The organism is Nocardioides jiangsuensis (genome assembly GCF_019679455.1).
Lineage (GTDB): Bacteria > Actinomycetota > Actinomycetes > Propionibacteriales > Nocardioidaceae > Nocardioides_C > Nocardioides_C jiangsuensis.
Genome location: NZ_JAIEZQ010000003.1, coordinates 171,253 through 389,882 on the forward strand (window position 1 = coordinate 171,253; position 218,630 = coordinate 389,882).

237 protein-coding genes, 4 tRNA genes, 1 other RNA gene and 1 riboswitch (2 of these 243 only partly in view) are annotated in these 218,630 nt (G+C 71.3%); of the genes, 141 read left to right on the forward strand and 101 right to left on the reverse strand.

From position 1 onward, the window contains the following. The 5 genes from K1X13_RS16600 to K1X13_RS16620 all read left to right on the forward strand — a co-directional run. Window positions 1–878, forward strand: partial view of an LpqB family beta-propeller domain-containing protein gene (locus tag K1X13_RS16600; RefSeq protein ID WP_221026260.1) — the 3' end only. Its footprint begins 898 nt before the window's first position; the window shows 878 of its 1,776 coding nt (coding positions 899–1,776); the start codon falls outside the window, past its left edge; it ends in the stop codon at window positions 876–878. Window positions 879–1,029: 151 nt separating this feature from the next. Beyond that, entirely contained in the window at window positions 1,030–1,797 is a 768-nt protein-coding gene (locus K1X13_RS16605; RefSeq protein ID WP_308249604.1) for a ComF family protein, read from the forward strand. Window positions 1,798–2,150: 353 nt separating this feature from the next. Continuing rightward, window positions 2,151–2,768 carry a ribosome hibernation-promoting factor, HPF/YfiA family gene (hpf, locus tag K1X13_RS16610; RefSeq protein ID WP_221026262.1) on the forward strand — a complete coding sequence of 206 codons (618 nt, stop codon included), beginning with the start codon at window positions 2,151–2,153 and terminating at the stop codon, window positions 2,766–2,768. A gap of 64 nt (window positions 2,769–2,832) precedes the next feature. Further along, window positions 2,833–3,522 (forward strand): response regulator, encoded by a 690-nt coding sequence (locus K1X13_RS19765; RefSeq protein ID WP_308249605.1) that lies wholly within the window; start codon window positions 2,833–2,835, stop codon window positions 3,520–3,522. Window positions 3,523–3,524: 2 nt separating this feature from the next. After that, window positions 3,525–4,739, forward strand: a complete 1,215-nt coding sequence (locus K1X13_RS16620) for a winged helix-turn-helix domain-containing protein (RefSeq protein ID WP_308249606.1) — start codon at window positions 3,525–3,527, stop codon at window positions 4,737–4,739. A 4-nt stretch (window positions 4,740–4,743) separates the two neighbouring features. Here K1X13_RS16620 and K1X13_RS16625 read toward each other — a convergent pair whose 3' ends face one another. The 3 genes from K1X13_RS16625 to K1X13_RS16635 all read right to left on the reverse strand — a co-directional run bounded on the left by K1X13_RS16625 (window position 4,744) and on the right by K1X13_RS16635 (window position 7,998). Further along, window positions 4,744–5,586, reverse strand: coding sequence for a sugar ABC transporter permease (locus tag K1X13_RS16625; RefSeq protein ID WP_221026263.1), 843 nt, complete (start codon window positions 5,584–5,586; stop codon window positions 4,744–4,746). A 3-nt stretch (window positions 5,587–5,589) separates the two neighbouring features. Continuing rightward, window positions 5,590–6,612, reverse strand: a complete 1,023-nt coding sequence (locus tag K1X13_RS16630; protein ID WP_221026264.1) for a carbohydrate ABC transporter permease — start codon at window positions 6,610–6,612, stop codon at window positions 5,590–5,592. Window positions 6,613–6,693: 81 nt separating this feature from the next. Continuing rightward, window positions 6,694–7,998: an extracellular solute-binding protein gene (locus tag K1X13_RS16635; protein WP_221026265.1), complete on the reverse strand. Its 1,305-nt coding sequence runs from the start codon at window positions 7,996–7,998 to the stop codon at window positions 6,694–6,696. A gap of 119 nt (window positions 7,999–8,117) precedes the next feature. On the opposite strand from K1X13_RS16635, the gene K1X13_RS16640 reads away from it, so the two are divergent. From K1X13_RS16640 to secA, 3 genes are all read left to right on the forward strand, one after another. Continuing rightward, on the forward strand, window positions 8,118–9,158 hold the full coding sequence (locus K1X13_RS16640; RefSeq protein ID WP_221026266.1) for a LacI family DNA-binding transcriptional regulator: 1,041 nt from the start codon (window positions 8,118–8,120) through the stop codon (window positions 9,156–9,158). A 10-nt stretch (window positions 9,159–9,168) separates the two neighbouring features. Beyond that, window positions 9,169–9,774, forward strand: a complete 606-nt coding sequence (locus K1X13_RS16645; protein ID WP_221026267.1) for a M23 family metallopeptidase — start codon at window positions 9,169–9,171, stop codon at window positions 9,772–9,774. A 92-nt stretch (window positions 9,775–9,866) separates the two neighbouring features. Further along, the gene (secA, locus tag K1X13_RS16650; RefSeq protein ID WP_221026268.1) at window positions 9,867–12,677 is read left to right on the forward strand and encodes a preprotein translocase subunit SecA; all 2,811 of its coding nucleotides are present in this window, start codon (window positions 9,867–9,869) and stop codon (window positions 12,675–12,677) included. Between the two features lie 121 nt (window positions 12,678–12,798). Here secA and K1X13_RS16655 read toward each other — a convergent pair whose 3' ends face one another. Next, window positions 12,799–13,362, reverse strand: coding sequence for an Rv3235 family protein (locus K1X13_RS16655; protein ID WP_221026269.1), 564 nt, complete (start codon window positions 13,360–13,362; stop codon window positions 12,799–12,801). Further along, window positions 13,359–14,087: a LysM peptidoglycan-binding domain-containing protein gene (locus K1X13_RS16660; RefSeq protein WP_221026270.1), complete on the reverse strand. Its 729-nt coding sequence runs from the start codon at window positions 14,085–14,087 to the stop codon at window positions 13,359–13,361. Before K1X13_RS16660 ends, K1X13_RS16655 begins: the two co-directional genes overlap by 4 nt. Window positions 14,088–14,231: 144 nt before the next feature. On the opposite strand from K1X13_RS16660, the gene K1X13_RS16665 reads away from it, so the two are divergent. Next, complete coding sequence (locus K1X13_RS16665) at window positions 14,232–14,786, forward strand: hypothetical protein (protein ID WP_221026271.1); 555 nt, start codon at window positions 14,232–14,234, stop codon at window positions 14,784–14,786. A gap of 40 nt (window positions 14,787–14,826) precedes the next feature. Here K1X13_RS16665 and K1X13_RS16670 read toward each other — a convergent pair whose 3' ends face one another. Continuing rightward, the gene (locus tag K1X13_RS16670) at window positions 14,827–15,087 is read right to left on the reverse strand and encodes a helix-turn-helix domain-containing protein (protein WP_221026272.1); all 261 of its coding nucleotides are present in this window, start codon (window positions 15,085–15,087) and stop codon (window positions 14,827–14,829) included. Window positions 15,088–15,230: 143 nt separating this feature from the next. Here K1X13_RS16670 and K1X13_RS16675 point away from each other — a divergent pair, with 143 nt between their 5' ends. Together K1X13_RS16675 and K1X13_RS16680 are read left to right on the forward strand one after the other, a co-directional pair. After that, window positions 15,231–15,911: a hypothetical protein gene (locus K1X13_RS16675; protein WP_221026273.1), complete on the forward strand. Its 681-nt coding sequence runs from the start codon at window positions 15,231–15,233 to the stop codon at window positions 15,909–15,911. Between the two features lie 3 nt (window positions 15,912–15,914). Then, window positions 15,915–17,192 carry a CpaE/TadZ family protein gene (locus tag K1X13_RS16680; protein WP_221026274.1) on the forward strand — a complete coding sequence of 426 codons (1,278 nt, stop codon included), beginning with the start codon at window positions 15,915–15,917 and terminating at the stop codon, window positions 17,190–17,192. Between the two features lie 40 nt (window positions 17,193–17,232). Here the strand turns inward: K1X13_RS16680 and K1X13_RS16685 are convergent, their stop codons facing one another. From K1X13_RS16685 to K1X13_RS16695, 3 genes are all read right to left on the reverse strand, one after another. Continuing rightward, window positions 17,233–17,976, reverse strand: a complete 744-nt coding sequence (locus tag K1X13_RS16685; RefSeq protein WP_221026275.1) for a hypothetical protein — start codon at window positions 17,974–17,976, stop codon at window positions 17,233–17,235. Between the two features lie 124 nt (window positions 17,977–18,100). Beyond that, the gene (locus tag K1X13_RS16690; protein ID WP_308249607.1) at window positions 18,101–19,414 is read right to left on the reverse strand and encodes a hypothetical protein; all 1,314 of its coding nucleotides are present in this window, start codon (window positions 19,412–19,414) and stop codon (window positions 18,101–18,103) included. Window positions 19,415–19,416: 2 nt separating this feature from the next. Then, complete coding sequence (locus K1X13_RS16695) at window positions 19,417–19,854, reverse strand: cupredoxin domain-containing protein (protein WP_221026276.1); 438 nt, start codon at window positions 19,852–19,854, stop codon at window positions 19,417–19,419. 155 nt (window positions 19,855–20,009) lie between these two features. Here K1X13_RS16695 and K1X13_RS16700 point away from each other — a divergent pair, with 155 nt between their 5' ends. The 4 genes from K1X13_RS16700 (at window position 20,010) to K1X13_RS16715 (ending at window position 23,847) form a co-directional block, all read left to right on the forward strand. Further along, the gene (locus K1X13_RS16700; protein ID WP_221026277.1) at window positions 20,010–21,458 is read left to right on the forward strand and encodes a WS/DGAT/MGAT family O-acyltransferase; all 1,449 of its coding nucleotides are present in this window, start codon (window positions 20,010–20,012) and stop codon (window positions 21,456–21,458) included. Further along, a complete protein-coding gene (locus K1X13_RS16705) occupies window positions 21,455–21,961 on the forward strand; it encodes a DUF6912 family protein (RefSeq protein WP_221026278.1) in 507 nt (168 codons plus the stop codon). The genes K1X13_RS16700 and K1X13_RS16705 overlap by 4 nt, the downstream gene beginning before the upstream one ends. Window positions 21,962–22,037: 76 nt before the next feature. Further along, window positions 22,038–23,666, forward strand: a complete 1,629-nt coding sequence (gene pruA, locus K1X13_RS16710) for an L-glutamate gamma-semialdehyde dehydrogenase (RefSeq protein ID WP_221026279.1) — start codon at window positions 22,038–22,040, stop codon at window positions 23,664–23,666. A gap of 7 nt (window positions 23,667–23,673) precedes the next feature. After that, window positions 23,674–23,847 (forward strand): hypothetical protein, encoded by a 174-nt coding sequence (locus K1X13_RS16715; RefSeq protein WP_221026280.1) that lies wholly within the window; start codon window positions 23,674–23,676, stop codon window positions 23,845–23,847. A gap of 46 nt (window positions 23,848–23,893) precedes the next feature. On the opposite strand, the gene K1X13_RS16720 is transcribed toward K1X13_RS16715, so the two are convergent. Both K1X13_RS16720 and K1X13_RS16725 read right to left on the reverse strand, forming a co-directional pair. After that, a complete protein-coding gene (locus tag K1X13_RS16720) occupies window positions 23,894–24,370 on the reverse strand; it encodes a DUF2505 domain-containing protein (RefSeq protein ID WP_221026281.1) in 477 nt (158 codons plus the stop codon). Further along, window positions 24,370–24,852 (reverse strand): DUF2505 domain-containing protein, encoded by a 483-nt coding sequence (locus tag K1X13_RS16725; RefSeq protein WP_221026282.1) that lies wholly within the window; start codon window positions 24,850–24,852, stop codon window positions 24,370–24,372. The genes K1X13_RS16720 and K1X13_RS16725 overlap by 1 nt, the downstream gene beginning before the upstream one ends. A 47-nt stretch (window positions 24,853–24,899) precedes the next feature. Here K1X13_RS16725 and K1X13_RS16730 point away from each other — a divergent pair, with 47 nt between their 5' ends. Together K1X13_RS16730 and K1X13_RS16735 are read left to right on the forward strand one after the other, a co-directional pair. Further along, window positions 24,900–25,787 carry a tryptophan 2,3-dioxygenase gene (locus tag K1X13_RS16730; protein ID WP_221026283.1) on the forward strand — a complete coding sequence of 296 codons (888 nt, stop codon included), beginning with the start codon at window positions 24,900–24,902 and terminating at the stop codon, window positions 25,785–25,787. Between the two features lie 128 nt (window positions 25,788–25,915). Beyond that, window positions 25,916–30,793, forward strand: coding sequence for an NAD-glutamate dehydrogenase (locus K1X13_RS16735; RefSeq protein WP_221026284.1), 4,878 nt, complete (start codon window positions 25,916–25,918; stop codon window positions 30,791–30,793). 33 nt (window positions 30,794–30,826) lie between these two features. On the opposite strand, the gene ppgK is transcribed toward K1X13_RS16735, so the two are convergent. Continuing rightward, complete coding sequence (ppgK, locus tag K1X13_RS16740; RefSeq protein WP_221026285.1) at window positions 30,827–31,597, reverse strand: polyphosphate--glucose phosphotransferase; 771 nt, start codon at window positions 31,595–31,597, stop codon at window positions 30,827–30,829. Window positions 31,598–31,637: 40 nt separating this feature from the next. On the opposite strand from ppgK, the gene K1X13_RS16745 reads away from it, so the two are divergent. Then, the gene (locus K1X13_RS16745; protein ID WP_221026286.1) at window positions 31,638–32,915 is read left to right on the forward strand and encodes an ArgE/DapE family deacylase; all 1,278 of its coding nucleotides are present in this window, start codon (window positions 31,638–31,640) and stop codon (window positions 32,913–32,915) included. Between the two features lie 79 nt (window positions 32,916–32,994). On the opposite strand, the gene K1X13_RS16750 is transcribed toward K1X13_RS16745, so the two are convergent. Continuing rightward, window positions 32,995–33,228 carry a hypothetical protein gene (locus tag K1X13_RS16750; RefSeq protein ID WP_221026287.1) on the reverse strand — a complete coding sequence of 78 codons (234 nt, stop codon included), beginning with the start codon at window positions 33,226–33,228 and terminating at the stop codon, window positions 32,995–32,997. A gap of 37 nt (window positions 33,229–33,265) precedes the next feature. Further along, the gene (locus K1X13_RS16755; RefSeq protein WP_221026288.1) at window positions 33,266–34,756 is read right to left on the reverse strand and encodes an MFS transporter; all 1,491 of its coding nucleotides are present in this window, start codon (window positions 34,754–34,756) and stop codon (window positions 33,266–33,268) included. A 112-nt stretch (window positions 34,757–34,868) separates the two neighbouring features. Here K1X13_RS16755 and K1X13_RS16760 point away from each other — a divergent pair, with 112 nt between their 5' ends. Together K1X13_RS16760 and K1X13_RS16765 are read left to right on the forward strand one after the other, a co-directional pair. Then, the gene (locus K1X13_RS16760; RefSeq protein ID WP_221026289.1) at window positions 34,869–36,284 is read left to right on the forward strand and encodes an amidase; all 1,416 of its coding nucleotides are present in this window, start codon (window positions 34,869–34,871) and stop codon (window positions 36,282–36,284) included. Further along, window positions 36,281–37,180, forward strand: a complete 900-nt coding sequence (locus tag K1X13_RS16765; RefSeq protein WP_221026290.1) for an SDR family NAD(P)-dependent oxidoreductase — start codon at window positions 36,281–36,283, stop codon at window positions 37,178–37,180. The genes K1X13_RS16760 and K1X13_RS16765 overlap by 4 nt, the downstream gene beginning before the upstream one ends. A gap of 28 nt (window positions 37,181–37,208) precedes the next feature. Here the strand turns inward: K1X13_RS16765 and ku are convergent, their stop codons facing one another. Then, the gene (gene ku, locus K1X13_RS16770) at window positions 37,209–38,264 is read right to left on the reverse strand and encodes a non-homologous end joining protein Ku (RefSeq protein WP_221026291.1); all 1,056 of its coding nucleotides are present in this window, start codon (window positions 38,262–38,264) and stop codon (window positions 37,209–37,211) included. A gap of 62 nt (window positions 38,265–38,326) precedes the next feature. Here ku and ligD (K1X13_RS16775) point away from each other — a divergent pair, with 62 nt between their 5' ends. Both ligD (K1X13_RS16775) and ligD (K1X13_RS16780) read left to right on the forward strand, forming a co-directional pair. Then, window positions 38,327–39,253, forward strand: a complete 927-nt coding sequence (ligD, locus tag K1X13_RS16775; protein ID WP_221026292.1) for a non-homologous end-joining DNA ligase — start codon at window positions 38,327–38,329, stop codon at window positions 39,251–39,253. Continuing rightward, entirely contained in the window at window positions 39,250–40,188 is a 939-nt protein-coding gene (gene ligD, locus K1X13_RS16780; RefSeq protein WP_308249608.1) for a non-homologous end-joining DNA ligase, read from the forward strand. The genes ligD (K1X13_RS16775) and ligD (K1X13_RS16780) overlap by 4 nt, the downstream gene beginning before the upstream one ends. 212 nt (window positions 40,189–40,400) lie before the next feature. Here ligD (K1X13_RS16780) and K1X13_RS16785 read toward each other — a convergent pair whose 3' ends face one another. Beyond that, complete coding sequence (locus K1X13_RS16785) at window positions 40,401–41,708, reverse strand: polysaccharide deacetylase family protein (protein WP_221026293.1); 1,308 nt, start codon at window positions 41,706–41,708, stop codon at window positions 40,401–40,403. 865 nt (window positions 41,709–42,573) lie between these two features. On the opposite strand from K1X13_RS16785, the gene K1X13_RS16790 reads away from it, so the two are divergent. From K1X13_RS16790 to K1X13_RS16825, 8 genes are all read left to right on the forward strand, one after another. Next, window positions 42,574–43,827: a TadA family conjugal transfer-associated ATPase gene (locus tag K1X13_RS16790; RefSeq protein WP_221026294.1), complete on the forward strand. Its 1,254-nt coding sequence runs from the start codon at window positions 42,574–42,576 to the stop codon at window positions 43,825–43,827. 1 nt (window position 43,828) lies between these two features. Beyond that, the gene (locus tag K1X13_RS16795) at window positions 43,829–44,683 is read left to right on the forward strand and encodes a type II secretion system F family protein (protein WP_221026295.1); all 855 of its coding nucleotides are present in this window, start codon (window positions 43,829–43,831) and stop codon (window positions 44,681–44,683) included. Further along, entirely contained in the window at window positions 44,680–45,615 is a 936-nt protein-coding gene (locus tag K1X13_RS16800; protein WP_221026296.1) for a type II secretion system F family protein, read from the forward strand. Before K1X13_RS16795 ends, K1X13_RS16800 begins: the two co-directional genes overlap by 4 nt. 34 nt (window positions 45,616–45,649) lie before the next feature. Beyond that, a complete protein-coding gene (locus K1X13_RS16805; RefSeq protein WP_221026723.1) occupies window positions 45,650–45,847 on the forward strand; it encodes a hypothetical protein in 198 nt (65 codons plus the stop codon). A 3-nt stretch (window positions 45,848–45,850) separates the two neighbouring features. Next, complete coding sequence (locus tag K1X13_RS16810) at window positions 45,851–46,243, forward strand: TadE/TadG family type IV pilus assembly protein (RefSeq protein WP_221026297.1); 393 nt, start codon at window positions 45,851–45,853, stop codon at window positions 46,241–46,243. After that, window positions 46,240–46,692, forward strand: coding sequence for a hypothetical protein (locus K1X13_RS16815; protein WP_221026298.1), 453 nt, complete (start codon window positions 46,240–46,242; stop codon window positions 46,690–46,692). Before K1X13_RS16810 ends, K1X13_RS16815 begins: the two co-directional genes overlap by 4 nt. Beyond that, window positions 46,689–47,147, forward strand: coding sequence for a pilus assembly protein TadG-related protein (locus K1X13_RS16820; protein WP_221026299.1), 459 nt, complete (start codon window positions 46,689–46,691; stop codon window positions 47,145–47,147). The genes K1X13_RS16815 and K1X13_RS16820 overlap by 4 nt, the downstream gene beginning before the upstream one ends. Before the next feature lie 294 nt (window positions 47,148–47,441). Next, window positions 47,442–48,128 (forward strand): SigB/SigF/SigG family RNA polymerase sigma factor, encoded by a 687-nt coding sequence (locus K1X13_RS16825; protein WP_308249609.1) that lies wholly within the window; start codon window positions 47,442–47,444, stop codon window positions 48,126–48,128. A gap of 123 nt (window positions 48,129–48,251) precedes the next feature. Here the strand turns inward: K1X13_RS16825 and K1X13_RS16830 are convergent, their stop codons facing one another. Further along, a complete protein-coding gene (locus K1X13_RS16830) occupies window positions 48,252–48,578 on the reverse strand; it encodes a plasmid stabilization protein (protein ID WP_221026301.1) in 327 nt (108 codons plus the stop codon). Window positions 48,579–48,747: 169 nt separating this feature from the next. On the opposite strand from K1X13_RS16830, the gene K1X13_RS16835 reads away from it, so the two are divergent. Both K1X13_RS16835 and prfB read left to right on the forward strand, forming a co-directional pair. Next, window positions 48,748–49,023: a hypothetical protein gene (locus tag K1X13_RS16835; RefSeq protein ID WP_221026302.1), complete on the forward strand. Its 276-nt coding sequence runs from the start codon at window positions 48,748–48,750 to the stop codon at window positions 49,021–49,023. 109 nt (window positions 49,024–49,132) lie between these two features. Then, window positions 49,133–50,251 (forward strand): peptide chain release factor 2, encoded by a 1,119-nt coding sequence (gene prfB, locus K1X13_RS16840; RefSeq protein ID WP_221026303.1) that lies wholly within the window; start codon window positions 49,133–49,135, stop codon window positions 50,249–50,251. Window positions 50,252–50,281: 30 nt separating this feature from the next. On the opposite strand, the gene K1X13_RS16845 is transcribed toward prfB, so the two are convergent. Then, window positions 50,282–50,953 (reverse strand): hypothetical protein, encoded by a 672-nt coding sequence (locus K1X13_RS16845; RefSeq protein ID WP_221026304.1) that lies wholly within the window; start codon window positions 50,951–50,953, stop codon window positions 50,282–50,284. Between the two features lie 150 nt (window positions 50,954–51,103). Between K1X13_RS16845 and ftsE the strand changes: the two genes are divergently transcribed. From ftsE to K1X13_RS16915, 14 genes are all read left to right on the forward strand, one after another. Further along, window positions 51,104–51,793, forward strand: a complete 690-nt coding sequence (ftsE, locus tag K1X13_RS16850) for a cell division ATP-binding protein FtsE (RefSeq protein ID WP_221026305.1) — start codon at window positions 51,104–51,106, stop codon at window positions 51,791–51,793. 21 nt (window positions 51,794–51,814) lie between these two features. Continuing rightward, window positions 51,815–52,735: a permease-like cell division protein FtsX gene (ftsX, locus tag K1X13_RS16855; RefSeq protein WP_221026306.1), complete on the forward strand. Its 921-nt coding sequence runs from the start codon at window positions 51,815–51,817 to the stop codon at window positions 52,733–52,735. A 93-nt stretch (window positions 52,736–52,828) separates the two neighbouring features. Then, window positions 52,829–54,091: a M23 family metallopeptidase gene (locus tag K1X13_RS19770; RefSeq protein WP_221026307.1), complete on the forward strand. Its 1,263-nt coding sequence runs from the start codon at window positions 52,829–52,831 to the stop codon at window positions 54,089–54,091. 35 nt (window positions 54,092–54,126) lie between these two features. Next, entirely contained in the window at window positions 54,127–54,603 is a 477-nt protein-coding gene (gene smpB / locus K1X13_RS16865; protein WP_221026308.1) for an SsrA-binding protein SmpB, read from the forward strand. Then, window positions 54,600–55,472 carry an amidohydrolase family protein gene (locus K1X13_RS16870; RefSeq protein ID WP_308249610.1) on the forward strand — a complete coding sequence of 291 codons (873 nt, stop codon included), beginning with the start codon at window positions 54,600–54,602 and terminating at the stop codon, window positions 55,470–55,472. The genes smpB and K1X13_RS16870 overlap by 4 nt, the downstream gene beginning before the upstream one ends. A 93-nt stretch (window positions 55,473–55,565) precedes the next feature. Beyond that, window positions 55,566–55,935: a transfer-messenger RNA gene (gene ssrA, locus K1X13_RS16875) on the forward strand. 392 nt (window positions 55,936–56,327) lie between these two features. After that, complete coding sequence (locus K1X13_RS16880; protein ID WP_221026309.1) at window positions 56,328–56,675, forward strand: PepSY domain-containing protein; 348 nt, start codon at window positions 56,328–56,330, stop codon at window positions 56,673–56,675. Between the two features lie 144 nt (window positions 56,676–56,819). After that, window positions 56,820–57,116 (forward strand): putative quinol monooxygenase, encoded by a 297-nt coding sequence (locus K1X13_RS16885; RefSeq protein ID WP_221026310.1) that lies wholly within the window; start codon window positions 56,820–56,822, stop codon window positions 57,114–57,116. A gap of 286 nt (window positions 57,117–57,402) precedes the next feature. Then, a complete protein-coding gene (locus K1X13_RS16890) occupies window positions 57,403–58,047 on the forward strand; it encodes a DUF1326 domain-containing protein (RefSeq protein WP_221026311.1) in 645 nt (214 codons plus the stop codon). 59 nt (window positions 58,048–58,106) lie between these two features. Further along, window positions 58,107–58,913, forward strand: a complete 807-nt coding sequence (locus K1X13_RS16895; protein WP_221026312.1) for a DUF2182 domain-containing protein — start codon at window positions 58,107–58,109, stop codon at window positions 58,911–58,913. A gap of 469 nt (window positions 58,914–59,382) precedes the next feature. Next, a complete protein-coding gene (locus K1X13_RS16900; protein WP_221026313.1) occupies window positions 59,383–59,571 on the forward strand; it encodes a hypothetical protein in 189 nt (62 codons plus the stop codon). A gap of 48 nt (window positions 59,572–59,619) precedes the next feature. Continuing rightward, window positions 59,620–60,435: a peptidoglycan recognition protein family protein gene (locus tag K1X13_RS16905; RefSeq protein WP_221026314.1), complete on the forward strand. Its 816-nt coding sequence runs from the start codon at window positions 59,620–59,622 to the stop codon at window positions 60,433–60,435. Window positions 60,436–60,559: 124 nt separating this feature from the next. Continuing rightward, window positions 60,560–62,215: an MFS transporter gene (locus K1X13_RS16910; RefSeq protein ID WP_221026315.1), complete on the forward strand. Its 1,656-nt coding sequence runs from the start codon at window positions 60,560–60,562 to the stop codon at window positions 62,213–62,215. A gap of 218 nt (window positions 62,216–62,433) precedes the next feature. Beyond that, window positions 62,434–63,114 (forward strand): hypothetical protein, encoded by a 681-nt coding sequence (locus tag K1X13_RS16915; protein ID WP_221026316.1) that lies wholly within the window; start codon window positions 62,434–62,436, stop codon window positions 63,112–63,114. 54 nt (window positions 63,115–63,168) lie between these two features. Here the strand turns inward: K1X13_RS16915 and K1X13_RS16920 are convergent, their stop codons facing one another. From K1X13_RS16920 to K1X13_RS16930, 3 genes are read right to left on the reverse strand one after another with little or no spacing between them, the layout of a single operon-like run. Then, window positions 63,169–64,023, reverse strand: a complete 855-nt coding sequence (locus K1X13_RS16920; RefSeq protein WP_225915411.1) for a sulfite exporter TauE/SafE family protein — start codon at window positions 64,021–64,023, stop codon at window positions 63,169–63,171. Between the two features lie 13 nt (window positions 64,024–64,036). Continuing rightward, entirely contained in the window at window positions 64,037–64,624 is a 588-nt protein-coding gene (locus K1X13_RS16925; RefSeq protein WP_221026318.1) for a rhodanese-like domain-containing protein, read from the reverse strand. A 14-nt stretch (window positions 64,625–64,638) separates the two neighbouring features. Further along, window positions 64,639–66,009, reverse strand: a complete 1,371-nt coding sequence (locus K1X13_RS16930) for an MBL fold metallo-hydrolase (RefSeq protein ID WP_308249611.1) — start codon at window positions 66,007–66,009, stop codon at window positions 64,639–64,641. 352 nt (window positions 66,010–66,361) lie between these two features. Here K1X13_RS16930 and K1X13_RS16935 point away from each other — a divergent pair, with 352 nt between their 5' ends. The 3 genes from K1X13_RS16935 to K1X13_RS16945 are packed head-to-tail and all read left to right on the forward strand — an operon-like array spanning window position 66,362 to window position 68,135. Beyond that, window positions 66,362–67,045 (forward strand): PQ-loop domain-containing transporter, encoded by a 684-nt coding sequence (locus tag K1X13_RS16935; protein ID WP_221026319.1) that lies wholly within the window; start codon window positions 66,362–66,364, stop codon window positions 67,043–67,045. 15 nt (window positions 67,046–67,060) lie between these two features. Then, complete coding sequence (locus K1X13_RS16940) at window positions 67,061–67,537, forward strand: HIT family protein (protein ID WP_221026320.1); 477 nt, start codon at window positions 67,061–67,063, stop codon at window positions 67,535–67,537. Continuing rightward, window positions 67,521–68,135 (forward strand): class I SAM-dependent methyltransferase, encoded by a 615-nt coding sequence (locus tag K1X13_RS16945; protein ID WP_221026321.1) that lies wholly within the window; start codon window positions 67,521–67,523, stop codon window positions 68,133–68,135. Before K1X13_RS16940 ends, K1X13_RS16945 begins: the two co-directional genes overlap by 17 nt. On the opposite strand, the gene K1X13_RS16950 is transcribed toward K1X13_RS16945, so the two are convergent. Continuing rightward, window positions 68,125–68,532 carry an ATP-binding protein gene (locus K1X13_RS16950; protein ID WP_221026322.1) on the reverse strand — a complete coding sequence of 136 codons (408 nt, stop codon included), beginning with the start codon at window positions 68,530–68,532 and terminating at the stop codon, window positions 68,125–68,127. The genes K1X13_RS16945 and K1X13_RS16950 overlap by 11 nt on opposite strands. A 175-nt stretch (window positions 68,533–68,707) precedes the next feature. Here K1X13_RS16950 and K1X13_RS16955 point away from each other — a divergent pair, with 175 nt between their 5' ends. The 3 genes from K1X13_RS16955 (at window position 68,708) to K1X13_RS16965 (ending at window position 71,488) form a co-directional block, all read left to right on the forward strand. After that, complete coding sequence (locus K1X13_RS16955) at window positions 68,708–69,490, forward strand: GAF and ANTAR domain-containing protein (protein ID WP_221026323.1); 783 nt, start codon at window positions 68,708–68,710, stop codon at window positions 69,488–69,490. 232 nt (window positions 69,491–69,722) lie between these two features. Then, window positions 69,723–69,875, forward strand: a riboswitch (cyclic di-AMP (ydaO/yuaA leader). 20 nt (window positions 69,876–69,895) lie between these two features. Then, window positions 69,896–70,360, forward strand: a complete 465-nt coding sequence (locus K1X13_RS16960; RefSeq protein ID WP_221026324.1) for a C40 family peptidase — start codon at window positions 69,896–69,898, stop codon at window positions 70,358–70,360. A 75-nt stretch (window positions 70,361–70,435) separates the two neighbouring features. Continuing rightward, entirely contained in the window at window positions 70,436–71,488 is a 1,053-nt protein-coding gene (locus tag K1X13_RS16965; protein ID WP_221026325.1) for a DUF3048 domain-containing protein, read from the forward strand. A 10-nt stretch (window positions 71,489–71,498) separates the two neighbouring features. Here K1X13_RS16965 and K1X13_RS16970 read toward each other — a convergent pair whose 3' ends face one another. After that, window positions 71,499–72,197: a TetR/AcrR family transcriptional regulator gene (locus K1X13_RS16970; protein WP_221026326.1), complete on the reverse strand. Its 699-nt coding sequence runs from the start codon at window positions 72,195–72,197 to the stop codon at window positions 71,499–71,501. Between the two features lie 148 nt (window positions 72,198–72,345). Between K1X13_RS16970 and K1X13_RS16975 the strand changes: the two genes are divergently transcribed. The 6 genes from K1X13_RS16975 to K1X13_RS17000 all read left to right on the forward strand — a co-directional run bounded on the left by K1X13_RS16975 (window position 72,346) and on the right by K1X13_RS17000 (window position 77,866). Next, the gene (locus K1X13_RS16975; protein ID WP_221026327.1) at window positions 72,346–72,882 is read left to right on the forward strand and encodes a hypothetical protein; all 537 of its coding nucleotides are present in this window, start codon (window positions 72,346–72,348) and stop codon (window positions 72,880–72,882) included. A gap of 196 nt (window positions 72,883–73,078) precedes the next feature. Next, entirely contained in the window at window positions 73,079–74,488 is a 1,410-nt protein-coding gene (locus K1X13_RS16980) for an NAD-dependent malic enzyme (RefSeq protein WP_221026328.1), read from the forward strand. Further along, window positions 74,481–75,062, forward strand: a complete 582-nt coding sequence (locus tag K1X13_RS16985; protein WP_221026329.1) for a YqgE/AlgH family protein — start codon at window positions 74,481–74,483, stop codon at window positions 75,060–75,062. Before K1X13_RS16980 ends, K1X13_RS16985 begins: the two co-directional genes overlap by 8 nt. A 47-nt stretch (window positions 75,063–75,109) precedes the next feature. Further along, complete coding sequence (locus tag K1X13_RS16990) at window positions 75,110–75,364, forward strand: DUF3039 domain-containing protein (RefSeq protein ID WP_221026330.1); 255 nt, start codon at window positions 75,110–75,112, stop codon at window positions 75,362–75,364. A gap of 155 nt (window positions 75,365–75,519) precedes the next feature. Continuing rightward, window positions 75,520–77,199: a DEAD/DEAH box helicase gene (locus K1X13_RS16995; protein WP_372450715.1), complete on the forward strand. Its 1,680-nt coding sequence runs from the start codon at window positions 75,520–75,522 to the stop codon at window positions 77,197–77,199. A gap of 13 nt (window positions 77,200–77,212) precedes the next feature. Then, a complete protein-coding gene (locus K1X13_RS17000; protein ID WP_221026332.1) occupies window positions 77,213–77,866 on the forward strand; it encodes an IclR family transcriptional regulator in 654 nt (217 codons plus the stop codon). Between the two features lie 40 nt (window positions 77,867–77,906). Here K1X13_RS17000 and K1X13_RS17005 read toward each other — a convergent pair whose 3' ends face one another. After that, on the reverse strand, window positions 77,907–78,410 hold the full coding sequence (locus tag K1X13_RS17005) for an Lrp/AsnC family transcriptional regulator (protein WP_308249612.1): 504 nt from the start codon (window positions 78,408–78,410) through the stop codon (window positions 77,907–77,909). Between the two features lie 81 nt (window positions 78,411–78,491). Here K1X13_RS17005 and hppD point away from each other — a divergent pair, with 81 nt between their 5' ends. Together hppD and K1X13_RS17015 are read left to right on the forward strand one after the other, a co-directional pair. After that, window positions 78,492–79,700: a 4-hydroxyphenylpyruvate dioxygenase gene (hppD, locus tag K1X13_RS17010; protein ID WP_221026334.1), complete on the forward strand. Its 1,209-nt coding sequence runs from the start codon at window positions 78,492–78,494 to the stop codon at window positions 79,698–79,700. A 159-nt stretch (window positions 79,701–79,859) separates the two neighbouring features. Next, window positions 79,860–80,579, forward strand: coding sequence for an RDD family protein (locus K1X13_RS17015; RefSeq protein ID WP_221026335.1), 720 nt, complete (start codon window positions 79,860–79,862; stop codon window positions 80,577–80,579). Here K1X13_RS17015 and K1X13_RS17020 read toward each other — a convergent pair. Genes K1X13_RS17020 through K1X13_RS17035 form a run of 4 tightly spaced genes read right to left on the reverse strand, consistent with a single transcriptional unit; the run spans window position 80,570 to window position 83,727 of the window. After that, window positions 80,570–81,298 (reverse strand): glutamine amidotransferase, encoded by a 729-nt coding sequence (locus tag K1X13_RS17020; protein WP_221026336.1) that lies wholly within the window; start codon window positions 81,296–81,298, stop codon window positions 80,570–80,572. The genes K1X13_RS17015 and K1X13_RS17020 overlap by 10 nt on opposite strands. 25 nt (window positions 81,299–81,323) lie before the next feature. Beyond that, complete coding sequence (locus tag K1X13_RS17025) at window positions 81,324–82,079, reverse strand: amino acid ABC transporter ATP-binding protein (RefSeq protein WP_221026337.1); 756 nt, start codon at window positions 82,077–82,079, stop codon at window positions 81,324–81,326. Then, on the reverse strand, window positions 82,079–82,873 hold the full coding sequence (locus K1X13_RS17030) for an amino acid ABC transporter permease (protein WP_221026338.1): 795 nt from the start codon (window positions 82,871–82,873) through the stop codon (window positions 82,079–82,081). The genes K1X13_RS17025 and K1X13_RS17030 overlap by 1 nt, the downstream gene beginning before the upstream one ends. A 53-nt stretch (window positions 82,874–82,926) precedes the next feature. Continuing rightward, a complete protein-coding gene (locus tag K1X13_RS17035; protein ID WP_221026339.1) occupies window positions 82,927–83,727 on the reverse strand; it encodes a basic amino acid ABC transporter substrate-binding protein in 801 nt (266 codons plus the stop codon). A 195-nt stretch (window positions 83,728–83,922) separates the two neighbouring features. Between K1X13_RS17035 and K1X13_RS17040 the strand changes: the two genes are divergently transcribed. Continuing rightward, window positions 83,923–84,876, forward strand: coding sequence for an anti-sigma factor RsbA family regulatory protein (locus tag K1X13_RS17040; RefSeq protein ID WP_221026340.1), 954 nt, complete (start codon window positions 83,923–83,925; stop codon window positions 84,874–84,876). A 43-nt stretch (window positions 84,877–84,919) separates the two neighbouring features. Here K1X13_RS17040 and K1X13_RS17045 read toward each other — a convergent pair whose 3' ends face one another. The 3 genes from K1X13_RS17045 to K1X13_RS17055 all read right to left on the reverse strand — a co-directional run bounded on the left by K1X13_RS17045 (window position 84,920) and on the right by K1X13_RS17055 (window position 89,345). Then, window positions 84,920–86,407, reverse strand: coding sequence for an amino acid permease (locus tag K1X13_RS17045; protein WP_221026341.1), 1,488 nt, complete (start codon window positions 86,405–86,407; stop codon window positions 84,920–84,922). 169 nt (window positions 86,408–86,576) lie between these two features. Further along, a complete protein-coding gene (locus tag K1X13_RS17050) occupies window positions 86,577–87,485 on the reverse strand; it encodes a hypothetical protein (protein WP_221026342.1) in 909 nt (302 codons plus the stop codon). A gap of 30 nt (window positions 87,486–87,515) precedes the next feature. Continuing rightward, window positions 87,516–89,345, reverse strand: a complete 1,830-nt coding sequence (locus K1X13_RS17055; RefSeq protein WP_221026343.1) for a glycerophosphodiester phosphodiesterase family protein — start codon at window positions 89,343–89,345, stop codon at window positions 87,516–87,518. Window positions 89,346–89,492: 147 nt separating this feature from the next. Here K1X13_RS17055 and K1X13_RS17060 point away from each other — a divergent pair, with 147 nt between their 5' ends. Beyond that, window positions 89,493–90,029 carry a DUF1697 domain-containing protein gene (locus K1X13_RS17060; RefSeq protein WP_221026344.1) on the forward strand — a complete coding sequence of 179 codons (537 nt, stop codon included), beginning with the start codon at window positions 89,493–89,495 and terminating at the stop codon, window positions 90,027–90,029. A gap of 25 nt (window positions 90,030–90,054) precedes the next feature. On the opposite strand, the gene K1X13_RS17065 is transcribed toward K1X13_RS17060, so the two are convergent. After that, on the reverse strand, window positions 90,055–91,311 hold the full coding sequence (locus tag K1X13_RS17065; RefSeq protein ID WP_221026345.1) for an MFS transporter: 1,257 nt from the start codon (window positions 91,309–91,311) through the stop codon (window positions 90,055–90,057). Next, window positions 91,308–91,940, reverse strand: a complete 633-nt coding sequence (locus K1X13_RS17070; RefSeq protein WP_221026346.1) for an ArsR/SmtB family transcription factor — start codon at window positions 91,938–91,940, stop codon at window positions 91,308–91,310. The genes K1X13_RS17065 and K1X13_RS17070 overlap by 4 nt, the downstream gene beginning before the upstream one ends. A 200-nt stretch (window positions 91,941–92,140) precedes the next feature. Here K1X13_RS17070 and K1X13_RS17075 point away from each other — a divergent pair, with 200 nt between their 5' ends. Together K1X13_RS17075 and K1X13_RS17080 are read left to right on the forward strand one after the other, a co-directional pair. Continuing rightward, complete coding sequence (locus tag K1X13_RS17075; protein WP_221026347.1) at window positions 92,141–93,967, forward strand: bifunctional metallophosphatase/5'-nucleotidase; 1,827 nt, start codon at window positions 92,141–92,143, stop codon at window positions 93,965–93,967. Window positions 93,968–94,082: 115 nt separating this feature from the next. Continuing rightward, entirely contained in the window at window positions 94,083–94,856 is a 774-nt protein-coding gene (locus K1X13_RS17080) for an enoyl-CoA hydratase (protein ID WP_221026348.1), read from the forward strand. A gap of 24 nt (window positions 94,857–94,880) precedes the next feature. On the opposite strand, the gene K1X13_RS17085 is transcribed toward K1X13_RS17080, so the two are convergent. Both K1X13_RS17085 and K1X13_RS17090 read right to left on the reverse strand, forming a co-directional pair. Continuing rightward, window positions 94,881–95,456 (reverse strand): nicotinamidase, encoded by a 576-nt coding sequence (locus K1X13_RS17085; RefSeq protein ID WP_221026349.1) that lies wholly within the window; start codon window positions 95,454–95,456, stop codon window positions 94,881–94,883. Between the two features lie 50 nt (window positions 95,457–95,506). Further along, entirely contained in the window at window positions 95,507–96,808 is a 1,302-nt protein-coding gene (locus K1X13_RS17090) for a nicotinate phosphoribosyltransferase (RefSeq protein WP_308249613.1), read from the reverse strand. Between the two features lie 28 nt (window positions 96,809–96,836). Here K1X13_RS17090 and clpS point away from each other — a divergent pair, with 28 nt between their 5' ends. From clpS to K1X13_RS17120, 6 genes are all read left to right on the forward strand, one after another. Continuing rightward, a complete protein-coding gene (gene clpS, locus K1X13_RS17095) occupies window positions 96,837–97,142 on the forward strand; it encodes an ATP-dependent Clp protease adapter ClpS (protein ID WP_221026351.1) in 306 nt (101 codons plus the stop codon). A gap of 13 nt (window positions 97,143–97,155) precedes the next feature. After that, complete coding sequence (locus tag K1X13_RS17100; protein WP_221026352.1) at window positions 97,156–97,740, forward strand: DUF2017 domain-containing protein; 585 nt, start codon at window positions 97,156–97,158, stop codon at window positions 97,738–97,740. A gap of 96 nt (window positions 97,741–97,836) precedes the next feature. Next, window positions 97,837–98,274, forward strand: a complete 438-nt coding sequence (locus tag K1X13_RS17105) for a M67 family metallopeptidase (protein WP_221026353.1) — start codon at window positions 97,837–97,839, stop codon at window positions 98,272–98,274. Continuing rightward, the gene (locus K1X13_RS17110; protein ID WP_221026354.1) at window positions 98,274–98,588 is read left to right on the forward strand and encodes a MoaD family protein; all 315 of its coding nucleotides are present in this window, start codon (window positions 98,274–98,276) and stop codon (window positions 98,586–98,588) included. Before K1X13_RS17105 ends, K1X13_RS17110 begins: the two co-directional genes overlap by 1 nt. 1 nt (window position 98,589) lies before the next feature. Next, window positions 98,590–99,537: a PLP-dependent cysteine synthase family protein gene (locus tag K1X13_RS17115; RefSeq protein WP_221026355.1), complete on the forward strand. Its 948-nt coding sequence runs from the start codon at window positions 98,590–98,592 to the stop codon at window positions 99,535–99,537. A 51-nt stretch (window positions 99,538–99,588) separates the two neighbouring features. After that, a complete protein-coding gene (locus tag K1X13_RS17120) occupies window positions 99,589–100,251 on the forward strand; it encodes a lysophospholipid acyltransferase family protein (protein ID WP_221026356.1) in 663 nt (220 codons plus the stop codon). On the opposite strand, the gene K1X13_RS17125 is transcribed toward K1X13_RS17120, so the two are convergent. Then, complete coding sequence (locus tag K1X13_RS17125) at window positions 100,230–100,988, reverse strand: hypothetical protein (RefSeq protein ID WP_221026357.1); 759 nt, start codon at window positions 100,986–100,988, stop codon at window positions 100,230–100,232. The genes K1X13_RS17120 and K1X13_RS17125 overlap by 22 nt on opposite strands. Window positions 100,989–101,096: 108 nt before the next feature. Continuing rightward, complete coding sequence (locus K1X13_RS17130; protein ID WP_221026358.1) at window positions 101,097–101,561, reverse strand: GyrI-like domain-containing protein; 465 nt, start codon at window positions 101,559–101,561, stop codon at window positions 101,097–101,099. 339 nt (window positions 101,562–101,900) lie between these two features. On the opposite strand from K1X13_RS17130, the gene murI reads away from it, so the two are divergent. Both murI and K1X13_RS17140 read left to right on the forward strand, forming a co-directional pair. Continuing rightward, window positions 101,901–102,707 carry a glutamate racemase gene (gene murI / locus K1X13_RS17135; protein WP_221026359.1) on the forward strand — a complete coding sequence of 269 codons (807 nt, stop codon included), beginning with the start codon at window positions 101,901–101,903 and terminating at the stop codon, window positions 102,705–102,707. 94 nt (window positions 102,708–102,801) lie between these two features. Further along, window positions 102,802–103,563, forward strand: a complete 762-nt coding sequence (locus K1X13_RS17140; RefSeq protein WP_221026360.1) for an MBL fold metallo-hydrolase — start codon at window positions 102,802–102,804, stop codon at window positions 103,561–103,563. Between the two features lie 10 nt (window positions 103,564–103,573). Here K1X13_RS17140 and K1X13_RS17145 read toward each other — a convergent pair whose 3' ends face one another. The 17 genes from K1X13_RS17145 to K1X13_RS17225 all read right to left on the reverse strand — a co-directional run bounded on the left by K1X13_RS17145 (window position 103,574) and on the right by K1X13_RS17225 (window position 119,451). Beyond that, on the reverse strand, window positions 103,574–103,933 hold the full coding sequence (locus K1X13_RS17145) for a YciI family protein (protein ID WP_221026361.1): 360 nt from the start codon (window positions 103,931–103,933) through the stop codon (window positions 103,574–103,576). A 210-nt stretch (window positions 103,934–104,143) separates the two neighbouring features. After that, window positions 104,144–105,976 (reverse strand): glycoside hydrolase family 15 protein, encoded by a 1,833-nt coding sequence (locus tag K1X13_RS17150; RefSeq protein ID WP_221026362.1) that lies wholly within the window; start codon window positions 105,974–105,976, stop codon window positions 104,144–104,146. A 7-nt stretch (window positions 105,977–105,983) separates the two neighbouring features. Then, window positions 105,984–106,181, reverse strand: coding sequence for a hypothetical protein (locus K1X13_RS17155; protein ID WP_221026363.1), 198 nt, complete (start codon window positions 106,179–106,181; stop codon window positions 105,984–105,986). 101 nt (window positions 106,182–106,282) lie between these two features. Next, window positions 106,283–106,753 carry a DUF1440 domain-containing protein gene (locus K1X13_RS17160; protein WP_221026364.1) on the reverse strand — a complete coding sequence of 157 codons (471 nt, stop codon included), beginning with the start codon at window positions 106,751–106,753 and terminating at the stop codon, window positions 106,283–106,285. Next, window positions 106,750–108,324 carry a GMC oxidoreductase gene (locus K1X13_RS17165; RefSeq protein ID WP_221026365.1) on the reverse strand — a complete coding sequence of 525 codons (1,575 nt, stop codon included), beginning with the start codon at window positions 108,322–108,324 and terminating at the stop codon, window positions 106,750–106,752. Before K1X13_RS17165 ends, K1X13_RS17160 begins: the two co-directional genes overlap by 4 nt. Window positions 108,325–108,335: 11 nt before the next feature. Continuing rightward, complete coding sequence (locus K1X13_RS17170) at window positions 108,336–109,226, reverse strand: cyclase family protein (protein ID WP_221026366.1); 891 nt, start codon at window positions 109,224–109,226, stop codon at window positions 108,336–108,338. Next, a complete protein-coding gene (locus K1X13_RS17175; protein WP_221026367.1) occupies window positions 109,223–110,032 on the reverse strand; it encodes a glucose 1-dehydrogenase in 810 nt (269 codons plus the stop codon). The genes K1X13_RS17170 and K1X13_RS17175 overlap by 4 nt, the downstream gene beginning before the upstream one ends. A 79-nt stretch (window positions 110,033–110,111) precedes the next feature. Further along, on the reverse strand, window positions 110,112–110,669 hold the full coding sequence (locus tag K1X13_RS17180) for a peroxiredoxin family protein (protein ID WP_221026368.1): 558 nt from the start codon (window positions 110,667–110,669) through the stop codon (window positions 110,112–110,114). 46 nt (window positions 110,670–110,715) lie between these two features. Continuing rightward, window positions 110,716–112,284: an SMP-30/gluconolactonase/LRE family protein gene (locus K1X13_RS17185; protein ID WP_221026369.1), complete on the reverse strand. Its 1,569-nt coding sequence runs from the start codon at window positions 112,282–112,284 to the stop codon at window positions 110,716–110,718. Window position 112,285: 1 nt separating this feature from the next. Then, window positions 112,286–113,467: a heme-binding protein gene (locus K1X13_RS17190; RefSeq protein ID WP_221026370.1), complete on the reverse strand. Its 1,182-nt coding sequence runs from the start codon at window positions 113,465–113,467 to the stop codon at window positions 112,286–112,288. Between the two features lie 11 nt (window positions 113,468–113,478). After that, complete coding sequence (locus tag K1X13_RS17195; RefSeq protein ID WP_221026371.1) at window positions 113,479–114,471, reverse strand: SMP-30/gluconolactonase/LRE family protein; 993 nt, start codon at window positions 114,469–114,471, stop codon at window positions 113,479–113,481. Beyond that, entirely contained in the window at window positions 114,468–115,748 is a 1,281-nt protein-coding gene (locus K1X13_RS17200) for a cation:proton antiporter (RefSeq protein WP_221026372.1), read from the reverse strand. Before K1X13_RS17200 ends, K1X13_RS17195 begins: the two co-directional genes overlap by 4 nt. A gap of 11 nt (window positions 115,749–115,759) precedes the next feature. Further along, window positions 115,760–117,148: a dihydrolipoyl dehydrogenase family protein gene (locus tag K1X13_RS17205; protein ID WP_221026373.1), complete on the reverse strand. Its 1,389-nt coding sequence runs from the start codon at window positions 117,146–117,148 to the stop codon at window positions 115,760–115,762. A 41-nt stretch (window positions 117,149–117,189) separates the two neighbouring features. Beyond that, window positions 117,190–117,762: a DM13 domain-containing protein gene (locus K1X13_RS17210; RefSeq protein WP_221026374.1), complete on the reverse strand. Its 573-nt coding sequence runs from the start codon at window positions 117,760–117,762 to the stop codon at window positions 117,190–117,192. 80 nt (window positions 117,763–117,842) lie between these two features. Beyond that, on the reverse strand, window positions 117,843–118,508 hold the full coding sequence (locus tag K1X13_RS17215; protein ID WP_221026375.1) for a hypothetical protein: 666 nt from the start codon (window positions 118,506–118,508) through the stop codon (window positions 117,843–117,845). Next, a complete protein-coding gene (locus K1X13_RS17220) occupies window positions 118,505–118,750 on the reverse strand; it encodes an anti-sigma factor family protein (RefSeq protein ID WP_221026376.1) in 246 nt (81 codons plus the stop codon). The genes K1X13_RS17215 and K1X13_RS17220 overlap by 4 nt, the downstream gene beginning before the upstream one ends. Beyond that, the gene (locus tag K1X13_RS17225) at window positions 118,747–119,451 is read right to left on the reverse strand and encodes an RNA polymerase sigma factor (RefSeq protein ID WP_308249614.1); all 705 of its coding nucleotides are present in this window, start codon (window positions 119,449–119,451) and stop codon (window positions 118,747–118,749) included. Before K1X13_RS17225 ends, K1X13_RS17220 begins: the two co-directional genes overlap by 4 nt. A 179-nt stretch (window positions 119,452–119,630) precedes the next feature. Between K1X13_RS17225 and rph the strand changes: the two genes are divergently transcribed. Continuing rightward, the gene (rph, locus tag K1X13_RS17230) at window positions 119,631–120,350 is read left to right on the forward strand and encodes a ribonuclease PH (RefSeq protein ID WP_221026377.1); all 720 of its coding nucleotides are present in this window, start codon (window positions 119,631–119,633) and stop codon (window positions 120,348–120,350) included. After that, complete coding sequence (gene rdgB, locus K1X13_RS17235; RefSeq protein WP_221026378.1) at window positions 120,347–120,967, forward strand: RdgB/HAM1 family non-canonical purine NTP pyrophosphatase; 621 nt, start codon at window positions 120,347–120,349, stop codon at window positions 120,965–120,967. The genes rph and rdgB overlap by 4 nt, the downstream gene beginning before the upstream one ends. A 76-nt stretch (window positions 120,968–121,043) precedes the next feature. Here the strand turns inward: rdgB and K1X13_RS17240 are convergent, their stop codons facing one another. From K1X13_RS17240 to bcp, 4 genes are all read right to left on the reverse strand, one after another. After that, entirely contained in the window at window positions 121,044–121,967 is a 924-nt protein-coding gene (locus K1X13_RS17240; protein ID WP_221026379.1) for an NADP-dependent oxidoreductase, read from the reverse strand. Between the two features lie 101 nt (window positions 121,968–122,068). Beyond that, complete coding sequence (locus K1X13_RS17245; protein ID WP_221026380.1) at window positions 122,069–122,461, reverse strand: GNAT family N-acetyltransferase; 393 nt, start codon at window positions 122,459–122,461, stop codon at window positions 122,069–122,071. 665 nt (window positions 122,462–123,126) lie between these two features. Further along, window positions 123,127–123,203: transfer RNA gene (locus K1X13_RS17255), tRNA-Leu, on the reverse strand. A gap of 40 nt (window positions 123,204–123,243) precedes the next feature. Then, window positions 123,244–123,720 (reverse strand): thioredoxin-dependent thiol peroxidase, encoded by a 477-nt coding sequence (bcp, locus tag K1X13_RS17260; RefSeq protein ID WP_221026381.1) that lies wholly within the window; start codon window positions 123,718–123,720, stop codon window positions 123,244–123,246. 149 nt (window positions 123,721–123,869) lie between these two features. On the opposite strand from bcp, the gene K1X13_RS17265 reads away from it, so the two are divergent. The 6 genes from K1X13_RS17265 (at window position 123,870) to K1X13_RS17290 (ending at window position 127,161) form a co-directional block, all read left to right on the forward strand. Continuing rightward, a complete protein-coding gene (locus K1X13_RS17265; RefSeq protein ID WP_221026382.1) occupies window positions 123,870–124,565 on the forward strand; it encodes an energy-coupling factor ABC transporter permease in 696 nt (231 codons plus the stop codon). Then, a complete protein-coding gene (locus K1X13_RS17270) occupies window positions 124,562–124,993 on the forward strand; it encodes a PDGLE domain-containing protein (RefSeq protein ID WP_221026383.1) in 432 nt (143 codons plus the stop codon). The genes K1X13_RS17265 and K1X13_RS17270 overlap by 4 nt, the downstream gene beginning before the upstream one ends. Window position 124,994: 1 nt before the next feature. Beyond that, entirely contained in the window at window positions 124,995–125,741 is a 747-nt protein-coding gene (gene cbiQ / locus K1X13_RS17275) for a cobalt ECF transporter T component CbiQ (protein WP_221026384.1), read from the forward strand. Continuing rightward, window positions 125,738–126,496 (forward strand): energy-coupling factor ABC transporter ATP-binding protein, encoded by a 759-nt coding sequence (locus tag K1X13_RS17280; protein WP_221026385.1) that lies wholly within the window; start codon window positions 125,738–125,740, stop codon window positions 126,494–126,496. Before cbiQ ends, K1X13_RS17280 begins: the two co-directional genes overlap by 4 nt. Window positions 126,497–126,561: 65 nt before the next feature. Further along, the gene (locus K1X13_RS17285) at window positions 126,562–126,831 is read left to right on the forward strand and encodes a DUF3618 domain-containing protein (RefSeq protein ID WP_221026386.1); all 270 of its coding nucleotides are present in this window, start codon (window positions 126,562–126,564) and stop codon (window positions 126,829–126,831) included. 30 nt (window positions 126,832–126,861) lie between these two features. After that, window positions 126,862–127,161 (forward strand): GroES family chaperonin, encoded by a 300-nt coding sequence (locus K1X13_RS17290; protein ID WP_221026701.1) that lies wholly within the window; start codon window positions 126,862–126,864, stop codon window positions 127,159–127,161. 137 nt (window positions 127,162–127,298) lie between these two features. Here the strand turns inward: K1X13_RS17290 and K1X13_RS17295 are convergent, their stop codons facing one another. Continuing rightward, a complete protein-coding gene (locus tag K1X13_RS17295; protein ID WP_221026387.1) occupies window positions 127,299–127,925 on the reverse strand; it encodes a hypothetical protein in 627 nt (208 codons plus the stop codon). A gap of 160 nt (window positions 127,926–128,085) precedes the next feature. Here K1X13_RS17295 and K1X13_RS17300 point away from each other — a divergent pair, with 160 nt between their 5' ends. Beyond that, complete coding sequence (locus tag K1X13_RS17300; RefSeq protein WP_221026388.1) at window positions 128,086–130,545, forward strand: penicillin acylase family protein; 2,460 nt, start codon at window positions 128,086–128,088, stop codon at window positions 130,543–130,545. Here the strand turns inward: K1X13_RS17300 and K1X13_RS17305 are convergent. Next, window positions 130,529–130,726 carry a DUF6767 domain-containing protein gene (locus tag K1X13_RS17305; RefSeq protein WP_221026389.1) on the reverse strand — a complete coding sequence of 66 codons (198 nt, stop codon included), beginning with the start codon at window positions 130,724–130,726 and terminating at the stop codon, window positions 130,529–130,531. The two genes, K1X13_RS17300 and K1X13_RS17305, sit on opposite strands and share 17 nt — an antisense overlap. Before the next feature lie 176 nt (window positions 130,727–130,902). On the opposite strand from K1X13_RS17305, the gene K1X13_RS17310 reads away from it, so the two are divergent. After that, window positions 130,903–131,829 carry an LLM class F420-dependent oxidoreductase gene (locus K1X13_RS17310; protein WP_221026390.1) on the forward strand — a complete coding sequence of 309 codons (927 nt, stop codon included), beginning with the start codon at window positions 130,903–130,905 and terminating at the stop codon, window positions 131,827–131,829. Between the two features lie 87 nt (window positions 131,830–131,916). On the opposite strand, the gene K1X13_RS17315 is transcribed toward K1X13_RS17310, so the two are convergent. The 3 genes from K1X13_RS17315 to K1X13_RS19245 all read right to left on the reverse strand — a co-directional run bounded on the left by K1X13_RS17315 (window position 131,917) and on the right by K1X13_RS19245 (window position 133,871). Beyond that, on the reverse strand, window positions 131,917–132,339 hold the full coding sequence (locus K1X13_RS17315) for a nuclear transport factor 2 family protein (protein WP_221026391.1): 423 nt from the start codon (window positions 132,337–132,339) through the stop codon (window positions 131,917–131,919). 261 nt (window positions 132,340–132,600) lie between these two features. Next, window positions 132,601–133,581, reverse strand: coding sequence for an HNH endonuclease signature motif containing protein (locus K1X13_RS17320; RefSeq protein WP_308249616.1), 981 nt, complete (start codon window positions 133,579–133,581; stop codon window positions 132,601–132,603). Next, window positions 133,530–133,871 (reverse strand): hypothetical protein, encoded by a 342-nt coding sequence (locus tag K1X13_RS19245; RefSeq protein WP_225915480.1) that lies wholly within the window; start codon window positions 133,869–133,871, stop codon window positions 133,530–133,532. Before K1X13_RS19245 ends, K1X13_RS17320 begins: the two co-directional genes overlap by 52 nt. Before the next feature lie 245 nt (window positions 133,872–134,116). Between K1X13_RS19245 and K1X13_RS17325 the strand changes: the two genes are divergently transcribed. The 11 genes from K1X13_RS17325 (at window position 134,117) to K1X13_RS17375 (ending at window position 145,396) form a co-directional block, all read left to right on the forward strand. Next, complete coding sequence (locus K1X13_RS17325) at window positions 134,117–134,863, forward strand: glucose 1-dehydrogenase (RefSeq protein ID WP_221026393.1); 747 nt, start codon at window positions 134,117–134,119, stop codon at window positions 134,861–134,863. 94 nt (window positions 134,864–134,957) lie between these two features. Continuing rightward, a complete protein-coding gene (locus tag K1X13_RS17330; protein WP_221026394.1) occupies window positions 134,958–135,485 on the forward strand; it encodes a hypothetical protein in 528 nt (175 codons plus the stop codon). Between the two features lie 95 nt (window positions 135,486–135,580). Next, window positions 135,581–137,257 carry a hypothetical protein gene (locus K1X13_RS17335; protein WP_221026395.1) on the forward strand — a complete coding sequence of 559 codons (1,677 nt, stop codon included), beginning with the start codon at window positions 135,581–135,583 and terminating at the stop codon, window positions 137,255–137,257. Window positions 137,258–137,404: 147 nt separating this feature from the next. Continuing rightward, window positions 137,405–138,742 carry a TolB-like translocation protein gene (locus K1X13_RS17340; RefSeq protein ID WP_221026396.1) on the forward strand — a complete coding sequence of 446 codons (1,338 nt, stop codon included), beginning with the start codon at window positions 137,405–137,407 and terminating at the stop codon, window positions 138,740–138,742. A gap of 100 nt (window positions 138,743–138,842) precedes the next feature. Then, complete coding sequence (locus tag K1X13_RS17345) at window positions 138,843–139,427, forward strand: hypothetical protein (RefSeq protein WP_221026397.1); 585 nt, start codon at window positions 138,843–138,845, stop codon at window positions 139,425–139,427. A gap of 169 nt (window positions 139,428–139,596) precedes the next feature. Then, window positions 139,597–140,457 carry an STAS domain-containing protein gene (locus K1X13_RS17350; protein WP_308249617.1) on the forward strand — a complete coding sequence of 287 codons (861 nt, stop codon included), beginning with the start codon at window positions 139,597–139,599 and terminating at the stop codon, window positions 140,455–140,457. Beyond that, window positions 140,457–140,879: an STAS domain-containing protein gene (locus K1X13_RS17355; RefSeq protein WP_221026399.1), complete on the forward strand. Its 423-nt coding sequence runs from the start codon at window positions 140,457–140,459 to the stop codon at window positions 140,877–140,879. Before K1X13_RS17350 ends, K1X13_RS17355 begins: the two co-directional genes overlap by 1 nt. Next, complete coding sequence (locus K1X13_RS17360) at window positions 140,879–141,298, forward strand: anti-sigma regulatory factor (RefSeq protein WP_221026400.1); 420 nt, start codon at window positions 140,879–140,881, stop codon at window positions 141,296–141,298. Before K1X13_RS17355 ends, K1X13_RS17360 begins: the two co-directional genes overlap by 1 nt. Next, complete coding sequence (locus K1X13_RS17365; RefSeq protein WP_221026401.1) at window positions 141,295–142,326, forward strand: ATP-binding SpoIIE family protein phosphatase; 1,032 nt, start codon at window positions 141,295–141,297, stop codon at window positions 142,324–142,326. The genes K1X13_RS17360 and K1X13_RS17365 overlap by 4 nt, the downstream gene beginning before the upstream one ends. A 2-nt stretch (window positions 142,327–142,328) precedes the next feature. Next, window positions 142,329–143,792 (forward strand): ATP-binding protein, encoded by a 1,464-nt coding sequence (locus K1X13_RS17370; RefSeq protein WP_221026402.1) that lies wholly within the window; start codon window positions 142,329–142,331, stop codon window positions 143,790–143,792. Continuing rightward, entirely contained in the window at window positions 143,789–145,396 is a 1,608-nt protein-coding gene (locus K1X13_RS17375; protein WP_221026403.1) for a fused response regulator/phosphatase, read from the forward strand. The genes K1X13_RS17370 and K1X13_RS17375 overlap by 4 nt, the downstream gene beginning before the upstream one ends. A gap of 4 nt (window positions 145,397–145,400) precedes the next feature. Here the strand turns inward: K1X13_RS17375 and K1X13_RS17380 are convergent, their stop codons facing one another. Continuing rightward, window positions 145,401–145,604, reverse strand: coding sequence for a hypothetical protein (locus tag K1X13_RS17380; protein WP_221026404.1), 204 nt, complete (start codon window positions 145,602–145,604; stop codon window positions 145,401–145,403). Window positions 145,605–145,616: 12 nt separating this feature from the next. Beyond that, on the reverse strand, window positions 145,617–146,126 hold the full coding sequence (locus K1X13_RS17385) for an ArsI/CadI family heavy metal resistance metalloenzyme (protein WP_221026405.1): 510 nt from the start codon (window positions 146,124–146,126) through the stop codon (window positions 145,617–145,619). 87 nt (window positions 146,127–146,213) lie between these two features. Between K1X13_RS17385 and K1X13_RS17390 the strand changes: the two genes are divergently transcribed. From K1X13_RS17390 to K1X13_RS17410, 5 genes are all read left to right on the forward strand, one after another. Next, on the forward strand, window positions 146,214–146,573 hold the full coding sequence (locus tag K1X13_RS17390; protein WP_308249618.1) for a metalloregulator ArsR/SmtB family transcription factor: 360 nt from the start codon (window positions 146,214–146,216) through the stop codon (window positions 146,571–146,573). A gap of 66 nt (window positions 146,574–146,639) precedes the next feature. Then, window positions 146,640–146,945, forward strand: a complete 306-nt coding sequence (locus K1X13_RS17395; RefSeq protein ID WP_221026407.1) for a hypothetical protein — start codon at window positions 146,640–146,642, stop codon at window positions 146,943–146,945. Between the two features lie 140 nt (window positions 146,946–147,085). Next, window positions 147,086–147,649 carry a DUF5994 family protein gene (locus tag K1X13_RS17400; protein ID WP_221026408.1) on the forward strand — a complete coding sequence of 188 codons (564 nt, stop codon included), beginning with the start codon at window positions 147,086–147,088 and terminating at the stop codon, window positions 147,647–147,649. A 38-nt stretch (window positions 147,650–147,687) separates the two neighbouring features. After that, window positions 147,688–148,626 (forward strand): slipin family protein, encoded by a 939-nt coding sequence (locus K1X13_RS17405; RefSeq protein WP_221026409.1) that lies wholly within the window; start codon window positions 147,688–147,690, stop codon window positions 148,624–148,626. Window positions 148,627–148,651: 25 nt separating this feature from the next. After that, window positions 148,652–149,545 carry an AMIN-like domain-containing (lipo)protein gene (locus K1X13_RS17410; RefSeq protein WP_221026410.1) on the forward strand — a complete coding sequence of 298 codons (894 nt, stop codon included), beginning with the start codon at window positions 148,652–148,654 and terminating at the stop codon, window positions 149,543–149,545. Window positions 149,546–149,638: 93 nt separating this feature from the next. On the opposite strand, the gene K1X13_RS17415 is transcribed toward K1X13_RS17410, so the two are convergent. Further along, entirely contained in the window at window positions 149,639–150,184 is a 546-nt protein-coding gene (locus K1X13_RS17415) for an NUDIX hydrolase (protein WP_221026411.1), read from the reverse strand. A 223-nt stretch (window positions 150,185–150,407) separates the two neighbouring features. On the opposite strand from K1X13_RS17415, the gene K1X13_RS17420 reads away from it, so the two are divergent. Next, complete coding sequence (locus K1X13_RS17420) at window positions 150,408–151,547, forward strand: serine hydrolase domain-containing protein (RefSeq protein WP_221026412.1); 1,140 nt, start codon at window positions 150,408–150,410, stop codon at window positions 151,545–151,547. Between the two features lie 73 nt (window positions 151,548–151,620). Here the strand turns inward: K1X13_RS17420 and K1X13_RS17425 are convergent, their stop codons facing one another. Next, on the reverse strand, window positions 151,621–152,088 hold the full coding sequence (locus tag K1X13_RS17425; protein WP_221026413.1) for a hypothetical protein: 468 nt from the start codon (window positions 152,086–152,088) through the stop codon (window positions 151,621–151,623). Between the two features lie 103 nt (window positions 152,089–152,191). After that, window positions 152,192–152,494 (reverse strand): ArsR/SmtB family transcription factor, encoded by a 303-nt coding sequence (locus tag K1X13_RS17430; protein ID WP_225915334.1) that lies wholly within the window; start codon window positions 152,492–152,494, stop codon window positions 152,192–152,194. A 54-nt stretch (window positions 152,495–152,548) separates the two neighbouring features. On the opposite strand from K1X13_RS17430, the gene arsB reads away from it, so the two are divergent. Genes arsB through K1X13_RS17445 form a run of 3 tightly spaced genes read left to right on the forward strand, consistent with a single transcriptional unit; the run spans window position 152,549 to window position 155,157 of the window. Continuing rightward, window positions 152,549–153,661, forward strand: coding sequence for an ACR3 family arsenite efflux transporter (gene arsB, locus K1X13_RS17435; protein ID WP_221026415.1), 1,113 nt, complete (start codon window positions 152,549–152,551; stop codon window positions 153,659–153,661). Next, window positions 153,654–154,070: an arsenate reductase ArsC gene (locus K1X13_RS17440; protein ID WP_221026416.1), complete on the forward strand. Its 417-nt coding sequence runs from the start codon at window positions 153,654–153,656 to the stop codon at window positions 154,068–154,070. Before arsB ends, K1X13_RS17440 begins: the two co-directional genes overlap by 8 nt. Window positions 154,071–154,086: 16 nt before the next feature. Next, window positions 154,087–155,157, forward strand: a complete 1,071-nt coding sequence (locus K1X13_RS17445) for an ArsO family NAD(P)H-dependent flavin-containing monooxygenase (RefSeq protein WP_221026417.1) — start codon at window positions 154,087–154,089, stop codon at window positions 155,155–155,157. Between the two features lie 16 nt (window positions 155,158–155,173). Here K1X13_RS17445 and K1X13_RS17450 read toward each other — a convergent pair whose 3' ends face one another. Continuing rightward, on the reverse strand, window positions 155,174–156,097 hold the full coding sequence (locus K1X13_RS17450) for a DMT family transporter (protein ID WP_221026418.1): 924 nt from the start codon (window positions 156,095–156,097) through the stop codon (window positions 155,174–155,176). Window positions 156,098–156,164: 67 nt separating this feature from the next. Between K1X13_RS17450 and K1X13_RS17455 the strand changes: the two genes are divergently transcribed. Then, complete coding sequence (locus K1X13_RS17455; RefSeq protein ID WP_221026419.1) at window positions 156,165–156,977, forward strand: alpha/beta fold hydrolase; 813 nt, start codon at window positions 156,165–156,167, stop codon at window positions 156,975–156,977. Here the strand turns inward: K1X13_RS17455 and K1X13_RS17460 are convergent. Continuing rightward, a complete protein-coding gene (locus K1X13_RS17460) occupies window positions 156,974–157,837 on the reverse strand; it encodes an alpha/beta hydrolase (RefSeq protein WP_221026420.1) in 864 nt (287 codons plus the stop codon). The two genes, K1X13_RS17455 and K1X13_RS17460, sit on opposite strands and share 4 nt — an antisense overlap. A 192-nt stretch (window positions 157,838–158,029) precedes the next feature. Between K1X13_RS17460 and K1X13_RS17465 the strand changes: the two genes are divergently transcribed. Continuing rightward, complete coding sequence (locus K1X13_RS17465; protein WP_225915335.1) at window positions 158,030–158,854, forward strand: alpha/beta fold hydrolase; 825 nt, start codon at window positions 158,030–158,032, stop codon at window positions 158,852–158,854. A 55-nt stretch (window positions 158,855–158,909) separates the two neighbouring features. On the opposite strand, the gene K1X13_RS17470 is transcribed toward K1X13_RS17465, so the two are convergent. Together K1X13_RS17470 and K1X13_RS17475 are read right to left on the reverse strand one after the other, a co-directional pair. Beyond that, on the reverse strand, window positions 158,910–159,083 hold the full coding sequence (locus tag K1X13_RS17470; RefSeq protein ID WP_221026422.1) for a hypothetical protein: 174 nt from the start codon (window positions 159,081–159,083) through the stop codon (window positions 158,910–158,912). A gap of 131 nt (window positions 159,084–159,214) precedes the next feature. After that, window positions 159,215–159,742, reverse strand: coding sequence for an AAA family ATPase (locus tag K1X13_RS17475; protein WP_221026423.1), 528 nt, complete (start codon window positions 159,740–159,742; stop codon window positions 159,215–159,217). A 208-nt stretch (window positions 159,743–159,950) separates the two neighbouring features. On the opposite strand from K1X13_RS17475, the gene K1X13_RS17480 reads away from it, so the two are divergent. Then, a complete protein-coding gene (locus tag K1X13_RS17480) occupies window positions 159,951–160,316 on the forward strand; it encodes a cupin domain-containing protein (protein WP_221026424.1) in 366 nt (121 codons plus the stop codon). Window positions 160,317–160,348: 32 nt separating this feature from the next. Here K1X13_RS17480 and K1X13_RS17485 read toward each other — a convergent pair whose 3' ends face one another. After that, the gene (locus tag K1X13_RS17485; RefSeq protein WP_221026425.1) at window positions 160,349–160,903 is read right to left on the reverse strand and encodes a DinB family protein; all 555 of its coding nucleotides are present in this window, start codon (window positions 160,901–160,903) and stop codon (window positions 160,349–160,351) included. A gap of 156 nt (window positions 160,904–161,059) precedes the next feature. On the opposite strand from K1X13_RS17485, the gene K1X13_RS17490 reads away from it, so the two are divergent. Next, window positions 161,060–162,025, forward strand: coding sequence for a diacylglycerol/lipid kinase family protein (locus tag K1X13_RS17490; protein ID WP_225915337.1), 966 nt, complete (start codon window positions 161,060–161,062; stop codon window positions 162,023–162,025). A gap of 108 nt (window positions 162,026–162,133) precedes the next feature. Here the strand turns inward: K1X13_RS17490 and K1X13_RS17495 are convergent, their stop codons facing one another. Together K1X13_RS17495 and K1X13_RS17500 are read right to left on the reverse strand one after the other, a co-directional pair. Continuing rightward, window positions 162,134–162,358, reverse strand: a complete 225-nt coding sequence (locus K1X13_RS17495) for a hypothetical protein (protein ID WP_221026427.1) — start codon at window positions 162,356–162,358, stop codon at window positions 162,134–162,136. A 173-nt stretch (window positions 162,359–162,531) separates the two neighbouring features. Beyond that, the gene (locus K1X13_RS17500; RefSeq protein WP_221026428.1) at window positions 162,532–162,993 is read right to left on the reverse strand and encodes a hypothetical protein; all 462 of its coding nucleotides are present in this window, start codon (window positions 162,991–162,993) and stop codon (window positions 162,532–162,534) included. A 158-nt stretch (window positions 162,994–163,151) separates the two neighbouring features. Between K1X13_RS17500 and K1X13_RS17505 the strand changes: the two genes are divergently transcribed. After that, a complete protein-coding gene (locus tag K1X13_RS17505) occupies window positions 163,152–163,580 on the forward strand; it encodes an SRPBCC family protein (protein WP_221026429.1) in 429 nt (142 codons plus the stop codon). 123 nt (window positions 163,581–163,703) lie between these two features. Here the strand turns inward: K1X13_RS17505 and K1X13_RS17510 are convergent, their stop codons facing one another. Then, window positions 163,704–164,156, reverse strand: coding sequence for an adenylyltransferase/cytidyltransferase family protein (locus K1X13_RS17510; protein ID WP_221026430.1), 453 nt, complete (start codon window positions 164,154–164,156; stop codon window positions 163,704–163,706). Between the two features lie 220 nt (window positions 164,157–164,376). Here K1X13_RS17510 and K1X13_RS17515 point away from each other — a divergent pair, with 220 nt between their 5' ends. Further along, complete coding sequence (locus K1X13_RS17515) at window positions 164,377–164,733, forward strand: hypothetical protein (protein WP_221026431.1); 357 nt, start codon at window positions 164,377–164,379, stop codon at window positions 164,731–164,733. A gap of 756 nt (window positions 164,734–165,489) precedes the next feature. On the opposite strand, the gene K1X13_RS17520 is transcribed toward K1X13_RS17515, so the two are convergent. Beyond that, entirely contained in the window at window positions 165,490–166,512 is a 1,023-nt protein-coding gene (locus K1X13_RS17520; RefSeq protein ID WP_221026432.1) for a GlxA family transcriptional regulator, read from the reverse strand. A gap of 196 nt (window positions 166,513–166,708) precedes the next feature. Here K1X13_RS17520 and K1X13_RS17525 point away from each other — a divergent pair, with 196 nt between their 5' ends. Further along, the gene (locus K1X13_RS17525; protein ID WP_221026433.1) at window positions 166,709–167,032 is read left to right on the forward strand and encodes a hypothetical protein; all 324 of its coding nucleotides are present in this window, start codon (window positions 166,709–166,711) and stop codon (window positions 167,030–167,032) included. Window positions 167,033–167,247: 215 nt separating this feature from the next. Here K1X13_RS17525 and K1X13_RS17530 read toward each other — a convergent pair whose 3' ends face one another. Both K1X13_RS17530 and K1X13_RS17535 read right to left on the reverse strand, forming a co-directional pair. Further along, a complete protein-coding gene (locus K1X13_RS17530) occupies window positions 167,248–167,940 on the reverse strand; it encodes a class I SAM-dependent methyltransferase (RefSeq protein WP_221026434.1) in 693 nt (230 codons plus the stop codon). Between the two features lie 184 nt (window positions 167,941–168,124). Then, window positions 168,125–168,820, reverse strand: coding sequence for a hypothetical protein (locus tag K1X13_RS17535; RefSeq protein ID WP_221026435.1), 696 nt, complete (start codon window positions 168,818–168,820; stop codon window positions 168,125–168,127). Between the two features lie 416 nt (window positions 168,821–169,236). On the opposite strand from K1X13_RS17535, the gene K1X13_RS17540 reads away from it, so the two are divergent. The 3 genes from K1X13_RS17540 to K1X13_RS17550 all read left to right on the forward strand — a co-directional run bounded on the left by K1X13_RS17540 (window position 169,237) and on the right by K1X13_RS17550 (window position 170,961). Next, the gene (locus tag K1X13_RS17540) at window positions 169,237–169,614 is read left to right on the forward strand and encodes an NIPSNAP family protein (protein WP_221026436.1); all 378 of its coding nucleotides are present in this window, start codon (window positions 169,237–169,239) and stop codon (window positions 169,612–169,614) included. A 49-nt stretch (window positions 169,615–169,663) separates the two neighbouring features. Beyond that, entirely contained in the window at window positions 169,664–170,038 is a 375-nt protein-coding gene (locus K1X13_RS17545; RefSeq protein WP_221026437.1) for a hypothetical protein, read from the forward strand. 104 nt (window positions 170,039–170,142) lie between these two features. Then, a complete protein-coding gene (locus K1X13_RS17550) occupies window positions 170,143–170,961 on the forward strand; it encodes an alpha/beta fold hydrolase (protein WP_221026438.1) in 819 nt (272 codons plus the stop codon). 353 nt (window positions 170,962–171,314) lie between these two features. Here K1X13_RS17550 and K1X13_RS17555 read toward each other — a convergent pair whose 3' ends face one another. Both K1X13_RS17555 and K1X13_RS17560 read right to left on the reverse strand, forming a co-directional pair. Then, window positions 171,315–171,566 (reverse strand): hypothetical protein, encoded by a 252-nt coding sequence (locus K1X13_RS17555; protein ID WP_221026439.1) that lies wholly within the window; start codon window positions 171,564–171,566, stop codon window positions 171,315–171,317. Between the two features lie 189 nt (window positions 171,567–171,755). Continuing rightward, window positions 171,756–172,034, reverse strand: coding sequence for a hypothetical protein (locus K1X13_RS17560; RefSeq protein WP_221026440.1), 279 nt, complete (start codon window positions 172,032–172,034; stop codon window positions 171,756–171,758). A gap of 2 nt (window positions 172,035–172,036) precedes the next feature. Between K1X13_RS17560 and K1X13_RS19865 the strand changes: the two genes are divergently transcribed. Next, on the forward strand, window positions 172,037–172,492 hold the full coding sequence (locus K1X13_RS19865; RefSeq protein ID WP_372450716.1) for a replication initiator: 456 nt from the start codon (window positions 172,037–172,039) through the stop codon (window positions 172,490–172,492). On the opposite strand, the gene K1X13_RS17565 is transcribed toward K1X13_RS19865, so the two are convergent. Then, complete coding sequence (locus K1X13_RS17565; RefSeq protein ID WP_221026441.1) at window positions 172,464–172,745, reverse strand: hypothetical protein; 282 nt, start codon at window positions 172,743–172,745, stop codon at window positions 172,464–172,466. The two genes, K1X13_RS19865 and K1X13_RS17565, sit on opposite strands and share 29 nt — an antisense overlap. Before the next feature lie 289 nt (window positions 172,746–173,034). Here K1X13_RS17565 and K1X13_RS17570 point away from each other — a divergent pair, with 289 nt between their 5' ends. Beyond that, entirely contained in the window at window positions 173,035–173,568 is a 534-nt protein-coding gene (locus K1X13_RS17570) for a hypothetical protein (protein WP_221026442.1), read from the forward strand. A gap of 249 nt (window positions 173,569–173,817) precedes the next feature. Continuing rightward, window positions 173,818–174,195, forward strand: coding sequence for a tyrosine-type recombinase/integrase (locus tag K1X13_RS17575; RefSeq protein ID WP_225915431.1), 378 nt, complete (start codon window positions 173,818–173,820; stop codon window positions 174,193–174,195). 85 nt (window positions 174,196–174,280) lie between these two features. Here the strand turns inward: K1X13_RS17575 and K1X13_RS17580 are convergent. After that, a tRNA-Lys gene (locus tag K1X13_RS17580) sits at window positions 174,281–174,353 on the reverse strand. Between the two features lie 205 nt (window positions 174,354–174,558). Between K1X13_RS17580 and sigK the strand changes: the two genes are divergently transcribed. Together sigK and K1X13_RS17590 are read left to right on the forward strand one after the other, a co-directional pair. Continuing rightward, window positions 174,559–175,113 carry an ECF RNA polymerase sigma factor SigK gene (gene sigK, locus K1X13_RS17585; protein WP_308249619.1) on the forward strand — a complete coding sequence of 185 codons (555 nt, stop codon included), beginning with the start codon at window positions 174,559–174,561 and terminating at the stop codon, window positions 175,111–175,113. Further along, window positions 175,110–175,826 carry an anti-sigma factor gene (locus tag K1X13_RS17590; RefSeq protein ID WP_221026444.1) on the forward strand — a complete coding sequence of 239 codons (717 nt, stop codon included), beginning with the start codon at window positions 175,110–175,112 and terminating at the stop codon, window positions 175,824–175,826. The genes sigK and K1X13_RS17590 overlap by 4 nt, the downstream gene beginning before the upstream one ends. A gap of 33 nt (window positions 175,827–175,859) precedes the next feature. On the opposite strand, the gene K1X13_RS17595 is transcribed toward K1X13_RS17590, so the two are convergent. Next, complete coding sequence (locus tag K1X13_RS17595; RefSeq protein WP_221026445.1) at window positions 175,860–177,443, reverse strand: phytoene desaturase family protein; 1,584 nt, start codon at window positions 177,441–177,443, stop codon at window positions 175,860–175,862. Window positions 177,444–177,571: 128 nt separating this feature from the next. Between K1X13_RS17595 and K1X13_RS17600 the strand changes: the two genes are divergently transcribed. Beyond that, window positions 177,572–178,555: a pirin family protein gene (locus K1X13_RS17600; RefSeq protein ID WP_221026446.1), complete on the forward strand. Its 984-nt coding sequence runs from the start codon at window positions 177,572–177,574 to the stop codon at window positions 178,553–178,555. A 229-nt stretch (window positions 178,556–178,784) separates the two neighbouring features. After that, window positions 178,785–180,671: a M4 family metallopeptidase gene (locus K1X13_RS17605; RefSeq protein WP_221026447.1), complete on the forward strand. Its 1,887-nt coding sequence runs from the start codon at window positions 178,785–178,787 to the stop codon at window positions 180,669–180,671. 162 nt (window positions 180,672–180,833) lie between these two features. Here the strand turns inward: K1X13_RS17605 and K1X13_RS17610 are convergent. Both K1X13_RS17610 and orn read right to left on the reverse strand, forming a co-directional pair. Further along, window positions 180,834–180,906, reverse strand: a tRNA-His gene (locus K1X13_RS17610). A 130-nt stretch (window positions 180,907–181,036) separates the two neighbouring features. Next, window positions 181,037–181,726 (reverse strand): oligoribonuclease, encoded by a 690-nt coding sequence (gene orn, locus K1X13_RS17615; protein ID WP_221026448.1) that lies wholly within the window; start codon window positions 181,724–181,726, stop codon window positions 181,037–181,039. A 93-nt stretch (window positions 181,727–181,819) separates the two neighbouring features. Between orn and K1X13_RS17620 the strand changes: the two genes are divergently transcribed. The 3 genes from K1X13_RS17620 to chrA are packed head-to-tail and all read left to right on the forward strand — an operon-like array spanning window position 181,820 to window position 184,534. Beyond that, a complete protein-coding gene (locus tag K1X13_RS17620) occupies window positions 181,820–182,314 on the forward strand; it encodes a MauE/DoxX family redox-associated membrane protein (protein WP_308249621.1) in 495 nt (164 codons plus the stop codon). Between the two features lie 24 nt (window positions 182,315–182,338). Continuing rightward, window positions 182,339–183,121, forward strand: a complete 783-nt coding sequence (locus K1X13_RS17625) for a DsbA family protein (RefSeq protein WP_221026449.1) — start codon at window positions 182,339–182,341, stop codon at window positions 183,119–183,121. Window positions 183,122–183,160: 39 nt separating this feature from the next. Continuing rightward, window positions 183,161–184,534, forward strand: a complete 1,374-nt coding sequence (chrA, locus tag K1X13_RS17630; protein WP_221026450.1) for a chromate efflux transporter — start codon at window positions 183,161–183,163, stop codon at window positions 184,532–184,534. A gap of 43 nt (window positions 184,535–184,577) precedes the next feature. On the opposite strand, the gene K1X13_RS17635 is transcribed toward chrA, so the two are convergent. Next, window positions 184,578–184,651, reverse strand: a tRNA-Arg gene (locus K1X13_RS17635). 278 nt (window positions 184,652–184,929) lie between these two features. Between K1X13_RS17635 and K1X13_RS17640 the strand changes: the two genes are divergently transcribed. Next, on the forward strand, window positions 184,930–185,403 hold the full coding sequence (locus tag K1X13_RS17640) for a GNAT family N-acetyltransferase (protein WP_221026451.1): 474 nt from the start codon (window positions 184,930–184,932) through the stop codon (window positions 185,401–185,403). A 68-nt stretch (window positions 185,404–185,471) separates the two neighbouring features. Next, window positions 185,472–186,026, forward strand: a complete 555-nt coding sequence (locus K1X13_RS17645; RefSeq protein WP_221026452.1) for a mycothiol transferase — start codon at window positions 185,472–185,474, stop codon at window positions 186,024–186,026. A gap of 156 nt (window positions 186,027–186,182) precedes the next feature. Here K1X13_RS17645 and K1X13_RS17650 read toward each other — a convergent pair whose 3' ends face one another. The 3 genes from K1X13_RS17650 to K1X13_RS17660 form a co-directional block, all read right to left on the reverse strand. Then, window positions 186,183–187,073 carry an LLM class flavin-dependent oxidoreductase gene (locus tag K1X13_RS17650; protein WP_221026453.1) on the reverse strand — a complete coding sequence of 297 codons (891 nt, stop codon included), beginning with the start codon at window positions 187,071–187,073 and terminating at the stop codon, window positions 186,183–186,185. 210 nt (window positions 187,074–187,283) lie between these two features. Continuing rightward, window positions 187,284–188,597, reverse strand: a complete 1,314-nt coding sequence (locus K1X13_RS17655; RefSeq protein WP_221026454.1) for an aspartate aminotransferase family protein — start codon at window positions 188,595–188,597, stop codon at window positions 187,284–187,286. Between the two features lie 97 nt (window positions 188,598–188,694). Beyond that, window positions 188,695–189,720, reverse strand: a complete 1,026-nt coding sequence (locus tag K1X13_RS17660) for a 1-aminocyclopropane-1-carboxylate deaminase (protein ID WP_221026455.1) — start codon at window positions 189,718–189,720, stop codon at window positions 188,695–188,697. Window positions 189,721–190,305: 585 nt separating this feature from the next. On the opposite strand from K1X13_RS17660, the gene K1X13_RS17665 reads away from it, so the two are divergent. From K1X13_RS17665 to K1X13_RS17685, 5 genes are all read left to right on the forward strand, one after another. Next, the gene (locus K1X13_RS17665) at window positions 190,306–191,346 is read left to right on the forward strand and encodes a PP2C family protein-serine/threonine phosphatase (protein WP_221026456.1); all 1,041 of its coding nucleotides are present in this window, start codon (window positions 190,306–190,308) and stop codon (window positions 191,344–191,346) included. A gap of 37 nt (window positions 191,347–191,383) precedes the next feature. Then, window positions 191,384–193,357 carry a PAS domain S-box protein gene (locus tag K1X13_RS17670; protein ID WP_308249622.1) on the forward strand — a complete coding sequence of 658 codons (1,974 nt, stop codon included), beginning with the start codon at window positions 191,384–191,386 and terminating at the stop codon, window positions 193,355–193,357. A 75-nt stretch (window positions 193,358–193,432) separates the two neighbouring features. Continuing rightward, window positions 193,433–194,173, forward strand: coding sequence for a response regulator (locus K1X13_RS17675; protein WP_221026458.1), 741 nt, complete (start codon window positions 193,433–193,435; stop codon window positions 194,171–194,173). 72 nt (window positions 194,174–194,245) lie between these two features. After that, the gene (locus K1X13_RS17680; RefSeq protein ID WP_221026459.1) at window positions 194,246–195,403 is read left to right on the forward strand and encodes a baeRF3 domain-containing protein; all 1,158 of its coding nucleotides are present in this window, start codon (window positions 194,246–194,248) and stop codon (window positions 195,401–195,403) included. A 20-nt stretch (window positions 195,404–195,423) separates the two neighbouring features. Then, complete coding sequence (locus K1X13_RS17685; RefSeq protein WP_221026460.1) at window positions 195,424–196,434, forward strand: class I fructose-bisphosphate aldolase; 1,011 nt, start codon at window positions 195,424–195,426, stop codon at window positions 196,432–196,434. Between the two features lie 149 nt (window positions 196,435–196,583). Here the strand turns inward: K1X13_RS17685 and K1X13_RS17690 are convergent, their stop codons facing one another. After that, window positions 196,584–198,050 carry an aminopeptidase P family protein gene (locus K1X13_RS17690; RefSeq protein ID WP_308249623.1) on the reverse strand — a complete coding sequence of 489 codons (1,467 nt, stop codon included), beginning with the start codon at window positions 198,048–198,050 and terminating at the stop codon, window positions 196,584–196,586. 75 nt (window positions 198,051–198,125) lie between these two features. Between K1X13_RS17690 and K1X13_RS17695 the strand changes: the two genes are divergently transcribed. The 5 genes from K1X13_RS17695 (at window position 198,126) to ettA (ending at window position 205,284) form a co-directional block, all read left to right on the forward strand. After that, window positions 198,126–199,349 (forward strand): PrsW family intramembrane metalloprotease, encoded by a 1,224-nt coding sequence (locus K1X13_RS17695; RefSeq protein WP_221026461.1) that lies wholly within the window; start codon window positions 198,126–198,128, stop codon window positions 199,347–199,349. Then, on the forward strand, window positions 199,346–201,157 hold the full coding sequence (locus K1X13_RS17700) for a P-loop NTPase family protein (protein ID WP_221026462.1): 1,812 nt from the start codon (window positions 199,346–199,348) through the stop codon (window positions 201,155–201,157). Before K1X13_RS17695 ends, K1X13_RS17700 begins: the two co-directional genes overlap by 4 nt. Continuing rightward, window positions 201,154–202,815 (forward strand): GTPase, encoded by a 1,662-nt coding sequence (locus K1X13_RS17705; protein WP_221026463.1) that lies wholly within the window; start codon window positions 201,154–201,156, stop codon window positions 202,813–202,815. Before K1X13_RS17700 ends, K1X13_RS17705 begins: the two co-directional genes overlap by 4 nt. A gap of 240 nt (window positions 202,816–203,055) precedes the next feature. Continuing rightward, window positions 203,056–203,538, forward strand: coding sequence for a single-stranded DNA-binding protein (locus K1X13_RS17710; RefSeq protein WP_221026464.1), 483 nt, complete (start codon window positions 203,056–203,058; stop codon window positions 203,536–203,538). A 63-nt stretch (window positions 203,539–203,601) separates the two neighbouring features. Further along, the gene (gene ettA / locus K1X13_RS17715) at window positions 203,602–205,284 is read left to right on the forward strand and encodes an energy-dependent translational throttle protein EttA (RefSeq protein ID WP_221026465.1); all 1,683 of its coding nucleotides are present in this window, start codon (window positions 203,602–203,604) and stop codon (window positions 205,282–205,284) included. A 62-nt stretch (window positions 205,285–205,346) separates the two neighbouring features. Here the strand turns inward: ettA and K1X13_RS19500 are convergent, their stop codons facing one another. Both K1X13_RS19500 and K1X13_RS17720 read right to left on the reverse strand, forming a co-directional pair. After that, window positions 205,347–205,481: a hypothetical protein gene (locus tag K1X13_RS19500; protein WP_264082333.1), complete on the reverse strand. Its 135-nt coding sequence runs from the start codon at window positions 205,479–205,481 to the stop codon at window positions 205,347–205,349. 142 nt (window positions 205,482–205,623) lie between these two features. Further along, complete coding sequence (locus tag K1X13_RS17720; protein ID WP_221026466.1) at window positions 205,624–206,115, reverse strand: MarR family winged helix-turn-helix transcriptional regulator; 492 nt, start codon at window positions 206,113–206,115, stop codon at window positions 205,624–205,626. Window positions 206,116–206,218: 103 nt separating this feature from the next. Here K1X13_RS17720 and K1X13_RS17725 point away from each other — a divergent pair, with 103 nt between their 5' ends. Then, window positions 206,219–206,764: a YceI family protein gene (locus K1X13_RS17725; RefSeq protein ID WP_221026467.1), complete on the forward strand. Its 546-nt coding sequence runs from the start codon at window positions 206,219–206,221 to the stop codon at window positions 206,762–206,764. A 190-nt stretch (window positions 206,765–206,954) separates the two neighbouring features. On the opposite strand, the gene K1X13_RS17730 is transcribed toward K1X13_RS17725, so the two are convergent. After that, window positions 206,955–208,172, reverse strand: coding sequence for an acetyl-CoA C-acetyltransferase (locus K1X13_RS17730; RefSeq protein WP_221026468.1), 1,218 nt, complete (start codon window positions 208,170–208,172; stop codon window positions 206,955–206,957). A gap of 135 nt (window positions 208,173–208,307) precedes the next feature. On the opposite strand from K1X13_RS17730, the gene K1X13_RS17735 reads away from it, so the two are divergent. The 3 genes from K1X13_RS17735 to K1X13_RS17745 are packed head-to-tail and all read left to right on the forward strand — an operon-like array spanning window position 208,308 to window position 210,285. After that, a complete protein-coding gene (locus K1X13_RS17735; protein WP_308249624.1) occupies window positions 208,308–208,751 on the forward strand; it encodes an acyl-CoA thioesterase in 444 nt (147 codons plus the stop codon). Next, entirely contained in the window at window positions 208,748–209,149 is a 402-nt protein-coding gene (locus K1X13_RS17740; RefSeq protein ID WP_221026469.1) for an acyl-CoA thioesterase, read from the forward strand. The genes K1X13_RS17735 and K1X13_RS17740 overlap by 4 nt, the downstream gene beginning before the upstream one ends. 5 nt (window positions 209,150–209,154) lie before the next feature. Next, a complete protein-coding gene (locus K1X13_RS17745) occupies window positions 209,155–210,285 on the forward strand; it encodes an aminotransferase class V-fold PLP-dependent enzyme (RefSeq protein ID WP_221026470.1) in 1,131 nt (376 codons plus the stop codon). Between the two features lie 102 nt (window positions 210,286–210,387). Here K1X13_RS17745 and egtD read toward each other — a convergent pair whose 3' ends face one another. The 5 genes from egtD to K1X13_RS17770 are packed head-to-tail and all read right to left on the reverse strand — an operon-like array spanning window position 210,388 to window position 215,112. Continuing rightward, on the reverse strand, window positions 210,388–211,359 hold the full coding sequence (gene egtD / locus K1X13_RS17750; RefSeq protein ID WP_221026471.1) for an L-histidine N(alpha)-methyltransferase: 972 nt from the start codon (window positions 211,357–211,359) through the stop codon (window positions 210,388–210,390). Between the two features lie 17 nt (window positions 211,360–211,376). Next, the gene (gene egtC, locus K1X13_RS17755; RefSeq protein ID WP_221026472.1) at window positions 211,377–212,120 is read right to left on the reverse strand and encodes an ergothioneine biosynthesis protein EgtC; all 744 of its coding nucleotides are present in this window, start codon (window positions 212,118–212,120) and stop codon (window positions 211,377–211,379) included. Window positions 212,121–212,122: 2 nt separating this feature from the next. Continuing rightward, the gene (gene egtB, locus K1X13_RS17760; protein ID WP_225915340.1) at window positions 212,123–213,472 is read right to left on the reverse strand and encodes an ergothioneine biosynthesis protein EgtB; all 1,350 of its coding nucleotides are present in this window, start codon (window positions 213,470–213,472) and stop codon (window positions 212,123–212,125) included. Continuing rightward, entirely contained in the window at window positions 213,469–214,689 is a 1,221-nt protein-coding gene (locus K1X13_RS17765; RefSeq protein WP_221026473.1) for a glutamate-cysteine ligase family protein, read from the reverse strand. Before K1X13_RS17765 ends, egtB begins: the two co-directional genes overlap by 4 nt. A 36-nt stretch (window positions 214,690–214,725) precedes the next feature. Next, on the reverse strand, window positions 214,726–215,112 hold the full coding sequence (locus K1X13_RS17770; RefSeq protein WP_221026474.1) for a globin: 387 nt from the start codon (window positions 215,110–215,112) through the stop codon (window positions 214,726–214,728). 86 nt (window positions 215,113–215,198) lie between these two features. Here K1X13_RS17770 and K1X13_RS17775 point away from each other — a divergent pair, with 86 nt between their 5' ends. Continuing rightward, complete coding sequence (locus tag K1X13_RS17775) at window positions 215,199–215,624, forward strand: OsmC family protein (RefSeq protein ID WP_221026475.1); 426 nt, start codon at window positions 215,199–215,201, stop codon at window positions 215,622–215,624. Between the two features lie 54 nt (window positions 215,625–215,678). Here K1X13_RS17775 and K1X13_RS17780 read toward each other — a convergent pair whose 3' ends face one another. Beyond that, window positions 215,679–216,743 carry a mechanosensitive ion channel family protein gene (locus K1X13_RS17780; RefSeq protein ID WP_221026476.1) on the reverse strand — a complete coding sequence of 355 codons (1,065 nt, stop codon included), beginning with the start codon at window positions 216,741–216,743 and terminating at the stop codon, window positions 215,679–215,681. 63 nt (window positions 216,744–216,806) lie between these two features. Between K1X13_RS17780 and K1X13_RS17785 the strand changes: the two genes are divergently transcribed. Then, on the forward strand, window positions 216,807–217,187 hold the full coding sequence (locus tag K1X13_RS17785; RefSeq protein ID WP_221026477.1) for a hypothetical protein: 381 nt from the start codon (window positions 216,807–216,809) through the stop codon (window positions 217,185–217,187). Continuing rightward, a complete protein-coding gene (locus K1X13_RS17790; protein WP_221026478.1) occupies window positions 217,174–217,560 on the forward strand; it encodes a DUF5130 family protein in 387 nt (128 codons plus the stop codon). Before K1X13_RS17785 ends, K1X13_RS17790 begins: the two co-directional genes overlap by 14 nt. Before the next feature lie 100 nt (window positions 217,561–217,660). Here K1X13_RS17790 and pepN read toward each other — a convergent pair whose 3' ends face one another. Continuing rightward, window positions 217,661–218,630, reverse strand: partial view of an aminopeptidase N gene (gene pepN / locus K1X13_RS17795; protein ID WP_221026479.1) — the 3' end only. It continues 1,583 nt past the right edge of the window; 970 of the gene's 2,553 nt are visible here — the last part of the coding sequence; its start codon lies beyond the right edge, outside the window; it ends in the stop codon at window positions 217,661–217,663.

Sequence of the window (218,630 nt, forward strand, 5' to 3'; positions counted from 1 at the left end):
CCGCCTGGACCGAGTTCGACCCCTCCATCCACTGGGCGTCGCAGGAGCTCTTCGGGATCCGCGGCGGCAAGGTGCTGGCGCTGTCCGCCGACGGCGACCGCAACGTCGAGGGCCAGTTCGGCGCCCAGGAGTACGCCCTGCGCGACATCGCGGTCGACCTGCCCGCGGAACAGGTCGCGGGGGTCACCGAGGACGGTACGACCGTCGTGGTGGCGCCGCGCGGCAGGGAGCCCGACCTGGCGCCGTCCGCGCAGAGCACCGTGGAGATCTACCGCGGGACCGACGTGCTCCGGCCCGCCTGGGACATCTACGGGCAGGTGTGGCTCGTGGACCGTGCCCGGTCGGGCGCCACGGTCGTCGTACGCCGGGGCGGGGTCGTGGCCCCCGTTCCCGCCCCCGGGATCGCGGGGCAGGACATCACGTCGTTCACGCTCTCCCGGGACGGCACCCGCTTCGTGGCGGTCGTCTCCGCCCCGGGCGACGACCGGGTCCTGGTGTCCCGGGTGCTGCGCGACCGGGAGGGCCGGGTGCGCGGGATGACCCGCGCCGAAGCCCTCGCCGTGGGACCTCGTGGGATCGGCGAGATCCGTGACGTCGCCTGGCGCACCCCGGGCTCGCTCGCCCTGCTCACCGGGCCGTCCCCGCGGGCCAGCGAGGTGGTGCTCGCCCGCGTCGACGGCTCCTCGGTGCTCGGCGGTGACAGCCTCGACGCGGAGGTCTTCCTCCAGCGCGCCGTGCACCTGGTCGCCTCCCCGACGCCGGGGACCCCGCTCTACCTCGGCACCCGCAACGGCCGGGTGTACGCGCTGGCCTCCGACGGGCAGTGGGCCGGACCGGTGGTGCGCGGCGGGCTCCAGGCGCCCGTCTTCGTCGGCTGACCCACACCGGCACCGCCGCACGGGGCCGCACTGTGTCCGTACGGGTCCGCACGGCGCCGCTGACCGTCCCCACCGGGCCGGCGGTGGCCGTCGTCCACCGGAGGCGCGGCGGGGCCGCCCAGTCACCGTGGCGTGCGCGAGGCTCGCGTCCGTGCGCGACGCCGTCCTCGACCTGCTGCTCGGCAGCACCTGTGCGCTGTGCGGCCGTCCGGGCCGGGTGCTCTGCGTCGCCTGCGCGGCCGGCCTCCCGCGCGGCGGGGTGGTGGTCCGGCCGACACCGTGCCCCGTCGGGCTCGCGCCCGCGACGGCGGCGGGGGAGTACGACGGTCCGCTCAAAGTCCTGGTCAACGCGCACAAGGAGCGGCGCCAGTTCGCGCTGGCCGGGCCGCTGGGCCTGCTGCTCGCCGGGGCCACCGCCGAGCAGGTGGCACGGAGCGGTCGTCGCGGCGCCTCCTGGCTGCTGGTCCCGGTGCCGTCGCGGGGGCGGGTGGTCCGGACCAGGGGCCACGACCCGATGCTGCGCGTCGCCCGCCGCGCGGCGGCCCACCTGCGCGCGGAGGGGATCTCCGCCCGGGTGGCGCCGGTGCTCCGCAGCGTGCGCGCGCCGCGGGACCAGGCCGGCCTCGGTGCGGCGGAGCGGTCGTCCAACCTGCACGGCTCGATGCGCTGCCCGCCGGGCGCCTCCACCGTGCTGCTCGGCCGTGACGGCTCGGGGTCCGGCCCGGCGGTGGTCGTGGTGGACGACGTGCTCACGACCGGGGCGACCGCCCGCGAGGCGCAGCGGGCCCTCGAGGCGGCCGGTGTGCCGGTCGCCGGGGTCGCCACGGTGGCCGCCACCCGGCGCCGTACTCCTGCCCCGGGCGGCCTCGGCTCGGAAGATCCGGGGGGTTGCCTACCCTTTTGCGACCCGGCCAGATAGCGTCTGTACATGGAGTCCGTCCGGGTCCGTGGTTGCGTTGACAGGATCCGGCTGAGCGCCGTTCTCAACGGTGGGACCTGTCGGCTAGCCGATGCCAGTCGCAGGCGAAACGGTCCACGTAAGGCGAGCCGAGAGGCACGCCGATCACGGTGCGGCTTAGAGGTAAGTCCTGCCCCGTCCACGTCGTCAGACACGACGTGCGTCCGGGAGAAGGTCATTAGTGGCAGAGAAGCTGCGAGGACCTCAGCAGGCGGTTGTGGGGTCGAAGACCAGGTCGGCCGGACGGATCTCCACCCTTCAGGACCACCGGAACCCCTAGGTGGTCAGTTCGCTCCAACAATCGGGAGGTTTCCGTGGAAATCGTCGTCAAATGCCGGCACATGGATGTGTCGGACCGGTTTCGCAGCCACGTCGAGGAGAAGCTTGCCCGCTTGGAGAAGCACGACCACCGCGTCATGCGCGTCGAGGTCGAGGTGGACAAGGAGCGCAACCCCCGCCAGGCCGACCGCGCCGTGCGGGTCGAGCTCACCGCGTTCTCGAAGGGACCGGTGATCCGCTCCGAGGGCGCCGCCGACGACAAGATGGCCGCGCTCGACGTCGCACTGGACCGGATGGCGACGCAGATGCGCCGCGCGGCGGACCGCCGCCGGGTGCACCACGGCCGGCACACGCCGGTCTCGGTCGCGGAGGCGCTCGCGGCCGTCGAGCCGCAGTCCAACGCCCCCGCGGAGGCGGCCGAGGAGGAGACCCAGCGCCGGGTCGGGCCGATCACGGTCATGGGTGACGGACCCCTCGTGGTCCGCGAGAAGAGCCACTCGGCCGAGCCGATGACGCTGGACCAGGCGCTCTACGAGATGGAGCTCGTCGGCCACGACTTCTTCCTCTTCGTGGACAAGGAGAGCGAGAAGCCGTCGGTGGTCTACCGCCGCCGGGGCTACGACTACGGTGTGATCTCGCTCGACATGGCCTGAGCGACCCGCTCGGGATAGCCCGAAATGGTGACGTGGGTGTGCTGCCACGTGACATGATCGTCACGTGGCAGCACCTCAAGAACGCGCGAAGACAGGCGGCGAGCCGATCCGGGTCGCCGTCGTCGACGACCAGGAGCTCTTCCGTCGCGGTCTGACGATGCTCCTCACCGTCGAGGAGGACATCGAGGTCGTCGGTGAGGCCGGCGACGGCGTCGCCGCCACCGAGCTGTGCGCCAGCTCCGTGCCCGACGTGGTGCTCATGGACGTCCGGATGCCCAAGCGCTCCGGCATCGAGGCTTGTGTCTCGATCAAGGAGGTCGCCCCCTCCGCGAAGATCATCATGCTCACCGTCAGCGACGAGGAGGGCGACCTGTACGACGCGGTGAAGAACGGCGCGTCGGGCTACCTCCTCAAGGACTCCTCGATCGACGAGGTCGCCCAGGCGATCCGCGTCGTCGCCGACGGACAGTCGCTGATCAGCCCGTCGATGGCGATCAAGCTGCTCGACGAGTTCAAGCAGATGACGCGCTCCGACCGCCAGCAGGTGCCCACCCCCCGGCTCACCGAGCGCGAGCTCGAGGTGCTCAAGCTCGTCGCGCAGGGCCTGAACAACCGCGAGATCGCCAAGCGCCTGTTCATCAGCGAGAACACCGTCAAGAACCACGTGCGCAACATCTTGGAGAAGCTGCAGCTGCACTCCCGGATGGAGGCGGTCATGTACGCCGTGCGAGAGAAGCTGCTCGACATCCCCTGACCGTGACACACATCCACCGGGACACCCTCAGCCGTGCCCAGGCACGCCGCATCGCCCTCGCCGCGCAGGGCTTCCTCGACCGTCGTCACGAGGTGCCCACGATGCGCACCCTGGCCCGCACGGTGGCGCGCACCGGGGTGCTCCAGATCGACTCGGTCAACGTGCTGCAGCGCGCGCACTACATGCCGCTGTTCAGCCGGATGGGCCCCTACGACACCGACCTCCTGCACCGCGCGGCCGGCCGCTCCCCGCGCCGCCTGGTGGAGTACTGGGCGCACGTGGCCGCGTTCATGCCGGTCGACCTGTGGCCGTACATGCAGCACCGGATGGCCCGGGCCCGAACCGAGGCCTGGGGCGGGCCGCGCAGCATCGCCGAGCGGCGCCCCGACCTGGTCAGCTGGGTGTACGACGAGGTACGCGCCCGCGGTCCGGTGACCGCGCGCCAGGTCGAGGGTGACCTTCCCCGGGCGGCCTCGGAGAACTGGGGCTGGAACTGGTCGGAGACCAAGCAGGCGCTGGAGTTCCTGTTCTTCGCCGGCGAGGTGACGGCGTCGGGTCGCACACCCCAGTTCGAGCGGCTGTACGACGTCCCGGAGCGGGTGCTCCCGCCGGAGGTGCTCGCCGTCCCCACCCCGACCGCCGCCGAGGCTCACCTCGAGCTGCTCCGCCGCGCCGCGCGGTCGCACGGTGTGGCCACCGAGGCGTGCCTGCGCGACTACTACCGGATGAGCACGCAGGACGCCCGGCCCGCGCTCGACGCGCTCGTCGAGTCCGGTGAGGTGCTCCCGGTCACCGTCGAGGGGTGGGACCGGCCGGCGTACCTGCACCGCGACGCGCGGCTCCCGCGTCGGGTCGACGCGCGCGCCCTGCTGAGCCCCTTCGACCCCGTGGTCTGGGAACGCTCGCGGACAGAGAGCCTCTTCGGCTTCCACTACCGCATCGAGATCTACGTGCCCGAGCACCTGCGCCGGCACGGGTACTACGTGCTGCCGTTCCTGCTGGGGGACCGGCTGGTGGCCCGGGTGGACCTCAAGGCCGACCGGAAGGCAGGGCTGCTCGTGGTCAAGGGTGCCTACGCCGAGCCGGACGCCCCGCCGGAGACTGCCGCGGAGCTCGCCGTGGAGCTGCGCTCGCTCGCGTCCTGGCTGGGACTCCCGGAGACGACAGTGGCTCCACGAGGAGACCTCGCGGAGCCACTGTCGGTGGAGCTGAAGTAGCGGGTCAGCCCTTCGTGGCGCCGGCCGCCAGGCCACCGACGAGGTGGCGCTGGGCGAGCATGAACACCATCGCCGCGGGGATCGTGATGAGGATCGCCGCCGGGGTGAGGTACTCCCACTGCTTGTTGAACTGGGGCACGAACGTCTGCAGGCCGTAACCGAGGGTGAACTTGTCGTCGGTCTGCAGGAACGCGGTCGCGTAGGCGACCTCGCCCCACGCGGTGAGGAACGTGTAGAACATCGTCACCGCCAGGCCCGGCCGCGCGAGCGGGATGATCACCCGCCAGAACGTGGAGAACGGACCCAGGCCGTCGAGCGCCGCGGCCTCGTCGAGCTCGCGGGGGATCGTGTCGAAGTACCCCTTGAGCATCCACGTGCAGAACGGCACGGCCACCGTGCAGTAGGCGATCACCAGCGAGGTGAGCGTGTTGATCAGCCCCAGGTTCGACATGATCCCGTAGATCGGCACGATCAGGATCGCCACCGGGAACATCTGCGTGATGAGGAAGGTCCACATCAAGGAGCGGCGTCCCGGGAAGTTGAACCGGCTCAGCGCGTAGCCGGCCGTGGCCGACATGAAGATGCCCAGGACCATCGTGAAGGCCGCGACGACCACCGAGTTGAGGAACCAGGTGGTGAAGTCGGTGTTGCTCAGGACGTTGCGGTAGTTGTCCAGCGTGGGCTGGTCGAACAGCTTGATCTCGCTCGACAGGATCCGGTTCGCCGGCTTGAGCGAGGAGAGCAGGATCCACAGCACCGGTGCCACCGCGATCGCGGAGGTGGTCACCAGGGCCAGGTGCAGCAGGACGGACCTGCCAGTGCTGCGCTTGCGGTCAACGGTTCCCATCGGTCACCACACCTCTCCCTGACGGCTGAGCATCTTGCGGTAGGCCACGGCGAACACCACGAGCATGGAGAGGATCAACATGCCGTACGCCGACGCGAAGGCGTACTGCCGGATGCCCTCGAAGGCGGCCCGGAAGGCCCCGGTCACCAGGATCTCGGTCTGGCCGGCGGGCTGCCCCTCGGTGACCAGGAAGATGATCGGGAACATGTTGAACGTCCAGATCGTGCCGAGCAGGATCACCGTCGCGCTCACCGGGCGCAGGCCCGGCAGGGTCACGTTGACGAACCGCTGCCACGGGGTGGCGCCGTCCATCTCGGCCGCCTCGTAGAGGTCGGCGGAGATCGACTGGAGGCCGCCGAGGAGGGCGACCATCATGAACGGCACGCCGAGCCACACGTTGGTGACGATCGCGGTGAACAGCGAGGTCCACCGCTCGGAGAACCAGGCCACCGGCTCGAGGCCGATCGAGGTGAGCGCCAGGTTGGCCAGCCCGTTGCGCTCGTTGAAGATGAACTTCCAGGCGAACGCGCTGACGAAGGCCGGCACCGCCCACGGCACGATCAGCAGCACCCGGTAGATGCCGCGGCCGCGGATCTTGCGGTTCAGCATGACCGCGAGCCCGAGCCCGATCGCGTAGTGCAGGGCGACACAGCTCGCGGTCCACACGATCGTGTTGACGAACTGGAGCCAGAACTCGCCCTTCTCGCCGGTGAGGATCGCGACATAGTTGTCGAGCCCGACGAACTCGGCGGCGTTCGGGTTCGGCACGCACTCCGTGCCGCCGCCCAGCACCTTGGTGCAGATCTCGTCGCGCTGGTTCGACTCGTTGAGGTCGGTGAAGCTGATGAAGATGCCGCGCACCAGCGGGTAGAGCACGAGCACGCCGAGCACGATGACGACGGGCACCACCATCGCCCACGCGTACCAGTGGGTGGTGGCGGCCCGGCGGATCCGGCCGGGCGGGCGCGACGGCGCGCGCGCCGGGCCGGTGGGGGGTGCGGCGACCGTCTGCGGGTCAATCGCCATGGGGGTCTCCTAGCACGAGAAACGGGGGACCGCCTCCGAAACGGACGCGGCCCCCCGGGACTATCTCAGGTCAGTCTGAGGTCAGTTGGAGGAGTACTCCGGGACGACCTCGGACTTGTAGGTCTTGGCGACCTTGTCGAGCGCGGTCTTCGGGTCCTCGCCCTGGACGAGCACCTCGACGGCCATGGTGTCGAGCGCGGCGAAGAACTGGCCGCCCTCGGGGATCCACGGACGGGCAACGGCGGCGTCGACGACCGGCTTGAAGGCCGAGACGATGTCGTTGTTCTTGACCGAGTCGATGTCGTAGGCCGACTTGCGCGTCGGCAGCAGGCCGAGCTCGTCGGCGAGGAACGCCTGCGACTCCGCGGAGTTCATGAAGTTGATGAAGGCGATCGCGGCGTCGGCCTTCTTCTCGTCCATGCCGGAGTAGACGACGTAGTTGTGGCCACCGACCGGAGCGCCGGCGGTCTCGGAGCCCGCGGGAACCGCGGCGATGCCGAGGTTCTCGACGCCGCCGAAGTTCTCGGCGTTGCGGATGTTGTTGACCTCCCAGGGGCCGTTGATGATCATGCCGACCTTGCCCTCGTTGAAGGCGGTCATCATCGCGGCGTAGCCGTCCGCGGCCGGGGGCTTGGGGGCGGCGCCCTTCTCGACGAGGTCCACGGCAGCCTGGAGACCGTTGGCGTTCTCCTCCGAGTCGACCACGATCTGCTGGGCGTCGGTGTCGACCAGGTCGCCACCCTCGCCGTACATGAACGGCAGCATGAAGTAGCCGGCCGGGTTGAGGAAGATGCCGTCGACCTTGGCCTTCGACTTCAGCGCCTCGGCGGCCGTGGCGACCTCGTCCCAGGTGGTCGGCGGGGAGTCGATCCCGGCCTGCTCGAACAGCTTCTTGTTGTAGAGCAGCGCGAGGGAGTCGGTGACCTGCGGCACGCCGTAGGTCTTGCCGTCGAAGACGTTCGAGGACAGCGGGGTCTCGAAGTAGTCGTCGGAGTCCTCGAGCGCCGCGGTGCCGTCGAGCGCGTAGAGGTAGCCGAGCGATGCGAACTCAGGCACCCAGGCGACCTCGGCGCGCAGGATGTCGGGCGCGCCGCTGCCGGCCTCGGCCGCGGTCTTGAACTTGTTCTGGGCCTCGCCGAACGGCACGGGCTGCCGCTTGATGTCGACCTTGGGGTACTCCGCCTCGAACTTCTTGATGAGGGCGTCGAACGCGGGGCCCTCGTTGGTCGGGTCGGAGGTGTCCCACCAGGTCAGCGACCCGGAGACCTCGGAGGCCTGGGGCGCGGAGTCAGTGTTGGTCTCGGTGTCGCCCTCGCCCGATCCACAGGCGGTGGCCAACAGGCTGACAGCGGCCACGAGGGCGCCGGCCTGAGCAATACGTCGCATCGAAAAGTTCTCCTTAGCCGTGATGGACTGCACGGAAGGTAGCACCGTGCGTGCAAGAAATGGAAGAGATCGAAATTTCTTGCTGCAAGACTGCAACATCGGGGACTAGAGTCGGCCCCATGAGGAAGCCACGGCTGCACGACGTCGCCGCGCACGCAGGCGTCAGCGAGGCCACCGTCTCGCGGGTCATGAACGGCAAGCCCGGGGTCCGCACCGACACCCGGCAGCTCGTGCTCACCGCGCTCGACGTGCTCGGCTACGAGCGACCCTCGGCGCTGCGCTCGAAGAGCGCGGGGCTGATCGGGCTCGTCGTTCCGGAGCTGGTCAACCCGATCTTCCCGACCTTCGCGCAGTTCATCGAGTCCGGCCTCGCCGGCCACGGCTACACCCCGGTGCTGTGCACCCAGACGCCCGGCGGCGTCACCGAGGACGAGTACGTCGAGATGCTGCTGGCCCGTGGCGTCTCCGGGATCATCTTCATCTCCGGCCTGCACGCCGACTCCACCGCCGACCCCGCCCGCTACCACGCGCTGACCGAGCGCGGCCTGCCGATCGTCCTGGTCAACGGCACCATGCCGGTGGTCGAGGCGCCGTGCATCTCCACCGACGACCGCAGCGCGGTGCGGATGGCGGTCTCCCACCTCGCCGCCCTCGGCCACACCCGGTTCGGCCTCGCCGTGGGCCCGAGCCGCTTCGTGCCGGTGCAGCGCAAGATCGAGGGCTTCCGCGAGGCCGTCGCCGCCGACCCGCGGTTCGTGGGGCTCGAGGAGTACAGCCTGTTCTCGGTCGAGGGCGGACACGCCGCGGCCGGCCGGCTGATCGACGCCGGGGCCACCGCGATCATCTGCGGCTCGGACCTGATGGCGCTCGGTGCCGTACGCGCGGTCGTCTCCCGCGGTGGCTCGGTCCCCCGCGACGTCTCGGTCGTCGGGTACGACGACTCGCCGCTGATGGCCTTCACCGGTCCGCCGCTGACCACGATCCGCCAGCCGGTGGCCGCCATGTCGCACGCCGCGGTGCAGGCGCTCGTCGACGAGATCACCGGCCACGAGACGCCGCACAGCGAGTACCTGTTCACCGCCGAGCTGGTGGTGCGCGAGTCCACCGGCATCGCCACGGCCACGCCCCTCGGCCACGCGGGGGAGCCCGCCCCCGCCTAGGCTGGAGGGCGTGCCCGAACCGCTCTCCCCGCTCGCCGCCGTCGCGCTCACGTGGGCGCTCGCGGTGCTGCCGGTGCAGGCGCCCGCGGGGTACGCCGACCGAGAGTTCCCGGTGGTCGGCGCCACCGACTACGTCGACGCCCACCACGACTACCCGGCCACCGACGTCTTCGCCGACTGCGGCGCACGGGTGGTCTCCCCGGTGAACGGCACCGTGCTCGAGGTCAACTGGACCGACCGGTGGGACCCGGCCACCGACCTCGGTCGCGACCGCGGCGGCCTGTCCTTCTCCGTCGAGGGTGTGGACGGTGTGCGCTACTACGGCAGCCACCTCGCCCGGCTCCGCGGCGGGCTCGGCCCCGGCGACACGGTCGAGTCGGGGGAGTACCTCGGCGAGGTCGGCCGCACGGGAAGCGCCAGGCCCACGCCCTGCCACCTGCACGTCGGGATCAGCCCGGTCTGCGACGGCACCGGCGGCGGGCGCGACTGGGTGGTGCGCAGGGGTACGGTGAGCCCGTACCGCTACCTGCGCAGCTGGGAGTCCGGTGGGAACATGTCGCCGCTCCCGGCCGTTTCACGTTGGGAAGAGCAGCACGGCTGCCCCGGTCGCCCCTGAAGGCCGCGCCCGGCGTGTGCGCTCGGTAACATGGCCCCGCGGCCGCCTCGAGGCTGCGGGACCGGAACCACCTATCTACGGAGTCGACCCTCGTGCCTGCCATTCTCGACAAGATCCTTCGCATCGGCGAGGGCAAGATCCTGCGCCAGCTGGAGTCGATCACGCGCGCGGTGAACGCCATCGAGGACGACTTCGTCGCGATGAGCGACGAGGAGCTGCAGGGCCAGACCGCGCTGTTCAAGCAGCGGCTCGCCGACGGGGAGACCCTCGACGACCTGATGCCGGAGGCCTTCGCCACCGTGCGCGAGGCGGCCAAGCGGGTGCTGGGCCAGCGGCACTACGACGTCCAGGTGATGGGCGGCGCCGCGCTGCACCTCGGCAACATCGCGGAGATGAAGACCGGTGAGGGCAAGACGCTGGTCGCCACCCTGCCGACGTACCTCAACGCGCTCTCCGGCAAGGGCGTGCACGTGGTCACCGTGAACGACTACCTCGCGAAGTACCACGCCGAGTGGATGGGCCGGGTCTACCACTTCCTCGGCCTGACCACCGGGATGATCCTGCCCGAGATGCGCCCCGACCAGCGTCGCGTGTCCTACGCCGCCGACGTCACCTACGGCACCAACAACGAGTTCGGCTTCGACTACCTGCGCGACAACATGGCCAACGCCATCGAGGACCTCGTGCAGCGCGGCCACAACTTCGCGATCATCGACGAGGTCGACTCGATCCTCATCGACGAGGCGCGGACCCCGCTGATCATCTCCGGCCCGACCCAGGAGGAGGTGAAGTGGTACGGCGAGTTCGCCAAGATCGCTCGCCGCCTGGTCAAGGACACCGACTACGAGGTCGACGAGAAGAAGCGCACCATCTCGATCCTCGAGCCGGGCATCACCAAGGTGGAGGACCACCTCGGCATCGAGAACCTCTACGACTCGGTGAACACCCCGCTGATCTCCTTCCTGAACAACTCCATCAAGGCCAAGGAGCTGTTTCGCAACGACAAGGAGTACGTCGTCATGAACGGCGAGGTGCTCATCGTCGACGAGCACACCGGCCGGATGCTGGCGGGCCGCCGCTACAACGAGGGCCTGCACCAGGCGATCGAGGCCAAGGAGGGCGTGGAGGTCCGCGAGGAGTACCAGACGCTGGCCACGGTCACGCTGCAGAACTACTTCCGCCTCTACGAGAAGCTCGGCGGGATGACCGGCACGGCGATGACCGAGGCGTCGGAGTTCGACAAGATCTACAAGCTCGGCGTCGTCCCGATCCCGACCAACCGGCCGATGGCCCGCATGGACCAGGCCGACCTCGTCTACCGCACCGAGGACGCCAAGTTCCACGCGGTGGCCGACGACATCGCCTCGCGCAACCAGAACGGCCAGCCGGTCCTCGTCGGCACCACGTCGGTAGAGAAGTCCGAGCGGCTCTCGGAGCTGCTCAAGCGCCGGGGGATCCCGCACTCGGTGCTGAACGCCAAGCAGCACGCCGACGAGGCGAAGATCGTCGCGCAGGCCGGGCACAAGGGCGCGGTCACCGTCGCCACGAACATGGCCGGCCGCGGCACCGACATCATGCTCGGCGGGTCGGTGGAGTTCCTCGCCGACCTCGAGCTGCGCAAGCAGGGGCTCGACCCGCTCGAGAACAACGAGGAGTACGAAGCCGCCTGGCCGGGCATGGTCGAGCGGATCAAGGCGCAGGTCGCGGCCGAGCACGACGAGGTCAAGGAGCTCGGCGGCCTGTACGTCGTCGGCACCGAGCGGCACGAGTCGCGCCGGATCGACAACCAGCTGCGCGGCCGGTCCGGCCGTCAGGGCGACCCGGGCGAGTCCCGCTTCTACCTGTCCCTCGAGGACGACCTGATGCGGCTGTTCAAGTCCGATTGGGTCGACTGGGTGCTGACCACGCTCAAGGTCCCCGACGACGTCCCGATCGAGAACAAGCGGGTCACCGGGGCGATCGCGTCGGCGCAGGGGCAGGTCGAGTCGCAGAACTTCGACTCCCGCAAGAACGTCCTCAAGTACGACGACGTGATGAACCGCCAGCGCCAGGTGATCTACGCCGAGCGCCGCGCGGTGCTCGAGGGCGCCGACCTGCACGAGCAGGTCCGGGCGATGATCGACGACGTGGTCGCGGGCTACGTCACCGCCGCGACCGAGGGCTTCCCGGAGGAGTGGGACCTCGAAGCGCTGTGGACCGCGCTCAAGACCCTCTACCCGGTCTCGCTGCGCCTCGCCGACATCGAGGGTCCCGAGGGGGAGCGCGCCGGGCTGACCCGTGAGCAGCTCGTCGAGGACATCCAGGCCGACGCCCAGCAGGCGTACGACGTCCGCGAGCAGAAGTTCGGCAGCGAGGTCATGCGCGAGCTCGAGCGCCGGGTGCTGCTGTCCGTGCTCGACCGCAAGTGGCGCGAGCACCTCTACGAGATGGACTACCTGCGCGAGGGCATCGGCCTGCGTGCCTACTCCCAGCGCGACCCGCTCGTGGAGTACCAGCGCGAGGGCTTCGACATGTTCAGCGCGATGATGGACGGGATCAAGGAGGAGTCGGTCGGCTTCCTGTTCAACCTCGAGGTCCAGGTCGAGGAGGAGCAGCCGGCCGCGGCGGCGCCCGAGGGTGCGGAGTTCGGCTCCGCGGTCGCCCAGGCCGCCGCGCACGCCGACGGTCCGCACATCGTGGCGAAGGGGCTCGAGAAGCCGAAGCAGCCGCAGCACCTCGCCTACTCGGCGCCCGACGAGGGCGGCGAGGCCGAGGTCGTCGGCGCCGTGCCGGGGACCGAGGACGACCCGTTCGCCGGCGCCGGCCGGAACGCGGACTGCCCCTGCGGCTCGGGCAAGAAGTACAAGAAGTGCCACGGCGCTCCCGGGGGCCCGACCGGGCTGACCACCCGCGTGAACGGCTGACCGTCCGCACGCGCCTCCGCCGCACCACGTCCCTCGGGGCCCGAGCCACCGGCTCGGGCCCCGAGGCGTTCCCGGGGGCCGGTCTCGCGGGCGGTGGCGGTCCCCGAGCGGGCGCGCGGGGTCAGCCGAGCTGCAGGGCGGTGCACTGCCAGCGCCCGCCCTCGAGCTCGAGCCGGGCCGCGATCGCCCGCGAGCGCCGGCCGTGCCGGACGTGCACGCTCACCTCGGCCGACTGCGGCGTCGGCTGGAAGACGTGCACGCTGCGGACCTGCGGCCGCACCGTCCGCAACCGCTGGGTCACCACGGACGAGCGTCCGAGGATGCTGACCCGGCGGCCGAGGTCGGCGTAGACCCGCTGGGAGGTCCAGCGCAGCAGCTGGGGGAGCGGCCGGTCGCCGCCGAGCACCTCCACCGTCGCCTGGGCGAACCGTGCCGCCCACAGCTGGACGTCCTCGGGGGCCGTCCGTCCGCCGGTCACCAGCCTCAGCTCCGGGGTGCGGGGCATGCCGGCCGACGCGGCGAGGTCGAGGGCGAGGGTCCCCTGCACCGAGGACACGGGGACCGGCTGCGGCCCGGTCTGCGCGCCCAGGCCGAGCTTGGTGACCGTGGCCCGGTGGGCCGCGCCGGCCGGCGGCCGGCGCACGCCGTCGTCGCGGCTCGGGAGAGGGGTAGGCGAGGTGCTCAAGGCGTGTCCTTCCGGTCGTAGGTGATGGAGTCTTCGGTGTTCGGGATGTGCAGGACGGTCCCGGGCAGGACCAGGTCGGGGTCGTCCCCGACACGGGCGTGGTTGGCGCGGTAGAGCGCACGGCAGGCGTCCGCCACCGCACCGGGGTCGGCGCCCGGCCCGAGCAGCCGCTCGCCGAGCCGCCAGAGCGAGTCCCCGGGGCGGACGGTCAGCGTCGCGGCGCGGCCGGTGTGCCCGGGAGTCGTCACCGACGTCCTCGCCCGGACCGTGCCGAGCGGTCGGTCCGGGACGGCGAGCCCGGTGAGCGAGGCCGCGCCCCCGGCGGCGGGGTGTGCCCGGCCCTCGGCAGGGGAGGTGTCCGCGAGCGCCGGGCCCTGGACCGCTGCCGCGGTGAGGGCGGCGCCGCAGCCGGCGAGGACCAGGCGGCGGAGGAGCGCCGGTGCCCTCAGGCGTACACGCGTCGAGCCGGTGACCGCCTCGGCCACGGTGACCGTGGTGACCAGGAACAGCCAGGCCCCGCTCACGAGGAGGAGGCCGCCGCAGAGGCCGGCGACGAGCACCGGCGGGTCGACCGCGACGAGCCGCGCCCCCAGACCTGCCCACGAGGCTGGGCGGGAGCCGTCGAGCGCGCCGGTGAGCGCGGCGAGCGGCGGGAGCCCGAGACCGACCGCTCCCGCGGCGCCGAACGCGCTCACGCACAGCACCGCCAGGCCCCGGAGCGCCACGTGCCCCCTCGACCCTGCCGCCATCTCGACCCCCGAAACGATGCGTTTGCGTGTGTTTGCTGTTTCTACGCGCCGCTTGCGTGCGGAGTCAACGGTTTGTCCACAGACGTTGACACGAGCGGCGTGGGCCGGGATTGTCCGGGTATGGAACACGGGGACGAGGACGGCCTGCTGGCGATGGTGTTCGAGGACCTCGAGCAGCAGGCCGAGGGCCTGGCCCTGGCCGAGCGGGACGCCGAGCTCGCCGACCGGAGCCGCGCCGAGTACGCCCAGGTCACCCTCGCGGCGCGCGTGCACGCCTCGCTGGGCCGCCCGGTGCTCCTCGAGCTGCTGGGGGCCGGCCCGGTCCGGGGGACCCTGGCCCGCGCGGGCACGGACTGGTGTTTGGTGGCCGACGACTGCGGCCCCGGTGCCCCGGAGCAGGAGTGGCTGGTCCGGCTGGGAGCGCTCCGTGCTGCGCAGGGGCTCTCCGAGCGCGCCGTGGCGCCCGAGGCCCGGCCGGCCGTGGCGCGGCTCGGCTTCGGCTCAGCGCTGCGCAGGCTCGCGGAGGGTGGGGCGGAGCTGGTGCTGTGTCACGTCGACGGCAGCCGCAGCCAGGCCGCCGTGGTGCGGGTGGGCAGCGACTTCGTGGAGGTGACGGCCGCCGACGGGCCGGCGCTGCTGACCTTCGCCGGGCTCGCGGCGGTCAGCCGGGCCTGAGCGGTTGGTCGGTCCTGAGCGGCCAGCCGGGGCTGACCGGTCAGCCGGTCGGCTCGTCGGGCCCGCTGGCCGGCTCGACGTACGGCTGGTTGGTGACCAGGGAGCGGGTCTCGTCGTACATCCGCTGGATGTAGGCCTCGAGCTCGGTGGTCTCCACCCGCCACTGGCCGCGACCGCCGATCTTGATCGCCGGGAGGTCGCCGCGGCGGACCAGCGCGTAGACCTGCGCGGTCGAGGTGTTGAGGATCTCCGCGACGTCGGCGAGCTGGAGGAATCGCGGAGGGGTGCCGGAGCCTGCCATGCGGGTCACTCTGCCACTGATTGCGGTCGTTCTCGACTCGTTGCGGTCGTTTGCCTGTGGACAACCGTGTCCTCTTTGTCGTGATCAGGCCATGATGTCCGTGCAGCGCCCGCGTGCGACGGGCGGGACAGGGGGATTCGCGGGTGACTGGCAACGGAACCGGCACGGTCGCCGCGCCGGCGGGGGTCGCGGGGAGTCCCGTCGCGCGGCGCACGACCGGCCGGACCTGGAAGGACCCCCGGCTCGCGGTCGGCGTGGTCATCGTCGCCGCCTGTGCGTTGTTGGGCGCGCGCCTCCTCGGCGGTGCCGACGACAGCGTCGCGGTGTGGGCGGTGCGGACCGACCTCGCCGAGGGCGCCGCCCTCGACCCGGGCGCGCTCGAGCCGCAGGAGGTGCGGTTCGCCTCTCCGGAGGCCGCGGACCGGTACCTGTCCGCGGCAGGTGGCCTCCCCGACGGCGCGGTGCTGCTGCGCGGGCTCGGGGCCGGGGAGCTGCTTCCTCGCGCGGCAGTGGGCACCGGCGAGGCGGCCGCACTGGTCGAGGTCCCGCTCGCCGTGGCCGCCGACGCCGTACCCGCCACGGTCGGCCAGGGCTCGGTCGTCGACGTGTGGGTGACGCCGGACGCCGCCCTCGACCGCCGTCCTGGGGCGGTGCGGGTGCTCGACGACGTCGTCGTGGTGGCGGCGCCACGAGCCGGCAGTGCCCTCGGGCCCGCCGCGACCCGGCAGGTCGTCGTCGGGCTCCCCGCCGAGGACGAGGGTGAGCTCCCGGAGGCGCTGTCCGGGGTCGCGTCGGGCGCGGTCGTCATCGTCGGGCAGGGCTGAGCGGTGCTGGGGGAGCGCGTCTCGGTGCTGACCGCCGCGGCCGGCGCCGGGTGGGAGGTGACCGCGCTGCAGCAGCTCGCTCACGGCGACCCGCGCGTGGTCCTGCTCAAGCGCTGCGTCGACCTGCACGACCTGCTCGCCACCGCCTCGACCGGCCAGGGCAGGGTGGCCCTCGTGGCCGACGACCTCGCCGGCCTGGACGCCGACAGTGTCGACCGGCTGCGGCGCTGCGGCCTCGCCGTGGTCGTGGTGAGCGGCGAGGTCGGCGGCGCGCCCGGCCGTGCCCCGCACCTCGGGGTCTCCCGGGTGCTGGACCGCGACGCGCTGCACACCCTCGTCGACCAGGTGCTCGCCGTCGCCGCGGACACCGACCAGACCGTGGGGGTCGTCGACGGCGTGGGTGAGGTGCTCGAGGTCGCGCCCGACGACGCGGCCGAGGGTCGTCTGGTGGCTGTGTGGGGACCCACCGGAGCCCCCGGGCGGACGACGCTCGCGGTCGGTCTCGCGGCCGAGCTCGCCCACCGGCAGCAGACCACTTTCCTGGTGGACGCGGACACCTACGGCGGAGCCGTCGCGCAGCACCTCGGCGTGCTCGACGAGGTCTCCGGGCTCCTCGGCGCCGCCCGTCTCGCCAATGCCGGCCGGCTCGACCGCGAGCGGCTCGCCGGCGTCGCCCGCAGGCTCGGCCCGCACCTGCACGTGCTCACCGGGCTCCCGCGTCCGGACCGGTGGAGCGAGGTCCGCGAGAGCGCCTACGCGACGCTGCTCGACGAGGCCCGGGGGCTCGGCTCGCAGGTCGTGCTGGACCTCGGCTTCGGACTCGAGCAGGACCCCCCGGCGTACGGCGGAGCGGCTCCACAGCGCAACCAGATGACGGTGACCGCGCTCGAGCGGGCCGACGAGGTGCTCGTCGTCGGCTCGGCCGACCCGGTCGGGCTCGCCCGCCTGGCCCGCGGCCTCGTCGACCTGCTCGGGGTGGTCCCCGGGTCCACGGTGCGGGTGGTGGTCAACCGCGTGCGTCCCTCGCTCGGCTGGGGCGAGAAGGAGGTCCGGGCGATGGTGGAGGGCTTCGTGACGCCGGCGAGCATGCACTTCCTGCCCGACGACCGGCAGGCCGCCGACCGCGCCCTCGTGGCGGGGAGGACGCTCGTCGAGCTCGGCGACTCACCGCTGCGCCGGGGCGTGGCGGAGGTGGCGGACGCCGTCCTCGGCGGGAACGGCGCCGAGACCAAGCGGACGGGGCGTCGGTGGCGCGCCGCCCGCTCGGGGGGCCGACGGTGACGCCGGCGAGGCCGTGCGACACCGCTCCGGGCGCCGGGCCCTAGGACTCCGCAGTGGAGGTGGCGTCGAGCACGTCGGCTACGCGCTGCCGGAAGACGCGCCAGCGGCGCTCGTTGTCGTGGACCAGGCCGGCCGAGTCGCTGGACAGGTCCGCCGCGTGGGAGACGAGCTCGGCCGCCGAGTAGAGGAGCCCGACCGAGACCCCGTCCGTGGCGAGATCGGCCCGGAGCGCCGCGGGTGCGAAGTCGACCCGGTCGAGGATGTCGGCTGCCCGGTCGAGGAGACGGCTCATCACCGTGTTCATGGTGGCGGCCTGCCAGTCGTTCGCGATGATGCGGTGCCGCTCACCGAGGACGTCGGCCAGACCGTCGATGCCGACCAGGGCAGCGGCCACGTCCCACGACGACTCCATCGCCCTGGCCAGCCACTCCCCGGTGCCTCGCTGGTCCTCGGCCGTGGTGCGCAGGTCCCGGATGAGATGGGTGATCTCCGTGGGACGGCCCTCACCCTCCATGAAGAGCACGCCGTCGAGCTGGAGCGCCGCCGGGCTGTTGAGGTCCTCCGCGCCCTCGTAGGGGCTGAGGGGGGTCCGCGGCGACGGTTCGCTCTCCGACCACTGGTCCGCGAGCGCCTGCAGGCTCCGTGCGTGACGTTGCAGCACGACGGCGAGCTCGCGGGGTGAGGAGGCGTAGAACTTCTCGTGCTCCCGGTGGAACTTCGTCAGGTTCAGCATGGCCTGGAGCAGGGGCGAGCTCGCGGTGGCCGGGCTGGTGGTGGCTGTCATCGCAGCTCCTCGGTCTCGGCAGAGGCACTGACCTCTGCACACCAGCGTGCGCCGCGACCGGTCGGTTCGTCAGGGCCCTTCGTCCCCGGACACCAGGGTCGACACGGCCCGTGCCGGGGCCGGGTCAGGCGCCGAAGAGCAGGTACAGGCCGCTGACGGTGTAGAAGACCATCACGAGCAGCAGCGGGAGCTGGCCGGTGAGCTGGTGCCTGCGCGGCAGCAGCGCCACCGCGCGGTCGTGCGCCGCGATGACCCCGAGCACGTGCCCGGTGACCACGGCGAGCACCTTGGTCACCGCGAGGAACGTCGGGTGCAGGGAGAGCCAGTAGCTGACCTGCCAGTCGGCGGTGCCGAGCAGGTTCGCGCCGGTGGCCATCGGGTCGCTCAGCTGGATCAGGGTCTGCTGCCCGCTCTCGACGAAGAACGTGAGGTAGTGCGCGACCATGTAGCCGACGATGATCGGCACGACCGAGTGCGCGAACAGGTCGGGCAGCTCGAGCCGTCGTAAGCCGTCACGCACCCCGGTGGCCATCACCGCGGCGGCCAGGCTGAGCCCGACGAGCATGCAGAACCCGAGCAGCACACCGGTGTTCACCCAGGTGACGGGGAGGTCGGTGGTCTGGGTGAAGGTCAGCCAGACGTTGGAGTCCTTGAAGCTGTCGAAGGCGGTGCTGCCGAAGAGGACCGCGACCACGCCGACCAGCCCGGGGGCCGCGGGCACCGCGTCGAGGTTGGCCAGCGGGCTGCGCAGGACGAGCATCCCGTCCCGGCGGCCGAAGACCGACAGGTGCCCGACCAGCGTCGAGTAGACCTCGAACGGGTCCGCACGCTCCAGCCACCTGCTGCCGAACAGCGCGCTGCCGATCAGCATGACCGCGAAGTACACCGCGAACCACAGCCGGACGGGGGAGAGGTACGTCGCGTCGGGGTAGACGAGCTCGAGCCAGACGAAGGCGAACAGGCCGAGCGCAGCCGGCCAGTAGCCGATCCAGCGGGGGAGGTCGTAGAGCCCCCGGTCGGGGTCACCCCCAGTCAGCCGCGAGAACAGCAGGTTGACGGTGCGGACCGGGCTGACCGCCCGGAAGAACGGGCCGCACAGCAGCGAGAGCGGGACGATGCCCACCCACAGCAGCACGTAGACGGAGCCGAACGTCGGGTTGACCAGGAGGTCCGGGCCGGCGAGGGCGGCCCACCCGACGTAGAGCAGGAACGCCAGGCCGAGCAGACGCAGCGCCGTGCCGAACACGGGGGAGTCGACGACACGGGCGAGCCACGCCGGCGCCGGGCGGCCGGAGGTCGCGGCGTCGTACCGTGGGTGGCGCCAGGCGACCGCGAGCACGATGAAGGACACGGCGAGCGCGGCGGCGGCGCCGGCGATCGCCAGCGCGGCGGGGATCGGCAGGTCCTGGGCGCCGCCGAGACCGTGCGCGAGGACCACGGTCAGCGGACCTCGAGCTGGAGGATGACGACGCCGGTCTCGTGCTCCTCGACGTCGACGAGGCCGGGGTTCTCGACGGTGATCTCCACCGTGGACTCGCCCTTGGCCACCTCGATCTCCTGCTCGGGGAGGGCATGGACGTGCAGCTCCGCAGCCCGGTCGGACGTGATGCGCAGGGTCACCGGCTCACCAGTCGACGCGTCGATCCGCTTGCCGCTCGGGCTGATCTCGTCACCCTCGATCTCGACCTCGATGGCGTCGTCGGGGCTGGGTGAGGGCGCTGCGGGCTCGGAGGGCGAGGAGGTCTCCTCGGCGCTCTCGCTCGGCGACGGCGCGGGGGAGACGGCGGCGGAGGCCCCGGGCTCCGGCTCCTCGGCGGTGCCGGTGCAGCCCGCGAGGGCCAGGGTGGTGATCACGGCGACGGCCAGCGCCCTGCGCATGCGTTCTCCTTCGGGTCCGGTGCGTTTCCCCCTCCAGAATCCCATGTGTGCCGCGGCGACCGGACCGCAGGTCGGCGCCCGGCGTGCCGTGGGCGCCGGGGTCGTCCGCGGCACGGCTCGCTAGCCTGGGGCGCGACGGTGACGGAAGGAGCGGCATGAGCGAGCGGCTTCGCCCGAGGGACATGGCTCTCCTGGCGAACGAGTCGGCGAGCGCGCCGGCGCACAACGCGACCCTCGAGGTGTTCGAGCCGTCCTCCGCCGGCTTCGACTACGAGCGGCTGCTCGCGCTGATCGCCGACCGGATCGCCTTCGTCCCGCGCTACCGGCAGCGGCTCCGGGCGGTCCCCGGCCGGCTGGCGAACCCGGTGTGGGTCGACGACGACGACTTCGACCTGACCTTCCACGTACGGCGCTCCGCGCTGCCGCGCCCCGGGTCGATGGAGCAGCTGCGCGAGCTCGTGGCACGGATCATGTCCCGGCGCCTGGACCGCAACCGCCCGCTGTGGGAGGTGTACCTCGTCGAGGGCCTCGAGGGCGGCCGCTTCGCGATCCTGTCCAAGTCGCACCAGATCCTGGTCGACGGGATCTCCACCGTCGACCTCGGCCAGGTGATCCTCGACGTCGACCCCCGGCCGCGCGACACCGTCCACGACGACTGGCGTCCGGCGCGGGAGCCCAGCGCGTCCGCGCTGGTCGCCGAGGCGGTCAGCGAGACGGTCAGGCACCCGAGCCGGCTCCCGGAGACCGTCCTCGGCAACGCCGAGTCGGTCGCGCGCGTCGCCGGCTCCACCGGCCGGGCGGCGGTCTCCGCGTTGGCCGCGATCACCAACCGGCGGGCGACCCCGGAGACCCCGATCCACGCCGCGCTGTCCGAGCAGCGCCGGTTCGTGGCCGTGCGCACCGAGCTGGAGGACTACCGCCGGGTGCGCCGTGTCCACGGCGGCACCGTCAACGACGTCATCCTGGCCACGGTCACCGGTGCGATGCGGGCCTGGCTGATGACCCGCGCCGAGTCGGTGCACGGCAGTCGGAGCCTCCGGGCGATGGTGCCGATGAGCGTCATCGACAGCGACCTCGAGCCGACCTCGCTCGGCAGCCAGGTCACCGGCCACCTGCTCAACCTGCCGATCGGGGAGACCAGCCCGGTCGTGCGGCTGCACCAGGTCTCCTACGCGTTCAAGGCGCACAAGGACACCGGGATGGCGGTCGCCGCGGACCGGCTCGCCGACGTCGCCGGGTTCGCCCCCACCACCTTCCACGCGCTCGGCTCACGGGTCGCCGCCGCGCAGGCCCGCCTCGGGTTCGACCTCGTCGTCACGAACGTGCCCGGGCCGCAGTTCCCGCTGTACGCCGCGGGCGCGCAGATGCTCGAGAGCTACCCGGTGCAGCCGCTGCTGCCGGGCCACGCGCTCTCGATCGGGGTGACGTCGTACGACGGCGGCGTCTACTTCGGGATCAACGCCGACCGCGATGCGCTGCCGGACGTCGACGTCCTCGGCCAGTGCGTCGTCGAGGCGCTCGCCGAGCTCGTCGACAGTGCCAGCGACACCCGTCCCCGCGCGCCGCGGGGACGCAAGAAGACCACCGGGAGCCCCACGACATGACAGTGCGCGTCTACGTACCGAGCAGCCTGAGCCTCCTGCGCGACGTGGTGGTCTCCGGCGGCGTGGGCCCGGTGCCGATCCTCGCGCACGCCGTGACCGACGCGCTGCGCGAGGCCTACGCCGAGGGCGGCGAGGAGGAGTGGGAGTACGCCGCGATGTCTGCGGCGGCCCAGGACTCCCTGGCGCTGCTCACCGAGGACGAGCCGCAGCGGCGGGTGGTCATCGTGCTCGATGCCGACACCGTCTTCCCGGTCGAGGTGTCCGACGTGACGCTGGTGGAGGTTCCCGAGGTGCTGCCGGCCCGGCTGGTCGCCGCGGTGCACGTGGACGCCCCCGACGCCGAGGAGGCGGTGGCGGCGGCACGCGGTGCCTGGGCCGCCGCCGACGCGGGGGACGCGGACGCCGCCCGGGTCGTCGAGCGCTGTCTGGACCACGAGCTGGGCTGGTTCGCCGCGCAGGAGGTCAACGACCTCATCGAGAGCCTGGTCCCCGTCGACGAGTGAGCCGCGGGGCCACGGGCCCGCCGTACGACGGCACCGGGACTTGGGCGACACGGGTCACGTCTGACACGATCGGCCCATGGACGCCATCACGACCCCTCCGGCTCCCCTGAACGAGCCGAACCTCACGTACGCCCCGGGCACCCCCGAACGAGCCGAGCTCGAGGCGGAGCTGAAGCTCCAGGAGGCCCGCCAGCTCGAGCTGACCGCCACCATCGGCGGGCAGAAGCGGATGGGAGGCGGGCCCGAGGTCCGCGTCGTCCAGCCCCATGACCACCAGCACGTGCTCGGCGTGCTGAAGGGTTCCACCCAGGCCGACGCGCGTGACGCGATCGCCGCGGCCCAGGAGGCGGCGCCGGGCTGGCGCGCCCTGCCGCTCGACGAGCGCGCCGCCATCCTGCTCAAGGCCGCCGAGCTGCTCGCGGGCCCGTGGCGCCAGCGTCTCAACGCCGCGACCATGCTCGGCCAGTCGAAGACCGCGTTCCAGGCGGAGATCGACGCGGCGTGCGAGCTGATCGACTTCTGGCGGTTCAACGTCCACTACGCCAAGCAGATCACCGCCGAGCAGCCGATCGCGAACTCGCGGGGCGTGTGGAACCGCACCGACCACCGGCCGCTCGAGGGCTTCGTCTACGCGATCACGCCGTTCAACTTCACCGCGATCGCCGGCAACCTGCCGACCGCCCCGGCGCTCATGGGCAACACCGTGCTGTGGAAGCCCTCGCCGACCCAGCAGGTCGCCGCGCACCTGACCATGGAGCTGCTCGAGGAGGCCGGCCTGCCGCCGGGCGTGATCAACATGCTCCCCGGTGACGGCATCGACGTCTCCGCGGTCGCGCTGGCGCACCCCGACCTGGCCGGCATCCACTTCACCGGCTCCACCCCGACCTTCCAGCACCTCTGGTCGACCGTGGGGCAGAACATCGCCGGCTACCGCTCCTACCCGCGGATCGTGGGCGAGACCGGCGGCAAGGACTTCATCGTCGCCCACAAGTCCGCCGACCCCGACGTCACGCGGGTGGCGATGCTGCGCGGCGCCTTCGAGTTCCAGGGCCAGAAGTGCTCCGCGGCCTCGCGCGCCTACGTCTCCCGCTCGGTGTGGGACGCGATGCGCGACGAGTTCCTCGCCGAGGTCGACGCGATCGCGGTGGGCGACGTCACCGACTTCTCGAACTTCATGGGCGCGGTGATCGACGACCGGGCCTTCGCCAAGCACAAGAAGGCGATCGCCCGCGCGAAGGAGTCCTCCACGCTCGAGGTGCTGGCCGGCGGCGACGTCGACGACTCGGTGGGCTGGTTCGTCCGGCCGACGGTCATCGAGTCCTCCGACCCCACCGACGAGATGTTCGGGACCGAGTACTTCGGGCCGATCCTGGCCGTGCACGTCTTCGACGACGAGGACTTCGAGTCCGTGGTCGCGCAGATGGAGTCGTTCGCGCCGTACGCGCTGACCGGCTCGATCATCGCCCAGGACCGCAATGTGGTGGCCTGGGCCCGCAAGGAGCTGCGCTTCGCCGCCGGCAACTTCTACGTCAACGACAAGCCCACCGGCGCGGTCGTCGGGCAGCAGCCGTTCGGCGGGGCCCGCGCCTCGGGGACCAACGACAAGGCCGGCGCGCCGTCGAACCTGCAGCGGTGGACGTCGCCGCGGTCGATCAAGGAGACCTTCGACCCGCCGAAGGACTACCGCTACCCCTACATGGGCTGAGCACGGGATGAGCCCGCTGACCGTCCTGCCCCTCCACCTCGGGTCGCTGCACACCTACGAGGCGGTGCTGGTCGGGCTGCTCGCGTTCGGGCCGTTCGTGGTGCTGGCCGTGGTGGTGGCGGTGATGCGCCGCCGGGACCTCGCGGCCGAGGAAGAGACCGGACACAGCAGCGGGGACTGACCTCCCGGTCCGTCCCCGCCGCTGGTCGCGTGCTCCTGGCGCCGTCTCAGCCGGCGAGCCAGCTCGTGCCGACGCGCTGCTCCGCGCGCAGGGCGTGGCCGAAGAGGTCGCCGATCAGGCCCTCCAGCTTCCCGCCCACCAGCGGGATGCTCACCTTGAGGTCGCCGGCGACCTTCTGGACGGTGCCGTCGCCGTCGGGACGCAGCGTGATCGTGCCCTTGAGGTGCCCCGGCTTGCCGGGGATGCTCACCTCGAGCCGGGCGTCCCGCTGCCCCGACCAGTCCTCCTGCTGGCGGATGTGGATGGTGTCGCCGACGAACTTCTGCGCGAAGCCGGGGACGCCGTCCGACGGGCGCTTCTGGTCGACGGTGACGGTCATGGTCTCGTCGACGCCGTCGATCGTCACGGTGCACTCCGAGACACGCTGGGCCTCGCAGACCCGCTCCCGGAAGGTGGGGTCGGCGAGCATCGCGCGGACCTCGTCGACGCCGGCGTCGTAGCGCAGCTCGTGCTCGAACCGCATCAGCGCTCACCCGCCAGCCAGGCCGTGCCGACCTGGTGCTCGGTGTCCATGCCGTCGGTGAACAGCTCCGCGACCAGGCCCTCGAGCTTCCCGCCGACCAGCGGGATGGCGACCTTGGCCTCGCCCTCGAAGGCGTAGACCGTGCCCGACGCGTTCGACGTCGAGGTGAGCCGGCCGCGGATGTGGCCGGGCTTGCCGGGGATCTCCAGCACCAGGTCGGCCGCCTCCGCGGAGCCCCAGGACTCGGTCTGCACGATCCGGGTCCGGTCGCCGACCACCTTCTTGGCGAAGCTCGGCACCCCCTCGGTGTGGCGGACCATGTCGACCAGCACCGACAGGCCGGAGCCGGCCTCGTCGATGCTCACGGTGTGGGAGACCGTGTCCAGCGCGGTGCACACCTTCTCGCGGAAGGCAGGGTCGGCGCGCATGGCGTAGATCTCGGCGGGGGAGGCGTCGTACGTCAGCTCGTGGCGGATCTTCATGGCGGTCATCATGACGTACGGCCGCAACCGTGGCTACGCTCGCCCGTGTGACCCCCGACAGCCGCGTCTCCGCGTCCACCGACCGTCCCGACCAGTGGGCGGGTGAGTGGGGAGGATCCCAGGTCGCCTTCGGCGAGCAGGGCGCCCGCCTGACGTACGGCAGCTACCTCCGGCTCGAGCAGCTGCTGTCGGCCCAGCACCTCGAGTCCGACCCGCACGCGCACGACGAGCTGCTGTTCATCACGATCCACCAGGTCTACGAGCTGTGGTTCAAGCAGCTGCTGCACGAGGCGACCGCGGCCCGTGACGCGATGCTCGGGGACACCTCGGGGGCCACCGAGCCCGGGAACAGCCCGAACCGGCTGTGGTGGGCCCAGCACCTCCTGCAGCGGATGCACGTGGTCGAGCGCGTGCTCGTCCAGCAGGTCGACGTGCTCGAGACGATGACCCCGCAGGACTTCCTGCAGTTCCGGCAGACGCTCGCACCGGCCAGCGGCTTCCAGTCCGTGCAGTACCGCGAGCTCGAGTTCCTCTCCGGCGCCAAGGACCCGTCGTTCGTCGAGCGGTTCAAGGGGCTCACCGACCACGAGCGCGCGCGGCTGCGCCGGCGGCTGGAGGAGCCGACCCTGTGGGACGCGTTCCTGAACGTGCTGCGGGAGCGGGGGCTCGAGACCGGCACCGACGAGGACGTGGTGCGGTCGGTGCGCACCGCCGCGCACGACCGCGCGTCGTACTCCGACGTCTGGGCGCTCGCCGAGGCGCTGCTCCAGCACGACGAGCTCGCCGCCGCCTGGCGCGCCCGGCACGTGGTGATGGTCGAGCGGATGATCGGCGCGAAGACCGGCACCGGCGGCTCGTCGGGCGCGGAGTACCTGCGCTCACGCCTGCCGCTGCAGTACTACCCGCTGCTGTGGGACCTCCGCTCGCGGCTGTAGCGGCCCGGACGTCTCGGGGGCGAGACACGCGGGGCCGCCCCGTTGTTGTAGCCCGGAGTGGCAGGTCCTAGGGTCGAGTGTGGCGGCACAACGGCGTGCCGTGTGGGAGCGACAAAGGTTGATGCCTCGTGCGTACGACGCTGGATGAGAGCAAGGACGAACTCATCGACAAGGCGGCCGAGCTGGCCGCCACCCGCAAGGGGGCGGGCGGTCCTCCGGGGAGCACATCGGCGCAGTACCTCCGCTCCTACTACCGCCACGTCGCCGCGGAGGACGTGGTCGAGCGCTCCGACGTCGACCTGTACGGCGCCGCGATGAGCCACTACAAGCTGGCCGCCAACCGCCCGCAGGGCACCGCCAACATCCGTGTCTTCACGCCCACGGTCTCCGAGCACGGGTGGGCCGCGAACGGCCACACCGTCGTCGAGGTCGTCACCGACGACATGCCATTCCTCGTGGACTCCGTGACCATGGAGCTCAACGAGCAGAACCGCTTCGTGCACATGGTCGTGCACCCGCAGCTGCTCGTGCGCCGTGACCTGACCGGAGACCTCCAGGAGATCCACACCTCCGAGGAGCAGGACGGCCCGGGCCGGGACATGCCGCACGACGTCTTCCGCGAGTCGTGGATGCACATCGAGATCGACCGCGAGACCGAGCCCGAGCAGCTCGAGGCCGTCGAGGCGGCGCTCGCCAAGGTGCTCCGCGACGTGCGCGAGGCCGTCGAGGACTGGGAGCGCATGCACCAGCAGGCGCTCGCGATCGTGGACGACCTGGAGAAGGACCCGCCCCCGCTGCCGGACGCGGAGCTCGAGGAGGGCAAGGCCCTGCTGCACTGGCTCGCCGACGACCACTTCACGTTCCTCGGCTACCGGGAGTACCGCCTCTCGCGCGAGGGCGACGACGAGGTGCTGCGGGCGGTGCCCGGCACCGGCTTCGGCATCCTCCGCGCCGACCAGGACATGTCGAAGTCGTTCGGCAAGCTGCCCCCGCTCGTGAAGGCGAAGGCCCGCGAGAAGACGCTGCTGGTGCTCGCGAAGGCCAACTCGAAGTCGACCGTGCACCGGTCGGTGTATCTCGACTACATCGGGGTGAAGGTCTTCGACCACGCCGGCGAGGTGGTCGGCGAGCGCCGGTTCCTCGGGCTGTTCTCCTCGGCGGCCTACACCGAGTCGCTGACCCGGATCCCGGTGATCCGGAAGAAGGCGCAGCAGGTGATCGACCAGGCCGGGTTCGACCCGCTGAGCCACACCGGCAAGGCGCTGATGGACGTGCTCGAGACCTACCCGCGCGACGAGCTGTTCCAGACCCCGGTCGAGGAGCTGGTGCCGATCGCGGAGGCGGTCCTGCACACCCGGGAGCGCCGTCAGCTGCGCCTGTTCGTGCGCCGCGACGTCTACGGCCGCTTCCTGTCCTGCTTGGTGTACCTGCCGCGCGACCGCTACACCACCGCCGTACGCGAGCGGGTCGCGCACATCCTCAAGACCCAGCTCCGCGGGGAGTCCCTGGAGTACACCGCCCGGGTCAGCGAGTCGATGCTCGCCCGGCTGCACTTCGTGGTCCGCCCCGTGAAGGGCGAGCTGATCGGCGACTTCGACCAGGCCGATCTCGAGCGCCGCCTCGCCGAAGCGGCCCGCTCCTGGCGCGACGACTTCACCGCCGCGGTCACCGCGGAGTACGGCGAGGAGAAGGGCTCGCGGCTGGGCCGGATGTACGCCGACTCGTTCCCCGAGGCGTACAAGGAGGACTACCCGCCGCGCACCGGGTCGGTCGACCTCGGCCGGCTCGAGGCGATCGAGGGCGAGGAGGGGGTGGCCCTCTCGCTCTACGAGCGGATGGACGCCGTGGCCGGCGAGGCGCGGCTCAAGGTGTTCCGGATCGGCCCGCCGCTCTCGCTGAGCGAGGTGCTCCCGATCCTGTCCACGATGGGCGTGGAGGTCGTAGACGAGCGGCCCTACGAGCTCGAGGGGTTGCCGCGGCAGTCCTACATCTACGACTTCGGGCTGCGCTACCAGCGGTCCCTGCCGCACGGTGCCCGCGAGCTGTTCCAGGACACCGTCAACGCGGTGTGGGACGGGCTCGACGAGAGCGACGGCTTCAACGCGCTGGTCCTCGCCGCGGGGCTCACCTGGCGCCAGGCCACCGTGCTGCGCGCCTACGCCAAGTACATGCGCCAGGGCGGCACCCCGTTCGCGCAGGACTACATCGAGGACGCGCTCCGCAACAACGTCGACATCACCCGCTACCTGGTCCGGCTGTTCGAGGCCCGCTTCGACCCGGGCCGCAACGGCGACCTGTCCGCGACCGGGGAGAGCCGTTCCGCGGCGATGGAGGACCTCGAGGACCGGATCCAGCGGGCCCTGGAGGACGTGGCCAGCCTCGACCACGACCGGATCCTGCGGTCCTACCTGACCGCGATCAAGGCGACGCTGCGCACGAACTACTACCAGCACGACGCGTCGGGGGCGCCGAAGAGCTACATCTCCTTCAAGCTCGAGCCGAAAGCGATCCCGGAGCTGCCCGAACCCCGGCCACGCTTCGAGATCTTCGTGTACTCCCCGCGGGTGGAGGGCGTGCACCTGCGCTTCGGCGCGGTCGCCCGGGGAGGCTTGCGCTGGTCCGACCGACGTGACGACTTCCGCACCGAGGTGCTCGGCCTGGTCAAGGCGCAGATGGTGAAGAACGCGGTCATCGTGCCGGTCGGCGCGAAGGGTGGCTTCTTCTGCAAGCAGCTGCCCGACCCGTCCGACCGCGACGCATGGATGGCCGAGGGCATCGCCTGCTACAAGACGTTCATCTCCGGTCTCCTCGACATCACCGACAACCTCGTCGGCGGCCAGAACGTGCCGCCGCCGCGCGTGGTCCGCCACGACTCCGACGACTCCTACCTCGTCGTCGCGGCCGACAAGGGCACCGCCACCTTCTCCGACATCGCCAACGGCGTCTCCAAGGACTACGGGTTCTGGCTCGGCGACGCGTTCGCCTCCGGCGGCTCCGCCGGTTACGACCACAAGGCGATGGGGATCACCGCCCGCGGCGCCTGGGTGTCGGTGCAGCGGCACTTCCGCGAGATGGGGATCGACTGCCAGAGCGAGGACTTCACCGCGGTCGGCATCGGCGACATGTCCGGCGACGTCTTCGGCAACGGGATGCTGCTCTCGCAGCACATCCGGCTGGTCGCGGCCTTCGACCACCGCGACATCTTCCTCGATCCGGATCCCGACGCCGCGACGTCGTACGCCGAGCGCCGGCGGCTGTTCGACCTGCCGCGGAGCTCGTGGCAGGACTACGACCGGAGCCTGATCTCCCAGGGCGGCGGGGTGTTCCCGCGGAGCCTGAAGTCGATCCCGTTGTCGACCCAGGTACGACGCGCCCTCGGCATCGAGGAGGAGGTCGCCGCGATGACCCCCGCCGAGCTGATGAGGGCGATCCTGCTCGCGAAGGTCGACCTGCTCTGGAACGGCGGCATCGGCACCTACGTGAAGAGCGCGGTGGAGACCAACGCCGACGTCGGGGACAAGGCCAACGACCCGATCCGGGTGGACGGCGGCGACCTGCGCAGCCGCTGCGTGGGGGAGGGCGGCAACCTCGGCCTGACCCAGCGTGGCCGCATCGAGTACGCCCGCGCGGGCGGCCGGATCAACACCGACTTCATCGACAACTCCGCGGGCGTGGACACCTCCGACCACGAGGTCAACATCAAGATCCTGCTCGACCGGGTAGTGGCCAACGGAGACCTCACCGGCAAGCAGCGCAACGACCTGCTGGCGTCGATGACCGACGAGGTCGGCGAGCTGGTCCTCGTGGACAACTACGAGCAGAACATCGCCCTGGCCAACGCCGAGGCGCAGGCGCCGGGGCTGCTGCACGTGCACGAGGACTGGGTCCGGCGCCTGGAGCGGCGGGGCCTGCTCAACCGGGACCTGGAGTTCCTGCCCTCGCGCAAGCAGGTCGCCGACCGGATCGAGCGCAAGCGCGGGCTGACCGCGCCGGAGCTGTCGGTGCTGCTGGCCTACACGAAGATCGTGCTCGCCGACGAGCTGCTCGACAGCGGCCTGCCCGACGACCCGTTCCTGCGCGGCGAGCTGTTCAGCTACTTCCCGAGCAAGATGCGGCACGGCTACCGGCCGCAGATGAACGACCACCCGCTGCGGCGCGAGATCATCGTGACCCAGATCGTGAACGAGCTGGTCAACGGCGCCGGGATCACCTACTTCCACCGGCTGTCGGGGGAGACGAACGCCTCGGCCGAGGAGATCACCCGCGCCAACTTCCTGGCACGCGAGATCTACGGGTCGCCGGCGCTGCTCGAGGAGATCGCGACGTACGACAACAAGATCGACGCGCCGGTGCAGACCCGGATGCGGATCGAGGCGCGCACGCTGGTCGAGCGGGCCTCGCGGTGGCTGCTGAACAACCGGCGCGCGCCGATGGACAGCGAGGCCGTGGTCGACTACTTCGGCGTGGTCACCCAGCAGGTGATGAGGGCGCTGCCCGAGCTGCTCACCGGACGCGAGCTCGACGCCTTCGAGAGCCGGCGCAAGGAGCTCGTGGCGGCCTCGGTGCCCGACGAGCTGGCCACGAACGTCGCGGTGCTGCCGCCGGCGTACGCCATCCTCGGCGTGATCGACACCGCGAAGCGTGACGGACTCGACCCGGTCGAGGTGGCGCGGGTGCACTTCGCGCTCGGCGAGCGGCTGGGCCTGTCGATCCTGGTCACCCGGATCCTGGCGCTGCCGCGCAACGACCGCTGGCAGACGATGGCCCGGGCCGCGCTGCGCGACGAGCTGCACACTGTGCACGCCCAGCTGACCGCCCAGGTGCTCGCGGAGACCGCGTCCGGCGACCACGCGCCGCGCCGGGTCGCGGACTGGGAGGAGCAGGACCAGGTCGCGGTCACCCGGGCGGTGTCCACGCTGGCCGAGATCTGCTCCGACGACCGGGCCGACCTGGCTCGGCTGTCGGTGGGCCTCCGCGTGGTCCGGACCCTGCTCGCCACCCCGTGAGGCCGGCGACCCGGAGCCGCTGAGGTCGGGTGCTCAGCTGCCGAACTCGCGGGCCAGCCAGGCGGCGCCGACGATCCCGGCGGAGTTGCGCAGCTTCGCCGGGACGATCGGCGTGCGCAGGTCGAGCAGCGGCAGGAACCTGTCGGCCTTCTTGCTGATCCCCCCGCCGACCACGAACAGGTCCGGCCAGAACAGCCCCTCGACGTGGGAGTAGTAGCGCTGCAGCCGCTTGGCCCACTGCTCGTAGGAGAGGTCCTCCCGCTCCTTGGCCGACTGGGCGGCGCGCTTCTCGGCGTTGTGCCCGTCGATCTCGAGGTGGCCGAGCTCGCTGTTGGGCAACAGGTTGCCGTCGAGCAGGAACGCCGACCCGATCCCGGTGCCGAGGGTGGTGAGGATGACCACGCCCGGGACGTCCTTCGCGGCGCCGTACCGGGCCTCCGCCACGCCCGCGGCGTCGGCGTCGTTGACCACGTGCACCGGCCGGCCGAGCCGCTCGGTGAACAGCGCGTCCACGTCCACGTCGACCCAGGAGGGGTCGATGTTGGCCGCCGAGCGGGCCACGCCGTGCTGGCAGACGGCGGGGATGGTGATCCCGATCGGGGTGTCCGCGATGCTGTCGGCGAACGCGTCCGCGATCTGCTCCACGACGACCGCCACCGACTCGGGGGTGGCCGGCGACGGAGTCTCGATCCGGACCCGGTCGGCGGTGAGCTCACCGGTGGCCAGGTCGACGGGAGCGCCCTTGACGCCGCTGCCGCCGATGTCGATCCCCAGGACGGGCCGGGGGTCGTGTGCTGCACTCATCGATTTGTCCTCCTTCGCGTTCACCTTAGACACTCGCCGTATGACCCACGCCGCACGCACCGCCTTCGAGTCCGACGTCCTCCGGCACCTCGACGAGGACGCCCTCGTCGAGGACCTCGCCAGCCTCGTCCGCGTGCCGAGCATGGGCGGGACCGACGCGGAGGTCGAGGTGCAGGACCTCTGCGCCGACATCCTCCGCGGTGAGGGCGCCGACGTCGACCGGTGGGACCTCGACCTCGACGAGCTGATGGCCGACCCCTGGTTCCCCGGGACCGAGGCGCCGCGCACCCAGGGCGTGGGCGTGGTCGGGACGACGTCGGGCGAGGGCACCCCCGCGCTGGTGCTGCAGGGCCACCTCGACGTGGTGCCGCCCGGCGACCCGGAGACCTGGCAGGGCACCGACCCGTTCTCGGCGGAGATCCGCGGGAACGCGCTCTACGGCCGCGGCGCCTGCGACATGAAGGCCGGCGTGGCGGCGAACCTCGCGGTGGTGCGCACCCTCCGGACGGCCGGCGTCCGGCTGGGCCGCCCGCTCGCGGTGCACTGCGTGGTCGGTGAGGAGGACGGCGGGCTCGGCGCGTTCGCGACGCTGCGCCGCGGGCACCGGGGCGACGCCGCCGTGATCACGGAGCCGACGTCCGGCCGCATCGTCACCGCGACGGCCGGTGCGCTCACCTTCCGGATCGAGGTGGGCGGCCGCTCCGCGCACGGCAGCATGCGGCGGGAGGGGGTCAGCGCGTTCGAGGCGTTCCTGCCGGTGTACGACGCGCTGCGGGCCCTCGAGGCGGAGCGGAACGTCGACCCCGACCCGCTGTTCGGCAGCGACCTGCCCTACGCGCTGTCGGTCGGCCTGGTCGCGGCGGGGGACTGGGCCAGCAACGTGCCCGACAAGCTCACCGCCGAGGGGCGGCTCGGGGTCCAGCTCGACGAGGACCCGCGCCAGGCCCGGCTCGCGCTCGAGGACGCGGTCGCCGAGGCGAGCGCGAAGGACCCGTGGCTGCGCGAGAACCGGCCGGTCGTGACCTGGCCGGGCGGCCAGTTCGCCAGCGGCCGGATCGACCTCGACCACCCGCTGGTGGAGGAGGTCACCGCCGCAGTGCTCGACACCGGCGGCGCCCGGCCGCCGCTCGGCGCGGAGGTCTACGGCAGCGACCTGCGGCTGTACGCCGGCATCGGCGGCATCCCGACCCTGCACTACGGCCCCGGCGACATCCGGCTCGCGCACGGCCCGCAGGAGCACGTGGACCTCGACGAGGTGGTGCGGGTCGCGCGGTCCCTGGTGCTGCTCGCGGTGCGCCGCTGCGAGGCGCAGGCCTGAGACACGCCGCACCCCGGCACCGGCGTCGTGACGACGCGGGTGCCGGGGCGCGGTGCTGTCCGTCTCGGTCGGACCGGGGTCAGGGGGCCGCGAGCCGGCCGTCCGCGGTCCGGGTCACGAGCCCGTCCGCCACGGCGAGCGCGACCGCCCGCTCGTACCGGTCGTGCTCCCAGAAGCGGGCGCCGATGAGCTCGGCGAGCCGCTGCGGGGGCTGCGGGCCCTCGGTCTCGAGCGCGCGCAGGATCTGACCCATTTCGTGGAACACCTGACGGTCCCGGCGCTCCGTGCTGGCCTTCGGCGGGGGCATCGGCATGGCACTGTCTCCTTCGTCGGTCGGGTGGGTCCGGCGGTCAGGCCGTGGTCGTCGCGGGACGCGGCGAGCCGGAGGCGTGGTCGCTCTCCTCGGCGGTGAGCGGCTGGGCGATGCTCTCGAGCGACTGCCCCTCCGCCTTGACGCCGAGGACCACCTCGGCGACGCCGCCGGCCACCATCAGCGCCGCGCCGATGAAGTAGCCGAGCGCGATCTGGGTGATGTCCTTGCTCGCCGAGGCGTTCTCGATCAGCGCGCCGAAGAGCAGCGGGCCGCTGATGCCGCCGACCGCCGTACCGATGGCGTAGAAGAACGCGATGCACAGCGCGCGGGTCTCCATCGGGAACACCTCGCTGGCGGTGAGGTACGCCGCGCTGGCGCCCGCCGAGGCGAAGAAGAAGATGATCGCGCCCATCATGGTCAGGGTGACCGCGTTCAGGTCACCGAGGATGAAGCCGGTGAAGCCGAGCAGGACACCCGAGAGGATGTAGGTGCCGGCGATCATCTTGACCCGGCCCAGCGAGTCGAACAGCGGGCTCAGCATCAGCGCGCCGAGGAAGTTGCTGGCGGCGAAGACGGCGATGTACCAGCCGACCTGCTCCACGCCCATGAACGTGCCGAGGGTGTCGCCGTAGGTGAAGAAGAAGGCGTTGTAGAGGAACGCCTGGCCCACGAAGAGCGAGAAGCAGAGGATGGTCCGCTTCGGGTAGAGGGTGAACACGGTCCGCGCGATCAGCCCGATCCCGATCGACTTCCGCTGACGGATGGTCAGGGTGTCCGAGACGCTCGGCAGGTCGCGGCCGGTCTCCTCGCGCACGGTGCCCTCGATCTCGGAGACGATCCGCTCGCTCTCCTCCTCGCGGCCGTGGATGAACAGCCAACGGGGGCTCTCCGGGACGTTGCGGCGGACGACCAGGATGCCGACCGCGAGGATCGCGCCGAGGCCGAACGCGAGGCGCCAGCCCCACTCGGGGTTGATCACGGTCGGGTCGAGCAGCGGGATGGTGAGCAGCGAGCCGGCGGCGGCGCCGACCCAGAACGAGCCGTTGATCGCGACGTCGACCCGGCCGCGGTACCTCGCGGGGATCAGCTCGTCGATCGCGGAGTTGATCGCGGCGTACTCGCCGCCGATGCCCGCCCCGGTGAGGAAGCGGCAGAAGAAGTACCACATCGGGTTCATCGAGAACGCGGTGAGCACGGTGGCCACCGTGTAGACGGCCAGGGTGAGCAGGAACAGCTTCTTCCGGCCGAACCGGTCGGTGAGCTGGCCGAAGAACAGAGCGCCGACGCAGGCGCCGGCGACGTACACCGCACCCGCGAGACCGACGTCGAAGCTGCTCAGACCGAGGCCGGTCTTCTCCTCCTGGAGGGCCGCCGACATCGAGCCGACGATGGTGACCTCGAGCCCGTCGAGGATCCAGACGGTGCCCAGGCCGATCACCACGAGCCAGTGCCACCTGGCCCAGGGCAACCGGTCGAGCCGGGCGGGGATGTCGGTTGTGATCCGACCTGTTTCTACTCCAGATGACATGGTGGCTCTCCCGTGCAGTCAGAACGTGTCTTCGTTTGTGACGCCGCTCACGCTCATACCCAGGTCGGGGCGGCGGTATGCGTGGCGGCATACGCCCAGTACGGTCGCTTCCATGACGGACGAGACGTTCTACGCCGGGGTGTCGGAGCAGGCGCGGCTGCTGCGGAAGGGCGCGGTCTCCGCGCGTGAGCTCCTCGACGGCTGCCTGGACCGGGTGGACCGGGTCGACGGACGGCTGCACGCCTTCACCGTGGTGCTCCGCGAGGAGGCGAGGGCGGAGGCTGACGCCCGGGACGCGGCGCGGTCGCGCGGGGAGGACCTCGGGCCGCTGCACGGAGTGCCGGTGGCGATCAAGGAGGAGCTCGACGTGGCCGGCCAGGTCACCACCTTCGGGGGCCGCGCGAACACCCGCCCGGCGGCCGCGGACGGCGAGGTCGTGCGGCGGCTCCGGGCCGCGGGCGCCGTCGTGGTCGGCAAGACCGCGATGCCGGAGTTCGGGCAGTGGCCGTTCACCGAGTCCACCGCGTACGGCCTCACCCGCAACCCCTGGGACACCACCCGGTCCACGGGCGGCTCCAGCGGCGGCAGCGCCGCGGCGGTCGCCGCGGGCCTGGTCCCGGTCGGCATCGGCGGCGACGGGGGAGGGTCGATCCGGATCCCGGCGGCCTGCTGCGGGCTGTACGGCCTCAAGCCCCAGCGCGGCCGGGTCACCAGCGCTCCGCACCCGCACCTGTGGTGGTCGCTGGGCACCACCGGCCCGCTGACCCGCGGCGTGCTCGACAGTGCGCTCGTGTACGACGTGATCCGCGGCGCCATGCCCGGCGACCGTTTCCACGCCGACGAACCGTCCTCGTCGTTCGTCGACGCGGTCCGGGCGGCCGAGGGGACGGTGCGCCCGCTGCGCATCGGCTGGTCCACCAGGTCCGCGGTCCGGGGCTTCCGCGCCGAGCTGGAGCACATCCACGCCGTGCACGAGACCGCGTCCCTGCTGGAGCGGCTCGGCCACCACGTGGAGGAGGTCGACCCGCACTACCCCGACAGCACCGCGGCGTTCGTGCCGCAGTTCTTCGGCGGGGTGCGCGCCGAGGCCGACGAGGTCGAGCACCCCGAGCTGCTCGAGCGGCGCACCCGCGAGACGCTGCGCCTCGGTGCGTGGGTCCGCCCGCGCACCGTCGAGTGGGCGATCCGGCAGGGCGAGAAGGTGGCCGCGAAGGTGAACCGGGTCTTCGACACCCACGACCTGCTGCTCACGCCCACGATCGCCTCGCGGCCGCCGGAGGTCGGCGTCCTGGACGGCGCGGGCGCGCTGCGCGCGGCGTGGAAGGCGCAGCCGATGATCGCCTTCACCGCGCTGTGGAACATCACCGGCAACCCCGCCGCGGCGGTCCCGGCCGGCTTCGGCTCGGACGGCCTGCCGCTGTCGGTGCAGCTGGTCGGCCGGCCGCACGACGAGCCCACCGTGCTCACCGTCTCCGCGCAGCTCGAGCAGGCCCGGCCGTGGGCCGACGCCCGGCCGGGGCTCGCATGAGCGGGCTGCTGCTCACCACGCCCAAGGCCTGGGCGCGGCGCGCCGTACGCCTGCTGCCCGGGGTCGACCCGGCTAGCCCGTTGAAGGGCAGGACGGTGCTGGTCACCGGCGCCTCGTCGGGGATCGGCGAGGCCACCGCGCTCGCCGTCGCCGCCCGCGGCGCGACCCCGGTGCTGGTGGCCCGGCGCGCGGACGAGCTGGCCCGGGTGGTCGCGCGGATCGAGGCGGCAGGCGGCACGGCGTACGCCCACCCCTGCGACCTCACCGACCCCCGCGCGGTCGACCGGCTGGTCGAGACGGTGCTGCGCGTGCACGGCGGCGTGGACATGCTGGTCAACAACGCCGGGCGCTCGATCCGCCGGTCGGTGGCGCTGTCCTACGACCGGATGCACGACTACGAGCGGACGATGGCGATCAACTACTTCGCGCCGGTGCGGCTGGTGCTCGGGCTGCTGCCGCACATGCGCGAGCAGCGCTTCGGTCACGTGGTGAACATCGTGACCTGGGGCGTGCAGGTGAAGGCGCCGAAGTTCTCCGCCTACATCGCCTCGAAGACCGCGCTCGACTCCTTCAGCCGGATCGTGGGGCGGGAGGCGTACGGCGACGGGGTCACCTTCACCAACGTCCGGCTGTCCCTGGTGCGCACCGACATGATCGGGCCGACCGACCTCTACGCGCGCACGCCCGCGCTGAGCCCGGAGCAGGCGGCGGCGAAGGTGGTGCGGGCGCTGGAGGAGCGGCCGCTGACCGTGAACACCCTCGCCGGGTCGGTCGCGGAGGTGCTCAACCTGGTCGCGCCGCGGCTGTCGGACGCGCTGAGCCACGCGGCCGCCGTACGCTTCCCCGACTCGCCCGCGGCGGCGCGGCACGTGACCGAGGAGCGCCCAACCGGCTGAGCGCCGACGTCCCGCGGCGGCCACAAGGTCAGCTGGCCTTCTTCGCGGTCTTCTTGGCGGTGGTCTTCTTCGCGGTGGAGGACTTGCCCGCGGACTTCTTCGCGGCCGCCTTCTTGGCCGGGGCCTTCTTCGCGGCTGCCTTCTTGGTGGACGACGAGGTCGTGGCGGACTTCTTCGTGGCCGTCTTGGTGCCGCCCCCGCCGGACGCCGCCTCCTCGGACGCGGCCTCCTCGGCCGGCTCCTCGCCGGCGGACTCGCCGGCGGGCTCGGCGGCCGCGGTGGTCTCGGAGGACGCGCTCTCCCCGCGGGAGGTCTTCGCCGCGTCGACGCTGCGCTGCAGGGCCGCGAGCAGGTCGACCACCTCGCCGGTGCTCTCCTTCGCCGCAGGGGCGTGCTTGACCTCGCCGCCCTCGAGCTTGGCCTGCACGATCGCCTCGACCGCTCCGCGGTAGTCGTCCTCGTACTCGGTCGAGTCGTAGTCGCCGGCCAGGGTGTCGACGAGCAGCCGGGCCATCTTCAGCTCCTGCGGCTTGACCTCGCTCTCCTTGGCGTCGAGGCCGGCGAAGTCGGGCTTGCGGATCTCGTCGGGCCACATCATCGTCTGGAGCACGATCACGTCGTCGCGCACGCGCAGCACCGCGGTGCTGGTGCGGTTGCGCAGGGCGACGGTGACCACCGCCATCCGGTCGGCCTCCTTGAGCGACTCGCGCAGCAGCGCGTAGGGCTTGGCGGCGGCCTTGTCGGGCTCGAGGTAGTAGGACTTCTCCAGCAGCAGCGGGTCGATCTGCTCGCTGGGCACGAACTTCTCCACCGAGATCTCGCGGCTGCTCGAGGAGGGCAGCTCGGCGAGGTCGTCGTCGTCGAGGATCACCATCTGGCCGTCGTCGGTCTCGTAGCCCTTGGCGATGTCGGCGTACGCGACCTCCTCACCGTCGATGCTGCACACGCGCTGGTACTTGATCCGGCCGCCGTCCTTGGCGTGCACCTGACGGAACTGCACGTCGTGGCTCTCGGTCGCCGCGTAGAGCTTGACCGGCACGCTGACCAGGCCGAACGACACGGCGCCCTTCCAGATGGCACGCACGTGGGGTCCCCTCTCTGCCGCGGTGCGACACGATGCACCGGCCTGTAGGTCAGGATGGACCCATGCGCCCGATGCTGGCTAGTCGAGGAACGGTCGTACCCACTGGACCGGGCTGGATGCACGAGGTGAAGTGGGACGGCATGCGCGTGCTCGCTGAGGTCCGCGACGGCGTCCTGCGGCTGTGGTCGCGCAACGAGAACGACGTGACCGCGAGCTTCCCGGAGCTGCACGACCTCGGCGGGCTCGGCCACGACGTGCTGCTCGACGGGGAGGTCGTCGCGATGGCCGGGGGAGTCCCGACGTTCGGCGCACTGGCGGACCGGATGCACGTCGGCAACGTGCAGCGGGCGCGGGTGCTCGCGGAGGCCAACCCGGTGACGCTGATCGTGTTCGACCTGCTCGAGCTCGACGGCCGGGACCTGACCAGCGAGCCGCTGAGCGTCCGCCGCAAGACGCTGGAGTCGCTGGGTCTGTCCGGGCCGCGCTGGCAGGTGCCGGGCACGTACGACGACGGGCCGGCCCTGGTGCGGGCCACCGTGGAGCAGGGGCTCGAGGGCGTGGTGAGCAAGAAGCTCGACTCGCGCTACCTCCCCGGCCGGCGCAGCCCCGACTGGCTGAAGTTCCCGAACCGGCCGTCCCAGTCGTACGTCGTCGGCGGCTGGCGCTACGAGACCGACAGCACGAGCCGGGTGGGCGCCCTGCTCGTCGGGGAGCCCGGTCCGGAGGGCCTGCTCTACCGCGGCCGGGTGGGCAGCGGGATCGCCGGGCGGCGGGGGCAGCAGCTCAAGGAGCTGCTCGGGCCGCTGTGCGCGGACGCGCCCCCCTTCTGCGACGAGGTGCCGCGGGTCGACGCCGTCGGTACGGTCTGGGTGCGTCCCGGGCTCGTGGTCGAGCTGGCCTCGCTCGGGCTCACCCGCGGCGGGCGGCTGCGGCAGCCGAGCTACCTGGGCGTGCGGACCGACCTGTCACCCGACGACCTGGGGAAGTGAGCGCGACGGTGCCCAAGCAGCAGGAGCAGGAGGTGACCGTCGAGGTGGACGGGCACCGGCTGAAGATCAGCAACCTCGACAAGGTGCTCTACCCGGCCACCGGGACCACCAAGGGCGAGGTGCTGCACTACTACGCGCAGGTCGCGCCGGTGCTGCTGCCGCACCTCGCGGACCGGGCGGTGACCCGGATCCGGTGGCCCAACGGGACCGGGGAGGGCAGCTTCTTCGAGAAGAACCTGCCGCCGGGGGCGCCGGACTGGCTGCGCTACGAGACCGTCTCGTCGACCGGGTCGCGCGGTGGCGGCGACACGATCAGCTACCCGGTGGTCGAGAGCCTCGCGGCGCTGACCTACCTGGCTAACCTCGCCTCGCTCGAGCTGCACGTGCACCAGTGGACGTTCGGCCGCAACCACCAGCCGAAGAACCCCGACCGGCTGGTCGTCGACCTCGACCCGGGTGCGCCCGCCGGCCTGCACGAGTGCGCCCAGGTGGCGCTGCTGGTGCGGGACAAGCTCGCCGACCTCGGCCTGGCGTCGGCGCCGGTGACGAGCGGCAGCAAGGGGCTGCACCTGTACGCCGCGCTGCCCGGGCGGAAGAACGCCGAGGAGGTGCGCGACCTCGCCCAGCAGATCGCCAAGGAGCTGTCCGGGTCGCACGCCGACCTGGTCCTGTGGCAGATGACCAAGGCGAAGCGGCCGGGCAAGGTGTTCCTCGACTGGAGCCAGAACACCGCGTCGAAGACCACGATCAGCCCGTACTCGCTGCGGGGGACCGACGCGCCGTACGTCGCCGCGCCGCGGACCTGGGCGGAGGTCGAGGAGGGGGCGGAGAAGAAGGACGCGCTGCGCCAGCTCGACCTGGACGCGGTGATGGAGCGGGTGGCCGCGGACGGGGACGTGTTCGGCCGGGAGCTCGGTACGGCGCCGAAGGGCTGAAGCCGCGGCGGCCGCCGTACGACGGTGGGTGGCTGACGTGCGAGCCCCGCCGCTCCCGAGACACGGCGGGGGCCCGCACGTCGATTGCACAACCGAGGACCTTTTACCCAGGCTTGTGGTCGCTTAACCCAGGTGTCCGAGAATCTGCCCGGGCATGCGGCGGCACACCTGCCCGGGCGGGAAGCAGGGGTGCCGGTCGCGATCCGGTCGGCCTACCGGGTGATGGAGACCGTGACGCCCGCGGACGTGGTCGAGCCGCCCGCGACGTCCGTGGCCACCGCGGTCAGCGTGTGCTGCCGCACCGCGGCGTTGCGCACCCGCCAGGACACCGAGTACGTCGTCGTCCCGGTGGTGGGCGCGGTCGCGGTGCCCAGCGTCGTGGTCCCGTCGTAGAACACGACGCGCGCGATGCCGGAGGGGGCCCCGGAGCCGGTGCCCAGGTCCTGGGCGGTGGCGCTGACGGTCACCGTGCCCGTGCGGCGGGCGATGGAGGATCCCGCGGTCGGGCTGGTGATGCTCACCGCGGGCGCGGCGGCGTCGAGCCGGACGGTCTGCGAGCGCGGCGTCTCGTCCAGCCCGGCGGCGTTGGTCGAGTAGTACCGCACCGTCGTCGTCTGTGTCACCGAGAACGGTCCGGCGTACTGGACCCTCGACCCGCTGGTTGTCGGGTCGCTCCCGTCGGTCGTGTAGTAGGTGGTGGTCGCCGATCCGACCGGGTCGGTCGCCGTGAGCGCCACCGAGACCGAGGTCTTGCGGTACCAGCCGGTCGAGCACGCCGCCTGGTCACAGGCGATGCTCGTGGTCGGTGCGGCGGGCGCCGGCGGCGGGGGAGGCGTGGAGGTGCCGCCCATGACCTCGCCCACGGTGCGCACGACGGTGCCGCTGGAGCTGCGCTGCTGGAGCCAGTCGAGGAAGGCGGTGAACGTCGCCGGGCTGAAGGAGTTGCTGCCGGTGCAGGAGGGGCAGACCCCGTGGAACACCAGCGGGACCCAGCCGCCGCCGTTGTTCTCGGCGTTGATGACCACGGTCTGGAGCTGCGCCAGGGTCGTGCTGCTCGTGGCGTCGAGGGCGGTCCGCAGCCGGTACGGGTTGGCCGGCGGGATGGTCTCGGCGTAGGCACACCCGCCGCAGTCGTCGCGCAGGCTGCCCACCCCGCGGCCGCTGGTGTAGCCGCAGGACTCGACGACCGACTGGGAAGTGGAGTTCGCCGCCGCGTAGGGGTAGGCGAACGACGTCACCGGGCCGAGCCCCCGGTCGACCAGGTTGGTCCGGTCGTCGCAGACCTCGCGGGTGGCCGTGGAGACGCTCACGTTGTTGAGGTTCACGTGGGTCAGGGTGTGGCCGCCGATCTCGTTGCCGGCGGCGTACAGCTCCTGGATCTGCGGCCAGGTCATGTAGTAGCTGGAGTCGCCGACCAGGTCGGAGTTGATGTAGAAGGTGCCCTTCATGCCCCGGCTCTGCAGCATCGGGAGCGTCGAGTAGTGGCTGGCCTGGCCGTCGTCGAAGGTCAGGCTGACCACCGTGGGTGACGCCGCCTGGGACTGCGGTACGCCGACGACGGCAGCGGCAAGACCCAGCAGGAGGACCGTCAGGACCCGGGTGAGAGCAGGTCCCCTCCGGTGTGGTGCCCGCTTCCCCGTAGATCCCTGCGCGCTCGATGACATGGACGTTCCCCCTGACCGGTCGGCTCGGCCCTTCCCTGCGTTCCGCTGGGCCGCGTGGCAGCGCCGTCTGCTGCCGACAATTCACGACACCCATGACGTTGCGCTCTACGCACCGTTTGGGTCCATGGCCCACATGGCTCATTGGGCCGCTGGCGAGCCGCGGTTCGTCCGCCGTGTCCGACAGTTCCCGAGTCCGGCAGCGCGGCGCTGGGGTCAGTCGGAGCTAGCGGACCGGCTTGCGTCGTACCTGGACCACCCGGACAGCCGGTCGCGAGACCCGGTGCCAGTCCGCGTAGCAGTGGCACGCGCGCATGCGGGTGTTGCAGCAGGAATGGATGCCGAGACTGCACGGCGTGCAGAGGCTCAGTACTTCGACGGTCTCCGCCCTCACGGTGGCAGCGGCCTCTACACGGCTTGTCTGAACCATTGGATCCCCCCAATGGGCCCGGGCCCCCCGGCCTGGACGTTAGTTCAAGTGTGAACAGTTCCGTCGGCCACCCGCAATAGCGCACCTGGGCTGGCCTGGGAGTCGGCGGCGCCGGTCGGCGTCCCCCTCCGACAGGGCGGGGCAGCACCGGGCGTGGACGTCACTGGCGACGCTCCTGTCACAGGAGCCCCGACCTGTCCACAGATCCTCGACCGGGGTCTAGCCGAATCGGACGAAGTTGGGTGAGACTGCCGAATCGGGAATCAGGGACGAAACGGTGGACGGGGACCCTTCATGAGCCTGGTGCACGCCGACCCGCACGACGACGTGGTCGAGACGCTCGACGCAGCGCTGCGTGAGGTGGTCCGCCGGGACGGCGTGGACCCGCAGGCCGACGTACGCCTGGTCCGCGGGCTCGCCGAGCGGCTGGTCCAGGACCACGACCAGCGCAGCCTGACCGGATCGGTGTCGCCGCTCGGGGACCCCGAGGCCGTGGTCGAGGAGCTCGTCGCGCGGGTGGCCGGTTTCGGTCCGCTCCAGCGGTACCTCGACGACCCGACGGTGGAGGAGGTCTGGGTCAACGACCCGAGCCGGGTGTTCGTGGCGCGGGCCGGGCGGCACGAGCTGACCAGCACGATCCTCAGCCGGGCGCAGGTCGACGAGCTGGTGGAGCGGATGCTCAAGTCGAGCGGGCGCCGGGTCGACCTGTCCCAGCCGTTCGTCGACGCGATGCTGCCCGACGGCCACCGGCTGCACGTGGTGCTCGAAGGGATCTCGCGTGGCTTCAGCGCGGTCAACATCCGCAAGTTCGTGGTGCGCGCCTCGCGTATGCACGACCTGGTCGAGCTCGGCAGCCTCACCACGCAGGCGGCGTCCTTCCTCGACGCGTCGGTCCGCGCCGGGCTCAACGTCGTGGTGGCAGGAGGGACCCAGGCGGGCAAGACGACCTTCTTGAACTGCCTCGCGGCGAGCATCCCCGGCGAGGACCGGGTGATCTCGGCGGAGGAGGTCTTCGAGCTCCGGTTCAACCACCCCGACTGGGTCGCGTTGCAGACCCGGCAGTCCGGCCTCGAGGGCACCGGCGAGGTCACGTTGCGCGACCTGGTCAAGGAGAGCCTGCGGATGCGCCCCTCCCGGGTGATCGTCGGCGAGGTGCGGGCGCAGGAGTGCCTCGACCTGCTGCTCGCGCTCAACGCCGGACTCCCCGGGATGGCGTCGCTGCACGCGAACAGCGCCCGCGAGGCCCTGGTGAAGATGTGCACGCTGCCGCTGTTGGCGGGGGAGAACATCAGTGCACGGTTCGTCGTTCCCACCGTGGCCGCCTCGGTGGACCTGGTCGTGCACCTGGGCATCGACGAGCACGGGGTACGACGGGTCAACGAGATCGTCGCGGTCCCCGGCCGGGTGGAGCAGGACACGATCGAGACCGAGACGGTCTTCGTGCGGCAGCAGGACGGGCTGGTGCGCCTCACCGGGATGCCGCCGCGTCCCGAGCGGTACGCCCGGATCGGGGTCGACGTGCACGCTCTCCTGAACGAGGCCGGCTGACATGGGGACGGCTCTCGGGCTCGGAGTCGGCGTCGGCCTGCTCCTGGTCTTCCTCGCTTTCGCCTCGCCGCGGCAGCCGGTGCGTCGGGATCGTCCGCCGTCCCGGCTGACCACGCTGTTGCACGGCGCCGGGCTGGCCGGGACCCGTCCGGGCGGCGTGGTCGTGGTGTGCCTCGGCGCAGCGGTCACGGCCGGGCTCTCGGTCCAGGTGGTCTCGGGGACTGCGCCGGTCAGCATCACGTTCGCGCTGCTCGCCGGGTACCTGCCGCTCGCCCTGCTCAGCGGGCGCGCCCGCCGGAGGCAGCGGGAGCTCGCGGAGGTGTGGCCGGAGGCCGTCGACAACCTGGCCTCGGCCGTGCGGGCAGGCATGTCCTTGCCCGAGGCGCTGGCCCAGCTGGGCACCCGGGGACCCGATCCGCTGCGCGAGCCGTTCCGGGTCTTCGCCGTGGACTACCAGGTGACTGGCCGGTTCGGCGAGTGCCTCGACCGGCTCAAGGTCCGGCTGGCCGACCCCGTGGGCGACAGGGTGGTCGAAGGGCTGCGGGTCGCGCGTGAGGTGGGCGGCGGGGATCTCGGTCGGTTGCTGCGGAACCTGTCGGGCTACCTCCGCGAGGACGCCCGCACCCGCTCCGAGCTCGAGGCGCGGCAGGCCTGGGCCGTCAACGGGGCGAGGCTGGCCGTCGCCGCACCGTGGGCGGTGCTGCTCCTGCTCTCCTTCCAGCGCGAGGTGATCTCGCGCTACGCATCGCCCGCCGGCGTGGTGGTGCTCGCCGTCGGTGCCGGCTGCTGTCTCGTCGCCTACCGGCTCATGGTCCGGCTGGGGCGGCTGCCGCAGGAGAGGCGGATCCTCTCGTGAGCCTGGCGGCATGGGGCGGGCTGCTCGGCGCGGGGGTCGGCTTCGGCACCATCCTGGCGCTGAGCCGGGTGATCGTGCTGCGCCGCCCGAGGCTCGACACCCGCGTCCTGCCCTACGTCCGCGACCTGCCGCAGCTCGCCGTCCTGCCCGAGCTCCAGGCGGGCCGGGCGCCCGGTGTCCTCGGCGGCGCGTTCGGCCCGTTCCTCCGCTCCGGCGCCGACTCGCTCGACCGGGTGCTGGGCGGCGCCACGTCGGTGCGACGACGGCTCGAACGCGCCAACCTCGCCATGAGCGTGCACGACTTCCGGGTCGAGCAGGTGCTGTGGGGACTGGCGGCCTTCGCGGTGGCCGCGGCCCTGTCGCTCGTGGTCATGCTCCGCTCGCCCGGACGCGCCGTCCCCCTGCTCATCCTGTGCTGCGTCGCCTTCGTGCTCGGCGCGCTGTTGCGCGAGAACCGGCTGACGACCCAGGTCCGCGAGCGGGAGCGGCGGATCCTGGCGGAGTTCCCCGCGATCGCCGAGCTCCTCGCCCTCGCCGTCGTCGCGGGGGAGGGACCCGTCTCCGGGCTGGACCGGGTCGTCACCCGCTCGCACGGCGAGCTGTCCGCGGACCTGTCCGGCGTCCTTGCCGCGATCCGGACGGGCACGCCGGTCGCCCGTGCGCTCGACGAGATGGCCGGGCGCTCCGGCCTTCCGGTGGTGGCCCGGTTCGCCGAGGCCATGGCGGTGGCGGTGGAGCGCGGCACCCCGCTCACCGATGTCCTGCACGCGCAGGCAGCGGACGTGCGAGAGGCGGGGCGGCGCGCCCTCATCGAGTCGGGCGCGCGCAAGGAGGTCCTGATGATGGTGCCGGTGGTCTTCCTGGTCCTGCCGGTGACCGTGCTCTTCGCCTTCTGGCCGGGAGTCGTGGGGTTGCGGCTGGTGACGCCGTGAACGAGTCGTTCGATGCAGACAAGAGGGGAAACCGATGACCGACCTGCTGATCCGTACCTGTTCACTCGCCGCGGCCCGGTTGCGCGAGGGACGCACCGGCGAGCGGGGTGACGTGCCCGGCTGGGTGCTCATCACCGTGATGACCGCCGGGCTGGTGGCGGCGCTGTGGGCGGTCGCCGGCGACGCGCTGTCGCAGATGCTGTCCGACGCGCTCAGCTCGGTGTCGGGCTGAGCGATGGCTCCGCTGGCGCGACGGTCCCAGGTCGGGTCCGCGGTGGTCGACTTCGTGCTGGTCCTGGTGGTGCTGGTGCCGCTGTTCCTCGGCATCCTCCAGGTGGCGCTGGTGCTCCACGTGCGGAACACCCTCACGGCGGCGGCATCCGAGGGTGCCCGGTACGCCGCCGTGGTGGACCGCCCAGCCGAGGCCGGCGCGGCACGTACCCGCGAGCAGATCGCGGGTGCCCTCGCGTCGCGGTTCGCCTCCGGGGTCACCGCGCAGATGGTCGACGTCCAGGGCGCCCAGGCGGTCCGCGTCGACGTGGAGGCCGAGGTCCCGCCGCTGGGTCTGTGGGGGCCGGGCGTGCGGCTCTCGGTGTCCGGGCACGCGGTCGAGGAGGTCGTGCCGTGAGCCGCGGCGGCGCGCCCCGCGGCGAGCGCGGCACGGCGCTGGTCGAGGTCACCTGGCTCGCACTCCTGCTCCTGGTGCCGCTGCTCTACATCGTGCTCGCGGTCTTCGAGGTGCAGCGGGCGGCGTTCGGCGTCAGCGGCGCGGCGCGGGCGGCGGGTCGTGCCTACGCGGTTGCGCCGAGCGAGTCGGTCGCGCCCGGACAAGCGACCGCGGCCGCGGTGCTCGCGCTGCAGGACCAGTCGCTCGACCCCGGACGCGAGACGCTCGGCTTCCGGTGCGAGCCCGACCCGCGGAACTGTCTCGCGCCGGGGTCCGTGATCACCGTGACCGTCGGCTACTCCGTGCCGTTGCCGCTGCTGCCGACCGCACTCGGCGGGCAGACCCCGAGCATCGCGGTCGACGCGGTGCACCGGGTGCCCTACGGCACCTTCCGGGAGGATCGGCCGTGAGCCGGGTCCGCCCGGTCCCCAGCGGCCGCCCGGCGGGGGAGTGCGGTCAGACCAGCCTGCTGATCGTCGGCTTCGCCGTGGTCGCCGCGCTGATGGTCGCGGTCGTGGTGGACGCCTCGGCCGCCTACCTGCACCGGCAGGGGCTGAGCTCGCTCGCCGACGGCGCGGCGCTGGCCGCCGCCGACGGTGTGCAGGGCGAGCAGGTCTACACGGGTGGCCTGGGGGAGCGGGCGCGGATCGACCCGGTCGCGGCGGAGCAGTACGTCGCCGACTACCTCGGTGCGCTGGGCGCCACCGGCAGTTACCCGGGGCTCTCCTACGAGGTCTCCGCCCGGGCCGACCGGGTGGTCGTCCGCGTCGGTGCACCGCTCGACCTGCCCCTTTCCGTGCCCGGGGTCGCGCGCCGGCCGCTGGTCACCGCCACCGCCGCATCGGTGGTGATTATCGGAGACTGAACAGAAGGGTCAGTGTCAGTAGTCCGTTCGGGGCAGTCGTTTAACTCTCAATCTGTGACATTCGGGTCATCCTGGCTTGCCGTCCTGACCACGAGGTGCTTTAGTGCGAGTGGTGGTTCAGCCAACGTGCCACTCAGCTCCATGAGTAAGTAAGAGGTCACGATGACCGCTTCACCTGAGCTACATGAGCAAGATCTGACCACACAGCCCGTCTCGACCGATCTGGTCCCTGAGGCTGACCGCAGCGAAATCACCGCCCGCCTTCTGGCGCAGATCGCGGAGACCACCGACGACGTGGAGCGCAAGAGACTGCGCGACGAGGTCGTGGTGCTCAACATGGGGGTGGCCCGGGCCATCGCCGCCCGGTACCGCGACCGGGGCATCGCCAAGGACGACCTCCTCCAGGCCGCCTACGTCGGCCTCGTGAAGGCCGTCCAGGGGTTCGACCCGTCGTACGAGAGAGACTTCCTCAGCTACGCCGTCCCCACCGTCACCGGTGAGGTCAAGCGTTACTTCCGCGACTTCGGCTGGACGGTTCGCCCGCCCCGCCGGATCCAGGAGCTGCAGGCACAGATCTCCCGTGCGTCGACCGAGCTCTCGCAGACGCTCCACCGGTCGCCGAAGCCCAGCGAGGTCGCGGCGTACCTGTCCATCGACGTGGACTCGGTCGTCGAGGCTCTCGCCGCCGACGGCTGCTTCACCCCGGCCTCGCTCGACGTCCCCGTCGGGGAGGACGGCTCCACGTCGCTTGGTGAGCTCCTCGGTGCCGACGACGCCGACCTGGGCCGCGCGGAGGCGCGGATCCTGCTCGGCCCGGCGGTGCGCAAGCTCAAGCCGCGGGATCGCCGGATCCTCGAGCTGCGCTTCTTCCACGGATGGACGCAGGAGCAGATCGCCGGGGACATCGGCGTGACGCAGATGCAGGTGTCGCGGCTGCTGTCGCGCATCCTGTCCGACCTGCGCACCGAGCTCTCCGACTAGGAGAACCTCAGCACGACAGAAGAGCCGGGCTCGTCGCTGACACGTACGCCGCTGTCAGGACGGCCCGGCTTTTTCGTGCCCGCAGGTTCGGTGCGGCGGCGCGGCCCCCGGTCCACGCCCGGGTCAGCGGCCGACGGCCTTCTCCAGCTCCGCCTTGCTCATCTTCGAGCGGCCCTCCACGCCCTTCCGCTTGGCCTCCTCGTAGAGCTGGTCCCTCGTACGCCCGCCGGCACCCTGGTGCGAACGCTTCCCGCCGCGGCGACCCGAGGAGACGTCCCTGGTCGACGTACGGCTCGCCTGCTCCGACTCGCCGGCGCGCGCCCGCTCCTTGTTGACCGTGCGGGCGGCGATCTCCTCCGCCTGCTCCTCGCCGCGGCCGCGGTCCTCGAGACCTTCCTTGATGTGGTCGTACTGCCGCTCGCGCTTCTTGCTCCACGACTGCTGGGGCATCGCCTGCTCCTCTCGTCGGGGCCCGGGTCCGCCGGCCCGGGCCTGGTCTCCCACGAGGTACCCGAGGCCACGAAGACACATGCCCCTGATTGGAACCAGCCCGCCGGGGTAACGCCTGGAGAGCAGGGCTTCCGTCAGGGAGCCACCAGAGACGACGAAGGGGACAGACATGATGAAGAAGCTGATGGTGGTCGGTGCGGCCGCCGCGGGGTACGTCCTCGGCGCCAAGGCCGGCCGTGAGCGCTACGAACAGATCGCCACCCAGGCCCAGAAGCTCCGCACCAACCCCACCGTGCAGAAGAAGGTGGACGAGGCGAAGCACGTCGCCAAGGACGCCGCCTCCTCCGCCGTGGACAAGGCCAAGAGCCACACCGGCTCCGGCGACAGCTACGAGAGCAGCTCGACCGGCCCGAACGGCTTCGGGCGCGGCGACGAAGCCAGCTGACCGGCGGGCGTGGTTCCGCACCCGTACGGGGCCGGGTACGGGACCACGCGGACGGGTGACCTACCTGCGCCGGTAGGTCAGCCGCCGAACGTCGCGTAACCTTGCGCTCGTGGCAGGCCCCGACTTCGAAACCCAGATCAAGCAGCTCAAGGCGACGATGCACACCATCGAGCAGGTGCTCGACCTCGACGCCATGCGCGCCGAGATCGCCGACCTCGGTGAGCAGGTCGCCGCGCCTGACCTGTGGGACGACCAGGCCAACGCCCAGCGCGTGACCGGCCGGCTCTCCGCCCTCCAGGGCGAGCTGGACCGGTTCACCCGGCTGCACGGCCGGATCGAGGACCTCGGCATCCTCGCCGAGCTCGCCGCCGAGGAGAGTGACAGCGACTCCATGGCCGAGGCCGAAGCCGAGCTCCGCAAGGTGCACAAGGCCGTCGAGCAGCTCGAGGTCCGCACCCTGCTCTCCGGCGAGTACGACTCCCGTGAGGCCCTCGTGACCATCCGCTCCGGCGCGGGCGGCGTCGACGCGGCCGACTTCGCCGAGATGCTCATGCGGATGTACACCCGCTGGGCGGAGCGCAACAACTACAACGTCGAGGTCTTCGACACCTCCTACGCGGAGGAGGCCGGCCTCAAGTCCGCGACCTTCGCGATCCACGCGCCGTACGGCTACGGCACCCTCTCGGTCGAGGCCGGCACCCACCGCCTGGTGCGGATCAGCCCGTTCGACAACCAGGGCCGCCGGCAGACGTCGTTCGCCGCGGTCGAGGTCGTCCCGGTCCTCGAGCAGACCGACGAGATCGACGTCCCCGAGGACGAGATCCGCGTCGACGTCTACCGCTCCTCGGGCCCCGGCGGCCAGTCGGTCAACACCACCGACTCCGCGGTGCGCCTCACGCACATCCCGACCGGCACCGTGGTCAGCTGTCAGAACGAGAAGAGCCAGCTGCAGAACAAGGCCAGCGCGATGGTGATCCTCAAGGCCAAGCTGCTCGCCCTGAAGAAGGCCGAGGAGCGCGCGCAGCTCGACGAGCTCCGCGGCGACGTGCAGGGCTCGTGGGGCGACCAGATGCGCAACTACGTGCTGCACCCCTACCAGCTGGTCAAGGACCTGCGCACCGACTACGAGACCGGCAACCCGCAGGCGGTCTTCGACGGCGAGATCGACGCCTTCCTGGAGGCGGGCATCCGCTGGCGCCGCGGCGCCGACAAGGCCGCCGTCTCCTGACCTGCGCCTCACACGCGGCGTGCCGTCCCGTCAGGGGCGGGCGCCGATCGTGGTCACTACGTCGGTGCACCACTGCTCCGCGGCCGCGACCGCCTGCTCCGTGCGGCCCTCCTTGGCCGAGCCGGGCCGGGTCAGCTCGCAGCTGAGCCAGCTGTCGCCGAACAGGCCCTGCAGCCGCACCCGGACCGCCCGCTGGTCGGTGTCCGCGCGGCAGACCGAGGCGACGTACGGCGAGCCGAACCCGACCGTGTCCGGGAACGAGCAGCCGTCGTCCCGCCGTGCCTCCCGGACCAGGGACCGGGCCTCCGGCTCGAGCACCGGGCGGGCGAACACCCACACCCGTGCCTTGGCGGGGGGAGCGCCGTAGTAGGTGCAGTTGAACTCGTGCGAGATGTCCTCGAGGTCCGGGGTGATGTTCACCTCGTCGCCGTTGCCGTAGTGGTCCGTGCCGATCACCGTGCCGCCGAGCGCGTCGCCGATCGACTCCTGGTCGAGCAGGTCGCAGAAGGCCGCCCGCGCGACGGGCAGCCCGCTCAGGTCGACCCGGCTGACCGGCGGCTCGCTCGCGCTGGGGGAGGGCCCGGCCTTCGGCTCCGGGGAGGACGTACAGCCGGTCACCGCGAGCACGAGCGGCAGGAGCGCCGTACCCCACCGGCGGCGGCTCCGTGGGACGGACACGGCGGCGGCGGTCGGACGGGGCATGGCACCAACGTATGCGAAACACCCGACCGATCACCCTGTTAGGGAGGGTCACCATCGTCACCTAGACTCGTTTGTTGGTCGGATACGCCGCATACCTCCAGGTGCGCGTGGCGTTGAATCCTGTGTCCCCGAGCCCGGCCAACCACGCCCGTGATTCGGTTCGAGAATGTGACCAAGACGTACGCCGGCCAGAGCCGCGCTGCGCTCGACGACGTAAGCCTGGAGGTGGAGAAGGGGGAGTTCGTCTTCCTCGTCGGCGCCTCGGGCTCCGGCAAGTCCACCTTCCTGCGGCTGGTGCTGCGCGAGGCGCGGCCCACCCACGGCAAGGTGTACGTCGCCGGCAAGGAGATCAACCGCCTGGCCGGCTGGAAGGTCCCGGGCCTGCGCCGCCAGATCGGCACCGTCTTCCAGGACTTCCGCCTGCTGCCGAACAAGACCGTCACGGAGAACGTGGCGTTCGCCCTGCAGGTGATCGGCAAGCCGCGCAGCCACATCAACAAGGTGGTCCCCGAGACCCTCGAGCTGGTCGGCCTGGAGGGCAAGGGCAACCGGATGCCCGACGAGCTCTCCGGCGGTGAGCAGCAGCGCGTGGCGATCGCCCGGGCGTTCGTGAACCGGCCGATGATCCTGATCGCCGACGAGCCCACCGGAAACCTCGACCCGAACACCTCGGTCGGCATCATGAAGCTCCTGGACCGGATCAACCGGACCGGGACGACCGTGATCATGGCCACCCACGACGCAGGCATCGTCGACCAGATGCGCAAGCGCGTGATCGAACTGTCCGGCGGCCACATCGTGCGCGACCAGTCGCGCGGTGTGTACGGCTACCAGCACTGAGCAAGGACCAGGAACTACTCGATGCAGCTGACCTACGTCTTCTCCGAGCTCGGCAACGGGCTCAAGCGCAACGTGTCGATGTCCATCGCGGTCATCGTCACGATCTTCGTCTCGCTCACCCTCGTCGGGATGGGCCTGCTGCTCAACGCGCAGGCACAGAAGGCGGAGGAGTACTGGGGCAGCAAGCTCCAGATCACCGTCTTCCTGTGCAACCAGAACTCCACCACCGCGAACTGCCTGAACGGTGAGGTCACCGGGCCGCAGAAGGACGAGATCGAGAAGGTCCTCGAGACCCACCCCGAGGTCGCGTCGTGGCGCCTGCAGAGCAAGCAGGAGGCCTACCAGAAGTGGAAGAGCGCCTACGTCTCCAACGACGAGACGGAGCAGCGCGTCTACGAGTCGATCAAGGCCTCCGACATGCAGGAGTCCTACTGGGTGCAGCTGAAGAACCCCGAGAAGTTCATGGGCATCAAGAGCCAGGTCTCCGGGCTCGAGGGCGTCAACACGGTGCGGGACCTCCGCGAGGTGCTCAAGCCGATCTACTTCTGGATGAACGTGATGAAGTGGGGGGCGATCGGCATCGCCGGCTTCCTGGTCGTCGCGGCGGTCCTCCAGGTCGGCAACACGATCCGGCTGGCCGCGTTCGCCCGGCGCCGCGAGATCGGCATCATGCGGCTGGTCGGCGCCTCCAGCCTCTACATCCAGCTGCCGTTCCTGATGGAGTCGCTGGTCGCGGCGTTCATCGGTGTGGCCCTGGCCGGGGGAGCGCTGGTCGCCTTCATGTACTTCGTGATCTACGAGCGGCTGAGACCGACGTCCAACATCGTTGCCTGGATCGACTGGGCCGACGGAGTGTGGGCACTTGGGTGGATTGCCCTGATCGGGTTGTTGCTCACCTTGGTGCCGACTCTCGTGATGACCCGGAAATACCTCAAAGTCTGAGTTAAGTCGGTTACGGTCTAAACGATCTCGCAACAAATCAACAGCTAAGGCAGACCGGTGGTTCGCAACTTCCCCCGTACTACCCGTCGCCGCGTGATAGCCGCCCTGGCGGCGAGCAGCGTGCTCCTGGGCACCGCTGCGATCCCGCTGGCTTCGGCTGACGAGCTCGACGAGCGCAAGCAGCGCGTGCAGGGCGACATCAACGACACGCTCGAGCACCTGGACCAGTCCAGCGCGCAGCTTCAGGCTGCCGACGCGGCGCTGCGTGCCGCCCAGACCAAGCTCGCCGCCGCGGAGCAGCACCTCGCCGAGACGCGGGGCGAGCTGGCGGCCGCGGAAGTGCTCGACCGGCAGATGCAGGCCAAGCTCGAGGCCGCGGTAGCCCGGCTGGAGGCCGCCCGCGCCGAGCTCGCCGAGGGCCGGGAGAAGATCGCCGAGCAGGAGGAGACCCTGGGCCAGATCGCGGTCCAGAACTACCAGAGCGGCGACCCGAGCCTGCTCGGGCTGTCCATGGTGCTCACCTCCCAGGACCCCGCCGAGCTGAGCAGCCAGCTGAACTCGGTGCGCAACGTCCTCGACAAGGAAGCCGTCACCCTCGACCGCCTCGAGGCGTCCCGGGTGCTGCTGACCGTCAAGGAGCAGGAGGTCGAGGAGGCCAAGGAGGAGGTCGCCGTCCAGCGCGAGCAGGCGGCGAAGAACCTCGAGCGCAAGAAGGCGCTGGAGGAGCAGGCCGAGCAGGCCGAGGCCCAGGTCTCCGACCTGGTCGCGATCCGGGCCGACGCGCACGCCGCCGCGGTGAAGGCGCGCGAGGCCGACCTGACCGTGCTGCGCGGGCTCCAGCAGGAGCGCGACAAGATCTCCGAGATGCTCCGCAAGCGCGCCGAGGCCGCCGCCGCACGGGCCGCGGCCGCTGCCGCCGCGGCAGCCGCCGCTGCCGAGAGCCAGGCGTCGCGTGCGTCGAGCGGGTTCCTCGACTACCCGGTCAACGGCTACATCACCTCGCCGTACGGCATGCGCATGCACCCCGTCTACCACCAGTACACGCTGCACGACGGCACCGACTTCGGCGCCTCCTGCGGTACGCCGATCCGCGCGTCCGCCGGCGGCCAGGTGATCGCGGCCTACTTCAACACCGGCTACGGCAACCGCGTGATCATCGACAACGGCTACCACCGCGGGGTCGGCCTGGCCACGGCGTACAACCACCTGAGCTCGTACTCCACCCATGTGGGGGAGAACGTCTCGCGCGGCGAGATCATCGGGTACGTCGGCTCGACGGGCTACTCGACCGGGTGCCACCTGCACTTCATGGTGTTCGAGAACGGCGCCACCGTGAACCCGATGGGCTGGCTGTAGAAACCTCGTTGTCCTGACCTGACAGAATCGTCGTCATGGTCAAGGAGCAGGGACGCAAGCTGGTCGCGCAGAACAAGAAGGCGCGCCACGACTACCACATCGAGGACACCTACGAGGCCGGCATGGTCCTCATGGGCACCGAGGTGAAGTCGCTGCGTGCCGGCCGGGCCTCCCTCGTCGACGGGTTCGCCGAGGTGCACGACGGCGAGGTGTGGCTGCACGGCGTGCACATCCCCGAGTACACGCAGGGCACCTGGACCAACCACGCCGCCCGGCGCAAGCGCAAGCTGCTGCTCAACCGCCACGAGATCGACAAGATCGAGTCGCGGGTCAACGAGCGCGGCCTGACCCTGGTCCCGCTGTCGCTGTACTTCAAGGACGGCCGCGCCAAGGTGGAGCTCGGTCTCGCCAAGGGCAAGAAGACGTGGGACAAGCGGCACGCGCTTGCCGAGCGGCAGGCGAACCGGGAGAAGGAGCAGGAGATCGGCCGCCGGCTCAAGGGCATCCGGTGACGCTCGCCGACAGCGAGGTCCCTGCCTGGGCCGAGCGGCTCGGGCTGCCCGGGCTCTACGACGTGCACGTGCACTTCCTGCCGCCGGACATCATGGCCAAGGTCTGGGCGCAGTTCGACAGCGCCGGCCCTAAGATCGGCCGACCCTGGCCGATCACCTACCGCGGCACCGACGACGAGCGGGTCGCGCAGCTCCGCGCCCTCGGCGTACGGCGGTTCTCCGCGCTGCCCTACGCCCACCGCCCCGGTGTCGCGGGGTACTTCAACGACTGGGCCGCCGACTTCGCCGCGGCCACCCCGGAGTGCCTGCACTCCGCGACGTTCTACCCCGAGCCCGAGGCGGCCGACTACGTCGCGGAGGCGATCGACGCGGGCGTGGAGATCTTCAAGGTGCACGTCCAGGTCGGCAACTTCGACGTCCGCGACCCGCACCTGGACAAGGTGTGGGGGCAGATCGCCGACGCCGGCACGCCCGTGGTGGTCCACGCCGGCTCCGGGCCGGTCCCCAACGAGCACACGGGGCCGGCTCCGGTGCTCGAGGTGCTGCGCCGGCACCCCAGGCTGACCGCGGTGTTGGCGCACATGGGCGCGCCGGAGTACGTGGAGTTCCTCGAGATGGCCGAGGAGTTCGAGCGGGTGCACCTCGACACGACGATGGCGTTCACCGGGTTCTTCGAGGAGATGGCGCCGTACCCGGCCGATCTGCTGCCCCGGCTGCGGGACCTCGGCGACAGGGTGCTGCTCGGCTCGGACTTCCCGAACATCCCCTACCCCTACGCCCACCAGCTGGAGTCGCTCGAGGCGCTGGGGCTGGGGGAGGCGTGGCTGCGGAAGGTCTGCTGGGAGAACGCCGCGGCCCTGGTCGGCTGAGCCGTCCTGCCACCTGGAAACGGCTCCCGCGGGAATATCGTGCGCACCCGGTCGGTTGTGCCGGGTACAGTAGTCACGATTGACAACTCAACAGGGGCTGATCGGTTTCGACTTGGGACGTTAGTTCCAGGGGAAGCGGGTCGAGGATCCAAGGTCATCTCGTTAACGATCCTTGGAAACCAATAACTGCCGACTCCAAGCGCAGTTCGTTCGCCCTCGCCGCCTGAGCGACTGGTGAACGGGTCAGACTGAGCGCCGCCTCCGGCTCAGATCCTGGCCTCATCTAGGAGGCTTGCTGGTGAGTCCTGGCCACAGGGACTCACCGGGACTTTTCTGTGGCTGAGTCTGTCGGCGACGTGTTCGTGCGAGCGCCGGGACTGAGAAAACGACATCACGAACTGCACCCGGAGAAGCCCTGGATCGACGCCGAAGGACGCGGGTTCGATTCCCGCCAGCTCCACGTCGGGGTGTTCGCACACAAGTGAGCACCCGGTCCGCGAAAATGGTCCTCGCAGCAGTGCGAGGACTCCAGCGGACTCCCTGTTGAAGCAGAGCCGTGTTGACGAGAGTCAGCGCGGCTCTGCTGCGTTCTGGTCCCCCGTACGACAAGGGCTGGGGATGTCCCAAGGGCTCTGCGAAGGAGCGTGCTCGGGGGCTCCACGACCCGGACGTGCCATGACCCGGTCATCCACGGCGCGGCGGTGATGACGGGTAGTGCTCACCCGGGGGTCCCTGCACAACCCTGCATCGGGGAATGTCGCGGTTTCGGCTCGAACGGGGCCGGAGAGCACCCTCCCCGAACGGCGTGAGACGACCTAGTGTGGCTGGGGAGGGATACGAGAACGGGGAGTGACCATGAAGCGCACGACCAAGGCAATCGCGTTCGGTGTCACCACCCTCGCCGCGATCGGCGTGGGCACCGGCATCGCCGTGGCGGCGATCGTCGACGACGACGCCGACGACACCGAGCAGGGCAACGACGTGTCGATCTCGGGAAAGGCCTTGGACCGCGCGAAGGAAGCCGCGCTCGCCCACACGGGCCAGGGAACCGTTGTCGACACCGAGGTGGAGGACGACGCCGAGGGCTACTACGAGGTCGAGGTCGAGCTCGGCGACGGGAGCGTCACCGAGGTCGAGCTGAGCAGTGACTTCAAGGTCCTGGGCACGGAAAGCGAGGAGGCCGAGGGCCAAGACGACGACTGACTGGGAGCGCCCTGCAGGTCGAGATGTCGAACGCCGCCGCGTCCCGTGGCTACGCGGGCGCAGGGTTCATCGAGCTCGCGACGTATCACCACCGGGTCCGCGAGGACTAGGGTCGATGAGCACCACAAGGAAAGGACATCTGTGATGGCTGTCGATCGAGGACTGCTGGCCCTGCTCGAGGCGAAGCCTGGGAAAGGCAACGAGGTCGCGGACTTCCTCCGCCAGGGGCGTGAGCTCGCGGCGGCCGAGTCCGGGACCGTGACCTGGTACGCCTTCAAGATCAGCGACACGACGTACGGGATCTTCGACACCTTCGAGGGTGAGGACGACCGTCAGGCTCACCTGAACGGTCAGATCCCCGCCGCCCTCGGACAGGTGGGACCCGATCTGCTCGCCGCTGACCCCGACATCCGCACCATCGACGTCCTCGCGGTGAAGTGACCTCTGCGCAGCTCGACCTCCCGGGCTTCGGCGGCAACCCACCCCTGCCGGGCGTACCGCGCTCTCCTGACGCAGTTCTCGGCCGCACCCCCACGAGACGGTCCAGCTGATCCTCGCGCGGTCGGTTCAAACGGGAGAGGCCGCCCGGTTCACGCCCTTGCCGTGCGCCCGTCACCGAGCGCACGATGGGATCGACGCCGGCCGACGGGGAAGCCGATGCGGCACCACGCAGGCGTTCGCAGCGGCCCGCGCCTTCACCTTGGTTTCTCTGGACCTGGAGGCGGAGATGGCTGACATCCCACAGTGGCACCTGGCCGGGGACTGGTTCGACGTCTGCAGCTGTTCGATGCCCTGCCCCTGCGAGTTCGCCCAGGCGCCCACCGGCAACCACTGCCAGGGCGTGCTGGCCTACCACGTGCGTGAGGGCAGCTACGGAGACGTGTCCCTCGACGGGCTCAACGTCGTGGCTCTCGGCGAGTTCGAGGGCAACGTCTGGGACGGCGCGAAGGTGGCGCTCGGCATGTACGTCGACGACCGGGCCGACGAGGCCCAGCAGCAGGCGCTCCTGGCGATCTTCGGCGGGGAGGCCGGCGGCTGGCCCGGGCAGTTCGCCGAAACCGTCGGCGAGATGCGGGGCATGGAGCGGGTGCCGATCACGATGGAGGTGAGCGGGGACCTCTCGCGCTTCAGCGTCGAGGTGCCCGGTCGGGTCAGCGCTCTGGCCGAGGCCCTCACCGGTCCGACCACGCCTCCGGGCGCGCGCGTGCAGATGCTCAACCCACCCGGGTCCGAGGTGGGGCCCGGTCAGGTCGCGACCTGGGCCGTCGCCACGACGGACCACGTCGACGCACCTGCCTTCGGCTTCCAGTGGCAGTGGGACGGCCGGTCCAGCAAGCACATCCCGTTCGACTGGCGCGGTCCGGACGAGTGAGGAGCGGCGGACCCGCGGGGGTGAGTCCTCCGCTGGGGCAGACCGGTGTGCTCGACGGCGTGTCACGCCGCGTGGTCGTCGTCGTGAGCGCCTGGCTCGTGGCCGGCTCGGTGCTGGCCTGGGTCGTGACGGCGGGCCAGTCGTCCGACATGGCCGGGATGGCCGGTGGGCTCGCCGAGATCGGGACGGCGTCGCCGATGACGTTGACGGGGGCGACGTTCCTGGTGATGTGGGTCGGCATGACCACGGCCATGATGTTCCCCACCGCCGTACCGATGGTGGCAGCGCACCGCATGGTCACCCGTCGCCGCGGCGAGGGTGCCGCGTCCACCGTGGCCTTCGTCCTGGGCTACCTGACGGCCTGGACCGTCGCGGGTGTCGTACCCATGGCTGCCCTGCTCGGGTTCCGGCACGTGTCGGCGACGGCGGGGGAGGGACGGTGGCTGCCCACCCTGGCCGGCGTGGCCGTCGCGGCGGCCGGCGCCTACCAGTTCACCCGCTGGAAGTCGGTCTGTCTTCGCACCTGTCGAAGCCCCCTGGCCTTCGTCATGAGCCATGACTTCGGCGGCGGCACGGTGGGCGCCCTCCGCGCCGGTCTCGTCCACGGCGGCTACTGCCTGGGCTGCTGCTGGGCGGCGATGAGCCTGTTGCTGGTGGTCGGACTGATGAACCTCGTCTGGATGGCAGGGATCGCGCTGCTCTTCCTCACCGAGAAGTGCTGGCGGCACGGCGTGGGCCTCACGCGCCTGGTGGGCGCCACCCTGATCGCACTCGGGCTCCTCGTCGCGCTCGAGCCCGCCGTCCTCCAGGCGCTGGCCGGAACCGGATCGGGCTCCGGTGAGATGGGGCGGCAGTCCGGCATGTGACCGCCGCGGTACGGCCGGTCGCCGAGGCCCGCGAATCTCCCTGGCGTCCGATACGTGACGTTCGCCCGTTTCGCGAAGAAGAAACACCCTCGGTGCACTTTGCGGACTACCCCAAGATGGGCATCACGGGTGATGTCCACACAAGCGGTACACGGGGCATTCTCAGGTAAAGGAAAAAGTAAAAAGCACGGGGGACCAACCGGCGTGGACTCGTCCACGGTCGGACACCTCGCCCAGCCGCGCTTCGCGAGAAGGCGGTGCAGGGCGAGGACATCACGCATCAGTCGATGACGATGTACCTGGACTCTCTCGACCCCAGCGGCCTCTGTCCGGGCATGCTCCGCGGGGGGTCGGATCCCTCACACGTGAACTGCGGAAGGACAGTCGCGCAATGTCTGCTTCAGGGGACAGAGAGAGAAAGTTGCTGCCGGACGAGAGGCACCTGAGATCCGGGCTCTGGGCGGTCTTCATGGCGCTCATCGGGCTGCTGGTCGCCGTCGTCGTCGTGGCGTTCCGCTGGAACAACGAGTCCGGCGTGGCGGCACTGGGCGCCGTCACCAGCTCCATCGCCGCCATCGTGAGCGCGTACTTCGGGATCCAGTACAGCCAGCGAGCCGTCGACGCGAAGTCGCCCTCCAAGAAGCGGAGGCCCCGGTGACCCCCGCTCCCACCGCCCCGCGATCCCGACGAGCCCACGAGGAGTGACATGGCAGAACCCATGACGCCGGACGAGGTGGTGCGCGCCCTCACGCACTGGCGCGTCCCGTTCAGGCGAGTAGACGGATGGAGAACCCGGAACCGGAACAAGGTCGGCCCCTGGGGTCCGGTGTACGGGCTGGTCGTCCATCACACGGGCGACGACGCCGACGACAAGATCGACCTCGACCTGATCGTCCGCGGGCGAGCCGGCCTCCCGGGACCACTCGCGCAGTTCGGCTGTGATGACGACGGCACGATCTGGCTGGTCGCCTGCGGACGCGCCAACCACGCGGGCGGAGGTGACCCCCGCGTGCTGGGGGCGGTCATCGAGGAGTCGTACGGCGGCTACCCGCCCAAGTCGCGCGAGCACACCGGGTCGGATGGCTCGACCGACGGCAACAACAACTTCTACGGCGTGGAGACGTTCTACAGCGGCTCGAAGGCCCCCACCGCTCAAGCACGTCGTTCGCTGGTCCTGCTCGCCGCGGCCATCTGCCACCACCACGGCTGGAGCGCGAAGTCGGTCATCGGCCACAAGGAGTGGTCGGACTGGAAGTCGGACCCGGGCCACGTGGACATGAAGGCCTTCCGCAAGGCGGTGGCCAGGCGGCTGCGGGAAGGTCCGCCGAACCCGGTCGACCAGGACGTCTATCTCGAGCGTGCGGCTCGCCGTCTCAGAGCGGCATCGATCCATCTCGTGCTCGCCGACCAGAACCTGAAGCGGGCGATCGACGAGGGCGCGAAGGTCCGCGTGATCCGGGGGCGCACCCGTGCGTCGGCGGAGGCCACCAAGGAGGACGCTGCGCGGCTCGGCCGTCAGTAGGCCGCCCGGAGGGGGACGGGTGCTCCGCTCCGGGGACCGCCGCCGCCGTGGAAGCGCGGAAAAGCCGGACGGGGAGCGGTCTCGGGGGGCACGCTCGGGGGAGAGCCCACCGAGAGGACGTGCCATGGACAGCGACGTGCCGGCTCCCGCGGTGGTCGCAGAGGTCGGTTCGATGACCGTCCTGCTGACCTTGGCGTCGGGCCAGTTCCTGATGGCGCTCGACAGCTCGGTGATGAACGTGTCGATCGCGACGGTCGCCGAGGACCTCGGTACGACGGTCACCGGGATCCAGACCGCGATCACCCTGTACACGCTCGTCATGGCGTCGCTCATGATCACGGGAGGGAAGATCGGCCAGATCATGGGCCGCAAGCGGGCGTTCGCGCTGGGCTGCATCATCTACGGCGCCGGGTCGCTCACCACCTCGGTCGCCCCGAACCTGACCGTCCTGCTCATCGGCTGGTCCCTGCTCGAGGGGATGGGCGCCGCCCTGATCATGCCGGCGATCGTCGCGCTGGTGGCCTCGAACTTCGGCCGCGCCGAGCGTCCCAAGGCCTACGGCCTGGTGGCTGCCTCCGCTGCGATCGCCGTGGCCGTCGGGCCCGTGATCGGCGGCCTGCTGACGACGTACGCATCGTGGCGGTACGTCTTCGCCGGAGAGGTGGTCATCGTCCTGGTCATCCTCGTGTACGCCCGGCGCATGCAGGACGCGCCGCGGGAGGAGGGCGTGCACATGGACCTGGCCGGCACCGGCCTGTCGGCACTGGGTCTCGGTCTCATCGTCTACGGGATCCTCCGCGCGGGAGCCTGGGGGTTCGTCCTCCCCGAACCGGAGGCGCCGGTCTGGCTCGGCCTCTCGCCGGTGTTCTGGCTGGTCCTCGGCGGTGGCGTGGTCCTGCTCGGCTTCCTGAGCTGGGAGAGTCGCCGGCTGGGGAACGACGAGGCGGTACTGATCGACCCGGCGATGCTCGACAACAAGCGCCTCCGCGGCGGCCTCACCTCGTTCTTCTACCTCTACCTGCTCCAGGCCGGGATCTTCTTCGCGGTACCCCTGTTCCTCTCGGTCGCCCTGGGGCTGTCGGCCATCGCGACCGGGCTCCGGATCCTGCCGCTCTCGATCGCCCTGCTGGTGGCCGCGGTGGGCGTGCCCAGGTTCTTCCCCGAAGCGTCCCCGCGACGGGTGGTCCGGATCGGCTTCGCGCTCCTGTTCCTCGGCCTCGTGGCGCTGGTTGCGGTGCTCGACATCGGTGTCGGACCCGAGGTGGTGACCTGGCCGCTGCTGCTCGCGGGGCTGGGCATCGGGGCGCTGGCGTCGCAGCTCGGCAGCGTCACCGTGTCGGCGGTCCCGGACGAGCAGAGCGGCGAGGTCGGCGGCCTGCAGAACACGCTCACCTTCCTGGGAGCCTCGGTCGGGACCGCCCTGGCCGGAGCCGTGCTGATCTCGGGACTCACGACGTCGTTCTTCACGGGCATCGAGGACAACCCGGCGATCCCCGGGGACCTGTCCTCGGACGCCCAGGTCGAGCTCGCCGGCGGTGTGCCGTTCATCCCGGACAGTGACCTGGAGCGCGCGCTCGCCGACGCCGGGGTGACGGGGGAGACGGCGGACGCGGTCGTCGACGAGAACGAGGAGGCCCGGATCGACGGCCTGCGGTCCGCGCTGTCCGTGCTGGCGCTGATCTCACTCGTGGCGCTGTTCTTCTCGAACCGCATCCCCACACGCCAGCCCGGCGCCGACCCGGGGACGTCGGACGCCGTGGAGCCCGCGCAACCGGTCTGAGCCGCGCCCCCGGCATCCCGGCCCACAGGGCAGGAACCGCGATGCCGCCAGGTGTGTCGTCTGCCCGCAGTCGGCGACGTGAGGGTCGGCCCGAACCGTGCCGAGATTTCTTTTACCGAGCCCCGTCGAAAGCCAGGACCGGCCGGGCGCGCCGGGGCGTCACCGGGCCCGTGCCTTCCGGAGAATGGGCTCCCGTCCTTCGACCCGTGGAGCGTGCCGTGCCGCCCGAGACCCCGTCGCCCCGCTCCGTCACGACCTCCGGACGGGCGACCGCCGCGCCGGAACCGGTGGCCGTCGCCGTCCGCCTGCGCCGACTGTGGCTGGGCGAGGTGGTGTCCTCGCGGGCCTTCCTGCGCAGCGACCTCGGCGACGCCGCGGACGAGATCGCGCTGCACCGGGTCGGGAACGCGCTCGAGCTGGTCACGCCGTACGACTTCGGCGACGGTGACCCGCTCGAGGGCGGCCTCGGCCGGTCCCTGCGGCGGCGCGTCTCCGCGGTCACCGGGGGAGTCGTGCGCGAGGTGAGCTGGCGGTACGACGACGCGGCCGGCCGCCCGGTACGACGGACCCGCACCTCCGACCTGGACGTGTTCCGCCCCGGTGACCCCGGCCGCGACGCCTACCCCGACGTCCTCGCGGAGCTGCGCCGGAGGCTGCCCGCTGACACCGCCGACGCGGCCCGCGAGGTGCTCGGCGCGCTCGGCCTGGCGGCGGTGAGTGCCCACCGGGTCTGGTTCGCGGCGCCCAGCGCTGCCGCGGAGAAGGCGGTGGGCAGCACGCCGGGCGCCGCCTACGCGCTGTTCGCGAGCGTGAAGCGGTTGCAGAGGAAGGAGCCGCTGTACCGGGTCTACGCCGATGCCGACGGCGTCGACGAGGACCTGACGCTCGCGCCGCGCTGACACGACGACGCCGCCCGCCCCGGAGCAGGGACGGACGGCGTCGGGGTGGTGCGGTCAGGCGCTGACGACCCGACGCAGCGGGCACGCGTTGACGAAGCGCCAGCACGCCGTGGCCGCGACGGCGACCAGGGCCACCGTGAGCACGATCGGGACCACCATGGCGGCCGGTGCCTGCTGGACGAGCACGAACACGCCCATCACCAGGACGAACCAGCCGAAGCCCCTGCGCAGCGTCGCCTCCGGGATGCGTCCCGCGAGACGGCCGCCGACCACGCTGCCGACGACGGCGGCGGCGGTGACCCCGAGGGTCAGGCCCCAGTCGAGCTGCACCGAGGTGAGGTAGCCCGCCAGGCCGGCGAAGGACTTCATCGCGATGACGACCAGCGAGGTGCCGACCGCGACGGACATCGGCAGGCCGCCGAGCAGGGCCAGGGCGGGGACCACCAGGAAGCCGCCCCCGGCGCCGACGAGCCCGGTGACCAGGCCGACGACCGCGCCGTCGAGCAGCACCCGGAACAGCGGCAGCTCGGCGTGCTTCTTGGCCCCCTCGGGGGTACGGCGCCCGCGGAGCATGGCGAGCGACGTGGCCACCATCATCAGCGCGAAGGCCAGCAGCAGCAGCTGCCCCGGGGCGTGGCCGCCGACGAGGCCCCCGACGAACGCGCCCGCCATTCCGGCGAGGCCGAAGAGCAGCCCGGTGCGCCACATGACGCGCCCGCCTCGGGCGTGGCTGACGACCCCGGCCGCCGAGGTCACGCCGACCACGAACAGCGAGGTGGCGATCGCCTCCTTGGGGTCGAGCCCGGCGACGTACACCAGGATCGGCACGGTCAGGATCGAGCCGCCGCCGCCGAGCACACCGAGCGAGAGCCCGATGAGCACGGAGAGGGCGAGGACGAGCACGAACATCAGGGACACCGGGTCACGCCCCTTCGGTCAGGGCCTTGACGACCTCGTCGATGTCGGTGTTCTCGTTGGGACGGTTCCACGGCATCTTGGACAGCGCGGTGCCCATCGCGCAGGTGTTGGTGACGGCCGCGCCGACCAGGCCGGTGCCGACGCCGGCGGCGAGCCACTTCAGCTTCGGGACGGCCGCGCTGCTGAGCACGCTGGCCGCGACGAGGCTGCCGGCGACGAGCCGCACCTGGCGCTCGAGCTCCCAGGTCTTCCGGCCGCGGTTGACCGGCGCGCCGGCGTTCTCCCAGCTCACCATGCCGCCGTCGAGGACACGCAGGCCGGGCAGGCCGACCTCCGCGAGCGCCTTCTCGGCCTGGGTGGCGCGGGCGCCGGAGCGGCAGACGAGGACGACGTCCTCGTCGAGGTGGCGGCGGAGCTCGGCGCGGTGCTCGCGCAGGGTGTCCAGGGGCACGTTGTAGGCGCCGGGGATGTGGGCGGTCTCGAACTCGGCGGGCGTGCGCACGTCGAGCAGGCGCGGAGCGTCGTCCGAGGCCAGACGCTCCTTCAGGGTCTGCACGTCGAGGATGCGGGCCTCAGTAGGGGTGCTGGTCATGGGTCAGGTCTCTCCTAGGAGTTGCTGGTGAGGGGAAGTCCGGCAACAGAGGCGTTGTCGAACGAGTCGTCGACGGCCACCACGTCGTGGCCGCGGGCCTGGAGCAGCGCCGTCACGACGCTGGCGCGGTAGCCACCCGCGCAGTGCACCCAGAGCCGGGTGCGGGGGACGTCGTCGATGTGCGCGAGGACGTTGTGGATCGGCAGGTTCACCGCGTCGACGATGTGCGACTCGGCGAACTCCTGGCCGCGGCGCACGTCGAGCACGACCGGACGCTCCGAGGGGTCCTTGCGCAGCTCGGCCGCGAGGTCCTCGAACGTGGCGACCGGGTACGACGCCAGCGCGTCGCCTCCGGCCCAGTCCTCGGGCTTGCCGGTGGCCATCGCCGCCGGGCGCTCGAGGCCGATCCGGGCCATGTCCCGCTGCGCCTCGGCGACGTCCTGGGGGGTCTCGCCGAGCAGCGTGACCGTGGCGTCCCACGGGATCAGCCAGCCCAGGTAGGTGATGAACTGCCCGTCCAGGCCGAAGTTCAGGCTGCCCGTCAGGTGGCCGGCGGCGAAGGCCGACCGGGTGCGCAGGTCCACGACCCACTCGCCGGCGTCGATGCGGCGGCGAAGCTCGGCGGGGTCGGCGAGCTCGGGGGCGGACAGGTCGGGCGCGCTCGGGCCGGCGGAGTTCGCCGGGCCCATGTGGGCGTAGTAGGCGGGGAACTCGTCGAGGCCCGCGAGCAGCGCGTCGACGTACTCCTGCTCGCCCTGGGTCAGCGCCGGGTTGCTGGTCTTCTCCTGACCGATGGTGCTGGAGACGGCCTCGGACTGGGTGGCCGAGCAGAAGCTGCCGAAGCCGTGCGTGGGGAAGACCTCGGTCTCCTCGGGGAGCTCCTCGGCGAGCCGGTGGGCGGAGTGCCACTGCGCGCGGACCAGCGTGTCGGTGTGGTCCGGGCCGAGCAGGTCCGGGCGGCCGGTGGAGCCGAAGAGCAGCGAGCCCCCGGTGAACACGGCCACCGGGCGGCCCTCGGCCTCGAGGGCGTACGAGAGGTGGGTGTGGGTGTGGCCGGGGGTGTGCACGACGCGGACACGCATCGTGTCGCCCACCGCAAGGACGTCGCCGTCGCTGACACCGGTGCGCTCGAAGTCGACCGGGTCGTCGGCGTTGACGTGGTAGGTGGCGTCCACCTCCTGGGCCAGGGCGAGGCCGCCGGTCACGTAGTCGTTGTGGATGTGGGTCTCGAAGACGTGCGTGATGCGCACACCCGCCTCGCGGGCCACGTCGAGCACCCGGTCGTAGTCCCGCTGGGGGTCGACGACGAGGGCGACCTTGCCGTCGTGGGCGAGGTAGGTGCGGTCACCAAGCCCGGGGGTGTCGATGGGGATCACGGTGGTCACGAGGTTCCTCCTGGACGTCGAAATACCTCTGGGGGTATCGGTTGATGCTGACGCTAACAGACAATGGCCAATACCCCCCTAGGTATTCCCGACCATCGGGAGAGACCTGGTTCACACCCCGCGGCGACCCCCTCCCGGAGCGCCCGCACGACGTCGGTAGAGCCCCCTCCCGGGCACTCAGGACGATGTGTCGCACGTCTCAGCCCCGGGAGGTTTGAACTGGAATGTTGCGGGTTCTGCAGGCCCTAGGATTTCTCTCGCACCAGGTCACGTGTCCCGGCAGACCAAGCAAGACGGCGGACCAAAGTCGCACCTCCCGTCCGCCCATTTCCCCCAAGTGAGTCCTGCCCCCGTGTCTGTCGTTGCCGTCGGCATTGCCGCGTCCTTCGTGTCCCTCTACGCCACCGTTCCCCAGGTCCTGCGCGCCGCGCGGACCCGCTCCGCCGACGGGATCTCCTGGACCTCCCTCGTGCTCAGCCTCGCCACGTTCACCCTCTGGTGCGTCTACGCCTTCGCGGTCGCCGACCACATCCAGCTGATCAACAACACGATCGCGCTGCTGCTGCTCGTCGCGCTCGCGGTGGTCGTGCTGCGCACGGGGGAGGGCCGCAGCTACTGGACGGCGGTGCTCGCGGTCACCGGCACGGCGGCCGCGTCGCTGTGGCTCGTCGACGTCAGCAACTCCTTCACCCTGGCCATGGTCGGCACCACGATCAGCTCGCTGCGGATGGTCCCGCAGACCCGGCTGGCGCTGTCCCGCGCACCGCTGTGGGGGCTGTGCCCGTGGTCGACGGTGCTGGTGTGGCTCGGGATGGCGCTGTGGCTGGCCTACGCGGTCATGGTCGGCGACGTCGCGGTGGCGCTGTGCAGCGTCATCGGCCTGGTGATGCAGTCCGCGATCCTGGCGTTCCGGCTGCCCCCGCGCCGTACCCTCGCCTCGCTCGCCGCCGGGCGGCTGGGCACCCCGGTCGCCCGGGTCGTCCGCCCGGTCTCGGCGCGCTTCCCGCACCAGCGGAACTACCAGCTCGCCGCCTGAGGCTAGGCTCGCCCCGTGGCCGATTGCCTGTTCTGCGGGGTCGCCGCCGGTACGACGCCCGCCCACCTGGTGCTCGAGACCCCCGACCTGGTCGGCTTCCTCGACCACCGGCCGCTGTTCAAGGGGCACGTGCTGCTCGTCCCGCGCCGCCACGTGGCCACGCTTCCGGACCTCCCGGCGGTGCTCCGCGACCCCTTCCTCGCTGCCGGCCAGCGGCTCGCCAGCGCGATGGTCGAGGTGCTCGGCGCGCAGGGCTCGTTCGTCGCGATGAACAACACCGTCAGCCAGAGCGTGCCGCACCTGCACCTGCACGTGGTCCCGCGGACCAAGGGCGACGGGCTGCGCGGCTTCTTCTGGCCGCGCACGAAGTACGCCGGCGACGAGGAGGCGGCCGGGTACGCCCGCCGGCTCTCGGCCTGGCTCGCGGCGGACGACGCGGCGCCGGTGGCAGGCGTGGGGGAGGAGGGCGGCGCGGATGTCGTGGTGGACTGACCAGGCGCTGCCGCACGTGACCGACCGGCTGCTGGGCGCGCGCGACATCCACCGGCTGCGCGAGCGGGTGTGCGCCGGCCTGCACGGCGAGGTCGTCGAGATCGGCTTCGGGTCCGGCCTCGACGTCGGGCACTACCCACCTGCGGTGACCCGGGTGGCGGCCGTCGAGCCGTCCGACGTGGCCTGGGGGCTCGCCGCGCCGCGCGTGGCCGCGTCGCCGGTGGCCGTGGACCGCGCGGGGCTCGACGGCGCCCGGCTCGACCTGCCCGACGCGTCCTTCGACAGCGCACTGTCGACCTTCACGCTGTGCACGGTGCCGGCCGTCGAGTCCGCGCTGACCGAGATCCGGCGGGTGCTCCGGCCGGGCGGTGCCCTGCACTTCCTCGAGCACGGCCTCGCCCCGGACCCCGCGGTGGTGCGCTGGCAGCGCCGGCTCCAGCCGCTCCAGCTCCGGGTCGGCGGCGGCTGTCACCTCGACCGGCCGATCGCCGACCTGGTCCGGGGCAGCGGACTCGAGATCGAGTGGCTCGACACGTTCTACGCCGGGCGGCCGCGGGCCTACGCCCACGTCTACCTGGGGCGCGCGGTCAGAAGTTGATGGGGCTGCCGGTCATGGGCACCCGTGCCCAGACCGTCTTGCCACCCGTGGGCTGCGGGGTGACGCCCCAGTCGGAGGTCAGCGTGTCCACCAGGTCCAGCCCGCGGCCGGACAGGTCGGCGGGGCCGTGGTCGCGGCGGTCGGCCGTGTCCGAGGAGTCGTCGTACACCTCGACCAGCACGAAGTCGCCCACCCGGGAAAGCCGCACCCGGAAGGGGGAGCGGGCGTGCACCACGGCGTTGGTGACGAGCTCGCTGACCACGAGCGCGGAGCAGTCGACGAGATGAGCGAGGCCGGCGGCACGTAGCTGGTCGCAGACGAACTGCCGGGCGTCGCGGATGTGGCGCGGCTCGGCCGGCCACCGTGCCTCGAAGGACCATTCGACTGCTCCGGGCATGCCCGCGTCTTCTCCCCGTCAACGAACCGCATGGAACCGGTCACTGCAAGGTCTGGGCAACGGCACGGCTTCTGCCTCCGACTCTACCCGGGCACCAAGGCGATTGTCCGCTTTGCGTCCGGGGCCTCCCGGCCGGTGCCCGCATCGACGCGGCACCGCTGGGTACACGCCGCGCATGAGCGGTGCGCACAAGGGGGACACGGGCCCGGACGTCGGTCGCGACGCCCGGGTCGCGCAGCGTCTCGTCGCCCTCGCCGACACGCTGGTGGACGACTTCGACGTCGTGGACCTGATGGACCGGCTCGTCGGGACCTGCGTGGAGCTGCTCGGCACCGACACGGCCGGCCTGCTCCTCGCCGACCAGCGGGGGAAGCTGCAGCTGGTCGCGTCCTCGAGCGAGGAGACCCGCCGGCTCGAGCTCTTCCAGCTGCAGAGCGAGGAGGGTCCCTGCCTCGACTGCTTCCACACCGGCCTTCCGGTCCGGGAGCCCGACCTCGCGGCCGCCTCCACCCGGTGGCCCCGGTTCACCCAGGCCGCGGCCGCTTTCGGCTACGTCTCGGTCTACGCCGTGCCGCTGCGCCTGCGGGACCAGGCCGTGGGTGCACTCAACCTGTTCCGCTCGGGCCGGCCGGCCCTGAGTGCCGACGACCAGCGGGTCGCGCAGGCACTCGCGGACGTCGCCACGATCGGCCTGCTCCAGCAGCGCACCAGGCAGCGCGCGACCGCGCTCGCCGAGCAGCTGCAGGGTGCCCTCGACAGCCGGGTGGTCATCGAGCAGGCCAAGGGCGTGCTCGCCGAGCACGGCCGGGTCGACATGAGCACGGCGTACGCCGCGCTGCGCCGGTTCTCGCGGAACCACAACCAGAAGATCGCGGAGGTCGCCGAGCGCGTCGTGGGCCGGACCACCTCCCTCGACGCGGTCCTCGAGACGTCGCCGTCCGAGACCGGATCTGTGTGATCTACACCTATCCAGAGGGTCCGGAAATCCACGATTTCAGCCGCTCGGTGTGACGTGGGCAACTTTCGGCGTGTTTACGGATTGGATTCCGTGGGGAGTCTGTGCCTACGCTCATCGTTCGCTGAGACGTCGCCCGGATGGTGCAGGGGATTCACCGGGGTGACGTCAGCGTGACAAGTTCATAGCCGGAGCGGGCTACGCCGAGTCCTACCCGCCCAGCGCTCCGGCCCGCACTGTCATGTCGTCGACCACAGTCATGGGTAGGAGTGGGGGAACCACATCGTCACGCGTCCTCGGACGCTCGGGGTGTAGTCACCTTCTGGTGGCGGGGCACCTTTCAGCCCTAACCCGACAGCTCACCTCACAGGCGTGGGAAGGGATTTCTTCATGCCTGCGACTCCTCGCATGCGTAGTTTCGCTGCGCTTCCGCTCCTCCTCGTCATGTTCCTCGTGGCCAGCACGTTCGCCCTCGCCACCCCGGCCGAGGCGCGCACCGCCCGCCAGTCCCGGATCTACGACGGCTTCCGCATCGTCGCCAACCAGAAGGGTGACCCGTACCAGTACGGCGCGGACGGCCCGGGCGCCTTCGACTGCTCCGGCCTCACCTACTACTCGTTCCGCAAGGCTGGCTTCAGCAACATCCCGCGTACGTCGGACGCCCAGGCCCGCTGGACCGACCGCATCAAGCGCAAGAACATGCGCAAGGGCGACCTGATGTTCTTCTACGACGGCGGCGGCGTCTACCACGTCGGCGTGTTCGCCGGCTGGAAGAACGGCGAGCGGAAGATCATCCACGCGCCGTACGGCGGCCAGAACGTCCACCGCTCGTCCGTGTGGACCAACAAGTGGTTCCCCGGCACCCTTCGGTGACCCGCGGTCTCCACGACTGAGCAAAGGCAGGGTCGCTCCCCGATCGGGGCGCGACCCTGCGCCACACTTAGCCCCATGGTTGGATTTCCCATGCGTACCTCGACGTCCCTTTCGTCCCGCCGCCCCGGCGCCCGCTCCGCGTTCTCCCTGACCAGCCTGGCGCTCGTCGGTTCGCTGGCCCTCGCCGGCTGCAGCGACAGCACGTCGCCCGAGTCCGCCGACAGCCCGGACAGCCAGAGCACGGCCGCGGGCTCGACCCTCTCCGGCCAGTGGCCGCTCACCGGCCTCCCGGCCGAGGGCGAGGCCCCGAAGCACCCGGTGATGGTCGTCAAGATCGACAACACCGGCAGCAGCAACCCCCAGGTCGGGCTCGGCGAGGCCGACCTGGTCGCCGAGGAGCTCGTGGAGGGCGGCTCGACCCGCCTCGCGGTCTTCTACCACTCCCAGGTCCCCGACAAGGTCGGCCCCGTGCGGTCGATGCGCGCCTCCGACCTCGGCATCATCGAGCCCGCCGAGGCGGTGCTCGTGGCCAGCGGCGGGGCCCCGCAGACGGTGAAACGGGTGAAGGACGCGGGCGTGAAGGCGATGACCGAGGGCGCTCCGGGCTACTTCCGGGACAACAGCCGCTCGGCGCCGTACAACCTGTTCATGGACCTGCCGAAGCTCGCGGAGACCCTGAAGTCCGACGGCACCCCCGAGGGCTACTTCCCGTGGGGCACCGAGGAGGACTTCCCCAAGGGGCAGCCGGCGGGCAAGATCTCGGCGACGTTCTCCGGGGGCCACACCACGAACTGGCAGTTCAAGAAGGGCCGCTACGTCAACCTCAACAGCGAGGCGCCCGCGAACGACCAGTTCGACCCGGCGACCGTGCTCGTGCTGCGGGTCAAGGTCGGCGACGCCGGTTACAAGGACCCCGCGGGCAACCCCGTCCCGGAGACGAAGTTCACCGGCAAGGGCGAGGCGATGGTCTTCCACGACGGCTCGATGGTCCGGGCGACCTGGTCCAAGAGCGGGCTGGACGCCCCCGTGAAGCTGCAGACCAAGGCCGGCGAGCTCACCCTCCCCGCGGGCAAGGTGTGGATGGAGCTGGTCCCCAGCAACGGCGGGGACGTCAGCTTCAGCAAGTGAGACGTGCGGGTCAGCCCGCCTCTTCGCCAGGCCCCGGCGCCTCGTCCGTGACGAGGTCGTCGGGGCCTGGCAGTCTCTCGCCCGACTCTGCCTGCTGGCGGAGCCCGGCGAGGATGAACGTGATCGCGGCCTCGACCTCGGCGCTGGCCCGGCGCGGGTCCTCCGCCGAGGAGACCGCGGACCCGGCCGCCGACATCGCCCCGAAGAAGACCCGGCTGAAGGTCTCGACCATGCTCGGCTCGAGGGCGTAGGACTCGAGCACCGAGGCGACGATCTCCTGGACGATCCCGAACGTCGAGCGCTCCTCCTGCTCGCGGTAGCGCTCGTAGCCGAGCACCGCCGGGCCCTCCTGGATGACGATCCGCCGGTACCCCGGCTCCTGGACCACCTCGAGGAACTTGCGCAGGCCCGACATCGACTTCTCCCACGGGTCGTCGTTGCCGCGGACCGCCTTGTGGATGGTCTTGCTCGCCTCGGCCTCCACCTTCTCGAAGACGGCCTCGAACAGCGCCTGCTTGCCGCTGAAGTGGTGGTAGAGCGCGCCCTTGGTGACCCGGGCGCCGGCGACGATCTCGTCCAGGCTGGTCCCGGCGTAGCCCCGCTCGGTGAACAGCTCCGTGGCGACGTCGACCAGCGCCCGCTTGGTGGAGGCGGAGTACTGCTGGCGGCGTGACGTGCGCGGAACCTTCCGCAGGACCTTGGTAGTCATCCCCCGAGCATATGGCCGATGCGGCGACCCGGGCGTTCGCCGGGCGCGGGGGAGGGGAGAGCCAGATCACGGTTTGCCCGATTGCGTACCCCGGGTAAGAGACATACTGTTGGTACGTACCAACGGTATGTGAGAAAGGAAGACGCCCATGACCTGGGACACTTTTCACCGCCGCGGAGAGGTACTCCGAGCCGTCGTCGACGCGACCGAGGCTCGCCGTGACGGGGTGCTCCCGATGGAGATGCCCGGCGTCGCCGAGACCTTCGGCGACGAGCTCACCCTGATCGGTGCGCTGCAGCTGCGCTGGCACACCCGCCTGGCGGGCTCCATCGAGCGCGAGCTGATGGACCAGCCGATGGACCTCGAGTCCGCGGTGATGGCCGCCTGGCGCCGTACGGCGACCGAGATGACCGGGGTCCGCCGGATCCTGGACGCCTACGCCGACGCCCCCACCTCGGAGCAGATGGCACGGACGCTCACCAAGGCCCACCGCAAGGACTGGGCGCTGATGGCGTCCATGGCCGGCAAGGCCAGCCCCTCGGACCGCGCCGCGGCCGACGTCGGCCGCAGCATCGAGGAGCGCGCCCGCGCCGCCTACCGCCCGGTCGCGGTCGGACGGCACCGGGCCGACGACGCCGAGAAGGCCTCGCTGCTCCATCGGATCAAGGCACACCTCGCCGCGTAACCCACGAACCCAGGGGCGCACGCCCCTGCCCGAGCAGCCCCGGCTGCGACGCTCCCGCGGTCTCCCTCCGCACTCCCTCCCCGAGCGTCGCGGTCGGGGCTTCAGGCTTCCCGGAGCCCCGCACGGCAGCCCGTCAAGCGGTCTCGAACGGCGCGGAGGGGTACGACGCCCCGAGACGTCGTGAAACTATGTGCCCGTGGCTTCTACACCGAGCATCTCCTACTCGATCACCGTCCGTCTCGAGCTGCCGGCCGGAGGGACGGCGATCAGCGAGCTGACCTCGACCGTCGAGAAGTGCGGCGGCATCGTCACCGCGCTCGACGTCACCGCCTCCGGGCACGACCGGCTGCGCATCGACGTGACCTGCGCCGCCTCCGACACCGGCCACGCCGACGAGATCGTCGCGGCGCTGCGTGCGATGGAGGGCGTCGCGGTGCACAAGGTCTCCGACCGCACCTTCCTCATGCACCTCGGCGGCACCATCGAGATGGCCTCCAAGCACCCGATCCGCAACCGTGACGACCTCTCCCTGGTCTACACGCCGGGCGTGGCCCGGGTCTGCGAGGCGATCGCGGAGAACCCCGACGACGCCCGCCGGCTCACCATCAAGCGCAACGCCGTCGCCGTGGTCACCGACGGCTCGGCGGTCCTGGGGCTCGGCAACATCGGCCCTGCCGCGGCGCTGCCGGTGATGGAGGGCAAGGCCGCCCTGTTCAAGCGGTTCGCGGGGATCGACGCGTGGCCGCTGTGCCTCGACACCCAGGACACCGACCAGATCATCGAGATCGTCCGCGCCATCGCGCCGGGCTTCGCCGGCATCAACCTCGAGGACATCTCGGCACCCCGCTGCTTCGAGATCGAGGCGCGGCTGCGGGAGATCCTCGACATCCCCGTCTTCCACGACGACCAGCACGGCACCGCGATCGTGGTGCTCGCGGCGCTGAAGAACGCGCTGCGCGTGGTGGGCAAGCGGATGGACCAGGTCCGTGTCGTCATGTCCGGTGCCGGTGCCGCGGGCACCGCGATCCTGCGGGTCCTGCTCACCGCGGGCGTGCGGCACGTCGTGGTCGCCGACGTCGAGGGGATCATCCACCGCGGCCGCCCGGGGCTGCACGAGTCGCTGCGGTGGCTCGCGGAGGCCACCAACGAGGCCGAGCTGTCCGGCAGCCTCAAGGACGCGGTCGTCGACGCGGACGTGTTCATCGGCGTCTCCGCGCCGAACATCCTCACCGGCGAGGACGTCTCGCGGATGGCCGACGGCGCGATCGTCTTCGCGCTGGCCAACCCGGTGCCCGAGATCGACCCGGCGGAGGCCCGCAAGTACGCCGCGGTCGTGGCCACGGGACGCTCGGACTACCCGAACCAGATCAACAACGTGCTGGCCTTCCCGGGCGTGTTCCGCGGGCTGCTCGACGCGACCGCGAACCGGGTCGACAACGACCTGCTCGTGGCGGCGGCGGACGCGATCGCCTCGGCCGTCACCGACGACGAGCTGAACGCCAACTACATCATCCCGAGCGTGTTCCACCCCGACGTGCACCACTCCGTGGCCACCGCCGTTCGGCACGCCGCGGAGCGGCACGCACCCGGCGAAGGCGATGCCTGACCCGCCGACCGTGACCCTGGCGGCGGGACAGCTGCTGGTGGCCACCGCCGCGCTCGTGGACCCCAACTTCGAGCGCTCCGTCGTACTCCTGCTCGACCACGACGAGGACGGCAGCCTCGGGGTGCTGCTGAACCGGCCCTCCCCGGTGCCGGTGCGCGACATCCTGCCCGACTGGCACGAGCTCGCCGACGAGCCGTCGGTGCTGTTCCACGGCGGGCCGGTGGCCACCGACTCGGCGCTCGCCGTGGCGGTGATGACCACCGGCGAGGAGGACGACGAGGCGCCGGTGGGCTTCCGCCGGCTGTTCGGGCGGACCGGGATCGTCGACCTCGACACGCCGACGGAGCTGGTGGTGCCGGTCGTCTCACGGCTGCGGATCTTCGCCGGCTACGCGGGCTGGGGGACCGGCCAGCTCGAGGCGGAGGTCGAGGAGGGCTCCTGGTACGTCGTCCCGTCCCTGCCGGCGGACGCGTTCGCGGGCGACCCGCACGGGCTCTGGGCCCGGGTGCTGCGCCGGCAGCCCGGCGAGCTCGCCTGGGTCTCCACCCGGCCGGTCGATCCCACCCTCAACTGAGCGGGAGTGGTCCGCAACTGGGCACCGGCTCGTTAGACTAGGGCGTTGTGAGCACCCAGATGAGCCCCGGAGTCCAGACCGTCGAGGACACTCGCACGGCCCCTACCGACGACGGCGACCACGAGCGCTTCTCGCACTACGTCCCCAAGGACAAGCTGACCGAGGCGATGGTCATGGGGACGCCCGTCGTCGCCCTGTGCGGCAAGGTGTGGGTGCCCAGCCGCGACCCGGAGAAGTACCCGGTGTGCCCGGAGTGCAAGGAGGCCTGGGAGGACCTGAAGAAGGACGACGACGAGGACTGACCGCGCCGTCCCCGGTCCCACCCGCACCTGCACCTGGAAGGAAGTTCGTGACCTCTGCGAACATCCCTGCGCCTCCGAACGAGCTACCCCCCGCCTACCCCGACCGCGCCGCCTGGGGCACCGCCACGAAGCTGCGTGCCTGGCAGGCCGGCGCGATGGAGCGGTACTTCTCCGAGAACCCCCGCGACTTCCTCGCGGTGGCGACCCCCGGGGCCGGCAAGACCACCTTCGCGCTGACCGTCGCCGCCGAGCTGCTCTCCCGGCGCGTGATCGACCGGATCACCGTGGTGGCGCCGACCGAGCACCTGAAGACCCAGTGGGCCGACGCCGCCGCCCGCGCGGGCATCCCCATCGACCCGACGTACTCCGGCCGGAAGGGCCCCACGAGCAAGGACTACGTCGGGGTGGCGGTCACCTACGCCGGGGTCGCGGTGAACGCCCTGGCGCACCGGATCCGCACCGAGCGCTTCAAGACCCTCGTGATCCTCGACGAAGTGCACCACGCCGGTGACGCGCTCTCCTGGGGCGAGGCGGTGCGCGAGGCCTTCGAGCCCGCCGCCCGCCGGCTGGCGCTGACCGGTACGCCGTTCCGGTCCGACATCAACCCGATCCCGTTCGTCACCTACGCGCCCGACGAGGAGGGCGTGCCGAAGAGCGTCGCGGACTACACGTACGGCTACGCGCACGCGCTGGCCGACCACGTCGTCCGCCCGGTGCTGTTCATGGCCTACAGCGGCGAGATGCAGTGGCGCACCCGCGCCGGGGACGAGGTCGCCGCCCGGCTGGGCGAGCCGCTCACCAAGGACATGACCGCGCACGCGCTGCGCACCGCGCTCGACCCGGGTGGCTCGTGGATGCCGTCGGTGCTCGCCGCGGCCGACAAACGGCTCGCCGAGGTGCGCCGGCACGTGCCCGACGCCGGCGGCCTGGTGATCGCCTCCGACCAGGACTCGGCCCGCGCCTACGCCGCGCTGCTCAAGACGATCACCGGCGACCGGCCGACGGTCGTGCTGTCGGACGAGAAGGCCGCGTCGAAGCGGATCGCCACGTTCGCCGAGAGCGACGAGCGGTGGATGGTCGCGGTGCGGATGGTCTCCGAGGGCGTCGACGTGCCACGGCTCGCCGTCGGTGTCTACGCCACCACCGTGTCCACCCCGCTGTTCTTCGCGCAGGCGGTCGGCCGTTTCGTGCGTGCCCGCAAGCGCGGCGAGACCGCGTCGGTGTTCCTGCCGTCGGTGCCGAACCTGCTCGGCTTCGCCTCCGAGATGGAGGTGCAGCGCGACCACGTGCTCAAGCGCAAGGTCAGCGACGAGGGCGACATCTTCGCCGCCGAGGAGGACCTGCTCAACCAGGCGCAGGCGTCGGAGGCGGCGAGCGCCGACGAGGCGCTGATGCCGTTCCAGGCGCTCGGGTCGCAGGCAGTCTTCGACCGGGTGCTGTACGACGGCGGCGAGTTCGGCCACTCCGGGGAGGTGCAGGTCGGCTCGGAGGAGGAGATGGACTTCCTCGGCATCCCCGGGCTGCTCGAGGCCGACCAGGTGCGCGACCTGCTCCACCACCGGCAGAGCGAGCGGGCCCGGCAGCAGCGCCGTACCTTTTCCACGCCCGAGGACGTGGTGCGCGACGTGTCCACGCACGAGCAGCTCGCGGTGCTGCGCCGCGAGCTGAACGGGCTGGTGGCCGCGTGGAACCACCGCACCGGCCAGCCGCACGGCGTCACCCACGCGGCGCTGCGGCGCGAGTGCGGGGGGCCGGCGGCGGCCGTGGCCACCGCGGACCAGCTCTCCACCCGGATCGAACGGATCCGGGACTGGGCGGCGCGCAAGAGCTCCTGAGTATCCTCGGCGCATGGCAGCCGAGACCTCGCAGACCCTCGACCGTGGGCTGCGCGTCCTCGACGTGCTGGCGCACTCGCCCGGCGGGCTGAGCGTCACCGAGCTCGCCGCGGCGGTCGACGTGAACCGCACCGTGGTCTACCGGCTCGTCGCGACCCTGGAGCAGCACGGCCTGGCCCGCCGCGACACGGCCGGCAAGCTGCACGTCGGGCTCGGCGTGCTCTCGCTGGCCCGCGGCCTGCAGCCGGTGCTGCGCGAGCTGGCCGCGCCCGTGCTGCGCACGCTCGCCGAGGAGCTCGGCGCCACCGCGCACCTGACCGTCGCCGACGGGGGAGAGGCGCTCGCGATCGCGGTGGTGGAGCCGAGCTGGACCGACTTCCACGTCGCCTACCGGGTCGGCGCCCGCCACCCCCTCGACCAGGGGGCCGCCGGACGGGCGATCCTGCGGGGCAGGGGGCTCGCCGCGGTCGACGGCCCCGGAGAGGAGGCGGTGGTGCAGACGGTCGGCGAGCTCCAGCCGGGGGCCCGCGGGCTGGCCGCGCCCGTGCTCGGGGTGGAGGGCCTCGAGGCGTCCGTGGGCATCGTGACCCTGGGCGACCTCGACGTTGCTAAGGTCGGCCCGCGCGTCCGGGCCGCCGCCGAGGAGGTCGCCAGACGGCTCACCTGACGCAGCCGGCCGGCCCCACCCGACCCGGCCGGCCGGGCGGTCAGCTCCGGTTCGCGGGGGAGGAGGCGTCAGGCTCGTGGTCGCGGGCCACTGCGGCGTCGAGCAGCGGCAGCACCCGGTGCCGGATCTGCGTGTCCAGCGCGATCACCGTGGACGAGCGCACGATGCCGGAGTCCGAGAGCACCGCGTCGATCACCCGCTGGAGGTCGGCGTTGGAGCGGGCCACCACGCGGCACCACATGTCGCCGGCGCCGGTGATCGTGTACGCCTCGAGCACCTCGGGGATCGTGGACAGGTGCCGGGCGATCGTCTCGTGGCCCGACCCCTGCCGGATCTCCAGGGTGAGGAACGCGGTCACCGGGTAGCCCAGCGCCTCCGGGTCGAGCACCGGCCCCCACCCGGCGGTCACCCCCGCACGAGAGAGCTTGTCGAGCCGGGCCTGGACGGTGCCGCGGGCGACGCCGAGCCGCCGGGACGCCTCGAGCACGCCGATCCGGGGCTCGGCGGAGAAGAGGCGGAGCAATGTGGCGTCCAGCTCGTCCACGATCCGTCCTCTCGGTGTACAAGTTGTGTACTGGTTCGACGTACTGTTGCACACAATGTCTGCGCCGACCATGCTGCGGGCATGACTGCACCCTCGAACCCCCTGACCCAAGAAGAGCTCAAGGCCGATCTCACGCTCGAGCAGCTGCAGCAGCTCGTCGGGCTCGTGGAGTACGACGCCAGCAAGGACCCGTTCCCGGTCACCGCGATGGACTCGGTCGGCTTCGTGGTGGGCAACGCGACCCAGACCGCGAACTTCTACCAGCTCGCCCTGGGCATGGACCTCGAGGCCTACCGCGGCCCGGAGACCGGCTGCCGTGACTCCAAGAGCTACGTGCTCCGCTCGGGCTCGGCCCGGTTCGTCTTCACCGGCGGCGTGACCCCGGACAGCCCGGTGCTCGACCACCACCGCAAGCACGGCGACGGCGTGGTCGACCTCGCCCTCGAGGTCCCCGACGTCGACCGGTGCATCGACCACGCCCGTGCGGTCGGCGCGACGATCCTCGAGGAGCCGCACGACGTCACCGACGAGCACGGCACGGTGCGCGTCGCGGCGATCGCGGCGTACGGCGAGACCCGCCACACGCTCGTGGACCGCTCTCGTTACGACGGCCCGTACCTCCCCGGCTACGTGGCGCGGACCACCACCGTGACCCGCGGCGAGGGTCACCCCCGGCGCCTCTTCCAGGCGATCGACCACTGCGTCGGCAACGTCGAGCTCGGCCGGATGGACGAGTGGGTCGAGTTCTACAACAAGGTCATGGGCTTCACGAACATGGCGGAGTTCATCGGCGACGACATCGCCACCGACTACTCCGCGCTGATGAGCAAGGTCGTCGCGAGCGGCAACCACCGGGTGAAGTTCCCGCTCAACGAGCCGGCCGTGGCCAAGCGCAAGTCGCAGATCGACGAGTACCTCGAGTTCTACGACGGCGCGGGCTGCCAGCACATCGCGCTCGCCACCAACGACATCCTGCGCAGCGTCGACATCCTGCGCGACAACGGCATCGAGTTCCTCGACACCCCGGACTCCTACTACGACGACCCGGAGCTGCGGGAGCGGATCGGCAAGGTGCGGGTGCCGATCGAGGAGCTGAAGAAGCGCCGGATCCTCGTGGACCGCGACGAGGACGGCTACCTGCTGCAGATCTTCACCAAGCCGATGGGTGACCGGCCGACCGTGTTCTACGAGTTCATCGAGCGGCACGGATCGCTCGGCTTCGGCAAGGGCAACTTCAAGGCGCTGTTCGAGGCGATCGAGCGCGAGCAGGAGGCCAGGGGAAACCTGTAGGCCGCTTTGCCCGCGGTCCGAACCGCACAGGTGTGCCGTAGTGACACGTTCCCCCCGCGGGTCCGTGTCGCAACGGCACACCTGTGCTGTTGTGTCGGGTAGGTCGCATTTCCGTCGTTCCGCGGGGAGTGCGCCGCTCGTCGTGCGAACATCTGCGCCATGACGCAGATCCCCGCCGGCTGGTACCCCGACCCCGCGTCCGGACAGCCCGGCCCGTACGGCGAGCCCGCCCCCGTGCTGCAGGGGCAGCGCTACTGGGACGGGACCGGGTGGACCGAGCACGTCGCCGCCGGGCCGGCGTACGCCCCGCCCGGCGCGCGGATGCAGCCCACCACGCCCGACGGTGAGCCGCTGGCCGGCTGGTGGTCGCGCGTGGCGGCCAGCCTGCTCGACTTCCTGTTCCTGCTGCCGGTGACGATCCTGGTCGCGCTGCCGTTCTTCCTCTGGCAGTGGGACGACCTCGCGGCGTGGTACCGGGCGAGCACCCGGTCCTTCGAGACCGGCACCCCGGTGGAGGACCCCGCGCTCATGCGCGCCTTCACGGTGCCGGGGCTGCTGATGCAGGTCGCCCTGTTCGCGGTGTCCGCCGCCTACACGCTCGGCTTCTGGCACTGGAAGCAGGCCACCCCCGGCAAGATGGTCGCCGGACTGCGGCTGCGCCGCCGGGACACCCCGGGCCCGCTGCCGTGGTCGACGATGATCATCCGTTACGCCGCCGTGAACGTGATGCTGCTCGCCGGCGACAACCCCGTGCTGTCGGGAGCGCTCGGCCTGCTCCTGCTGCTGAACTACCTGTGGCCGCTGTGGGACGACAAGAACCAGGCGCTGCACGACAAGCTGGCCCGGACCAACGTGGTGCTGAGCCGGCGTCAGGCGTAGCGGGCGGTGAAGTTCGCCAGGATCCGGCCCGGCTCGGTGACCAGCGTGACGGTCAGCCGCTCGACGAGCTCGTCGTACTCCTCGGGGGCGAAGTACCCGGCGTGCCGGTAGACCCGGACCCGGGTGAGGATCCCGCCCTGGTCGAGCTCGGGGTGGAACTGGGTGGCGTAGAGGTTCTGCTTGATCCGGAACATCTGCACCGGGCAGGCGGGGGAGTCCGCGAGCAGCACCGCGTGGGGCGGCAGGACCCGGCAGGCCTCCTTGTGCCCCACGAACGCCTCGAACTCCGCCGGCATCCCGGCCAGGACCGGGTCGTCGAGGCCGGCGGAGGTGAGCCGCACCGGTACGGCGCCCACGGGCTCCCCGTAGGTGCGGTCGATCGTGCCGCCCTGGTGGAGGCCGAGCGTGCCGATCCCGTAGCAGGCGCCGAGGAACGGGAAGTCGCGCGCGACGATCTCGTCGAGCAGCGGCCGCAGCTCGGCCTCGACCCGGTGCTGCACCGGCGACTTCAGCCGCGGCGGGTCGCTGGAGTTGAACGGGCTCCCGCCCACGAAGACGCCGGCGTAGTCGTCCAGGTCGATCCGGGGGAGCGGCGCCGCCTCCATCCGGACCCGGTGCAGCTCCTCGGGCGCGAGCCCCGTGATCCGCAGGAACGCGGCGTACTCGTCGTCCGCGGCCTCGTCCTCGGCGCGCGAGGACAGCAGCAGGAAGGGCCTCACGGGGCGATCGTAAGCGGGTACCCGCTCAGAGCACCTTGGACAGGAAGGACTGGGTGCGCTCGTGACGCGGGTTGGCGAGCACCTCGGTCGGGTCGCCCTCCTCGAGGATGACCCCACCGTCCATGAAGACCAGCTTGTCGCCGACCTCGCGGGCGAAGCCCATCTCGTGGGTGACGACCATCATCGTCATGCCCTCGGTGGCGAGGTCCTTCATGACGCCGAGCACGTCGCCCACGAGCTCCGGGTCGAGCGCGCTGGTGGGCTCGTCGAAGAGCATCATGTCGGGGTCCATCGACAGCGCCCGCGCGATCGCGACCCGCTGCTGCTGGCCGCCCGAGAGGTGCGCGGGGAAGGCGTCCTCCTTCTCGCTGAGGCCGACCTTCTGGAGGTTCTTCCGGGCGACCTCGACCGCCTCGTCCTTGCCGCGCTTCTTGACCCGCTGCTGGGCGATGGTGAGGTTGCGCATCACGCTCAGGTGCGGGAACAGGTTGAACGACTGGAAGACCATGCCGATCCGGGTGCGGACCTTGTCGACGTCCACGTCGGGGTCGGTGATCTCGATGCCCTCGACGAAGATCTTGCCCGACGTGGGCTCCTCGAGCCGGTTCACGCAGCGCAGCAGCGTGGACTTGCCGGACCCCGAGGGGCCGATCACGCAGACCACGTCGCTGTTGTCGACGTGGAAGTCGATCCCCTTGAGCACCTCGTTGTCGCCGAAGTACTTGTGCAGGTTCTGGACGTCGATCGCGGGGACGCCCGTCCTGGGCTGCGGCTCGGTCATCAGCGTGCCTTCTCTGCGCGGGACTCCATCCGTCGTACGACGATGGAGAGCGGGACGGTGATCAGGAGGTAGCAGATCGCGATGCCGACCAGGGGAGTCAGGTTCTTCTCCTGGTTGAGCACCTCGCGGCCGAACGCCGCCAGCTCGAGCGTTGCGGTGGTGTACCCGAGCAGGTAGACCAGCGAGGAGTCCTTGGTGAGCAGGATCAGCTCGTTGGTCAGCGGTGGCAGCACGATCCGGAACGCCTGGGGGATCACGATCGACCGCATCGCCCGGCTGGCCGGCATGCCCAGCGAGCGGGCGGCCTCGGTCTGCCCCTTCGGCACCGCCTGGATGCCCGCCCGGATCGTCTCCGCCATGTAGGCGGCGCCGACCAGGCCGAGCGCCAGGGTGGCGATGCCCAGCGTGCCGCCGGGGATCTCCCTCCCGGGGAAGGCCAGCGGCACGCCGGTGCCGAGCGCGATGAAGACGACCAGCGCCGGCACGCCGCGGAAGAACTCGATGAACCCGGTCGCCAGCCAGCGGTACGGCCCGACCGAGGACAGCCGCATCAGCGCGAGGACCAGTCCGAGCAGGAGGCCGAAGGTGAAGCCGCACGCGGTGTAGATCAGCGTGTTGCGCAGCGCGACGACGATGACGTCGGGCCACATCTCGGCGAAGACCTCGCGGTCGAAGAAGACGTCGCGCAGCGTGGCGAGGTCCGCGAAGACCAGGAAGGCCGCGACGGCCACCACCAGCACGGCGTACTGCACCCAGCGGATCACGCGGGCACGTCGACGTGGGCTCATCGCCATGGAGAACTCCTCGGGCAGGTGTCGACGGGGATTCGGGACGCCGTACGGCGTTCTCAGCTGGCGGGAGCGTTCGGGAAGTACTTCTTGAACAGCTCGTCGTACGTGCCGTCGTCCTTGGCCGAGGCGAGCACGTCGTTGACCGACTTGAGCAGCTCGTCGTTCTTGTCCTTGGCGACCGCGAAGCCGTACTGCTCACCGGTGTCGAACTCGGTGGAGACCTCGGTGTCCGGGTTCTGGTCGACGTAGTCGTAGAGCACGCTGTTGTCGTTGATGCCGGCGTCGATGCTGCCGCTCTTGACCGCCGTGGTGAGCAGCGCGAGGTCCTCGAAGACCTTGAGCTCGACGTCCTCGGGGGCGTTGTCCTTGGCGTACTGCTCGCCGGTGGTGCCGATCTGCACGCCCAGGGTCTTGCCGGACAGCGCGTCGAGCGAGTCGTAACCGGCGCCCTTCTTGACCAGCAGCGCCTGGGTGGCGTCGAAGTAGGGGTCGGAGAAGTCCATGACCTCGGCCCGCTCCTCGGTGATGGTCATGCCGGCCGCGGCAATGTCGCACTTGCCGGTGTTCATGGCCTGCCCGGTCTCGATCGTCTCGAACGGGGTGTTCACGATCGACTGCTTCAGCCCGAGGTCCTTGGCGACGAGGTCCATCAGGTCCACGTCGAAGCCGACGATCTCGCCGCTCTCCTTGTACTGGAAGGGCTCGTACGGGAGGTGCGTGCAGACCGTGAGGTTGCCCTCCTTGACGATGTTGGCGCCGCTCTCGGTCTGCGTCGTCTCGGTGTCCGTGGCGCACCCGGCGAGGGCGAGGGCGGCGACGGCAGTGGTGGTCAGGGTCTTCATCACACGTCTGCTCATGGCGTGCACCCTAGCCCGCGGCGGCCGCGATGGGGCAAACCGCCACGTGGAACGGCATTTCACGAAGCCGTCGTCGGCGCAACAACCCTTCTTTTCGTCGGTGCCCGGATGCATGCTGGTAGGCGACCTCCTCCGGGAGGTCGTGCACCGGGGGGATGAGTGAGACGGGGCCGGGGGATGAAGGAAGCGGTAGCAGTGGGTTCAGTGTCGTACGCCGAGAGTCGTGCCACGGACAGGTTCCGGCACGAGGTCGCGTTCTACCGGGGGCTCGACGGTCTCGTCGAGACGCTGCTGCCGTTCGTGCGCGAGGGGGTCGCGCTGGGCGAGCCGGTGCTGGTGGCGCTGCTGCCGGACCGGCTCGCCGCCTTCCGTGAGGCGCTCGGCGCGGATGCCGCGCGGGTCGGCTTCGTCGACATGGCGGAGCTCGGGGCCAACCCCGCCCGGATCATCCCGGAGTGGCGCAGCTTCCTGGACTCCGCGGGCGAGGGGCCGGTGCGTGGCGTCGGCGAGCCGGTGTGGTCCGGACGGCGCCAGGCCGAGCTCGACGAGGCGCTCCTGCACGAGATGCTGCTCAACACGGCCTTCGACGAGGGTCCGCCGTGGCGGCTGCTCTGCCCGTACGACGTCTCCGCGCTGCCCGGCCCGGTGATCGAGGACGCGCTGCGCACCCACCCGGTGCGCCACGAGCTGGCCGGCCTCGACCTGCCGGCGGTCGACGGCCCCGGGCCCGACAGCGCCCGGACGTGGTTCGCCCAGCCGCTGTCCGCGCCGCCGGCGGACGCGGACGTCTTCCACTTCTCGGGCGAGGACCTCGCCGGCCTGCGCAGCGTCGTGGGCCGCCTCAGCGACCAGGCGGGGCTGAGCACCGGGGCGTCCGACGACATGGTGCTCGCCGCCCACGAGCTCGCCACCAACAGCGTGGTGCACGGCGCGGGTGGCGGGACGCTGACCGCGTGGACCGAGTCGGGCGCGTTCGTCGTGAACGTCCGCGACCCGGGCCGGATCGACGACCCGCTGGTCGGGCGCGACCTGATCACCGGGCTCGCCGAGAACGGCCGCGGCGTGTGGATGGCCAACCAGCTGTGCGACCTGGTGCAGGTCCGCTCGGGGGTCGAGGGCACCGAGGTCCGGATCTTCGCCTGGCGCTGACGCGGGGGCGTCGCCCCGGAGCGCCGCCTCGGTCCCGGCCGGGTCAGCTCCGGCGCGCGACGCGTGAGGAGCGGGCGCCGTACGCGAAGTAGATGACGAAGCCGATCAGCAGCCACACCACGAACCGCAGCCAGGTCTCGATCGACAGGTTGCCCATCAGCGCCACGCACAGCACCGCGGACAGGATCGGCAGCACCGGCGAGAGCGGGGTGCGGAACGGCCGGTGCAGGTCGGGGCGGGTGCGGCGCAGGATCGGTACCGCGATCGACACGATCGTGAACGCGAACAGCGTCCCGATGCTGACCATCTCCGCGAGCGCGTCGAGCGGGACGAACGCCGCGAGCAGCCCGACGAACGCGACGGTGGCCAGGGTGATCGCGCTCGGCGTCCCGAACTGCGGGTGCACCTTGGCCAGGCGGGCCGGCAGCAGGCCGTCGCGGGCCATCGCGAAGCCGATCCGGCCCATCGCGACGATGTCGACGAGGATCACCGAGGTGAGGCCGGCGATCGCGGCGACGCCGACCAGGATCGCCGCCCAGCCGAGGCCGACGGTCTCGAAGGCCGCCGAGATCGGGGCGCCTTCGTTGATCTCGCTGTAGTGCACCATGCCGGTGAGCACCGCGGAGACGCCCACGTAGAGCAGCGTGCAGATGCCGAGCGTGCCGAGCAGGCCGAGCGGGAGGTCGCGGCGCGGGTTGCGGGTCTCCTCGCCGAGGTTGGCCACCGCCTCGAAGCCGGTGTAGGAGAAGAACACGATCGCCGCGGCGGACAGCACGCCGGCCATCCCGTACACCGACGGCTCGACGCCGACCAGCGCCTGCCACAGCGGCTGGGTGAGGCCGCTGGTGGTCTCGGCCGGCTCGGTGGCCTCCGGGACGAACGGGGTCCAGTTCCGGGCGGTGACGAAGAAGGCGCCGGCGACGATGACGAAGAGGCAGACCAGCACCTTCACCACGACCAGGAAGTTCGTGACCCACTTGGACTCGCGGATGCCGACGTAGGCGACCACGCCGAGCACCAGCACCACGACCAGCGCGCCGAGGTTGAACGGCGCGGTCTCCCCGAACAGGGTCGCGGGCAGCCCGTCGAACAGCTCGGCGAGATAGCCCGACCAGCCGCGGGCCACCACGGCGGCGCCGAGCGCGAACTCCAGGATCAGGTCCCAGCCGATGATCCAGGCGAAGACCTCGCCGATCGTGGCGTAGGCGTAGGTGTACGCCGACCCGGCGGTCGGCACCGCCGAGGAGAGCTCGGCGTAGCAGAGCGCCGCGAGCAGGCTGACCGCCCCGGCGAGGGCGAAGGAGAGCACCACTCCCGGCCCGGCGGACTCCTTCGCGGCGACCCCGGTGAGCGTGAAGATGCCGGTGCCGATCACGATCCCGATGCCGAAGCCCATCAGGTCGAACGGGCCCAGGCGCTTGCGCAGGTGCCCGGGGCCCGCCTGGCCGGGAGCGGCCTCCGCGGCGTGCTCGGTGGGCTCCTCGGAGTGGGCGAGGATGTCGTCGACGGACTTCGTGCGGGTGAGGTTCACGCCCGCGAAGTTACCCACCGCCGCGGGGGTGGTAATCACGCTGTCCGCCCAGTGGCGGGGAGGCGAAGATCACCCGGGACGTCGGTCACGCCGGGCGGTCGCCCCGGTCGGGCCGTGCGTCGGCCGGGGCCGCCGGGCGGTGGCCCCGGTCCGGCCGTGCGGCCGGGGCTCAGTCGTCCGGCAGCAGGCCGAGCGTGGCCAGGTCCTCCAGAGGCTCGTGGACGCTGCACGACCCGAACGACGTGAACCAGCGCCGCGCCGAGGCCAGCGCGTCCGGCCCCGCCTCGTCCAGCGCGGCGCGGACGGCCGCGGCGTCGCGCTCCTCGAGGGTCGCCGCCACCGCCTCGGGGCCGGCGCCGTCGAGGCTGGCCCGCGTGGCGAGCAGGACGTTGAGGAAGCCGTGGTGCTCGAACCCGGTGTCCGAAGCACGGTGCCGCAGGGCGTGGTGCAGCCCGGCGGTGCACTTGAAGGCCAGCTCGCGGTCCAGGGCGGCCTCGATGCAGGTGGCGAGCTCGGCGGAGCCGGGGAAGGCGTCCGGGTCGAGCCCGCCGGTGCGCAGCTTCAGCCGCAGGTCCATCGCGGCGAGCTCGTCGAGGGCCGCGAGCCACGTGTGGCCGGGTTCGGCGCCGTACAGCCGCGGCGGCTCGACGTACACCGGGACGTCGTCCTCCAGGTGGCCGCTCGCCACGAGCTGGTCGGCGGCGGTCACCACCCGGCGGGCGTTGTGGGCCAGGTCGGCCTCGTCGCGCAGGGCGATCTCCAGGCCCACCAGGCGCAGCTCGGGGGAGGCGCTCCACCGGACCGCGGGCTCCATCGCGCCGGCGCCGCCGCTGACCACGACGCTGACCTCCAGCGGCTCCCCGGCGGCCCCGGCGGCATCGTCGGACCGGAGCACCTCGAGCAGCTCCGGCAGCCGGGCGTCGCCGACGACGAAGCCGCCGACCAGGTCCGCGTGCGCCGAGGAGCGGTGCCGGCGGTGCGCGGCGACCGCCTCGGGCAGCGGGGCGTCGCCCGGCGGGAAGATCGCGGCGTCGTCGACGAGGCGCCGGTACGGCGCGGGGATGGCGGAGGCGTCCACGTCGCCGACCCTAACGCGAGCCGCTCCGGGCTACCGGTCGAACGCCAGCAGGAACGCCTGGAGTCCGGCCAGGTCGTCGGTGTTGATGTGGTCCACGTCGGCCGCGAGCAGCTCACGCCACACCGCGTCGCGGGCCGGCGAGGCGACGTCGGGGGTGGCCCAGAAGCGGACCCGGTAGCCGGCCTCGTGGGCGCGGTCCACGAGGTCGTGCAGCCTCGCCCGCTCGGCGTCGGGGAACGGGCCGACCCCCTGCCAGGTGAAGTGCCGGCTCCAGTTGTCGCTGACCAGTGGCATCTCGGTGGCGGACAGGCCGCCGCCGAGGTCGGACAGCCGGCCGTCGTACCCGGCGTGGCGGACCCGCTGGGACTGCATCAGCGGCAGGTCGCGGTTGCCGCTGATCACCGCCGTGACCGGCCGCTGGTGGACCCGGTCCTCGACGAACGAGGTCAGCAGCCGCGGGTACTCGCGCAGCTCCCGGCTGACCGCCCGATAGGTCGGCACGGCCTCGCTCTTGACGTCGACGAGCAGCTGGAGGCTCCCGTCCCAGCCGCGGTAGACCGCGCCGCCCTCGGAGCGGACGCGGTCGGCGAGGGGGCGAAGGTAGAGCGACTCGAGCGTCCTGCCCGGGTCGACGTCCTCCCGGTCGTGGGCGACGAGCAGCTCGCTGTCGACGAGCCAGACGTCGGCCTCGACGCTGGTGAACCCGTGCGCGAGCGCGTCGTGCAGCGGCCGCGCGTGCTCGTAGTCGTTGTGAGCGTGGGCGCGGTCGAGCGGCCGAACCGCCGAGCCACGCGGCGCCTGGTAGGCACGGGGAAGCCGCAGGCCGCGGTCGGCCATCAGGTCGCGCAGCCGGTCGGGGTAGTCGGTGATCAGGCCGTCGACCCCGGCGTCCATCAGAGCCGCCATCGTGGGCCTGTCGTCGACGGTCCAGGGGACGACCCCGAGGCCGGCGGCGTGCGCGCGGTCCACCATCTGCTCGGTGACGTAGGGGCGGTACGACGGGTCGCCGACGGTCCCGTCCTGCGGGAAGCCGTGCACCGGCGAGATCGCGGACGCGCCGAACGAGTCCGCGGCGGCCACGAGGTCGTCGTCGAAGTCGTCGATGTCGATGCCGCCAAGCCACGGCGAGGCACCCGGCTGGTCCACCTGGAGGAAGTTGTAGTTCGTGAGCGCGACGAGCGGCAGGCGGGGCTCGACCTCCCGCATCCGCATCAGCGAGCCCCAGTCGAAGCTCTGGACGGTGACCTGGTCGACCATGCCGGCCTCGCGGATGTCCGAGGCGACGACCTGGACGAACTGCTCGCGAGGTGCGGTCTCGCTGGGCGCGCCCGCCTCCACCTTGGTCTCGACGTTGAGCACCACGTCGTCGGCGTCGTACCGCTGCACGAGGTCGAACACCTGGGGCAGCGTCGGCATCCGCTCGCCGGGGGAGAGCTCCTGCTCCGGGAACCGCTCCTGCCGCTGGCTGCCGCAGTCGAGCGTGCGCACCTGGACCAGGGTGAGCGTGTTGACGTACCTGCCGACGTAGGGCCACTCCGGGTCGCCCGCCGTGGCGGGAGCGGTGTCGAGGCACTTCGCTCCGCTCACCTTGCGGTCATGGGTGACCACGGCGACGCCGTCCTCGGTGATCTGGGTGTCCAGCTCGAGGGTCGTCACCCCGAGCTCGAGGGCCTGCGCGAAGGCGGGCAGCGTGCTCTCCACCGTGAGGCCGATGCCCCCGCGGTGGGCCTGCAGGTCGAAGTCGCGGGCCGGCGCGGCGGCTGCCTGGGCCGGCGGGGCGGGTGGAGCCACCGCGAGGGTGAGTGCGGCCGCGGCGAGGCCGGCGAGCCAGGTGGGTCGGGAGGTCCGGGATGTGCGCATGTGCCCCATCCGACCCCGGCCCGGGGAACGGGAGGTGACCGGTGGCTGAGCGGCGGGTGGACCGCACGGGGACAGTGCCGCGGCCCGGGCCGCGCCACGCGTCTCCGGACCGCGTCACGCCCGTGCGGCTGCGGCAGACTGGGCGGTATGCCGACCTTCGTGACCCTTCTCCGCGCGATCAACGTCGGTGCGCGGATGTACAAGATGGCCGACCTGCGCACCTGCCTCGCGGACTCCGGCCTGCGCGACGTGGAGACCTACATCCAGACCGGCAACGTCCGGTTCACGACGTCGTTGCGGTCGCGGAGCAAGGTGGAGCAGCACGTCGAGCAAGCCCTCGCGGCGGGCTGCGGCTTCGATGTGCCGGCGATCGTGCTCACCCCGGCGGAGCTGCGCCGGGTGTACGACGACGCGATGGCGCTGCCCTCCCCGTTGCCGGGGGAGCCGCGGCGCTACGTCACCTTCCTCAAGTCCGACCCGCCCGAGGGCGCGGTCGGTCCGATCGACGCCTGGGACTACGACGGCGAGCGGGCCAGGGTCGTCGGCCGGGCGGTGCACGTGTGGCTGACCAAGTCCTCGCACGAGGCAAAATTCAGCAACGCGCGGTTCGAGCGGTCGCTCGGCGTGGCCACCACCCGGGACCTGAAGGTGGTCGCCACCCTGGCCGAGCGCTGGGGGGAGTGACCCCCGGTCGCGCCGGCGCCGGCCGCTACCCGGCCGCGGGCACGACCTCCGGCTCCGTGGCGTGGTCGGCTCGCTCGAGCCGCCGTACCGACCTCGACAGCAGGGTGGCGAGCGCGATCGCGGCGTAGAGCACGCCCGCGACCACCAGCACGTCCCGGGTGCCGAACGCGGCGGCGAGCGGGCCGAACGTGAGCTGGCCGACCGGGATCGCCACGAACGAGCCGAGGGCGTCGTACGACGAGACGCGGGAGAGCACCTTCTCGTCGATGTTCTCGTGCATCGCGGTGTTCCAGCCGATGCCGAAGATCTCCATCCCCGCACCGGCGACGAACGCCATCAGCACCAGGGGCCAGACCTGCGGGTTGAGTCCCAGCATCAGGCAGGGGGCCGCGAAGCAGCAGACGCCGAGCATTCCGGTGCGCAGCGGGTAGCGCAGCCGGACCCGGAGCATGAGCACGGTGGTGAGCAGGATGCCCGCGGCCTCCGCGGAGAGCACGAGCCCCCAGCCGGCCTCGCCGATGGTGTCCTTGGCCAGGGCGGGGCCGAGGGTGTACCAGGCGCCGGCGTGGATCGCGTTGCCCAGCCCGAACGCGAGCACGATCAGCCACAACCAGGTGTGCTCGGTGAAGGCGCCCCAGCCCTCGCGCAGCTCCCGGATCATGCTCGGCGGGGCCGCGTCGGCGTCGCGCGTCCTGGAGGGGATGGCCACCTTCGCCATGCACCCGGCCGCCACGAGCCACGTGAGCGAGTCGATGGCCAGCGCCCAGCCCGGGCCGACGCTCACCACGAGCAGCGCGGCGACGGTCGGGCCGATGATCGCCAGGCCCGCGCGCGAGAAGGACAGCAGGGCGTTGGCCTGCTGCAGGTGGGTGCGCGGGACCACCTGGGGGACGACGCCGTTCATCGCCGGGAAGGTGAACGCCAGCACGGTCCCGTTGAGGACCTCGAGCACGATCACCATCCACAGCTCGGCGGTGCCGGTGATCACCAGCGCGGCCACCGCTCCCTGGGTCAGCGCGGAGAGGAGGTGTGAGAGCTGCATGACCAGCGAGCGGGAGAAGCGGTCCGCGACGACGCCGCCGACGAGCAGGAAGACCACCAGCGGCACGCTCTGCGCCGCGAGCACCATGCCGAGGGCGCTGGGGGAGTCGTCGATGTCGAGCACCGCGAAGGCGAGCGCGACCGGGACCATCATCGAGCCGGTCACCGAGATCACCCGGCCGGCGTAGTACCAGGCGAACCGCCGGTCGCGGAGCGGGGTGAGGGCGTCGGCGAGGTTCATCGGTCGGTCTCCGCCTGGTCGGGCCGGTCGGCGTCGGGCTGGTGGGCGTCGGCCTGGTCGGGCCTCGCGGGCGCGGGCTCGCCGGGCTCGCCGGCGTCGGGCGGCGCGTCGGCCATCTCGAAGACGGCCGCGGTGAGGTTGACGTGCACGGTGCCCGGGGTCCGGGGAGGCTGCGCCTCGGCGTGGATCAGCCTCGCGGCCCGGGTGACGAGCTCGAGGACCTCGTCGCGGACCTGCGGGGAGACCCACATCTCGGCGTCGGTGGTGATGTTCCGGGTGCCCGGCGCGCGCGTCCGGTCGCGCCGTACCAGCTCCTCGCCGAGCGCCCGCAGGTAGTGGTCGCGCCCGGCGCCCGCTCCGTGGGGGTGCTGCTCGGCCCGCTCCCACGGGTGCCGGTACCGCTTGGCGACCCCGCCCCGGATCTTCTCCTCACCGGCCTCGACGAGCTCGTGCGCGGCGACGAGCTGGCGGAGGTGGTACGACGCGTTGGCCTGCGTGATGCCGAGCTCGCGGGCCACCTCGGAGGCGCTCATCGCGGTGCCGGTGAGCAGGGAGAGGATCCGCAGCCGGACCGGGTGCGCGAGCGCCCGCATGGCCGAGACCTGTGCCTGCTGGTGACCTGCCTCCACGGCGGTTCCCCCGTTCGTGACCGTCAAAGACTTCTTTTGGAGTATGGGGCGCCCGTCATCGACTGTCAAAGAGATCTTGGAGAGTTTTACCCGACGGACCGGGATGTTCTTGGTCGAAAACCTTGAGGAGCCGGCTGTCTGCGGGATACAAAGACCCCGGCGCAGACCGTGCCGTCCCCATCCGACACAGGGAGACCCTCTTGTCCGAGCTCGCACCGACTCGCCGGACCGTTCTCACCGGGGCCGCGGCGCTCGCCGCCGTCGGCTTCGTCCCCGGCGCGGCCGCGGCCCAGGGCCCCGGGCCCAAGACCCGCCCCACCGCGACGATCACCGTGCTCGGCACCACCGACCTGCACGGCAACGTCATGAACTGGGACTACTTCGCCAACCGCGACTACCGCGACAGCGCCGGCAACGACATCGGCCTGGCCAAGGTCTCCACGCTGGTCAGCGCGATCCGCGAGGAGCGCGGCGCCGCCAACGTGATGCTGATCGACGCCGGCGACACCATCCAGGGCACCCCGCTGGCCTACTACTACGCGCGGATCGACCCGATCACCGACGGCGCGTCCGTGCACCCGATGGCCGAGGCGATGAACATCATCGGCTACGACGCCGCGGCGCTCGGCAACCACGAGTTCAACTACGGCATCGACACGCTCCGGGTCTTCCAGGAGCAGCTCGACTTCCCGCTGCTCGGCGCGAACGCCGTCGACGCCGCGACGAAGCTCCCCGCCTTCCCGCCGTACTTCATCAAGTCGTTCACCATGCCCGACGGCAAGGTGGTCAAGGTCGGCGTGCTCGGCCTGACCAACCCCGGCATCGCGATCTGGGACAGGGCCAACGTCGAGGGCCGCATGGAGTTCCCCGGCCTCGTCGAGCAGGCGAAGATCTTCGTCCCGCGGCTGCGCAAGGCCGGCGCGGACATCGTGGTCGTGTCGGCGCACTCCGGCGCGGACACCTCCTCGTCGTACGGCGACGCGCTGCCCTACCCCGAGAACGCCGCCACCCTGGTCGCGCAGCAGGTGCCCGGCATCGATGCGATCCTCGTCGGCCACGCCCACAAGGAGATCGTGGAGCGCTGGGTCACCAACGAGGCCACCGGTGAGCAGGTCCTGCTCACCGAGCCTCTCAAGTGGGGCATGCGGCTGTCGGTGATCGACCTCGACCTGACCCTCGTCGAGAAGAAGTGGAGGCTGCGCGGCGTCAGCGCCCAGGTGCTCAACTCCAACACCGTCGACGAGGACCCCGCCGTGGTCGACGCGCTGCAGAAGCAGCACGACATCGTCGTCGACTACGTCAACTCGGTGATCGGCACCTCGGCCCAGGCGATGTCCGCCTCCCGGGCCGTCGTGGAGGACGTCGCGGCCATCGACTTCGTCAACTACGTGCAGGCCGACGCGGTGAAGCAGGCGCTCGCGGGCACCGCCGACGCCGCTCTGCCCGTGGTCAGCATCGCTGCGCCGTTCAACCGCGACGCCGCGATCCCGGAGGGCGAGGTCACCGTCCGCGACGTGGCGGGGCTGTACGTCTTCGACAACACCCTGGTGGCGGTGAAGGTGACCGGCGCGCAGATCCGGGACTACCTGGAGTTCTCGGCCGTCTACTACAAGCAGGTCAGCGGCACCGGGCCCTTCGCGATGAAGGACGTCACCAACGCGGTCACCGCCTCGGCGCCGAACGGCACGCCCGACTACAACTACGACATCGTGGCCGGCCTGGACGCGCCGCTGACCTACGACGTCGACATCGCGCAGCCGGCGGGGTCGCGGATCGCGAACCTGCGGTACGCCGGCGCCCCGATCGTGGACACCCAGGAGTTCGCGATGGCGATCAACAACTACCGCCAGTCCGGCGGCGGCAACTTCCCGCACGTGAAGACCGCCCCGGTGCTCTACAACCGGCAGGTGGAGATCCGGCAGCTGATCATCGACTGGGTCACCGCCAACGGCGTCGTCGACGCGACCGTGTTCGCCTCGAAGGACTGGCAGCTGGTCTCCGGCGGTCAGCCGGTCACGATCAGCTGACCCGACCGACCGGCACGGGGACGTGCGAGCCCGAGGGGTGGTGCGCCGGACGGCGTGCCGCCCCTCGTGCGTCTCCCGGCCGTCCGGGGGAGCGCGCGGCGGCTAGGGTCGCGCCATGACCGAAGGCCTCGACGTCAGTACGCGCGACGGCGCGCTCCGGATCACCCTCGACCGGCCGGAACGGCTCAACGCGCTCACCGCGGACATGGCCGACCGGCTCGCGCAGGAGGTGGAGGAGGCGACCGCGCGCGACGAGGTCCGCGTCGTGGTGCTCTCCGGCCGTGGGGAGGCGTTCTGCTCCGGCGCCGACCTCGGGGGAGCCCAGCCGCGGCGCGACCTCGACGGCACCAGCCTGGACCGGGCGAACCGGATCGTCCGCGCGCTGGTCGCGCTGCCGAAGCCGTGCGTGGCCGTGGTCCCCGGGGTCGCCGCCGGTGTGGGCTGCTCGATCGCGCTGGCCTGCGACCTGGTCGTGGCGGTCGAGTCCGCGCGGTTCGTGCTCGCGTTCTCCCGGATCGGGCTGATGCCCGACGGCGGGGCCACGGCCACGGTCGCGGCCTCGGTGGGTCGGGCCCGGGCCATGCGGATGGCGCTGCTCGGCGAGGCGCTGGGGGCCCGCGCGGCGTACGACGCCGGGCTGGTGAGCCACCTGGCGCCGGACGACGAGCTCGCGGAGGTCGCGGCGGACGTCGTACGCGCACTCGCGGCCGGGCCGCCGCTGGCCTACGCCGCGACGAAGAAGGCCGTGAACCAGGCCGGCCTGCCCGGGCTGGAGGTGGCGCTCGAGCGCGAGCGGTCGGGGCAGACGGTGCTGCTGCGCACCGACGACGCGGCGGAGGGGATGCGCGCCTTCGGGGAGCGCCGGGCGCCGCGCTTCACCGGCGAGTGAGCCCGGGCGGTTCCTCGCGCTCGGTCAGGCGATGACGGTCCCGGCCGTGCGCAGCTCCTCCACCGCCGAGGCGGAGGACGCCTCGGCGACACCGGCGCACAGGTCGGTCAGCAGCCGCACCGAGAAGCCGCTGCTCACCGCGTCCAGGGCGGTCGCCCGCACGCAGTAGTCGGTGGCGATCCCGCACACGTCCACGTCGGTCACCTCGTGCTTGCGCAGCCAGTCGGCCAGGCTGTCGCCGTCGGTGGTGCGTCCCTCGAAGCCGGAGTAGGCGGCGGCGTGCTCGCCCTTGAGGAAGATCGCGTTGAACGGCTGCGGGTCGAGGTTCGGGTGGAAGGCCGCGCCGTCGGTGCCCACCACGCAGTGCACCGGCCAGCTGTCCACGAAGTCGGGCCGGTCGGAGAAGTGCCCGCCGGGGTCGATGTGGTGGTCGCGGGTGGCCACCGCCACGGCGTAGTCGGGCGACTTGGGGCCCTGCTCGGTCCACTCGTGGAGTAGCCGGCCGATCCGGAACGCCACCTCGGCGCCGCCGGCGACGGGGAGGCTGCCTCCCTCGCAGAAGTCGTTCTGGACATCGACGACGATCAGCGCTCGCTTCATGCTCCGAGGCTAGCGGGAGGGCGGGGCGCGGTCACTCGGCCGCGCCCCGGTCAGTCGACGTGCTCGGTCGGGATCACCGGCTCGCCGCGGGAGAGCTGGCGGGCCCGCATCGGCAGCTCGTCCCGGGAGGCGAGGTGCCGGGCCCGGATGGTGTCGAGGTCCTCACGACCCACGACCTCCCCGGCGCGCACCAGCGGCACCAGCAGCGGCCGGTCGTCCCCGTCGTTCTCCGGGGGCTCCCCGATGCCCACCACCTCGGCCTCGGCCACGCCGCGTGCGTTGCGCCGCCGCAGGGCGTACTTCCGGCCCCCGATGGAGATCTTGCCGGTGCTCTTCTTCGCGACGCTGACCAGCTCGCCGTCCGGGTCGTCGGTCTCGGCGCGGGCCACGAGCTTGTAGACGAACCCGCAGGTCGGGTGGCCGCTGCCGGTGACCAGCGACGTCCCGACGCCGTACCCGTCGACGGGGGCGGCCGCCAGCGCGGCGATCGCGTGCTCGTCGAGGTCGGAGGTGACGATGATCCGGGTGTGCGTGGCGCCCAGGCCGTCGAGCTGGGTGCGGACCTGCTGGGCGAGCATGCCGAGGTCGCCGGAGTCGATGCGGACCGCGCCGAGATCGGGCCCGGCGATCTCCACCGCGAGCGACACCGCCTCGGTGATGTCGTAGGTGTCCACGAGCAGGCTGGTGCCCTTGCCGAGGGAGTTCACCTGCGCGGTGAACGCGTCACGCTCGGTGTCGTGCAGCAGGGTGAAGCTGTGCGCGCTGGTGCCGGCGGTCGGTACGCCGTACCGCTGGCGGGCGGCGAGGTTCGAGGTGGTGGCGAAGCCGGCGACGTACGCCGCGCGGGCGGAGGCGACCGCGGCCTCCTCGTGGGTGCGCCGGGAGCCCATCTCGATGCACGGGCGGCCGTTCGCGGCCCACGTCATCCGCGACGCCGCGGAGGCGATCGCCGAGTCGTGGTTGAGGACCGACAGGAGCAGCGTCTCGAGCAGCACGGCCTCGGCGAAGGTCGACTCGACGATCATCAGCGGCGAGTAGGGGAAGTAGGTCTCGCCCTCGGGGTAGCCCCAGATGTCCCCGCTGAACCGGTAGTTCGCCAGCCACTCCAGAGTGGTCTCGTCCACCACGTCGTGCTCGCTCAGGACGCCGAGCACCTCGTCGTCGAAACGGAACCGCTCGAAGGCGTCGAGCGCCCGCCCGACCCCGCCCACGACGCCGTACCGGCGGCCCTCGGGGAGCCGGCGGGGGAAGAGCTCGAACACCGACCGGCGGTTGGCCGTGCCCGCGCGGAGGGCGGCCTGGACCATGGTCAGCTCGTAGTGGTCGGTCAGCAACGCTGTCGATGTCGTCACGTCGGACAGCCTAGGGCGAGGCCCTAGGATGAAGCGCGTGTCAGCACCCATGCCCGTCGAGATCGAGCAGCCCGAGTCCGATGAGGTCACGAGCGTCGCGCGGCCCTGGGTCACCATCGTGTGGAACGACCCGGTCAACCTGATGTCGTACGTCACCTACGTGTTCCAGACCTACTTCGGCTACCCGCGCAAGAAGGCCGAGAAGCTGATGCTCGAGGTGCACGAGGACGGGAAGTCCGTGGTCTCCACCGGCTCTCGCGAGGAGATGGAGCGCGACGTCCAGGCGATGCACGAGTACGGCCTCTGGGCGACCATGGAGAAGGCGACCGAATGACGAAGGTGAGGGTGTGAGCGAGGGTTTCGTCCGCCACGGCGGCTCGCAGGACGTGGTGGCCACGTTCTCCGGTTTCGAGGCCGACCTGCTGAGGTCCCTGGCCTCGCAGCTGGTGGAGCTGCTGCGCAACGAGGCGGCCGCCCCCCGGGCCAGCGACCCGCTCGAGGCGATGCTCGACTTCTCCGGGCCCACCACCGAGCCCGAGGACCCGGTGCTCGCGCGGCTCTTCCCGACGGCCTACCAGCACGACGAGGAGGCGGCCGGGGAGTTCCGCCGCTTCACCGAGGGCACCTTGCGCGACGGCAAGGCCCGCAACGCGGTGCTGATGATCGACATGCTCGAGGAGGCGGGCCTCCCGCCGGAGCTCGAGGAGGACGGCCTCTGGATCGACGTGGAGCTCGACCCCGGCCAGGCGAACGCCTGGTTGCGCTCCTTCACCGACATCCGCCTCGCCCTCGCCACCCGGCTCGGGATCGAGGAGGGCGACGAGGACTACTGGGAGTCCCTGCCCGAGGAGGACCCCCGCGTGCACGTGCACGACATCTACGAGTGGGTCGGCTACCTCCAGGAGACGCTGGTCCGGGCCCTCTGGGTCTGAGCAGGGTCCTCCGGGGCCGGGCCGCCGCGTGTCTTAGCATCCGGACGGAGAGCCGGCCGGTGGGGCCGCCGTACGACGTCCGCCTACGCTCGTCCCGTGCTGAAGATCGACCGAGCGACGTACGACGCGATCGTCGCCCACGCCAAGAAGGACCACCCCGACGAGGCCTGTGGTGTCGTCGCCGGCCCCGAGGGCTCGGACCACCCCGAGCGGTTCGTCCCGATGGTCAACGCTGCCCGCTCGCCCACGTTCTACGAGTTCGACCCCAGCGACCTGCTCGCGCTCTACAAGGAGATGGACGAGCGCGACGAGGAGCCGGTGGTGGTCTACCACTCGCACACCGCGACCGAGGCGTACCCGTCGCGCACCGACATCGGCCTGGCGTCGGAGCCCAACGCGCACTATGTGTTGGTGTCCACACGCGAGCACGGGAATAGCGACGGGCCTGTGGAGTTTAGGTCTTACAGAATCATTGACGGCGCCGTGACCGAGGAAGAGGTCACGGTCACCGACGAGCTGAGGAGCAAGGCCTGATGGCTATCGAGGTACGCATCCCGACGATCCTGCGCACCTACACCGGCGGCGAGAAGGCCGTGTCCGGTGAGGGCGCCACGCTCTCGGAGGTCATCGACGACCTCGAGTCGAACCACCCCGGGATCAAGGAGCGGCTGATCGAGGGCACCGACCTTCGCCGCTTCGTCAACGTCTACGTCAACGACGAGGACGTCCGCTTCACCGGCGGGCTCGGCACCTCCGTCGCCGACGGCGACCAGGTCGTGGTGCTCCCGGCGGTGGCCGGTGGCTGTGGTCTCACCCACGTCGAGTGGGCGAGCACCGCGAACATCTGACATGCGTTTCGACTCCCTCCTCGACTCCGTCGGGGGCACGCCGCTGGTCGGTCTGCCCCGGCTGTCGCCGTCCCCGGACGTGCGGCTGTGGGCGAAGCTCGAGGACATGAACCCGACCGGGTCGATCAAGGACCGCGCCGCCCTGGCGATGTTCGAGCAGGGTGAGCGGGACGGCTCGCTGCGTCCCGGCTGCACGATCCTCGAGCCGACCTCCGGCAACACCGGCATCTCGCTGGCGATGGTCGCGAAGCTGCGCGGCTACCGGCTGGTGTGCGTGATGCCGGAGAACACCTCGGAGGAGCGCCGCCAGCTGCTGCGCATGTGGGGCGCCGAGATCGTCTCCTCGCCGGCCGCGGGCGGCTCCAACGAGGCCGTCCGGGTCGCGAAGCGGCTCGCCGAGGAGCACCCCGACTGGGTGATGCTCTACCAGTACGGCAACCCCGCCAACGCGCTCGCGCACTACGAGGGAACCGGCCCGGAGATCCTGGCCGACCTGCCCTCGGTGACGCACTTCGTGGCCGGCCTCGGCACCACCGGAACCCTGATGGGCACCGGCCGGTTCTTCAAGGAGAAGGCCCCGGAGGTGAAGATCGTCGCGGCCGAGCCCCGGTACGGCGAGCTCGTCTACGGCCTGCGGAACCTCGACGAGGGGTTCGTCCCGGAGCTGTACGACGAGACGATGATCGACTCACGGTTCTCGGTCGGTCCGCGCGACGCCGTACGCCGGGTCCGCGAGCTGCTCGAGACGGAGGGTATCTTCGCCGGCATCTCCACCGGCGCGATCCTGCACGCCGCGCTGGCCCAGGCCGCGAAGTCGGTCAAGGCGGGCGAACGTGCGGACATCGTCTTCGTGGTGTGCGACGGTGGCTGGAAGTACCTCTCCACCGGCGCCTACGAAGGCACGATCGACGAGGCCGAGGAGCGTCTCGACGGGCAGCTCTGGGCCTGAGCCCAGGACGTTGGCAGCGGAGATCAAGCGGAGCGACAGCAGGGGAGCAGCATGGTCTACCGCATCCTGAAGGGGCTGCTCGCTGCGGTGTTCCGCCTCGTGTGGCGCCCGACGGTGACCGGGGTGGAGAACATCCCGCGCAAGGGTCCGCTCATCCTGGCCAGCAACCACCTGTCCTTCGTCGACAGCATGGTGATCCCGGTGTGCGTGCCGCGGCAGGTGGTCTTCCTCGCGAAGAGCGACTACTTCACCGGCACCGGGGTCAAGGGCACGCTGATGCGGGCCTGGTTCACCTTCTTCGGGATGATCCCGGTCGACCGCGACGACACCCGATCCGCACAGGCCTCCCTCGACGCCGCGCTCGGCGTGCTGCGCAAGGACGGCGCCTTCGGCATCTACCCCGAGGGCACCCGCTCGCGCGACGGGCTGCTCTACCGCGGCAAGACCGGGGTGGCCTGGCTCGCGCTCGCCACCGGGGCGCCCGTCGTACCCGTGGCCGTGGTCGGCACCGAGAAGCTCCAGCCCGTCGGCTCACGTCTGCCCCGCCTGGCGAAGGTGGAGGTCCACTTCGGCCGCCCGATCGAGGTGCGGGGCCGGTACGAGGGGGTCCCCGCCGCGCGGGCGCGCCGGGAGGTGACCGACGAGATCATGACGGCGATCCACGCCATGTCCGGCCAGGAGCTCGCCGGCCGCTACAACGAGCGGTCCAGCTGACCGGTCCCGCCCGCGTCTTCCCGGGGCCTAGCCGGGTCGATTGCCCGCAGCCGGTGCCGGTGATCGCCCCGCTGGCCGTTGACGGCGCAGCCCGGCCCACAGGGGCGTGCCGCGCCCGGCCAGCCGCGCCGCTGCAGGACGCCGGCGACGCGTACGGCGGTGGCACAGGCGTGCTGGTCCACGTGGCGCCAGGACAGTCGCAGCGTCAGCGAGTCACCGGCCGCGGCCACGAGGTCTCGCTCCATGTCGCGCCAACGGTCCCGGACCAGCTCGTGGCCGACCCTCCCGTCGAGCTCCACGACGAGCGCGAACCGCGGATACTCCACGTCGCGGAAGACCACCCCGCCTGAGGCACGGGCGACCGCTTGCCGCTCCCCGCGGGGCAGGCCGTGCGCCCGCTCCACGCGTGACAGGTACCCCTGCTCGAGCACCGAGAACGCCCCCTCGGCGACGTCGCCCAGCGTCGAGCGCAACCATGCCCCGTGGCGCAGTCGCCGCCGCCGGCCCAGGGCATCGAGCAGCCGCGCGGCGGTGGTCCTGTGCTGCTGGCACAGGTCCGCCGCGACCGCGAGTGCCTCGGTCCGGGCCGACGCGGACGCGCACACGTCGAGCACGGCCTCCTCGAGCACCAGCCGCGGCGGGCCGAGGTTCCACCGCACCCGCGCGGGCAGGTCCACCAGGCGGTGCAGCCGCACCCCGGGGAACTGGACCCTGTTGCGGGGGTGCTCGATCGCCACGTGCACCACGTCCTCGGCGCACCACGACGGCGCACGCCCGGCGCCGTCCGCAGGCCAGACGCCCGCAGCAGGTGCCGATGATCGACCCCGCAAGCGCCGGCGCTGCCCTCAGGCGTGGTGTGACTCCGCGCAGGGGAAGAACACCTCGGTGCGCGGCTCGGGCACCTCGGGGCCGTCCAGGTAGAGCTCCCAGGGCTCGCCGGTGGCGACGTACCCGTTGTCGGTGATCCAGTCGCTCGTCGCCTTGTAGGCGTCCCCGAGCTTCTCGTAGGCGCCGACGTGCATCGTCCGGGCCACCCGGCCGCCGGGCAGCGTCACCGGCTCGACCCGGCCGGAGGCGGAGACGGTGCCCGTCACGGGGAAGCCCGCCTCGATGTCCCAGCCGCCGTCGTCGGCGGGGCGGTAGCGCGCGAACGGCGCGCCCGCGACGCCCACCCCCTGCTGCTCCGCGGTTCCCACCACCTCGCCGAAGACCGAGCCGAGGAAGTCGGCGATGCCGTCGTGGGCGACGTGACCGTGTACGGCGGCCGCGGGCTGCTCCTGGAGGTCGACGAGGCGCACTTCGTAGCTCATGACCCCACCCTGTCGGACGCCGCCCGGTGTCCACGAGGGGCGAAGGTCCCGCGGGGTCAGACCACGCGGCGCGCGCGGCCAGCGTCTCGCGCATCCGGACCGCGACGACGAGGCCGGAGACCGAGCGTGAGCGCGGCGACGGCCCACACGGCTGCACGGACGCCGAACGCGTCGGCGAGCACGCCGGCCAGGACCGCGCCGACCGTGAACCCGGCCGTGTCCGAGCAGGCCAAGCGCATTCCCCTGGGGGTATTCCACCCCTGGGGGCGTGACCACCGTCGCAGGTGACGTGGGTCGCTCGCGCGTGAGGTGGGCGTGGCGAGCCATTAGCCTGATCGCGTGGCGGACGCACCTATCGGGATCTTCGACTCAGGCTTCGGTGGACTCACCGTGGCCCGTGCGGTCATCGACCAGCTGCCGCACGAGCCCGTCCTCTACCTCGGCGACACCGCCCGCCAGCCCTACGGCCCCAAGCCGATCGGGGAGGTGCGCGAGTACGCCCTCGAGTGCCTCGACCACCTCGTCGACCAGGGCGTCAAGGCGCTCGTCATCGCGTGCAACTCCGCCAGCGCCGCCGTCCTCCGCGACGCCCGCGAGCGCTACCCGGTGCCCGTGGTCGAGGTGATCTTCCCGGCCACCCGGCGCGCGGTCGCCGCCAGCCGCACCGGCCGGATCGGCGTGATCTGCACCCGGGCGACCGCCGAGTCGATGGCGTACGACGACGCCTTCGCCGCCGCGCCGCACGTGCTGCTGCACACCCAGGCGTGCCCGCGCTTCGTGGAGTTCGTGGAGGCCGGCGTCACCAGCGGAGACGAGCTGATCAAGGTCGCCCACGAGTACCTCGACCCGCTGGTCTCGCACGGCGTGGACACGCTCGTCCTCGGCTGCACGCACTACCCGCTGCTGACCGGCGTCCTGTCCCTGGTGATGGGCGACCAGGTCACCCTGGTCTCCAGCGCGGAGGAGACCGCGAAGGACGTCTACAAGCTCCTCGTCCGGCACGGCCTCGAGCGCGACCCCGACCTCGGGCCGCCCGAGCACCGGTTCCTCACCACCGGGTCGCCCGCGGAGTTCGAGCGGATCGGCCGCCGGTTCCTCGGCCCGGAGATGCGCGGCGTGAACCAGTTCGCCTGGGTGCGCGCATGAGCACCTCACCAGACCGCACGCTGCGCTCGCGTTTCCGCGGGGGCCCGCATCAGCGCCGCCCGAGCGCCGCCCCGCGCTGCTCCGGGGGGCCGGCGTGAGGCTCACCGTCGTCGGCTGCTCGGGGTCCTACCCGGGCCCGGACTCGCCGGCCAGCTGCTACCTCGTGGAGGCCGACCAGGACGGGCGCACCTGGCGGGTCCTGCTCGACCTGGGCAGCGGCGCGCTCGGCCGGCTGCACCGGCACGCCGACCCGCTGAGCATCGACGGGGTCTTCATCAGTCACCTGCACCCGGACCACTGGTTCGACATGAGCGGCTACTACGTGCTGCGCAAGTACCACCCGGCCGGCGCCCCTCCGCGCATCCCGGTCTACGGTCCACGCGGAGTGGCGAAGCGGCTGGCCGAGGCCTACGGCCTCGCGGAGAACCCCGGGATGACCGAGGAGTTCGACTTCCACGAGTACGACGACGAGGGGACCGTCTCGGTCGGCCCGCTGACCGTCGAGGTCAGGCGGGTGCTGCACCCCGTCGACGCCTACGCGATGCGGGTCACCAGCCAGGGTCGCTCCCTCGTCTACAGCGGCGACACGGCCCGTTGCGAAGCGCTCGTCGACCTTGCCCGCGACACCGACCTGCTCGTCGCAGAGGCCAGCTTCCGGGAGGGCGAGGAGAACCCGCCCGAGCTCCACATGACCGGCAAGGAAGCTGCCGAGACGGCGGTGCGCGCCGGTGCGGGTCGGCTCGTCCTGACGCACATCCCGCCGTGGTACGACCCGAAGGACGCGCTCGAGGAGGCCCGCCCGGTGTTCGAGGGGCCTCTCGAGCTCGCCGTCTGCGGGGCGACGTACGACCTCTGACGGAGTGGCGTCACTCGACCCGAGGCTGCGGCTTGAAGCGGCGCACCTCATGGGGCCAGCCGCAGGCCTCCGCGATCTTGCCCGCCCACATCGTCGCGGCCTCGTCGTCGGCCACGTCCACGACGGCGAACCCGCCCAGGAACTCCTTGGTCTCGACGTAGGGTCCGTCGGTGATCACCACGGTGCCACCGGTGGGGTCGGCGCTGTAGACCGGGCCGTCCTCCTCCTCGAGACCCCCGGCGAAGACGTACACGCCGGCAGCCTTCATCTCGTTGACCACCGCCATGGCGAGCGGTCCGCGCCCGCGGAACCACTCCTCGGTGTGGTCGCCCACCCACTGCTGGTTGAAGTAGAGGAGGTACTCGGGCATGACTGCTCCTTCTGCTCCTTCTGCTCGGGCGGACCCAGCGGACCGCGTTCACCTACCCCACGAACGGCGACAGGCGAATCCGACACGGTGGTACCGGAATTGAAACACCGGCGTGAGGTGGCAGCGGAGAGCACTCGCACGCTCATCGGCTAGGAGATCCGGGAGAGCGAGGGGTGCTCAGCGCGTAGCGGAGGACAGGGGACAGGGCGGTCAGGCGGCCTTGGCCTGCCGCTCGGCCTCGGAGATCGCCCATGCCGCGTTGACCAGGCCGATGTGGCTGAAGGCCTGCGGGAAGTTCCCGAGCAGCTCCCCGGTCTCGGGGTCCACCTCCTCGGCGAGGAGGCCGACGTCGTTCACGTACTTGGCGGCGCCCTCGAACACTGCGCGGGCCCGGTCGAGGCGACCGGCCATCGCCAGGGCCTGGGCGAGCCAGAACGTGCAGAGCAGGAAGGTGCCCTCCTCGCCGGCCAGGCCGTCCACCCCCTCCTCGGTGTGGTAGCGGTAGACTAGGCCGCGGTCGTCGGTGAGCCGCTCCTCGATCGCGTCGATGGTGGCGAGCACCCGCGGGTCGGTGGCGGGGAGGAAGCCGACGATCGGCAGCATCAGGTTCGACGCGTCGAGGGCGTCGGTCCCGAAGTGCTGGGTGAACGCACCGGCCGAGTCGCTCCAGCCGTCGCGGATGACTGCCTCGGAGATCTCGTCGCGGGTCCGCTTCCACTCCTCGACCCGCGACCGGTCGCCGATTACGTCGGCGAGCTCGATGGCGCGGTCGAGCGCGACCCAGCACATCACCTTGGAGTAGAGGAAGTGCTGCGGGTCGCCGCGGACCTCCCAGATCCCCTGGTCGGGCTCGCGCCAGCGGACCGCGGCGGCGTCGGCGAGGGCGACGAGGAAGCGGCGCGTGTCCTCGTCGAGGCCCGCCAGCTGGTCGGAGAGCCGGTGTGCCGCACCGAGCAGCTCGCCGTAGACGTCGACCTGCTGCTGGTTCCAGGCGCCGTTGCCCGCGCGGACCGGGCTGCTGCCGCGCCACCCGTCGAGGTGGTCGAGCGTGCGCTCGGTGAGGTCATGCTCGCCGCCGATCCCGAACATGATCTGGAGGGCTTTCTCCGGGCCCACGCCGGTGGCGGCCGCCGTGGCCATGAAGGAGAAGAAGTCCGTCGCCTCGTCCGGGCAGGCCGCCACCCACAGCGCCTCCATGGTCAGGCTCGCGTCGCGGACCCAGGAGTAGCGGTAGTCCCAGTTGCGCTCACCGCCCACGGCCTCGGGGAGCGACGTGGTGGCCGCGGCGACGATGGCGCCGCTCGGTTGGTAGGTCAGGGACTGGAGGACCCGGCCGCTGATGTGCACGAGGTCGCGCCACGGGCCGTCGTAGGTCTGGTGCAGCGATGACCACGACCGCCATGCCTCGAGCGTGCGCTGGGTCATCTCGATGAGCTCGGACTCGGAGTGGACCCGCGCCGGGGTCTCGCTCAGCGTCGACCGGTGGAGGGCGAAGCGCAGCGTCTCGCCCTCGCGGATCCGGACCCGCCCGGTGCCGGTGCCGGTGTCGAGGTGGAGGTCGACGGGGGTGGTCAGCACGAGCCACTCGGCCCCGCCGCGCGCGGTGACGCCGCCGGGAACCTGGGAGAGCAGGGGTACGACGAGCCCGTACTCCGGCCGGGGAGCGTAGGAGACCTCGACCTCCACCTCGCCCGCGGTGCAGCTGAGGCTGCGCAGGAGGATGTGCGGGGCGTTCCGGCCGATGGCGTGCCCCTCGTTGTGAGGTCCCATGGCGAGGGCGTCGGTCAAGACGACCGTGCCGCCGCCGGTGTCGAAGGTCGTCTCGAGCACCAGCGTCTCGTCGACGTACCGGCGCGTGGTGGTGAAGTCGCCGACGGGCCGGATCGACCAGTGGCCTGCGTTCTCCCCGAGCAGCCGCCCCATGATCGACGGGCTGTCGAAACGGGGGAAGGTCAGCCACTCGACGGAGCCCTCCTTGTCCACCAGGGCGCTGGAGTGGCAGTCGGAGAGAAGCGCGTGGTCGGCGATGGCGGTGGTGCTCATGGGTTCCTCACAACAAGATGTCTTGGGCGGTTTCGGGTGGGCAGCCGCCGGCCAGGAGGCCGAGGGCACGGTGCAGGTCGACGTCGCGGCTGGTGGCCAGCGTCATGGCGACGTCCGGCGGGCAGTGAGCGGCGCGGAGCCGCTCGAACCGCCAGAGCTCGACGTGTGGGTCGTCGACGGGTGCCGCGATGGTGGTGGTGTTCATGGTGTCCTCCGCTGTTGGTGGCGAGTCCCTGATGAACAGTCATCGAGAGCGGTCCCGGCGTTACAGCGCTCCGGCGGTTTCGTCGGCCGGTCCGGTCGGGGTCAACGGTGGTCGAGCAGCTCGTAGGCGAGCGACGTGCTGCTTTCGTAGACGAGGTGGTGGAAGAGGTCGATCGCGACCTCTTCCCTTCCCCACTGCGTGGCGGGCGGGGTCACCCCGAGGGCGGGCAGCATGGCCAGGGCGCCGCCCCACATGGCCGTGAGGTGAGCGGCCGAGGCCAGCACCGGAGCCATCCCCACGGCGCCGAACACCGCGCGGGCGACGCCCCAGCCGGTCCCGTAGCCCCAGTGCACGGCGTTGCTGAAGCGCTCCTGGTTGCGCTCGGAGGAGAACTCCTCGATGCCGAGCACCTTCTGGGCTGCGCGTGCCGGTGCCGTGGAGGCCGGACGGCCCCGCAGCTTCGCCTCGATGGTGCTCGAGGCCGTCATGGCCGCCGTACCCACCACCCCCGCGACGACACCGCGCGCGAGGAGGCCGACCGGTCCGCGCCGGCCGTGTCGTGGCCGGCTCATGACTGCGCTCCCGCGGTCTGCCGCGTCGTGGCGCCGAGACGGTCGAGCAGGTGGTCGCCGACCCGCATGGCGTTGGCCATCGCGGTCAGCGCCGGGTTCACCGCACTGCTCGAGGGGAAGAAGCTCGTGTCGACCACGTAGAGGTTGTCGAGGTCGTGCGCCTTGCAGTTCACGTCGAGGGCCGAGCTGGTCGGGTCGTCGCCGAAGCGCACCGTTCCGCACTGGTGAGCTACCCCGGCGATCGGGATCCGCTCGTCGCGCGTCACCGTGCTGGGGAGGGTTCGCTCGCGGCAGCCCAGCATCGGGAGCAGCTGCTCGAGCTTGTGCACCAGGCGGCGGTGCCCCTCGGTGTTGCGGTCGGTGTAGCTGAGCTGGATCCGTCCCGCGCGGTCGACGGTCACCCGGTTGCCCGGGTGCGGGAGGTCCTCGGTGGTGAGCCAGAAGTCGATCGCGTGCTTGGCGACGTAGTCCAGGATCGGCTTCGGCGTCCCCTTGGGCGCTCCGGCCTTCAGCATCTGGCCGTCGGTCTTGCCGAGCATCTGGATGTGGCCGAGGGGGAAGTCGAAGTCGTCCGCGCCCCAGTAGAAGTCGTTGAGGCCGAGCGTCTTCTGGAACCGCGTCGGGTTGGGCTCGCGGGAGAGCGCGATCATGGCCGTGTTGAGGTGGGCCATGTAGTGGCGGCCGACGACGCCGGAGGAGTTGGCCAGGCCCCCGGGGTGCTTGTCGGAGGCCGAGCGCAGCAGCAGTGCGGCGGAGTTCACCGCGCCGCAGGAGACGACGACGATGTCGCCGCTGTAGGTCTCCCGCTCACCGTCACGTTCTACGACGACCTGGCTGACGCTGCGGCCGGTCGGGTCGGTCTCGAGGCGCTCGACCTTGGCCCGGCGCACGAGGGTCACGTTGGGGTGCAGCAGGGCCGGGCGGACCGCGACGACGTGGGCGTCGGCCTTGGCGTCGACGAGGCAGGGGAAGCCGTCGAGCCGGGTGCACCGGACACAGCGGCTGTTCTCCGGGTCGGCCTCGTCGAGCATCACCCCGACCGGCAGCGGGAACGGCCTGTGGCCCGCGCGCTCGAGGTCGTCGGAGAGGCGCTGGATGCGCGGCTCGTGGCTGACCGGCGGGTGCGGGTACGGGTCGTTCGAGGGCGGCTCGGTCGGGTCGGAGCCCCGGTGCCCGTGCACGTGGTAGAGCCGCTCGGCCTCGGTGTAGTAGGGCGCGAAGTCGGTGTAGGACAGGGGCCAGGCCGGCGAGATGCCGCCGTGGTGCCGGACCTCGCCGAAGTCGCGCTCCCGCAGGCGGAAGAGGATCGCGCCGTAGACCTTGGTGTTGCCGCCGACCCAGTAGTGGGCGCCGGGGTGGAAAGGCTTGCCGTGCTTGTCGTACCACTCCTCGGGGGCCTTGTAGCGGCCCTTGATGAAGACCTCGCGGCTGTCCCAGTTCTCGGGCTCGCGAGGCAGGTAGTCGCCGCGCTCCAGCAGCAGGATCTGCTTGCCGGACGCCGCGAGTCGGTGCGCGAGCGTGCCGCCGCCCGCGCCGGTGCCGATGATGACGATGTCGTAGTGGTTGTTCATCTGAGGTCTCCTCAGACCAGGGCGATGGGGGAGGTCCAGGCGCCGGTGGCACCACGGAGCTTCGGGTGGGTCAGGACGAGCGCGAACCTGCGCACGCCTTCGGCTGCGAGAGCGGCCGTGTCGAGGTTCTCGACGACGAACACGCCGTGCCGGACGTTGAGGTGCTGGGGCACCTCGAAGGGGCGGTCGGGGTTCTCGGCGGGCACCGGGCCGTAGCTCCACGTGTCGCACCCGGTGAGCGCGACGCCGCGGTCGGCGAGCCAGTGCGCGACCTCCATGCCCGGCCCCGGCTCGCCGCCGAGGTAGTCCTCGGCGCTCGACCAGTGGCGTCCCCAGCCGGTGTGAAAGAGGACCGCGTCGCCGGGCTCGGGCTCGGCCCCGTCGAGAGCACGCTTGACGTCCTCGAGAGTGACCACGTCGCCGCGGTCGAGGCTCTCGACCCCACGGGCGGCCGGTACGTCGACCAGCCATCCCGTGGTGACGATCTGCGGGGCCGTCTCCGCGCCGAGCCGGCTGGTGCCCCAGGGCTCCGCCAGCTCCGACACGGTCCATCCGTTGTAGCCGCGGTCACCGATCTGGAGGTGGTTGAGCATGTCCAGGTGGGTCCCGAGCTGCGTCGTGGACGAGACGATCTCGATCACCCAGTTGACCTGGTTCTCGCCCAGGCCGCCGCCCTGCCGGGCGTTTGTGTGGTGGGCGGTGCTCAGCAGCGACTGGCGGAAGTAGCGTCCCGGGAAGACCGGAACGGTCTCGTCGAGAACCCGGCCGAGGTCGAACATCCGGCCGCCGCGCACGTGCGCCAGGGCGGCACGCCGCTTCTCGTCGGTGATGTGGTTCAGCATCCCGTGCTGGTCGTCGGGGCCGAACGGCGATGGCCACCAGGCCTGGTCGGTGCCGCTCATTCGGACGACCACGGCTCGCGGAAGTCGGCGTAGAGCGTCAGCCCGCCGTCGACGTACAGCGTCTGGCCGGTGATGTACGCCGCGTCGTCGCTGGCCAGGAAGCACGCCACCCCTGCCATCTCGTCGGCCGTTCCGGGCCGGGGCATCGGGATGTGCGAGGTGACCTGCTGGGCCTTCTGCGGGTCGTCGACCCAGGCGCGGTTAATCGGTGTCACCGTGGCGCCGGGGCCGATGCCGTTGACGCGGACGTCGCGGCCGGCGTACTCCAGGGCGAGGGTCGTGGTGAGGTTGGCCATGCCGCCCTTGCTCACCGAGTAGCCGAGGTAGCCGGGCTTCGGGATGCGCTGGTGGACGCTTGAGACGTTGATGACCACGCCCTGCGTGCCCTGCTCGATGAACTGCTTGATGGCCTCGCGGGCGCACAGGAACGAACCGCGCAGGTTGACCGCCAGGACCCTGTCGAAGTCGGCCGCTGACAGCTCCTCGGACGGCCTCGAGATCTGGATGCCGGCGTTGTTGACCAGGATGTCGATGCCGCCGAGCTGGCGCACCGTGTCCTCGACCATCGCGACCACGTCCGCCTCGTTCGAGACGTCGCCGCGCACCAGCACGTCGCGCACGCCCTCCTCCTTGACCCTGCGGACGCAGGCGTGCACCTGCTCCTCGGTCTCGGCGGCCTCCTCGAGCTGCTTCAGGTAGTTGATGGCCACGTTCGCGCCATACTCGGCGAAACGCACCGCCATGGCCTGGCCGATGCCGGAGGTGCCGCCGGTGACCAGGACGTTCTTGCCGTTGAGTCCTCGCATGTCTGTCTCCCTGTGGGGTGGTGTCTCGGGCGCGGGTGCGACAGCGTCGAGGTAGCAGTCCTGCGGAGGCCTGCCTGCGTTACACGGGCAGGCCGGTCTTGTGGGCAGCGGTCCAGGCCGCGCGGGCCTGCTCGGTGGTGGGGTCGAAGTCGGACTTGATCCGCCGGTGGAGGTCGCGCAGGTCGGCCCACAGGTCCTCCGGCGAGGGCCTGCCCCAGAACCAGTAGCCGACGTAGACCTTGTCGATGACCAGGCCGGGGGCGAGCACGATCGTGTGCGGCACGGTCGCCGCGTGGTGGCTGTCGGTGTACTCGTTGATCTCCAGGCGCCGCTGGACCTCCAGGTCCGCGTCGGCCAGGAACGGCCAGTAGGCGCCGGTCGCGATGCGCATCTTGCTCACGTCGTGCAGGGTGTTGGGCAGCACGGTCACCAGCTGCGTGTACGCCACCGCGCACCAGCCGTGGAAACGGACCATCTCGTGCTGGTGCTGGCGTTCGCGGGGACAGTGCTCGCCGCGTCCGAGCAGCAGCACCATCGCGTTGTCGCCCTGGAGGTCGGACAGGCGGTGCTTGGTGCCGCTGTCGTCGGGCAGCTCGAAGTCGGGCAGGGTCGCGCCCGGGGTGAGATCCTTGCTCATGGTGGCTCTCCTGTGGGGGTCGGTGGGGTGGGTCGGGGGCAGTCGGTCAGGGGCGGATGCCGGGGACGCCTGTGCGGATGCGGTAGACGCTGGTCATCGCCGTGACGTAGAGGTCGCGCGCGTCCTCACCGCCCCAGGCGAGGTTGTGCGGCGCCTCGGGGAGGTGGAGCGAGCCGAGGTGCTCGCCGCCGGGGGAGAGGACCCAGATGCCGCCGGGTCCGCAGACGTAGAGGTTCCCGGCCTCGTCGACCTTGAGCCCGTCGATCGCGTCCTCGCCGGGGGCGTCGGTCAGGTCGACCAGGACGTCGGCGGCGATCACCGAGAGGGAGTCGTCGAGCTCGTAGCGCATGACGACCTTGTGGTCGGGGTCCCAGTCGCCGACGTAGAGGAACCGCTCGTCCGGCGAGAGCGCGATCCCGTTCGGCCCCGCAAGCGTGTCCGTGACCAGGCTGACCGACCCGTCGCGGACCCGGAAGACCCCGCTGAAGTCGAGCTCCCGCTTCGGGTCGTCGGGGCCGTCGGGGAGGCCGAAGGGTGGGTCGGTGAAGAACAGGGTCCCGTCCGCGGCGTACACGAGGTCGTTGGGGCTGTTCAGCCGGCGACCGTGGAACCGGTCGGCGAGGACGGTGGTGTTGCCGCGACGCTCCACGCGGATGACCTGCCGGTTCCCGTGCTGGCACAAGGTCAGCCGTCCTTGCGGGTCGAAGGTCAGGCCGTTCGACCCGGGCTGGTGGTAGTGGCCGATGTCGGTGCCGGAGTAGCCGCTCTTGGCGCGGAAGACGGTGACCGCGCCGGGCTCGTGCCACCGGTAGACCGTGTTGGCGTTCGGGTCGCTGAACAGCAGCGCCCCCTCGGCGCTCCACACCGGCCCCTCGGTGAACGAGAACCCGGTCGCCACCTGCTCCAGCGGCGTGCCGGGGGCGATGAGCTCGTCGAGCCGCGGGTCGACCCGCTCGACGTCGTACTCCACCGGCGCGCCGCTCGCGGCGTGGTCCGGCCGGTAGAAGTCGAGCGTGGCCGTGCGGAACCAGATGTAGTTGGCGGGTGCGAGGGAGATCGGCCCGTTGATGCCGAACACCGCGACCTGGAACTGCTGACCGGGGCGCGCGTCGCGGGTGAGGACCACCCGGTTCGGTGCGTTGAAGCCGGCCACGACCGGTCCGCCGCTCGCGCCCAGGGCGATCGGCAGCTTCCCGTCGACCCAGACCTCGGCGTAGTCGTCGACGACGACCTCGAAGACCACCGTGGCCCCGGTCGGGTCGAGGTCGCCGACCCGTTCGGGGACGGTGACCGTGGTCCGGTACCAGCCGAAGCAGACCTTGCCGGTGGACAGGCGCCGCCGGGTGTCCGCCGGTGCCAGCGCCTGCCAGCCGGAGTCGTCGACGTCGACCCCCTCGGCGTGCGGAGTCACGTCATAGGTGCGGTTGGGTGCCCCGCTCGGCCCGAGGTCGTCGCCGACGCCGACGAAGTCGACCTCGCGGACCTCGGCATCGTGGTAGCGCCACTGCGCTCCGACCAGGGCAACGCCCTCGTCGGTCTGCAGATCGACCACCGCGTCGGGACGGCCGGGCAGGATCTGAGGCGGCCCGGGCAGGAGCTCGGCTGTCGCGGTCATCTCAGGCCTCCACCTTCGCCACGAGGTAGAGGAACGGGTCGGAGACGTCGACGAACTGGTGGGGTACGCCGGAGGGCACGACGAGCACGTCGCCCGGCGAGATCTCGTGGGCCGTCCCGCCATCGGTCGATGCCGCCCGCAGCTCGCCGGGGGCGACCTCGCGGACGTCGTGCATCTCGCCGCCGGTGACGACGGTGGCCCTGCCCTCCACGACGTGCACGACGTCGGTGACGCCCTCGTGGAACTCCACCTCGCCGGGGCCGCTGCGGCGACCGGCGTCGACCTTGTAGGCCGGGTTGTCGAGCAGGAGGCCGCCGGTCGCGAACTGCCGGTGCACCTCGTCGCTGGGGAAGTGCCGCGCGTCGGCCGCTGCCGCGGCGGCGGTGGCGATCTCGGCGAGCTCCTGGTCCTCGTCGGCCGAGGAGGCGCCACTGACGCCGACCGCCCCGATCACGTGGCCGTCCTGGCTGATCGGCATGCCGCCCTGCAGCGGCACGGCGCCGGCGAGGTGGAGCGCGGAGGGACGGCCACCGGCAGCCTGTTGCTCGAAGTCGCGGCTGGGCCGGCGGAACATCGCCGCCGTGCGGGCCTTGTCCATGGACACCCCGACGCTGGCCACCTGGGCGTCGACAGGGCGCCACAGGAACACCGGCTCGCCGCCGGCGTCGACGATCGCGACCACGGGGGCGACGCCCCGGGCGGTGGCGACGGCGCCGGCGGCGGCCGCGGCCTTGCGGGCGACGGCGTAGGAGAGCGCGGGGACCTCGACGGTGCTGAACGCGGTCTCGGTCCCGGCGATCGAGCAGGCCTCGTCCTCGTCGGGGGTCTCCCCGCTCGTGCCGATCGCGCCGACGACCTCGCCGTCGACCCGGATCGGGATGCCACCGGTCAGGGCGGCGGCGCCGTGCAGCGCGAGCGCACCGAGCCGGCCGCCGGTGACCTGGTCCTCGATCTCCCGGCTGGGCCGCACGAAGATCGCGGCGGTGCGGGCCTTGTCGAGGGCGACCTGGTCGCTGGCGATCTGGGCGCCTTCGGTGCGGCGCAGGTGGAGCAGGTGACCCCACGGGTCGACCACGGCGATGGCGACCCGGTGCCCGTGGCCCCGGGCGTACTGCTCGGCGGCCTCGGCCACGGCGGTTGCGCCTGCGGCGTCGAGGATCCGGCGGTTGTGTGTTGCGCTCATGACGGTTCTCCTCACGTTCCTCGGGTCGCGAGCACCGCGGCCCAGATGTCGGTGTCGGTGGTGATGAACAGGACGTTGTGTCCGGGTCCCCCGAAGCAGAAGTTCACGGAGCCCGGGACGCCGATCTCGCCGATCAGGTCACCCGAGGGGTCGAAGACCTGGACGCCGCTGAAGGACGAGGCGTAGACCCGGCCCCGGACGTCGACCTTGATGCCGTCGGGGAAGCCGGGGGTGGTCACCGCGAAGAGTCGCGGTGCCGAGAGGTGCCGTCCGTCGAGTACGTCGAAGGCGACGATGTGGTGGGGGAGCCCCACGTGGTAGCTGCCGGGCTCCTGGTTCGCGCCGCTGTCGGTGACGTACAGGACGCTCTCGTCGGGGGAGAACGCCAGGCCGTTGGGCTTCACGAACGAGTCGGCGACGACCGAGGTCGAGCGCGTCGCCGGGTCGTGGCGGTAGACGAGGTCGCCGACGAGCGGCTCGGGACGGAACCCCTGGAGGTGGCCGTACGACGGGTCCGTGAACCAGACCGCACCGTCGCGGGCGACGACCACGTCGTTGGGGGAGTTCAGGCGGAGCCCGCGCCAGTCGTCGACGACGGTCGCGGTCTCGCCGGAGATCCGGTCGACCCGGCTGATGCGGGCGTGCTCGACGCGCGAGCCCTGCTCGCACACCACGAGCCTTCCGTCCCGGTCGAGCGTCATGCCGTTCGCAGCGTTGGCCTCGGCCAGCAGCGTCGAGATCGCGTCGGTCCCCACCGGGAACGAGCCGCCGTCGAGCGCCAGGCGCTTGATCGCGACCTGCGGCGAGAGTGCCGGCGCCAGCCCGGGACGGGGCAGCGTCGTGAAGTACAACGCGTCCTCGTCCGGGACGTAGACCGGCCCCTCGTGCGCGTCGACCGCGACGACGTGCACCAGCCGGGGGCTCTCGCCGAGCACGTCCAGGAAGGCGGGGTCGTGGACGGTGAACGGCGAGGCGTCGGTGCGGGAGAGGCTGGTGCCGGTCATTGCGCGGCCTCCTTCGACGTGTCGGCGCTCTTCGCGGCCCCCGATGCGGTCTCGTCGGTCGTCCCGCCCCCGGCGTCGGGCCCGCCCGTCGTGTCCGGCGGCCCCTTCCCGCCGCGCAGGAGCACCAGCGCCGCGGGCGGGAAGACCAGCACCGACAGCAGACCGGCGCAGACCAGGGCAGCGGCGTTCACCGCGCTGAGCTCGCCGAGCTCCACCCCGATCTGGGTCGCCGCGACGATGAACGGCAGGGAGGTGGCCTGCAGGAGCGCAGCCGCGACCGAGGCGCGCCGCCCGAGCATGGGCACGTACAGGGCGGCCGGGACCCCGCGGACGAGGAGGAGCGCCAGGAGGAACAGCGGCACCCGGGCCAGGGCCGAGGGGTCTTCGAGCAGGCCGGACAGGTCCAGGCGCAGCCCGCTGGTCACGAAGAAGACGGGGACGAGGAAGCCGTAGCCGATCGCCTCCAGCTTCGTGCGCAGGTGCGGGTGGCCGCTCGAGTCCTTGTCGATGGCCCCGATCACTGCCCCGGCGACGAAGGCGCCCAGGATGCTCTCCAGCCCGAACACCTCGGCGAGGACGACAAACGCGACCAGCAGGAGCACGGCAAGGCGCACCCGGATCTCCGCGGTCGTGTCCTGCAGACGGAAGATCACGTCGCCGAGCCGCATCGACATCCCGGCCCGCATGGCGAGCACCACGGTCAGCACGACCAGGACGGCGAACGCGAGGGCGAGGACCACGCGCGAGCCGGTGCCCCCGGCGGACATCGAGAAGAGGAACGACAGCAGCAGCACGGCGCCGAAGTCGGCGACCGAGGAACCGGCGATCGTGGTCTGCCCGACCTCGGTGTCGACCTGGCCGGCGTCCTTGAGGACCGGGACGACGAGGCCGAGCCCCGTCGCGCAGAGGGCGGTGGCGACGATGAGCGGGCTGGTCACCCAGCCGCCCGCGGCGAACCCGGCCGCCGCTCCGAGTGCGAGGACGACGGTCACCGCGAAGCCGAGCAGCGCCGCGGTCAGCAGCCCACCCCGCAACCGGTGTACGTCGATCTCGAGCCCGGCCAGGAACAGCACGAACGCGAGGCCGAGGATCGCCAGGATCGACACGGGCAGGTCGACCTCGACCCACCCGAGCACGGAGGGGCCGACGATCACGCCGGCGACGATCTCGAGCACGATCGCCGGGACCCGCAGCCGTGGGGCGAAGCCCAGCAGCAGTGGCGCGAGCACGGCGATCGCCGCGACCGCGAGCAGGTTGTTGAACGACACATCGGGCATGGCTGCACTCCTCAGATTCCGTAGGCCTCGAGCAGCCGCAGCCAGACCTCGCTCACCGTGGGGAACGAGGGCACCGCGTGCCAGAGGGTGGTGAGGGGGACCTGCCCGACGACCGCGACCGTCGCGGAGTGGAGCAGCTCCTGCACGTCGGGGCCGGTGAATGTGGCGCCGACGATGACGCCGCGGGGCTCGTCGACGACGATCTTGGCGGTGCCGTGGATGTCGTGCCCCTGGACGTAGGAGCCCGCGACCGCCCCCAGGTCGTAGGTCGCGGTCCGCACGGCGATGCCGCGGTCGCGGGCCTCGGCCTCGGTGAGCCCCACCGCGGAGACCTGCGGGTCGGTGAAGGTGACGCGCGGGACCGCGTTCGTGCTGGCTTGCTCGGAGATCTCCTTGCCGAGGATGACGTCGGCGGCGATGCGGGCCTGGTACTTGCCCATGTGGGTGAGGAGGGCCCGGCCGTTGCAGTCGCCGACGGCGTAGAGCCAGTCCCCGGAAACGGCGGTCGAGCGCAGGCTGTCGTCGACGTCGACGTACCGGCCGGGCGTGAGGCCGACCGCGTCGAGCCCGAGGTCGTCGGTGGCGGGACGCCGTCCGACGGCCGCCAGGAGCTCGTCGCCCTCCAGCGTGCGGCCGTCCTCGAGAGTGGCGACGACCGGGCCGTCGACACCGCGCCGAACCACCTTGGTCATCCGTGCGCCCGTCACGACGGTGATCCCGTCGGCCTCGAGGCCGGTGCGCACCTCGTCGCCGACGAAGGGCTCCTCGCGGGCCAGGAGACGGTCCTGCCCCTCGAGGATGGTCACCTCGTCGCTGCCGAGCCGCCTGAACGCCTGTGCCATCTCCACGCCCACGGCGCCGCCGCCGAGGACGAGCAGGCGGCGGGGGATCTCCTTCGCCGAGGTTGCGGACCGGTTGTCCCAGGGCGGGAGGTCCCTCAGACCTTCGATGGGCGGCAGGAACGGTCGGGTGCCCACGGCCAGGACGACCGCGCGGGATGCGCGCAGGCGTCGGTCGCCGTCGGCGGTCTCGACCTCCACCTCCCGCTCGGAAGCGAGCCGCCCGCGTCCGCGGACCAGGGTGATGCCCTTCTCGTCGAGCCAGGGGAGGGCTCCGCTGTCGTCCCAGCCACTGGTCATCTCGTCGCGCCAGGCCAGCGCCGCCGAGGCGTCGAGCCGGCCGGTCACGGCAGCAGAGGCGCCCGGGACGCGGCGCGCGGCCGCGATCGCGTCGCCCGGCCTGATGAGGGTCTTGCTGGGGACGCACCCCCAGAACGAGCACTCGCCGCCCACGAGCTCGTGCTCGACGAGCGCGACCCGGAGGCCGCCGTCGGCGCACCTGCCGGCGACGTTCTCCCCGGCGGGGCCACCGCCCACGACGATGACGTCGAATTGGTCCATCTCTGCCTCCCTGGCAGCTGTGTGAGGTGAAGGGGCGGGCCTCAACGGCCCGGTTCGAGCTCTGCGGCGCCGAAGGAGACGCTGAACCGCTCGCACCAGATCGACACGCTGGTGAGCTCGTCGAGGTCCACGTCGGCGGGCAGGGGGTAGTTCTGGTCGCCGACGTTGCCGCGCAGCGCGCCGAGATCGACGTACCTGCCGTCGTCGAAGACGAACCAGCCCGAGGAGCCGGTCTCGACCTCGGCGTCGGTGATCCAGACCCGCAGCGCGGGACCGTTCGAGGTCTCGAGGTCGTCGATGCGCAGGATCCGCTCGCCGCCGGGGAACCGCAGGACGCGGACCCTCCCCGTCGTGTCGTGCTCGTGGCTGACGAAGCGGCCCGACGCGACCACGGCGGGCGCGGTGCCGCCGGCGGCGGACGCACCCGGGAACGGATCGTCGACCACGTCGTCGACGAACAGCTTCCACGGCTGGAGCAGGTAGGCCCCGATCCCGGCCAGCACGAGGCCGACCACGACGGCGGGTACCACCAGCACCGGACGGAGCAGGCGACGCCGGGGGACCGGGACGCCGGCTCTGCCGGTGCTCCCGACCCTGTTCTGGGTGTCGGTCATGGGGGTGCTGTCCTGTCGGGGACGTCAGGCGTTACAGCGGTTGGACCACCGGTCCGCCCCCGAAGCCGGTCGCCCGGACCTCAGTGGGCGACGAGCAGGTGGGAGGCGAGCCACTCACCCTGACGTCGGCGTTCTGCCGCGGTGGCGTCGTGGCCGGCGGACCCGTCAGCGGCGACGGCGGCCGCCTTGGCGGTCACGAAGGCGGTCGTCGCGGTGCCCGCCGCCCAGCGCTCGGAGGAGCGCGCGGAGTCGGTGAACTTCGCCGCGTCGAGCGCGTAGCCCATGAGGGGGCTCACCACCTCGTCGGTGTCCTCCGCGATCCGTTCGGCGACGGCCTGGATCTCCTCGGTCGTGCCGCAGGCGGCCAGCCGCCCGGCGTCGGCGAGGCGATCTTCGGCCCGGAGCGCCTCGACGGCGAGATCGCGGACGCGCACGGTGCAGTCCTCGCAGAAGGCGACCGCCGCGTCCTGACGCCAGGCCCCCACCCGGTCGACCAGCCGGGCCCGACGGGCCAGGACGAAGCTCCCGTGTGGGACCACCTCGCCCTCCACCTCGACGGTGTAGAGCTCCTCGCACAACCAGTACGGCAGGTCCTCGGGCCGGAGCAGGTGCAAGCCACTGCGACAGGGCTCGAGCCGCGTAGCGGCCAGCCATTCCCCGGGGTGCCCGAGGCCGTCGGGCGCGGGCCACGTGTAGCCGCTGAAGGGGCCGAGCGCCCCGCGGGCGAGGAACTTGTACCAGGTCATGAGGGCAACCTGTCCTGGAACATCTGGAGGACCTTGTCCATGACCGCCTGGGGTACGTCCTCCTCCTGCAGCCGGCCGGTGAGCCCGATCGACGTACGCATCTGGTCGACGTAGTTCGTGCAGCCCTCACAGGTCAGCAGGTGCTGCTCCAGGGCTGCCCGCTGCTCGGCCGGGAGCGCCCCATCGAGGTAGTCGGTCAGCACGTTCACTACCTCACGGCACTGCACCTCGTCGGGGATCACACCTTCGCCCCCAGCCGTTCGACGTACTCGGAGACCGCGGCGCGCACCTTCGCGCGCCCCCGGTGGAGCAGGACCCGCTGGTTGGCCTCGCTCAGCTCGAGCATGGCACAAACCTCGCCGGCCGACAGGTCCTGACCGTCCCGGAGTGCGACGACGAGCCGCTGCGCCGGAGGCAGGGTGTCGACCGCGCGCTGGATGACGTGACCGAGCTCGTCGGAGAGGAGATGGTCCTCGGGCAGCTCCCAGGCCGGCACCGGCTGGGCCCAGTGGCCCGACCATCGGTGGCTCTCGTCGAAGAACGTGTCGGGCGGGAACGCCGGCTCCGCCTCCCGGTCGGTCACCAGGGACGAGAACGGAGTCGTACGCCGTTCGCGCACACCGCGCGTCTTGGCCTGGTTCGTCAGGATCCGGAAGATCCACGTCTTGAGCGAGGAGCGGCCCTCGAACCGGTCGAGCTGCTCGATGACAGCGACCCAGGTGTCCTGTGCGACCTCCTCGGCGACCGCGCGCGACGACACGTAGCCGCCCGCCACCCGCACCATCGTCGGGTGGAGCCGACGGACCAGCTCCGCGAAGGCGGCCTGGTCCCCACGTCGCAGCCGGGCCAGCCCGTCGTCCGCCGGCGCCTCGTCCCCGGGGGTACGAGGAACGGGAATCCACCCGGGCACCCGCGACCCGCTGCCGTCCTCCGTCCCGCTCACCCGACCACCGAACGCTCCGCCGGAAGCGACTGTCAAGGCACTAGCCCTCAACCTGGGTAGGACGGGTCAGACCAGCTGTCCCCATCCGGTCCGATCGGTCCAGACGGCCGGTCTCCCGGGGCTGGCCCGGTGCCCGACGGGTGCCGAGGGCCTCGGCCCTGCTGGGTAGGGTCGGTGGCATGACCCGAGCAGACGGACGCGAGAACGACGAACTTCGACCCATCAAGATCACCCGCAACTGGCTCGACCACGCCGCGGGGTCGGTGCTGGTGGAGTTCGGCAAGACCCGGGTGCTGTGCGCGGCGTCCGCCTCCACCGGCGTTCCCCGCTGGCGCAAGGACTCCGGCCTCGGCTGGGTCACCGCGGAGTACGCGATGCTACCCTCGTCCACGCACACCCGGTCGGACCGGGAGTCGGTGAAGGGCCGGATCGGCGGCCGTACCCACGAGATCTCCCGGCTGGTCGGCCGGTCGCTGCGCGCAATCATCGACTACAAGGCGCTGGGCGAGAACACGATCGTGCTCGACTGCGACGTGCTCCAGGCCGACGGCGGCACCCGCACCGCGGCGATCACCGGGGCGTACGTCGCCCTCGCCGACGCGTGCGCGTCGCTGGGGGAGCGCGGCGCGCTCAAGGGGGACCCGCTGACCGGGTCCGTGGCGGCGGTTTCCGTCGGCGTGATCGACGGCGAACCGCGGCTCGACCTGCCCTACGAGGAGGACGTCCGCGCGCAGACCGACATGAACGTGGTGATGACCGGCGACGGGAACTTCGTCGAGGTGCAGGGCACCGCGGAGGGCGAGCCGTTCGACCGCAAGCTCCTCGACGCGCTGCTGTCGCTCGCGGAGAAGGGCTGCGCGGACCTCACCCGGATCCAGCAGGAGGCGCTGCGGGGATGACCCAGGTCTTCCTCGCCTCGCGCAACGCCAAGAAGCTCGCGGAGATGCAGCGCATCCTCGCGGTCTACGTGCCGGACATCGAGGTGCTCGGCCTCGACGACGTCGCGCACTACGACGAGCCCGCGGAGACCGAGCCGACCTTCGAGGGCAACGCGCTGATCAAGGCCCGCGTGGCGGTGGAGGCCACCGGGCTCCCGTCGCTCGCCGACGACAGCGGCCTGTGCGTCGACGCGCTCAACGGCATGCCGGGCGTGCTCTCAGCGCGCTGGTCGGGGACCGCGAAGGACGACCGGGCGAACAACGAGCTGCTGCTCGCCCAGCTCGAGGACGTGCCGGACGAGCGCCGTACGGCGCGGTTCCGCTGCGCGGTGGCGTTCGCCTACCCGGTGGGCGCCGGCGGGGTCACCGAGCACGTGGTGCACGGGGAGATGCCCGGCCACGTGATCCGGGAGATGCGGGGCGACGGGGGCTTCGGCTACGACGTGCTCTTCGTTGCCGACGGACATGACAAGACGTCGGCGGAGCTGCCTCCGGACGAGAAGGACGCGATCTCGCACCGCGGCAAGGCGCTGCGCGAGATCGCGCCCGTCGTGGCCGACGTGCTCGTCGGCCTGTGAGCTGAGACCGGGCGTCCGGACCCGGCGTCCGGACCGGGGCGCTCGCCGGTCCGGGACGACATGGGTCGTCGGTGCCTCAGATGGTGACGACGATCTTGCCGCGCGTGTGGCCGCTCTCGTTGGCCTGGTGCGCGTCGGCGATCTTCTCCAGCGGGTAGGTGTCGGCGACGTCGACGCGGAGCTTCCCGGCGTCCACGAGCTCGGCCAGCGCGTCGAGGTGCTCGCGCTCGGGACGGACGAACACGTAGGTCCCGCCGAGCTCGATCACCGTGTCGGCCTCGATCACCGAGGCGATCCGCCGCACGTCCTTGACCTGCTCGGGTGCGTCGGCGAGGGCGTCGCCGCCGATCAGGTCGAGCACGGCGTCCACCGGGGCGTCGAGCTGCTCGCTGACCGGTCCCGCCTTGTAGTCGAGGACCGTGGTGGCCCCGAGGCTGCGCAGGTGGTCGTGGTTCTTGGGGCTAGCGGTGCCGATCACCTCGGCGCCGAGGGCGGCCGCGATCTGCACCGCGAAGTGGCCCACCCCGCCGGCGGCGGCGTGCACGAGGACCCGCTCACCGGCCTTGACCTGAAGTGCCTCCACGAGCGCCTGGTAGGCGGTCATCCCGGCCAGCGGGATCGCGGCGGCCTCGTCGAAGGACAGGCTCTTCGGCTTGCGCGTGACGGTGCGCTGCGGCGCGGGCACGAGCTCGGCCGCCGTACCGAACTTCACGTCGTCGCGACGGACGTAGCCGTACACCTCGTCGCCGACCTCGAGGCCGGTGACGACGGCCGGGCCGACCGCTTCCACGACACCCGCGACGTCCCAGCCCGGGATGATCGGCAGGTGGTGCGGGAACGCGCCCTGGAGGTAGCCCTCGCGAATCTTCCAGTCCACCGGGTTCACGCTGGTCGCCTTCACCCGCACCAGGACGGTGTCCGGGCCCACGGGCGGGTTGTCGACCTCGCGGACCTCGAGGACGTCGGCGTTCCCGAACTGGTCGTACACGGCTGCACGCATGCAGAGTTCCTTCCTCACGCGGATGTCTGTCTCCTGGGTACAAGGCGTGAGGCGCGGACGGTGTTCCTGGACCGGGACGCGTCGAAGGTCACGTTTGCCGGTCAGGCCCCGGGATAGATCCGGAAGCCCGACATCTTCTTGTGCGGGAACGAGGTGTAGAACCCGTCCGCGGAGTCCGTGATCAGGTCCATCCGCAGCGTGTGCGTGGACTGGAACGTGGCCGTGGTGAGCAGCCGGGCGATGCCGCGGCGCCGGTGGTCGGGATGCACGGCGAGGAAAGACAGGTGGGACTGGAGCACGCCGTCGCCGAGGGCCTGGGCCCAGCCCACGACCTGGCCGTCGGTGATCGCGACGTACGCCGTCGAGCCGGGCGCCGTGCACACACGCTCGACCGTGCACGGGTCGCTGAGCGAGGGCCACTGGACCGTCGTGCACAGCCGGGCGACGCCGGCCGCGTGCTCCGCCTCGAAGGGCACGATCTCCACAGAGCTCATGCCGCCGACCCTAGACGCGGTCGTCCACAGATGTGGCCGGAGCGCCTGAAGAGGCGTCGCGTCGTCGGTGCCTCTCCCTAGCGTCCTGGCATGGGGTGGAAGTACACGCGGGAGATCCTGCAGGAGGCGGTCGACAGCTCGCTGTCGGTGGCGGGGGTGCTCCGGCATCTCGGGGTGGCGCAGACCGGCGGTGCACACGCGCACATCAGCCGCAGCATCAAGCGCATGGGCATCGACACCAGCCACTTCACCGGTCAGGCGTGGTCGCGCGGGCGGACCTTCCCGCCGCGCCGGGCTCCCGGGGAGTGGCTGAGGCAGCTGCCGCCGGGCTCCCCGCGGCTCAGTGGGAAGCGGCTGAGAGTGGCGCTGCTGCGCACAGGTCGCCCCTACGTCTGCGTCGAGTGCGACAACCGCGGCGAGTGGCAGGGCAGGCCGTTGACCCTGCACGTGGACCACGTCGACGGCGACTACCTCGACTGCCGGCCGGACAACCTCCGCTTCCTCTGCCCGAACTGTCACGCGCAGACGCCGACGTACGCGGGCCGGAACCTGCGCCGGGACCCTTCGTCGGCCGCCACCGACGGCGCCGCTACCGAGGGGGTGGGAGCGGCCGGCCCCAGACCTGGGGGCCACGCCTCGAGAGCCCCGAACCGTGACCAGGAACGTGGTGCGCCCGGCGAGATTCGAACTCGCACTGGATCGGACCTAAACCGATTGCCTCCTGCCGTTGGGCTACGGGCGCGCGAGCCACAGTCTAGGCGGCACGCCTGCCGACAGCCCCGTCAGACCGCGAGCCCGAGGTCGCGCCGCAGCTTGGCGACGTGGCCGGTGGCCTTGACGTTGTACTGCGCCACCTCGACCTTGCCGGCCTCGTCGACGACGACCGTGGAGCGGATCACGCCCTCGACGACCTTCCCGTAGAGCTTCTTCTCGCCGAACGCGCCGTACGACGTCATCACCGAGCGGTCCGGGTCGGAGAGGAGGGTGATCGTGAGCGCGTCGCGCTCGCGGAACTTCGCGAGCTTCTCGGGCTTGTCGGGCGAGATGCCGAGCACCTCGTAGCCGGCGGCGCGCAGCGAGTCGAGCGAATCGGTGAAGTCGCAGGCCTGCTTGGTGCAGCCGGGGGTCATCGCGGCCGGGTAGAAGTAGACGATCACCTTGCGGCCGCGAAGCTCCGACAGGGTCACGGTGGAGCCGTCATCGGCGGTCAGGGTGAAGTCCGGGGCGTCGTCACCGGGTGAGAGGCGCTTCTCGCTCATGGGTGCTCCTCGGTCGGGAATAGCGGCTTATTGCGAACGGTTCGCAATAACGTACAGTCGTCTGGAGCGGCCATCACGGTGCCCCGTGCCGGCCGCCGCCGTGGCACCAACCTAGTGACCGAGCCCCAGCGCTCACGGAGGACCCGAGCATGCACGTTCCCGACGGATTCCTGGACGCGCCGACGTCGGTCGCGACCGGGGTCGTCGCCGCCGCCGGGGTGGGCCTCGCGCTGCGCAAGGCGCGCGCCGAGCTCGACGACCGCACCGCGCCGATGGCCGGGCTCGTGGCCACCTTCGTGTTCGCCACCCAGATGCTCAACTTCCCGGTCGGCCTCGGGACCAGCGGACACCTGCTCGGTGGGGCGCTCGCCGCCGTGCTGGTCGGGCCGTGGACGGGGATCCTCAGCGTCAGCGTCGTGCTGCTGGTCCAGGCACTCCTGCTCGCCGACGGCGGGATCACCGCGCTCGGCACGAACATCACGCTGATGAGCCTGGTCGGCCTCGTCGTCGGCTGGCTGGTGTTCCGCGGGCTCCAGCGCGTCCTGCCCAAGCGGGTCGGCCTCGTGCCGGTGCTCGCCGCGGCGGGTGCGTTCGTCTCGGTGCCGGCTGCCGCGCTCGCGTTCACCGGTCTGTACGCCGTCGGCGGCACCGCCCCGATCCCGCTCGACACGCTCGCCGCCGCGATGCTCGGCTGGCACACGCTGATCGGCGTCGGCGAGGCGGTCATCACCGGCCTCGTGGTCGGCAGCGTGGTCGCCGTACGCCCCGACCTCGTGTACGGCGCCCGCCCGGCGCTCGCGGTGCGCACCCTGGAGATCCGGAGCGACGCGGGGGCCTCCGCATGAGCCGAACGGTGCGCACCCGGACGTTCCTCGTGGTCGGGCTCGCGGTCGCGATGCTCCTGGCCGGCGTGGTCAGCTACTACGCCTCGAGCCATCCCGACGGCCTGGAGCACGTCGCGGAGCAGGCCGGCTTCGCGGACACCGCCGAAGAGTCCGCCACCGCCGACGGGCCGCTCGCGGACTACCGCGTCAAGGGTGTCGAGGACGACCGCGCCGCCGGAGGCCTCGCCGGGGTCGTCGGAGCCGCCGCGGTCCTCGCGCTGTCGCTGGGCCTGGTCCACCTCGTACGGCGCCGGGGCAGCCGCACCGGCGAGCCGTCGGCCGGCCCGTCGCCGGACCCGGCCACCGTCCCGGACAACGGCCGCGCCACCGATCCCGAAGGGTCCCGCCACGCCGACGCCGAGCGTGGCCCGCTCGACGGGCGGCGCTGACATGGGCGCGGGACACGGCCACAAGCTCCACTACCACGGCCACTCCGTGGTGCACCGGGCGCCGGCGCACCTCAAGGTGGCCTCGCTGCTCGTCTTCATGCTGGTCGTGGTGGCGACCTCGCGCACCTGGTTCCCGGTCTTCGGGGTCTACCTCGCGCTGCTGGTCGCGGTGATCGCGGCCTCGAAGGTGCCGCCGCTCTACATCGTGAAGCGGATGGTGGTCGAGGTCCCGTTCGTGGTCTTCGCGCTGCTGATGCCGTTCGTGGCCACGGGCCCCCGCGTCGACGTACTCGGGCTGTCCCTGGCCGAGGACGGCCTGCTCGCCGCGTGGGGGCTGCTGGCGAAGGGCACGCTCGGCGTGGTCGCCAGCCTCACCCTGGCCGCGACCACCGAGCCCCGGGACCTGCTCGCCGGGCTCGAGCGGCTCCGCGTGCCGCACCAGCTCGTGCAGATCCTGGGCTTCATGATCCGCTACCTCGACGTGGTCACCGAGGAGATGCGCCGGATGCGCGTGGCCCGCGAGTCCCGCGGGTTCAGCGCGCGGTCGGTCCGTCACTGGCCGGTGGTCGCGCGCTCGGCCGGTGCGCTGTTCATCCGCTCCTACGAGCGGGGCGAGCGGGTGCACCTCGCGATGCTGTCCCGCGGCTACACCGGCAGCCTCACCCCCGGCGCGACGACCCCCGGCGCGACGAACGCCACCCCGACGACCGCGGCCCCGTCCAGCACGACCCCCGGGAACCACGCATGAGCACCCCCGTCCTCGACGTACGCGGCCTCGCCTACGCCTACCCCGACGGCCACCAGGCGCTGTTCGGGGTGGACCTGCACGTCCACCGCGGCGAGCGGGTCGCCCTGCTCGGCCCCAACGGCGCCGGCAAGACCACGCTCGTGCTGCACCTCAACGGCATCCTCGCCGCGGGCGCCGGCTCGGTGTCGGTCTCCGGGCTGCCGGTGACCAAGCCGAACGTGCAGGAGGTACGGCGCCGGGTCGGGATCGTCTTCCAGGACCCCGACGACCAGCTGTTCATGCCGAGCGTGCGCGACGACGTCGCCTTCGGCCCCGCCAACCTCGGTCTCCGCGGGGAGGCGCTCGAGCGCCGCGTGCGCGAGGCCCTCGACAAGGTCGGCATGGTCGACTTCGCCGACCGCCCGCCGCACCACCTCTCCTTCGGGCAGCGCCGCCGGGTCGCGGTGGCCACCGTGCTCGCGATGGAGCCGGAGATCCTGGTCCTCGACGAGCCGTCCTCGAACCTGGACCCCGCCTCCCGCCGCGAGCTCGCCGAGATCCTGCGCGGCCTCGACGTGACGGTGCTGATGGTCACCCACGACCTGCCCTACGCGTTCGAGCTGTGCCCGCGGTCGGTGGTGCTCTCCGACGGCGTGGTGGTCGCGGACGGGGCGACGTACGACGTGCTCACCGACGACGCGCTGATGTCCGCGCACCGCCTCGAGCTGCCGTTCGGCTTCGATCCCCGCACGATTGGTTCCCCCTCCGCCGGGTAACCTTCGACTGGTGTGACCGGGCCCGTCCGGACGCATGATCGAGCACCCCAGAACGAGGAGACAACGTGAGCCACGCCGAGAAGCCGGTCGACACTCGTGCACCCGACACGATCGAGGACGAGATCGAGGCCACGCGGGCGCGGCTCGCCGGGACGATCGACCAGCTGCTCCACCGGTCCAGCCCCAAGACCATCGCCAAGCGTGAGATGGCCAGCTTCAAGGGCTTCTTCGTCGACCCGGTGACGGGTCCGCGGAAGGACAACATCCTCAAGGTCGTCGCCGGCGTCGGCGGCGTCGTGGTGCTCGCCGTCGTTGCCAGGAAGGTCTCGAACTAGCCCGTGACGCAGGAGAAGACCCCGATCCGGATGCTGCACGACCGCGTCCTGGTCGCGCTCGACAAGGAGGCCGGGGAGCGGCGCTCCAGCGGCGGCATCGTCATCCCCGCCACCGCGGCGATGAGTGGGCGCCGGCTGGCCTGGTGCAAGGTGGTGGCTGTCGGGCCGCACGTGCGCGCTGTGGAGGTCGGCGACCGGGTGCTCTTCGACCCGGAGGAGAAGGCCGAGGTCGAGGTGCAGGGCGAGGAGTACGTCGTCATGCGCGAGCGCGACATCCACGCCGTGGCCGCGGACCGGGTCGGCGACAGCCAGACCGGCCTCTACCTCTGACGGAGGACCCCTCCAGCACGTCCGCCGGCGCGGCCGGCCCACAGCACAGCAGGACTCTTCAGGACACGACGAAGGCCCCGACCGGGATGGTCGGGGCCTTCGTCGTCGGGTGGCCGGTGTGCCGGCCGGACCGCAGGTCAGGCGCGGTGCGTGCCGGTGGTGTGCGCCGTGTCGTCGGACGTCGGCTCGGCCGGGTGGGTGGTCTCGGCGACCCCGTCCGGGCGGGGCGTGTCCTCGGTGAGGTGGTCGCCGCGGGGCGTCCCGACGGTGTCGTCCGTCGGGTGCGTGCCGGTCGGGGTGGTGTGCGTGTCCGCCGCCGTCGTGGGCGCGCCGGTGGTGGACGCCGTCGTGTGCGCGCCGGCGGTGGACGTCGTGGTGTGCGCGCCGTCCGTGGTGGTCGACGGTGCGGGGTGACGCACGTCCGGGTCGAGCTCGTCGGCGCGGCGCAGCTGCTCCTGGTGCTCGTCACGGTGCGCGGCGGCGACGTGCTGGCGCTCGGCTGCCTCGGCCTCGAGGCGCTGCGCCTCGGCGGCCTTGCGCTCGGCCTCGGCGCGCGACGCCGCAGCGGCGGCCTCCGTCTCACGTGCGCGGGCCTCGTGCTTCTCGAGCTTGGTGGCCTGGGTCGTCGCGTGCTCCCGGATCTCGGCGGCGCGCTCACGGTTGTGTGCCTTCTTGCGCTTGTTCGCCGCGGCCGCGACGGCGGCGATGATCGCGATGACGACGAGCGCCACCACGACGAGCCAGATGATGCTCTCGGTGCTCATGGGTCCCTCCTCAGTTCGGTGGAGTGGACGTACCCGGGCCCCCGGGCGGCAAACATCCGCGTGGCACGGGCGGGAGCGCCCGGCCGGCGTCGGCGAAACCATAACTTGTTCCACCCTGCCGCGTTGAGGGTTCACCACCCCCCCGAGGACCGGAGAGCCCATGAGCTTCTCGCGCCGTGCCACCGCCGTACTCGCTGCGCTCGCCCTGCTTCCCGCGCTGGTCGCCGTACAGGCGGCCACCACCACCGTGGAGGCGACCGCCGCGACGTCGCTGCTGCGCCCCGCGGACGGGGTGTACCGGGCGACGATCCGGCGCACCGAGCACGGGATCCCGCACATCACCGCGCGCGACTACGGCTCGCTCGGGTTCGGGCACGGCTTCGCGACCGCGGAGACCTCGATCTGCTCGCTCGCGGACACGCTGCTCACCGCCCGCGGCGAGCGGTCCCGCTACCTCGGCGCGAACCGTCGTTACCGCGACCACGTGACGCTCGACGCCACGAACCGGCAGACCGACACGTTGTTCACCGACATCCGCAACCGGCGGGTGGTCGAGCGGCTGCTCGCGGACCCGCGCCGCGGGCCCAGCCAGGAGACCAAGGCGATCGTCCGCGGCTACACGGCCGGCATCAACCGGTACCTGCGCTCAGTCGGCGGCTCGCCCGGGATCGAGGACCCGGCCTGCCGGGGTGCCGCGTGGATCAGGCCGACCGCCACTCCGCTCGACCTCTGGTACGGCGTCTACGCCGCGAACCTGCTCGCCTCGACCGGGGTGTTCGTGCCGCAGATCGCCGACGCCGCGCCGCCCACCGCCGACGACCCGGGCCTGCCGGCCACCGGCACCGCGTCGTTCGCCGAGGTGCCGCGCTCCCTGCCCTCGAGGGACGACCTGTTCGCCGGCCTCGGCAAGGACCCGCGGGCGCCGTTCGGCTCCAACGCCACAGCCGTGGGGGCCGACTCGACCGCCACCGGTCACGGCATGCTGCTGGGCAACCCGCACTTCCCGTGGCGCGGCCGCTACCGGTTCACCCAGTCCCACCTGACGATCCCCGGCGAGTACGACGTGGCGGGCGCGAGCCTGATCGGGTCGCCGGTGGTGAACATCGGCTTCAACGACGACGTCGCGTGGAGCCACACCGTCTCCACCGCCTACCGGTTCACGCCCTACGAGTACCGCACCGTCCCCGGCGCGCCCACCACCTACCTCACCGAGGAGGGGCCGCGCGAGCTGCGGCGTCGCGAGGTGTCGTTCCTGGCCAAGGGGCGGGACGGCCGGCTGCGCACGGTCACCGAGGACGTCTACCGCACCGCCCAGGGTTACGTGCTTCACGCCCCGGACGTGCTGATGCCGTGGTCACCGGCGAGCTTCTTCGCGATCCGCGACGCCAACGCCGAGCACCTGCGCACGATCGACACGTTCCACGGGATGGCGAAGGCGCACAACGTCCGGCAGCTGCTCGCAGCCGAGGACCGCGGGGCCGGCATGCCCTGGGTGAACACGATCGCCGCGGACCGGGCGGGCAACGTGCTCTACGCCGACCACTCCGTCGTACCCAACGTCCCCGACGAGGTCGTCGCGCGCTGCCTCACCCCGGTCGGCGCGGCGCTGTTCGAGCTGGCCGGGCTGCCCGGTCTCGACGGCACCCGCGCCTCCGGCGACTGCGCCTGGCGCACCGACGCCGACGCGAGCCGTCCCGGCGTGTTCGGTCCGGGCAACCTGCCCGAGACGTTTCGCCGGGACTGGGTGGTCAACGCCAACGACAGCTACTGGCTGCCGAACCCCGAGCAGCGGCTCGAGGGCTACGACCGGATCATCGGCTGCGAGCGCTGTGAGCGGAGCCTGCGGACCCGGATGGTCTACCGCTACGTGATGGACCGGCTCGCCGGGCGCGACGGACTGGCCGCGGACCGCCGGGTCTCCCACCGCACGCTGCGGCTCTTCGAGCACGAGAACCGGGTCTTCGGCGCCGAGCTGGCCCGTCGCGACGGCGACCTGCACGAGGTCTGCCTCGCGGCCGACGGCGGCCGGGCGTGCGACGTGCTGACCACCTGGGACGGTCGCTCCGACACCCGCAGCGTCGGCACGCACGTCTTCCAGGAGTTCTGGAAGCGCGTCCCCGCCGAGCTGCTGTGGGAGGTTCCGTTCGACCCCGCCGACCCGGTCGGCACCCCGCGTGACCTGAACGAGAAGAACCCGCAGGTGGTGGCCGCGATGCGCGACGCGCTGGCGTACCTGCGGGAGAGGCAGGTGCCGTTCGGCGCCCGCTGGGGCTCCCTCCAGGTGGCCGGCGACGACGGCGCCCCCGCGATCCCGGTCGGCGGCGGAGAGGGCTTCGCCGGCAACGCCAACGCCGTGTCGAGCCGCTTCCCGGCCACCAACCGGGACCGGCTCTACCCGGTCAGCTACGGCTCCTCCCACATCCAGGCGGTCGCGTTCACCGACCACGGCGTGGACGCGGACACGATCCTCACCTACGGGCAGTCGCTGGACCCGACGTCGCGGTACTCCTCGGACCAGACCCGGCTGTTCGGCCGCGAGCAGTGGGTGGACTTCCCGTGGACGGACCGGCAGATCCGCGGCGACCTGGTGCGCAGCTACCGGGTCAGCGGCCGGGGCTGAGCCGGGCGGCGTCCTGCTGCTGGAGGCGTCGCACGCGGTTCAGCTCCTCCCGGAGGTCCGGGTCGGCCATCACGAGATAGACCAGGCCGCAGTCCTGCGGACCGGTCGCGCCGGACTGGCACAGCGAGCACGCGTCGCCGGGCCGGATCGGGCACCTGGCCTCCGGCAGGGTCCGGGGCATCGTGGCCTCCTGGGGGTTGCGCCTGATGGCGTGAGGTCTCACCCAGTACAACCTGCGAGTCGCCTCGCGGCGTCCCGCCGAACAGCCCGACCCGGCGGGCCGTTGGTCCTGTCGTCCCGTGCGCGGGCCGGGGTTGCGGGCCGGTTCCGCCGGCGCGGCCGTGGCAGGCTGACGTCATGGAGCTTCGAGTCTTCACCGAACCGCAGCAGGGTGCGACGTACGACGACCTGCTCGCCGTCGCGCGGACCGCGGAGGACCTCGGGTACGGGGCGTTCTTCCGCTCCGACCACTACCTCGGCATGGGCACCGAGGGGCTGCCGGGCCCCACCGACGCCTGGATCACGTTGGCGGGTCTCGCCCGGGACACGAGCAGCATCCGGCTCGGGACGCTGATGACGTCGGCGACGTTCCGCTACCCGGGACCGCTCGCGATCTCGGTGGCGCAGGTCGACCAGATGAGCGGCGGGCGGGTCGAGCTCGGCATCGGCGCCGGGTGGTACGAGCGGGAGCACACCGCCTACGGCGTCCCGTTCCCCGCGACCGGTGAGCGCTTCGACCGGCTCGAGGAGTCGCTCGCCGTGATCACCGGCCTGTGGGGCACGCCCGCGGGGGAGCGGTTCGACTTCGAGGGAGAGCACTACCGGCTCTCGGACTCGCCCGCACTCCCCAAGCCGGTGCAGTCGCCACGCCCTCCGGTGCTCATCGGCGGGAAGGGCAAGAAGCGCACTCCCGCCCTGGCGGCGAGGTACGCCGACGAGTTCAACGTCCCGTTCGACGGCATCGAGCAGACCCGGGTGCTCTTCGAGCGGGTCCGCGCGGCATGCGCGGACGAGGGCCGGCACCCGTCCTCGTTGACGTACTCGAACGCGCTCGTGCTCTGCTGCGGGGACACCGAGGCCGAGATCGCGCGACGTGCCGCGGCCATCGGTCGTGACGTGGACGAGCTGCGCGAGAACGGCCTCGCCGGAACGCCCGACGAGGTCGCCGAGAAGATCGGCCGCTACGCCGCGGCGGGCTCGCAGCGGATCTACCTGCAGATGCTCGACCTCGGCGACCTGGACCACCTGGAACTGGTGGCCGAGAAGGTCATGCCCCAGCTCTGACCGGTGCGACCCCAGCGCGGGGACGGCGTTGGTCGTCACGGTGCGTGTGCCCGTCGGCTGGAGGAGGCTCCGGGACGACGCCGGGCGCTACCCGAGGTCGGGTGGGTCGCCCGCGGTGTGGGCGAACAGCTTGCTCACGATTTTCCACCGGTCGTCGATGCGCGCCAGCGACAGGTAGTCGATGAACGACACCGTTCCCCAGTAGCCCTCCTCGGCCACTGTTGCCAGCGCTGCGTCACCGGTCTGGTGGACAGACAGGATCCGCGACCGGTACTGCCCGGTGTCGGCCGGTGCCTTCGCCGACATCGCCATGAGTTCGGAGATGGGTACGTCGTAGCGTTCGCCGGCGAGTGACCCGAACATGCGCGCGTCCTCGTGAAAGGCCGTTCGCAGCTTCTCCACGTTGCCGGTCGCTTCGCCGTCGAGGCACATCTGAACGACGTCGCGAATGGCGTCGTAGTCCTCGACCACGGTCTTGGCGCGGTCGTCGAGGTCGATCGCTGAGCTCATCGTGCACTCCCTTGGCGTCACCGCCCGGCACCCCTCGCCCCGCGCGGAGAAGTCGCCGGGGTGTCGGCCGGACACTGATCTGCTGTTCGCTCCACTGTCCTCCGCCGGTTGGCGCGAGACCATGGCACAGCCGGACTGCCCCCTCCGGGCCGTTGTGTCCGGCCGGTGCCACCGGGGGTCGTCTCTGAGTCCGCGTTCGCGCACGACCCGGAATCCGACGGCGCGTTGGTGAGCGGAGGTGCGTGCGCCGTCGGCCGGGTCTCACGTGCGTCGGTGGTAGCGGATCCTGCCGTTCGGCAGCAGCGTCTTGTCGTAGGCGTCGTCGTGCTCGAGCCGATGGTGGTGGAAACAGCGCAGGCCCCCGTGCGCGAGGTCCGTGGGACCGCCGCGTGACCAGGGCATCTCGTGGTGCGCCTCGGTCCAGGACGGTGGCCTGTCACACCCGTCCGCACGGCATCCCCGGTCGCGATGCGCCAGGGTGAGCCGTTGGTGCCGGGTGTGGAAGCCGCGTTCGCGACCGATGTCCAGGGGCTCGGACTCGCCACCGAGCACCAGCGGGATGATCCCCGCGTCGCAGGCGAGTCGTCGTGCCTCGGCGGCGGAGACGCGTGTGCCGTCGTCGAGCGTGGCGGCGCCGATGCCGCGGAGCAGGAAGTCCAACGGGATGGTGACCACGATGGTGGCGTTGTTGCCGCCGGCCGACGGGAGCCGGTCGGTGGGGTAGCGCTCGACGAGCTCGCAGAAAGCCAGGCCGAGCAGCTCGGCGTAGGGCCGTTTCCGCCCGGACGTGGGGTCGTACCTGGCCTCGCCGACCCGACGGGGCGCGGCCAGAGCCTGGAGTGCCTTGGTCAGCATCGCGGCGTGGAGGTCGGGGATCTTGAACGTGCCGGAGTGGGTCCCGTCGCCGTTGTCGCGCAGGTGGAGGTACGTCGCACGACGGGCGCGACGCTCCTCGTCCTCGAGCTTCCTGCCCTCGCGGTCGTCGGCGGCGCCGGGGTCCAGGACGTCGAGGATCCGGCGGCCCAGGATGCGCAGCGTCTTGGCGTCGACCTCGCCCGCGCTCTCGACAAGGTGCGCCTCGGCCCGCGCGCGCCACTCGGGCTCGAGGTCGTCGGGCAGGTGGTCGACGGCATGCACGATCACGCGCGCCTGGTCGGGGTTCACCGTGCCCGACGCCATGGCGGCCCGGGTCAGCTCGAACCGCTCGTCCAGTGCCTTCGCCAGCCTGACGTCGGAGGACACCGAGGGGCGAACCTGCCGTGTCGCGTGGGCGACCAGCCCGCGGTCGACGAAGCCCCGCTCGCGGCCCCCACGTCGCCCTTGTCCGCCGCGGCGAGCAGCCGCAGGCGCAGCTCCGCCAGCGCCGAGGTCAGGCGGTCCAGCTCGAGCAGCGTGGTCCGTTGCTCCGCCGGGCTCATCGACCACGCCGGCGCGGTGGCGACCCGCTCGAACGCCCGCAGCGCCGCGCCGGAGAAACGGGCGATCACGTGGTCGCGGGTCTCGTCGCCGGGCGGCGTGGGCGTCGTGCTCATGGATCGAACATATGTGCGAACGGGCCAGGTCGGCGAGCATGTTCTCGAGACCGCGGACGAACCGACCGCCGTGCGACCTGTGGACGTCTCCTGGCCGGAGGGGCGCCCTCCGGTACGACCGTCCGCGCCTGTGGGTCGACGATTCGGGACCATCGGCTCCTCAGGTCGTGCCGTCGGGCACTTCGCCACCGGCGTCGGCGGCGTTCGAGTGGAAGCAGTAGCCGCGAGCAGAGGGAGTGAGTGTGGTGGGGAAGCTGGACGGCAGGGTAGCCGTGGTCACCGGTGGGGCGCGGGGCATCGGGGCCTCGATCGCCCGCCTGTTCGTCGCGGAGGGGGCGACGGTGGTGATCGCCGACCGCCTCGAGAGCGAGGGGAAGGCGCTGGCCGCCGAGCTCGGTGAGCCGGCACGCTTCGCCTCCCTCGACGTGGCCGACGAGGCGCAGTGGCAGGCGGTCATGGACCTCGCGTCGCGCGAGTTCGGGGCGGTGGGGATCCTGGTGAACAACGCCGGCATCGTGGAGTTCGGGACGATCGAGGAGCAGTCGCCCAAGGAGTTCCAGCACGTTCTCGACGTGAACCTCGTCGGTCCGTGGATGGGCATGCACGCCGCCGTACCGTCGCTGCGTCGGGCGGGTCGAGGCGTCGTCATCAACGTCTCCTCGACGGCCGGGTTGATGGGGTACTCCAACCTCGGGGCGTACGTCGCCAGCAAGTGGGGGCTGCGGGGGCTGACCAAGACCGCTGCCCTCGAGCTCGCTCCTGATGGCATCCGGGTCTGCTCGATCCACCCGGGCCCGATCCGTACCCCGATGACCGCGCAGTTCGACGACACGATGACCGCTGCCCAGCCGATCGCGCGGTTCGGGGAGCCGGAGGAGGTGGCGAAGATGGCGCTGTTCGTGGCCGCGGACGCCACCTACTCGACCGGCTGCGAGTTCGTGGTCGACGGGGGCGCCACCGTCGGGTCCCTCCTGGTCGCCGACGCGGAGTAGCCCCGGTCCGGCGTTCGTCCCGCCGCCGGGGGACGTTCGCCCCGCTCCTCGACACGGGGCGTCCGGGGAGCCTGAGGATGGAGAGGTGAGGCAGATGAGCACACGAGCGCACGATCATCCCCTCGGTCCGCAGCAGGGACCTGGCCGCTACAGCCCCGACGGGGCCTGGTGGTTCGAGGAGTCCCGCCGGCGGTGGTTCCCGGTGACCGACGCCCTCGACACCCTCGAGGTCGAGCTCGAGGACGTCGGCGGGACGTCGTGGTGGGCGAGCCTGCTGACCACCCTCGGCTCCCAGTACGGCAGCGCCTACTGCCGCTTCGTGGGGCGTGCGCGCAGCGACGACCCGCGCTGGCCGACGTACCAGGTCACCGGCTCGCCGTTCCCGCGGCTGCGGAGCATCCCCGACGACGTCCCACCGGACGAGGCGGTCAGCCCCGGCCTCACCGACGCGCTGGCCGACCTGTGCCGGCGGCTCGACGCCGAGGGATGGCGGGCAGAAGGCCGGGGCGATCACCCGTGGTCGTTCCGCTACGTCCGCTCCTGCGTGGACTGGGACCACCCGTACGACGGGGGAGCGGGCGGGCCGGCGAGCGCACCGCCCGGGGACCGTCCCGCGGTCTGAGCCAAGCCGACCTCCCGGCGAAAAGCGGTGGAGCATCCGCGCCGCCGCTCCTACCGTCGGAAGAGGAGGCCACCGGTGGTGACGGGGGTGAGCGCGTGCGGCGTCGCACCTTCCTGCAGGGTGTCGCCGGGACGGCGGCTGGCCTCGCGCTGGCCGCGTGCACCGCGGACCGGGTCTCCACCGCCCCCGCGCGGCGGCTGGTCGTGGCGCACGGAGCGACCACTCTGTCCGGGACGGTCGAGGCAGCCGCGGTCGACGTCGCGGCCGGCGCCGTCCTCGAGCTGGACCCGGACGTCTCCACGACCCTGACCGTGACCGGCAACGTCGTCGTCGAGGGCCTCCTGCGGATGCGGCCGCGGCGTCCCGACGTGGTGCACACGCTCCGGTTCCGCGACGTCGACGAGTCCCGCTTCGTCGGGGGAGGCGGCTACCCGGTGGCCACGGACGTGGGCCTGTGGGTGGTCGGGGCCGGCGCCCTGGACCTCGCCGGGACGCCCCGCGCCGGCTGGAACCGTACGGGCCGAGACCCCTCCTGGCGGGCGGGTGACCTGCTGCTGCGGGCGCCGCAGGACCGGGGGGACTTCGCGACGTACCGGACGCACACCCCCGGCGTGCCCGTCCCGGTGGTGGAGGGCCCGGACGGGTCGCGCCACCCGACCGAGGTCTTCGACCTGACCCGGAACGTGGTCGTCGAGGGCGCCCCCGGGGCGCGGGCGCACGTGTTCGTCAGCAGCACGTCGCCGCAGCGGGTGCGGCACGTGCTGTTCCGGTGGCTGGGCCCGCGGCGGCGGGTGGCGCAGGACGCGTTCCACCACGCCGGCGTGACGCCGGGCAGGCTCGGCGCCTCGACCGAGGCGGAGTACCCGCCGGGCTACTTCTCCGCGGCGTCGGCGGCGGCCAGCGAGCCCGTCCTGGGCAGGTACCCGCTGCACTTCCACCACTGCGGGGAGGGGTCGCGCGGCACGCTGGTCGAGGGATGCGTGGTCCGCGACTCCTCGCGCGCCTTCGTCCCGCACGGCTCCCACGGGATCACCCTGCGCGACTGCGTCGCGTTCCGGATCCGCGACGACGCCTACTGGTGGGACGAGCGGCACCCCACCGACGACCTGCTGTGGGAGCACTGCGCCGCGTTCGACGTGCGGCACGACCCGGTCGGGAGCGGCAGCCCGGCCGGCTTCCTGCTCGGGCTGGGCCGGGGCACGACGATCCGGGACTGCGTGGCGGTGGGCGTGCACGGAGGAACCGGCGCCGCCGGGTTCGCGTGGCCGGCGTTCGCCAGCGACCGGCCGGACAACCAGTGGGTGGCGCGTGACCTGGTCGCGCACAACTGTGCCGGCGACGGCCTCTACGTCTGGCAGGACGACAACCGGCCGCACCGCGTCGCCGACGTCGTCGGCTACCGCAACGGAGGCTCGGGGCTGGTGCACGGGGCGCACCGCAACGGCTACCGCTACGCCGGGGTGGTGCTCTTCGACAACGCCTACGCCGACCTCTACCACCTGGCGCTCAACCGGGACGACGCCGCGGGGGAGGGGCAGCGGTGGACCGGGGTCTGGGCACCGCACCTGCTGCTCGGCGCGCACGGCCAGGACGCCCGCCGTCCGGTCCGCTTCCTCGACGCGCACGTCGAGCGGCTGACCGTGGACGAGACCGGGCAGGGCGCCGGCGCCTACGAGCTGCACGCCGACCTCGCGCCCTCCGCCGTCACCGTGCTCCAGCAGCGGTCCCGGATCGAGCTGGTCGGTCCCGACGGGTCGGCCGGCACGGTCTGAGCGACGCCTGCGCCCGGCGCGGGGTGAGCGACGCCGTACGACGCCCTCGGTGATGCAACCTCCGGGCCCCGGCCCGCGTCCTGAGGGGTGACACCACGTCACGAATCCGCCGGGGCAGCCGGCCCCGCCCGACGACCGAGGACCGCCATGCGCACCACCCGCTCCCGTACCAGCCTGATCCTGGCCGGCCTCTCCACGGCCGCCGTCCTCGGGACCACCCCGCCCACGGCGGCCACCCCGCCCACCGCGGCCGACGACGCGGGCGTGGCAGCGGCCGCGGTCACGGGCTCGAACCAGCTCGTCGCGCTGCGCGACGTCGACGGCGCCCAGGCGACGTCCAAGAGCCGTATCAACGGCTCGGCCACGGTCGCGTCCGCCGACGGCCGCTACGTGGTCTTCTCCACCGGGTCGGCGCTGGTGCCGGAGGACACCAACCGGCTCGACGACGTCTACCGGCGCGACACCGTCGCGGGCACCACCACCCTGGTCAGCACCACCGCGAAGGGCAGGATCGGCAACGACTACAGCGTCGAGCCGAGCATCTCGGGCGGCGGCCGTTTCGTGGCGTTCACCAGCTTCGCCAGCAACCTGGTCAAGGACACCAACGGGCACACCCTCGACGTGCTGGTGAAGGACATGTCCACCGGCGCGCTCCGTCTGGTCTCCCGGACCAGCGCGGGCAAGCAGACCGGCCGCAACAGCTTCTTCCCGGTCATCTCCGGCGGCGGCCGCTACGTCGCCTTCCAGACCTTCGGCAGGTTCGGGCCCCGCGACCAGGACCGCCGCGAGGACGTCTACGTGCACGACCGTCGCCGGGGCACCACCCGCCAGGTCTCGCTCACCCCCGCCGGCAAGGACGTGCGGTCCGGCGTGCTGGTCGGGGGGATCTCCGCCGACGGCCGCAAGATCACCTTCGGCGACGACAACAGCGCCTGGGTGCGGGACCGGGTGGCGGGGCGGACGACGCGCTTCTGGCACGAGACCGACGACCCGAGCCAGCCCTTCCCCGCCGGCACCGTGGGCCGCCCCGTGGTCTCCGGCGACGGCCGCTTCGTCGCCTTCTCCACGCGCAGCCGGTTCGTGGTCGACGGGGACAAGGGCCACCTGTCCGACGTGTTCCGGCTGAACCTCGGGACCGGTCGCTTCGTCAAGGTGACCGTGTCCCGCCGGGGCGGCAACGCCAACGAGGAGAGCGGCATCCCGAGCCTGTCGCACGACGGGCGGTACGTCGGGTTCATGTCCGCGGCCACCAACCTGGTCGCGGGGGACATCCCCGGGGTGGACGTGTTCGTGCGGGACCTGCGGCGGGGCGTGACCACGCAGGCCTCGGTCGCCCCGGACGGCACTCCCGGGGACGAGGACAGCGGCCGGAACGGGGTCGCGATCAGCGCCGACGGGCAGACCCTGGTCTACGAGTCCTACGCCCGCAACCTGGTCCCGGGCGACACCAACGGCTGGCTCGACGTCTTCGCGTGGCACCGCTGATCTGGACCAGGCGCGGATGTCGTCCCGATTCCGGAAAACCGGCCACGCGACGCCTTTACCTTTCCTACCCTTTACCAGGGGCACGACCAGGGGAGGACACATGGCTCGGGAGGCCGTCCGGGAGCAGCGCAGGCCAGGGGATCTGGCCCGCCTGGCCGAGATCCGGTGGCGGCACGTCCGCGACGTACGGCGTCCGGACCGGCCCGAGGAGAAGGTCGACCACGTGTCGATCGGGCCGAGCGGCATCCATGTGATCGGTTACTGCACCCACGAGCCGGTCGAGGCCGGCGACGCCGCGCTCCGTGACCGCCGCGAGGCCGCGCGGGCCGTCGCCGCGCTGCTGCCCGAGCGCTACCGGTCCCGGACGCTGCCGGTGCTGTGCTTCCGCGAGGAGGTGCCGGTGTCGACGACCCTCGACGAGGTGCTGGTGACCTCCACGATGACCTATGACCACGTGCGCCGCTCGTCGCCGGTCGTGCTCTCCACCTCCGAGGTCAACGAGGTCGCCGGGCTGCTGGAGGCCCGCCTCGAGCCGTACCCGGTCGTCCCGGTCCAGGCGCGCCGCAGGCCTCTCTGGCGCCGGCCCGCCCTGGTCGCGGCGGCGCTGCTCACCGTCGCCGGCGGGGCCGGAGGGCTCGCCGGGCTGGCCGCCGTGGACGCGGTCGCGGTGGCCTGGCCCTGGTAGGACCCCGTGCGCCCCGTTGCCCGGGGCGGTGACCCCGGCGTCGTACCCCGGCCACGTGCCCGGCACGGGCGGCCTTCTCTCTCGCGCGTTCCGCTTGGACGGCGGAACCCCGCGTGCGACTATGCTTCGGGCCCTCCGGGGGCACATCGTCGACAACGAGGAGAGGCCAGTGGCTGACGCAGCCGTGGACAAGGGCTGGGCGACGCTGCTCAGGCGCAACGGTGACGAGGTCGTCGCCCGCTGGAGCGAGGCCGCGGCCCAGTCGCTCGAGGGCCGCATGACGCGTGCCGAGCTCGAGCGCGACGTCCGTGAGATGTACGACGCGCTGGTCGCCGGCGTCGGTGAGGGCGACCGCCACACCCTGGCCGACGCCTCCTTCGCGGAGCTGCGCGCGCTGCTCGCCGACGTCAGCCACACCCGGGCCCGGCAGGGCTTCTCCTCGACCGAGACGGCGGTCGGCGTCTTCGCGCTGAAGGAGGCGATGCTCGGCGTGCTCGAGGAGCACGGCGACCTCGCCGCCTACCGCAGCTTCGCGGACTTCTCCCGGCTGATCGACGAGCTCGGCCTCTACATGCTCGAGGTCTACGCGCAGGCCCGCGAGGCGGTCATCGGCGAGCAGGCCGACGCGCTGCTCGAGCTGTCCACGCCCGTGGTCAAGCTGTGGGACGGGATCATCTCGCTGCCGCTGGTCGGCACCCTCGACTCCGCACGCACCCAGGTGGTGATGGAGAAGCTGCTCCAGGCGCTGGTCGACACCGGCTCCGAGCACGCGATCATCGACATCACCGGTGTGCCCGCGGTCGACACCCAGGTCGCCCAGCACCTGCTCAAGACGGTGCAGGCCGCCCGGCTGCTCGGCGCCGAGTGCATCATCTCCGGCATCCGCCCGCAGATCGCGCAGACCGTGGTCGCCCTCGGCATCGAGTTCGGTGACATCTCCACGAAGGCGTCGCTGTCCGAGGCGCTGTTGGCCGCGCTGCGCAAGCAGGGCACCGACGTCGTACGCCGCACCGGACGCCGGGACCGCTGATGGACCGCGTCCCCATCCTGAAGATCGGCGACATCCTGCTCGTCTCGATCCAGGTGGACCTGCAGGACCACATCGCGCTGGCCCTGCAGGAGGACCTCGGCGACAAGATCGTCGCCACCAGCGCCCGGGGTGTCCTCATCGACATCTCGGCGCTGGAGATCGTCGACAGCTTCATCGGCCGCATGCTCTCCACGATCGCCTCGATCTCGCGCGTCCTCGACGCGGAGACGGTGGTCGTGGGCATGCGCCCCGCCGTCGCGATCACCCTCGTGGAGCTCGGGCTCTCCCTCGGCGGTGTCAGGACCGCCCTCGACGTCGACCGCGGGATGGCGATGCTGGCCGCCTCCACCGAGGTGCGCGACGACGAGCTCGAACCGGACGAGCACGGAGCCATCGACACCGTGTCCGCCCCGGGAGACTGATGCCCACGCCGGTCGTGGTGGAGTCCGGGGAGATCCACGAGATCCACACCGACGCCGACGTCGTCCGGGTCCGGCAGGCGGCGCGGACCCTCGCGCTCTCCGCCAAGCTGTCCCTGGTGGACCAGACCAAGCTGGTCACCGCGGCCAGCGAGCTGGCCCGCAACACCCTCGTCTACGGCGGGGGCGGCCGGGCCACCGTCGAGGTCGTCAGGCTCGGCCCGCGCCGCGGCGTGCGTGCGGTGTTCGTCGACGAGGGACCGGGCATTCCGGACCTCGACCTCGCGCTCACCGACGGCTGGACCAGCGGCAGCGGCATGGGCCTGGGCCTGTCCGGTGCCCGCCGGCTCGTCGACGAGTTCGAGGTCAGCACCGATGTCGGCACCGGGACCACGGTCAGTGTGGTGAAGTGGACGCGATGACTCATGCCGCGGACGACTCGTACGGCCTCGCCGTCGTCGAGGACGTCGGCTGGCTGCGCGTGGACGACCCCAGCTCGCCGGGCACGGTGCGCCGCCGCCTGGTCGAGCTCGCCCGCCAGGTGGGCTTCTCCGAGACCCGGACCGGTGAGGTCGGGATCGTCGCGACGGAGCTCGCCACGAACCTCGTCAAGCACGCTCGCGACGGCGCCGTGCTCCTGCGGCTGCTGCGCTCCGACGGGGTCGGCGGTGTCGAGATCGTGACCGTCGACAGCGGGCCCGGGATGCGCGACCCGCGGGCGGTGTTCGCCGACGGCCGGTCCACGGCCGGCACCCTCGGCATCGGGCTCGGCGCCGTGGCCCGGCTGTCGAGCCGGTACGACGTCCACTCCGCCCCCGGCCACGGCACCGTGGTCACCGCCACCCTGTGGCCGGCCGGGGTCGAGGTCTCGCCCGAGCCTGCCGCGGGGCTGACCCGGGTGATGAGCGGCGAGGAGATCTGCGGCGACGCCTACGCCGTGCGCAGCGTCCACGACGGCCTGCTACTGATGGTCGCCGACGGGCTGGGCCACGGGCCGCTCGCCGCCCGCGCCTCGTCGGAGGCGGTCCGGGTGTTCCGCGAGTCCACCCACCACAGCCCCGCCGAGCTGCTCCGCGAGCTGCACCGCGCCCTCCAGCCGACCCGCGGCGCCGCGATCGCGATCGGCCACCTCCAGCCGCGGCGCGCGCTGCTCACCTACGCCGGGATCGGCAACATCGCCGGCCGTGTGGTCGACAACGGCGCCACCAAGGGGCTGGTCAGCCACCCCGGCATCGTCGGCCACCACGCGCGCGTGCCGCGGTCGCTGGTGTACGACGTCACCCCGACCTCCTACGTCGTCATGCACAGCGATGGTGTCCGCGACCGGTGGGACACCGCCGAGCTGCCGGGGCTGCTGAACCACACGCCGCTCGTCGTCGCGACCTCGATCCTCCGTGACGCGGGGGTCCGTCCCGACGACGCCAGCGTCCTGGTCGCGCAGGTGGCCTGAGCATGGGCGTCCAGGAGGTGTACGCGATCGAGCTCGGCTCCGAGGTCGACGTCTTCGCCGCGCGCCAGGGCGGGCGAGAGGTCGCCGCCGCGGTCGGCATGGACGGCCAGGACCTGGTCCGGGTCGCCACCGCGCTCAGCGAGGTCAGCCGGGACGTGGTCGCGTCCGGCGGTGGCCGGGTGGTGTTCTCGCTGCCCAGCCCGGGGCTGCTCCGGGTCGTGGTGACGTGCAACGCCGTGGACAGGCTCCCGCCCAGCGAGGACTCGGCGGGCCTCGCCGCTGCCGGCCGGCTCGTCGACGGGGTCACCGAGTCCACCGACGCCGCGGGTCACGCCGTGGTGACGCTGGAGAAGCGGATCACCTCACCGGTCCTCCTCGACGACGTCCGCGGCTCGGACCTGCGCCGCAGGCTCGCCGCCTCGGTCCATCGGAGCCCGCTCGACGAGCTGCGGACGCAGAACGCCGAGCTGCTCGCGGCGCTCGACGAGGCGCAGGCCCGCAAGCAGGAGCTGCTCCGGGTCAACGCGGAGCTCGAGGAGACCAACCACGGGGTGCTCGCGCTCTACAACGAGCTGTCGACCGAGCTCGAGGACACCAACCGCGGTGTCGTGGCGCTCTACGCCGAGATCGACCAGAAGAACGCGCTGCTGCGCGAGGCCAGCGAGAGCAAGACCCGCTTCCTGCGCAACATCAGCCACGAGCTGCGCACCCCGGTGAACAGCGTGCTGGGCCTGGCCCGGCTGCTGCTCGACCGCAACGGCGTCGACCCGCTCACCGACGAGCAGCGACACCAGATCGAGTTCATCAACTCCAGCGGCGAGGACCTGCTCCGGCTCGTCAACGAGCTGCTCGACCTGGCCAAGGCGGAGTCCGGGCGGATCGAGCCGGTCATCGACGACGTGGACCTCGCGACGCTCTTCCGCGAGCTGGAGGGGACCACGCGTCCGTTGATCACGCGGGACGACGTACGTCTCGTGGTCGACGAGCCCACCGAGGTGACCCGGCTGCGCACCGACGGCACCCTGCTCCGGCACGTGCTGCGCAACCTGCTCAGCAACGCGGTCAAGTTCACCGAGCACGGCGCGATCACGCTGGCGGCCACCCCGGTCGAGGACGGGCGGGTGGTGCGGGTCTCGGTCCGCGACGAGGGCATCGGCATCTCGCCCGAGGACCAGGCCAAGGTGTTCGAGGAGTTCTACCAGGTGCGCGGCCGGCTGCAGACCAGCGCGAAGGGGACCGGTCTCGGGCTCGCGTTCGCGCGGCGGGTCGCGGTCATCCTTGGCGGCGACCTCCGGGTGCAGAGCACCCCGGGGAAGGGCAGCACGTTCCTGGTGGAGCTGCCGGTCGACGGCCGGCCACCCTCGGCGGCCGACGAGACCGGCTCCGCGACCACCACCGAGCCGGGACCGGGACCGGCGCACCACCATGACCCGTCCCGGGGAGGACAGGAGAACGACGGCCGATGAACGACCCCTCCACGGTGTCGATCCTGGTCTGTGACGACACCGACGCCAAGCGCTACGTGATCTCGAGCTGGCTGCGCCGCGCGGGATACCAGGTGGTCGAGGCGGCCACCGGCAACGAGGCGCTGGACCTGGTCGCGGGTGGCAGCCTGGACCTCGCGGTGCTCGACGTGCACCTGCCCGACATGAACGGCTTCGAGGTGTGCCGGGCGATCAAGCAGGGCCCGCGTACGGCGGCGATGCCGGTGCTGCACATCTCGGCCATCGCGGTCGACCCCGAGCAGCGCAGCGCCGGGCTCGACTACGGTGCCGACGCCTACCTGATCGACCCGATCGAGCCGCTGGAGCTGCTCTCCACGGTGCGGGCGCTGCTCCGGTCTTCCGGCGCCCGTCGCAGCGCCGAGCGGCTCGCCACCCGGCTCAGCCGGCTCAGCACCGCCAACCTGCGGATCAACGTGGCGGTGAACCTGGCCCGGCTGGTCGGCGCCGCCGCCGAGGGAACGGCCCGGGTCCTGGAGTCGGAGTCGGTGGCGATGCTCGTGGGCGACGACGGCCGCAGCCTCGCCGCGCGGACCAGCGCCGACGGCGTCACCACCACCTGGAGCATCCCCGCCGACGTCGTGGCGACCCTGGTCACCGAGGCGAAGGGCGCCACGCTCGTCGAGGGAAGCCACGAGCCCTGGACGACGCTGCTGCCCGAGGCCGGCCAGGGGACCTGGTCGGTGATGCCGGTGCGCGAGGGCCACGAGGTCGTGGGCCTCGTCGGGGCGCCGGGCACTCCTGAGTCCGAGGCGGACGACCGGCTGCTCCTGCGCCAGCTGGCGCAGTCGGTGTCGGTCGCGCACTCCAACCTGCGCGTCTTCGCCGAGGAGCACCGGATCGCGCTCACCCTGCAGCGCAGCCTGCTGCCGGCGACCCTGCCGCCGCTGCCCGGCCTCGACGTGGCCGCGCGCTACAAGGCGTCGGGGGAGCAGGCGGAGATCGGCGGCGACTTCTTCGACGCGTTCCAGACCGACGACGGCAGCAGCGTCGTGGTGATCGGCGACGTCCAGGGGCACTCACTCGCCGCTGCGGTGCTGATGGCGGAGCTGCGCTACTCGCTGCGGGCCTATGCGCACGACGGCTACTCGCCGCCGGAGGTGATGCAGCGGATCAACGCGGTCCTGCTGCGCAGCCACCCGGAGATGACCGCGACGGTCTGCATGCTCGTCTTCCCGCCGGACCGGCGCAGCGTCACCGTGATGAACGCCGGCCATCTGCCGCCGCTGGTCGTCAAGGACGGGGTCGCGGAGTACCTCGAGCCGGGCGGCCCGCTGCTCGGCGTGGACGTCCCGCCGGGTGAGCCGGAGACGATCGCACTGGTGCCCGGCGACCGGATCGTGCTGATGACCGACGGCCTGGTCGAGCGCCGGGACGAGTCGATCAGTACGGCGCTGGAGCGGCTCTCACGTGATCTGCTGGCCGGGGTCGGCACCGCGGAGGAGCTGTGCGACGAGCTCATGGCCCGATGGGGCGCCGGCGAGGACGACGTCGCCCTCGTGCTGCTCGACGTGGTGGAGCAGCACGAGGACGCCGACCGTGCAGACGACCTGACCTCGTCGGTCTAGCGGCTCAGGCGCAGCACCGGGCCGGGGTGGCCGCGGTGCGCAGCGCCCGCCGCTCCGCGAAGCGGGACCGCAGCCGCTGCGTCGTCTCCGCGATCCACGACGGCCGGCAGCAGCGGGCCAGCGCGGCGAGGCGGGAGCGGGTGGCCGTGGCACGCAGCTCGCGGGCGCGGTCGGCGGCCAGGGCGGTGGCGATGTCGGGGTGGGTCATGGTGTCTTCTCCTCAGCAGCAGGCCGGGGCACGCCCGGCGGTGGGTTGGTGGGTGGTCTCGCCGGCGGTGGCGCCGACGGTGACGTCGGCGGTCTCCTCGGCGCCGGGGGCGCAGCAGGTCGCGCCGCCGTCGGCCGGCTCGGCGTCGAAGGTCGGGCTGTCCGCGAGGACCGTGTAGACCTCCCAGAGCTCCCCGTCGGGTGCGCCCTGCACCCAGAACTTGTCCTGCTTGGCGTAGCAGCAGGTGGTGCTGCGCTCGTCGACCGAGGCGAGGCCGCGCTCCGCGAGCCGGGTCTGCTCGGCGTCGACGGTGTCCACGTCGGCGACCTCGACCCCGAGGTGGTTGAGGCTGCCGCCCTGGCCGGGGTTCTCCAGGAGGACGAGCTTGAGCGGTGGCTCGGCGATGGCGAAGTTCGCGTAGCCGGGGCGGCGCTTGGCCGGCTCGGTGCCGAAGAGGGCGCTGTAGAACGCGACGGCCGAGTCGACGTCGTCGACGTTGAGCGCGAGCTGGAGACGGGACATGGTGGGCTCCTCCTAGATATCGACGAGTATCGATGTATGGCTGAGACAGAGGTTGCCAGTCAGTTCGACGGCTGTCAATATGTTGGCGTGACCAATTCTCTGATCGAGCTCACGCCGGTGGAGACCGTCGCGTGCTGCCCCCCGCTGGCCACCGAGCCGTTGTCGACGGAGCAGGCGACCCAGGTCGCGCCCCTGCTCAAGGCGCTCGCCGACCCGGTGCGGCTGCGGCTGCTCTCGCTGGTCGCCTCGCACGAGGGGCAGGAGGCGTGCGTCTGCGACCTCACCGACTCTTTCGACCTCTCGCAGCCGACGATCAGCCATCACCTGAAGGTGATGCACGAGGTCGGGCTGCTCGACCGCAGCAAGCGCGGTGTGTGGGTCTACTACAAGGTCCGCGGCGAGGCGCTCAGCGACCTGGCGAAGCTCATCGGCGGCGCCGCCGGCTGACCCGGGGCCCCCCGCAGGGGACCGGCGGTGTTGCCGCGGTCTCCGTCGGCGGAGCATGCTGGCGAGATGACCCGGGCCCGCTCCGTCGTGGTGCTGGTCGCGGTGGCGGCCTTCCTGCTCGCGTCCTGCGCGGCAGGCCCCAACCCGGCAGTCGACGCCGGGCAGGACCCGGCCGGGTTCTGGCTCGGCCTGTGGCAGGGGATCATCAGCCCGGTCACCTTCGTGATCTCGCTGTTCACCGACGACGTGAACATCTACGAGGTGCGTAACAACGGGAACTGGTACGACTTCGGCTTCATCCTCGGGGTGTCCGTCGCGTTCTCCGGGGCCGGCGCCGGCGGTGGCTCGGCGTCCCGTGGCCGCAGGGGCTGAGGCGGGTCCCGGGCGCCCGTCGTACGCGGTGGTCGGGACCTCCGGCCCGGTCAGCGACCGGGTGGAACCGGAGTAGTCTGGAGATACCGAACAGGAAGCCTCGTCCGACCCTTCCTGAACCGGTTCGAAAGGCGGACGTCATGACGACGTCTATCGGCTCCCCGACGCGCGCGGAGCTTTCCGAGACCCCCACGACCACCGGCCCCGCGACGGCCCCCGCACCCCTGCGGCTGGTCCTCTCCACGCACCCCGGCCACGGCTCCCTCGACGGCGCGTGGTGGCCCCGGTCGCGGAACCTCGCGACCGAGCTCGCAGACCTGGTCGACCACTTCCCGACGAGCGCCGGCAGGGTGATCCGCGCGGTGTACTCCCCGCCCGACTGGCTGCCGGTGTCCCGCCGGGTGGACATCGCCCGCGGGTACATCAAGGTGGGGTTCTTCCCTCACGACGACACCCACGTCCTCGCGCTGCGGCTGTCCACCGGAGAGGTGCTGCGCCTGCTGGTGGTGCCGCCGGCCACCCCCGCCGACGAGGCGCTCGCGGTCATGAAGCTGGCCTCGTCCCCGACGACACTCTCGGCAACCACGCTGCTGGGCTCCGTGCACCGCAACTACGGCGAGGAGCCCGTGGAGCACTGGAACGACGACGGTGGGTCGTGGTGGGACCCGCATCCCACCCCGCCGTCGCAGCGACCTCCCCGATGACGTGGTGACCGCGAGGTCCCACGGGAAGGAGCACTCTCATGAGCACCTGGGTCATCGTGCTGATCGTCCTCGTCGTGGTCGTGGGGGTGACGCTCGCGCTGGCGATCCGGATCGTGAAGCAGTACGAGAAGGGCGTCGTGTTCCGCTTCGGGAGGCTGAACGGCGTCCGTGAGCCGGGCCTACGGCTGATCATCCCGCTGGTCGACGTCATGCACCGGGTGTCGCTGCGGATCGTCACCATGCCGATCCAGTCCCAGGGCATCATCACCCGCGACAACGTCAGCGTGGATGTCTCGGCGGTGGCCTACTACCGCGTCGTGGACGCGGTGAAGTCGGTGATCGCGATCGAGAACGTGCGCGCCGCGATCGACCAGATCGCCCAGACCACGCTGCGCAAGGTGGTCGGCCAGCACAGCCTCGACGAGACCCTCGCGGAGACCGACCGGATCAACGCGGACATCCGCGAGATCCTCGACGTCACCACCGCCGAGTGGGGCGTCGAGGTCACCCTGGTCGAGCTGAAGGACATCCAGCTGCCCGACACCATGAAGCGGGCGATGGCCAAGCAGGCCGAGGCCGAGCGGGAGAAGCGCTCCAAGATCATCAACGCCGAGGGCGAGCACCTCGCTGCCGCGGAGCTCGGCAACGCCTCGGACATCATGATGACCCACCCGCTGGCGCTCCAGCTGCGCAACCTGCAGACGCTGGTCGAGCTGGGCGTCGACAAGAACTCCACCGTCGTGTTCCCCGCCCCGCTGATGAGCACCATCGGCGAGCTCGGGAGCTTCCTGGCACGGGAGGCGACCGCGGCGGAGGCGCGGCGGAAGGACACCGCGGCGCGTGAGGCGGCCGAGGCGGATGCTCTTGCGGAGGCTCTCGAGGAGGCGGAGGCGAAGGCTCCCACCATCCCGGCGCAGCCGGGGCCGCGCGTCACCGAGCCGGTGATGAGGAAGCGGCGCATCAACGAGCCGTTCTAACCGGCGCGGAGTAACGGGGTGTCCCATGAGGGTCGTGCGCATCGTCGCTCCGCTTCTCCTCGCCGGGCTGGTGGTTCCGGCCTTCGCGCCCGTCAGCGCGCCGGCCGCACCGGCCGCACCGGCCGCGCCCGTCCCGACGTTGGTCGGCGTCCGGGCCGCGCACCATCCGGGCTTCAACCGGGTCGTCTTCGACTTCGAGGGCGGGCTGCCCTCGGACCGCCGGGTGCGGTACGTCGACGAGCTGGTCGGTGACGCCTCGGGCCTGCCGGTCCGGATCGCCGGTCGGGCTGTCCTCCAGGTGCGGCTTTCCCCGGCGAACGCGCACGACCAGGACGGCTCCACGGCTCCGGCACGGAGAGCCTTCGCGTTGCCCAACGTCATGACGGCCGTGCGCTCCGGTGACTTCGAGGCGGTGACGACGTACGGCATCGGTCTGGCCAAGCGCACCCACGTCGACGTGTTCACGCTCCGCCGGCCGAGCCGGGTGGTCGTCGACATCAGGGCGGCCTTCCGCACCGTCGACCGCAAGGTCTACCTCTTCGACGAGAAGCGGTACCTCGCGAACAAGGAGCCGTTCTTCACGCCGCGGTGGCGCCCGGTGCGGCCGCACACGCCGGCCACCGGAGTCATGGACCGGCTCTTCGCGGGGCCGCTGAAGGCCGAGCGGGCGACGGGGCTGCGCCTCCTGCGGTCCCGGGCGACCGGGTTCGCCGACCTCGCCGTCGACGACGGCGTCGCGCGGGTCCGGCTGACCGGTCGTTGCAGCAGCGGCGGGTCGACGGTGACGGTCGCCGGCGAGATCATGCCGACGCTGCGGCGGCTCGGCCCGGTCGACTGGGTGAAGATCTACGACCCGGACGGCGACACCGAGCGGCCGATGGGGAGGACCGACTCCATCCCCGAGTGCCTGGAGCCGTGACCGACGACCCTGCCGGGTCGATCACCGGCACCCGGTGCGGGTGATCGACCCCGTTGCGCGTTGCGTCACCGCCACGCCGTCGTGGCGGTCGCGTCAGACGTGGCCCATGGCGATGGCGAGGCGGAGCACGTCGGCGTGCAGCGGGTCGTGCAGCGCGAGGTACTCCGCCGCCTCGGACGGGGGCAGCGCGAGTACCTCGACCACCCGCTCGCCGTCGGGCGGGTTGCCCGGTGGGCCGGTGACCTCCACCTCCGCCACGGCGTAGGACCAGTACGTGCGGGGGTGGGGCAGGTGCGGGCGGAAGGGCTGGGCGCGGTTGCTGTCCGCGACGTGGGTGGCGAAGTGCCGGACGGAGCCGGTGAGGACGGCGCCGGCCTCCTCGAGCAGCTCCCGGCGGGCGAGGTCCTGGAGGGTCTCCTCCGGCTCGCGGGTGCCGCCCGGAAGGAACCTCCAGCCCTGCTCGCTCCGGCAGGCCACGACGTGGCCCTGTGGCGTGACCGCGACGAGGTGCAGCCGGGACACCAGATGGTCGGGTGCGTCCGCCGTGGTGAAGCCGGTCGTGCAGTCCGCGTAGCCGACATGGGCCTCCGCGAACAGCTGCGGGAAGTGCTCGCGCCACCGGGCGTCGTCGTCGCTCACGGCCACATCCTGGCAGGGCGCACCGCGCGGAGCGCGCTCACTTGGACGATTCCCGTGTGCCGGGTGGTGCGGCTCGCGCAGACTGACCCTCGCGACACATGGGACTCGACGGAGGGGTTGGGGGCTGGTGGGCTCAGGTCCGGTCAACGGCACGGCGGCGGACGACGCACGGCCTCGGTCCCGCCCGCGTCGACGGCGGTGGCGCAGGCTGACGGCAGGTCTGGTGGTGCTCGTGCTCGTCGTGCTCGGCGGGGTCTACGGCGCGGCGCACCTGCTCACCTCGCAGTTCGCCTGGGCCCGGGCCGTGGCCTGGATGGAGTCCGACGTCGAGGACCAGTTCCGGTTCCCCGCACGTACGGTCCCGGCCGCTCAGGACGTGAGCCCGCTGCCTCGAGGCCCGGAGCCGGAGGCCCTGTCCGCGCCGGTGAACGTCGGCCTCGTCGGCCGCCCGCTCGACGTGTTCCTCGAGCAGAGCGACACCCGGGCGTTCCTCGTCGTACACCGGGACCGGCTGGTCTACGAGCGGTACTTCGACGGGGCGAGCGCCGAGGACCGGCAGACGTCGTTCTCCGCCGCTAAGTCGTTCCTGTCCACGCTGGTCGGCATCGCCGTCGACGAGGGGCACATCGCCGGCGTCGACGACCCGGTGACGACGTACCTCCCGGAGCTCGCCGAGCGCGACCCCCGTTTCGCTCGCATCACCGTGCGCGACCTGCTGACGATGTCGTCGGGCATCCGGTACGTCGAGGAGGGGCTGCCGTGGAGCGACGACACGCTGACCTACTACGGCACGGACCTGCGGGAGCTCGCGCTCACCCACACCAGCATCGAGGAGCCGCCCGGGCGGACCTGGCGCTACGACAACTACCACCCGCTGCTGCTCGGGCTGGTGCTCGAGCGGGCGACGGGGATGCCGGTCAGCACGTACATGTCCACCCGGCTGTGGCAGCCGCTGGGCGCCGAGGCCGATGCCACGTGGTCGCTGGACTCCGCCGACAACGGGTTCGAGAAGATGGAGAGCGGGTTCAACGCGCGGCCCGTGGACTACGCCAGGTTCGGGCTGATGATGCTGCACGAGGGCCGGTGGAACGGCCGGCAGATCGTCTCGGCGGACTGGGTCGCGGAAGCGACCGCCGCCTCCCGGACCACGGACCCGGCGGACTTCTACCAGTACCTGTGGTGGGTCGGCCCGCCGGACGGCAGCGACCGGCCGCCGTTCTTCGCACAGGGCAAGTTCGGGCAGATGGTCGGGGTGTTTCCCGCGCACGACATGGTGATCGTCCGGCTCGGCGCCACCAGCGGCGACGTCGACTGGCCGGCCCGGCTGCTCGAGATCGCCGACCGGGTCGCCGCCGGCCGGTGAGCGCCGGGGCGGGCTCCGCTACTCGGTGGGCGGCGCGCCGACGGCGCCGCTCAGCGCGGCTGCCCGGGGCCCTTCACGTCTCGCCGCCGATGTCCACCTGGTAGGCCTCGAAGACCAGGTCGGCGCCGCGCTGCCGGTGACGGACGAGCGCACCGAGCAGCGTCGTGCCGAGCTCGCGCACGTGGTCGACGTCCCCGTCGCCGCCCTGTCCCCGGACCCTGGCCAACAGCTCGTCGACGAGCCCTCGGATGCGGGCGTGGTCGTGGGTGAGGCGGGCCATGGCACCGGAGAGCCGGGGTGCCCTGCGGAGCAGCTCCTGGTACAGCCCGTCGGGACCCTCGGTGAGGTCGACGTGCACACGGAAGTCGGCGGTGAGCTCCACGAGCGCGACGTGGACGCGCTCGGCCCAGCGCGCCGGGTCCTGGGGTGCGGGGGCGGCCAACGCGAGCTCCAGGGCGCTCATCGAGTCGCGCAGCTCGGAGCGGCGCCGACGCAGCTCGTCGAGAAACGCCGGCTCCGACGTGGCCGGACTCTGGTCCATCGAGCCTCCAGGGGCGGGCGACCCCGCTACGTCGAATGTAGCGCCCGCGAACCCCTCCTTCGGGTCCGTCGGGGGACGGGCGGTCCGTGCGACGCCGCCCGCTTCACTCGCAGGCGCGCTTGGGGAGCTCCCGCGTGCGGGCCGCCCGGGCGAGGTCGGACAGCTCGGCGGCGAGCCGCTCGAGGGCGTCGGGCCGTAGCCGGTAGTAGGTGTAGCGGCCCTGGGGCTCGGTCTCCACCAGCCCGGCCTCGCGCAGCGCGCGCAGGTGGTTCGACACGTTGGTCTGCCGGGCGCCGGTCTCCTCGACCAGGTGGCAGTTGCACAGCTGCTCGCGGGAGAGGAGCTCGACGATCTGGCGTCGGAGCGGGTCCGCGAGGACCCGTAGAGCATCACTCTGCGCTGACATCACCATAGTCTGATACTTTACCGTACGACGTCCCCCGCAGTGAGTGAGGCATGCATGAGCGAGCGCTCGAGGCTCGTCCAGGAGACCCGTCCCGACCACGAGGAGGTCGTCGGCGGGCTCTCCACGCTGGACCGGTTCCTCCCGGTCTGGATCGGCCTCGCGATGGTGGTGGGACTGCTCGCCGGCCGCTGGGTCCCCGGGCTCGCCGAGGCCCTGGACGCGGTCAAGGTGGCCTCGGTGTCGCTGCCGATCGCGCTGGGCCTGCTGCTGATGATGTACCCGGTGCTGGCGAAGGTCCGCTACGACCGGCTCGACACGGTCACCGCCGACCGGAAGCTGCTGGTCCTCTCGCTGCTGCTGAACTGGGTGATCGGGCCTGCGTTGATGTTCGCGCTCGCCTGGCTGCTGCTGCCGGACCTTCCGGAGTACCGCACCGGCCTGATCGTCGTCGGCCTCGCCCGCTGCATCGCGATGGTCATCATCTGGAACGACCTCGCCTGCGGCGACCGCGAGGCCGCGGCCGTCCTCGTCGCGCTGAACTCGCTCTTCCAGGTCCTCGCCTTCGGCCTGCTCGGCTGGTTCTACCTGTCGGTGCTTCCCGGCTGGCTGGGCCTGGACACCGCCGGGCTCGACGTGTCGTTCTGGACGATCGCGGGCAGCGTCCTGGTCTTCCTCGGCATCCCGCTCGCCGCCGGCTACCTGACCCGCCGGCTGGGCGAGGCGCGCAAGGGCCGCGACTGGTACGAGGGACGGTTCCTGCCGAGGATCGGTCCGGTCGCGCTCTACGGGCTGCTGTTCACGATCGTGCTGCTGTTCGCGCTGCAGGGGAGCGCGATCACCTCGCAGCCGCTCGACGTGGCCCGCATCGCCGTACCCCTGCTGGCCTACTTCGCCCTCATGTGGACCGGCTCCCTCGTCGCCGGCTGGCTCGCGGGACTGGACTACCCGCGCGCCACCACGCTCGCGTTCACGGCCGCCGGCAACAACTTCGAGCTCGCCATCGCCGTCGCGATCGCGGTCTTCGGCGTCACCAGCGGCGAGGCGCTCGCCGGCGTGGTCGGCCCGCTGATCGAGGTGCCGGTGCTGGTCGCCCTCGTGTACGTCGGCCTCCGCACCCGCCGCTTCTTCCCCCGCCACCGCACCCCAGGAAGGGTCACCCATGTCTGACAAGCCCAGCGTGCTCTTCGTCTGTGTCCACAACGCCGGCCGCTCGCAGATGGCCGCCGCCTACCTCACCCACCTCTCGGCGGGCCGCGTGGAGGTCCGCTCGGCCGGGTCCGAGCCGGCCGACCAGGTGAACCCGTCGGCGGTCGAGGCGATGGCCGAGGAGGGCATCGACATCACCGCGGAGACCCCCAAGATCCTCACCACCGAGGCCGTCCAGGACTCCGACGTGGTGATCACCATGGGCTGCGGGGACACCTGCCCGATCTTCCCGGGCAAGCGGTACGAGGACTGGGAGCTCGAGGACCCCGCCGGCAAGGGCGTGGACAGCGTCCGGCCGATCCGCGACGACATCAAGGCCCGGATCCTGAACCTGCTCGAGGAGCTGGGCGTCGAGCCCGCCACCGCGTGACCCCCCGCGCGGCCCGATGAGCACCCGACAGGTCGACGTCCTGGTGGTCGGCGGGGGCCAGGCCGGGCTGGCGGTCGGCTACTACCTGCGCCGCGCCGGCTACCGGCCCGAGGACCAGTACGTGCTGCTCGACGCCGCCGACCGTCCCGGCGGTGCGTGGGCGCGGATGTGGCCCTCGCTGCGCGCCTTCTCCCCGCCCGAGTACTCCTCGCTGCCCGGCTGGCGGATGCCCGCCTGGGGCGGCGACCCCGGCTTCCCGCCGGCGGCGCACGTGCGGGACTACCTGACGGCGTACGAGCGTCGCTACGAGCTGCCCGTGCACCGGCCGGTCCGGGTCCGCACGGTGCGCCGCGAGAACGACGACCCGGCCGGCCCCCTGCGGGTGAGCACGACCGACGGCGACTACCTCGCGGGCGTCGTGGTCTCGTGCACCGGCACCTGGTCGCGGCCGTTCGTCCCGACGTACCCGGGGCAGGGCGACTTCGCGGGCCGCCAGCTGCACGCCGCCGAGTACACCGGCCCCCAGGAGTACGCCGGCGGGCGCGTGGTCGTCGTGGGAGGCGGCAACTCGGCCGCGCAGGTCCTCGCGGAGGTCTCCGCGGTGGCCTCGACGACCTGGGTGACCCAGCGGCCTCCCAAGTTCCTGCCCGACGACGTCGACGGGCGGGCGCTGTTCATGGTGGCCACCGCGCGACGGCGCGCCCTCGAGAGCGGGGGCACGGACACCGGCGGGGTGGCCGCCCTGGGGGACATCGTGATGGTGCCCGTCGTACGCGAGGCCAGGGAGCGCGGCGCGCTGCGGGCCGAGCCGATGTTCGAGCGGGTCACCCGCGACGGCGTCGCGTGGGCCGACGGCCGGGAGCAGGCGGCGGACGCCATCATCTGGTGCACCGGGTTCCGGCCCGAGCTCCGGCACCTCGCGCCGCTCGGGCTGCGGTACGCCGACGGGCACCTCGCCGTCCTCGGGACGCAGGCGGTCGACGAGCCGCGGCTGCACCTCGTCGGGTACGGCGACTGGACCGGCCCGGCGTCGGCCACCCTCATCGGCGTCGGCCGCACCGCCCGCGATCTCGTCGCCTCCCTCTAGCCAGGGGGGCCGCAGGTTACGGCGCGGCCTCGTCGGCGGGGTCCGGCAGGGTCTCCGGGGCTGCTTGCCTGCCGCCGAGCCGGAGGACCATCACCCCCACCAGGATCAGCAGGACCGCGGCCGCGTCGAGGACGTCGAGCGGCTCGCCGACCAGCAGCCAGCCGATGGCGAGGGCCACGACGGGCGGGATGTAGGTCGCGCTGGAGGCGGTGATCGCCCCGAGCCGGTCGACGATGAAGTAGTAGAGGATGTAGGCGACCCCGGTGCCGAGCAGGCCGAGCCCGAGCACCAGGGCGAGCAGCGCCCGCGGGTCCTCGCCGATCGCCGTGATGCCGTCGTAGTCGGTGACGACCGCGAGCGTGAGCAGGCCCAGCCCGATCTGGTACGTCGTGAGCGCGGCCCCCGGGATGTCCAGGCCCACCAGGAACCGCTTCGCGTAGACGAAGGAGAGCCCCACGCTCGCCGACCCCAGCAGCATGCAGACGACGCCGGTCATGTCGAGGTCACCGTCGGCGACCCACGGCCGCGCGATGAGGAGCACGCCCCCGAAGCCGATCAGCACGCCCAGCAACCGGGTCGGCGTCACCCGTTCGCTCCGGAGGAAGAGCGCCGCGGCTACGAAGGAGAACAGCGGGATGGCGCCGCTGAGCGCGCCGGCGATGCCTGAGGGCAGCAGGGCCGTGCCGGCGGCGTACGCGAAGTAGTAGACGCTGGTCGCGAGCACCGACATCACGAAGAAGTGGTGCACGTGGCGAAGGTGCCTGCGCTCGAGCACCCGCCGGACCGCCGCGTAGACCACGATCGGCAGGAAGCCGAACAGGACGCGCAGGAAGGTGACCTGGCCGGCGGTGATCGTCTCCGAGGCCCACTTCATGAAGATGAAGTTGCTGCCCCAGATCAGGCCCAGGCTGACGAACGCAGCGGTGGCCGGGTTACGCATCCGCCGAGTCTTGCACTGGGCGTCGCGGACCGTGGAGGCGCATCCTGGGACGGAGGAGGGCAGTGGCATGGGCGAGCACGTGCGCGGCGGTGACCTCGACATCTGGGTCGAGCAGGTCGGCGAGGGCCCGGACGTCCTGCTGATCGGGGGACTGGGGGACACCGTCGAGTCCTGGCAGTTCCAGCTCGACGGGCTCGCCGACCGTTACCGGCTGACCGCGTTCGACAGCCGCGGGGTGGGGCGGACGGCGATGCCGAGCGGACCGGTCTCGGTGGAGCAGATGGCCGACGACGCCGCCGAGGTGCTCAGGGCCCTCGGCATCACCAGCGCGCACGTCGCCGGCTTCTCGGGCGGCAGCATCGTCTCCCAGGAGCTGGCACTGCGCCATCCCGCGCTGGTGCGCAGCCTCGTGCTGCAGAGCACGTGGCCGGTGATGGACCCCTACATGCGGACCTGGGTGCTGTTCGTGCGCTGGCTCGTCGAGGTCGCTCCGAGCGAGCGGGCATTCCTCGAGGGGTTCTACCTGGACATCTACACGCCACGCGCGCACAACGACGGTACGGTCGCGGAGTTCATCGAGGAGGTCCTCGCCTTCCCGCACAAGCAGACCACCGACGAAGTGCAGCGCTACATCGACGCCCTGGTCGACTACGACACGAGCGAGCGGCTCGGTGACATCAAGGCGCCCACGCTCGTCCTCGCCGGCGGCAGCGACGCGACGAGCAGGCCCACGCTCTGCCAGGCCGTGGCGGAGCGGATCCCCCATGCCCGGTTCGAGGTGCTGGACGGAGAGGCCCACCAGCCGTTCCAGGAGGTGCCGGACCGGTGGAACGCGCTCGTCGACTCCTTCTGGCGGGTGGTGGAGGCGGGCTGGCCCTAGCCACCTGCGGTGGTGGAGCGGGTGCGGGCGTTGGTGATCGCCCAGTCGAGCGCGTAGTCGGCGACCTCTTCCCAGCCGGGCTCCCCGCAGGTGAAGTGCGAGCGCCCCGGGAACTCGTGGACCTCGGTCCGTGCCGCCGAGTGCTTGTAGTGCCGGGCGTTCGACATGGTCACGGACGTCGGCATGATGTGGTCGGCCCCGCCCGCGATGAACAGCAGGGGAGCGCGGTCGTCGAAGTCGTAGTCGACCCACGTCTCCTGCTTGCCGGGCTTGAAGTTGGCGATCAGGCCGTAGGCCCACACCCAGTTGCCGGGGGCGGGAATGTGGTAGCGGTCGTAGACCTGGTCCGACTCCTCGCGGGTCATCGTGTTGGTGAAGGCGTAGTGGAACTGGTCGGGCGTGAACCCCACCGCTTTGTGCCGGTTGGCCGGGTTGGCCAGGAACGGGAACAGAGACTTGATCTGGGACGGCGGGTTGACGCGCACCCCCTCCGTCGGGGCGGAGTCGATGGTGACGCCGGCGGCCCCCAGGCCGCGGGCGAGCAGCAGCTGGGTGAGGGCCCCGCCGAAGGAGTGGCCCATGATGATCGGCGGCTTGTCGAGCTGCCCGATGACACCCGCCAGGTGCTCGACGGTCTCCGGCACCGTCAGCTCCGCGATCACCGCGGGGTTCTCGCGCAGGGCCTCGACCTCGACCTCGAAGCCCGGGTACCCGGGGGTGAGGACCCGGTAGCCGCGGGCCTCGAAGTGCGGCACCCAGTGCTCCCAGCTGCGGGGGGTCATCCACAGCCCGTGCACGAGGACGACGGTGTCCGGACCCTCCTGGCCGGGCGGACGTGGCTGGTCGAACTGTGTGCTCATGGTTCCTCCACCGGGTGGGTCGGATGGTCGGAAGTTCGTCGCGACGTCGGCGGGTCGGCCGTGAGGCGCCGCGCGTTCCGCACGACGCTTCCTTGCCGCCCGGCGTTCGATCAATAGCCCGTCCTGAGGGTTGACCGCTGGGTCCGTGGACGGTCTTAGACTGAGCAGGTCCAGAGGTCCGGGGAGAACGCGATGACTGTGGCGCGGGTGAACGGGGTCGACCTCTACTACGAGGTCCATGGAGCCGGGGAGACACTGGCTCTGGTCCATGGGTCGTGGAGTGACGCCATGACCTGGCGCCAGGTGGTCCCCGGAATGGCGGACAGCTTCCGGGTGCTGGTCTACGACCGGCGCGGACACTCGCGCAGCGAGCGGCCCGCTACCCAGGGCAGCCTGGACGAGGACGCCGACGACCTCGCCCGGCTGCTGGAGGCACTCGACCTCGCTCCGGCGCACGTCGTGGCCAGCTCGCTCGGCGGGAACATCGCGCTGCGCCTGGCGGCGAGGCGGCCCGACCTCTTCCTGTCGCTGACCTGCCACGAGCCCCCGCTGTGGGGAGTGCTGGTGGACGACCCGGAGAGTCAGGCGATGCTCGCTCAGGGAGCCCGGAGCCGCGAGGCCGTCCGGGTGCGGCTCGTCGAGGGTGATCACGAGGGTGCGGCCCGCCAGTTCGTCGACGAGATCGCGTTCGGACCGGGCGCGTGGGACAACCAGCTGCCGGCCGAGGTGAAGGCGACCATGATCAGGAACGCGCCGACGTTCCTCGACGAGATCCAGGATCCCACCCAGCTCACCATCGACGAGGACTCGCTGGCCGGGCTCGCGGTGCCCGTACGGCTCACCCAGGGCTCCGAGAGCCCGCCGCTGTTCCCGCGTGTGATCGACCGGCTCGAGCCCCTGATCCCTCACGTCGTACGCGAGACGATCCCAGGAGTCGCGCACGTGCCACACCTGACCGACGCCGCCGTGTACGTCGAGGCCACCAAGCGGGCGCTGGAGGCGGTCCCGAGGCGCTGACCGCGCCGGCATCCCGCACGAAAGACGCGCAGATCGTGCGTGGCGCGGCTGACTATCAGGCGATGAAGCGGGGCTCCTCGCCCTCGGTCTCGACGTCGCGGAACTTCGCGATCACGCTCTTGATCTCCCGTACGACGTCGGCCTCGTCGTGCCCGAACACCTGCAGGTATGCCTGCAACGCGTTGCGCGCCATCCTGAGCTCGGTGTCGGTGAGGCGGATCGTGTTCATGCCTCCACTGTAGGTCTCCTGCGTGGCTCTGAGGAGCCGTGGATTCCCACTGCTGGGCAGGGCCCCGATGGCACTACCGGCGCGGACCGTGCAGTCCGCTCGAAGCGCCCCGCCGTTTCGGCGCGACGGGCTCAGACGCGGTCTTCGACCATCTTCCACACCTGGTCAGCGGCGTCCTGCGGAGTCAGGTCGGTGGTGTCGAGCACCAGATCCGCGCTCGCGGTCATCCAGGTGCGAGCCGCGGCGTACGTCGGCAGGTGGTCGATTCGCCAGGTCACGGCCTGTGGCTCGTTCTCGTCCCCGTGAATGCGCTGCCTCATGACCTGCTGATCGGCCTCGATCACGACATGGAGGACTTCGTGACCCAGCGCCGTCAGCCCCGACATCAGCTCACGCCAGTAGTCCTCGTCCAGGACTGTCTGTACAGCCACGAGATGCTGGTTCGTGACCCGGATCAGCTCGTCCGCGACCAGCGGGGTGAGCCGCCGCCACGAGGTGAGCTGCTGGAAGTCGGTGAAGTCGTGGTCGGCCAGGTTGTTCCTGAGCATGTAGCCGACCCACTCCGGGTCGAACAGGCGTAGTCGCGGGTCATGCGCAGCGACGAGGCTTCCGGTCGTTGTCTTGCCCGCGCCGAACGTGCCGTTGAGCCAGATGATCACCTGCCGACGGTAGTGGTTCGGCAGGTCCAGGGCGGCGCGCAACGCGGCACCATGAGCTCGTGATGCGGCACCCCGGCGCTGCTGTCGCGTTCCGCCCAGATCCGGTGGACCGCCCGCTCGCGATCCCCAGGGGAGCCCTTTCGTGTCATGCGGGTGGTGACCGTGGCGTCCTAGCGTCGTGCACGGGGCCTACGTCCGAGGAGGAGACATGACCGGTATCGAGATCAAGGGGTTCGCGTCACCGGAGGAGAAGCGCCCCTTCGTCGACAACGGAGAGGCGCTCGTCGTCACGCTCGGCGGGCGGACGATCATGAAGGGAACGTTCGAACCGGGCTGGCACTGGAAAGAGCACCTGGGCCCTATCGCGGGCACCGAGTCCTGCCAGTCCACGCACCTGCTCTACGTTCTCTCCGGGCGGATGGCAGTACGCATGGATGATGGAACCGAGGGCGAGTGCGGCCCCGACGACACGGTCAGGATCGACCCTGGACACGACGCCTGGGTCGTGGGTGACTCGCCGTGTGTGGTCGTCGACTTCGGCATCACGCCGACCTACGCACAACACCAGGACTGAGCCCACGTCAGGTCGCCCGTGGAGGCCACAGGTCAGCCCATGGACTTCTGGCCGTCGATGGTCTCGCGGATGATGTCGGCGTGGCCGGCGTGCTGGGCGGTCTCAGCCAGGATGTGGGTGAAGACTCGCCGGGCGCTCCACGACGCACCTGGCTCGAACCAGGGAGCCTTGGGCAGCGGCTGCAGCGCGTCGAGTTCGACGCTGAGTACCAGTTGGTCCGTGGCGGCGGCCACCTCGTCGTACCTCGCGAGGAGACCGGCCAGGCCCTCGTCCTCGAGCATCCGGAAGCCATCGGCGTACTGCTGCACCTCGGGCGGCGGATCCGACCAGTCGATGTTCGCCCAGTCGATGTCGGGGGACGGGGCCGGTCCGTCGACGACGAAGCTCGCCCACTGCTGCTCGACGGCCGTCACGTGCTTGATGAGCCCGCCGAGGCTGAGGGTGCTGACCGTCGGGGTGAGCCGAGCCTGCTCGTCGGTGAGCCCTGCCACGGTCACCCGGAACAGGCCGCGGTGCGTGCGCAGGACGTCGACGAGGTCGGCACGCTCTCGGGTGGCCGGGGGCGGGGTGCTGTGCGGTGTGGTCATGTCGCCAACGCTACGGACCAGATAGGTCGGTGCGGTCCTGAACGGGTGGCGTAGACCGTGGTCTCCGAGGCCGGGGTCGGGGCACGCTGTACGCATGGTTACTTCACGGTGTGTCGCCGATGCCGTCGCCATGCTTCCCTGTGCTTCTCGCCTGCCATGAGTCCCTTCCCGGAGAGGCCAAGCCCGGGATGGCAGCCCGCAGACCCACCCCGGCGGCCGGTCTTGTTCGTCAACCCCAGGTCCGGCGGGGGGAGGGCCGCTCGCGCCAAGCTTGCCGAGTTGGCCCGCGACCAAGGGATCGAGACCATCGTCCTCGCCCCGGGCCAGAGCCTGGCGACGCTGGTCGGTGCGGCCCTGGCAGGCGGCGCCGACGCCCTGGGGATGGCCGGCGGCGACGGGTCGCTGTCGGTGGTGGCCGCAGCCGCCGCGGCGCACGATGTGCCGTTCATCTGCGTTCCGGCCGGCACGCGCAACCATTTCGCGCTCGACCTGGGCGTAGACCGGCATGACGTGCGCGGCGCGCTTGACGCGTTCACCAATGGAGTGGAACGGCGGATCGACGTCGCCGAGGTGAACGGCCGCGTGTTCTTGAACAATGTCTCGCTCGGGATCTACGGGGAGGCGGTCCGCCGGACGGCCTATCGCGATGCCAAGGTACGCACCCTCGCGGAGACCGCAGAAACGGTGCTGGGCCCCACCGAACAGGTGCCCGCGTTGCGCCTCGTCGACGACGCCGGGCGTCAGCACACTCAGCTCGCGGTGGTGCTGGTGTCGAACAACCCCTATGCGCTGGATCCGCCTTTTGGCGGCACCCGGCCCGCGCTCGACAGCGGCCAGCTCGGGATCCTCGTGCTCGACACACCGGATGACAGTCCGCACCGTCCGGGGCGCGCCTGGAGCGCGCCCCACCTGGAGGTAGGCGCCGCGGCGCCGGTGCACGCGGGGATCGATGGCGAGCCGGTCACTCTCGAGCCGCCGCTGCGGTTCGCGATACGGCCCGCGGTACTGCGCGTGCGGATCTCGACCCGCCATCCCGGCGCCTCACCCTCGGCCCGGTTCGCACCGGGCAGATCACTCGGCACGACATCGCCGGAACCCGGGACCACGTCGTCCAGCGGCTAGTTTTCGAAGCTTGGCTTCAGACGTGGGCATTCGTCGCCTTGGGCAGGCTGACATCCGCCCGCCCATTCCGGCGGTTGCGCTCTGATGGAGGTGGCGTAAAACCGTGACCTACGGAGCTTCGGTACGGCTGGGTGGCAGCGCCCATCCCTCGCGCGGCATGGGTTCGATTCTCGGCTCGATGGCCGGAAGCACGACGATGAGAAACGTCGCCAAGGGCCCGAGCAGCAAGGACGCGAGGAACCATCCGAGGCCGCTTCGGCCTTTGCCTTGTGCAAGGCCAGCGTTGATGAGTGTCAGAGTTCCCCAGCCGATGGCACCTTCGGTCTGATCCATGACGGTAGGTGTCCTTCCTCTGTCGGGCTCTTGGCTGGGGCTTGGTCGACGGCCCGTCCAGATGCTGTCACGACGCGATCGGCGCGCGGGCGGAACATGCACAATCCGCGCCACAGTTGCCCCGTCCCCTGCCAAACCGACCCGGTGGAAGCCCTTAGATCCGGACGTACGTACTAAGCGCCCGACTGAGGAGCCACGGTTGACTGGCGCGGCGCGTCGGAGGGGGCTCCCTGCTCAGCAATCCCCATGAAGGCCACGCCCAGATTCAGGCCGCCCACGAGCGAGGCGGCAACCAAGAGCGCCCAGCCCCACGCGCCCGTAGTGGGGTCCACGATCGGGGACGCTCCAGATCCGACCAACATGATGCCCAACATCGCGAAGGGGGCTTTCATCTTCGCGAGCACTACAGCGTCGGCGGGTGGCCGCTTCGCGCGTTTCGGCGCAATCACGATCCAAGTTACCGAGCCGAGGGCGAACCCCACGAGCACCAGCGCCGCGCATGCGAACAGAGCTTTGACGGACGGATCGCTGTCCATGACGATGGCGCGCAGCCCAAGGGAAGCCCACATGGACGCGGCAACAAGTCCAGCTCCCAAGGTGAGCCACTCGTGTGGCTGGCGTGCAGTTCGCGTCATGTTGACTTCGCCTTTCGACCTCGTTCGCGGACGAGGTACCCCTGCCCGGACGGATGCGAGTCTAGGTCGGCCTGGTGGTCGATCTCCACGGAATGCAAGCGGCGCTTCGGCACATCGAGCCTTCCTGAGACATCCCGATCTCTGCGACGATGGACGGCGTGGAACAGCGCACCAGCATCGATGTGGCCGCCTCGCCGGACCGGGTGTGGGAGGTGCTCGTCGACGTCGAGCGGTGGCCGGAGTGGACGGACTCAGTGAGCAGCGTCCGGCCGCTGGACGCCGGTCCCCTCGCCGTCGGGTCGCGAGTCGAGGTCTCCCAGCCGCGAGTCCCGACCGGCACGTACACGGTGACCTCACTCGAACCCGGCAGCGCCTTCACCTGGGAGCAGCGGCAGCCAGGCAGCACGGTGTCTGCGCACCACGAGTGCGCGCCGCTGCCCGACGGTGGCACCCGGGTCGAGCTGAGAGTCGTGATGAGCGGGGTGGTCGGGGGGGTCGTGGGACGGCTGTACCGAAAGCTCACCGAGCAATACCTCGCCATGGAGGCGGCCGGCCTCAAGCTCCGCGCTGAGAGCGTCGCTCGCTGAAGCGCCGCGGCTCGACGCCGCCAGGGCACCGCGCCGAATGGGAGGCTGACGGCTCCCGCGCTTCGCCATTCGGTAGGCGCCCGCTCATGGGCCGTTCCGTTTACCTGTCCGCGGCAGATCCGGTCATTCATTTCGCGAGGCGGCCGCGTCGAGCACCCGCTGGATCAACTGGGTGGTTGAGATTCCTCCCGTGCGCCGAACGTAGGTGAGTTTCCCGGCTGCTGCAGCGGGCCCGTATACGAAGTCGGCCCCCTCGGGCGACAAGTCGTCGCCGTGCACCACGGTGGTGATCCCGTGCTCGGCAAGAAACTCTTCGGTCACTTGGAGCGGGGCGTCCTCAATCACCTCGTCGACGTACCTGCATGACTCGATCACGGCGACGCGCTCGGCAAGGGTCATGATGGGACGACGCTTGTAGGAGGCTGCGGTGTCGTCGGACAGCACGCCAACGACCAGCCGGTCACCATGGCGGCGTGCCTCCCGGAGGAGCGACACATGGCCCGCGTGGAATAGGTCTCCAACCATGTCGACGTAAACCCACGAAATGCCAGGCGCACTCACGTCTGGGTTCTCCACAACAACTCACCTGCTCCTTAGCCCACACCAGTCGCGGTCGCTCACCGTTCTAGCGCACGAGACCGGGAGGTGCGCACGTCGGCACGACCGAGCTTTCACTATCAGCGGCAAATCCGGACGTTGGTCTCTAGCATGACCGCATCTTCGAAGACGGCCTCGACCGTCCAGTCTCGAGAGGTCGGACGTGGCGTACACAGTCGGCGTGCTCTGCCGTTCGCCCATGTCCGTCAACCTGGTTGCCGTGCTGGACGATCTGGTGAGTCACGCCGGCATCATCCGTAGTGGTCCCCGTAGTGAAGCCGAGGGCTGGTGTGCCTGCGACGTCCAGCTCGGGCAGTCCCAATGGATGGCGACGCTTCAGGTGTCGCGGGTGGCCAAGCACTTAACCACGCTCGTCGACTCAGCCACTGCCGACGGCTTCGCCCTCGATGCTTCCCAGGGCCACTTCGCTATTGATCTCACGTTGTCGGGAGACGTCGATTTGCTCCCGCTCCTGACGTTCCTTCGCTGGGTGATCGAACAGCATGATGGCCTCCTCTACGACGAGGTAGCAGGGTTCAAGGCAGCGCTCACCTGAGCAAGTCTCGGCGCCTAGCCCTACCTGTCCGCGGCAGATCCGTGCATCTGCGCGGAGACGTGTCGGCGCACAGATGCTTGCGGCGGAGGCATGCCGAAGTGGGTCGTGAGTGAGACATGGCGCCTCCTACGTGCGGCATTGCACTCGCAGGGCTCTCGGCATGTTCATCGTCGGCTGCGGAGGTGAATGACGAGGTCCCGGGCTTGGCGTCGCCTGCCCGGATTGATGCTGCGTCGGGTGAAGCGGTCCAGCCGGCCGAACGCCTCCCCCGATCGGTCCGATCAAGGCCTACCCGTGCGGCGTAGTCACGCACGTCCTCATCTCGGCTACGTCGGCACCAACGGGTGGGTGCCCCACCCAGCTGTCGCGGCGCAGACGGATCAGAACAGTGCGACCACAGCCGGCTCTCCGTTCCGGCAGCACGCCGTGCCGGAGATCAAGCCGCGAGAGTTACGAGCAGGCGCAGCGTGGCGGGAGGGGCTCAGCGGCCGATGAGGATGGCGACGCCACGAGAGGCTCCGCTGGCGACCGCATTCACTCCGCTGCCGGCCGACGACCGGCTAACGTCACCCACCAGGTCGTCGGCACGGCGACGGCCTGACAACGCCGCCCGCCTTCTGAGCAGCGAGTGACGTCGAGCCCGGACTGCGATCGGTGGCCTGCCTGCTCCTGGTTCCGGCGGGATCGCCCCAGAACGCCTTCGGGACACCTCACGCCGAGGCTCGGGGTGTAGGGCGATGCTATGAGTCAGGTAGTTCATGAGCTGATCTCCTCGAGGCGGACCGGCCGCGCCGGTCGCGACGCTTCTGGCGCTGGGGGCGGGAACGCGGTGACGTTCGTCGTGCGGAATCGCTCTCGATACTCCGAGGGTGCGATGCCGACCAATCGGTGGAATGTCCTGCGCAGTGTCTCGGCGGTGCCGAAGCCGCAGCGTCGGGCGATGGTCTCCACCGGGTCGTTACCTTCCGCGAGGCACCGCTGCGCCGCCTCGACACGGACCCGTTCGACGTACATCGCTGGCGGTAGACCGGTCTCCTGGGTGAACCGCCGCTGGAGGTGTCGCGGGCTCAGCCCGGCGAGCGACGCTAGCTGGTCGATCCCGTGTCGCTCGCCGGGATCGAGGTGGATGGCTTCGACGACGCGGCGTACCGCATCGGTTGCGGGCTGCGCCGACCACAGCGGCACGCTGAACTGCGACTGGCTCCCCGGCCGGCGCAGGAACAGCACCAGCTCTCGGGCGACCCGGAGGGCGGTCTGTGGTCCGAGGTCTGCCTCGACCAGCGCAAGCGCCAGGTCCATGCCCGCTGCCACGCCTGCGGAGGTCCAGATCCGCCCGTCCTGGATGAAGATGGGGTCGCTGTCGACGATGACGGCGGGGTACTCGCGCGCCAGCCGGTCCGCTTCCCTCCAGTGCGTGGTCACGCGACGCCCGTCGAGCAGCCCGGCCTCGGCGAGGATGAACGCGCCACAGCAGACAGACGCGACCCGGTCGGCCGTGGTGGCGGCCGCGGCCACCCAGTCGAGCAGGCTGCGGTCGAAGCCCGCCGCGTCCACGCCGTCGCCGCCCACGACCACCAGCGTGCCTGGACGGCTCGGATCCAGGCTCGCCACCGAGCTTTGCGCGTGGATCGTCAGCCCCATGTCCGAGCGGACCGGACCGGCTTTCGGGGCCACGAGCATGAGCTCGTACCCGGCTTCGCCGAAGACTTCGAACGGGCCGGCCAGATCGAGGCCGTCGAAGCCGTCATAGATCACGAAGGTGACTGCGCGGGAGTTCATGGCTCTAGCGTGAAACTCAGCATGGGATGTCGTCCACGACAACCTGCCCACAGTTCGCGCCAACAGATCGGGTCGGGACGCTCCGTGGCGTCAGCACGGATCTCGGCAGTTCCGCGCTTTCGCTGTCCGCGGCAGACGAGTGACGCGAGCCAGCGATAGCTGGGGCACATCGCCTCGCATGGTCGATAGTGGGTACGTGGGGAGCGAACAACTCGCGTGGTCCGGCCGCGACTGGCGGATGCCGGTATGGCTCTGGGTCGGCCTGGCGACGATGTTCGTCAGCGTGCTGCACATCATCCTCGACTTCGGCGTCGGCCTGTTCGACCTGCACGGGACGCTGTCTCTGACCGAGGCGGCAACGATTGTCGGCGTTGCGCTCATCCAGCTCTGGTGGGCGGTTTCCTTCATGGCGGGCGCTCGGGGCAACGGCAGCGGCGTCGCCCAGCGCCGGGATCCTCGGCGCCGGCTGGGCGGCGCTGACCAACGGCTTCCCGATCGTCTACTGCCCGCCCGTGTGTGAGGAGGCGCGGCCGCTGACAGACCTTGGCCACGTTGGCAGCATCGTGTTCGGCATCCTGCTCGCGTTGGTCGCCATCTGGTCGCTGTGGCGCGCCCGGGCGCGCCCGGGTTGGTTCATGCCGGCCGTTGCGGCAGCCTTGGTGGTCGGGACTGTCGTGTCGCTGGCGAACACCCCGATCACATAGCGCGCCGACAGCGGCATGGTCGGACATTGCGTCAGAGGTGTTCGAGCCAGACGACCGAGATCTCGACGCCCGGGTGGGCATGCGGCCGACGCGCTTCCTGAACGTCCGACCATCCCCAGGAACGCAGGCAATGTGCGATCTTCGACTCCCCGCGGTTCTCGTTGTTCTTCCCCACGATCAACCGCCCTCCGGGGGCCACGACGTTCTCGACGAGGTCGCGCACGAACGTCTCGCGCCGGCCAACAGGCACGTACTCCAGACCGGTGCGCACGAACTGGAAACGCATCGGAGGCCGCCACCCATCCGCGTTCGCGGCCCAGATTCGATCCCGCCACTGTGGGTAGCGACTCCGTGCCAGGGCGGCTAGACGTGGCGAGATCTCGACACCGTAAGGATCCACGACCAGCCTTCGTTCCCGAGACCAACGCTCGACGGACGCCATCAAGAGCCCGTTCGCACACCCGACATCAAGGAACGTTCCCGACCCATCGATCGCCTCCATGATGAGTCCCCGCGACTCCTCCCATTCCTCGCGAGTGCCTGAGTGGCCGGATCCCATCTGCTCAGTCGTCGCGGAAAGATAGGCCGATTCGACGACAGCCAGAATCCGCGCATGCCACTCATCCTGCGTGATCTCACCACGCTCGAACGCCTCATCAATCGGCGCGAGAGCGTCGTACCCACGCTCCTTCGCGAGTTCAACGCTGCGATCAAGGTCTGACACGGAGATCACCCTATTGGCCCTCCGATTGACGTGGGCGCGGACGGCGGCAGGTCCGTGCGTCTTGCCTCCTGGTCGGCGGCTGCCCTCGTTTACGCCTCGCGTCAGTGAATCTCGTTCTGGTCGTCCTACACGAAGGATGAGTCCGCGACGCGAGAACAGCGTCTCGACTGGGAGGGGCAACGGGTCAGTCAGCGGGGTAGTAGCACACCAGTGTGCCGGTCTCCAGCAGAGCATTCCGGATCCGGAAGTCCAGGAACCCGTCGGCGTACAGGTCCTCGCTCGCGAGGTCACGCATCGCTCGCCAGATCTCGACTGGTACGGCGGCTTCCCCGATGACCGTGCTGCCGAGGAGCACAGACGCGCGCGCCTGGTCCGGTTGCATGTCGAACCACACGGAAGGTTGGTGCCACGTGCTGCGCCGGTCGGTGAGGTCGGCGTAGCGCGCCAAAAGAGGCTCGGCACCTTCTGCGGGTTCGAAGGTCAGCGAGGCTGACGCCGGATGGTCGTAGTTGTCGAGCACACCCTCCTTGTCCTCGGGCATCTCCTCCAGATCGGCTTGCCGGTCCAGCGCCTCCTCTTCGTCGCTCCCTGCGGGACGGAACGTCTGGAGGAGTGACCGGCCGGTGGTGATGAGATGGAGCGCGGCGCGCCCTGTCGCCTTCCACACTTCACGGCCCACACGCTCGGGCGGCACGTCCCGTCGCCAGAGATCGAAGATGAAGCCATGGATGGGAGTCGTCTCGTCCAGGACTTCAGAGAGCTGGTGGGCACGCAGCCTGGCCCGGAGCACCACATCACTGTCGCCCGATTCGGATCGTGCCGCCCAAGCTTCCGCATAGGCTTGACGAAGTCGTCTACTCGCCTCGCTGTCCGCGCTCATGCCCGGAGCATAGAAGCCTCCGGGACGCCTTCACCTCCCGAATCTTCCTCCCGGGCTGGCAGCGATCGGATACGAGTCCGAGGAACCGTTGGAAGGCAATGGACGCCTTGCCGGCAGGCCAGGATGGTCGGCCCCCGTCAATGTGACCTTCGGCCCTGTCTGGGGGTGGTCCCGACGACGACGCTGCGTAAGTGGAGGACAGAGGGGGTTTGGCCATGAGCCGGACAGCGACCCCCGATGGAGCGGGCCACCGGGTTCATGCGCCCCGACGGTGCGTGCACGCTCGTGCTTGAACCGACCTCAGACTTCGGCGACAAGGTCATGCGTGTGATCTGCACGGGTCACGTCCCGACGACCGTTTGACCGCCGACGCGGGTCGCGAGGGGAGCCCTTCCATCCGACGAGAGGAGGAACTCATGGCTCACCTGGAAGTCATCGTTCGAGCCAAGATCCGCCCAGGTCAGCTCGAGGGGGTCAAGGCCCAAGCGGCCGAGATCCTCCGGGTGACCCGGGAGAAGGACACGCACACTCTGCGTTGCGACTGGTTCATCAACGAGCACGGAACCCAGTGCGAGGTCCACGAGATGTTCACCGACGAACAAGCACTGATCGAGCACAAGATGCACACCATGGAGGCGGCGGATCGGCTCTTCCGCGACTTCGCGTTCGACCACCGGTCGACCCTGTACGGCGAGGTCTCCGAGAACTTTCTCAACCTCGTCAAAGAGCGGATGGGGACGACGCCAGCCGTCTTCTCGTTCCTGCAGGGACTCGACCGGTCGGCAACGGTCTAGCCACCGGCGGTCAGAGTCAACGCGCGCCCGAGACAGTGAGGGAGGAGTCATGGGACACCTGGAAGTGCACGCTCACTTGAAGATCCGACCTGGTCAGCTGGAAGGGTTCAAGGTCCAGGCGGCCGAGATCATGCGGCTGACGCGAGAGAAGGACACGCAGACCATCCGCTACGACTGGTTCATCCACGAGGATGGAACCGAGTGCGAGGTCCACGAGACGTACCTGAGCGGACGAGCTCTGATCGAGCACAACGCTCACGTCATGGAGGCACGGGCGATCCTCTTCGAGAGGTACGCGTACGACCATCGCATGACCGCCTTCGGCGAGGTCTCTCAGGAGCTCAGGGAGCTCGCGGACAAGCACGCCGGAGGAATCGCTGTGTACTCGTTCCTCCAGGGCCTCGAGACCGCGGCGGCCGTCTAGGCGGCGAGCAACGGGCGTGACGTCTTGGCGGGTACCGGTCGGCTGGAACGGCTGAGTGCTTTCCTGCGGTCCGACGGCGGAGCAGCGATCGAAGGAGGCCAATGATGGGTTACGTGAGGTCGGACGGATGCGACCTCTATTACGAGGAGGCGGGCGACGGCGTACCGATCCTTCTGATCCCCCCGGCCGGCACGACGGCCTCAACCTGGGGTCCCGTGACCGAGGAGCTCGCCCGCCTGGGACGCGTGATCACCTACGACCGTCGCGGCTACGCCCGCAGTGTCAGCGAGCCGGTCCGCTCGATCTCCACGCATACGGGCGACGCAGCCGCGATCCTGGAGTACCTGCGGGCCGTGCCCGCCCTCGCCGTCGGCACGAGCGCCGGGGCGACGATCGCGGTCGACCTTGCGGTGCGCCGTCCGGACCTCGTGCGGGCCGTCGTCGCTCATGAGGCGGCATGGCGGGCGAGTCGTCACCTTCCGAACGGCTCCCAGGTCGCGGCCCTGGCCAAGATCGGATGGCTGGTCCTCCGCGGCCGATACGGCGACGCCGCCGAAACGCTCTTGCGCGCCGCCTACGCCTACCGTGACGGAGGAACCGCGTGGGACGCCTTTCCCGAGGAGTGGCGGCGCGTCGGTAGGGAGAACGCTCGGGCCGCGCTGTGGGACTTCCGAAACTCGATCGGCAACTATCCATCGCCGACGGACCTCGCGACCGTCGAGGTCCCCGTCGTCTGTACCTACGGCGCACGGAGCCCGGCCAACATCGTCCGGCTGACCCGCTCTCTCGCCTCGGCCATCTCCACTGCGAGAGTGCAGGAAATCGAAGGCGCTGGTCACGCAGCCCCCTTCGACGCAACATCCAACTTCGTGAACCTGGTCGGCGACACCATCACCCCCGAACGGCGTCGGGCCTCCGGGTGATGGAGGTCGACGACAAGTTGCCCCTACCGCACCAAGGAGCGGCACACGGCGGCTTGGCGGCAAAGGGACGCGTCCTTCGCGGATCGCAACTGGCGCCCTCGCGCGTCGCGCATGGCAGGCGCTGTGGTCAGGCCACGTGATGCGGCCTGACCTGGGGTTTCTGGTGCGCCATCAGGGACTCGAACCCCGAACCCGCTGGAAATTGGCCGCGTGGCTGCTGGCAGTTCTTTGGTTTGCACTGAAGTGCCCTCTGACCTGCGCGTTTGTCGGTCGATGGAGTCTGGCGTTCACCAGCAGTTTCGGGCGTCTGCGTGCTGATGGAGGTGGCGTAAACCGTGGCCTGAGCCGGGTGACTATGGCGCAGTGGGCGGCCGGCCTTGCTGGTTCGACCGTGCCACGAGGATGCCCTGGGCGATTGCTCCAGTCAGGAGCAAACCGAGGCCCAGACTTCCAAGCAATCCGAACAGCACCACCACGAAGCCCGGGTCGGAGAAGCCATCGGACAGGAGCGGGATCCAGGCTGCTACGGCGATCAGTGCCGCGCCGCTCCAGATGTAGCTGGAGGGGGGCAGGACGGCGGTCCCATTCACGTTGGTCTCATCCACGTGCGGATGATGGCACGCGGTCGTTGCCTCGAGGTAAGGGACACTCCCGACCTCAGGCTGGAAACGTAGAGACTCGAGAGTGAGCGGAGCGAATCACGCGTGACGGCGAAGCCGCTCTTGACGCTGCGGGCGGTGGCCGAACAGTCAAGTGTCAGGGGGACGGGGCTCTGGACTCGGGAGCGGACCGGATCAGAGTTGGAGATCCTTGAGGTCGAGGTAACCAAGGATGAGCATCGTCGCGAGCACAGCTCCCAGAACGATGTTGGCCCAGAGTGGCCGACTCTTGTGCCAGCGTAGGTATTGGAGGGCGAAGATCATCTGCGCGGCTGCCATGGTCAGCGCCCACGTGGCCATGAGGTAGTCCCTGGTGCTGAAGTTGAGGGCGCTTAGACCGACGAAGGCGATGCCCAAGACGGCGACGGCGCTGCCCATCACCCGAGATTCGTTGCTGTGAGCCGTGCCAGACATGCCTGGATTGTAGGGGAGAGCGCCGAGGACGGCGCGCGAGCGCCGCCCGCAGGCGCGCGCCGGCGAAGCCGGCGCTTAACGGAGTACAGAGATTATCTCGGGTGCCGTCTGCGAATATCGCGCGCCACGCTCTCGGCGCCTACGAGCGCCTGTGGCACAGCCTCGCGACGCTCGGCTACCGCGGACACCCCATCACTAAGTCGCGTCGGTACTCGATCAACTTCGGCCACCTACGACGGGCGCGGCCACTGTTCAAGAGCCAGCCCGCTGCACTCGAGCCTGACGCGGACGTGCGCCTGGTGTCGACGTCGACGAGGACGTGCCCGAGGGCTTCGAGGTGGTGTCCAACTTCGCCTTTGCTGGGACGGGCTACCTCGACCTCGACGAGGCGGCCGCTGTCGTCAGAAGTGCAGCTCTGGCGAGGACCCGCTAGGCAAACACCGCGACCAAGACGCTGATGAGAAAAGCGGCCACCGCAGTGATGAGAAATGACCCGACAACTTGCCGATCGCGTGAGAGCCCGACCGGGACCAATGCAGCGAAGGCAATCAGTAGGAGCAGGAGTCCGACTGTGTCTGAGTTCCAGAGTCCCTGGTCATGGATGGCACGCCCGGCGTTGTCGAGGCTCGACACGATCAGGTAGGTCAGCAGGAGCGCTCCGACCCAGTATCTCGGGCGGTGCATTCGACGTTCGAAGTGGCTCTCTGGCACGCGGACAGGTTAGCCGCTCGCTGACCAGCACACGGGATATGGATGCCGACGTCCGTCGGACTGATGAAGGAGTTCGTTATGAATGAAGTGCCGAGCAGGTTCGAGCAGCTGTGGTCGATCGAGCAGACCGCGGAGTACCTCGCGCTCTCGACCAAGACCTTGTACGGCTGGCGCTGCCGGAGTCCGGGCCGCCGAGCCACCGTCTCGGCAACAAGGTGCGCTACCGCCCCGAGGAAGTGTGCGCGCCTGGGTTGATGCCCAGAACGCGCTGGCCTCCTGAGGCGAGCCGGTGGGACGTAAGCCGCTGCCGATCGGGTCGTGGGGACTGATCCGCACGTACCCGATCGGCAAGGACGAGAAGGGGAAGCCGAAGCGCTTCCGGGCGTTGGCTCCGTATCGCGACTTCGACGGGGTGACGCGGGTCGTTCAGGCGAGCGGCAAGACCGCGACGCAGGCCTCGCAGAACCTCAGGCAGGCACTGCAGAACCGGACCCAGTCTGGCCGGCACGGAGAGTTGACCGCGATGAGTCGCTTCTCCGACGCGGCCGACCTGTGGCTGTCGAAGGTCGACGGGAGGGTCCAGGACGGGCGGCGGTCGCCGGGAACGGTGGACACCTACCTGCGGCAGCTGAAGAACCACGTGTTGTCCGCGATGGGGGAGGTGCGGCTCGGTGAGGCCACGACGCCCATGGTCGACCGGGTGATCGCCTCGATCGAGGCGAAGGTGAGTGCTTTCGACGGCCAAGAGCTGCCGAAGCGTCATCTCCCGCGTGATGGGCCAGGCGGTTCGGTACGGGGCGATCATGGCGAACCCGGTCCGTGAGGTGGAGCGGATCGAGGCCAAGCCCAAGCGTGAGCCGCGGGCGCTGACCATGAAGGAGCGGGTTGCGCTGCTGACGAAGTTGCAGGAGGACGAGGAGGCTCGACGCCGTGACCTTCCGGACCTGGTGTTCTTCATGTTCGCAACCCGCGTCCGAATCGGTGAGGCCCTTGCCGTCGTCAGGTCGCAGGTGAACCTTCAAGGGGCACGGTTCAGATCACGACCACACTGGTCCGGGTCAAGGGCGAGGGCCTGCTACGCAAGGGCACCAAGAGTCGAGCGGGGGAGCGGACACTGCCTCTGCAGATGAGCGCGGTCGCGATGCTGCAACGCCGCTTCATGTCCGGAGCCCGACTCGACCAGCCTGTGTTTCCCGACGTGAACGGCGGCTTTCGGGACCCGGCCAACACGCGGCGCGAGTTTCGCGAGGCGAGGGGCAAGGAGACGCTGGCGTGGATCACCTCGCACACCTTCCGCAAGACGGCCGCGACGATCCTCGACGAGGCCGCGCTGTCGGCTCGCCTGATCGCGGATCAGCTCGGGCACAGCCGGCCGTCGATGACCCGGGACGTCTGTTGGGCTCTCGCTCGGGTGGACTCCCAGGCGGCGCCGGCCCGGGAGGTCGCATAAGGGTCGACGGCGACGAAATACGGTGGCAAAGGGTGGTCAAAGAAAGAAGGTCAGGCCACGTGATGCGGCCTGACCTGGGGTTTTGTGCGCCATCAGGGACTCGAACCCCGAACCCGCTGATTAAGAGTCAGCTGCTCTGCCAATTGAGCTAATGGCGCGTGAAGCGAGTGGAACTTTAGCAGCGTCCCGCGCCTAGGATGAAATCGAGCCCCGGTCGCGGTGGCGGGACCTGCGTCACACCGTATGCGAGGTTTGCCGCGCCGCCCCACCAATCCGTGAGCCCGGGGACGACGAACCAGTGTCAGATACCGCGCCGGACCATGCCAGGAGGCCTCGATGTCACCCGAGCCCGAACTCAGGCTGGTGCCCTCACATGAGGGTGCCGACGTCGACCTGTTGCTCCAACAAGTGTCCCGGGGGGACTCCAAGGCGTTCGACGCCTTGTACGACGAGGTGTCCTCCTCGGTGTACGGCGTGGCGCGGCGGGTCGTGCGCGACCCGAGCCGGGCCGAGGACGTCACGCAGGAGACCTTCCTCGAGGTGTGGCGCAAGGCGGCCCGGTTCGACGCGGACAAGGGCCGGGCCAAGACGTGGATCATGACGATCGCGCACCGGCGGGCGGTGGACGCCGTACGCCGGAGCGAGTCGCAGAAACGGCAGGACACCTACACCGCCCCGGACGAGGTCTCGCACGACGAGCCGGCCGACGCGGTGATCGAGGCCGAGGAGCACGGCGCGGTCCGGGAGTGTCTGGAGACACTGACCGACCTGCAGCTGGAGTCCGTGCGGCTGGCGTACTTCAACGGCTACACCTACGGAGAGGTGGCGACCTTGCTCGAGAAGCCTCTCCCGACCATCAAGACGCGAATGCGGGACGGCCTGATCCGTCTCCGTGACTGCCTGGAGGGGGCGCGATGAGCACCGATCTTCACACGCTGTCGGGTGCCTACGCCCTGCATGCGCTGAGCTCGGAGGAGGCCGAGGAGTTCCAGAAGCACCTCGACGCCTGCCCCGCATGCCGGCAGGAGGTCAAGGAGCTCCAGCAGGCCGCGGCACAGATGGGTGCCAGCGAGGCGATCCGCCCGCCGGCCCACCTCAAGGCCCGCGTGATGGCGGCGGCCGACCAGATGCCGCAGATGCCGCCGCGTGTCTCCAGGTCCAACGTGATCGAGGTGCCGCGCGGACGCTGGGGCGCCCGGCTGCTCGCCGCGGCGGCCGCTGTGGTCGTGATCGTGGCCGGCGTGGTCGGGATCGGCGTGCTGCAGAGCGAGGACGAGCCGTCCACCCGCCTCGCCTCCGGCGTGGTCGAGGTGTTCCAGGCCGAGGACGCGCACACCGCCACGATGGACACCGCCAACGGCGGCAAGATCTCGGTGGCCACCTCGCCCTCGCTGAACCAGATGGCCGTCGACACCGACGAACTGCCCGCCCTCGATGACAAGCACGTCTACCAGCTCTGGGCGATCGAGGACGGCGCGATCGCCTCGGTCGGCGTCCTCGAGCCGGAGAAGGGCGCGTTCATGGACATGCCCGGTCCGAAGACCGAGGTGGCGATCACGATCGAGCCGGCCGGTGGCTCGCAGCAGCCCACCACCGACCCGATCATGCAGGTGGAGCCGGCGGCGGTCTGACCGCCCGGCTCCACCGACCCGGGGGAGGGGCGGTCAGCCGGCCCGGTGGGCCTCCAGCACCGCCTGCGCGGCGTTGTGCCCACCGATACCGCTGACCGCCCCGCCCCGTCGGGCGCCGGAGCCGCACAGCAGCACGTTGGGGATGTCGGTCGAGACGCCCCAGCGCTGCGCGGGGGTGTCCAGGCGCGAGCGGTTCGGGGCCCACGGCCACGACAGGTCGCCGTGGAAGATGTGGCCACCCGGCATCGCGAGCGCCTTGTCCACGTCCTGCGGGGTCTTCGCCTCCAGGCACGGGTTGCCGTTCCCGTCCACCGCCAGGCAGCCCTCGATCGGCTCCTCGAGGTGCACGTTGATCGCGTCCAGGACGCGCTCCACGGCGTGGTCGCGGTTGGCCGCGACGTTGTCGCCGAACACCGGCGGCGGCATGTGCACGCCGAAGTAGGTCAGCGTGTGCTTCCCGGTGCCGGCCAGGCTGCCCAGGATCGACGGGTCGGTCAGCGAGTGGCAGTACAGCTCGCCGGGCGGCACGGACGGGATCTTGCCGGCGGCCGCCTCGTCGTACGCCGCCTGGAGCTGGGTGTAGTCCTCGGCCACGTGGAAGGTCCCGGCGAACGCGACCTCCGGGTCCACGCCGGAGCGCAGCCGGGGGAGCCGGTCGAGGAGGAAGTTGATCTTGAGCTGGGAGCCCATCGGCGGCTCGCCCGGCTCCTCGCCGAGGAGGATCTGGAGCACCCACGGCGCCACGTTCGACAGCACCCAGCGGGCCTCGACGTTGTGCGTGAGGCGGCCGTCGTGCCACATCACGTCGGCGGTGGTGCCGTCGGACTCGATCCGGCTCACGCCGGCGCCAGTGACGATCTCCACGCCCGCGAGCCGGGCCGCCTCGGCGAGTGCGTCGGTGACCGCGCCCATGCCGCCGACCGGCACCCGCCACTCGCCGGTGCCGTTGCCGATCACGTGGTAGAGGAAGCAGCGGTTCTGCACGAGCGACGGGTCGTTCATCCCGGCGAAGGTGCCGATCAGCGCGTCCGTGGCGACCACGCCGCGCACGGTGTCGTCGGCGAAGCGCTCCTCGATCACCTTGCCGAGCGGGTGGGCGACGAGCGCGTCCCAGGTCTCCGCCTCGACCTGCTCGCGGATCTCCTTCTCGGTCCGCAGCGGCGAGAGCAGCGTCGGGGCGATCGCCTCGGCGAAGTCGGTCACCTCGCCATAGAACGCGCGCCACGCGTCGTACTCCGCGTCCGACCCGGTGAGGGCCTTGAACGACTCCTCGGTCAGCGTGCCCTCGGGCCGCTCGACGAGCAGACCGGTGTGCTTCCCGTCGCGGACCACCGGGGTGTACGACGCGGTCCGGCGCGACCTGAGCTCGAGCCGGAGGTCGAGGTCCTCGATGATCTGCTCGGGCAGCAGGCTGACCAGGTAGGAGTAGCGGGAGAGCCGCGCGTCGAGGCCGGAGAACACCGGCGCGCTGATCGCCGCGCCCCCGGTCTGGTCCAGCCGCTCGAGGAGCAGGACGGACAGCCCCGCCTTGGCCAGGTAGGTGGCCGAGACCAGCCCGTTGTGGCCGCCCCCCACGATGACGACGTCGTACCTGCGCTGCTTGCTCCCAGAAGTCACGGCTGCACGCTACCGGGCGCCGGGTCGCGAGGGCATGCGGGCACTTCCGTTTCCGGCCGGTGGCGGAATGTTTAGCGTTCAACTATCGTTGTGAACAGGGAACACACTCGTAGAGGAAGGTGCCCGCCATGCCAGCCGTGACCGTCGACGACCTGACCGTCCTGCCCCGGATCAAGAGCCCCGGGCTCGGGGACACGGTGCGCCCGGTCGCCCAGGTGACCGAGGCACCGCGAGGCTTCGAGGGGGAGGGGTTCCCGGTCCGCCGCGCGTTCGCCGGCGTCGACCTCAGCCTGCTCGACCCGTTCATCCACATGGACCAGATGGGCGAGGTGGAGTACGCGCCCGGTGAGCCCAAGGGCACCCCGTGGCACCCGCACCGCGGCTTCGAGACCGTGACCTACATGCTCGACGGGCTGCTCGACCACCAGGACTCCCACGGTGGCGGCGGCAGCATCACCGACGGCGACACCCAGTGGATGACCGCCGGCTCGGGGCTGCTGCACATCGAGGCGCCGCCGGAGTGGCTGGTGCAGAAGGGCGGCCTCTTCCACGGCGTGCAGCTGTGGGTGAACCTGCCGCGCGACCAGAAGATGTCCGCGCCCCGCTACCAGGACCTGCGCGCCGGCCAGGTCGCGCTGACCACGAGCGCCGACGCCGGCGCCCTGGTCCGGATCATCGCCGGCGAGGTCGACGGGCAGAAGGGCCCCGGCTCCACGCACACCCCGATGGCCATGGTGCACGCCACGGTCGCCCCCTCCGCCGGCCTCGACCTGCCGTGGGACCCCGGGTTCAACGCCCTCGTCTACGTGCTCTCCGGCCACGGCACGGTCGGCCTCGAGAAGCGCCCGGTCCGGGCCGGGAACCTCGCCGTCCTCGGCCGCGGCGACTTCGTGACGCTGGCCGCGGACAAGGCGCAGGAGAGCCGTACGGCGGCCCTCGAGGTGCTCGTCATCGGCGGCCGTCCGATCCGCGAGCCGCTCGCCTGGGCGGGCCCGTTCGTGATGAACACGAAATCTGAGGTCATGCAGGCATACGAGGACTTCCAGCGGGGAAGGATGGGGCAGATCCCGGCCGTCCACGGTGCACCGACCCAGGTCGTGAGCAAGGACTGACCTGTGGATCGCCGCGAGACCGCCGTTGCCCCCCGTCGACGGCGGTCTCGCCCGTCCTGCCCTTTTCCTGCACGAACGTGCAGCCGCAGAAACCTGCAGAAAGCAGTTCTCTCCTCGCTATTGGAACTTCCCAGTTCCACACATACCTTGACCGGGTTCACAACACGCCCGGATCGGACGTGTCCAAGCGAGGGGAACCCACTCCATGCACTATCGCTCACTCATAGCGATGTCAGCCGCAGCGGCGCTGGCCGCGGGCACGACGCTGGTCACCGCCGGCGCGTCGTCCGCCGTCGACACCCCGCGGGCGGCTCAGGCCGCGAAGGAACAGCCGTCGGGCTCGTTCGCCTTCAGCGGCGCGGCGGCCGCGAAGTTCAGGCTGCCCAACGACGTACGCGAGCTCCGCAGCACCACCTTCCCGGACGGTCGCACCCAGACCCGCTACCAGCAGATGGTCGGCAAGGCGGCGGTGTTCGGCGGCCAGATCACGGTCATCGAGGACACGGCCGGTGAGGCGGAGTCGGTCATCGGCGCCTACTTCCCGGGCCTCTCCCCGAGGAACACGGTCCGGCTCACCAAGGCCGAGGCCAGGGAGAAGTTCGTCAACCGCGCCGGCGGCGGCGGGCAGATCGACAACGACCTGCGCCTGGACCCGAAGACCGGCCGCCTGTTCTACGAGGTCGAGAGCATCCGCGACGACTCGCGCCCGGTGCGCTGGCTCGACGCGACCTCCGGCTCGACGCTCAAGGCGTACGACGCGCTCGCCCACGGCGAGGGCATCGGCGTGAAGGGTGACAAGAAGCAGCTCGACACCACCAGGAGCGCCACCTCGGGCCTGTACCGGCTGGTCTCCGGCGACAACCGGCAGCTGACCGCCGACGTGCAGAACGAGAAGCTCCAGCCGGTCGTCATGACCGACGCCGACGACATCTGGGACCTCCCGGGCAACACCAGCCCCGGCCAGGCCGCCGGCGTCGACGCGCACTACTACGCGAACGTGGTCGACGACTTCTACCGCGACTTCTTCGGCCGCAACAGCATCGACGACAACGGCATGCAGATCCGCTCGTTCGTCCACTACGGCACGAACTACTGCAACGCCTTCTGGAACGGCGCCTACATGACGTACGGCGACGGCAACGGCACCACCTGCAAGTCGCTCTCCGGTGGCCTCGACGTGGACGCCCACGAGCTGACCCACGGCGTCACGGACTACACCTCGAACCTGATCTACGAGAACGAGTCCGGCGCGCTCAACGAGGCGTTCAGCGACATGATGGGCAACACGGCGGAGTTCTACGCCCAGCGCAACCAGCTCGACCGCGCCGCCAAGGCCGACTGGCTGATCGGCGAGGACGTCATCAACACGCCGAACGACGCCACCCCGGGCTTCCGCAACATGGGTGACCCCAAGCAGGACGGCGACCCGAGCCACGTCTCGCAGAAGTACACCGGCGACGCCGACAACGGCGGCGTGCACACCAACAGCGGCATCGCCAACCACGCGTACTACCTCACGGTCAACGGCGGCTCGAACGCCAGCTGCACCGCGAACCAGTACCACGGCGTGCTGCTCGAGAGCCCGGACTGCGACGTCGTCGTCCCGGCGCTCGGCGTGAACCGTGCGGCGCAGGTCTACTACGAGGGCTTCAGCGGCCTCACCGAGTACGCCAACTTCTGCGACGCCCGCAACGCCACCGTGGCCACGGCCGGTGCGAAGTACTCCGTCGCCATCGGCAAGGCGTGGGACGCCGTCGGTGTCCACACCGGCTGCACCGAGGGCACCCCGCCCCCGCCGCCGTGCGTGGGCTCGGACAACGCGACCCTGCCGATCGAGTCGCCCCACCCGTACGGCCACAACGGTGACTGCACCTGGATCTACGACAACGGCGCGCCCGGCTTCTCCTTCCACTTCACGCTGCTCGACATGGAGGAGGACTACGACTACGTCTACGTCAAGGACGCCACCGGCGCCACGCTGGCGAGGTACACCGGCACTGCCACCGAGGAGTTCGACTCGCCGTGCATCAGCACGTCGACCGGCGCGGTCCAGATGACGAGCGACCCGGCCGTCAAGGGCCAGGGGTTCATCATCGACTCGGTGACGCCCTGCTGACCTGAGCGGCAACCGCTGACCTGACCGTTGGCCCGTCCAGCGGACGGAGGCCCCGGACCCGACACATCGTCGACCCGGGGCCTTCGTGCGTCGTGGGGCGGTGGGGGAGCGGAGACGCGAGAAGGGCCCTCGCCGTACGACGGGGGCCCTTCTCATCCTCGGGGTGAACGACGGGACTTGAACCCGCGACTTCCTGGACCACAACCAGGTGCTCTACCAACTGAGCTACGCCCACCATGCCCGTGACCGTGAACAGTCACGTCGGCCCCTCTCGGCATGCGCCGTGAGAAGCCGAAGCAGAGAAGAGTGTACCTGTTTCCGAGGGGTGCTCCCACCCGGGGGCCGGGCGGTGTCGCGGGGAGGTTCTAGGCGGTGGCCGGACCCGCGTCGGGCGTCGTGCCCGGCTCGGTCGCGGCCTCGCTCGGAGCCGCCTCCTCGGCCTTCCCGTTCGCGCCGGTGAGCGCGCCGCCGTGCTCGGTGGCCAAGGCGCGGGCCGCCTGCGAGTCGGGGCCCGGGGCGGGGACGAACACGGCCGCGCGGTAGTAGCGCAGCTCCTCGATGCTCTCCTGGATGTCGGCGAGCGCGCGGTGGTTGCCGGTCTTCGCGGGCGCGTTGAAGTAGGTCCGGGGGTACCAGCGGCGGGCGAGCTCCTTGATCGAGGAGACGTCGACGATCCGGTAGTGCAGGAAGCCCTCCAGGGTCCGCATGTCCCGCGCCAGGAACGCCCGGTCGGTGGCCACCGTGTTGCCGGCCAGCGGCGGCCGGCTGCCGTCGGCGCAGTGCTTCTTGATGTAGGCGAGCACCTGCTCCTCGGCCTCCTGCATGGTCACCCCGTTGTCGAGCTCCTCGAGCAGCCCGGACACGGTGTGCATGTTGCGCACGAAGTCGTCCATCTGGTCGAGCGCCTCCTGCGGAGGCTTGATGACGACATCGACCCCGTCGCCGATCACGTTCAGCTCGAAGTCGGTGACGAGGGCCGCGACCTCGATCAGCGCGTCGGCGCCGAGGTCGAGCCCGGTCATCTCACAGTCGATCCACACAAGACGGTCGTTCACGCCTAGCACCCTACTCACCGTGACCAACGGCGCCCACGGCGGCAGCGACCTAGAGTGGTCGCCGTAGAGCACCCGTGGACGAGGACGGACTGCGTGACGACTGTCGAGACTGCGCCCGAGACCCGTCGTGCCTGGCTGCCCTGGGTCGGGGTGTTCGCCCGCCTCCTGGTGGGTGGCGTGTGGATCGCCGCCGGGCTGCTCAAGATCCCCGACCCTGCCGAGAACGTCCGGGCGGTGCGCGCGTACCGGCTGCTCCCGGAGGCCGTCGTCCCCACCCTCGGCCACTCGCTGCCGTTCGTGGAGCTGCTGCTCGGGCTGTGCCTGGTCATCGGGCTGCTGGTCCGCGTGAACGCCGTCCTCTCCTGCCTGCTGCTGGTCGCCTTCGTCGTCGGGATCGCCTCCGCGTGGGCACGCGGCCTCCAGATCGAGTGCGGCTGCTTCGGCGGAGGTGGCGGGTCGGCCGCGAACGCGGCGGAGAAGTACCCCTGGGAGATCGCACGGGACTTTGGTCTCCTCTTGTCCTCGGCATGGCTGGTTTGGCGGCCGCGCAGCCCCTGGGCGCTGGACAATCGAGTACTACCTGAATGAACCCGATTTCTTGCGAGCGCACCGATGACCAAGAAGCAGTCCCGAGCCACCAAGCAGGCCCATGCGCAGCGCGCCGCGGAGCGTGCGGCGGCGATCCGCGCGGAGAGCGAGCGCAAGGAGCGGCGGCGCCGGACCATCGTGGTCACCGCGGTCGTGATCGGCGTGCTCACCCTGGTCGTCGCGATCGCCACGATCGTGCAGTCCGGCCGCGACACCACGGGGGAGTCGGCCACCCCGCCCGCGGGCGTGGTCGACACCTACGGCCTGCCGCGCGGTTCCGACGGCGCACCGGTCACGGTGGAGATCTACGAGGACTTCATGTGCCCCTTCTGCGGTGACCTCGAGGCAGCGGCCACGGACATGCTCGTGGGGTACGTCGACGCCGGGGACGTGCAGGTGCAGTACAAGATGCTGTCCTTCCTCGACAGGGCCTCCGACGGCTCCGACTACTCCACGCGGGCGATGAACGCGGTCGGAGTGGTGCTCGACACCGCGGGGCCCGAGGCAGCGGTGCGGCTGCACGACCTGCTCTACGAGAACCAGCCGGCCGAGGGCACTCCCGGCCTCGACGACGACCAGCTCGTCGCACTGGCGGTCGAGGCGGGCGCCGACGAGGAACAGGTGCGCGGCCCGATCGAGGACCGGGCGTTCGAGGTTTGGGTGAAGAACGCCACCGACCAGGCGAACCAGGACGGGGCGACCTCGACGCCGTACGTCGTGGTGAACGACGAGCCGCTCGATCAGGTGCCGACCGAGCAGCTGGTGGCCGACCTGGAGGCGGCGATCGAGGCCGCGAAGGCCGAGTAACTAGACAGGTTTGCTCGACAATCCTCTAGAGTCTCCGGCATGACCTCCCCGCAGTCCGGGCCCACCCGCGACCTCGTGCCGTTCCGCGACGCGGTGCGGACCTGGGGCGCGATCTCGCTGCAGACCTTCGGCGGTCCGGCGGGCCAGATCGCGGTCATGCAGCACACGCTGGTGGACCAGAAGCGGTGGATCGGCCAGCAACGGTTCCTGCACGCGCTCAACTTCTGCATGCTGCTGCCCGGGCCGGAGGCGCAGCAGCTCGCGATCTACACCGGCTGGCTGCTCAACGGCATCCGCGGCGGGCTGGTCGCGGGGATCCTCTTCGTGCTGCCCGGCGCCGCCGCGCTGCTCGCGCTCGCCGCGGTCTACGTGGCGTACGGCGACACGTTCCTCGTCTCGGCGATCTTCGCCGGGCTCAGCCCTGCCGTGGTGGCGATCGTGGTGCAGGCGGTGGTCCGGATCGGTCGCCGCGCCCTGCGGCACGGGATCCTGGTCGGCTTCGCGGTGGCGGCGTTCGTGATGCTGGCCGTGCTCGGCGTCCCGTTCCCCGTCGTCGTGCTCGGCGCCGGACTGCTCGGAGGGGCGCTGCACCTCCGGGTCCCGCACGCCTTCGACCCGCCGCAGGCCGGCGCTGAGACGGACACCGGTCCGCGTCCGGTGATCGCGGACGACACGCTGCACGAGGTGGTCCCGTCGTGGCGTCGGGCCCTGGTGGTCCTGGCGGTCGGGCTCACCCTCTGGGTCGTCCCGGTGGCGCTCGCCTGGGGACTCACCGGTCGCCACGGGGTTCTCACCGAGCAGGGGTTGTTCTTCTCCGGGACCGCGCTCGTCACGTTCGGTGGCGCCTACGCGGTGCTCGCCTACGTCGCGCAGCGCGCCGTCGAGGACTTCGCCTGGGTCACGCCGGGGGAGATGGTGCAGGGGCTCGCGCTGGCCGAGACCACTCCCGGGCCGCTGATCATGGTGGTGCAGTTCGTCGCGTTCCTCGGCGCCTACGGCCAGCCCGGCGGCCTCGACCCGTGGACGGCCGCCGTACTCGGGGCGCTGCTCACCACCTGGGTCACGTTCGTGCCCTGCTTCGTGCTGATCTTCCTCGGAGCGCCGTACGTCGAGCGGCTGCGGCGGAACCGGTCGCTGTCCGCGGCGCTGACCGGGATCACCGCCGCGGTGGTCGGCGTGATCGCGAACCTGGCGCTCTACTTCGCGCTGCACACGTTCTTCGCGTCGAGCCGCGACGTGTCCTGGGGCGTGGTCGACCTCGAGGTGCCGGTCTGGTCGACGTTCCAGCCCGGCGCGGTCGCGATCGCCGTGGTCGCGGCGGTGCTGCTGTTCCGGCTGGCCTGGTCCGTGCCGCGGGTGCTGGTCGCCGGCGCGGTGCTCGGCGTCGCGCTCTCGCTCGCGGGGGTTGCCTGACCGGCTCGCGCGGTGGCCGTCCGGGTGGGCGGAGACACGGAAGCGCCCCCGGCAGGATTCGAACCTGCGACCAACAGATTAGAAGTCTGGCGCTCTATCCAGCTGAGCTACGGGGGCGGGGGATCGGAACTTACATCGGACTCAAGATCGGGACTACATCCCTGGTGCGTCTAGTTCGTTGCTCGCACGATCCGGTGGCAAGTATGCCTGATCTGCCCGAAGTCCGCTGTCCGGCCGGGGTCCCGGTGCGCACACCGGAAGCGCGGTCCGAGCTCGCTGGTGTCGAGCATGGCCCTGAAGCGACGTCTGTCGGCGGCGGCGTTGGTCATGACTGGCGGCCAGCTGTCCTTTTCGAGCGGGCGACTTCGGTCGCCTGCCACGACAGACTGGTGAGCATGGTCGAGACCCTTACCGGGAGTGCGAGCAGCAATGGGCTCGCCGACGCGGCGCAGCTACTGCACGACTTCAACGTGGAGTACCACGAGCCGGCGCCTCCGCCCGACGAGCTGGCGTCCCGATTGGCGGAGCTGATCGTGGGCGACCACGTCACGGTCCTGCTCACCCGCGCGCATGAGACCGGCGCACCGACCGGGGTCGCGGTCATGCGGGTGCAACCGTCGGTGTGGAGCCGGGCCCAGGAGGCCTACCTGGCCGAGCTGTACGTCGTACCGAGCCGGCGGGGCCAGGGGTACGGTCGGGAGCTGATCACCGCGACCCTGCGGGTCGCACGCGAGCGGGGTGCCGACTACGCATTCCTGGTCACGAGCGAGGACGACCGGCCTGCCCAACGCCTGTACGAGGCGGCCGGGTTTCGCCGAACCGAAGGCGAAGGCGGTCCGCTCATGCTGGCGTACGAGCGCGAGCTGTAAGTCACCTGCCCAAGGACGTGGCGACGGTGCTCGACCGAGACGCCTCGACGACGTACTAGTGTCCAGGCATGAGCGAGGATCAACGGGTCAGCAGGAACGCTCAGGAGCCGGAGAAGACCGGGCCGGCGGGGGCAGAGCGCTGGGCCGCCTATCTCGACTGGCTACGCGAAGATCTGATCGAAGGCATCCTGTCGTTGCCTCCGCAGGAGCAGCGAAGATCACGCCTACCCAGCGACTGGTCTCCTATCGAGCTGTTGAGCCACCTGGTGCACATGGAACAGCGCTGGTTCATCTGGGGCTTCCTCGGCGAACCGGTCGCCGAGCCGTGGGGGGACTGGAACGTTGCCGAACCCTGGAGAGCAAGCGGCGCCGACGATGGTCCGGACGCACGATGGGCCGTCGGCGATCACGTCACTGCCGAGCAGCTGGCCGCGCAGCTGCGCGCAGTGGGTGAGCGCACGCGGTCAGTCCTTCGTGACCACCCACTCGAGGCCCGCGCTCTGACGGGGGGACGCTTCACTGAAGATCCGCCCACGCTGGAGTGGATCTGTTTCCACGTCTTGGCTGAGTACGCCCGGCACGCCGGCCAGTTCGACATCGTCGCGGAGCTCTCAAGCGCGTAGCCGAACGATCGACTGGACTCACCCCAGTCGTCCGATGTGCGGACGCCTGCGCCGGACCGTCGCCGGCCATCGCCATCGCCAGCCCTGCCAGGACTGCCGCTGCCGAGCCACTCGCGACCGCCGTGTCGAAGCGGTCGCGCTCGCGGTGGTCGAAGGTCAGCCACGGCGATGTCGGGTGACCTGTTCGCGCACCGCGGGCGCCACTTCTGCCGCGAAGCGCTGCAGCTGGGGGACGGGATCCTCGGAAGGGCCGAACATGAATGTGTCCATTCCATGCTCGACCGCGAGCTCGGTGAGCTCGGCTACCCACTGTGCAATCCCGCCTTGGAGGAAGCCGCCCGTTCCATCGATCGCGCCCCACACGTTGTAGATCCGCGCGATCACGGCGGGGTCGCGGCCGGCAGCGACCGCGGCCTCATCGATGCGCGCCTGCATGTCGGGAAGCCTGTCGGGCGTGGCCCATCCGCTCGAGGGCACCCAACCGTCGGCGGTTCGGCCGACCAGGGCGAGCGTTCGGCGGCCGCCGACTCCGAGCCAGATGCCGATCGGGTGCACCGGCGATGGCCCTGGCTTGACTCCGTCTAGCCGGTAGTAACGGCCGTCGAAGCGGACCGAGCGCTGGTCCGACCACATCAGGCGGATGACCTCGATGGCCTCGACGAGAGCGTCGACCGCCTCGCCCGGCGACCGCCGTGGTCCGCCCATGGCCTCGACCGCCTCCCAGAACGATCCCGTGCCGAGCCCGAGCTCGAATCGCCCGTCCGACAACACGTCCAGGCTGGCGGCCGACTTGGCCAGAACGGCGGGCGGACGAAGCGGCAGGTTCGCCACATCTGGGAAGACGGAGACGCGCTCGGTCTTCGCGAGCACGGTCGCCATCAGCATCCACGTGTCGAGGAAGCGCCGCTGATAGGGGTGGTCCTGGATGCCGACGTACTCCAGGTCCTCCTCGTCCGCGACTCGGGCCAGCGCAAGAACCTCATCCAGCTTCCCCGCTTCGGGCGTGGGAAAGACGCCGAATCGAAGTGGTCGCCCGTAGTCCGGCATCAGCCCTCCCGGAGTGCAAGGTTGCCTCCCGCGCCGCGAAGACGAAGGATCCCTCGCAGAGCACGCTACGGGGCTCTCGGACCTCCGGCCAGATCGCACGAGACGGCGGGTCGTGAGCGCCCGTCATGGCGCCTGTAGGGCCTCACCGCGTCGTCGTCCGCCGGCTGAGCCCACTCGGTGTCCATCACGAGCGCGATCGCTTCAGGCTGGTCACGCCAGGAACTTGTCGGCCTCAGCCAGAGCTTCGCCCACGATGGCTAGCCCGGTGGCGGCCTCACTGTCCTTCACGTTGAGCGGTGGGGCGACATGGATGCGGTTGCCCAGGACGAGCGGGACCAGACCGTGGCCGAGACACGCCTTGGTGAACGCAGCCATCGGTGCATTCGCCTCGCCAGTGGCACCTACCGGGACCAGCGGCTCCTTGGTCTGGCGGTCACGCACCAGCTCGACGGTCCACAGTGCACCGATGCCACGGACATCCCCGATGCAGGGGTGGTTCTCGGCAAGCTTCGTGAGTCCGGGTCCGAGGATGTCCGTGCCGAGCTGAGCGGCTGCCGCCACCGTGCCCTCGGAGTGCATGGCGCGGATGGCGCCGACGGCGGCCGCGCAGGCGAGCGGGTGTCCGCTGTAGGTCATCCCCGCCGGGTAGGGGCGGCGGGTGAACGTCTCGTAGATCGCGTCGCCGACCAGCACCCCGCCTAGTGGCACGTACCCGGAGTTGACGCCCTTCGCGAACACGAGGAGGTCGGGGGCGACCCCGTCGTGGTCGACGCCGAACCACGCTCCGGTGCGGCCGAAACCGACGAGCACCTCGTCGGCGATGAGGACGATGCCATGGCGGGTGCACAGGTCCCGGACCCCTTGCAGATAACCGGCGGGCGGCACGATGACCCCCGAGCTGCCGATCACCGGTTCCAGGACCAGCGCGGAGACGGTCGACGGACCTTCGAGAAGAATCACCTGCTCCAGATGCGCCAACGCACGCCCGCACTCTTCCTCGGGCGTGCTCGACCCGAACGCCGAGCGGTACAGGAAGGGGCCGAAGAAGTGGACGACACCTGCAGCCCCGGTGTCCGAAGCCCAGCGGCGCGGGTCACCGGTGAGGTGGATCGAGGTCGTCGTGGAGCCGTGGTAAGAGCGGTAGGCGGCGAGCACCTTGGGCCGCCCGTTGTGCAGGCGCGCCATCCGTACCGCGTGCTCGATCGCCTCCGTACCTCCAGTGGTGAACAGCACGTGCCCGAGGCCCGCTGGGGCGACCTCGACGATCAGCTGTGCCGCTTCGCCGCGGACGTCCGAGGCATAACCGGGGGCAAGGGTGCACAGCCGGTCGGCTTGCTCCTTGACTGCCGCCACGATGCCTGGATGCTGGTGGCCGAGGTTGGTGAAGACCAGCTGTGAGCAGAAGTCCAGGTAGCGTCGACCGTCGGCGTCCATGACGTAGCTACCCGAGCCGCCGACGAAGGTCGGCACGCTGCGCGGCCCTTGCACCGACCAGGGGTGGAAGACCAGCTCGTCGAGATCCATCGCGCACCTCGCTCACCTGATCGGACAGTCAACCCCCACTGTCCGGCTCGCACGGGTGCATCACAAGATCAAACCTGAACCCGCTGCTGCCTCACGCTCACCTCGTGTCGAAGATGCTGCTGTAAGCGCTGAGGGCAGGCTGGCCGCCGAGGTGGGCGTACAGCACGGTGGAATCTGTGCCGACCTCACCGGACGTGACCAGGTCGATGAGGCCGGCCATGGACTTTCCCTCGTAGACCGGGTCGATGATCATGGCTTCGAGACGGCCGGACAGCCGGATGGCTTCGACCGTCGACTCGACGGGAATGCCGTAGCGGTCGCCGGCCCAGCCCTCGAGCACGACCATCTCCTCGGCGCGCAGCTCGCGGCCGAGTCCGATCAGTTCGGCGGTGTGGCGGGCGATGCGACCGACCTGGTCCCGGGTCTTCTCGATGGTGGCGGAGGCGTCGATCCCAAGCAGTCGTCGTGGTCGTCCGCCGGCCTCCTCCAGCGCGGCGAATCCGGCGATCATCCCGGCGTGCGTGGACCCGGTGACCGTGCACACGACGATGGTGTCGAAGAAGACGCCGAGCTGCTTCTCCTGCTCGGCCACCTCGTAGGCCCAGTTGACGAAGCCGAGTCCGCCGAGCCTGTGCTCGGAGGCGCCGGCGGGGATGGGATAGGGCTTGCCGCCGTGTGCTGTGACGTCGTCGAGGGCTTCCTGCCACGACTTGCGGATGCCGATGTCGAACCCGGCCGGGTCGAGCCTCACGTCGGCGCCCATGATCCGCGACAGCAAGATGTTTCCGACCTTGTCGTAGCCAGGGTCATCCCAGTCGACCCAGCGCTCCTGCACGAGCCTGACCTTGAGCCCGAGCTTGGCGCCGACCGCGGCGACCTGACGGGTGTGGTTGGACTGGTAGCCGCCGATCGAGACGAGAGTGTCGGCACCGGAGGCGAGCACGTCGGGGACGATGTACTCGAGCTTGCGTATCTTGTTGCCGCCGAAGGCGAGCCCGGAGCTGCAGTCCTCGCGCTTGGCCCAGATCTGGGCTCCGCCCAGGTGCCGGGTAAGTCGGTCGAGCTGGTGGACGGGGCTGGGCCCGAAGGTGAGCGGGTAGCGGTGGAAGTCCGTGATCGGCATGGTTCTCCTCCTCCTGCGCAGGCCGCGGGGCCAGCACACCAGCATCGACCATTCTCGTGGGTGACCCGGTGCCGGTCTACAGCGTCCGATGGTCGGCATCCAGCGGGCCCACGTCTTGCTGTTCGTCAGCCACCTCGGCATCGACGCCCCACACGCCTCCGAAGCCGGGCATGGACTCGCGCGCGTCGCGCGCGTGGCGAGTTCGTGGAGGGTCAGGCGCTCTCAGCCACATGAGCGCGGCATCGCCTCGCTGGAAGCCCACGGTGAGTATCGCTGGCATTCCCGGGCATCCCCCGCCGCGGAGCATGCTCACGGCAGTCACTGCCCTGCAGGGATGACGCATGGGTGTAGGTAACGCGGTCCTGTTTCGCGCCCACGACTTCGACGCTCCGCCGCCGATTGCGCTCGAAGCCATGCAGCAGAGCGACGCGGGTACGTCGTGACTCCACGGGGAGCGCCGCGACGAAGATGGGCTGAAGGCACTGTCCGGAGCGGGACCTAGTCCTCTCGGAGCCGCCCTCGCGACCGCACTAACGTGCACCCGAGGAGGACGTGCAGACGACTGTGCCCGGCGAGGAGACCAGCATGGCTGCAGGCCGGTGGTCGCAGCAGTACGGACAGGCGGTGGGCTTCGCCACCCTGGCGGCCATCGTCGTCCTCGACGTCATCCTCGACACCGTGGTGATCAGTGCTTCGTACGCCGTGGCTGCCGTGGTTGCCGGGGCGATGACGACGGTGCGTCGTACCGCGGTGGTCGCGGTGGTGGCGGTTTCCCTCACGGTCCTGTCCGGGGCCTGGAACCAGAACTTCGGCACCCTGGACTGGGTGATCCGGCTGTCGCTGAGCGCCGGCCTGGGCGTGGTCGCCGTGCTCTCGGCGAGGGTCCGGGTCCACCGCGAACAGGACCTGCGACACATGACCGTCATCGCGGAGACCGCCCAGCGTGCGGTGCTCCGGGTCATGCCCAGCGCGGTCGGCTCGGTGGGGTTCGCGGCGCGCTACGTCTCGGCGACCCGGGAGGCGCTCGTCGGCGGCGACCTGTACGAGGTGGCGGCCAGCCCGTACGGCGTCCGGGTCATCGTGGGCGACGTGCGCGGCAAGGGACTGGACGCCGTGGGCATGGCCGGGACCGTCCTCGGAGCGTTCCGCAGGGCGGCCTTCATCCAGCCCTCCCTGACCACCATCGCCACCGAGCTGGATGCGGTGGTGACGGCCGTCGCCGGAGACGAGGACTTCGTCACCGTCCTGCTCGCGGAGTTCCACGACGACCACACCGTGACCCTGGTGAACTGTGGGCACCACCCGCCGTTGCTGGTCACCGGGGCCGACTCCGCCGACGCGCTGTCGACCGGCGAGCCGGCCCCGCCGCTCGGGCTCGGACCGACTCCGAGGCCGGTCACGACCGCGTGGCCAGGAGGCTCCCGCATGCTGATCTACACCGACGGTCTGATCGAGGCCCGAGACCGTCGAGGAGCTTTCTTCCCGCTCGCCGACTATGCCCTGGCCCTGCGTGAAGGCAGCCTGGACGAAGCCCTGGAACGACTGCTCAAACGCCTGGACGACTTCGCCGAGCACCAGATGAGCGACGACCTGGCCCTCGTCCTGGTCGAGCACCGGACAGACTGAGGCGCGTATGAACCGGGATCCGGTCACGATCGTGGTCGTGGACGACGCCTCCGAGGTCCGCCTGCTGGTGAAGACCCGCCTCCGCATGTCCGGGTTGCTGAGGGTCGTCGGTGAGGGAGCAGACGGAGCGCAGGCGGTAGCCCTGGCGCGCGAGCACCAGCCGGCCTTGATGCTGCTGGACGTCTCGATGCCCGGCATGGATGGGCTGGCGGCGTTGCCCCGGGTGCTGGAGGTCTCGCCCTCGACACGCGTCGTGCTGTACAGCGGCTTCGAGGAGCAAGGTCTGGCCGGTGAGGCGCAGCGCCTCGGCGCTGCGGCGTTCATCGAGAAGTCCTCACCCATCGACTCCCTCAGCGACCGCCTGCTGGACGTGCTGGCCCCGGACGAGCGGCCCGAACCGGCGGGCGGACAAGGGGCGCCCCTGGCTTCCGGCGGGCCACATGGTGTGCCCGCGGTCGACCAGCAGGTACTGGACGACCACGTCGAGCGGTTCCGGGAGGTCTTCGAGGAGGCCGCGATCGGCATGGCCACCCTGACCCTGACCGGCCGGCTGGTGCGAGGCAACCGGGCCTTGGCGGCGCTGCTGCGGCGCCCCGTCACGGAGCTGACCGGCCTGTTCTACGGACAGTTCACCGACGGACGGGGCGAGCAGGTCACCGCGGCCCTCGAGGAGATTCGCAGGCGCCCCGTGGACATCGTCCAGCTGGAGCATGGGCTGGCCGGCGCCGCCGATGACCGACGAGTCCGCGCGATACTGGCGCCCGTCCGGGACTCCTTGGGCAGGGTCCTGTACCTGTTCCTGCAGGTCCAAGATGTCACCGCCGAACGAGCGGCAGTCGAGCAGCTGCGCAAGAGCGAGGAGCGGTTCCGGCTGCTGGTCGAGGCGGTGGAGGACTACGCGATCTTCATGCTGGACCCGACCGGTCATGTCGTCAGCTGGAACAGCGGCGCGCAACGCAGCAAGGGTTACACCGACGAGGAGATCATCGGGCAGCACTTCCGGGTGTTCTACCCGCCCGAGGCCCAGGCTCGGAGGCACCCCGAACACGAGCTGGAGCTGGCCCTGCGCGACGGCCACTACGAGGAGGAAGGCTGGCGCGTCCGCAAGGACGGGAGCCGCTTCTGGGCCAACGTCCTCATCACGGCGGTGTTCAACGAGGTCGGCGAGCACATCGGGTTCGCCAAGGTCACCCGGGACAACAGCGAGCGTCGCCGGCTCGAACAGGAACGGGAGCACGCGGTACAGGCACTGGCGTCGACCAACGCCGAGCTGGAGTCCGCTAACGCCCGGCTCGAGCAGGTCGCCCAGGACCAGGCACAGTTCCTGGCCGTGACCGCGCACGAGCTGCGGACTCCCGTCGGGGTTCTCGGCGGCTCCGCGGAGACCCTGACGCGGCACGGGGGCGATCTCACCGACGAGGAACGCGCCGATCTCCTGGAGGCGATGGAAACCAGCAGCCGTCGGCTCCGGAGACTGTTGGCTGACTTGCTGACTGCATCCCGGCTGCAGGCGAGCTCCCTCGAGATTCACCCGGCACCGATCTCGGTCAGCGACATCGTCGCGGAGGCGGTGACCACCGTGTCTCGTACGACGTCCGATGCGGAGATCCTCGTCGAGACGCCCGCGGACCTGGTGGTGTACGGCGACCGGGACCGGCTCGGCCAGGCCGTGGACAACCTGCTCGCCAACGCCCTTCGTCATGGCACGCCACCGGTCCGGATCACCGCTCGCCGCGGTTCCGGTCGGGTGGAGATCCGGGTGAGCGACCACGGCTCCGGCGTGACCGCCGAGGCACAACCCCGGCTGTTCAAGCGTTTCGCCACCGGACGCAGCAGCGGTGGCAGCGGTCTAGGCCTCTTCATCGTGCGCGAGCTCGCCCGCGTTCACGGCGGCGAGGCCTTCTACGAGCAGGGTTCCCCGCAGCAACCGAGCGGTGCGTTCGTGATCAGCCTTCCCAGCGGAGACGGGCCCTCCGATCCGCATCCGGGCGACCCGCCAGGAACAGGCTGAACCGCACCGGTCCACGATGGACAGGTCGGTCTGCTCCGGGTGGTCGGTCGGCTGCGCTGTGCCTAGGCTGCGGGAATGGGGATCCGTGTCCTGCTGGTCGACGACGTCGTCGACGTGCGCCGCCTGGTACGCACGGCACTGCGCGTTCGCGGCGGGTTCGAGGTGCTGGGCGAGGCCGGCGACGGCAGTGAGGCCGTTCGACTCGCCGAGTCCCTGCAACCGGACCTGGTCGTCCTGGACCTCGGCCTTCCCGACATCGCGGGGCGCGACGTGCTCACCCATATCCGTGACGTGTCCCCGGTGTCGAAGGTGGTCGTGTTCTCGGGGGCCGACACCCCTGACCGGTCCTGGATCACGGAGCGCGTCGATGGGTTCGTCCTCAAGGACAGCGATCTGGAGTACTTGGTCGACCTATTGGAGTCGGTGGGGCAGCGGCGCGACAACGAGGCGACGCTCGACCTGCCACGGGCGTCGACGAGCGCCGGCGCTGCGCGACGCTTCGTCACGCAGATCGTCACGGAGTGGAAGCTGGAGCAGCTTCTCGACGACGCCGTACTGGTCGCGAGTGAGCTGGCCACGAACGCGGTCACCCACGCCGACTCGTCCTGCCGGATCAGGCTGTCGCTCAGCCCGGCCGCCTTGCGGATCGACGTCATCGACGAGGGCGCCGGGACCCCCGACCCGCGGGCCGCCGGCTCGACGGACGAGCACGGGCGCGGCCTGCTGCTTGTCGCTGCACTCACCACCGCCTGGGGACTCGAAGTCCTGCCTGGTGACGGCAAGCTGGTGTGGGCCGAGCTCACGCGACCCACCTGAGCCCGCGAAAACCGCCTTTACGAGCGGCAGCGCGCGCGTACCGTGAAGTGACGGCCGCATTCGGGAGGCGCGATGGACATCCTGACGAGAGCAGACCTGGACGACCTGGCCCGGCAGAACGACGCGAGCGCGCACGTCTCGCTGTTCCTGCCGACCCACCGCCTCGGGTCCGAGGACCGCACCGACCCGGTGCGCTGGAAGAACCTCCTCACCAGCACCGAGTCGGCGCTCGCGGACCGGGGCCTGCGGCGTGGGGAGGTCGAGGAGCTCCTCGCTCCCGCGCGGATGCTGCAGGAGGACGCCCTGGCCTGGCAGCACATGAGCGACGGCCTGGCGATGTTCCTCCGCCCGGGCTGGCACAGCAGCTACCGGGTACCGGTCTCGCTCCCGGAGCTCGCCACCGTGGGGGAGCGGTTCGTGACCGGTCCGCTGATGCGGGTGGTCACCCGGGACAGCCATTTCCTGCTCCTGGCGCTGAGCCAGCGTCATGTGCGCCTGTTCGAGGGGAACATGCAGCGCCTCGAGGAACTCGAGCTGCGCGATGTGCCTGGCAGCTTGCGCGCGGTGGTCGAGGCGCCGCAGCCCCGCGCGGACTCGATGGCACGCACGCTGTCCTCCGGCGGCCGCGGCGGCGGACGGGCGGTGTTCTACGGCTACGGCGCCGCCGACGGGAACTTCAAGAAGGAGGAGATGCACGAGTTCCTGCGACAGGTCGCGAACGGCCTGGGGGAGTACCTCCGCGGCGAGAGCCTGCCCATGGTCCTCGTGGGGCTCGCCGAGACGGTGGCGGCGTACCGCGCGGTCAGCACCTACCCGCACGTCCTCGAGGAGGAGGTCCGGACCAACCCCGACCAGCTCGGGCCGGAGAAGCTGCACGAGGCGGCGTGGCCGGTGATCGAGGTCGCCCTCGACGGCGAGCGGCTCCGCGCGATGGACCGGTTCGGTGCGCTGCACGGCACCGGCCAGGCCTCGGACGAGACCGCGCAGATCGCGGAGGCGGCGACGCAGGGCCGGGTCGACACGCTGTTCGTCGCCGCCGAGCCGTGGTGCTGGGAGCAGGTCACCGACGGCGGCCGGGTCGTCCAGCTCGGCATGGACGAGGCGTTCGCCCCGTGCGAGCAGCTGGACCGTGCCATCACCGACACCCTCTCGCACGGCGGTCAGGTGTACGCCGTACAGGCGGCCGAGGTCGCCGGCGGGGGCACCGCCGCCGCGAGCTTCCGCTACTGACCGGCGGAGGGGGGAACGCGGTGGACACCGAGTCGATGATCCGGACGGCGCAGGCGCTGGTGTCGCCCGGTAAAGGCATCCTGGCCGCCGACGAGAGCACCCCGACGATGGCCAAGCGCCTCGCGGGGGTGGGTCTGGAGTCGACCGAGGAACGGCGCCGGGCCTACCGCCAGATCCTGTTCACGACCGCCGGGATCGACGCGGCCGTCAGCGGCGTGATCCTGTTCGACGAGACCATCCGCCAGCAGACCGACGACGGCACCCCGTTCGTGGAGGTGCTGCGACGGCAGGGCGTGATCCCGGGCATCAAGGTCGACGGCGGGACGCGGCCGCTCGCCGGCTTCCCGGACGAGGTGGTCACCGAGGGCCTCGACGGGCTGCGCGGGCGGTTGGAGGCGTACGCCGCCCTCGGCGCCCGCTTCGCCAAGTGGCGCGCGGTCATCCGGATCGGCGACGGGCGCCCGACGTCCACCGGCGTCGAGGCGAACGCCCACGCGCTGGCCCGCTACGCCGCGCTCGCGCAGGAAGCGGGCCTGACCCCGGTCGTGGAGCCCGAGGTGCTGATGGACGGCACGCACACCCTCGAGCGCTGCGCGGAGGTCACCCTGGCGACGATCCGCGCCGTGTACGAGCAGCTCGGCCGCCATCGGGTCGTCCTGGAGGCCAGCCTGCTCAAGCCGAACATGGTGCTGGCGGGCAAGGCGTGCCCGGTCCAGGCCAGTGACGAGGAGATCGCCCGTACGACGATCGCGGTGATGCGGCAGACCGTGCCGGCGGCGGTGCCGGGGCTCGTGTTCCTGTCCGGCGGCCAGACCGACGAGCAGGCCACCGCCCGCCTGGACGCGATGAACCGGCTGGCGCCCCAGCCGTGGGAGCTGAGCTTCTCCTTCGGCCGCGCGCTGCAGGCCCCGGTCCTCCGTGCCTGGGCCGGTGACCGGGCCAACGTCGGCGCGGCGCAGGCCGCCCTGCTCCACCGCGCCGAGCTCAACGGGGCCGCCCGCCGCGGCTGCTACGAGCCCGCGATGGAGTGACGGCAGGGCGCGGGACGGGGCCGGGGTGCGCCGCGGCCGGTGCGCCACGAGCGCACACGTGTGCCGTTGTGACACGTCGGCGCCCGAGAACCGTGTCACAACAGCACACCTGTGCCGCTGTGACGGCCCGGGCCCGCCCGGGGACCCGGTCAGGCGCGCAGCGCGGCCATCCACTCCTCGATGTCCGTGATGTCGCGGGGCAGCGCCTCGGACAGGTTCCGCGCGCCGTTCTCGGTGACCACGATGTCGTCCTCGATGCGGATGCCGATGCCGCGCAGCTCCTCGGGGACGAGCAGGTCGTCCTCCTGGAAGTACAGGCCGGGCTCCACGGTCAGCACCATGCCCGCCTCGAGGTCGCCCTTGGGGTAGATGTCCGTCGACGCCCGGGCGCAGTCGTGCACGTCCATGCCGAGCATGTGGCTGGTGCCGTGCAGCGTCCAGCGGGCGTAGACCTTGCTGTCGGGGGAGAGCGCCTCCTCCGCGGAGACCGGGAGCAGCCCCATGTCCTCCAGCCCGTGCGCGATCACGTGCATCGCGGCCTGGTGCGCGGCGAGGAACGGGGCGCCGGGCCGTACGGCGTCGATCCCCGCCTGCTGCGCGGTCAGCACGAGCGTGTACAGCTCACGCTGCACGGGGGAGAAGGTGCCGTCGACCGGGATCGTGCGGGTCACGTCGGCGGTGTAGAGCGTCGACGCCTCGACGCCCATGTCGAGCAGCACCAGGTCGCCGGGCGTGATCGGACCGCTGTTGTCGATCCAGTGCAGGGTCGTCGCGTGCCGGCCGCCGCCGACGATCGAGTCGTAGCCGATGTCGTTGCCCATGGCCCGGGCCCGGCGGAAGAACGTGCCCTCGATCCAGCGCTCGCCGTACTTGAGCACGTTGTCCCACTCGCGGACGCTGTCGGCGAAGCCGAGGGTGGTGACGTCGCAGGCCTCCTGGAGCTGCTCGAGCTCCCAGGAGTCCTTGACCAGCCGCATCTCGCTGAGCACCCGGGCGAAGTCCTCGTCGCGGACGTCGTCCCCGGCGACCGCACGGTCCACCGCCGCGTCGGCGCCGCGCAGCACCCGGGTCTTGCCGGAGGCCCGCAGCCGCTCGGGCAGCTCGTCGATGTGGCGGCAGGGGAGGCCGAGCGAGGCCTCCATCTCGCGCAGCGAGGGGCGGCGGCCGGCCCACAGCTCGCCGTACTGCCGGTCGCGGAAGAACTCGTCGGTGTCGCGGGAGGACCGGGGGCGCGCGTAGAGCGTCGACTCGCCGTCCTCGACCACGAGCACCGCATCGGTGGTCTGGTTGCCGCTCAGGTAGGTGTGCGCGGTCTCCGGGCGGAACCGGTAGTCGGTGTCGTTGGACCGGACCTTGAACGTCCCGGCCGGCACCACCAGTCGCTCGCCGGGAAACATCTCCGCCAGCCGGGCACGACGGGCGGCGGCCCACGGCGCCACCGGGTGCGCGGGCAGGTCCAGCTCGCGGTCGCCCCAGCCGGTGCGCATGAACGCGGCGTACGCCTCCGGCACGGCCGGGTCGTGGCTCTCGGTCCTGGGCTGGGAGTCCGTGCCCTCGGGCGGGGTCGCCGTGTCCGCGGGGGTGGGCTGCGTGGGAGATTCGGTGTTGTCGCTCACACGCGCACTCTACGACCCGTCGCGCGCCGCCCGCGACGCGATCAGGGCGTGCCGTCCTTGGCTAGGCTTCCGTCCATGAACGGGGCCGGCGCGGGACAGGGGCAGTACGGCGCCCCGCCGCCCGCACCCGTCCTCCCGCCTCCGGCGGGCAGGAGCCGCCAGGGCGGGGCGGCGTTCACCGTCCTGGTCTCGGTCGCGATGCTCCTCGGCGCCGGCGTGATGGCGCTGGTCCTGCTGGGCTCCGGCGCGCCCGGCGCGCTCGTGGTGGGCACCCTGCTCGCGGCGCTCCCGGTCGGCCCGCTCGTCGCCTGCTTCCTGTGGCTGGACCGCTACGAGCCCGAGCCGCGCGGGCTGATCCTGCTCGCGCTCGGCTGGGGCGCCCTGGTCGCCACCGCCGCCGCGCTGGTCCTGCAGCTGGTGGGCCAGTTCGCGTTCGACCGGCCCGAGACGTTCACCGCCGCGATCTCGGCGCCGGTCTCCGAGGAGGCCGTGAAGGGCCTGTTCGTGGTGCTGCTGCTCGTCGCGCGGCGGCACGAGATCGACGGGGTGCTCGACGGGATCGTCTACGCCGGCATGGTCGGGATCGGGTTCGCCTTCACCGAGAACATCCTCTACCTGGCCGCGGCGTACATGGGTGGCGACGGCGCGGGCCCGGGCGGCATCGAGGGCGCGACGGGCACGTTCGTCGTACGCGGGGTGTTCAGCCCCTTCGCGCACCCGTTCTTCACGGCGGCCACCGGGATCGGCGTCGGCGTGGCCGTGGTGACCCGCAGCCGGTTCTGGCGCGTGGCCGCGCCGCTGCTGGGGTACTCGGTGGCCGTGCTCTGCCACGCGCTCTGGAACGGCACCGCCTACTTCGACGGCGGGCAGCTGTTCCTGCTCACCTACCTGTTCCTGATGGTCCCGGCGTTCCTGCTCACCGCCGGGTTCGCGGTCTGGGCGAGCACCCGCGAGGGCCGGATGCTGGCCCGGGCGCTCACCGACGCCGCCGACCGGGGCTTCCTCGCACGCCACGAGGTGCCCTGGCTGGTCCGGGTCGCGGGCCGGCGCGCCGCGCGCTCGCACGCCCGCGCGCAGGGCGGTGCGCCCGCGCTGCGGGTGATGCGGGAGTATCAGCAGCAGGCCATCGAGCTCGGCTTCCTGCACGACCGGTACCTGCGCGGCACCGCGCCGGCCGACTTCGCCCGCCGGGGGCAGGCGAAGGTGGAGCGGATGGCCGTGCTCCGCCCCCACGTGGTGTTCCCCACCGCGGCTGGTACAACTTGGACGACCCAACCTCGACGAGAAGGTGGACGGTGACCGCGCCCGCGAGCACGACGGACATGATCACGGCGCTGGTACGTCTGCGTGAGGCCCTGCACGGCGCCGCCCTCCCGCTCGACGTACCCGGAGCCGCCGCCCAGCGCACCGCGCGCACCGAGATGGTCGACCAGATCGAGGACTACGTCCTGCCCCGGCTGGTCCAGATCGACGCGCCCCTGCTGACCGTCGTCGGCGGGTCCACCGGCGCCGGCAAGTCGACCCTGGTCAACTCGTTGGTCGGCCGCCGGGTCACCGAGCCCGGCGTGCTCCGCCCGACCACCCGGTCGCCCGTGCTCGTGCACAACCCGGTCGACGCGGACTGGTTCGACCACTCCCGGATCCTGCCCGACCTGGCCCGCACCACCGGCGCCACCGGCGACCCGGGCGCGCTCCAGCTCGTGGCCAGCGACACCGTGCCGCCGGGCCTGGCGATCCTCGACGCCCCCGACATCGACTCGGTCGAGGAGCGCAACCGCACCCTCGCCGCGCAGCTGCTCGCCGCGGCCGACCTGTGGCTCTTCGTCACCTCCGCCGCCCGGTACGCCGACCAGGTCCCCTGGGGCTTCCTCAAGGCCGCCGCCGAGCGGAGCACCGCAGTCGCGATCGTGCTCGACCGGACCCCGGCCGACGCCGTGGACGAGGTCGGCGGCCACCTGGCCCGGATGCTCACCACCCGCGGCCTGCGCGACTCGCCGCTGTTCACGGTCACCGAGGGCGTCGTCGACGACGACGGGCTGCTGCCGGCCGAGTCGGTGGCGGAGATCCGCGGCTGGCTGCACCTGCTCGCCGCGGACGCGAACGCCCGGGCCGCGGTCGTGAAGCAGACCCTCGACGGCGCGGTCCGCAGCCTCGCCCGCCGTACCCACCTCGTCGCCGACGCGGCCGCCGAGCAGGCCACCGCGGTCGCCCGGCTCCGCGAGGACGTGGACCGCGCCTACGACGACGCGGTCACCAAGGTCGACGAGGCCTCGGCCGACGGCACCCTGCTCCGCGGGGAGGTGCTCGCGCGCTGGCAGGAGTTCGTCGGCACCGGCGAGCTGCTCCGCTCCCTGGAGACCCGGGTCGGCTGGCTCCGCGACCGGATCGTCAACCTGGTCAAGGGCCAGCCGCAGCAGGCCCAGAAGGTCACCGTCGCGGTCGAGTCCGGCCTGGAGACGCTGATCCTCGAGCACGCCGAGAACGCCGCGGAGCAGGCAGCCCGGTCCTGGCGCTCGACCGAGGCCGGCCAGCACCTGGCGGAGGACTCCGGACGCGACCTCGGCCGCGCCTCCCGCGACTTCCGGGCCCGCGCGGAGCGGTCCGTGCGCGACTGGCAGCAGGACGTGCTCGACATGGTCCGCCGCGAGGGCGCCCAGAAGCGCTCCACCGCGCGGTTCCTCGCCTTCGGCGTCAACGGCCTCAGCGTGGCGCTGATGATCGTGGTCTTCGCGCACACCGCCGGGGTCACCGGGGCGGAGGCAGGTATCGCGGGCGGCTCCGCGGTGGTCGGCCAGAAGCTGCTCGAGGCGGTCTTCGGCGACCAGGCGGTACGCCGGCTCGCCGACAACGCGCGGACGTCCCTGCGGACGCGCGTGGAGGAGCTGCTCGACGCCGAGCGCGCCCGCTACCTCGAGGTGCTCGACGACCTCGCGGTCGACCCCGACACCGCGGAGAACCTGCGCGCGGTCTCCCGCCGGATCGACGACCTGCGCTTCGCGTCCCAGCTGGCCCCCACCTCCGCCGAGGAGAGCTCGTTGCAGGAGATCGCCCCCGACGACACCGTGGGCGCGGAACGTCCCGGCGGCACCCCCGGGAGCGGCGCGTGACCGCCCTCGTCGAAGGCGCCAAGAAGCTCGTCGGGCGCGGCTCCTCGGACGTCGCGGTCCGGGTCGAGGGCCTGGAGCGGGCGGTCACCGCGGGCCGCGGCCGGCTCGACGACGGGCTGGTCGACGACGCGGCCGGGGTCGTGGAGCGGGCCGGCACCCGGCTCAAGCTCTCCGCCGAGCACACCGTCGTCGCACTCGCCGGGGCCACCGGGTCCGGCAAGTCCTCGACCTTCAACGCGCTCACCGGGCTCGACCTGGCCGCGGTCGGCGTGAGGCGGCCCACCACGTCATGGACGATGGCCTGCACCTGGGGCGCCGAGGGGTCCGGGGAGCTCCTGGACTGGCTGGGCGTGCCCAAGCGGCACCAGGTCTCGCGCAACAGCATGCTCGACGCGCCGGTCAGCGACGACCGCGACCTGCAGGGCCTGGTCCTGCTCGACCTTCCCGACCACGACTCGACCGAGGTCTCCCACCACGTCGAGGTGGACCGGCTGGTCCGGCTCACCGACATGCTGGTCTGGGTGCTCGACCCGCAGAAGTACGCCGACGCGGCGATCCACGACCGGTATCTCCGGCCGCTCGCGTCGCACAGCGACGTGATGCTGGTCGTGCTCAACCACATCGACGAGGTCCCCGAGAACCGGCGCGCGTCGATGATCGACGACCTGCAGCGGCTGCTCGACGCGGACGGCCTCGCCGGCGTCCCCGTGATCGCCACCTCCGCCCGGCACGGCGACGGCATCCCCGAGCTGAAGCAGGCGATCGCCGCCCGGGTCGCGGCGAAGAAGGCCACCAAGGCGCGGCTGCTGGCCGACGTCACCGACGCGGCGCGGTCGATGCAGACGGTGAGCGGTACGGCGAAGCCGACCGACGTCGCGCGGGCCCGCAAGAACGAGCTCGTCGACGCGTTCGCCGACGCCGCCGGTGTGCCCACCGTGGTCCACGCCGTCGAGCAGGCCACCCGGGTCCGGGCCAACCGCGCCACCGGCTGGCCGGTCACCGCCTGGCTCGGGAAGCTCCGGCCCGACCCGCTGAAGCGCCTGCACCTCGACCTCGGCCGCGACGGCCGGCTGCTCACCGGCGCGGCCCGGGCCTCGGTGCCGGAGGCCTCGCAGGTGCAGCGGGCCCGGGTGGACACCGCCGTACGCGCGGTCGCCGACGACGCCGCCGCGGAGCTGACCCGGCCCTGGGTGGCCGCGGTACGCAACGCGTCCGTCTCCCGGCTGCCCGACCTGAACGACGCGCTGGACAAGGCGGTCTCCACCACCGACCTCGGCGTCTCGCGGACCCCGGTGTGGTGGCGGCTGGTGCGCGTCCTCCAGTGGGCGCTGATCCTCACCGCGCTCGCCGGCGGGCTGTGGCTCGGCGGGCTCGCGGTGATGGGCTACCTGCAGCTGCCCGCGCCGGAGACGCCGGACTACCGGGGCTTCCCGGTGCCGACGCTGATGCTGCTCGGGGGAGTGGCCGCCGGGATCGTGCTGGCGCTGCTGTGCCGGGTGCTGACCGGGCTGAGCGCGCGTGCGAAGGCGCGGTCGGCGGACCGGCGTCTGCGGACGGCGATCGGGGAGGTCACCGAGCGGCTGGTGGTCGAGCCGATCGAGGAGGAGCTGAACGCCTACCGCTCCGTCCGCGACGGCCTCCACACCGCCCTCCGCTGACCCGTCCCCCTCGTTTCGTTGAGGCGTCACTCGTTCGGCGTTGAGGCGTCAGTCGTGCGGTGTTGAGACGTCAGTCGGTCGGCGTCGAGACGTCAGTCGTGCAGCCGAGCGGGCCAGAAGCCGTCCCCAGGTACGGCGGCCGAAGGAACGGTCCCCAGCCGGGACCGGTCCGGTTCCCGTCGTACCCGGCCCGCGGGCAGCCTTGCGTCGTACAGCAACCCGACGCAGAGGAGATGCGACATGAGCGACACCTACGTGACCTTCCACGGCTGGGTGGGCAACGAGGTCACCCACCGGGACCCCAACGGCGTCAGCGTGGTCAACTTCCGGGTGGCCTCCACCCCGCGGATCAAGCGCAAGGGGGAGTGGATGGACGGTGACACCACCTGGTACTCCGTGAGCGCCTGGCGTGGCCTCGCCGACAACATCCGCGAGTCGGTCAAGAAGGGCGACGCGGTCATCGTGCACGGCCGGCTGCGCAGCGAGGCGTGGACCCGCGAGGACGGCCAGACCTCGACCACCCTGATCGTGGAGGCCAGCTTCGTGGGCCACGACCTCAACCGGGGCACGAGCAGCTTCCTGCGCTCGTCGCGACCGGAGCGCAACGAGGTCGACGTGCACGAGGAGATCGCCGACATGGTGCACCGCGGAGCCGACGACCTCACCCCGATGGACAGCTGGGGCAACCCGCGCGGCACGGAGAGCGACCAGCCGGCCGCCTGAGTGCGGCCTCCCGCTCCGGGGCGATTGGAGCGGGTGGGGTCCCCGGCCGTAGGCTCTCTGACTATGGCTGAGTATGTGTTCACGCTGCGCAACGTGCGCAAGGCCCATGGCGACAAGGTCGTCCTCGACAACGTCACCCTCTCGTTCCTGCACGGGGCGAAGATCGGTGTCGTCGGCCCCAACGGCACCGGTAAGTCCACGATGCTGAAGATCATGGCCGGGCTCGACCAGCCATCCAACGGCGACGCGACGCTCGATCCCGAGGCGACCGTCGGCATGCTCCAGCAGGAGCCGCCGCTGACCGAGGGCAAGACGGTGCTCGAGAACGTCGAGGAGGCGGTCGGCGAGATCAAGCACAAGCTCGACCGGTTCAACCAGATCTCGGAGGAGCTCGCGGACCCAGAGGCGGACTACGACAAGCTCCTCGCCGAGATGGGCGACCTGCAGTCCGACCTGGACCACGCCAACGCGTGGGACCTCGACAGCCGACTCGACCAGGCGATGGACGCGCTGCGCTGCCCGCCGCCGGACGCCCTCGTGGACAACCTCTCCGGTGGTGAGCGCCGCCGGGTGGCGCTGTGCAAGCTGCTGCTCCAGCAGCCCGACCTGCTGCTGCTCGACGAGCCCACCAACCACCTGGACGCCGAGTCGGTGCAGTGGCTCGAGGGTCACCTCGCCTCGTACCCCGGTGCCGTCCTCGCGGTGACCCACGACCGGTACTTCCTGGACAACGTCGCGAGCTGGATCCTCGAGCTCGACCGCGGCAAGGCGCACCCGTACGAGGGCAACTACTCGACGTACCTGGAGACCAAGAAGAGCCGGCTCCAGATCGAGGGCCAGAAGGACGCCAAGCGCGCCAAGATGCTCGAGCGGGAGCTGGAGTGGGTGCGTTCGAACCCCAAGGCGCGGCAGGCCAAGTCCAAGTCGCGTCTGGCCCGGTACGAGGAGATGGCGGCCGAGGCCGAGCGCAACCGCAAGGTCGATCTCGCCGAGATCAACATCCCGGCCGGTCCCCGCCTGGGCGACGTGGTCCTCGAGGCCGAGCAGCTCGAGAAGGGCTTCGGCGACCGGGTGCTCATGCACGACCTGGACTTCAAGCTGCCCCGCGCCGGCATCGTCGGCGTGATCGGCCCCAACGGCGTCGGCAAGACCACGCTGTTCCGGATGATCGTGGGGGAGGAGAAGCCGGACGGCGGCGAGCTCAAGGTCGGCCAGACCGTGAAGATCTCGTACGTCGACCAGAGCCGCGGCGGCATCGACCCGAACAAGAACGTCTGGGAGGTCGTCTCGGACGGCCTCGACTTCATCAAGGTCGCGAACTTCGAGATGCCGAGCCGCGCCTACATCGCGTCGTTCGGATTCAAGGGCCCGGACCAGCAGAAGCGGGCCGGCGTGCTCTCCGGCGGTGAGCGAAACCGGCTGAACCTGGCACTCACCCTGAAGATGGGCGGCAACATGCTGCTGCTCGACGAGCCGACCAACGACCTGGACGTCGAGACCCTGCAGTCCCTGGAGGACGCACTGCTCGAGTTCCCGGGCTGCGCCGTGATCACCTCGCACGACCGGTGGTTCCTCGACCGCACCGCGACCCACATCCTCGCCTGGGAGGGCGACGACGAGGACGAGGGCAAGTGGTTCTGGTTCGAGGGCAACTTCGCCGCCTACGAGGCGAACAAGGTGGAGCGGCTCGGCGCGGAGGCGGCCCGTCCGCACCGCGTGACGCACCGCAAGCTCACCCGCGACTGACGGTAGACAGCACGAGGCCCCGGCGATCACCGCCGGGGCCTCGTTGCGTGTTCAGGGCGTGACTACTGCTTCCGGGCCCGCTTGGCCTGGAAGGAGGCGTAGGCCTCCTTGGCGCGGCGCTGGTTCTCCGGCTTGCGCGCCTCGTCGTACACCTTCTTGGCGATACCGAGCTTGACTATCTTGCTGACGAGTCCCATGCCCATGACGGTAACGGATCCTCCCCAACCCGCCGTCATCGTGTCCGGACAGCGGCGGGAGGGCGCCTGCCGACCCACCGCTGTCCGGCGGGGCGGAGGCGCGAACCGGGGGGCGGGAGGCGGAGGCGAGCCCCGGAGGCGGTCAGCGGATGTCGGCGGCGGGGTTGGTGTCGATCAGCTTGTCGGTCACCGCGTTGAACACCCGGCCGACCGCGGCGAAGTCCTCGTCCCCGGCGAGGTCGACCAGGAACTGCCGGACGCCGGCGACATGGGTCGGCGCCGCGGACTCCAGGGCGGCCATGCCCTTGTCGGTGATCGATGCCTCCACGCCCCGCCCGTCGGACTCGCAGGCGGCGCGGCGTACCAGGCCCGCCTTCTCCAGCCGGGCGACGGTGTGGGTGACCCGGCTGCGCGAGTGGCTGACCGAGTCGGCGAGCAGCGCCATCCGCATCCGGCGGTCGGGTGCCTCCGAGAGCCGGACGAGGATCTCGTACTCGGGCATCGCGAGGTTGTGCTGCTCCCGGAGCTCGCGGTCGAGCCGGTCCATCAGCAAGGTGGTGCCCACCAGGTAAGCGCGCCAGGAGCGCTGCTGGTTCTGGTCGAGCCAGTCGGTGTCGGTCGTCTCCCCGTTCATGGGAATGATTCTACAAACCGCATGGTTGAACATTCAATGAAGGGCCTGCTAGGGTCTGGAGCAAGAAGTTGAAAACGCAATCACTTACCTCTCTGGAGCAGTCATGAGCATCGACGTAGCAGCGTTCCCCGGTCTCGTCGCCGGCACCTGGACCATCGACCCGAGCCACTCCGAGGTCGGTTTCACGGTCCGCCACCTGATGACCAAGGTCCGCGGTCAGTTCGAGAAGTTCGAGGGCGAGATCGTCACCACCGAGAACCCGGCCGACTTCAAGGCCACCGCCACCATCGACCTGAACTCGGTCAACACCCGGGACGAGCAGCGGGACGGCCACCTGCGGTCGCAGGACTTCTTCGACGTCGAGAACCACGGCCCGATGACGTTCCGCACCACCTCCTTCGACGGCGCCGTGGCGCACGGCGTCCTGACCGTCAAGGGCGTCACCAAGCCGGTCGAGCTCGAGGTCGAGTACCTCGGCGTGGACACCGACGCCTGGGGCAACACCCGGATCGGCTTCGAGGCCACCACCGAGATCTCCCGCAAGGAGTTCGGCGTGGACTTCCAGATCCCGCTCGACGGCGGCAAGTTCCTCGTCGGCGACAAGGTCTCGGTCCAGCTCTCCGTGCAGGGCATCCTGCAGACCGCCTGAGGCCACCAGCCGGTCCGTCGTACGACGCCTCTCCGGTACGGCGCCGTACGGCTCGGCCGCGCGAAAAGGCCCCCTGGGACTCCAGGGGGCCTTTCGCATGCCGAACGACTGACCTCTCAACGCCGAACGACTGACGCTTCAACGCCGAACGAGTGACGTCTCAACGCCGAACGACTGACGTCTCAACGAGTCAGCTGAGGCGCTCCAGGATCAGGGCCATGCCCTGGCCGCCGCCGACGCACATCGTGATCAGGCCGGTCTGCTTGTCGTGCCACTGCAGCGAGTTGATCATCGTGTTCTGCAGCCGCGCGCCGGTCATCCCGAACGGGTGGCCGACCGCGATCGCGCCGCCGTTCACGTTGAGCCGGTCCAGGTCGATGCCGAGGTCCTGGTACGACGGGACCACCTGCGCCGCGAACGCCTCGTTGATCTCGACCAGGTCGATGTCGTCGATGGTCATGTTCGCGCGGGCCAGCGCCTGCCGCGTCGCCTCGACCGGGCCGAGGCCCATGATCTCGGGGGAGAGGCCGGTGACGCCGGTGGACACGATCCGGGCGAGCGGGGTCAGCCCGAGCTGCTCGGCCTTGGTGTCGGACATGACCACCACGGCCGCGGCGCCGTCGTTGAGCGCGCAGCAGTTGCCGGCCGTGACCACGCCGTCGGGGCGGAAGACCGGGTCCAGGCCGGACACCGCCTCCAGGGTGACCCCGGCGCGCGGGCCGTCGTCGGCGGAGACGACCGTGCCGTCCGGGGTGGTCACCGGGGTGATCTCGCGGGCCCAGAAGCCGTCCTTGATCGCCTTCTCGGCCAGGTTCTGGCTGCGCACGCCGAACTCGTCGAGCTCGCGGCGGTCCAGCCCGCGGAGCCGGGCGACGTTCTCGGCGGTCTGTCCCATCGCGATGTAGGCGTCGGGGAAGTCGCCGCTCTCGCGCGGGTCCGTCCAGTCCTGACCGCCCTTGGCGAGCTCGGTGGTGCGGTCCTGCGCGTCGGCGAACAGCGGGTTCTCGGTGTCGGGGATGTGGTCCGAGGTGCCCTTGCGGAACCGCGACACCGTCTCCACGCCCGCGGAGACGAACACGTCGCCCTCGCCGGCCTTGATCGCGTGGAAGGCCATCCGGGTGGTCTGCACGCTCGAGGAGCAGTAGCGGGTGACGGTGGCGCCGGGCAGGTGGTCGTAGCCGAGCAGCACGGACACGACCCGGCCCATGTTGAAGCCGGACTCGCCGCCGGGCAGTCCGCAGCCGAGGTACAGGTCGTCGATGTCCTTCGGGTCGAGACCGGGCACCTTGTCGAGCGCCGCGCGCACGATCGCCGCGGTGAGGTCGTCGGGGCGCACGTCCTTCAGCGAGCCCTTGTTGGCCCGGCCGATGGGGGACCGGGCTGCGGAAACGATCACTGCCTCGGGCATGGAGGGACTCCGATCTGTCGGTGACGTGGGCGGCCGCCGGCGCCGTACGTCGACGACCCGTTCGACAGCCTAGAACGGATTCCAGCGACGCAGGGCGTGGGCAAGGCCACACCGGACGTCTGGCAGGATCGTCCCGTGCGCCACGTCTACTACTGTCCGCTCCGCTGGGCCGACATGGACTCGCTCGGCCACGTCAACAACGTGACGTACGTCGACTACCTCCAGGAGGCCCGCGTCGACATGCTCTCGGTGCACGCACCGGCGAGCGGCGGCGAGGAGCTCGCGGAGGGGGTCGTCGTCGTCCGGCACGAGGTGGAGTTCCGGGCCCCACTGCTGTTCCGCCCCGAGCCGGTCCGCATCGAGTCCTGGGTCACCGACATCCGGGCCGCCTCGTTCACGATGGCCTATGAGATCGTCGACGAGCAGCCCGACGGCGGCCGCCGGGTCTACACCCGCGCCCGCACCGTGCTCACCCCGTTCGTGTTCGCCCAGGAGCGGCCGCGGCGGATCCGGCCGGAGGAGAAGGAGGTGCTCGAGCGGTTCCTCGAGCCCTGGGACGAGTCGGAGGGCGCGCGATGACCCGGCACACCTACGACTGCCGCGTCCGGTTCTCCGACGTCGACGTCTACGGCCACGTGAACAACGTGAAGTACTTCGAGTACTACCAGGAGGCCCGCCTCGCCTACATGACCTCGCTCGGCCGCGAGGAGAACGGCGGCAGCTTCCGGGTCGTGGTGGCCCGGGTCGACGTGGACTACAAGCGGCCGATCCTGTTCCGCACCGAGCCGTACGCCGTGGAGACCTGGGTGACCCGGGTCGGCTCCTCCTCGTTCGCGCTCACCGCGGAGATCAAGGACGGCGACACGGTGCTGTCGCGCGCGGAGACCGTGCTGGTCGGCTTCGACCTGGACACCCAGCGGTCCCGGCGGCTCTCCGACGAGGAGCGGGAGCGCCTGCTCGCGGCCCTCGAGGCCTAGCCCGGATGACGTTCGACCTCGACCCGGACCGGGTGCACCTGAACCACGGCGCCTTCGGTGCGTTCCCGCGTGAGATCGCCGAGGAGCAGGCGCGCTGGCGTACGGCGGCCGGGCGCAACCCGCACGGCTTCCACCGGGTCGTCGCGGCCGGGGCGGTCGAGGACGCGCGGGCCGCCGCGGCGACGTTCCTGCATCTCGGCGCGGACGACGTCGCGCTGGTCCGCAACGTCTCCGAGGGCGTCGCCACCGTGCTCGCGGGCGTCGGCCTGCGTCCCGGGGACGAGGTGGTGGTCGGCGACCACGCCCACGGCGGGGTGCGGCTCGCGGTCGACGCCGCCTGCCGGCGTACCGGTGCCCGCGCGGTGGAGGTGGGGCTCCCGCTCGACGCGACCGACGAGGAGGTGGTCGCCGCTTTCGCCGGGGCGCTCACCGACCGCACCCGGCTGGTGCTGGTGGACCAGGTGACCTCGCTGTCCGCGACGGTGCACCCGGTGGCCGCGGTGGTCCGGGCGGTGAGGCGGACCGCTCCCGGTGCGCGGGTGCTCGTCGACGCCGCGCACGTCCCCGGCCAGGTCGACGTCGACCCCTCGGCGCTCGGTGTGGACTTCTGGACCGGCAACCTCTACAAGTGGGCGTTCACCCCGCGCGGGACCGGGGTGCTGTGGGTGGCCCCCGAGCACCGCGCCGGGCTGCAGCCGCTGGTGCCGTCCTGGGGCGCCGACGAGCCGTTCCCGAAGCCCTGGGACCACCCGGGCAACCAGGACTGGTCCGCGTGGCTGGCGATCCCGGCGGCACTGAGGTTCTTCGCCGACACCGGCGGCTGGGAGCAGGTACGACGCAACGCCGTCCTCGTCGCCGCGGGACAGCGCCATGTCGCGGAACGGCTGGGGACCGACCTGGCCGGCCTCCCGCACAGCCCGGCGCCGTGCATGCGGCTGGTGCGACTCCCCGACGGCGTGGTCACCGACGCCGCGAGCGCACGCGCCCTGTACGACCGGCTGAGCACGGAGCACCGGGTCGAGGTCGGGACGGCGTGGTTCCACGGCGCGCCGCTGGTGCGCTTCTCGGGGCAGGTCTACAACACCGAGGACGACTACACCCGGCTGGCCGACGCGCTGGTCCGCACCTGCCGCTAGCCCCGCTGGACCGCCCGCGGCGGCAAGCAGGACCCCGCTGGACCGCCCGCGCCGGGGAACAGGACCCCGCTGGACCCGCCTGCGCACGGGCGGGCGGCTCCGCTAGACCGCCCGGGCCAGGGAGAGCGCGAACCGGCCCTGCTCGTCGGTCCACCACGCGTCGAGGTCGAAGCCGGCCTCCTTGAGCTCGGCCTCCACGCCCTCGCGCCGGAACTTCGCGGAGATCTCCGTGCGGATCTCCTCACCTTCCTCGAGCCGGAGCCGCAGGTCCACCTCGGGGACCGCGGCCCGCATCACCCGGGTGGCCCGCAGCCGCATCTCGATCCACTCGTGCTCGGCGTCCCAGCGGGCGACGTGGGTGAACGCGTCGACGTCGAAGTCGGCGCCGAGCTCCCGGTTCAGCACGCGCAGCACGTTGAGGTTGAACTGCGCGGTGACGCCGGCCGCGTCGTCGTACGCCCGGACCAGCGTCTCGGGGTCCTTGACGAGGTCGGTCCCCAGCAGCAGCCACTCGCCCGGCTGCAGCACCTCCCGCACCCCGGCCAGGAAACGGGCGCGTTCCTCGGGCAGCAGGTTGCCGATGGTGCCGCCGAGGAAGGCGACCAGGCGCGGGGAGCCGCCCGGCAGCCGGCCGAGGTGCTCGGTGAAGTCGCCGACCACGCCGTGCACGCGCAGGCCGGGGTAGTCCGCCGCGATCGCGTCGACCGCCTCGCGCAGCGCGGACTCCGACACGTCGAGCGGCACGAACTCATCCAGCGTCCCGTGCGCGCGCAACGCGTCGAGCAGCAGCCGGGTCTTCTCCGAGGACCCCGACCCGAGCTCGACCAGCGCCCGGGCCCCGGTGCGCCGGGCGAGCTCGCCGGCCCGGGTCTGCAGGATCTCCCGCTCGGCGCGGGTGGGGTAGTACTCCGGGAGCCGGGTGATCTCCTCGAACAGCTCGCTGCCCCGGGCGTCGTAGAACCACTTCGGCGGCAGCGACTTCGGCTGCGTGCCGAGCCCGGACAGCACGTCCTGGCGCAGCGCCCGAGATGCGTGGTCGGGCGTGAGGTGTACGTCGATCACGGGCTGGTTCATCGCGGGTGCCTTTCGACTCAGGACAGGGGGCGGACGGTGGCGCAGGAGGCGTCCGCGACCACGAGGTGCTGGTCGGGGACGGGCTCCCACGCGGCGGGGTCGGGGCCGAACGGCTCGGAGGCGACCACGACGTGGTCGGCCGCCTCGCGCACGGACAGGCTGTGCCCCCACGTCGAGGCGGCGACCGTCTCGCCGTCGGTGAGCAGCAGGTTCAGCCGGGAGCCGGGCGCAGCCGTGCCGACCTCGGTGGTGACCGACTCGACCACCTTCTCCGGGGCGACCCCGTCGAGCAGCCGCCGGCGCACGAGCGCCCACAGAACGGCGCTGTCGGTGGGCGCGTCGAGCACCAGGAGGTCCGCGACCGGCAGCGCCGCGGCCAGCCGCTCCACCGACGCCGGCCAGCCGGCCACGACGCCGTTGTGGCTGAACAGCCAGCGGCCGTGCCGGAACGGCGCGCACGCGGTCTCCACCACCGGCATGCCGACTGTGCCGTTGCGGGCGGCGGCCAGGATCGCCGAGGACCGGGCCCGGCGCGCGAGGTCGGGGAAGCCGGCGTCGGCCCACATCGGCACGGCCCGGCGGTAGCGCAGCGCGTCGCCGTCCCCGTCGTACCAGCCGACCCCGAAGCCGTCGGCGTTCACGGTGCCGCTGCCGCGCATGTCCGCCGGCGCCCAGGTCTGCTCGAGCAGCCCGTGGCTCGGGTCGAGGACCACCTCGGCCAGCGGCACCGGCGCCCCGAGGTAGGCCAGGTGGCGGCACACGGTCAGGCCACCTCGTCGGGCCGGGCGTCGCGGGCGCAGCGGAAGCCGGCGAAGATCTGCCGCCGGATCGGGTAGTCCCAGTTGCGGAAGGTGCCGCGGCAGGCGACCTGGTCGGTGCCGAACGAGCCGCCGCGGAGCACCTTGTAGTCGGGGCCGAAGAACACCTGGGAGTACTCCGCGTAGGGGAAGACCTGGAAGCCGGGGTAGGGCAGGAAGTCGCTGGCGGTCCACTCCCACACGTCGCCGATCAGCTGCTGCACACCGAGCGGCGAGGCGCCCGCGGGGTAGGCGCCGGCCGGTGCCGCGCGCAGGTGTCGCTGGCCGAGGTTGGCGTGCTCGGTGCCCGGGTCGTCGTCGCCCCACGGGTAGCGCCGCGAGCGGCCGGTGGCGGGATCGAACCGGGCGGCCTTCTCCCACTCGGTCTCGGTGGGCAGCCGCTTGCCCGCCCAGGCGGCGTACGCCTCGGCCTCGTAGAAACAGACGTGGGTCACCGGCTCGTCCTCGCGGACCGGCTCCACCGACCCGAAGCGGGTGCGCAGCCAGCGGTCCCCGTCGCGGGTGAGGTACTTCGGACCGGTGAGCCCGGCCTCCCGCACGTGGCGCCAGCCGGCGGCGGACCACCACCGCGCCTGGTCGTAGCCGCCGGCCTCCACGAACCGCAGGTACTCGCCGTAGGTGACGCAGCCGGCGTCGATCACGAAGGCGTCGGTGTACGACGGGTGGGCGGGTCGCTCGTTGTCCAGCGCCCACGGCTCGGTGGAGGTGCCCATGGTGAACTCCCCGGCGGGGACGAGCACCTCGCGCGCGGCGAGCGGGGCGCGCGGGGCGGGGGGCTCCGGGGCCTGGAGCACCGGCGCGCCGACCCGGAGCTGGTGGGTGGCCAGCATGGTCTCGTCGTGCTGCTGCTCGTGCTGGGCGACCATGCCGAACGCGAACGCGTGCCGGGTCAGCCGGTTCCCGTCGAAGGAGGCGGTGTCGAGCACGTCGAGCACCTTGTCGCGCACCTCCCGCACGTAGCCGCGGGCCTCGGCGGGGCCGAGCAGCGGCAGTGTGGGCCGGGTGGAGCGGGCGTGCTTGAAGGCGTCGTAGAGCTCGTCGATGTCGGCACGGACCGGCTCGCGGCGGCCCACGTCGCGCACCAGCCAGAGCTCCTCCTGGTTCCCGACGTGGGCGAGATCCCACACCAGCGGGGACATCAGGGGGGAGTGCTGGCGGACCAGGTCGTCGTCGTCCACGGCGTCGGTGAGCGTGACACTGCGGTCCCGGGCGCGGAGCAGGTGCTCGGCGGCGTGGGTGCGGAGCTGCTCCGCGCCCAGCCCGGTCATCGGGTGGTCGGTCTCGGGTGCGGTCATGCGGGCGGCCTCCTCGCTGCGTTCGGGGCGGTGCGGCGCTGCAGGGTGTCGACCAGGTCGTCGGCCAGGCCGGGGGACAGGTCGGGGTCGAGGTGGTCCGCGGCCAGGTCGACGAGGTCGCGCGCGGCCTCGCGCAGGGTCGGGTCGTCCAGCCCGTGCCGCGCGGCGGCCAGCCAGCGGTCGGCGCAGTGCTCGGTCAGCTCGGCGGCCCGCTCCACGGTCCCGCGGCTCGACATCAGGGCGGCGAGCAGCACGGCCGGGTGATGCCAGGCGTCGGGCGGCTGCGCGTCGACGTACCGGACCTCGACGTAGCCGCGGGGGCGGACCGGGGGGAAGAGCGTGCTCAGGTGGTAGTCGAGGTCGTCGTACGTCGGCGCGGTCCCGAGCGATCCCGTCACCCACTCCGCGAACGTGGTGGGCCGCGGCACGTCCCAGCAGCGGCCTTCACGACGGACGCACAGCACCGGGGCGGTCATCGCGCTGCGCACCCAGGACCCGACCGGGTCGCCGCCGGGAGCCAGCGGGTGGGTGACCGGTGGACAGGTGCCCAGCGTCGCGCGGACCCGGTTCGAGGCCCAGCCGGTGTCGCGGCCGGCGACGACGGGGGAGTTGGCGAAGAGCGCGACCAGGGCCGGGCCGACGCTGTGCAGGGCGGCCCAGCGGGCGGGGGTGTCGGCCTCCTCGCCGGCGTCGAGGCAGACCTGGGTGCTCGCGGTGCTGCACATCATCGAGGAGCCCCAGGGGCCGATCCGGTCGAAGAAGGACTGCATCGCGGCGTAGCGCGGGACGTCGAGGATCCGGTCGGAGCCTCGGTGCGAGTCGATGCCGGTGGTGCCGCGGACCAGGCCGGCGGAGGCGAGCAGGGAGTCGAGGGCGGCGGTGTCGCGGGCCACCGCGTCGAGGAGGGCGCCGACCGAGTGGTCCGGCGCGGAGGAGATCTCGACCTGGCCACCGGGCTCGACGGTGACCTGGGAGCCGTCCGGCAGCGGGAGATGGGGGCTGCCCGGGGCGACGGTGGGGGGCGCGTGGTCGCCGAGCGCGTCGGCGAGCTGCGCGGGGTCGAGCGGACGTGCGGGGCTGTCGCGGTGGTGCACGGTCCACTCCAGCTCGACCCCGACCCGTTCGGGTGGCCCGTGCTTGAAGCAGACCATGGCGACGTAGGCCTCGGCGTCCCCCAGCGAGGGCACCGGCCTGGAGTCGACTGTGGTGCTGGTCACCACGACATCATGGCCGACGGAGCAAAACCCGCGCCATCACTCGTCGAAGGTGTTCACCATGAACTGGGCGGCGTGGGTGACGTAGTCCCAGAACTGGGCGTCCTGCTCCGCGGTGAGCCCGGCCTCGTCCAGACCGGCCCGGAAGTGCACCAGCCAGCGGTCCTTCGCGGCGGGTGACACCGCGAACGGCGCGTGTCGCATCCGCAGCCGCGGGTGGCCACGGTTGTCGGAGTACGTCGTCGGGCCGCCCCAGTACTGGCACAGGAACAGCGTGAACCGTTCCGCGGCCGGGCCGAGGTCCTCCTCGGGGTACATCGGCCGGAGCAGCTCGTCGGTGGCCACACCCTCGTAGAAACGGTTCACGATCTTCGCGATCGTCGGGTAGCCGCCGATCGCGTCGTAGAAGGTCTGCTCGCTGCTCACCGGTCCATTGTCCCCTCTCCGGCAAGTGCCCGGTTGACCCGGCTGCCATAGTCGAGACGAAAGCCACCGACGAGAAGGAGAAACACATGGCAGCCACCCGCACCGCCACCACCCGCTGGCAGGGCACGCTCTTCGAGGGCGCCGGCCAGGTCACCCTCGACTCCTCCGGTCTCGGCACGTACGACGTCTCCTGGCCCGCGCGCACCGAGGAGCCGGGCGGCAAGACCAGCCCCGAGGAGCTCATCGCCGCCGCACACTCGTCGTGCTACTCGATGCAGCTGTCGAACACCCTCGTGAAGGCCGGCGGCACGCCGAAGTCGCTCGACACCAAGGCCGACGTGACCTTCCAGCCCGGCCAGGGCATCACCGGCATCCACATCACCGTGGTCGGCACGGTCGAGGGGCTCAGCGCCGAGGACTTCCAGGCCGCCGCGGAGGACGCCAAGGCCAACTGCCCGGTGTCGCAGGCGCTCACCGGCACCACGATCACCCTGGACGCGTCGCTCGCCTGAGCGGGATCCGTCCCGGCGTGACCCGGGTCACCGCAGCACGCCCGCCGGCGCGGGTCAGCGCCCCTCGGAGGCCCCGGCAGTGTCCGGGGCCTTCGTCGTGTCCGCACCCGTGCCGTTCGGGGAGGCCGCGGCCCTGCCCGGCTGCTCGCGGTGCCACACGACGCGCTGGGGGAGCGGGATCTCGATGCCCTCGTGGTCGAAGCGGGCCTTGATCCGCTCGCGCATCTCGCGGGCCACCTCCCACTGCTCGAGCGGCGCGGTCTTCAGGGTCACCCGGACCACGACGCCCTCGGGGTCGAGCGACTGCACGCCCCAGACCTCGGGCTCCTCGATGATGACCTTCTTGAAGTCGTCGTCCTCCCACAGGTCGTGGGCGATCTCCTTGAGCAGGTTCTGCACGCGGTAGAGGTCCTCGGAGTAGCCGACCCGGATGTCGAGGACGCTGCGGGCCCAGTTCTGGCTCATGTTGCCGATCCGCAGGATCTCGCCGTTGCGGACGTACCAGACCGTGCCGTCCACGTCGCGGAGCCGGGTGACCCGGAGGCTGACCGCCTCGACGGTGCCGGAGGCGTACTCCGCGTCGATCACGTCGCCGACGCCGTACTGGTCCTCGAAGATCATGAAGATCCCGGACAAGAAGTCCTTGACCAGGCTCTGCGCGCCGAAACCGAGCGCGACGCCGATCACCCCGGCGCTCGCGATCAGCGGGGCCACGTCGTAGCCGAGCTCGGCGATCGACATGATCAGGATCATGGTGAAGATCACGCCGGTGACCACGCTCTTGAGCAGGGAGCCCATGGTCTTGGCGCGCTGGACCCGGCGGGCGGTGGCGGGGGAGCCGCTGACCAGGACCCGCTCGCCGGCCCGGCCGAGCTTGCTGCGGGTGAGCGCGTTCGGCATCACGCCTTCGGAGGCGCGGCTGGTGACCCGGTCGATCAGGCGGTGCAGCAGCCAGCGCGCGATCACGCCCAGCAGCACCAGACCGAGGATGGCGATGGGCTTGCCGATCACCCAGGCCGCGGCGACGGCCAGGGTGTCGTTCCTGGTCACGTTGTAGACGAGGTCGCAGGAGTTGCTCTGCACCCCGCTACAGACAGTGGCGTTGTCGAACAGGCTCATGCGTCGCAGGCTACGAGATCGCCTCTCGGCCGCCAAACCGGGTTCGGTACCCTTGACACCGTGATGTCTGACCTCAACCAGCCCGTCGTACGACGACTCTCCCGAGCGGTCGCGCTGACCCCGGCCGTCCTCGTCTCCGTCGCTTCCACGGCCGCCGTCGCGGCTCCGCCGGAGGGGTGGGAGGTCGCCGAGCCGGTGTCTCCCATGGCCTTCCTGATCGTCCTGGTCGCCATCCCGCTGGCGCTGTTCGTGGTGATCAGCCTGCTCGTGCTGATCCCCTCGATGGTGCGCGGCGAGAAGCACGCGCCGGGCCAGGCCTGGCGCAGCGAGAGCGAGTGGTTCGGCGGCCCGCGCGGCGGGCTCGAGGCGGCCGACAAGGTCGACCCGAAGGCGATCGAGGGCCACGACGAGGCCGACCGGGGTGGCGCAAGTGTCCGCTGGTGACGCCTTCACCGCCCCGGAGCGGCACGAGATCGACAGGGCGATCCGCGACGCCGAGACGGTCTGCCGCTACGAGTTCTCCGTCTACGTCGGTGCCTCCGAGGGCGAGACCGGCCCGTTCGCGCACCGGCTGCACTCCACGCTGACCGCCCCCGACCGCACCGTGCTGGTGATGGTCGACCCGGCCGCCCGGATCCTGGAGATCGTGACCGGCGCCGAGGTGCGCCGCGACCTCGACGACAGCGAGGTGCGGCTGGCCGCCCTGTCGATGCAGACCGCCTTCGCCGCAGGCGACCTGGTCGGTGGCATCAAGCAGGGCGTGCTGATGCTCGCGGAGCACGCCCGCAAGCCGCGGATGCTGCACGCAGGCGCCTAGCGCCTCCCGTACGCACGCAACGCAGAAGGGCCGCACCCCGAGGGGTGCGGCCCTTCTCACGTGAGCGGCGGGTGTCCGGTGTGCCCCGGAACAGACCGGTCTAGCCGGTGATGCCGGCGTCCCTGGCCTGGGCGGCGAGCGCACGCTCGAGGTCGGCGCAGCCCTCGCGGACGTAGCGCTTGGCCGCGGGGTTGGCGTCGGAGGTCGCGAGCCAGGCGTTGACCGTGTCGAGGGTCTCCCGCGTCGGGATCGCCCGCGGGAACAGGTTGACCAGCACCACGGTGGCCCGCTGCACGCCCTTCTGCTCCCAGATCGTGGCCGCGACGTCGAGGTAGCGGGCGACGTACGGTGCGAGCAGCTCCTCCTGGCCGGGGACCTGGAAGGAGAACGCGATGCTGCGCTGCGTCTCGTTGGGCACGTCGTCGCGGACGACCGCGTCGTTCCAGGCGGTCTCCTTGGCCTCGGCGGTCGGGATCACCGTGAGGGCCGCGGCGGCGTTCTCCTGACCGGAGATCGTGTTGTCCCGGTCGCGCTCGGCGAGCACCGCGTCGCGGTCGGCCCGACCGGAGGCGGCCAGCGACTTCAGCAGCGCCCAGCGCAGGTCGGTGTCGACGGTGAGGCCGTCGAGCGTGGCCGAGCCGTCGTACAGGCCCTGCACGAAGCCGAGCGCCTCCTCGCTGGTCGCGGCCGCGCCGTAGGCCCGGGCCAGGGCGAGCTGGTGGTCGCTGCCCGGCTCGGCGTTCTCGAGCAGCTTGCGCAGCCCGCTCTCCCAGGTGGCCTTGAGCGAGGCGCGCGAGGCCGGGGCGGAGTAGAGGTCCACCGCGGTCTTGGCGTTGCGCAGCAGCGAGCCGACCGCGGTCAGGTCGGTCTCGGTGCCGAGCCCGCGCAGCACGAGCGTGACGAAGTCGCTGGTGGACATCTCCGCGTCGCGGGTCATGTCCCAGGTCGCGCCCCAGCACAGCGCCCGCGCCAGGGAGTCGTCGAGGGTGTCGATCGAGCCCACGACGGTGGCCAGCGACCGCTCGTCGAGCCGGATCTTGGAGTAGGTGTAGTCGCCGTCGTTGAGCAGC

What these genes read in the sequence shown, in the direction of transcription:
- K1X13_RS16625 (WP_221026263.1), bottom strand. Translation starts at nt 5,586, where the DNA reads ATGGGAACCGTTGACCGCAAGCGCAGCACTGGCAGGTCCGTCCTGCTG.
- K1X13_RS16630 (WP_221026264.1), bottom strand. Translation starts at nt 6,612, where the DNA reads ATGGCGATTGACCCGCAGACGGTCGCCGCACCCCCCACCGGCCCGGCG.
- K1X13_RS16635 (WP_221026265.1), bottom strand. Translation starts at nt 7,998, where the DNA reads ATGCGACGTATTGCTCAGGCCGGCGCCCTCGTGGCCGCTGTCAGCCTG.
- K1X13_RS16640 (WP_221026266.1), top strand. Translation starts at nt 8,118, where the DNA reads ATGAGGAAGCCACGGCTGCACGACGTCGCCGCGCACGCAGGCGTCAGC.
- K1X13_RS16665 (WP_221026271.1), top strand. Translation starts at nt 14,232, where the DNA reads ATGGAACACGGGGACGAGGACGGCCTGCTGGCGATGGTGTTCGAGGAC.
- K1X13_RS16670 (WP_221026272.1), bottom strand. Translation starts at nt 15,087, where the DNA reads ATGGCAGGCTCCGGCACCCCTCCGCGATTCCTCCAGCTCGCCGACGTC.
- K1X13_RS16685 (WP_221026275.1), bottom strand. Translation starts at nt 17,976, where the DNA reads ATGACAGCCACCACCAGCCCGGCCACCGCGAGCTCGCCCCTGCTCCAG.
- K1X13_RS16695 (WP_221026276.1), bottom strand. Translation starts at nt 19,854, where the DNA reads ATGCGCAGGGCGCTGGCCGTCGCCGTGATCACCACCCTGGCCCTCGCG.
- K1X13_RS16700 (WP_221026277.1), top strand. Translation starts at nt 20,010, where the DNA reads ATGAGCGAGCGGCTTCGCCCGAGGGACATGGCTCTCCTGGCGAACGAG.
- K1X13_RS16705 (WP_221026278.1), top strand. Translation starts at nt 21,455, where the DNA reads ATGACAGTGCGCGTCTACGTACCGAGCAGCCTGAGCCTCCTGCGCGAC.
- pruA (WP_221026279.1), top strand. Translation starts at nt 22,038, where the DNA reads ATGGACGCCATCACGACCCCTCCGGCTCCCCTGAACGAGCCGAACCTC.
- K1X13_RS16715 (WP_221026280.1), top strand. Translation starts at nt 23,674, where the DNA reads ATGAGCCCGCTGACCGTCCTGCCCCTCCACCTCGGGTCGCTGCACACC.
- K1X13_RS16720 (WP_221026281.1), bottom strand. Translation starts at nt 24,370, where the DNA reads ATGCGGTTCGAGCACGAGCTGCGCTACGACGCCGGCGTCGACGAGGTC.
- K1X13_RS16725 (WP_221026282.1), bottom strand. Translation starts at nt 24,852, where the DNA reads ATGAAGATCCGCCACGAGCTGACGTACGACGCCTCCCCCGCCGAGATC.
- ppgK (WP_221026285.1), bottom strand. Translation starts at nt 31,597, where the DNA reads ATGAGTGCAGCACACGACCCCCGGCCCGTCCTGGGGATCGACATCGGC.
- K1X13_RS16745 (WP_221026286.1), top strand. Translation starts at nt 31,638, where the DNA reads ATGACCCACGCCGCACGCACCGCCTTCGAGTCCGACGTCCTCCGGCAC.
- K1X13_RS16750 (WP_221026287.1), bottom strand. Translation starts at nt 33,228, where the DNA reads ATGCCGATGCCCCCGCCGAAGGCCAGCACGGAGCGCCGGGACCGTCAG.
- K1X13_RS16755 (WP_221026288.1), bottom strand. Translation starts at nt 34,756, where the DNA reads ATGTCATCTGGAGTAGAAACAGGTCGGATCACAACCGACATCCCCGCC.
- K1X13_RS16760 (WP_221026289.1), top strand. Translation starts at nt 34,869, where the DNA reads ATGACGGACGAGACGTTCTACGCCGGGGTGTCGGAGCAGGCGCGGCTG.
- K1X13_RS16765 (WP_221026290.1), top strand. Translation starts at nt 36,281, where the DNA reads ATGAGCGGGCTGCTGCTCACCACGCCCAAGGCCTGGGCGCGGCGCGCC.
- ligD (WP_221026292.1), top strand. Translation starts at nt 38,327, where the DNA reads ATGCGCCCGATGCTGGCTAGTCGAGGAACGGTCGTACCCACTGGACCG.
- K1X13_RS16790 (WP_221026294.1), top strand. Translation starts at nt 42,574, where the DNA reads ATGAGCCTGGTGCACGCCGACCCGCACGACGACGTGGTCGAGACGCTC.
- K1X13_RS16795 (WP_221026295.1), top strand. Translation starts at nt 43,829, where the DNA reads ATGGGGACGGCTCTCGGGCTCGGAGTCGGCGTCGGCCTGCTCCTGGTC.
- K1X13_RS16805 (WP_221026723.1), top strand. Translation starts at nt 45,650, where the DNA reads ATGACCGACCTGCTGATCCGTACCTGTTCACTCGCCGCGGCCCGGTTG.
- K1X13_RS16810 (WP_221026297.1), top strand. Translation starts at nt 45,851, where the DNA reads ATGGCTCCGCTGGCGCGACGGTCCCAGGTCGGGTCCGCGGTGGTCGAC.
- K1X13_RS16830 (WP_221026301.1), bottom strand. Translation starts at nt 48,578, where the DNA reads ATGCCCCAGCAGTCGTGGAGCAAGAAGCGCGAGCGGCAGTACGACCAC.
- K1X13_RS16835 (WP_221026302.1), top strand. Translation starts at nt 48,748, where the DNA reads ATGATGAAGAAGCTGATGGTGGTCGGTGCGGCCGCCGCGGGGTACGTC.
- K1X13_RS16845 (WP_221026304.1), bottom strand. Translation starts at nt 50,953, where the DNA reads ATGCCCCGTCCGACCGCCGCCGCCGTGTCCGTCCCACGGAGCCGCCGC.
- ftsX (WP_221026306.1), top strand. Translation starts at nt 51,815, where the DNA reads ATGCAGCTGACCTACGTCTTCTCCGAGCTCGGCAACGGGCTCAAGCGC.
- smpB (WP_221026308.1), top strand. Translation starts at nt 54,127, where the DNA reads ATGGTCAAGGAGCAGGGACGCAAGCTGGTCGCGCAGAACAAGAAGGCG.
- K1X13_RS16880 (WP_221026309.1), top strand. Translation starts at nt 56,328, where the DNA reads ATGAAGCGCACGACCAAGGCAATCGCGTTCGGTGTCACCACCCTCGCC.
- K1X13_RS16885 (WP_221026310.1), top strand. Translation starts at nt 56,820, where the DNA reads ATGGCTGTCGATCGAGGACTGCTGGCCCTGCTCGAGGCGAAGCCTGGG.
- K1X13_RS16890 (WP_221026311.1), top strand. Translation starts at nt 57,403, where the DNA reads ATGGCTGACATCCCACAGTGGCACCTGGCCGGGGACTGGTTCGACGTC.
- K1X13_RS16900 (WP_221026313.1), top strand. Translation starts at nt 59,383, where the DNA reads ATGGCGCTCATCGGGCTGCTGGTCGCCGTCGTCGTCGTGGCGTTCCGC.
- K1X13_RS16905 (WP_221026314.1), top strand. Translation starts at nt 59,620, where the DNA reads ATGGCAGAACCCATGACGCCGGACGAGGTGGTGCGCGCCCTCACGCAC.
- K1X13_RS16910 (WP_221026315.1), top strand. Translation starts at nt 60,560, where the DNA reads ATGGACAGCGACGTGCCGGCTCCCGCGGTGGTCGCAGAGGTCGGTTCG.
- K1X13_RS16920 (WP_225915411.1), bottom strand. Translation starts at nt 64,023, where the DNA reads ATGTTCGTGCTCGTCCTCGCCCTCTCCGTGCTCATCGGGCTCTCGCTC.
- K1X13_RS16925 (WP_221026318.1), bottom strand. Translation starts at nt 64,624, where the DNA reads ATGACCAGCACCCCTACTGAGGCCCGCATCCTCGACGTGCAGACCCTG.
- K1X13_RS16945 (WP_221026321.1), top strand. Translation starts at nt 67,521, where the DNA reads ATGTCGTGGTGGACTGACCAGGCGCTGCCGCACGTGACCGACCGGCTG.
- K1X13_RS16950 (WP_221026322.1), bottom strand. Translation starts at nt 68,532, where the DNA reads ATGCCCGGAGCAGTCGAATGGTCCTTCGAGGCACGGTGGCCGGCCGAG.
- K1X13_RS16955 (WP_221026323.1), top strand. Translation starts at nt 68,708, where the DNA reads ATGAGCGGTGCGCACAAGGGGGACACGGGCCCGGACGTCGGTCGCGAC.
- K1X13_RS16960 (WP_221026324.1), top strand. Translation starts at nt 69,896, where the DNA reads ATGCGTAGTTTCGCTGCGCTTCCGCTCCTCCTCGTCATGTTCCTCGTG.
- K1X13_RS16965 (WP_221026325.1), top strand. Translation starts at nt 70,436, where the DNA reads ATGGTTGGATTTCCCATGCGTACCTCGACGTCCCTTTCGTCCCGCCGC.
- K1X13_RS16970 (WP_221026326.1), bottom strand. Translation starts at nt 72,197, where the DNA reads ATGACTACCAAGGTCCTGCGGAAGGTTCCGCGCACGTCACGCCGCCAG.
- K1X13_RS16975 (WP_221026327.1), top strand. Translation starts at nt 72,346, where the DNA reads ATGACCTGGGACACTTTTCACCGCCGCGGAGAGGTACTCCGAGCCGTC.
- K1X13_RS16985 (WP_221026329.1), top strand. Translation starts at nt 74,481, where the DNA reads ATGCCTGACCCGCCGACCGTGACCCTGGCGGCGGGACAGCTGCTGGTG.
- K1X13_RS16995 (WP_372450715.1), top strand. Translation starts at nt 75,520, where the DNA reads ATGGAGCGGTACTTCTCCGAGAACCCCCGCGACTTCCTCGCGGTGGCG.
- K1X13_RS17000 (WP_221026332.1), top strand. Translation starts at nt 77,213, where the DNA reads ATGGCAGCCGAGACCTCGCAGACCCTCGACCGTGGGCTGCGCGTCCTC.
- hppD (WP_221026334.1), top strand. Translation starts at nt 78,492, where the DNA reads ATGACTGCACCCTCGAACCCCCTGACCCAAGAAGAGCTCAAGGCCGAT.
- K1X13_RS17015 (WP_221026335.1), top strand. Translation starts at nt 79,860, where the DNA reads ATGACGCAGATCCCCGCCGGCTGGTACCCCGACCCCGCGTCCGGACAG.
- K1X13_RS17025 (WP_221026337.1), bottom strand. Translation starts at nt 82,079, where the DNA reads ATGACCGAGCCGCAGCCCAGGACGGGCGTCCCCGCGATCGACGTCCAG.
- K1X13_RS17030 (WP_221026338.1), bottom strand. Translation starts at nt 82,873, where the DNA reads ATGGCGATGAGCCCACGTCGACGTGCCCGCGTGATCCGCTGGGTGCAG.
- K1X13_RS17035 (WP_221026339.1), bottom strand. Translation starts at nt 83,727, where the DNA reads ATGAGCAGACGTGTGATGAAGACCCTGACCACCACTGCCGTCGCCGCC.
- K1X13_RS17055 (WP_221026343.1), bottom strand. Translation starts at nt 89,345, where the DNA reads ATGCGCACATCCCGGACCTCCCGACCCACCTGGCTCGCCGGCCTCGCC.
- K1X13_RS17060 (WP_221026344.1), top strand. Translation starts at nt 89,493, where the DNA reads ATGCCGACCTTCGTGACCCTTCTCCGCGCGATCAACGTCGGTGCGCGG.
- K1X13_RS17065 (WP_221026345.1), bottom strand. Translation starts at nt 91,311, where the DNA reads ATGAACCTCGCCGACGCCCTCACCCCGCTCCGCGACCGGCGGTTCGCC.
- K1X13_RS17080 (WP_221026348.1), top strand. Translation starts at nt 94,083, where the DNA reads ATGACCGAAGGCCTCGACGTCAGTACGCGCGACGGCGCGCTCCGGATC.
- K1X13_RS17085 (WP_221026349.1), bottom strand. Translation starts at nt 95,456, where the DNA reads ATGAAGCGAGCGCTGATCGTCGTCGATGTCCAGAACGACTTCTGCGAG.
- clpS (WP_221026351.1), top strand. Translation starts at nt 96,837, where the DNA reads ATGAAGCGCGTGTCAGCACCCATGCCCGTCGAGATCGAGCAGCCCGAG.
- K1X13_RS17110 (WP_221026354.1), top strand. Translation starts at nt 98,274, where the DNA reads ATGGCTATCGAGGTACGCATCCCGACGATCCTGCGCACCTACACCGGC.
- K1X13_RS17115 (WP_221026355.1), top strand. Translation starts at nt 98,590, where the DNA reads ATGCGTTTCGACTCCCTCCTCGACTCCGTCGGGGGCACGCCGCTGGTC.
- K1X13_RS17120 (WP_221026356.1), top strand. Translation starts at nt 99,589, where the DNA reads ATGGTCTACCGCATCCTGAAGGGGCTGCTCGCTGCGGTGTTCCGCCTC.
- K1X13_RS17130 (WP_221026358.1), bottom strand. Translation starts at nt 101,561, where the DNA reads ATGAGCTACGAAGTGCGCCTCGTCGACCTCCAGGAGCAGCCCGCGGCC.
- K1X13_RS17145 (WP_221026361.1), bottom strand. Translation starts at nt 103,933, where the DNA reads ATGCCCGAGTACCTCCTCTACTTCAACCAGCAGTGGGTGGGCGACCAC.
- K1X13_RS17150 (WP_221026362.1), bottom strand. Translation starts at nt 105,976, where the DNA reads ATGAGCACCACCGCCATCGCCGACCACGCGCTTCTCTCCGACTGCCAC.
- K1X13_RS17155 (WP_221026363.1), bottom strand. Translation starts at nt 106,181, where the DNA reads ATGAACACCACCACCATCGCGGCACCCGTCGACGACCCACACGTCGAG.
- K1X13_RS17160 (WP_221026364.1), bottom strand. Translation starts at nt 106,753, where the DNA reads ATGAGCCGGCCACGACACGGCCGGCGCGGACCGGTCGGCCTCCTCGCG.
- K1X13_RS17165 (WP_221026365.1), bottom strand. Translation starts at nt 108,324, where the DNA reads ATGAACAACCACTACGACATCGTCATCATCGGCACCGGCGCGGGCGGC.
- K1X13_RS17170 (WP_221026366.1), bottom strand. Translation starts at nt 109,226, where the DNA reads ATGAGCGGCACCGACCAGGCCTGGTGGCCATCGCCGTTCGGCCCCGAC.
- K1X13_RS17175 (WP_221026367.1), bottom strand. Translation starts at nt 110,032, where the DNA reads ATGCGAGGACTCAACGGCAAGAACGTCCTGGTCACCGGCGGCACCTCC.
- K1X13_RS17180 (WP_221026368.1), bottom strand. Translation starts at nt 110,669, where the DNA reads ATGAGCAAGGATCTCACCCCGGGCGCGACCCTGCCCGACTTCGAGCTG.
- K1X13_RS17185 (WP_221026369.1), bottom strand. Translation starts at nt 112,284, where the DNA reads ATGACCGCGACAGCCGAGCTCCTGCCCGGGCCGCCTCAGATCCTGCCC.
- K1X13_RS17190 (WP_221026370.1), bottom strand. Translation starts at nt 113,467, where the DNA reads ATGAGCGCAACACACAACCGCCGGATCCTCGACGCCGCAGGCGCAACC.
- K1X13_RS17195 (WP_221026371.1), bottom strand. Translation starts at nt 114,471, where the DNA reads ATGACCGGCACCAGCCTCTCCCGCACCGACGCCTCGCCGTTCACCGTC.
- K1X13_RS17200 (WP_221026372.1), bottom strand. Translation starts at nt 115,748, where the DNA reads ATGCCCGATGTGTCGTTCAACAACCTGCTCGCGGTCGCGGCGATCGCC.
- K1X13_RS17205 (WP_221026373.1), bottom strand. Translation starts at nt 117,148, where the DNA reads ATGGACCAATTCGACGTCATCGTCGTGGGCGGTGGCCCCGCCGGGGAG.
- K1X13_RS17210 (WP_221026374.1), bottom strand. Translation starts at nt 117,762, where the DNA reads ATGACCGACACCCAGAACAGGGTCGGGAGCACCGGCAGAGCCGGCGTC.
- K1X13_RS17215 (WP_221026375.1), bottom strand. Translation starts at nt 118,508, where the DNA reads ATGACCTGGTACAAGTTCCTCGCCCGCGGGGCGCTCGGCCCCTTCAGC.
- rph (WP_221026377.1), top strand. Translation starts at nt 119,631, where the DNA reads ATGACCCGAGCAGACGGACGCGAGAACGACGAACTTCGACCCATCAAG.
- rdgB (WP_221026378.1), top strand. Translation starts at nt 120,347, where the DNA reads ATGACCCAGGTCTTCCTCGCCTCGCGCAACGCCAAGAAGCTCGCGGAG.
- K1X13_RS17240 (WP_221026379.1), bottom strand. Translation starts at nt 121,967, where the DNA reads ATGCGTGCAGCCGTGTACGACCAGTTCGGGAACGCCGACGTCCTCGAG.
- K1X13_RS17245 (WP_221026380.1), bottom strand. Translation starts at nt 122,461, where the DNA reads ATGAGCTCTGTGGAGATCGTGCCCTTCGAGGCGGAGCACGCGGCCGGC.
- bcp (WP_221026381.1), bottom strand. Translation starts at nt 123,720, where the DNA reads ATGAGCGAGAAGCGCCTCTCACCCGGTGACGACGCCCCGGACTTCACC.
- K1X13_RS17265 (WP_221026382.1), top strand. Translation starts at nt 123,870, where the DNA reads ATGCACGTTCCCGACGGATTCCTGGACGCGCCGACGTCGGTCGCGACC.
- K1X13_RS17270 (WP_221026383.1), top strand. Translation starts at nt 124,562, where the DNA reads ATGAGCCGAACGGTGCGCACCCGGACGTTCCTCGTGGTCGGGCTCGCG.
- cbiQ (WP_221026384.1), top strand. Translation starts at nt 124,995, where the DNA reads ATGGGCGCGGGACACGGCCACAAGCTCCACTACCACGGCCACTCCGTG.
- K1X13_RS17280 (WP_221026385.1), top strand. Translation starts at nt 125,738, where the DNA reads ATGAGCACCCCCGTCCTCGACGTACGCGGCCTCGCCTACGCCTACCCC.
- K1X13_RS17290 (WP_221026701.1), top strand. Translation starts at nt 126,862, where the DNA reads ATGCTGCACGACCGCGTCCTGGTCGCGCTCGACAAGGAGGCCGGGGAG.
- K1X13_RS17295 (WP_221026387.1), bottom strand. Translation starts at nt 127,925, where the DNA reads ATGAGCACCGAGAGCATCATCTGGCTCGTCGTGGTGGCGCTCGTCGTC.
- K1X13_RS17300 (WP_221026388.1), top strand. Translation starts at nt 128,086, where the DNA reads ATGAGCTTCTCGCGCCGTGCCACCGCCGTACTCGCTGCGCTCGCCCTG.
- K1X13_RS17305 (WP_221026389.1), bottom strand. Translation starts at nt 130,726, where the DNA reads ATGCCCCGGACCCTGCCGGAGGCCAGGTGCCCGATCCGGCCCGGCGAC.
- K1X13_RS17310 (WP_221026390.1), top strand. Translation starts at nt 130,903, where the DNA reads ATGGAGCTTCGAGTCTTCACCGAACCGCAGCAGGGTGCGACGTACGAC.
- K1X13_RS17315 (WP_221026391.1), bottom strand. Translation starts at nt 132,339, where the DNA reads ATGAGCTCAGCGATCGACCTCGACGACCGCGCCAAGACCGTGGTCGAG.
- K1X13_RS19245 (WP_225915480.1), bottom strand. Translation starts at nt 133,871, where the DNA reads ATGAGCACGACGCCCACGCCGCCCGGCGACGAGACCCGCGACCACGTG.
- K1X13_RS17330 (WP_221026394.1), top strand. Translation starts at nt 134,958, where the DNA reads ATGAGCACACGAGCGCACGATCATCCCCTCGGTCCGCAGCAGGGACCT.
- K1X13_RS17340 (WP_221026396.1), top strand. Translation starts at nt 137,405, where the DNA reads ATGCGCACCACCCGCTCCCGTACCAGCCTGATCCTGGCCGGCCTCTCC.
- K1X13_RS17345 (WP_221026397.1), top strand. Translation starts at nt 138,843, where the DNA reads ATGGCTCGGGAGGCCGTCCGGGAGCAGCGCAGGCCAGGGGATCTGGCC.
- K1X13_RS17355 (WP_221026399.1), top strand. Translation starts at nt 140,457, where the DNA reads ATGGACCGCGTCCCCATCCTGAAGATCGGCGACATCCTGCTCGTCTCG.
- K1X13_RS17360 (WP_221026400.1), top strand. Translation starts at nt 140,879, where the DNA reads ATGCCCACGCCGGTCGTGGTGGAGTCCGGGGAGATCCACGAGATCCAC.
- K1X13_RS17365 (WP_221026401.1), top strand. Translation starts at nt 141,295, where the DNA reads ATGACTCATGCCGCGGACGACTCGTACGGCCTCGCCGTCGTCGAGGAC.
- K1X13_RS17370 (WP_221026402.1), top strand. Translation starts at nt 142,329, where the DNA reads ATGGGCGTCCAGGAGGTGTACGCGATCGAGCTCGGCTCCGAGGTCGAC.
- K1X13_RS17375 (WP_221026403.1), top strand. Translation starts at nt 143,789, where the DNA reads ATGAACGACCCCTCCACGGTGTCGATCCTGGTCTGTGACGACACCGAC.
- K1X13_RS17380 (WP_221026404.1), bottom strand. Translation starts at nt 145,604, where the DNA reads ATGACCCACCCCGACATCGCCACCGCCCTGGCCGCCGACCGCGCCCGC.
- K1X13_RS17385 (WP_221026405.1), bottom strand. Translation starts at nt 146,126, where the DNA reads ATGTCCCGTCTCCAGCTCGCGCTCAACGTCGACGACGTCGACTCGGCC.
- K1X13_RS17395 (WP_221026407.1), top strand. Translation starts at nt 146,640, where the DNA reads ATGACCCGGGCCCGCTCCGTCGTGGTGCTGGTCGCGGTGGCGGCCTTC.
- K1X13_RS17400 (WP_221026408.1), top strand. Translation starts at nt 147,086, where the DNA reads ATGACGACGTCTATCGGCTCCCCGACGCGCGCGGAGCTTTCCGAGACC.
- K1X13_RS17405 (WP_221026409.1), top strand. Translation starts at nt 147,688, where the DNA reads ATGAGCACCTGGGTCATCGTGCTGATCGTCCTCGTCGTGGTCGTGGGG.
- K1X13_RS17410 (WP_221026410.1), top strand. Translation starts at nt 148,652, where the DNA reads ATGAGGGTCGTGCGCATCGTCGCTCCGCTTCTCCTCGCCGGGCTGGTG.
- K1X13_RS17425 (WP_221026413.1), bottom strand. Translation starts at nt 152,088, where the DNA reads ATGGACCAGAGTCCGGCCACGTCGGAGCCGGCGTTTCTCGACGAGCTG.
- K1X13_RS17430 (WP_225915334.1), bottom strand. Translation starts at nt 152,494, where the DNA reads ATGTCAGCGCAGAGTGATGCTCTACGGGTCCTCGCGGACCCGCTCCGA.
- arsB (WP_221026415.1), top strand. Translation starts at nt 152,549, where the DNA reads ATGAGCGAGCGCTCGAGGCTCGTCCAGGAGACCCGTCCCGACCACGAG.
- K1X13_RS17440 (WP_221026416.1), top strand. Translation starts at nt 153,654, where the DNA reads ATGTCTGACAAGCCCAGCGTGCTCTTCGTCTGTGTCCACAACGCCGGC.
- K1X13_RS17445 (WP_221026417.1), top strand. Translation starts at nt 154,087, where the DNA reads ATGAGCACCCGACAGGTCGACGTCCTGGTGGTCGGCGGGGGCCAGGCC.
- K1X13_RS17450 (WP_221026418.1), bottom strand. Translation starts at nt 156,097, where the DNA reads ATGCGTAACCCGGCCACCGCTGCGTTCGTCAGCCTGGGCCTGATCTGG.
- K1X13_RS17455 (WP_221026419.1), top strand. Translation starts at nt 156,165, where the DNA reads ATGGGCGAGCACGTGCGCGGCGGTGACCTCGACATCTGGGTCGAGCAG.
- K1X13_RS17460 (WP_221026420.1), bottom strand. Translation starts at nt 157,837, where the DNA reads ATGAGCACACAGTTCGACCAGCCACGTCCGCCCGGCCAGGAGGGTCCG.
- K1X13_RS17465 (WP_225915335.1), top strand. Translation starts at nt 158,030, where the DNA reads ATGACTGTGGCGCGGGTGAACGGGGTCGACCTCTACTACGAGGTCCAT.
- K1X13_RS17470 (WP_221026422.1), bottom strand. Translation starts at nt 159,083, where the DNA reads ATGAACACGATCCGCCTCACCGACACCGAGCTCAGGATGGCGCGCAAC.
- K1X13_RS17480 (WP_221026424.1), top strand. Translation starts at nt 159,951, where the DNA reads ATGACCGGTATCGAGATCAAGGGGTTCGCGTCACCGGAGGAGAAGCGC.
- K1X13_RS17485 (WP_221026425.1), bottom strand. Translation starts at nt 160,903, where the DNA reads ATGACCACACCGCACAGCACCCCGCCCCCGGCCACCCGAGAGCGTGCC.
- K1X13_RS17490 (WP_225915337.1), top strand. Translation starts at nt 161,060, where the DNA reads ATGAGTCCCTTCCCGGAGAGGCCAAGCCCGGGATGGCAGCCCGCAGAC.
- K1X13_RS17495 (WP_221026427.1), bottom strand. Translation starts at nt 162,358, where the DNA reads ATGGATCAGACCGAAGGTGCCATCGGCTGGGGAACTCTGACACTCATC.
- K1X13_RS17500 (WP_221026428.1), bottom strand. Translation starts at nt 162,993, where the DNA reads ATGACGCGAACTGCACGCCAGCCACACGAGTGGCTCACCTTGGGAGCT.
- K1X13_RS17515 (WP_221026431.1), top strand. Translation starts at nt 164,377, where the DNA reads ATGTCCGTCAACCTGGTTGCCGTGCTGGACGATCTGGTGAGTCACGCC.
- K1X13_RS17520 (WP_221026432.1), bottom strand. Translation starts at nt 166,512, where the DNA reads ATGAACTCCCGCGCAGTCACCTTCGTGATCTATGACGGCTTCGACGGC.
- K1X13_RS17535 (WP_221026435.1), bottom strand. Translation starts at nt 168,820, where the DNA reads ATGAGCGCGGACAGCGAGGCGAGTAGACGACTTCGTCAAGCCTATGCG.
- K1X13_RS17540 (WP_221026436.1), top strand. Translation starts at nt 169,237, where the DNA reads ATGGCTCACCTGGAAGTCATCGTTCGAGCCAAGATCCGCCCAGGTCAG.
- K1X13_RS17545 (WP_221026437.1), top strand. Translation starts at nt 169,664, where the DNA reads ATGGGACACCTGGAAGTGCACGCTCACTTGAAGATCCGACCTGGTCAG.
- K1X13_RS17550 (WP_221026438.1), top strand. Translation starts at nt 170,143, where the DNA reads ATGGGTTACGTGAGGTCGGACGGATGCGACCTCTATTACGAGGAGGCG.
- K1X13_RS17560 (WP_221026440.1), bottom strand. Translation starts at nt 172,034, where the DNA reads ATGTCTGGCACGGCTCACAGCAACGAATCTCGGGTGATGGGCAGCGCC.
- K1X13_RS17590 (WP_221026444.1), top strand. Translation starts at nt 175,110, where the DNA reads ATGAGCACCGATCTTCACACGCTGTCGGGTGCCTACGCCCTGCATGCG.
- K1X13_RS17600 (WP_221026446.1), top strand. Translation starts at nt 177,572, where the DNA reads ATGCCAGCCGTGACCGTCGACGACCTGACCGTCCTGCCCCGGATCAAG.
- K1X13_RS17605 (WP_221026447.1), top strand. Translation starts at nt 178,785, where the DNA reads ATGTCAGCCGCAGCGGCGCTGGCCGCGGGCACGACGCTGGTCACCGCC.
- K1X13_RS17625 (WP_221026449.1), top strand. Translation starts at nt 182,339, where the DNA reads ATGACCAAGAAGCAGTCCCGAGCCACCAAGCAGGCCCATGCGCAGCGC.
- chrA (WP_221026450.1), top strand. Translation starts at nt 183,161, where the DNA reads ATGACCTCCCCGCAGTCCGGGCCCACCCGCGACCTCGTGCCGTTCCGC.
- K1X13_RS17640 (WP_221026451.1), top strand. Translation starts at nt 184,930, where the DNA reads ATGGTCGAGACCCTTACCGGGAGTGCGAGCAGCAATGGGCTCGCCGAC.
- K1X13_RS17645 (WP_221026452.1), top strand. Translation starts at nt 185,472, where the DNA reads ATGAGCGAGGATCAACGGGTCAGCAGGAACGCTCAGGAGCCGGAGAAG.
- K1X13_RS17650 (WP_221026453.1), bottom strand. Translation starts at nt 187,073, where the DNA reads ATGCCGGACTACGGGCGACCACTTCGATTCGGCGTCTTTCCCACGCCC.
- K1X13_RS17655 (WP_221026454.1), bottom strand. Translation starts at nt 188,597, where the DNA reads ATGGATCTCGACGAGCTGGTCTTCCACCCCTGGTCGGTGCAAGGGCCG.
- K1X13_RS17660 (WP_221026455.1), bottom strand. Translation starts at nt 189,720, where the DNA reads ATGCCGATCACGGACTTCCACCGCTACCCGCTCACCTTCGGGCCCAGC.
- K1X13_RS17665 (WP_221026456.1), top strand. Translation starts at nt 190,306, where the DNA reads ATGGCTGCAGGCCGGTGGTCGCAGCAGTACGGACAGGCGGTGGGCTTC.
- K1X13_RS17675 (WP_221026458.1), top strand. Translation starts at nt 193,433, where the DNA reads ATGGGGATCCGTGTCCTGCTGGTCGACGACGTCGTCGACGTGCGCCGC.
- K1X13_RS17680 (WP_221026459.1), top strand. Translation starts at nt 194,246, where the DNA reads ATGGACATCCTGACGAGAGCAGACCTGGACGACCTGGCCCGGCAGAAC.
- K1X13_RS17695 (WP_221026461.1), top strand. Translation starts at nt 198,126, where the DNA reads ATGAACGGGGCCGGCGCGGGACAGGGGCAGTACGGCGCCCCGCCGCCC.
- K1X13_RS17710 (WP_221026464.1), top strand. Translation starts at nt 203,056, where the DNA reads ATGAGCGACACCTACGTGACCTTCCACGGCTGGGTGGGCAACGAGGTC.
- ettA (WP_221026465.1), top strand. Translation starts at nt 203,602, where the DNA reads ATGGCTGAGTATGTGTTCACGCTGCGCAACGTGCGCAAGGCCCATGGC.
- K1X13_RS19500 (WP_264082333.1), bottom strand. Translation starts at nt 205,481, where the DNA reads ATGGGACTCGTCAGCAAGATAGTCAAGCTCGGTATCGCCAAGAAGGTG.
- K1X13_RS17720 (WP_221026466.1), bottom strand. Translation starts at nt 206,115, where the DNA reads ATGAACGGGGAGACGACCGACACCGACTGGCTCGACCAGAACCAGCAG.
- K1X13_RS17725 (WP_221026467.1), top strand. Translation starts at nt 206,219, where the DNA reads ATGAGCATCGACGTAGCAGCGTTCCCCGGTCTCGTCGCCGGCACCTGG.
- K1X13_RS17730 (WP_221026468.1), bottom strand. Translation starts at nt 208,172, where the DNA reads ATGCCCGAGGCAGTGATCGTTTCCGCAGCCCGGTCCCCCATCGGCCGG.
- K1X13_RS17740 (WP_221026469.1), top strand. Translation starts at nt 208,748, where the DNA reads ATGACCCGGCACACCTACGACTGCCGCGTCCGGTTCTCCGACGTCGAC.
- K1X13_RS17745 (WP_221026470.1), top strand. Translation starts at nt 209,155, where the DNA reads ATGACGTTCGACCTCGACCCGGACCGGGTGCACCTGAACCACGGCGCC.
- egtD (WP_221026471.1), bottom strand. Translation starts at nt 211,359, where the DNA reads ATGAACCAGCCCGTGATCGACGTACACCTCACGCCCGACCACGCATCT.
- egtB (WP_225915340.1), bottom strand. Translation starts at nt 213,472, where the DNA reads ATGACCGCACCCGAGACCGACCACCCGATGACCGGGCTGGGCGCGGAG.
- K1X13_RS17775 (WP_221026475.1), top strand. Translation starts at nt 215,199, where the DNA reads ATGGCAGCCACCCGCACCGCCACCACCCGCTGGCAGGGCACGCTCTTC.
- K1X13_RS17780 (WP_221026476.1), bottom strand. Translation starts at nt 216,743, where the DNA reads ATGAGCCTGTTCGACAACGCCACTGTCTGTAGCGGGGTGCAGAGCAAC.
- K1X13_RS17785 (WP_221026477.1), top strand. Translation starts at nt 216,807, where the DNA reads ATGTCTGACCTCAACCAGCCCGTCGTACGACGACTCTCCCGAGCGGTC.